General features: G+C 70.5%; 193 protein-coding genes, 5 tRNA genes and 3 pseudogenes (1 of these 201 only partly in view). 85 read left to right on the top strand and 116 right to left on the bottom strand.

Annotated elements, in window-relative coordinates:
- The 4 genes and pseudogenes from BFN33_RS07620 to BFN33_RS07605 all read left to right on the top strand — a co-directional run.
- A protein-coding gene (locus BFN33_RS07620; RefSeq protein WP_069759138.1) for a response regulator transcription factor crosses the window boundary here: on the top strand, positions 1-577 show its 3' portion. Its footprint begins 83 nt before the window's first position; only the last 577 of its 660 coding nucleotides appear in the window; its start codon lies off the left edge, out of view; the stop codon is at positions 575-577.
- Between the two features lie 152 nt (positions 578-729).
- Positions 730-1,740: an alpha/beta fold hydrolase gene (locus BFN33_RS07615; RefSeq protein ID WP_256122682.1), complete on the top strand. Its 1,011-nt coding sequence runs from the start codon at positions 730-732 to the stop codon at positions 1,738-1,740.
- A gap of 27 nt (positions 1,741-1,767) precedes the next feature.
- A complete protein-coding gene (locus BFN33_RS07610; protein WP_069759137.1) occupies positions 1,768-2,601 on the top strand; it encodes an enoyl-CoA hydratase/isomerase family protein in 834 nt (277 codons plus the stop codon).
- A gap of 198 nt (positions 2,602-2,799) precedes the next feature.
- Positions 2,800-3,497 (top strand): annotated as a pseudogene (locus tag BFN33_RS07605) (SDR family oxidoreductase).
- A 340-nt stretch (positions 3,498-3,837) separates the two neighbouring features.
- Here BFN33_RS07605 and BFN33_RS07600 read toward each other — a convergent pair.
- From BFN33_RS07600 to BFN33_RS07585, 5 genes are all read right to left on the bottom strand, one after another.
- On the bottom strand, positions 3,838-4,695 hold the full coding sequence (locus BFN33_RS07600; protein ID WP_069759136.1) for a hypothetical protein: 858 nt from the start codon (positions 4,693-4,695) through the stop codon (positions 3,838-3,840).
- 106 nt (positions 4,696-4,801) lie between these two features.
- Positions 4,802-5,647, bottom strand: coding sequence for a hypothetical protein (locus BFN33_RS07595; RefSeq protein ID WP_256122681.1), 846 nt, complete (start codon positions 5,645-5,647; stop codon positions 4,802-4,804).
- A 41-nt stretch (positions 5,648-5,688) separates the two neighbouring features.
- Complete coding sequence (locus tag BFN33_RS54195; protein ID WP_256122680.1) at positions 5,689-5,919, bottom strand: hypothetical protein; 231 nt, start codon at positions 5,917-5,919, stop codon at positions 5,689-5,691.
- A complete protein-coding gene (locus BFN33_RS54190) occupies positions 5,913-6,092 on the bottom strand; it encodes a hypothetical protein (protein ID WP_256122679.1) in 180 nt (59 codons plus the stop codon). Before BFN33_RS54190 ends, BFN33_RS54195 begins: the two co-directional genes overlap by 7 nt.
- A 257-nt stretch (positions 6,093-6,349) precedes the next feature.
- Positions 6,350-7,813, bottom strand: a complete 1,464-nt coding sequence (locus tag BFN33_RS07585; RefSeq protein WP_069759134.1) for an aldehyde dehydrogenase family protein — start codon at positions 7,811-7,813, stop codon at positions 6,350-6,352.
- A gap of 137 nt (positions 7,814-7,950) precedes the next feature.
- On the opposite strand from BFN33_RS07585, the gene BFN33_RS07580 reads away from it, so the two are divergent.
- Together BFN33_RS07580 and BFN33_RS07575 are read left to right on the top strand one after the other, a co-directional pair.
- Entirely contained in the window at positions 7,951-10,395 is a 2,445-nt protein-coding gene (locus BFN33_RS07580) for a SpoIIE family protein phosphatase (RefSeq protein ID WP_079140709.1), read from the top strand.
- A gap of 159 nt (positions 10,396-10,554) precedes the next feature.
- Positions 10,555-13,767 carry an NPCBM/NEW2 domain-containing protein gene (locus BFN33_RS07575; RefSeq protein ID WP_069759133.1) on the top strand — a complete coding sequence of 1,071 codons (3,213 nt, stop codon included), beginning with the start codon at positions 10,555-10,557 and terminating at the stop codon, positions 13,765-13,767.
- Between the two features lie 615 nt (positions 13,768-14,382).
- Here the strand turns inward: BFN33_RS07575 and BFN33_RS07570 are convergent.
- From BFN33_RS07570 to BFN33_RS07540, 7 genes are all read right to left on the bottom strand, one after another.
- Positions 14,383-14,586 carry a hypothetical protein gene (locus BFN33_RS07570; protein ID WP_069759132.1) on the bottom strand — a complete coding sequence of 68 codons (204 nt, stop codon included), beginning with the start codon at positions 14,584-14,586 and terminating at the stop codon, positions 14,383-14,385.
- A gap of 29 nt (positions 14,587-14,615) precedes the next feature.
- The gene (locus BFN33_RS07565; RefSeq protein WP_069759131.1) at positions 14,616-15,941 is read right to left on the bottom strand and encodes an alpha-L-fucosidase; all 1,326 of its coding nucleotides are present in this window, start codon (positions 15,939-15,941) and stop codon (positions 14,616-14,618) included.
- Between the two features lie 254 nt (positions 15,942-16,195).
- The gene (locus BFN33_RS07560; RefSeq protein WP_069759130.1) at positions 16,196-18,670 is read right to left on the bottom strand and encodes a carbohydrate binding domain-containing protein; all 2,475 of its coding nucleotides are present in this window, start codon (positions 18,668-18,670) and stop codon (positions 16,196-16,198) included.
- 109 nt (positions 18,671-18,779) lie between these two features.
- A complete protein-coding gene (locus tag BFN33_RS07555) occupies positions 18,780-19,637 on the bottom strand; it encodes a glycoside hydrolase family 43 protein (protein WP_069759129.1) in 858 nt (285 codons plus the stop codon).
- A gap of 40 nt (positions 19,638-19,677) precedes the next feature.
- A complete protein-coding gene (locus BFN33_RS07550) occupies positions 19,678-20,619 on the bottom strand; it encodes a carbohydrate ABC transporter permease (RefSeq protein ID WP_069759128.1) in 942 nt (313 codons plus the stop codon).
- Between the two features lie 34 nt (positions 20,620-20,653).
- Positions 20,654-21,526 carry a carbohydrate ABC transporter permease gene (locus BFN33_RS07545; RefSeq protein WP_079140708.1) on the bottom strand — a complete coding sequence of 291 codons (873 nt, stop codon included), beginning with the start codon at positions 21,524-21,526 and terminating at the stop codon, positions 20,654-20,656.
- An 86-nt stretch (positions 21,527-21,612) separates the two neighbouring features.
- A complete protein-coding gene (locus BFN33_RS07540) occupies positions 21,613-22,881 on the bottom strand; it encodes an ABC transporter substrate-binding protein (RefSeq protein WP_069759127.1) in 1,269 nt (422 codons plus the stop codon).
- 354 nt (positions 22,882-23,235) lie between these two features.
- Between BFN33_RS07540 and BFN33_RS07535 the strand changes: the two genes are divergently transcribed.
- From BFN33_RS07535 to BFN33_RS07515, 5 genes and pseudogenes are all read left to right on the top strand, one after another.
- On the top strand, positions 23,236-24,321 hold the full coding sequence (locus BFN33_RS07535) for a LacI family DNA-binding transcriptional regulator (RefSeq protein ID WP_256122678.1): 1,086 nt from the start codon (positions 23,236-23,238) through the stop codon (positions 24,319-24,321).
- 404 nt (positions 24,322-24,725) lie between these two features.
- On the top strand, positions 24,726-25,706 hold the full coding sequence (locus tag BFN33_RS07530) for an acetylxylan esterase (protein WP_069759126.1): 981 nt from the start codon (positions 24,726-24,728) through the stop codon (positions 25,704-25,706).
- Positions 25,707-25,779: 73 nt separating this feature from the next.
- A pseudogene (locus tag BFN33_RS49550) lies at positions 25,780-26,195 on the top strand (family 1 glycosylhydrolase); the annotation flags it as partial.
- A gap of 37 nt (positions 26,196-26,232) precedes the next feature.
- Complete coding sequence (locus tag BFN33_RS53060; protein WP_176742325.1) at positions 26,233-26,445, top strand: hypothetical protein; 213 nt, start codon at positions 26,233-26,235, stop codon at positions 26,443-26,445.
- Between the two features lie 546 nt (positions 26,446-26,991).
- Complete coding sequence (locus BFN33_RS07515) at positions 26,992-27,156, top strand: hypothetical protein (RefSeq protein ID WP_256122712.1); 165 nt, start codon at positions 26,992-26,994, stop codon at positions 27,154-27,156.
- Between the two features lie 199 nt (positions 27,157-27,355).
- On the opposite strand, the gene BFN33_RS07510 is transcribed toward BFN33_RS07515, so the two are convergent.
- From BFN33_RS07510 to BFN33_RS07500, 3 genes are all read right to left on the bottom strand, one after another.
- A tRNA-Ile gene (locus BFN33_RS07510) sits at positions 27,356-27,429 on the bottom strand.
- A 169-nt stretch (positions 27,430-27,598) separates the two neighbouring features.
- A tRNA-Asn gene (locus tag BFN33_RS07505) sits at positions 27,599-27,671 on the bottom strand.
- A 6-nt stretch (positions 27,672-27,677) separates the two neighbouring features.
- Positions 27,678-27,750, bottom strand: a tRNA-Asn gene (locus BFN33_RS07500).
- Between the two features lie 157 nt (positions 27,751-27,907).
- Between BFN33_RS07500 and BFN33_RS07495 the strand changes: the two genes are divergently transcribed.
- From BFN33_RS07495 to BFN33_RS07480, 4 genes are all read left to right on the top strand, one after another.
- On the top strand, positions 27,908-28,213 hold the full coding sequence (locus tag BFN33_RS07495; RefSeq protein ID WP_069759123.1) for a hypothetical protein: 306 nt from the start codon (positions 27,908-27,910) through the stop codon (positions 28,211-28,213).
- A gap of 141 nt (positions 28,214-28,354) precedes the next feature.
- A complete protein-coding gene (locus BFN33_RS07490; RefSeq protein ID WP_069759122.1) occupies positions 28,355-29,797 on the top strand; it encodes an FGGY-family carbohydrate kinase in 1,443 nt (480 codons plus the stop codon).
- A 169-nt stretch (positions 29,798-29,966) separates the two neighbouring features.
- Positions 29,967-31,700 (top strand): ABC transporter ATP-binding protein, encoded by a 1,734-nt coding sequence (locus BFN33_RS07485; protein WP_069759121.1) that lies wholly within the window; start codon positions 29,967-29,969, stop codon positions 31,698-31,700.
- The gene (locus BFN33_RS07480) at positions 31,700-33,628 is read left to right on the top strand and encodes an ABC transporter ATP-binding protein (RefSeq protein ID WP_069759120.1); all 1,929 of its coding nucleotides are present in this window, start codon (positions 31,700-31,702) and stop codon (positions 33,626-33,628) included. Before BFN33_RS07485 ends, BFN33_RS07480 begins: the two co-directional genes overlap by 1 nt.
- Positions 33,629-33,662: 34 nt before the next feature.
- On the opposite strand, the gene BFN33_RS07475 is transcribed toward BFN33_RS07480, so the two are convergent.
- The 5 genes from BFN33_RS07475 to BFN33_RS07455 all read right to left on the bottom strand — a co-directional run bounded on the left by BFN33_RS07475 (position 33,663) and on the right by BFN33_RS07455 (position 40,577).
- Positions 33,663-34,952, bottom strand: coding sequence for an RNA polymerase sigma factor (locus BFN33_RS07475; RefSeq protein WP_069759119.1), 1,290 nt, complete (start codon positions 34,950-34,952; stop codon positions 33,663-33,665).
- Positions 34,953-35,057: 105 nt separating this feature from the next.
- Positions 35,058-36,965, bottom strand: coding sequence for a DNA primase (dnaG, locus tag BFN33_RS07470; RefSeq protein WP_069759118.1), 1,908 nt, complete (start codon positions 36,963-36,965; stop codon positions 35,058-35,060).
- Positions 36,966-36,994: 29 nt separating this feature from the next.
- Positions 36,995-38,260 carry an NAD(P)/FAD-dependent oxidoreductase gene (locus tag BFN33_RS07465; protein ID WP_069759117.1) on the bottom strand — a complete coding sequence of 422 codons (1,266 nt, stop codon included), beginning with the start codon at positions 38,258-38,260 and terminating at the stop codon, positions 36,995-36,997.
- Between the two features lie 188 nt (positions 38,261-38,448).
- Positions 38,449-39,726 (bottom strand): deoxyguanosinetriphosphate triphosphohydrolase, encoded by a 1,278-nt coding sequence (locus tag BFN33_RS07460; RefSeq protein ID WP_069759116.1) that lies wholly within the window; start codon positions 39,724-39,726, stop codon positions 38,449-38,451.
- Between the two features lie 56 nt (positions 39,727-39,782).
- Positions 39,783-40,577: a sirohydrochlorin chelatase gene (locus tag BFN33_RS07455; protein ID WP_069759115.1), complete on the bottom strand. Its 795-nt coding sequence runs from the start codon at positions 40,575-40,577 to the stop codon at positions 39,783-39,785.
- Between the two features lie 211 nt (positions 40,578-40,788).
- On the opposite strand from BFN33_RS07455, the gene BFN33_RS07450 reads away from it, so the two are divergent.
- On the top strand, positions 40,789-41,478 hold the full coding sequence (locus BFN33_RS07450) for a vancomycin high temperature exclusion protein (RefSeq protein ID WP_069759114.1): 690 nt from the start codon (positions 40,789-40,791) through the stop codon (positions 41,476-41,478).
- Between the two features lie 44 nt (positions 41,479-41,522).
- On the opposite strand, the gene BFN33_RS07445 is transcribed toward BFN33_RS07450, so the two are convergent.
- The 3 genes from BFN33_RS07445 to BFN33_RS07435 are packed head-to-tail and all read right to left on the bottom strand — an operon-like array spanning position 41,523 to position 45,067.
- Positions 41,523-42,290, bottom strand: coding sequence for an enoyl-CoA hydratase-related protein (locus BFN33_RS07445; RefSeq protein WP_069759113.1), 768 nt, complete (start codon positions 42,288-42,290; stop codon positions 41,523-41,525).
- 12 nt (positions 42,291-42,302) lie between these two features.
- A complete protein-coding gene (locus BFN33_RS07440) occupies positions 42,303-43,550 on the bottom strand; it encodes a hypothetical protein (RefSeq protein ID WP_069759112.1) in 1,248 nt (415 codons plus the stop codon).
- Positions 43,547-45,067, bottom strand: a complete 1,521-nt coding sequence (locus BFN33_RS07435) for an amino acid adenylation domain-containing protein (protein ID WP_069759111.1) — start codon at positions 45,065-45,067, stop codon at positions 43,547-43,549. Before BFN33_RS07435 ends, BFN33_RS07440 begins: the two co-directional genes overlap by 4 nt.
- Positions 45,068-45,369: 302 nt before the next feature.
- Here BFN33_RS07435 and BFN33_RS07430 point away from each other — a divergent pair, with 302 nt between their 5' ends.
- Positions 45,370-47,451 (top strand): molybdopterin oxidoreductase family protein, encoded by a 2,082-nt coding sequence (locus BFN33_RS07430; protein ID WP_069759110.1) that lies wholly within the window; start codon positions 45,370-45,372, stop codon positions 47,449-47,451.
- On the opposite strand, the gene BFN33_RS07425 is transcribed toward BFN33_RS07430, so the two are convergent.
- On the bottom strand, positions 47,411-47,872 hold the full coding sequence (locus BFN33_RS07425) for a gamma-glutamylcyclotransferase family protein (protein WP_176742335.1): 462 nt from the start codon (positions 47,870-47,872) through the stop codon (positions 47,411-47,413). The genes BFN33_RS07430 and BFN33_RS07425 overlap by 41 nt on opposite strands.
- Positions 47,873-48,005: 133 nt before the next feature.
- Between BFN33_RS07425 and BFN33_RS07420 the strand changes: the two genes are divergently transcribed.
- Both BFN33_RS07420 and BFN33_RS07415 read left to right on the top strand, forming a co-directional pair.
- Entirely contained in the window at positions 48,006-49,661 is a 1,656-nt protein-coding gene (locus tag BFN33_RS07420) for a M4 family metallopeptidase (RefSeq protein WP_069759108.1), read from the top strand.
- 68 nt (positions 49,662-49,729) lie between these two features.
- A complete protein-coding gene (locus BFN33_RS07415; RefSeq protein ID WP_069759107.1) occupies positions 49,730-50,074 on the top strand; it encodes a hypothetical protein in 345 nt (114 codons plus the stop codon).
- A 371-nt stretch (positions 50,075-50,445) separates the two neighbouring features.
- Here BFN33_RS07415 and BFN33_RS07410 read toward each other — a convergent pair whose 3' ends face one another.
- On the bottom strand, positions 50,446-50,874 hold the full coding sequence (locus BFN33_RS07410) for a VOC family protein (protein ID WP_069759632.1): 429 nt from the start codon (positions 50,872-50,874) through the stop codon (positions 50,446-50,448).
- 63 nt (positions 50,875-50,937) lie between these two features.
- Complete coding sequence (locus tag BFN33_RS07405) at positions 50,938-51,519, bottom strand: NADPH-dependent FMN reductase (protein WP_069759106.1); 582 nt, start codon at positions 51,517-51,519, stop codon at positions 50,938-50,940.
- A gap of 277 nt (positions 51,520-51,796) precedes the next feature.
- Between BFN33_RS07405 and BFN33_RS07400 the strand changes: the two genes are divergently transcribed.
- Together BFN33_RS07400 and BFN33_RS07395 are read left to right on the top strand one after the other, a co-directional pair.
- Positions 51,797-52,315 (top strand): hypothetical protein, encoded by a 519-nt coding sequence (locus BFN33_RS07400; protein WP_069759105.1) that lies wholly within the window; start codon positions 51,797-51,799, stop codon positions 52,313-52,315.
- 107 nt (positions 52,316-52,422) lie between these two features.
- On the top strand, positions 52,423-53,055 hold the full coding sequence (locus tag BFN33_RS07395; protein ID WP_069759104.1) for a class F sortase: 633 nt from the start codon (positions 52,423-52,425) through the stop codon (positions 53,053-53,055).
- Here BFN33_RS07395 and cpt read toward each other — a convergent pair.
- Complete coding sequence (cpt, locus tag BFN33_RS07390; protein WP_069759103.1) at positions 53,039-53,584, bottom strand: chloramphenicol phosphotransferase CPT; 546 nt, start codon at positions 53,582-53,584, stop codon at positions 53,039-53,041. The two genes, BFN33_RS07395 and cpt, sit on opposite strands and share 17 nt — an antisense overlap.
- A gap of 373 nt (positions 53,585-53,957) precedes the next feature.
- Here cpt and BFN33_RS07385 point away from each other — a divergent pair, with 373 nt between their 5' ends.
- The 6 genes from BFN33_RS07385 (at position 53,958) to BFN33_RS07360 (ending at position 60,313) form a co-directional block, all read left to right on the top strand.
- A complete protein-coding gene (locus BFN33_RS07385; RefSeq protein ID WP_069759102.1) occupies positions 53,958-55,172 on the top strand; it encodes an NAD(P)/FAD-dependent oxidoreductase in 1,215 nt (404 codons plus the stop codon).
- Positions 55,172-57,775, top strand: a complete 2,604-nt coding sequence (gene nirB / locus BFN33_RS07380; RefSeq protein ID WP_069759101.1) for a nitrite reductase large subunit NirB — start codon at positions 55,172-55,174, stop codon at positions 57,773-57,775. Before BFN33_RS07385 ends, nirB begins: the two co-directional genes overlap by 1 nt.
- Positions 57,772-58,122 carry a nitrite reductase small subunit NirD gene (gene nirD, locus BFN33_RS07375; RefSeq protein ID WP_069759100.1) on the top strand — a complete coding sequence of 117 codons (351 nt, stop codon included), beginning with the start codon at positions 57,772-57,774 and terminating at the stop codon, positions 58,120-58,122. The genes nirB and nirD overlap by 4 nt, the downstream gene beginning before the upstream one ends.
- A gap of 46 nt (positions 58,123-58,168) precedes the next feature.
- Positions 58,169-58,753, top strand: a complete 585-nt coding sequence (locus BFN33_RS07370; protein ID WP_069759099.1) for a TetR/AcrR family transcriptional regulator — start codon at positions 58,169-58,171, stop codon at positions 58,751-58,753.
- A gap of 75 nt (positions 58,754-58,828) precedes the next feature.
- Positions 58,829-59,590 (top strand): SDR family NAD(P)-dependent oxidoreductase, encoded by a 762-nt coding sequence (locus tag BFN33_RS07365; protein WP_069759098.1) that lies wholly within the window; start codon positions 58,829-58,831, stop codon positions 59,588-59,590.
- Between the two features lie 72 nt (positions 59,591-59,662).
- Positions 59,663-60,313 carry a LysE family translocator gene (locus tag BFN33_RS07360; protein WP_069759097.1) on the top strand — a complete coding sequence of 217 codons (651 nt, stop codon included), beginning with the start codon at positions 59,663-59,665 and terminating at the stop codon, positions 60,311-60,313.
- A 6-nt stretch (positions 60,314-60,319) separates the two neighbouring features.
- On the opposite strand, the gene BFN33_RS07355 is transcribed toward BFN33_RS07360, so the two are convergent.
- Positions 60,320-61,246 (bottom strand): oxidoreductase, encoded by a 927-nt coding sequence (locus BFN33_RS07355; protein ID WP_069759096.1) that lies wholly within the window; start codon positions 61,244-61,246, stop codon positions 60,320-60,322.
- Between the two features lie 178 nt (positions 61,247-61,424).
- Here BFN33_RS07355 and BFN33_RS07350 point away from each other — a divergent pair, with 178 nt between their 5' ends.
- Complete coding sequence (locus BFN33_RS07350; RefSeq protein ID WP_069759095.1) at positions 61,425-61,904, top strand: excalibur calcium-binding domain-containing protein; 480 nt, start codon at positions 61,425-61,427, stop codon at positions 61,902-61,904.
- A 129-nt stretch (positions 61,905-62,033) separates the two neighbouring features.
- Here the strand turns inward: BFN33_RS07350 and ppdK are convergent, their stop codons facing one another.
- Together ppdK and BFN33_RS07340 are read right to left on the bottom strand one after the other, a co-directional pair.
- On the bottom strand, positions 62,034-64,754 hold the full coding sequence (gene ppdK, locus BFN33_RS07345; protein ID WP_069759094.1) for a pyruvate, phosphate dikinase: 2,721 nt from the start codon (positions 64,752-64,754) through the stop codon (positions 62,034-62,036).
- A 416-nt stretch (positions 64,755-65,170) separates the two neighbouring features.
- The gene (locus BFN33_RS07340; protein WP_088245282.1) at positions 65,171-66,373 is read right to left on the bottom strand and encodes an ROK family transcriptional regulator; all 1,203 of its coding nucleotides are present in this window, start codon (positions 66,371-66,373) and stop codon (positions 65,171-65,173) included.
- A 119-nt stretch (positions 66,374-66,492) separates the two neighbouring features.
- On the opposite strand from BFN33_RS07340, the gene BFN33_RS07335 reads away from it, so the two are divergent.
- The 3 genes from BFN33_RS07335 to BFN33_RS07325 all read left to right on the top strand — a co-directional run bounded on the left by BFN33_RS07335 (position 66,493) and on the right by BFN33_RS07325 (position 71,773).
- Positions 66,493-67,917, top strand: coding sequence for a hypothetical protein (locus BFN33_RS07335; RefSeq protein WP_069759092.1), 1,425 nt, complete (start codon positions 66,493-66,495; stop codon positions 67,915-67,917).
- Positions 67,914-69,854, top strand: a complete 1,941-nt coding sequence (locus BFN33_RS07330) for a glycogen debranching N-terminal domain-containing protein (RefSeq protein WP_069759091.1) — start codon at positions 67,914-67,916, stop codon at positions 69,852-69,854. Before BFN33_RS07335 ends, BFN33_RS07330 begins: the two co-directional genes overlap by 4 nt.
- A 188-nt stretch (positions 69,855-70,042) precedes the next feature.
- On the top strand, positions 70,043-71,773 hold the full coding sequence (locus BFN33_RS07325) for a CDP-alcohol phosphatidyltransferase (RefSeq protein WP_176742334.1): 1,731 nt from the start codon (positions 70,043-70,045) through the stop codon (positions 71,771-71,773).
- Between the two features lie 626 nt (positions 71,774-72,399).
- Here the strand turns inward: BFN33_RS07325 and dusB are convergent.
- Positions 72,400-73,521: a tRNA dihydrouridine synthase DusB gene (dusB, locus tag BFN33_RS07320; protein WP_218108967.1), complete on the bottom strand. Its 1,122-nt coding sequence runs from the start codon at positions 73,519-73,521 to the stop codon at positions 72,400-72,402.
- Between the two features lie 96 nt (positions 73,522-73,617).
- Here dusB and BFN33_RS07315 point away from each other — a divergent pair, with 96 nt between their 5' ends.
- Complete coding sequence (locus BFN33_RS07315; RefSeq protein ID WP_069759089.1) at positions 73,618-75,063, top strand: MFS transporter; 1,446 nt, start codon at positions 73,618-73,620, stop codon at positions 75,061-75,063.
- Positions 75,064-75,150: 87 nt separating this feature from the next.
- On the opposite strand, the gene BFN33_RS07310 is transcribed toward BFN33_RS07315, so the two are convergent.
- From BFN33_RS07310 to BFN33_RS07300, 3 genes are all read right to left on the bottom strand, one after another.
- Positions 75,151-79,497, bottom strand: a complete 4,347-nt coding sequence (locus BFN33_RS07310) for a cation-translocating P-type ATPase (protein ID WP_069759088.1) — start codon at positions 79,495-79,497, stop codon at positions 75,151-75,153.
- 9 nt (positions 79,498-79,506) lie between these two features.
- Complete coding sequence (locus BFN33_RS07305; protein ID WP_370743258.1) at positions 79,507-79,887, bottom strand: hypothetical protein; 381 nt, start codon at positions 79,885-79,887, stop codon at positions 79,507-79,509.
- A 219-nt stretch (positions 79,888-80,106) separates the two neighbouring features.
- On the bottom strand, positions 80,107-81,054 hold the full coding sequence (locus tag BFN33_RS07300) for a helix-turn-helix domain-containing protein (RefSeq protein ID WP_069759086.1): 948 nt from the start codon (positions 81,052-81,054) through the stop codon (positions 80,107-80,109).
- Positions 81,055-81,155: 101 nt separating this feature from the next.
- On the opposite strand from BFN33_RS07300, the gene BFN33_RS07295 reads away from it, so the two are divergent.
- Positions 81,156-82,583 carry an MFS transporter gene (locus BFN33_RS07295; protein ID WP_069759085.1) on the top strand — a complete coding sequence of 476 codons (1,428 nt, stop codon included), beginning with the start codon at positions 81,156-81,158 and terminating at the stop codon, positions 82,581-82,583.
- Positions 82,584-82,681: 98 nt separating this feature from the next.
- Entirely contained in the window at positions 82,682-82,888 is a 207-nt protein-coding gene (locus BFN33_RS07290; RefSeq protein ID WP_069759084.1) for a hypothetical protein, read from the top strand.
- Between the two features lie 18 nt (positions 82,889-82,906).
- Here BFN33_RS07290 and BFN33_RS07285 read toward each other — a convergent pair whose 3' ends face one another.
- The 4 genes from BFN33_RS07285 to BFN33_RS07270 all read right to left on the bottom strand — a co-directional run bounded on the left by BFN33_RS07285 (position 82,907) and on the right by BFN33_RS07270 (position 86,680).
- On the bottom strand, positions 82,907-83,494 hold the full coding sequence (locus BFN33_RS07285; protein ID WP_069759083.1) for a TetR family transcriptional regulator: 588 nt from the start codon (positions 83,492-83,494) through the stop codon (positions 82,907-82,909).
- A gap of 39 nt (positions 83,495-83,533) precedes the next feature.
- Complete coding sequence (locus BFN33_RS07280; RefSeq protein ID WP_069759082.1) at positions 83,534-84,544, bottom strand: aldo/keto reductase; 1,011 nt, start codon at positions 84,542-84,544, stop codon at positions 83,534-83,536.
- Between the two features lie 59 nt (positions 84,545-84,603).
- Entirely contained in the window at positions 84,604-85,215 is a 612-nt protein-coding gene (locus BFN33_RS07275; RefSeq protein ID WP_069759081.1) for a LysE family translocator, read from the bottom strand.
- Between the two features lie 82 nt (positions 85,216-85,297).
- Positions 85,298-86,680, bottom strand: a complete 1,383-nt coding sequence (locus BFN33_RS07270) for a glycine--tRNA ligase (protein ID WP_069759080.1) — start codon at positions 86,678-86,680, stop codon at positions 85,298-85,300.
- Positions 86,681-86,842: 162 nt separating this feature from the next.
- Here BFN33_RS07270 and BFN33_RS07265 point away from each other — a divergent pair, with 162 nt between their 5' ends.
- From BFN33_RS07265 to BFN33_RS07245, 5 genes are all read left to right on the top strand, one after another.
- A complete protein-coding gene (locus BFN33_RS07265; RefSeq protein WP_069759079.1) occupies positions 86,843-87,790 on the top strand; it encodes a metal ABC transporter substrate-binding protein in 948 nt (315 codons plus the stop codon).
- Positions 87,787-88,563 (top strand): metal ABC transporter ATP-binding protein, encoded by a 777-nt coding sequence (locus BFN33_RS07260; RefSeq protein ID WP_069759078.1) that lies wholly within the window; start codon positions 87,787-87,789, stop codon positions 88,561-88,563. The genes BFN33_RS07265 and BFN33_RS07260 overlap by 4 nt, the downstream gene beginning before the upstream one ends.
- A complete protein-coding gene (locus tag BFN33_RS07255) occupies positions 88,563-89,465 on the top strand; it encodes a metal ABC transporter permease (protein ID WP_069759077.1) in 903 nt (300 codons plus the stop codon). Before BFN33_RS07260 ends, BFN33_RS07255 begins: the two co-directional genes overlap by 1 nt.
- 58 nt (positions 89,466-89,523) lie before the next feature.
- On the top strand, positions 89,524-89,940 hold the full coding sequence (locus BFN33_RS07250) for a Fur family transcriptional regulator (protein WP_069759076.1): 417 nt from the start codon (positions 89,524-89,526) through the stop codon (positions 89,938-89,940).
- A gap of 192 nt (positions 89,941-90,132) precedes the next feature.
- Positions 90,133-92,487: a M4 family metallopeptidase gene (locus BFN33_RS07245; protein ID WP_069759075.1), complete on the top strand. Its 2,355-nt coding sequence runs from the start codon at positions 90,133-90,135 to the stop codon at positions 92,485-92,487.
- 31 nt (positions 92,488-92,518) lie between these two features.
- On the opposite strand, the gene BFN33_RS07240 is transcribed toward BFN33_RS07245, so the two are convergent.
- Both BFN33_RS07240 and recO read right to left on the bottom strand, forming a co-directional pair.
- A complete protein-coding gene (locus tag BFN33_RS07240) occupies positions 92,519-93,367 on the bottom strand; it encodes an isoprenyl transferase (protein WP_069759074.1) in 849 nt (282 codons plus the stop codon).
- A gap of 19 nt (positions 93,368-93,386) precedes the next feature.
- Entirely contained in the window at positions 93,387-94,139 is a 753-nt protein-coding gene (gene recO, locus BFN33_RS07235) for a DNA repair protein RecO (protein ID WP_069759073.1), read from the bottom strand.
- Positions 94,140-94,353: 214 nt separating this feature from the next.
- On the opposite strand from recO, the gene BFN33_RS07230 reads away from it, so the two are divergent.
- On the top strand, positions 94,354-95,835 hold the full coding sequence (locus BFN33_RS07230) for an alpha/beta hydrolase (protein WP_069759072.1): 1,482 nt from the start codon (positions 94,354-94,356) through the stop codon (positions 95,833-95,835).
- Here BFN33_RS07230 and BFN33_RS07225 read toward each other — a convergent pair.
- Positions 95,823-96,944, bottom strand: coding sequence for an abortive phage infection protein (locus BFN33_RS07225; RefSeq protein WP_069759071.1), 1,122 nt, complete (start codon positions 96,942-96,944; stop codon positions 95,823-95,825). The genes BFN33_RS07230 and BFN33_RS07225 overlap by 13 nt on opposite strands.
- Before the next feature lie 102 nt (positions 96,945-97,046).
- On the opposite strand from BFN33_RS07225, the gene bla reads away from it, so the two are divergent.
- A complete protein-coding gene (gene bla, locus BFN33_RS07220; protein WP_079140706.1) occupies positions 97,047-97,973 on the top strand; it encodes a class A beta-lactamase in 927 nt (308 codons plus the stop codon).
- Here bla and BFN33_RS07215 read toward each other — a convergent pair.
- Entirely contained in the window at positions 97,948-98,385 is a 438-nt protein-coding gene (locus BFN33_RS07215) for a protein phosphatase (protein WP_256122677.1), read from the bottom strand. The genes bla and BFN33_RS07215 overlap by 26 nt on opposite strands.
- An 82-nt stretch (positions 98,386-98,467) precedes the next feature.
- Between BFN33_RS07215 and BFN33_RS07210 the strand changes: the two genes are divergently transcribed.
- The 3 genes from BFN33_RS07210 (at position 98,468) to BFN33_RS07200 (ending at position 100,947) form a co-directional block, all read left to right on the top strand.
- Entirely contained in the window at positions 98,468-98,995 is a 528-nt protein-coding gene (locus tag BFN33_RS07210) for a SigE family RNA polymerase sigma factor (RefSeq protein WP_069759068.1), read from the top strand.
- Positions 98,992-99,915 (top strand): hypothetical protein, encoded by a 924-nt coding sequence (locus BFN33_RS07205; protein WP_069759067.1) that lies wholly within the window; start codon positions 98,992-98,994, stop codon positions 99,913-99,915. Before BFN33_RS07210 ends, BFN33_RS07205 begins: the two co-directional genes overlap by 4 nt.
- Before the next feature lie 96 nt (positions 99,916-100,011).
- Complete coding sequence (locus tag BFN33_RS07200; protein WP_069759066.1) at positions 100,012-100,947, top strand: dihydrodipicolinate synthase family protein; 936 nt, start codon at positions 100,012-100,014, stop codon at positions 100,945-100,947.
- A gap of 3 nt (positions 100,948-100,950) precedes the next feature.
- Here BFN33_RS07200 and BFN33_RS07195 read toward each other — a convergent pair whose 3' ends face one another.
- From BFN33_RS07195 to leuA, 5 genes are all read right to left on the bottom strand, one after another.
- Positions 100,951-101,616, bottom strand: coding sequence for a response regulator transcription factor (locus BFN33_RS07195; RefSeq protein WP_069759065.1), 666 nt, complete (start codon positions 101,614-101,616; stop codon positions 100,951-100,953).
- Positions 101,613-102,896: a sensor histidine kinase gene (locus tag BFN33_RS07190; protein WP_069759064.1), complete on the bottom strand. Its 1,284-nt coding sequence runs from the start codon at positions 102,894-102,896 to the stop codon at positions 101,613-101,615. Before BFN33_RS07190 ends, BFN33_RS07195 begins: the two co-directional genes overlap by 4 nt.
- Complete coding sequence (locus BFN33_RS07185; protein ID WP_088245281.1) at positions 102,893-104,968, bottom strand: MMPL family transporter; 2,076 nt, start codon at positions 104,966-104,968, stop codon at positions 102,893-102,895. Before BFN33_RS07185 ends, BFN33_RS07190 begins: the two co-directional genes overlap by 4 nt.
- A gap of 184 nt (positions 104,969-105,152) precedes the next feature.
- Entirely contained in the window at positions 105,153-105,845 is a 693-nt protein-coding gene (locus tag BFN33_RS07180; protein WP_069759062.1) for a TerB family tellurite resistance protein, read from the bottom strand.
- Between the two features lie 186 nt (positions 105,846-106,031).
- The gene (gene leuA / locus BFN33_RS07175) at positions 106,032-107,753 is read right to left on the bottom strand and encodes a 2-isopropylmalate synthase (RefSeq protein WP_069759061.1); all 1,722 of its coding nucleotides are present in this window, start codon (positions 107,751-107,753) and stop codon (positions 106,032-106,034) included.
- A 329-nt stretch (positions 107,754-108,082) separates the two neighbouring features.
- Between leuA and BFN33_RS07170 the strand changes: the two genes are divergently transcribed.
- From BFN33_RS07170 to BFN33_RS07155, 4 genes are read left to right on the top strand one after another with little or no spacing between them, the layout of a single operon-like run.
- Complete coding sequence (locus tag BFN33_RS07170; protein WP_069759060.1) at positions 108,083-109,150, top strand: M4 family metallopeptidase; 1,068 nt, start codon at positions 108,083-108,085, stop codon at positions 109,148-109,150.
- A 21-nt stretch (positions 109,151-109,171) separates the two neighbouring features.
- On the top strand, positions 109,172-109,438 hold the full coding sequence (locus BFN33_RS07165) for a protealysin inhibitor emfourin (protein WP_069759059.1): 267 nt from the start codon (positions 109,172-109,174) through the stop codon (positions 109,436-109,438).
- A 46-nt stretch (positions 109,439-109,484) separates the two neighbouring features.
- On the top strand, positions 109,485-110,819 hold the full coding sequence (locus BFN33_RS07160) for a GH1 family beta-glucosidase (RefSeq protein ID WP_176742332.1): 1,335 nt from the start codon (positions 109,485-109,487) through the stop codon (positions 110,817-110,819).
- Positions 110,816-112,054, top strand: coding sequence for an MFS transporter (locus tag BFN33_RS07155; protein ID WP_069759057.1), 1,239 nt, complete (start codon positions 110,816-110,818; stop codon positions 112,052-112,054). The genes BFN33_RS07160 and BFN33_RS07155 overlap by 4 nt, the downstream gene beginning before the upstream one ends.
- A 94-nt stretch (positions 112,055-112,148) precedes the next feature.
- Here BFN33_RS07155 and BFN33_RS07150 read toward each other — a convergent pair whose 3' ends face one another.
- Positions 112,149-113,003 carry an NAD(P)-dependent oxidoreductase gene (locus tag BFN33_RS07150; RefSeq protein ID WP_069759056.1) on the bottom strand — a complete coding sequence of 285 codons (855 nt, stop codon included), beginning with the start codon at positions 113,001-113,003 and terminating at the stop codon, positions 112,149-112,151.
- Between the two features lie 118 nt (positions 113,004-113,121).
- Here BFN33_RS07150 and BFN33_RS07145 point away from each other — a divergent pair, with 118 nt between their 5' ends.
- Complete coding sequence (locus tag BFN33_RS07145) at positions 113,122-113,982, top strand: helix-turn-helix transcriptional regulator (RefSeq protein WP_069759055.1); 861 nt, start codon at positions 113,122-113,124, stop codon at positions 113,980-113,982.
- 133 nt (positions 113,983-114,115) lie between these two features.
- Here BFN33_RS07145 and era read toward each other — a convergent pair whose 3' ends face one another.
- On the bottom strand, positions 114,116-115,075 hold the full coding sequence (era, locus tag BFN33_RS07140; protein ID WP_069759054.1) for a GTPase Era: 960 nt from the start codon (positions 115,073-115,075) through the stop codon (positions 114,116-114,118).
- A 174-nt stretch (positions 115,076-115,249) separates the two neighbouring features.
- Between era and BFN33_RS07135 the strand changes: the two genes are divergently transcribed.
- Both BFN33_RS07135 and BFN33_RS07130 read left to right on the top strand, forming a co-directional pair.
- Positions 115,250-116,560, top strand: coding sequence for an ammonium transporter (locus tag BFN33_RS07135; protein ID WP_069759053.1), 1,311 nt, complete (start codon positions 115,250-115,252; stop codon positions 116,558-116,560).
- Positions 116,557-116,895 carry a P-II family nitrogen regulator gene (locus BFN33_RS07130; RefSeq protein ID WP_069759052.1) on the top strand — a complete coding sequence of 113 codons (339 nt, stop codon included), beginning with the start codon at positions 116,557-116,559 and terminating at the stop codon, positions 116,893-116,895. The genes BFN33_RS07135 and BFN33_RS07130 overlap by 4 nt, the downstream gene beginning before the upstream one ends.
- A gap of 20 nt (positions 116,896-116,915) precedes the next feature.
- On the opposite strand, the gene BFN33_RS07125 is transcribed toward BFN33_RS07130, so the two are convergent.
- From BFN33_RS07125 to BFN33_RS07105, 5 genes are all read right to left on the bottom strand, one after another.
- Positions 116,916-117,899 (bottom strand): WxL protein peptidoglycan domain-containing protein, encoded by a 984-nt coding sequence (locus BFN33_RS07125; protein ID WP_069759051.1) that lies wholly within the window; start codon positions 117,897-117,899, stop codon positions 116,916-116,918.
- Between the two features lie 52 nt (positions 117,900-117,951).
- The gene (locus BFN33_RS07120; RefSeq protein ID WP_069759050.1) at positions 117,952-119,268 is read right to left on the bottom strand and encodes a beta-xylosidase; all 1,317 of its coding nucleotides are present in this window, start codon (positions 119,266-119,268) and stop codon (positions 117,952-117,954) included.
- 157 nt (positions 119,269-119,425) lie between these two features.
- Positions 119,426-119,899 (bottom strand): hypothetical protein, encoded by a 474-nt coding sequence (locus tag BFN33_RS07115; RefSeq protein ID WP_069759049.1) that lies wholly within the window; start codon positions 119,897-119,899, stop codon positions 119,426-119,428.
- Positions 119,900-120,101: 202 nt separating this feature from the next.
- Positions 120,102-120,455 carry a hypothetical protein gene (locus BFN33_RS07110; protein ID WP_059205404.1) on the bottom strand — a complete coding sequence of 118 codons (354 nt, stop codon included), beginning with the start codon at positions 120,453-120,455 and terminating at the stop codon, positions 120,102-120,104.
- A gap of 37 nt (positions 120,456-120,492) precedes the next feature.
- A complete protein-coding gene (locus tag BFN33_RS07105) occupies positions 120,493-121,308 on the bottom strand; it encodes a helix-turn-helix transcriptional regulator (protein WP_069759630.1) in 816 nt (271 codons plus the stop codon).
- 146 nt (positions 121,309-121,454) lie between these two features.
- Here BFN33_RS07105 and BFN33_RS07100 point away from each other — a divergent pair, with 146 nt between their 5' ends.
- A complete protein-coding gene (locus BFN33_RS07100; RefSeq protein ID WP_069759048.1) occupies positions 121,455-122,888 on the top strand; it encodes an MFS transporter in 1,434 nt (477 codons plus the stop codon).
- Here the strand turns inward: BFN33_RS07100 and BFN33_RS07095 are convergent.
- From BFN33_RS07095 to BFN33_RS07080, 4 genes are read right to left on the bottom strand one after another with little or no spacing between them, the layout of a single operon-like run.
- Positions 122,850-123,209, bottom strand: a complete 360-nt coding sequence (locus tag BFN33_RS07095) for an MmcQ/YjbR family DNA-binding protein (RefSeq protein ID WP_069759047.1) — start codon at positions 123,207-123,209, stop codon at positions 122,850-122,852. The genes BFN33_RS07100 and BFN33_RS07095 overlap by 39 nt on opposite strands.
- Positions 123,206-124,513: a hemolysin family protein gene (locus tag BFN33_RS07090; protein ID WP_069759046.1), complete on the bottom strand. Its 1,308-nt coding sequence runs from the start codon at positions 124,511-124,513 to the stop codon at positions 123,206-123,208. The genes BFN33_RS07095 and BFN33_RS07090 overlap by 4 nt, the downstream gene beginning before the upstream one ends.
- Positions 124,510-125,007: an rRNA maturation RNase YbeY gene (gene ybeY, locus BFN33_RS07085; RefSeq protein ID WP_007381932.1), complete on the bottom strand. Its 498-nt coding sequence runs from the start codon at positions 125,005-125,007 to the stop codon at positions 124,510-124,512. Before ybeY ends, BFN33_RS07090 begins: the two co-directional genes overlap by 4 nt.
- A gap of 13 nt (positions 125,008-125,020) precedes the next feature.
- Positions 125,021-126,079: a PhoH family protein gene (locus tag BFN33_RS07080; protein WP_079140705.1), complete on the bottom strand. Its 1,059-nt coding sequence runs from the start codon at positions 126,077-126,079 to the stop codon at positions 125,021-125,023.
- Between the two features lie 227 nt (positions 126,080-126,306).
- On the opposite strand from BFN33_RS07080, the gene BFN33_RS07075 reads away from it, so the two are divergent.
- Positions 126,307-127,023: an FAD binding domain-containing protein gene (locus BFN33_RS07075; RefSeq protein ID WP_069759044.1), complete on the top strand. Its 717-nt coding sequence runs from the start codon at positions 126,307-126,309 to the stop codon at positions 127,021-127,023.
- Between the two features lie 407 nt (positions 127,024-127,430).
- Here BFN33_RS07075 and BFN33_RS07070 read toward each other — a convergent pair whose 3' ends face one another.
- The 3 genes from BFN33_RS07070 to BFN33_RS07060 all read right to left on the bottom strand — a co-directional run bounded on the left by BFN33_RS07070 (position 127,431) and on the right by BFN33_RS07060 (position 131,027).
- Positions 127,431-128,588 carry a carbohydrate kinase family protein gene (locus tag BFN33_RS07070; protein ID WP_069759629.1) on the bottom strand — a complete coding sequence of 386 codons (1,158 nt, stop codon included), beginning with the start codon at positions 128,586-128,588 and terminating at the stop codon, positions 127,431-127,433.
- 202 nt (positions 128,589-128,790) lie between these two features.
- On the bottom strand, positions 128,791-130,080 hold the full coding sequence (locus BFN33_RS07065) for a glucarate dehydratase family protein (RefSeq protein WP_069759043.1): 1,290 nt from the start codon (positions 130,078-130,080) through the stop codon (positions 128,791-128,793).
- Positions 130,077-131,027: a 5-dehydro-4-deoxyglucarate dehydratase gene (locus BFN33_RS07060; protein WP_370743257.1), complete on the bottom strand. Its 951-nt coding sequence runs from the start codon at positions 131,025-131,027 to the stop codon at positions 130,077-130,079. The genes BFN33_RS07065 and BFN33_RS07060 overlap by 4 nt, the downstream gene beginning before the upstream one ends.
- Positions 131,028-131,136: 109 nt before the next feature.
- Between BFN33_RS07060 and BFN33_RS07055 the strand changes: the two genes are divergently transcribed.
- Both BFN33_RS07055 and BFN33_RS07050 read left to right on the top strand, forming a co-directional pair.
- Positions 131,137-131,919 (top strand): IclR family transcriptional regulator, encoded by a 783-nt coding sequence (locus tag BFN33_RS07055; protein WP_079140704.1) that lies wholly within the window; start codon positions 131,137-131,139, stop codon positions 131,917-131,919.
- A gap of 187 nt (positions 131,920-132,106) precedes the next feature.
- Positions 132,107-133,294: an MFS transporter gene (locus BFN33_RS07050; RefSeq protein ID WP_069759040.1), complete on the top strand. Its 1,188-nt coding sequence runs from the start codon at positions 132,107-132,109 to the stop codon at positions 133,292-133,294.
- A 93-nt stretch (positions 133,295-133,387) separates the two neighbouring features.
- Here the strand turns inward: BFN33_RS07050 and BFN33_RS07045 are convergent, their stop codons facing one another.
- Genes BFN33_RS07045 through BFN33_RS07025 form a run of 5 tightly spaced genes read right to left on the bottom strand, consistent with a single transcriptional unit; the run spans position 133,388 to position 139,491 of the window.
- The gene (locus tag BFN33_RS07045; protein ID WP_069759039.1) at positions 133,388-134,377 is read right to left on the bottom strand and encodes an adenosine deaminase; all 990 of its coding nucleotides are present in this window, start codon (positions 134,375-134,377) and stop codon (positions 133,388-133,390) included.
- 20 nt (positions 134,378-134,397) lie between these two features.
- Positions 134,398-135,303 carry a ribonuclease Z gene (locus tag BFN33_RS07040; RefSeq protein ID WP_069759038.1) on the bottom strand — a complete coding sequence of 302 codons (906 nt, stop codon included), beginning with the start codon at positions 135,301-135,303 and terminating at the stop codon, positions 134,398-134,400.
- 6 nt (positions 135,304-135,309) lie between these two features.
- Positions 135,310-135,663, bottom strand: a complete 354-nt coding sequence (locus BFN33_RS07035) for a histidine triad nucleotide-binding protein (protein WP_069759037.1) — start codon at positions 135,661-135,663, stop codon at positions 135,310-135,312.
- A gap of 33 nt (positions 135,664-135,696) precedes the next feature.
- Positions 135,697-138,912 (bottom strand): S41 family peptidase, encoded by a 3,216-nt coding sequence (locus BFN33_RS07030; protein ID WP_069759036.1) that lies wholly within the window; start codon positions 138,910-138,912, stop codon positions 135,697-135,699.
- A gap of 45 nt (positions 138,913-138,957) precedes the next feature.
- A complete protein-coding gene (locus BFN33_RS07025) occupies positions 138,958-139,491 on the bottom strand; it encodes a hypothetical protein (protein ID WP_069759035.1) in 534 nt (177 codons plus the stop codon).
- Between the two features lie 81 nt (positions 139,492-139,572).
- Between BFN33_RS07025 and BFN33_RS49540 the strand changes: the two genes are divergently transcribed.
- The gene (locus tag BFN33_RS49540; RefSeq protein ID WP_088245279.1) at positions 139,573-139,965 is read left to right on the top strand and encodes a hypothetical protein; all 393 of its coding nucleotides are present in this window, start codon (positions 139,573-139,575) and stop codon (positions 139,963-139,965) included.
- On the opposite strand, the gene BFN33_RS07020 is transcribed toward BFN33_RS49540, so the two are convergent.
- The 5 genes from BFN33_RS07020 to hrcA all read right to left on the bottom strand — a co-directional run bounded on the left by BFN33_RS07020 (position 139,907) and on the right by hrcA (position 144,460).
- The gene (locus BFN33_RS07020; protein WP_069759034.1) at positions 139,907-140,299 is read right to left on the bottom strand and encodes a VOC family protein; all 393 of its coding nucleotides are present in this window, start codon (positions 140,297-140,299) and stop codon (positions 139,907-139,909) included. The genes BFN33_RS49540 and BFN33_RS07020 overlap by 59 nt on opposite strands.
- A 17-nt stretch (positions 140,300-140,316) precedes the next feature.
- Positions 140,317-141,066, bottom strand: coding sequence for a 16S rRNA (uracil(1498)-N(3))-methyltransferase (locus BFN33_RS07015; RefSeq protein ID WP_069759033.1), 750 nt, complete (start codon positions 141,064-141,066; stop codon positions 140,317-140,319).
- Entirely contained in the window at positions 141,063-142,139 is a 1,077-nt protein-coding gene (locus BFN33_RS07010; protein WP_069759032.1) for a nitronate monooxygenase, read from the bottom strand. The genes BFN33_RS07015 and BFN33_RS07010 overlap by 4 nt, the downstream gene beginning before the upstream one ends.
- A gap of 164 nt (positions 142,140-142,303) precedes the next feature.
- Entirely contained in the window at positions 142,304-143,443 is a 1,140-nt protein-coding gene (gene dnaJ, locus BFN33_RS07005; protein WP_007381949.1) for a molecular chaperone DnaJ, read from the bottom strand.
- Positions 143,444-144,460 (bottom strand): heat-inducible transcriptional repressor HrcA, encoded by a 1,017-nt coding sequence (hrcA, locus tag BFN33_RS07000; RefSeq protein ID WP_057615852.1) that lies wholly within the window; start codon positions 144,458-144,460, stop codon positions 143,444-143,446.
- 150 nt (positions 144,461-144,610) lie between these two features.
- Here hrcA and BFN33_RS06995 point away from each other — a divergent pair, with 150 nt between their 5' ends.
- Together BFN33_RS06995 and BFN33_RS06990 are read left to right on the top strand one after the other, a co-directional pair.
- Complete coding sequence (locus BFN33_RS06995) at positions 144,611-145,339, top strand: MBL fold metallo-hydrolase (RefSeq protein ID WP_069759031.1); 729 nt, start codon at positions 144,611-144,613, stop codon at positions 145,337-145,339.
- Between the two features lie 34 nt (positions 145,340-145,373).
- Positions 145,374-146,186, top strand: coding sequence for a DUF3097 domain-containing protein (locus BFN33_RS06990; RefSeq protein WP_069759030.1), 813 nt, complete (start codon positions 145,374-145,376; stop codon positions 146,184-146,186).
- A gap of 314 nt (positions 146,187-146,500) precedes the next feature.
- Here BFN33_RS06990 and hemW read toward each other — a convergent pair whose 3' ends face one another.
- Together hemW and BFN33_RS06980 are read right to left on the bottom strand one after the other, a co-directional pair.
- Positions 146,501-147,733 (bottom strand): radical SAM family heme chaperone HemW, encoded by a 1,233-nt coding sequence (gene hemW, locus BFN33_RS06985; RefSeq protein WP_069759628.1) that lies wholly within the window; start codon positions 147,731-147,733, stop codon positions 146,501-146,503.
- Positions 147,734-147,764: 31 nt separating this feature from the next.
- Positions 147,765-149,756, bottom strand: coding sequence for an ATP-binding SpoIIE family protein phosphatase (locus BFN33_RS06980; RefSeq protein ID WP_176742330.1), 1,992 nt, complete (start codon positions 149,754-149,756; stop codon positions 147,765-147,767).
- 102 nt (positions 149,757-149,858) lie between these two features.
- On the opposite strand from BFN33_RS06980, the gene BFN33_RS06975 reads away from it, so the two are divergent.
- Entirely contained in the window at positions 149,859-153,989 is a 4,131-nt protein-coding gene (locus BFN33_RS06975; protein ID WP_176742329.1) for a HAMP domain-containing protein, read from the top strand.
- A gap of 13 nt (positions 153,990-154,002) precedes the next feature.
- Positions 154,003-154,551, top strand: a complete 549-nt coding sequence (locus BFN33_RS06970; RefSeq protein WP_069759028.1) for a two-component system response regulator — start codon at positions 154,003-154,005, stop codon at positions 154,549-154,551.
- A gap of 75 nt (positions 154,552-154,626) precedes the next feature.
- Here BFN33_RS06970 and BFN33_RS06965 read toward each other — a convergent pair whose 3' ends face one another.
- Positions 154,627-156,501 carry a long-chain fatty acid--CoA ligase gene (locus tag BFN33_RS06965; protein ID WP_069759027.1) on the bottom strand — a complete coding sequence of 625 codons (1,875 nt, stop codon included), beginning with the start codon at positions 156,499-156,501 and terminating at the stop codon, positions 154,627-154,629.
- A gap of 232 nt (positions 156,502-156,733) precedes the next feature.
- Positions 156,734-158,602 carry a translation elongation factor 4 gene (gene lepA, locus BFN33_RS06960; RefSeq protein WP_069759026.1) on the bottom strand — a complete coding sequence of 623 codons (1,869 nt, stop codon included), beginning with the start codon at positions 158,600-158,602 and terminating at the stop codon, positions 156,734-156,736.
- Between the two features lie 254 nt (positions 158,603-158,856).
- Here lepA and rpsT point away from each other — a divergent pair, with 254 nt between their 5' ends.
- Complete coding sequence (gene rpsT / locus BFN33_RS06955; protein ID WP_057615865.1) at positions 158,857-159,117, top strand: 30S ribosomal protein S20; 261 nt, start codon at positions 158,857-158,859, stop codon at positions 159,115-159,117.
- A 240-nt stretch (positions 159,118-159,357) separates the two neighbouring features.
- Here rpsT and BFN33_RS06950 read toward each other — a convergent pair whose 3' ends face one another.
- The 5 genes from BFN33_RS06950 to BFN33_RS06930 form a co-directional block, all read right to left on the bottom strand.
- A complete protein-coding gene (locus tag BFN33_RS06950) occupies positions 159,358-159,756 on the bottom strand; it encodes a nuclear transport factor 2 family protein (RefSeq protein ID WP_069759626.1) in 399 nt (132 codons plus the stop codon).
- A 338-nt stretch (positions 159,757-160,094) separates the two neighbouring features.
- Positions 160,095-161,084, bottom strand: a complete 990-nt coding sequence (gene holA, locus BFN33_RS06945) for a DNA polymerase III subunit delta (RefSeq protein WP_218108966.1) — start codon at positions 161,082-161,084, stop codon at positions 160,095-160,097.
- A 286-nt stretch (positions 161,085-161,370) separates the two neighbouring features.
- A complete protein-coding gene (locus BFN33_RS06940; RefSeq protein WP_069759024.1) occupies positions 161,371-161,616 on the bottom strand; it encodes a hypothetical protein in 246 nt (81 codons plus the stop codon).
- Positions 161,617-161,654: 38 nt separating this feature from the next.
- On the bottom strand, positions 161,655-162,533 hold the full coding sequence (locus BFN33_RS06935; RefSeq protein ID WP_069759023.1) for an arylamine N-acetyltransferase: 879 nt from the start codon (positions 162,531-162,533) through the stop codon (positions 161,655-161,657).
- On the bottom strand, positions 162,514-165,168 hold the full coding sequence (locus BFN33_RS06930) for a ComEC/Rec2 family competence protein (protein ID WP_370743256.1): 2,655 nt from the start codon (positions 165,166-165,168) through the stop codon (positions 162,514-162,516). Before BFN33_RS06930 ends, BFN33_RS06935 begins: the two co-directional genes overlap by 20 nt.
- A gap of 183 nt (positions 165,169-165,351) precedes the next feature.
- Between BFN33_RS06930 and BFN33_RS06925 the strand changes: the two genes are divergently transcribed.
- The 17 genes from BFN33_RS06925 to BFN33_RS55235 all read left to right on the top strand — a co-directional run bounded on the left by BFN33_RS06925 (position 165,352) and on the right by BFN33_RS55235 (position 179,823).
- On the top strand, positions 165,352-165,651 hold the full coding sequence (locus tag BFN33_RS06925; protein WP_141757952.1) for a hypothetical protein: 300 nt from the start codon (positions 165,352-165,354) through the stop codon (positions 165,649-165,651).
- Between the two features lie 115 nt (positions 165,652-165,766).
- Positions 165,767-166,009, top strand: a complete 243-nt coding sequence (locus BFN33_RS06920; protein ID WP_069759020.1) for a hypothetical protein — start codon at positions 165,767-165,769, stop codon at positions 166,007-166,009.
- Entirely contained in the window at positions 165,993-166,373 is a 381-nt protein-coding gene (locus BFN33_RS06915; protein WP_069759019.1) for a hypothetical protein, read from the top strand. Before BFN33_RS06920 ends, BFN33_RS06915 begins: the two co-directional genes overlap by 17 nt.
- A 187-nt stretch (positions 166,374-166,560) precedes the next feature.
- Positions 166,561-167,184, top strand: coding sequence for a hypothetical protein (locus tag BFN33_RS06905; RefSeq protein WP_069759017.1), 624 nt, complete (start codon positions 166,561-166,563; stop codon positions 167,182-167,184).
- Entirely contained in the window at positions 167,181-167,492 is a 312-nt protein-coding gene (locus BFN33_RS06900; protein WP_069759016.1) for a hypothetical protein, read from the top strand. Before BFN33_RS06905 ends, BFN33_RS06900 begins: the two co-directional genes overlap by 4 nt.
- 14 nt (positions 167,493-167,506) lie before the next feature.
- On the top strand, positions 167,507-167,713 hold the full coding sequence (locus BFN33_RS06895; protein WP_069759015.1) for a hypothetical protein: 207 nt from the start codon (positions 167,507-167,509) through the stop codon (positions 167,711-167,713).
- 3 nt (positions 167,714-167,716) lie between these two features.
- Positions 167,717-167,893, top strand: coding sequence for a DUF6257 family protein (locus BFN33_RS53055; protein ID WP_176742328.1), 177 nt, complete (start codon positions 167,717-167,719; stop codon positions 167,891-167,893).
- A gap of 86 nt (positions 167,894-167,979) precedes the next feature.
- The gene (locus BFN33_RS06890; RefSeq protein WP_107487976.1) at positions 167,980-170,094 is read left to right on the top strand and encodes an FtsK/SpoIIIE domain-containing protein; all 2,115 of its coding nucleotides are present in this window, start codon (positions 167,980-167,982) and stop codon (positions 170,092-170,094) included.
- 375 nt (positions 170,095-170,469) lie between these two features.
- A complete protein-coding gene (locus BFN33_RS06885; RefSeq protein WP_069759014.1) occupies positions 170,470-170,697 on the top strand; it encodes a helix-turn-helix domain-containing protein in 228 nt (75 codons plus the stop codon).
- Positions 170,694-170,819 (top strand): hypothetical protein, encoded by a 126-nt coding sequence (locus BFN33_RS54180; protein ID WP_256122676.1) that lies wholly within the window; start codon positions 170,694-170,696, stop codon positions 170,817-170,819. Before BFN33_RS06885 ends, BFN33_RS54180 begins: the two co-directional genes overlap by 4 nt.
- A gap of 229 nt (positions 170,820-171,048) precedes the next feature.
- The gene (locus BFN33_RS06880; protein WP_088245278.1) at positions 171,049-171,432 is read left to right on the top strand and encodes a hypothetical protein; all 384 of its coding nucleotides are present in this window, start codon (positions 171,049-171,051) and stop codon (positions 171,430-171,432) included.
- Positions 171,429-173,030 (top strand): phage/plasmid primase, P4 family, encoded by a 1,602-nt coding sequence (locus tag BFN33_RS06875; protein WP_256122675.1) that lies wholly within the window; start codon positions 171,429-171,431, stop codon positions 173,028-173,030. Before BFN33_RS06880 ends, BFN33_RS06875 begins: the two co-directional genes overlap by 4 nt.
- Positions 173,027-173,278 (top strand): hypothetical protein, encoded by a 252-nt coding sequence (locus tag BFN33_RS06870; RefSeq protein WP_069759012.1) that lies wholly within the window; start codon positions 173,027-173,029, stop codon positions 173,276-173,278. The genes BFN33_RS06875 and BFN33_RS06870 overlap by 4 nt, the downstream gene beginning before the upstream one ends.
- Positions 173,275-173,958 carry a hypothetical protein gene (locus BFN33_RS06865; protein WP_069759011.1) on the top strand — a complete coding sequence of 228 codons (684 nt, stop codon included), beginning with the start codon at positions 173,275-173,277 and terminating at the stop codon, positions 173,956-173,958. Before BFN33_RS06870 ends, BFN33_RS06865 begins: the two co-directional genes overlap by 4 nt.
- On the top strand, positions 173,955-174,794 hold the full coding sequence (locus BFN33_RS06860) for a hypothetical protein (protein WP_069759010.1): 840 nt from the start codon (positions 173,955-173,957) through the stop codon (positions 174,792-174,794). Before BFN33_RS06865 ends, BFN33_RS06860 begins: the two co-directional genes overlap by 4 nt.
- A 351-nt stretch (positions 174,795-175,145) precedes the next feature.
- Positions 175,146-175,439, top strand: a complete 294-nt coding sequence (locus BFN33_RS49535; RefSeq protein ID WP_079140703.1) for an HNH endonuclease — start codon at positions 175,146-175,148, stop codon at positions 175,437-175,439.
- A 127-nt stretch (positions 175,440-175,566) separates the two neighbouring features.
- Positions 175,567-179,823, top strand: coding sequence for a hypothetical protein (locus BFN33_RS55235; protein WP_141757951.1), 4,257 nt, complete (start codon positions 175,567-175,569; stop codon positions 179,821-179,823).
- Positions 179,824-179,865: 42 nt separating this feature from the next.
- Here BFN33_RS55235 and BFN33_RS06850 read toward each other — a convergent pair whose 3' ends face one another.
- The 5 genes from BFN33_RS06850 to leuS form a co-directional block, all read right to left on the bottom strand.
- Positions 179,866-181,335 (bottom strand): recombinase family protein, encoded by a 1,470-nt coding sequence (locus BFN33_RS06850; protein WP_176742327.1) that lies wholly within the window; start codon positions 181,333-181,335, stop codon positions 179,866-179,868.
- Positions 181,336-181,345: 10 nt separating this feature from the next.
- A complete protein-coding gene (locus tag BFN33_RS54170) occupies positions 181,346-182,590 on the bottom strand; it encodes a ComEA family DNA-binding protein (protein WP_256122674.1) in 1,245 nt (414 codons plus the stop codon).
- 123 nt (positions 182,591-182,713) lie between these two features.
- Entirely contained in the window at positions 182,714-183,559 is an 846-nt protein-coding gene (locus BFN33_RS06840) for a DegV family protein (protein ID WP_069759007.1), read from the bottom strand.
- 72 nt (positions 183,560-183,631) lie between these two features.
- Positions 183,632-184,366: a hypothetical protein gene (locus BFN33_RS06835; RefSeq protein ID WP_079140701.1), complete on the bottom strand. Its 735-nt coding sequence runs from the start codon at positions 184,364-184,366 to the stop codon at positions 183,632-183,634.
- A gap of 153 nt (positions 184,367-184,519) precedes the next feature.
- Complete coding sequence (gene leuS / locus BFN33_RS06830; protein ID WP_069759005.1) at positions 184,520-187,393, bottom strand: leucine--tRNA ligase; 2,874 nt, start codon at positions 187,391-187,393, stop codon at positions 184,520-184,522.
- Positions 187,394-187,841: 448 nt separating this feature from the next.
- Here leuS and BFN33_RS06825 point away from each other — a divergent pair, with 448 nt between their 5' ends.
- Both BFN33_RS06825 and BFN33_RS06820 read left to right on the top strand, forming a co-directional pair.
- Positions 187,842-189,176: a cytochrome b/b6 domain-containing protein gene (locus BFN33_RS06825; RefSeq protein ID WP_256122673.1), complete on the top strand. Its 1,335-nt coding sequence runs from the start codon at positions 187,842-187,844 to the stop codon at positions 189,174-189,176.
- Positions 189,173-190,786, top strand: coding sequence for an NADH-quinone oxidoreductase subunit NuoF family protein (locus BFN33_RS06820; RefSeq protein WP_069759003.1), 1,614 nt, complete (start codon positions 189,173-189,175; stop codon positions 190,784-190,786). Before BFN33_RS06825 ends, BFN33_RS06820 begins: the two co-directional genes overlap by 4 nt.
- Before the next feature lie 115 nt (positions 190,787-190,901).
- On the opposite strand, the gene BFN33_RS06815 is transcribed toward BFN33_RS06820, so the two are convergent.
- From BFN33_RS06815 to BFN33_RS06805, 4 genes are all read right to left on the bottom strand, one after another.
- Positions 190,902-190,974, bottom strand: a tRNA-Ala gene (locus BFN33_RS06815).
- A gap of 98 nt (positions 190,975-191,072) precedes the next feature.
- Complete coding sequence (locus BFN33_RS06810) at positions 191,073-191,306, bottom strand: hypothetical protein (protein ID WP_003976229.1); 234 nt, start codon at positions 191,304-191,306, stop codon at positions 191,073-191,075.
- 3 nt (positions 191,307-191,309) lie between these two features.
- Entirely contained in the window at positions 191,310-191,483 is a 174-nt protein-coding gene (locus tag BFN33_RS51835; RefSeq protein WP_107104982.1) for a hypothetical protein, read from the bottom strand.
- A 69-nt stretch (positions 191,484-191,552) separates the two neighbouring features.
- Positions 191,553-192,920, bottom strand: a complete 1,368-nt coding sequence (locus BFN33_RS06805) for an MFS transporter (RefSeq protein ID WP_176742326.1) — start codon at positions 192,918-192,920, stop codon at positions 191,553-191,555.
- A 225-nt stretch (positions 192,921-193,145) separates the two neighbouring features.
- Here BFN33_RS06805 and BFN33_RS06800 point away from each other — a divergent pair, with 225 nt between their 5' ends.
- Positions 193,146-193,994, top strand: a complete 849-nt coding sequence (locus BFN33_RS06800; protein ID WP_079140699.1) for a helix-turn-helix transcriptional regulator — start codon at positions 193,146-193,148, stop codon at positions 193,992-193,994.
- Between the two features lie 56 nt (positions 193,995-194,050).
- Here the strand turns inward: BFN33_RS06800 and BFN33_RS06795 are convergent.
- The 7 genes from BFN33_RS06795 to BFN33_RS51255 all read right to left on the bottom strand — a co-directional run bounded on the left by BFN33_RS06795 (position 194,051) and on the right by BFN33_RS51255 (position 198,493).
- Positions 194,051-194,123, bottom strand: a tRNA-Ala gene (locus BFN33_RS06795).
- An 80-nt stretch (positions 194,124-194,203) separates the two neighbouring features.
- Positions 194,204-194,863 (bottom strand): histidine phosphatase family protein, encoded by a 660-nt coding sequence (locus tag BFN33_RS06790; protein ID WP_069759001.1) that lies wholly within the window; start codon positions 194,861-194,863, stop codon positions 194,204-194,206.
- Complete coding sequence (gene rsfS / locus BFN33_RS06785; RefSeq protein ID WP_069759000.1) at positions 194,860-195,303, bottom strand: ribosome silencing factor; 444 nt, start codon at positions 195,301-195,303, stop codon at positions 194,860-194,862. The genes BFN33_RS06790 and rsfS overlap by 4 nt, the downstream gene beginning before the upstream one ends.
- Positions 195,304-195,416: 113 nt before the next feature.
- Positions 195,417-197,318 carry an LCP family protein gene (locus BFN33_RS06780; RefSeq protein WP_069758999.1) on the bottom strand — a complete coding sequence of 634 codons (1,902 nt, stop codon included), beginning with the start codon at positions 197,316-197,318 and terminating at the stop codon, positions 195,417-195,419.
- A 16-nt stretch (positions 197,319-197,334) separates the two neighbouring features.
- Positions 197,335-197,973: a nicotinate-nucleotide adenylyltransferase gene (nadD, locus tag BFN33_RS06775; protein ID WP_069758998.1), complete on the bottom strand. Its 639-nt coding sequence runs from the start codon at positions 197,971-197,973 to the stop codon at positions 197,335-197,337.
- A gap of 78 nt (positions 197,974-198,051) precedes the next feature.
- Complete coding sequence (locus BFN33_RS53050; protein ID WP_088245277.1) at positions 198,052-198,216, bottom strand: hypothetical protein; 165 nt, start codon at positions 198,214-198,216, stop codon at positions 198,052-198,054.
- A 118-nt stretch (positions 198,217-198,334) separates the two neighbouring features.
- Positions 198,335-198,493 (bottom strand): hypothetical protein, encoded by a 159-nt coding sequence (locus BFN33_RS51255; protein WP_088245276.1) that lies wholly within the window; start codon positions 198,491-198,493, stop codon positions 198,335-198,337.
- A 146-nt stretch (positions 198,494-198,639) separates the two neighbouring features.
- Here BFN33_RS51255 and BFN33_RS06770 point away from each other — a divergent pair, with 146 nt between their 5' ends.
- Positions 198,640-199,743 (top strand): M48 family metallopeptidase, encoded by a 1,104-nt coding sequence (locus tag BFN33_RS06770; RefSeq protein WP_069759621.1) that lies wholly within the window; start codon positions 198,640-198,642, stop codon positions 199,741-199,743.
- A 131-nt stretch (positions 199,744-199,874) separates the two neighbouring features.
- Here the strand turns inward: BFN33_RS06770 and BFN33_RS06765 are convergent, their stop codons facing one another.
- The 5 genes from BFN33_RS06765 to proB form a co-directional block, all read right to left on the bottom strand.
- Complete coding sequence (locus BFN33_RS06765) at positions 199,875-200,945, bottom strand: hypothetical protein (RefSeq protein WP_069758997.1); 1,071 nt, start codon at positions 200,943-200,945, stop codon at positions 199,875-199,877.
- 78 nt (positions 200,946-201,023) lie between these two features.
- The gene (locus BFN33_RS06760; RefSeq protein ID WP_079140698.1) at positions 201,024-201,617 is read right to left on the bottom strand and encodes a hypothetical protein; all 594 of its coding nucleotides are present in this window, start codon (positions 201,615-201,617) and stop codon (positions 201,024-201,026) included.
- Between the two features lie 122 nt (positions 201,618-201,739).
- Positions 201,740-203,026, bottom strand: coding sequence for a glutamate-5-semialdehyde dehydrogenase (locus BFN33_RS06755; protein ID WP_069758995.1), 1,287 nt, complete (start codon positions 203,024-203,026; stop codon positions 201,740-201,742).
- Positions 203,027-203,110: 84 nt separating this feature from the next.
- Positions 203,111-203,563 (bottom strand): hypothetical protein, encoded by a 453-nt coding sequence (locus BFN33_RS06750; RefSeq protein WP_069758994.1) that lies wholly within the window; start codon positions 203,561-203,563, stop codon positions 203,111-203,113.
- A 686-nt stretch (positions 203,564-204,249) separates the two neighbouring features.
- A complete protein-coding gene (proB, locus tag BFN33_RS06745) occupies positions 204,250-205,356 on the bottom strand; it encodes a glutamate 5-kinase (protein WP_069758993.1) in 1,107 nt (368 codons plus the stop codon).
- Between the two features lie 302 nt (positions 205,357-205,658).
- Between proB and BFN33_RS06740 the strand changes: the two genes are divergently transcribed.
- Both BFN33_RS06740 and BFN33_RS06735 read left to right on the top strand, forming a co-directional pair.
- Positions 205,659-207,671 (top strand): hypothetical protein, encoded by a 2,013-nt coding sequence (locus tag BFN33_RS06740; protein ID WP_069758992.1) that lies wholly within the window; start codon positions 205,659-205,661, stop codon positions 207,669-207,671.
- A gap of 101 nt (positions 207,672-207,772) precedes the next feature.
- A complete protein-coding gene (locus BFN33_RS06735; protein WP_088245274.1) occupies positions 207,773-209,824 on the top strand; it encodes a hypothetical protein in 2,052 nt (683 codons plus the stop codon).
- Here the strand turns inward: BFN33_RS06735 and BFN33_RS06730 are convergent.
- The 6 genes from BFN33_RS06730 to BFN33_RS54165 form a co-directional block, all read right to left on the bottom strand.
- Positions 209,808-211,001 (bottom strand): glycosyltransferase, encoded by a 1,194-nt coding sequence (locus tag BFN33_RS06730; RefSeq protein WP_069758991.1) that lies wholly within the window; start codon positions 210,999-211,001, stop codon positions 209,808-209,810. The two genes, BFN33_RS06735 and BFN33_RS06730, sit on opposite strands and share 17 nt — an antisense overlap.
- Before the next feature lie 163 nt (positions 211,002-211,164).
- Positions 211,165-213,243: a hypothetical protein gene (locus BFN33_RS06725; RefSeq protein WP_256122672.1), complete on the bottom strand. Its 2,079-nt coding sequence runs from the start codon at positions 213,241-213,243 to the stop codon at positions 211,165-211,167.
- 130 nt (positions 213,244-213,373) lie between these two features.
- On the bottom strand, positions 213,374-214,873 hold the full coding sequence (locus tag BFN33_RS06720) for a bifunctional cytidylyltransferase/SDR family oxidoreductase (protein WP_069758989.1): 1,500 nt from the start codon (positions 214,871-214,873) through the stop codon (positions 213,374-213,376).
- Between the two features lie 144 nt (positions 214,874-215,017).
- Positions 215,018-216,247: a hypothetical protein gene (locus BFN33_RS06715; RefSeq protein WP_069758988.1), complete on the bottom strand. Its 1,230-nt coding sequence runs from the start codon at positions 216,245-216,247 to the stop codon at positions 215,018-215,020.
- Between the two features lie 89 nt (positions 216,248-216,336).
- Positions 216,337-217,887, bottom strand: coding sequence for an alkaline phosphatase (locus BFN33_RS06710; RefSeq protein WP_069758987.1), 1,551 nt, complete (start codon positions 217,885-217,887; stop codon positions 216,337-216,339).
- Between the two features lie 201 nt (positions 217,888-218,088).
- A complete protein-coding gene (locus tag BFN33_RS54165; protein ID WP_256122671.1) occupies positions 218,089-218,214 on the bottom strand; it encodes a hypothetical protein in 126 nt (41 codons plus the stop codon).
- A gap of 185 nt (positions 218,215-218,399) precedes the next feature.
- Here BFN33_RS54165 and BFN33_RS54160 point away from each other — a divergent pair.
- A pseudogene (locus tag BFN33_RS54160) lies at positions 218,400-218,540 on the top strand (TIGR00374 family protein); the annotation flags it as partial.
- Positions 218,541-218,650: 110 nt separating this feature from the next.
- Here the strand turns inward: BFN33_RS54160 and obgE are convergent.
- The 9 genes from obgE to BFN33_RS06665 all read right to left on the bottom strand — a co-directional run.
- A complete protein-coding gene (gene obgE / locus BFN33_RS06705) occupies positions 218,651-220,087 on the bottom strand; it encodes a GTPase ObgE (RefSeq protein ID WP_069758986.1) in 1,437 nt (478 codons plus the stop codon).
- A gap of 105 nt (positions 220,088-220,192) precedes the next feature.
- A complete protein-coding gene (gene rpmA / locus BFN33_RS06700) occupies positions 220,193-220,447 on the bottom strand; it encodes a 50S ribosomal protein L27 (protein ID WP_057615924.1) in 255 nt (84 codons plus the stop codon).
- Between the two features lie 14 nt (positions 220,448-220,461).
- Positions 220,462-220,782, bottom strand: coding sequence for a 50S ribosomal protein L21 (gene rplU / locus BFN33_RS06695; protein WP_030601628.1), 321 nt, complete (start codon positions 220,780-220,782; stop codon positions 220,462-220,464).
- A 205-nt stretch (positions 220,783-220,987) separates the two neighbouring features.
- Positions 220,988-221,581 (bottom strand): dTDP-4-dehydrorhamnose 3,5-epimerase, encoded by a 594-nt coding sequence (rfbC, locus tag BFN33_RS06690; RefSeq protein ID WP_069758985.1) that lies wholly within the window; start codon positions 221,579-221,581, stop codon positions 220,988-220,990.
- A gap of 8 nt (positions 221,582-221,589) precedes the next feature.
- Positions 221,590-223,590 carry a glycosyltransferase gene (locus BFN33_RS06685; RefSeq protein ID WP_069758984.1) on the bottom strand — a complete coding sequence of 667 codons (2,001 nt, stop codon included), beginning with the start codon at positions 223,588-223,590 and terminating at the stop codon, positions 221,590-221,592.
- Positions 223,587-224,483: a dTDP-4-dehydrorhamnose reductase gene (gene rfbD / locus BFN33_RS06680; protein ID WP_069758983.1), complete on the bottom strand. Its 897-nt coding sequence runs from the start codon at positions 224,481-224,483 to the stop codon at positions 223,587-223,589. Before rfbD ends, BFN33_RS06685 begins: the two co-directional genes overlap by 4 nt.
- Positions 224,480-225,466 carry a dTDP-glucose 4,6-dehydratase gene (gene rfbB, locus BFN33_RS06675; RefSeq protein WP_069758982.1) on the bottom strand — a complete coding sequence of 329 codons (987 nt, stop codon included), beginning with the start codon at positions 225,464-225,466 and terminating at the stop codon, positions 224,480-224,482. The genes rfbD and rfbB overlap by 4 nt, the downstream gene beginning before the upstream one ends.
- Positions 225,463-226,530, bottom strand: a complete 1,068-nt coding sequence (locus BFN33_RS06670; RefSeq protein WP_069758981.1) for a glucose-1-phosphate thymidylyltransferase — start codon at positions 226,528-226,530, stop codon at positions 225,463-225,465. Before BFN33_RS06670 ends, rfbB begins: the two co-directional genes overlap by 4 nt.
- Positions 226,531-226,741: 211 nt before the next feature.
- Positions 226,742-230,067: ribonuclease E/G (locus BFN33_RS06665; RefSeq protein WP_256122670.1), on the bottom strand; the 3,326-nt coding region annotated here is incomplete at its 5' end.

Below are 230,067 nucleotides of genomic sequence, written 5' to 3'. Positions count from 1 at the left end.
TCTCACGGTCCTCGGCGAAGCCGGGGACGGCGAGACGGCTGTGGCCCAGGCACTCACACTGCGCCCGGACCTCGTCCTCATGGATGTACGGCTGCCACGCCTGGACGGCATCTCGGCCACCGCACAATTGCGCGCCGCCCTGCCCGACACCCGAGTGCTTGTCCTCACCGCCTGTGACCGGGACGAGTACGCCTACGCGGCCCTGCGCGCGGGGGCGAGCGGCTTCCTCGTCAAGGACACACCGACCGCCGAACTGCTCCTCGCCGTACGCGGCGTGCTGCGCGGCGACGCGGTGATCGCCCCCTCGGTGACACGGCGGCTGATCGACCGCTACGTCACCGGCGCCGTCGCTCCCCTCGCCGACCAGCGCCTCGACGGGCTCTCCGGCCGGGAGCGTGAGGTGCTGGGCCTGGTCGCCCGCGGGCTGAACAACGCGGAGATCGCCGGGAAGCTGTTCCTCGGCGAGACCACGGTCAAGACCCACGTGGCCCGCATCCTCGCCAAACTCCGCGCCCGCGACCGGATCGAGGCCGTCGTCGTGGCCTACGAGAGCGGACTGGTTCGTCCTGGCGGATGACCCCCTCGGGCGCTCGGGATGGTTTCCGACGACACAGCCGATACCTAGGTTCTGGACATGTCGATCAAGTGGGAGTTCCTTCGCCGCCCCGCTGACCGGCGTCATCACGTTCAACGCGCCGGGGAGTCATCCGGCCGACTCAAGGAATTGGCATGTCTACGATCAATCGACGTACCCGTATCTCCCGGCGGACCGCGATGACGCTGGCCGGCGCGTCGGTCGTCGCGGCTGTCGCGGCCACGGCCCCGAGCATGGCCAACGCCGTGAGCGACAGTCCCGGTGGCACACGGCACTCGGTCGCCCGGACCCAGAACGCGGAGAGCGCGAGCACCGCCCCCAACCTGCGTGTCAAAGGCGCAGGCGGCGTCACCTACCAGTACCGCCGCTTCGGCCACCCCCGCGCCGGCAGTGTCCCCCTGGTCTTCCTGCAGCACTTCCGCGGCACTCTCGACAGCTGGGACCCCGAGCTCGTCGACACCATCGCCGCCAAGCGCGAGGTCATCCTCGTGGACAACGCCGGCGTCGGCGGCTCCACCGGCAGCACCGCCAGCACCGTCCAGCAAACGGCCCTCGACGCCATCGACTTCATCGACGCCCTCAAGCTGCCCCGCTACGACGTGTTCGGCTTCTCCCTCGGCGGCGAGGTCGCCCAGGAGGTCGCGCTACGCCGCCCCTGGCAGGTCCGCCGCGTCGTCCTGGCCGCCACCGGCCCCCAGGGCGGAGTGGACCAGCGCGCATCCGACCCCGCCATCCTGCAGCGGACCCTGAAGGACAACCCCGGCCCCGAGGACTACCTCTTCCTGTTCTTCAAGAACACCGCCGCCAGCCAGGCCGCGGGAACCGAGTTCCTGCAGCGCCTCGGGCAGCGCACCACCGACCACGACGCCCCCTCCACCCTCGCCACCCGCGACCGCCAGCTCACCGCCTGGTCCGAGTGGGGCATCCCCGACAAGTCCAAGTTCGTCCGGCTCCACGCCCTCTTCCAGCCCACCCTGGTCGCCGACGGCGAGAGCGACATCCTCATGCCCGCCAAGAACTCCCACCTGCTGGCCAAGTACCTCCCCGACGCCCAGCTGCACATCTATCCGGATGCCGGCCACGGCTTCCTCTACCAGTACGCCGTCGCGTTCGGCACCGAGGTGAACACCTTCCTCGACCGCTGACGTATCCCCTCAGCACTGGAGCCCAGCATGACCCAGCACAGCATGTTCAAGATCGAGACCGTGGCGCCGAAGATCCGCAGGGTCACCTTCACCAATCCGCCGGTGAACGTCGTCGGTGCCGACACGGTCGTCCAACTCCTGGACATTGTCGACGAGTTGAGCAGGGACGAACGGGTTCAGGTCGTCGTCTTCGACAGCGGCACGCCCGGGTACTTCCTCAACCACGCCGATCTGGGCCAGGTGCCCGAACTCCTGGCCCTGAACGCCGCGGACGGGACCCCGAGGTGGGTCGAACTCGTCACCCGCCTCACCAGCGCCCCCTTCATCAGCATCGCCTCCATACGCGGACGCACGCGGGGCGGCGGGGACGAGATCGCCCTGGCCTTCGACCTGCGCTACGCCAGCCGCGAGGAAGCCTTCTTCTGTCAGCCCGAGGTCGCGATCGGCATCGTTCCGGGCGGTGGCGGCAGCGACCGTCTGGCCCGGCTGCTCGGACGGGACCGCGCGCTCGAAGCGATCCTCACCAGCGAGGACTACGACGCCGAGCGCGCCGAACAGTACGGCTGGGTGACCCGGGCCGTCCCCGACGCCGAACTCGACGCCTTCGTCGACGGAGTCGCGGCGCGCATCGCGTCCTTCGACAGGGCGTCCGTCCTGGGCGCCAAGGCGCAGATCAACCGGTCGACCCTGCCGCCCGTGGCCGACCTGCGCGCGTCCTGGGCGGAGTTCGCGGAGTCCGTCAACTGGCCGGGATTCCAGGCCCGCGTGCCGCGACTCGGCAAGGCCATCGCAGAGGTCGGTCTCGACGAGATCGAGCGGAACCTGGGGTACTACGCCGGCCTCATCAACGAGCAGCCGTAGGTAGCGAGGACGTGGCCGACGCCCGGGCGCAGGCTGACGCACAGCACGGCCCCTCCATCACCCGTCGAGCCGGTCGTCACCTCCAGGACGACCAACACCACTCCCCCGCCCGGCGCGGCCCGCGCGGCGTTCCCATCTGATCCGCAGGCTGCTCTCCCCCCACTCAGCGTCGTTTTCCCATGCACCAGGAGCTTCTCCATGGACCTCTCCACCAGCGCCGTGCTCATCACCGGAGCCAACCGCGGTCTCGGCCGCGCCCTCGCCGCAGAACTGCTCGGCCGCGGCGCCACCGTCTACGCCGCTGCCCGCAACCCCGACCAGGTCGACCTGCCCGGTGCCACGCCGATCGCGCTGGACATCACCGACCCCGCCTCCGTGGCGGCCGCCGCCAAGGCCACCGGTGACGTCACCGTCCTGATCAACAACGCCGGCATATCCAGCGGCAGCGACCTGCTCACCGGCGACCCGGACGACATCCGCCGGGACATGGACACCAACTTCTTCGGCACCCTCTCGGTGACCAGGGCCTTCGCCCCGCAGATCGCGGCGGGCGGCGGCGGTGCCGTCCTGAACATCCTGTCCGCCCTGTCCTGGTTCAGCTTTCCGGACGTCGGCGCCTACTGCGCCGCCAAGTCCGCGCAGTGGTCGCTCACCAACGCCCTGCGCCTCCAGCTCGCCGACCAGGGCATCCGGGTGACCGGACTGCACGTCGCCTACATGGACACCGACATGACCAGCACGGTCACCGCCCCCAAGACCGCCCCCTCCGACGTCGCCCGCCTCGCCGCCGACGGCCTCGCCGAGGGCGCCTCGAGATCGTCGTGGACGACATCAGCCGCCAGGTGCAGGCCGGACTGGCCGGAGGCGTCACCGCTCTGTACCCGCAGCTGCCCTGACGACCGGCCGACCAGCACGCCGGTGAGTGCGACCACCGCGATCCTCGACTGGGTCCAGACTGGAGCAAGCCCTCAGCGACCCAGGTCGCCTGGGGTTCGTGGCTCTGCCCTGCCAACCGGCGGACGAGTTCGATGTTCTCCCGCTGCCTGGCGATGACGGCATCAACCGTGCCGGACGGTGCGGGAAGGCCGTAGGCGGTGCAGAGCAGTTCCAGGCGCCCACGGCGGTCGGGCGGTTCCGGGAAGCGCAGCCAGGCCGTCGCGGACCGGCTCTGGCGTCCCCGGCGGTGACCGGTGAGTGTCCCCGAACCGGCCACCGCGGTCTCGACCGGGAAGCTGCCTACCTCACGTCGACGAAGTCGCCGGGCGCCGTCGCCGAACCGGTCGTCGTGGTGCCGGCGAAGACGAAGCGGTAGTAGCCGTCGGAGCCGGCCTTGGTGGTGGTGCTCAGGGCGCCGGTGTTGCTCGTCTTGACCGTCTTGAGGGTGGTGTAGGTGTTGCTGCCCTTCTTGCGGAACTGCAGCTTCACCGGCTGGCTCGCGTATCCCGCGTACTTGCCCGTGGTCCAGTTGGCGCGGCTCAGCTTGCCGGTGACCGTGATGGTCTTGCCCTTCTTCACCGGCTCCGGGGAGGCGTTGGCGGTCAGCTTGGCGGCACGCTTGATCTTGGTCCTGGCGACGTCGTCGTCGTAACTGGCGTTCGCGTAGAGGTCGTAGGCGCCCAGGAAGAGTTTCCAGGTCCCCGCGGTGCCGTTGCCGTCCTTGAAGGCGACCGCGGGGTCGATGGTGAAGACCGTCTTGCAGCTGTAGCTGTAGCCGTTCTGGACCGGCGTCTCCGTGCAGGTGGGGTAGTCGTCCGACTCGAGGCCGCCGGTGATGGTGTCCGTGCTCGAACTGTCGGTGCCCTGCCACAGGAACGCCTGGGTGATGGCTACGCCTTCCTCGTCGAAGGCGGTGAACGTGACGGGAACGGCCTTCTTGCCCGTTACGCCGAGAACGATGTCCTTGCCCTTGTTGACGACTCCGTCCTTGAAGGTGGTGCCGCCCAGCGCGTCCTGCGGCCGGACGCTCTGCGAGGCGAGGGCTCTGAGATCCGTCGCGGCCCCAGGGTGCTCGGCTGCCTGGGCGGCGCCCGGAAGAACGAGCGCCGAGAGTACGACGGCGCCGGAAAGGGCGGTGGCCGCAGTGCGTATACGCATGTGATTCCCCCAAGTGAGGTCGGGTGGCCCTGCCGAACTGGCCTCAGGGCAGATCCCGTTGATGTGGTGAAGAGGTCGGTGCACGCCCGGATCCCGCGGAAGGGGCTCAGGGCGTGGGAGAGCGGAGGACGTCACCGATGTCGAAACTGCGGTCGGGCGTCGGGTAGAGGTCCGTCGGGTAAAGATCCGTCGGGTAGAGGTCCGTCGGCTGGGAGCCCGGTGTGGGTACGTCGGCCGGGTCGGCGGTGGGCTTGCCGTCCGGGCTGCACACCTGCGGTGCCGAGGGCTCGGACAGTTCGTGGTCGGCGACCCGCTTCGACCGGAAGTCCACAGTGGCGCGACCCCAGAGGTCCTCGCCGCCGCCGACCTCGACCTCCTTGGGCAGTTCCTTGCTCGTCAGCGGCTTGCCCACGGTGATCGAGAGGAGGGCGCCCTCACAGGGGCTGCGGTCCGTCGCGTAGAGGGACGCGGGCAGGGCGATCTTCTGCTCGACGCTCGCGTCCGTGTGGAGTTCGACGCGCTTCACCCGGCGGATGTCGAAGTAGTAGTCGGGTCGGGTCCCGTCCGAGAGCCGATCGCCGTCGGCGCCGTTCGCGACTCCGTACACCAGTTTCCAGAACTCGACCTGCACGGTGATCTTCCGGCAGAGCGGACCGTCGTACCCCGGCAGGCTGACGATCTTCACCTCGTCGTCCTCGTAGTTCTCCTTGGGCGTGTCGACGACGAGCCGGACCCAGTCCCTGGATTCCTCGGCCGTCCACCCCTCGTTGTCGTGGCAGCCGGACGCCCCGGTCGGATACGGCGGAGTGAGAGAGGGGGTCGGCGAAGGGCTCGGCGACCCGGACACCCCTGTCGCGCTCCCGGACGGATCCCCGGAAAGGGAGGTGTCCCGGGCGCTCGAACAACCCCCGGTGAACAGGACGGCCACGGCGAGGGCGGCGACGACCGGCACGACGGGGTCTTTCGGCCCGGGTACGCGCCTCGGTAGGTACCTCACCGGGCGAGCCGGTTCCTGGCTTGCGCGGAGCTGAAGCCCCGCAGCACGGCGGGGGCGAAGGCCATGCCCGGGAGAACCGATATGCCGCCCCCCTGGAGCCGGCCCAGCACGCCGCTCAGCAGGCTCAGCGCCTCGATGCCGATGACCGTGACACGTATGCCGTACGACCGCTTGCCCGCGAAAACGCCACACAGCGGAGGCGCCCCGGCGATCGGCGACGTCAGCACTGCCACCAACCTGAGCAGCCCGGCCCCTTGCCCCGACCGTGGTCGGCCGAGTCGTCCACCACGGCCGACAACAGGCCGCCCGCCGCCAGGTTCAGCGCGGCCTGGACCCGTACCCCCACCAACTCCGGTCTGACACTCTTCGGCATCCGCGCTTTCACGCTCGGTGTCGTCATGAATGCAAGAAAACGGCATATGTGTCAGGGACACATCGGTAGGAGTACGTAGTCCATGTACGTATGTGCCATCGCCACCCGACCGCCGCGCCGTCGGCCTGCTGCTCCCCGCGAGCGGCGGGTCCCTCGCCAAGCTGCGGGCCGGCGGCTTCGCGGGGCTGGTGTTCGGCTGCAGCCCGGGTCAGGACCTTGATCCTGCTGATCCGCCCCCTCGTGGGCGTACCGGTCACACTCGTCGTGGCGGCCCGCGCGGCCCGTCAGACCCCCTCGGTCACCGTCATCCAGCGCCACTGGGTGAACTGCTCCAGATTGGCGGTGCCACCGATGCGGGAGCCGTTGCCCGATGCTCCCATCCCGCCGAAGGGGGCGTTCGCGGCGTCCTTGGCGGAGACGTCGTTGAGGTGCACCATGCCGGTGCGCAACTGCTCGGCGACGACCGCGGCCCGCGGCACCGAACGGGAGTGCACGGCCGCCGTGAGGCCGTACGCGGTGTCGTTGGCGATCTCGACGGCCTCCGCGTCGGTACGGAAGGCGACGACAGGGGCGACCGGCCCGAAGATCTCCTCGGTGAAGGCGGGCATGGTCCGCTCCACGTGGTCCAGGACGGTGGGCGGGTAGAACAGCCCGTCGCGGCCTCCGCCGGCCAGCACCCGTGCCCCGGCGGCCACGCTCTCCTTCACGATGCGTTCGATGTTCGCGGCCTGGCGCTCGCTGATCACGGGACCGAGGGCCACACCCTCCTCGCGGGGGTCGCCGACCCGCAGCGCGGTGGCCTGTCCGATCAGCGCCTCGGTGTACGGCTCCACGATGTCGGCGTGCACCAGATGACGTCCGGCGGCGACGCAGGCCTGCCCCTGATAGCCGAAGGAACTCATCGCCCCGGCCGCCGCGGCGGCGTCGATGTCCGCGTCGTCGAGCACGACGATCGAGTTCTTGCCGCCCAGTTCCAGGGCCACCCGCTTGAGCCCGTCGCCCGCGGCCCGGGCCACCGCCCGTCCCGCCTCGGTGGAGCCGGTGAACACGACCATGGCGACATGCGGATCGGCCACTACCGCCGCACCGGTGCCGGGGCCTCCGGGCAGGACGTGCAGCAGCCCCTCGGGCAGTCCGGCCTCCTCGAACAGCCGAGCCACGACGACGCCGCCGGACACCGGCGTGTGGGGATCGGGTTTGAGCAGGACGGCGTTGCCCAGCACAAGGGCGGGCGCGAGGGCCCGCATGGCGAACAGCAGGGGGGCGTTCCAGGGGTTGATGACGCCGACGACACCCAGCGGTACCCGCCACGCGTAACTGGTCTGGCCGGGTGCCGGCGGGCTCAGGATCTCGCCGCGGGGCAACGAGGCGAGCCCGGCGGCCTGTGCCAGCTGACTGAGTCCGGCCGCGATCTCGTAGTCGCCCTTCGCCGGGACGCCTCCGGACTCCCTGACGATCCACTCGCGGACGGCCCCGCTGTGGTCGCGCAGTGCCCGGGCGGCATGCAGCAGGACCTCGGCGCGCTCCTGGGGTGCCGTCTCGGCCCAGGCCCGCTGAGCCCGGGCGGCCAGGGCACCGGCCCGGGCGACATCCGCGGGCGCCGCCACACCCACCTCCGCCAGCCGCTCTCCCGTGGCGGGTTCGTTCACCGGCTGAGTCCCGCCCCCGGACTGCCGCCAGCCGCCGCTGTAGATCTTCCCGGTCCAGTCGGCCGCGTCCGGCCACGTCCCCTCGCTGGTGGCAGTCATGGCAGGACCCCCATCATCGATACATTGGTAGCCTTTTGGGACTTATGACCTCGTTAAGCTTATATGTTCAACCACTTCCCCGTCGGTTGCTCGCGGCCGGGCCGGGACGCACGGTGGAGAGACCGAGGTGAGGGCGGATGAACGTGATGGCGGGTTCTGAGGCCGCCGACGACGACCGGGCCGCGTGGCGGCCGGAGGACCCCGTCGACGAGTCGGCCACGGCCAGAGCCACGGTGGATCCCCACGGCATCGTGACCGGGTGGAGCGAGGGCGCACGGCGGCTGCTCGGACACCGGTCCACGGAGGTCATCGGCCGGCCCGCGGCGCCGTTGCTCGCCGGGGAGCCGCCCTCCGAGGCGCTGCGCTCCCTGCACACGCTGCCGAGGTGGAACGGGGCGGCGACTCTCCTGCACCGGGACGGCCACCACCTCACAGTGAACCTGCTGGCCCACCGCCGGGAACCCCACTCCGAGGACGACGGGGGCGGCGAGTGGCTCCTGGTCTCCCCCCTGGCCCGGCCGTCGTCGCCCCTCCAGGACGACCCGCTGCTGAGGTGGGCGTTCACCCAGTCCCCGGCCACGTCGGCGCTCTACGACACCGGCCTGCGGCTGCGTCGGGCGAACGCGGACATGGAGCGGGTGATCGGCCTGCCCGAAGCGGCGATGCAGGGGCTGCGGGTGTCGGAGATCGTGGTCGACTCGGAGGGCGACCGCACGGAACAGTGCATGCGGCGGGCGCTGGAGACCGGAGAACAGCAGCATCTGCAGCAGGTCCTGCGCCTGGCGGGCCACGCGAGCGAGAGCATCTGGTCGACGTCGCTCACCCCCGTGAGGGACGCCGGGGGAACGGTACGTGGCGTGCTCCTTTCCGCCTCCAACGTCACCGAGGAGCACCTGGCCCGACGGCGTCTGGCGCTGCTCAACGAGGCCAGTATCCGCATCGGCAGCACCCTGGACCTGGCCCGTACCGCGCAGGAACTGGCCGACGTCGCCATCCCGCACCTCGCGGACTTCGTCACCGTCGACCTGCTGCCCGCCATCGAAGGCGGCGACGACCCACTCGCCAGCTCGCCGCCCAGCCCGGTCATGCTGCGCCGTGTCGCCTACCAGTCGGTCCTGGAGGGCTGCCCCGAGGTCGTGGTGGTCCGCGGAACAGTGGCCGCCTACCCGGACGAGTCGACCGCGGCCAGGTGCCTGAGCACCGGCCGACCGCTGATCGAGAACGTGACCGCTTCTTCGATGGACCGGGTGGCGAGCCAGACGCCGGACCGTGCCGAACGGATGCGGCGCTACGGCTTCCACTCGGTGCTGGCGGTGCCGATGCGCGCCCGCGGCATCACCCTCGGCGTGGCGACGTTCTCCCGCCACCGGCGCCCGGAACCCTTCGAACAGGACGACCTGCTCCTCGGCGAGGAGATCACCGCCAGGGCCGCCGTCTGCATCGACAACGCCCGCCGCTACGACCGTGAGCGCCGCACCTCCCTCACCCTGCAGAGCAGTCTCCTGCCGCAACGGCTGCCCCCGCAGGCCGCCGTCGACGTCGCCTCCCGCTACTTGCCCACCAGTGCGCAGTCCGGCGTCGGCGGCGACTGGTTCGACGTGATCCCGTTGTCCGGCGCCCGGGTCGCACTCGTCGTCGGCGACGTCGTCGGCCACGGCATCCAGGCCTCGGCCACCATGGGACGGCTGCGCACCGCCGTACGCACCCTCGCCGATGTCGACCTCCCGCCCGACGAGTTGCTGACCCATCTGGACGACCTGGTCATCCACCTGTCCGCCGAGGCCGAACCCAGCGCCGACACCGTCGGCGACATCGGCGCGACCTGTCTGTACGCCGTCTACGACCCGGTCTCCCGGCGCTGCACCCTGGCTCGCGCGGGCCACCCCGCACCCGCGGTGGCGAACCCGGACGGCACCGTGGAGTTTCCCGACATCCCCGCGGGTCCGCCGCTGGGGCTCGGCGGCCTGCCCTTCGAAGCCACCGAGATCGAACTGCCCGAAGGCAGCCTCCTCGCGCTGTACACCGACGGTCTCGTCGAGGACCGTGGCCGCGACATCGACGAAGGCCTCGACGTGCTGCGCGAGGTGCTGGCCCGGCCGGCCGCGTCCCTGGAGGCCACCTGCGACACCGTGATCCAGAGGCTTCTCCCCGACCGCCCCGCCGACGACGTGGCGCTGCTGATAGCCCGCACCCGCGCCCTGGACGCGGCACATGTCGCCACCTGGGACGTGCCGGCCGATCCCGCAGCGGTCGCCGAGACCCGTAAGAACACCCGACGGCAGCTGGCCACTTGGGGCCTCGACGAGGCCGCCTTCGTCACCGAACTGGTCGTCAGCGAACTCGTCACCAACGCCATCCGCTACGGCGGCGCCCCCATCCAGCTCCGGCTCATCCGGGACCGCAACCTCATCTGCGAAGTCTCCGACGCCAGCAGCACCGCCCCGCACCTGCGCCGTGCCCGCACCTTCGACGAAGGCGGCCGCGGCCTGCTCCTCGTCGCCCAGCTCACCCAGGGCTGGGGCACCCGCCAGACGTACGACGGCAAGACGATCTGGGCCGAACAGACCCTCCCCACGGCCTGAAAGCACCGTGCAATCTTCTGTTGAATTCTGTCCGGAACATTGCCCGACCGCGTGGCCTCCTGTAGCACGGTGTGCGGAGTTGTTCCCTCCGCCACCCCTGTAACACCGGGAGCACGTATGTCCCAGTCCACACGGAGCCGTGCACCCAGACTGGGCGCCGTGGTCCTCACCGCACTCGCGCTGCTGATGTCGCCCACGGCGAAGGCCGGGGCCGCCGACACGGCCGCCACCGCCACCACCGTCACAGTGGACGACTCCGTCCAGGGAAGCGGCCGGGACCAGTTCGACTACCACGGCTCCGGCTGGGGCCACGCGAGCGGAGAGGGCGCACCCGCCAACCCGTACGAGGGCACCAACAGTTGGACCGAGACCACCGGCGAGTCGGTCGACTTCGCCTTCACCGGCACCCAGCTCACCTTGCACGCGATCACCGACCCGGGCCACGGCATCGGCGCCGTCTCCGTTGACGGCGGCACCCCCGTCGACGTCGACCTCTACAGCGCCGCCCGCACCGGCGACGTCCCCGTGTGGACCAGCCCGACCCTCGCCGACGGCCCGCACACCTTCACGCTCACGTCGACCGGACGGAAGAACGCCGCTTCCAGTGGCACCGCGTTGGCCGTCGACCGCATCGACTTCGTCGGTGAGGCACCCGACCCGGGCAGGACCGACGTCACCGTGGACGGAGCCGGCACCGGCCGCACCTTCGACGGCATCGGCGCCATCAGCGGCGGCGGAGGCAACTCACGGCTGCTCATCAACTACCCCGAGCCGCAGCGCAGCCGGATCCTGGACTACCTCTTCAAGCCGGGCTACGGCGCCGCCCTGCAGATGCTCAAGGTGGAGATCGGCGGCGACACCAACTCCACCGACGGGTCCGAGCCCAGCATCGAGCACATCAAGGGAACCGTGCACTGCGACAGCGGCTACGAGTGGTGGCTGATGGAGCAGGCCAAGAAGCGCAACCCGCACATCAAGCTGTACGGCCTCGCCTGGGGCGCCCCCGGCTGGATCGGCAACGCGGACAACTCCCCCGGCGGCGGCGACTTCTGGTCCCAGGACACGATCGACTACCTGACCACCTGGCTGGGCTGCGCCCGCCAACACGGCCTGGACATCGACTACCTGGGCGGCTGGAACGAGCGCGGCTACGACATCGGCTGGTACGAGAAGCTGCACGCGACGCTCGCCGCCAAGCACCTCCCCATCCAGATCGTCGGGGCCGACTCGGGCCTGGACATCGCGGACGACATCGTCTCCGACCCGGACCTCGCCAAGTCGGTCGACGTCGTCGGCGTCCACTACCCCTGCGAGGGCGGCGACGGCGGCAGCGCCAACACCTGCAACAGCTCGGCCAACGCCCAGGCCACCGGCAAACCCCTGTGGGCCAGCGAGAACGGCTCCCTGGACGAGAACACCGGCGCCGGCGCCCTGATCCGCTCCATCACCCGCGGCTACCTCGACGGCAAGTTCACCGCCTATCTCAACTGGCCGCTGCTGGCCGCGATCTACCCCAACCTGCCGTACGACACGGTCGGCCTCGCGGTGGCGAACCAGCCGTGGTCCGGGGCGTACGACATCGGCACCAGCCTCTGGACGACGGCCCAGGTCACCCAAGTCACCAAGCCCGGCTGGAAGTTCGTCGACAAGGCGAGCGGCTACCTCGGCGGGGACCGCGTCAACGGCAGCTACGTCACCCTGAAGTCGCCGGACAACTCGGCGTACAGCACGATCCTGGAGACCTCCACCGCGAGCGCCTCACAGACCGCCGACTTCACGGTCACCGGCGGACTGCCGACCGGCACGGTGCACATCTGGGCCACGGACCTCAAGTCCGGCAGCGCGTCCGGCTCTTTCGTGCACACCGATGACGTGACCCCGACGGACGGGCACTTCTCCGTCACCCTCAAGCCCGGTTACGTCTACTCCCTGACCACCACCACCGGCCAGGGCAAGGGCAGCGCCGTCAGCCCGAAGCAGGGCCACCTCGCGCTCCCCTACACCGACTCCTTCGAGCAGAAGACCCCCGGTCGGGAGGCCAAGTACCTGTCCGACATGCAGGGTTCCTTCGAGACCGCGCCGTGCAAGGGCGGACGCTCCGGCCAGTGCGTCCGGCAGATGGCCGCGCAGCAGCCCATCGAGTGGCAGGACGACAGCGACGCGTTCGCCCTCCTCGGCGACGTCGACTGGAAGAACTACACGGTCGGTTCGGACGTCTACCTCGAGCAGTCCGGCACGGTCGAACTCATGGGACGGGCGGGCGACCAGCAGCGGCCGCAGTCCCACCAGGCGGGCTACTTCCTGCGGGTCGCCGACACCGGCAAGTGGTCAGTGGTCAAGAGCGACACCAGCGGCCGGCTGACCACACTCGCCGACGGCACCACCCGACCACTCGGCACCCGCAGCTGGCACAAACTGGCCCTGACCTTCAGCGGCACCACGATCACCGCGAGCGTCGACGGCAAGCCGGTAGGCGCGGTGGACGACTCCGCGTACGCCTCCGGGCAGGTCGGCATCGGCGTGGTCGGCTACCAGACCGACGAGTTCGACAACCTCAGCGTCACCCCCGTGAAGCAGGCCGCCCAAGCACCGGCCACACTGGCCGCGGACCTCCCGGCGACGATCCACCGGGGCGAGTCGGCCACCCTCAAGACCACCTTCACCGTCCCGGCGTCGGGCGACGCTGCCACCAGCCTCACTCTGCGGCCAGGCGCCCCGGACGGCTGGACGGTCACCGCCACCACACCGACGACCTTCTCGAAGGTCACCCCGGGCCACTCGGTCACTGCGAGCTGGACCGTCACCGCCCCCACGGCCGCCGCGACGCCCGTGTCCGTCACCTTCTCGCCGCTGGCCACCTACGTCCGCGGCGGCGTGCAGCACTGGACGTACGGCACCGCGAAGACCGAGGTGCCGATCCCGCCGCCCACCGGAAGCCCCTACCTGAGCGACCTGTCGTTCGTCTCCAGCAGCAACGGCTGGGGCCCGGTGGAACGCGACACCTCCAACGGCGAGCAGGCGGCAGGCGACGGACTGCCGATCACGATCCGCGGCACCGTCCACGCAAAGGGTCTCGGCACCCACACGGACAGCGACGTGGCGTTCTTCCTCGGCGGCAACTGCAGCCGGTTCACCGCCACCGTCGGCATCGACGACGAGGTCGCCCCGTACGGCTCGGTCACCTTCTCCGTCACCGCGGACGGCCGGACGCTGACCACGACCCCCGTCCTCACCGGCACCTCACAGCCCCTGCCCCTGGACCTCGACGTCACCGGCGCCCAGGAGCTGCACCTCGTGATCGCGGACGGCGGCGACGGCAACGCCCACGACCACGCGGACTGGGCCGATGCCCGGCTCGACTGCGCGGGGTAGGGCGGCCAGCACGGTGTCCTCGTACGGGATCCCGTCCGTCTGCCTGCTCCTGTCGATCCGACGTATCGCCGTCCGAAGTCAACGGAACCCGCGCCGTACGCCGACGCCGTCAGACCGTTTCGTCTGAGGGCGACCGGTCGGTGACGGGGACCTGGCGGGACGCGACCGAGGCCGATCACACGGCCTACCACTACTGGCGGCGCCTTGATCCCCGCGGTCCGCGGGTCGACGGGGACACATGGAGCCAAGAGGGCTCCCATCTGCAGCAGTTCTACGTCTACGCGAAGCGCAAGCAGTGGGTGTCGGAGGTGCGACCGGGCGGCGTCGTCGCGCGCCCTCGTCGCCGAGATCGGTCACCATCGATCTGAACCGGCCGAGTCATCCAGCGGCACCCGCCGCGAGCTGGATCGGCTCGCTGCCCGGAACGCCAAGCTCCGCCGCAGGAACCAGGAGCTGAACGATCAGCTCAAGCTCGCCGTCGCACAGATCCAGTTCCTTGCCCTCCGCGCCGCTCAGCGCGGAGGCGTGGGAGGCCTGGGACGAAGGTCGCCCACATCAACAACGACCGTCGTCGGGGTTGACAGACAAGACCTTCCGAATGGCAAGGCTCCGCCGTCAGCGGGCCGTTTGGGGCTGACGCTTCACAGCGGCACGGAGCGTTGCGCCGAACATCTCTGGTGCTTCCAGCGGGCGCATCGGCGGGGCGCCGGTGGTGTAGAGGTTCGCGGCCTCGGCTGCTGGCCCGGCCGCGTAGACGGCGCGTGCGGCGGCCTCCGGGCTCAGGCCGGGTTCGCAGGCGTCCAGCCAGAAGTTGCCCACGCCCAGCGAACGACCGGGTCAGCGGTCGGTCACCGTGCGGCGAAGCGGATCGCGGTGGGCAGCGGCGTGTCGAGACCGCCGGACGTGACGTGGACGCCCTCCGGTCCCGATTCGGCCTTGACGGGTTGGCCGTCCAGGCGTTCTGCCGTGTCCGGATCCAGCAGGCCCGGACGCGCGTTCAGCACGATAGGCCCGTCGGCCCCGTCAGGAACGTCGGCCACGAAGGCGTAGACGTGGCGCTCGTCGCGGGTCCAACGCACCCAGGGGCCGCCGTCCTGCGGGTCGGCGGAACCTGGTTCCAGTGGCCTGGTGGCGTGCACGGCCCCGGAGTGGCAGGCCATCCATGACGCCATGCCCTCCAGAACGGCGCGTTGCTCCTGCGGGAGGGTGCCGTCGGCCTTCGGACCGACGTTGAGCAGCAGGTTCCCGCCGCGTGAGACGACGTCGACCAGCAGGCGGACGGCGCCTGCCGGATCCAGCATGTGCTCGGGGCCTTCCACTTGGTTGTAGCCGAAGGAGAATCCGATTCCCCGGGTGTTCTCCCAGCAGGATGCCCCCTCGTTGGCCCGGTCCAGCTCGTACTCGCTGGTGAGGTAGTCGGCGTGGGCGCTGTCCCAGCGGTCGTTCACCACGCCTTCCGGCACGGTGGCGTAATAGTGCGAGAACAAGTCCGGCAGTTCGGCCCGGCCCGCTCGGGGCCAGCCCATGTCGTTCCACAGCACCGCGGGGTGATACCGCTCGATCAGGTCGAGGACCTGCCGGTGCGCGTAGGCGGCGTAGGCGGCCTCATGGGGCCTCCCATCGTCCATCCGGTCCTCGTGGAGAACGGGGTCCCGGCGTCCGGCGTACCAGTCGATGCCGCCGGAGTAGTACACGCCGAACCGCAGGTCGCGGGCCCGGACGGCGTCGGCGAGGTCGGCGATCAGGTCGCGGCGTGGACCGCGGTGGACGGTGTTGCGGGTGCCGGTGCCCGGGGCGTCCCACAGGGCTATCCCATCGTGGTGCTTGGTCGTGGGGACGACGTAGCGCGCACCCGCCCGGGCGAACAGCTCCACCCAGTCCGCGGGGTCGAAGAGCTCGGCCTTCCAGGCGTCGAGGAACTCGTCGTAGGGGCGTCCGGCGTGCATGGTGCGATGGTGTTCCTGGGCGGGGCTGCCCTCGATCTGGATGGTGCTCCAGTACCACTCGGCGTACGGGTTGTGCTTGAACCACACGTCGGGGTCGACGTCGCCGAGTGCGCCGATGGGCTCGGCCCAGGCCGGCACCGAGTACGCGCCCCAGTGGATGAAGATGCCGAATTTGGCGTCGGTGAACCACTCAGGGACCAGCCGACCGCTCAGAGGGAACTCGTTCATGCTTGAAACTCCCGATACATCGGATTTGTTAGGCGAGGAACCGTGAAACGCTGGGGGCGAGGAGGCGCCGGATGCGGCGACCTGGGACATCGACAGGTTGGAGGTATTGCGGTGTGTGTGAACCTCTCGGTGCTTCCCCTTGAGCAGGCAGTCCTCGACTGCGCCTGGCAGGCCCTGTGGCCGAGGAGCCCTCGGGCGGGCCGGGCGAGCCGGCCCGCCCGAGGGAGGGGTTTTTCCTGGTGAGCCGGTGACGGTCAGGAGAGCTTGATCAGCGTGTAGTCGTCGCAGTATCCGGCGGAGGTGCCGGAGTTCTTGTAGCAGTAGACGGTGGCGGAGGTGTTGCCGCTTCCCGTGGTGAGGAAGATCGGCTGCTGGGCGTAGGCGGTACCGGTGGTCTTCGAGAAGCTTTCGGTGCCGCCGAAGTTCTTCACGCCGACGGCGACCTGCTCGCTGCCGCCTGCGGCCTTGGCCCAGCCGGCCAGCAGGTAGGTGGCGCTGGACGACAGACCGCCGGTGGCCTGGTCCACGCCGCTGCTGGAGGCTCCGGTCTGCAGGGAGTGAGTGCCGGTGCGGGCGTTGGAGGTGACCACGGAGGATCCGCTGCCGCTGAGGGTCCACGGGCTGAGCGAGCCGGATTCGAAGCCGGCGTTCGTCAGGAGGTTTGCAGGGGTGGACACGCGTTCCACCGCGATGTCGTCGCAGTTCCCTGCAGCGGTGCCGCCGGTGTTCTTCCAGCAGTACAGCGTGGCCGTGGTGTTGGTGGAGCCGGTGGTGAACAGAACGGCGGCCTCGGAGTACGAGGTTGTGGCGACGTTGGTGAAGGTCTCGGTGCCGCCGTAGTTCTTGACGCCTATGGCGAGGGTCTCCCCGGCGTTCGCCACCTTGGCCCAGCCGGTGAGCAGGTAGGTGGTGTTGGGGGTCAGCCCGGTCAGGTTCTGGTTGGCGCCGTTGCCGGAGGCTCCGGTCTGCAGGGAGTGAGTGCCGGTGCGGGCGTTGGAGGTAACCACGGAGGATCCGCTGCCGCTGAGGGTCCACGGGCTGAGCGAGCCGGATTCGAAGCCGGCGTTGGCCACGAGGTTGCCGCCGGTGCCGTTGTAGGCGCCGATGTTGGGCGCGGCCGTGGCGGAGACCGGGTTGCCGAAGGCGTCCTGGCCGCCGTTGTTGCTGATGACCGCCCCTGCCCGGACCACGGGGGAAGAGGGGTGGACCTGGTAGGCGTCCATTCCCGCGTACGAGGAGTTGGTGTTCGCGTTGCCCGGGTTGCGGAACTCGGGGTCGGTGACGACCTTCGCGGCGTCCGCGGGCTCGGAGGAGGGGTGCCGGCCGTAGAAGAGGTTGTTCGAGTAGACGGAGCCTGCGCCGGTGGCGAGGTAGCCGCCCGAGCCGTAGTTGAAGACCGCGTTGTTCTCGAAGGACCAGATCCCGGAGACGCTGGTCCTGCCGCGGCCACCCGTGATCCACGTGCCCAGGCCGTCCCTGACGTAGAACGTGTTGTTGTAGAACAGCGGGGCCATGCCGCTGCTGCCGCTCCTGTTCGGGATGTTGCCGGGCATGTCGATGAGGGAGTCGGTGTGGTTGGAGGTGCCGGACTCCGGGCATCCCGAGTTGGAGCCGTCGTTCTCGCTGACGTTGTAGCGCACCACCGTGCCGTCGCTGGGCACGCTCGCGGTGGGCTCGGTGGGGCTGGAGGAGGAGGCCGGCATCACCAGCAGGAAGCCACCGAGGTTCTGGTGGCTGTAGTTGTACTGGATCGTGGTGTTGTGGTTGCCCCAGTCGACGTCGTACGCCTGGCCGTCCTGGAAGTTGGCGTGGCAGTACACCTCGTTGCCCTGGATCACGCTGTCCTGACTGCCTGCCACCCAGATGCCCGCGGACGCTCGGTTGCAGATCTGGCCCGAGGGCGGGCAGGTGCTCTTCAGCCCGCCGTGGCCGGCCTTGTTGTTCTCGATGAGGGCGCCACTGCCCTTGACCACGAGGACGTCGTCGGCGCCGTCGTAGGTCATCGTGTTGCCGCGGATGACCGTGCCCGTGGTCAGGCCGGTGCCCTGGCCGTTCCCGTCCGGGGTGACGGCGACGGCGATGCGGTCGACGTGGTCGAAGGTGTTGTTCTCGACGACGACGTCGTCGAAGGTGGAGACGGGAGTGGTGTGGTCGGTCTGGACGCCCACGCCGGCGTTGGTGGAGTACCACCCGCCCGGCCAGCCGCTGATGCTGTGGATGTACATGTCGTGCACCCGGATGTAGTGCAGGATCCCGCCGGAGCTGTTCTCGGCGAGGACGCCGGAGCGGTAGTCGGGGGAGGCCGCGGGGTTGGTGAGTTCGAGGCCGCCGATCTCCCAGTACTGCTGGTTGAGGAGGTGGATGACGGGGCCGGTGGCGCCGTTCGCGTTGATGACCGGCTTGGCGCCGGTGCCGTAGGAGCCCATGGTGACGGGGCTGCCGGAGGTGCCCGAGCCCTGGGGGGTGAGCTGGCCGGTGCAGGTGGTGCCGGCGGCGAAGAGGATGCTGTCGCCCGCGCCGAAGGTGGTGTTGTTGACGCTGGTGACGGAGTTCCAGGGGCTGGCCTGGGCGCCGTTGCCGTTGGAGGCGGCCGAGCAGTCCACGTAGTACGTGGTGCCTGCGGCCATGGCGGCCTGGGCGGGCAGCACGAGGACGCCCGCCAGGGTGGCGAGCAGGGTGAGGACGCGGGATGCCCGGCGTATCGGGCGGTTTGCTCTGCGACGCTTCATTGCGACGCTCCTTGCTGGGTGCCGGTGTCCTCCGCGCCGCGGGCTGCGACGCGGATCTTCCTACGCCGGGCGGGCGCCGAAGCGGCCCGCCCGCAATCCGTGGCGACGCTCAGGTCGCTGACAGTGATGTCGGGAGGGATGTGGCGAGGACGGAGGCGTGGCGCATGCCAGGCGGTGGCGCGAAGGGGACGGGCTCCCAGTCCACGCCGTCCTTGCTGCGGACCGCCCCGTACCTCCCCTCCAGGAAATGGTCGAAGATCATGACCCACTCGTCTCCGCGGCGGAAGAGACACGGTCCTTCCACGAGTGAGGGGGTGACCGGCCCCGTCGGGGCGGAGTACGGACCGCCGGGGGTGTCGAACGTGGTCACATTGATGTCCTTGTGGGCGGTGGCGGGGTCGTTGGTGCCGCGTTCGTCCTTGAAGGCCATGAGGAATCCGCCCTCGGCCAGCTCTTGCACGGTGGCGTCGATGACCGAGTGACCCGGGTCGAAGAAGACCGCCGGGTCCGAGAACGTCCTGAAGTCCTCGGTGGTGCAGTGCCAGATGCGGTGGTCCTGGCTGACGTACTCGAAGTTGCGGCCCTCGGCCGTGCTGCCCGCCTCGACGACCGACGACCAGATGAGGTGGTACAGCCCCGTCGCGCGGTCCCGGAAGAACTCCGGAGCCCAGGCGTTGTGAGCCCCCTGCACACCGGCCATGACCGGGATGAGTCGCTGCTCCGACCAGGTGCGGAGGTCCGTCGAGGTGGCGTGGACGATGGAAGGGCTCGTCCAGCCGTCGGTGGCCAGCAGATGAAACAGGCCGTCGGGGCCCACCCCGATGAACGGGTCCCGCAGCCGGCCGGTGCCTACCGTGCCCCGCAGAACGGGCCGGCCGCCGTTCACCGTCCTGAACTCCTCGCCGTCGTGGCTGTAGGCCAGGTGCAGGGCCTCGTCGGCGCTGGTGAAGTAGGAGACCACGTACATCGGTGGGAGGGTCCTTCCGGAACGTCGGAGCGAAGGTGGTTCACGACTTGACCGCGCCGGCGGACATGCCGGCGACCACCTGGCGCTGCAAGAAGACGAAGATGAACAGCAGCGGCAGCACTCCGAGCAGGGCGGCCGGGAACAGGGTGGTCGGCTGCACGGTGTGCGGGTCGATGAAGGAGTAGGCGTTCACCATGACCGTCCGCTTGCCGGGGTCCTGCAGGAACACCAGCGGGACGAGCAGGTCGTTCCAGATCTGCAGGGAGATGAACGTCAGCAGGGTGCTGGTGACCGGCCGGAGCAGCGGCAGGATGATCGTGAAGAACGTGCGCAGGGCGCCGCAGCCGTCGAGCGCGGCCGCCTCCTCCAGGTCGCCGGGGATCGAGCGGATGAAGCTGGTGTAGAAGAACACCGCGACCGGGAGGTTCAGGGCCGTGTAGATGAACACCACGCCCGCGTAGGTGTCCAGCAGGTTGAGGTCGCGCATCAGCAGGTACAGCGGCGCTACGACGACGAACACCGGAACGGACGTACCGAGGATGAACAGCCGGTACACGGTGGTGGACCAGTGCTGGGTGATCCGGGCCAGCGGATAGGCGGCGAGCGAGCCGATCACGGTGACGGCCACGCATGACAGTCCGGTGATGAGCAGGGTGTTGAGGGTGCTGGAGCCGTAGTGGATCTGGCTGAAGGCATTCGTGAAGTTCTTCAGGGTCAGCGAGTGCGGGATGCCGAGCGGGGAGCGGGCCACGTCCGCTGCGGTGCGCAGCGAGGTGACGACCGTGAAGAGGAACGGCAGGACGAACAGGACGGTGCCCAGGCACAGCAGGACGGTTCCGAGGCCGCGGGCCAGGCGGCGCAGCGTGATGCGCGGCGTTCCCGACGGTGTCCTACGGGGGCGAGGTGAGGGCCGGTCCGAGCTCCTGCGGGCGTGCGCGGGGGGCCGGGGTCCGGTCGGGGGCGCGGAGATGTTGGAAGTCATGGTGGCGATCCGTCAGTTCCTGGGGGCGACCCCGTCAGATACGTCGCTCGCGGAGGCGGAGCAGGGAGGAGGTGGCGCTGGAGAGGACGACCACGGTCACGAGGAGCACGACTGACAGCGCGACGCCGTAGGCGAACTTCCCGCCGCCGAAGACGTTGCGGTACACGAGCAGGGTCAGCGTGTCCGTGGCGCCGGCCGGGCCGCCGTTGGTCAGCACGAGCGGGAACTCGAAGACCTTCAGCGAGCCGATGAGGCTGAGGGTCACATTGACGGTGAGCGCCGGGGCGAGCAGTGGCCACTCCACACTGTGAAAGCGCTGCCAGCCGCTCGCTCCGTCGAGTGAAGCCGCCTCCAGCAGTTCGGCCGGCATGCTCATATAGCTGGCGAGGAAGATCGCGCAGGAGTAACCGGTGAACATCCAGACGTTGACGGCGGCCACCGCGTACAGCGCGGTGGAGGTGTCGCCGAGCCACACATGGGTGAGGCCGTGCAGGCCCACCAGGTCGAGGAGCGCGTTGATGCCGCCGCTCGGGGCGAGCAGGTACGACCAGATGAAGGCGGCCATCACCGGCGAGATCAGCGTCGGCGTGAGCAGCACGACGTTGAGCACCTTGCGGACCCTGGGACGGCGGAACAACATGCTCGCGAAGAGCAGCCCGAGGCCGTTCTGCACGACCACGACCACCGCGGCGTACAGCACGGTGTGCCACAGGGCCGCGAGGACGGTCGGGTCGTCGGCCATGGCGCGGTACTGCTGGGTGCCGACGAATTGCGCGATCGGGCCGCCGAGGCTGTCGGTCATGCTCAGATAGATCCCGCGGACCAGCGGGTACAGCATGAACACGCCGTACACGGTGATCGCCGGGAGCAGGAAGGCGGCCATGGTGGCGCGCCGGCGGTGAAACACGGGGGTCCTCCTCTTGCCCGGGTGGGCCGTGGCGGGGGCGTCAGGAGCCGCCTACCGCCCCTCACCACGGCCGGCTTCGGGATGTGTTACTTGGCGGACGCCGCGGCCTGAATGTCCTTCAGGGTCTGAGCGGCGGACGCCTTGCCCAGCAGGTACGCCTGGATCTTGGAGCCGGTCGCGGTCTCGGCCGCGCTGCCGTACCAGGTGTTGGACGGCATGATCCGGTAACGGCCTTCCGTGAAGGCCGTGGTGAAGGCCGTCGTCTCGGTGCTCTCCGGGGTCGTGCCACCGGTGAACGGCGACTCCGCGTGCTCGGCCTCGAGATACTTGGCCAGGTTCTCGCTCTGCGACCAGAACTTCACGTACTCGCGTGCCGCGTCGGCCTGCTGGGACTGGGAGTTGACCGCCCACATCGTGCCGGAGAAGACCATGCCGTTGGGCTTGGTGCCTTCGGCGCCGCCCGGCCACGGTGCGAAGGAGACCGGGAAGCCGGCCTTCTTGACGTTGGAGACCTGCCACGCGCCTTGGTACCAGAAGGCGCTCTTGCCGGCGCTGAAGTCCTGCGGGCCCTGGGACCAGTCGTCGACGCCGAGTTCGTTCTTCCAGTTGACGTACCCCTTGTCCTCAAGGGTCTTCAACTGCTGCAGGGGTGCCTTCCAGTCCGGGTCGAAGCCGGTCTTGCCGCCGAGGAAGTCGGCGTCCCACTGCTTGTTCTTCTGGTAGACGAGGGTCGAGCCGCTCGCCTGGAAGACGGACTCGCCGGTCCAGCCGGACTTGTCGGGCAGTGCGATGGGGTTGATGCCGGCCTTCTTGACCTTGGCGAGGTCGTTCAGGAACGTCGGCCAGTCGGCGGGCACTTCGGTGATGCCGGCCTTCTTCAGCAGGTCCGTGTTGGCGTACAGGCCGATGCCGATCAGCTCCATCGGCATGGCGAGCGTCTTGCCGTCCGCTTGCGTGAACTGCTTGGCGTCCGGGGCTATGCGGCTCGCCCAGGCCTCCTTGGACAGGTCGGCGAGGTAGCCGGAGGCACCCCACTTCCCCATCTTGTCCGTGTCGGCCATGATGACGTCGCCGGCTTTGCCGCCCAGCAGTTCGGTCTGGAGCTTCTGCGTGTAGGTGTCGCCGGCCGTGATGTACTCGAAGTCGACCTTGATCTTCGGGTGGGTCTTCTCGAACGCCTTGTTGATCTCCGCGACGTTCGCCGGCTCCGCGCCGCCGCCCTTCCACGCCTCAACATGGAGGGTCACCGTGCCGTCTCCGGAGGCACCGGACGACCCACCCCCGCACGCGGCCAGCGACATCGCCAGGGCGGCGACCGTGGTGGCGACCGCGAGAGATCTCCCGGAACGCTTCATTGCACACCTCACTCATCGTCGGCGAAGAACCGACTCGTCATGATCAGAAGGATGTGGACCGGTCAGCCTGCTTCCGTGTAGGTGCAGCTGACATGTCCGCAAAGGGCCGGTCGACCCGGAATACGGCGAACGGTGCTCGCCGATGGCCGGGACTGTAACGCAAAACTTGGGTGACATCTATACGTAACTTTCCGTGCTCGACCTGATGGTCCAAATCGCCCGGTCCGCCTGGCGTGCAGGCTGGGTTTCGTTGACGATCAGCCAGCCTTATCGTTACAGTAGCCAGACTCGGAAAGCGGGTTGGGAGTCCGACAGCGGTCGGCGGACAGAAGGGGGCAAGGGGTGGCAGGGCGGGTGACTATCGCGCAGGTGGCCGAGGAGGCCGGCGTCTCCGCGATGACGGTGTCCAACGTCATGAACGGCAAGCCGGGGGCCTCCGAGGACACCCGACGCCGCGTCCTGGAGGTGGCCGACCGGCTCGGATACCGGCCGAATGTCGCGGCCCGCAACCTCAAGGGCGGACGCAGCGGGCTCGTCGGACTGATAGCGCTGGACCTGACCAGCCAGTACGGGCTGGAGATCCTCCGCGGTGTCGCCGACGAGCTGGCCAGTGCCGAACAGGAGCTGCTCGTCAACGCCTCCTACCACGACGCGGTGCGGGAGAAGGACCGGATCGAGTTCCTGGGACGTGGCCTCGTCGACGGGATGCTCATGATCGCGCCGGTCCTGGAGGACGAGACGGTCGCGCTGCTGCGCCGGCAGACCGTGCCCTGCGTCATCATCGACCCGCGGCGCATGGACGTACCGCTGCCCCGTCTCAGCGTCGACAACTACCACGGCATGCGCCTGGGCACCCAGCACCTGATCGACCTGGGGCACACCCGGATCGCCTACCTCCGCGGCCTGGACGAACTCGAGAGCACGTCCATCCGCTTCCAGGGTTTCCAGGACGCGATGCGGCTCGCCGGGCTGGACGTCGACGAACGGCTCGTCGACTCGTGCGACTTCTCCTATGCCAGCGGCTTCCGCGCCGCCATGCGCCTGATCGTCGATCACCAGCCGACGGCGATCGTCGCCGGCGCCGATCTGCTGGCGCTCGGCGCCGTCGACGCCGCACGGGCGCGCGGCCTCAGCGTGCCCGCCGACTTCTCGGTCGTCGGCTTCGACGACCTCCCGCAGGCGGCGCAGAGCTTCCCCGGCCTGACCACCGTGCGTCAGCCGCTGCACGACATGGGCCAGAAGGCGGCCCGCGCGCTGCTGTCCCTCATCGACGGGCAGAGGCTACTCATGGAGCACATGGAGGTGGGCACCGAACTCGTGGTGCGCAACTCCACCGCCCCGCCGGCGGCGGCACGGCGTGACCCTGCGATGCCGCACCGGCTCGCCGCGAACCAGGCAGAGCGTGAGGGCGGCGCCCGAACGGCGTCCGCGAACGGGTGACGGCCCTCCGCTCCAAACTGTCACCCGGCCGTGGCATCGGGAACGAAGGGCTCGTCCGGGCTCGTGGGCGAAGGGCGCCCCACGCGTAGGAAGTTGCCGCGCCGGCCCCAGGTGCGGCCCTTGGGCGGACGGCCGGTCACGTCCGCTTCGTCTTCGAAGCAGATGAACGCGCCGGTCGTCGCCCGGAGGGTTTACCTCCTGCCAGGTCACATCCCGCCATGCGGTGATCGCGTCTTCGTCGCGTTCGGCGACGGGCCGGGCGGGCTTCTGCGCCTCTCGTCCACGGAGGCGCGCCGCTCGAGACATTCTGGGTGTGAGCCACCCATACAGGTCACATAACACCATAATCGACGGCCCGCCCGTAGGAGCGGCGAACCGCCCCTTCCCGACATCCAAGGAACGTCATGCCACTGACAGACATGCCACTCGACGAACTCGTCGGCTACCGCCCGCAGTGCCGAGCCCCGGAGGACTTCGACGCCTTCTGGGCGGACACCCTCGCCGAGGCCCGTCGCCACGGCGAGGCCGTCAAAGCCGAACCGGTGACGGACCGGTACCTGCTGCGCACCGTCGAGGTGGACGACGTACGCTTCCCCGGCTGGCAGGGTGAGCCGGTGGCCGCCTGGCTGATCCGGCCGCGCGGCGCCCAGGGGCCGCTGCCGGTCGTCGTCACCTACATCGGCTACAGCGGTGGTCGGGGCCTTCCCACCGACCACCTGCTCTGGTCCGCCGCCGGCTATGCAGAACTCGTCGTCGACACCCGCGGCCAGGGCCACGACACCCCCGACCGCGGTGAAGGCCACGGAACGCAGTGGGCCGCAGGCTTCATGACCCGCGGCATCGACTCGCCCCAGCACTACTATTACCGGCGGCTGATGACCGACTGCGTCCGCGCGGTGGACGCGGTGGCCGAACTGCCCGGCCTCGACCCCGAGCGCGTGATCGTCACCGGCGGCAGCCAAGGTGGTGGCCTTTCCCTCTCCGTGGCGGGGCTGGCGCCGGACCGGGTGGCGGCCGTCCTGCCGGACGTACCCTTCCTGTGCCACTACCGCCGGGCCGCCGAATGCGCCGGGGACGGGCCGTACGAGGAGATCGCCGCGTATCTGCGCTGGCACAGCCCCCACCGGGTCACGGACGCTTTCGCCACCCTCGCCTACTTCGACGGCGTCCACTTCGCCCAGCGGGCCACGGCTCCCGCCCTGTTCAGCGTCGGCCTGATGGACCCCGTCTGCCCGCCCTCCACCGTCTACGCGGCCTTCAACCACTACGCGGGCCAGGACCGTTCCATCACCGTCTGGCCGTTCGCGGACCACGGCGGCGGCTACAGCTCCACCCCGCCCGTCCAACTGGCCTGGCTCCGCGAGCGCGGCCTCACTCCTGGGTAGTGGCCCTTTGTCCGCCGGCTGCCCATGAGCTGGTCCTCGCCACGACTTCCCACAGACCTATGAGGTATCCCAGATGAGTTCCCCGCCCTTCCCGGTAATGCCCGCCGGGTTCCGTTTGGCCGCCGCCACCGCGGCCTACCAGATCGAGGGTGCCCACGACGAGGACGGGCGTGGCCCGTCCATCTGGGACACCTTCAGCCACACCCCCGGACGTACGCTCGGCGGCGCCACGGGCGACACCGCCTGCGACCACTACCACCGCTACCGCGAGGACGTCGCCCTGCTGCGCGGACTCGGCGTCGACAGCTACCGCTTCTCGATCGCCGGCGCCGCCTGCTGCCCCAGGGCACCGGTCCGGTCAACCACAAGGGCCTGGACTTCTACGACCGTCTGATCGACGAACTGCTGGCCGCCGGGATCTCACCAGCGGTCACCCTCTACCACTGGGACCTGCCACCGGCCCTGGAGGACCGGGGAGGCTGGCGCGTACGCGACACCGCCGAGGCGTTCGCGCGGTACGCGGCCCTTGCCGCCGAACGCTACGGTGACCCGCCGCGAGCTGGATCGGCTCGCTGCCCGGAACGCCAAGCTCCGCCGCAGGGACCAGGAGCTGAACGATCAGCTCAAGCTCGCCGTCGCACAGATCCAGTTCCTCGCCCTCCGAGCCGCTCAGCTTGAGGAGGCGTCGGAGGCTGGGACGAAGGTCGCCCACATCAACCACGACCGTCGTCGGGGTTGACGGACAAGACCTTCCGAATGCCAAGGCTCCGCCGGTCAGCGGGCCGTTTGGGGCTGACGCTTCACAGCGGCACGGAGCCTTGCGCCGAACATCTCTGGTGCTTCCAGCCAAGGATCATGCCCAGCGTCCGGGATGATGACCTCGCAGTTGATCTGTGCTCCGAGACGCCGCAGGGCAGCCGCGGCGACGCCATCGTCCCCTTCGAGGAGGCCGTCCAGGCCGGCGACCTCGACCAGGCCCCTCACCCTCGGGCTGGGGAACTTCCTGGCGGGGTGTCACCAGAGCGGTTTCCTGCTCGCACGCGGCTTCACCACCACCGAAGCCGCCTGGGCCCTCGACCTCGGCGACACCGGACAAGCCCTCGGACGAACGTTGCACGCCAGCCTCGCCCGACACACCGGAACCACCGCGCGCAGTGTCACCCTTATGGCTCTTGGCGGCGCCGGCCGCCGCACTCGCGCTCGTTCCCGGCCCACCATTTCTGTATGGGCCGCTTCTCGCGCATCGCGGCCAGGCACGGTCATCTTCGGGACGCACATCCTTGGCGTGCTCGGCACCGACTGGGCCACGATCACGCAGACCCGGGCCCTGCCCGCACCGATCCCGGCCGGCGGCGAGATCGAGCACACGTGGACGATGTGCGTGGAGCCCTGGCGGGTGCCGCCCGGCTGGCTCATCGACACCCTGGACGTCACCGCAGTGCTGAACTAGCAGGGCGCTCGAGGGAAGTCGTGCCGCCCTGGCCTCAGATGGCCAGCCGTACCCCCAACTAGACCGTCGGAGTCGGTGATTGCACGTCGGGCGAGCGACGGGCGAGCTAACGATCTTGACGTATGCAAAAAGGCCCCCACCTCAGCGGGGGCCTGGTCGTCATCGCAGGTAGAAACGGTTCTGCCCACGTAGTGAAGAGTGGGGCGGGTGGGACTCGAACCCACGGCCGACGGATTATGAGTCCGCTGCTCTAACCGGCTGAGCTACCGCCCCATAGCGGCGTGTCGCGTACATGCGTGCGCGCCGTCTGCCGCAGCATAGCCGCTCATACGATCTCCTGCCTCGCAGGGGCGACTTCGCATGCCCTTGAGGACTACGCCGTGACCTGCACGGTTGCGGGCGGACATGAAAAAGGACCCCGTCGGGGCCCTCCTTCTGCTTGCTCTCCCGACTGGACTCGAACCAGTAACCTGCCGGTTAACAGCCGGCTGCTCTGCCAATTGAGCTACGGAAGATCGAAGCTCCCCCGACTGGACTCGAACCAGTAACCTGCCGGTTAACAGCCGGCTGCTCTGCCAATTGAGCTACGGAGGATCGCTTCGTTGCATCGAACGTACCTCCCTGGGTATTCGCCAGTGGGCGGGCGCTCGCTGCGACACATACATTAGCGCAAGCAGGGGGGTGCTCCGCCAATCGGTTCCCCCGACACCGACATCGCACCGGAGACCTACACAAGGGAAGGGTGGCCGCCATGCGCTACAAGCTCACGTTCGTGGTCGGACTGACTCTGGGTTACGTGCTGGGCACCCGTGCCGGGCGCGAGCGCTACGAACAGTTGAAGAAGTCCGCTCGCCAGGTGGCCCAGAACCCCGCCGTCCGCAACACCGCCGAGACGGCGGCCCAGCAGGGCCGTCAGTACGCCGGCAAGGCCTACCACGCGGTCAGCGACAAGGTCGGCGACCGGGTGCCTGAGTCCGTGACCCAGCGGGTGCGCTCGCTCCGGGACCACAACACGCACGGTGCGCCGGAGGACGACTGGGGCACCAGCACCACTTGAAGCCGGCAGTGACGCACACCACCCGCGGACGCGGGGCCGTGACCGTCCGGGCCTCCGCCGCGGGGCGCGGACGGCCACGGCGGGCCGGCGCCCGCCACATCGTGCGCGCCGCCACGACGCTACGCCCATAGAATTTGCGCCATGGGGATAGTCGCCGGGTTGGACAGCTCACCCGATTTCACTCGCATCGTCGTCTGCGACGCAGACACCGGTGCCGTGCTCAAGCAGGGGTATGCCCCGCACCCGGTGGAAGGCGGCGGCCGCGCATCCGACGTCGATCCGCAGGCGTGGCTCCTCTCCCTCGGTGAAGCCGCCGGCGGCGGTCTTCTCGAGGGCGTGCAGGCCATCGGCGTGTCGTCGCAGCAGAACGCCGTCGTACCTCTCGACGCCCAGGGCAACACCGTCCGCCCCGCCATGGTCGGCGGCGACAAGCGCGCGCAGGTCGCCGCGGCCGACCTCGTCGACGCGCTCGGCGGGCGCGAGGTGTGGGCCCAGGCGGTGGGATGTGTCCCGCAGGCGGCGCAGCCCGTCACCAAGCTGCGCTGGCTGAACAAGACCGAGCCCGACGCCGCTCTGCGCACCGCCGTGCTGCTCCAGGCGCACGACTGGCTGGTCTGGCAGCTCCTCGGCCGGCCGGTCAGAAGGACCACCGACCGCGGCGGCGCCTCCGGCACCGGCTACTGGTCCGCGGCCACCGGCGCCTACCGCGCCGACCTGGTCGAGCTGGCCCTCGGCCACCAGGCGATGCTCCCCGAAGTGATCGGCCCCTCGGAGGCGGCCGGTACGACCCCGGAGGGGCTGCTGATCTCCGCCGGGACCGGCGAGACCATGGCCGCCGCCTTCGGCCTCGGGATCGGACTCGGCGACGCCGTGGTGTCGCTGGGCGCCTCCGGGTCCGTGATGGCGGTGCACCCCGAGGCCCTCGTCGACAACGGCGGGATGATCACCTCCCTGGCCGACGCGACCGGCATGCACCTGCCCGTCGTCACCACCCTGAACGCCGTACGGACCCTGCGCGGGGCCGCCGAGATGCTCGGGCTGAACGACCTGGAGAGCCTGTCCGAGCTGGCGATGAAGTCGACTCCGGGCTCCCACGGCCTCGTACTGCTGCCCTATCTGGAAGGTGAGCGGACGCCGAACCTGCCGCACACCGCGGGGACGCTGAGCGGGCTGCGGCGGGAGTCGATGAAGCCGGAGCATCTCGCGCGGGCCGCGTTCGAGGGCATGCTGTGCGGGCTCGCCGACGCGCTCGACGTGCTGCGCGGCCGGGGTGTCGAGGTGCGGCGGGTCTTCCTGCTGGGGGCCGCCGCCGAGCTGTCCGCCGTACAGGCCGCCGCGCCCGCGCTGTTCGGGGCGCAGGTCGTCGTGCCGCAGCCCGCGGACTACGCGGCGATCGGTGCCGCCCGGCAGGCGGCCTGGGCGCTCGGGGTCTCGCAGGGCACGCTCGATCCGCGCACCCCGCCGATGTGGCAGGGCCCGGCCGCGCAGGTCCTGGAGCCCGGCGAGGAGCTGGCGGTGGGACAGGCGGTGCGGCAGCAGTACGTGTCGGTGCGGGAGCAGACGTACCCGGGAGCGTTCCGCTAGGCAAGGGGCGGAACGTAAGAGTCCGGTAGGAGTCCGGGCGCTCGGGGACCCGTAAGACCGTACGAAGCACTGCTGTCGGCTTAATCGGTTGAGGTAACACCGGTGGAGTGTCCGACGATAGGGGCCAGGGGCAACCACCCGCCCCGTCGCCGACTCCGAGAGACGTAGCGTGCTCATACGACTTCTGCGGACCTATCTCAGGCCCTACGAGAAACCGATCGCCATCCTGGTGCTGCTGCAGTTCCTGCAGACCTGCGCCACCCTCTACCTGCCCACGCTGAACGCGGGCATCATCGACAACGGCGTCGTGAACGGAGACACCGGCTACATCCTGAGCTTCGGCGCTCTGATGATCGGCATCTCGCTGGTGCAGGTGGTCTGCAACATCGGGGCCGTGTTCTACGGCGCCCGGACCGCCTCCGCGCTCGGCCGGGACCTGCGGGCGGCGGTGTTCGACCGGGTGCAGTCGTTCTCGGCGCGCGAGGTCGGCCAGTTCGGTGCGCCCACGCTGATCACCCGTACGACCAATGACGTGCAGCAGGTCCAGATGCTGGCCCTGATGACGTTCACCCTGCTGGTGTCGGCGCCCATCATGTGCGTGGGCGGCATCGTGCTGGCGCTCGGCCTGGACGTGCCGCTGTCCGGCGTGCTGGTGGCCGTGGTGCCGACGCTGGGCATCTGCGTGACGTTGATCGTACGGCGGCTGCGGCCGCTGTTCCGGTCCATGCAGGTGCGTCTCGACACGGTGAACCGGGTGCTGCGCGAGCAGATCACCGGCAACCGGGTCATCCGGGCTTTCGTGCGCGACACCTACGAGGAGGACCGTTTCCGGAAGGCGAACGGCGACCTGACGGAGATCTCCCTCAAGACCGGCAACCTGCTCGCGCTGATGTTCCCCGTGGTCATGACGACGGTGAACCTGTCCTCGATCGCGGTGGTGTGGTTCGGCGCCCACCGGATCGACAGCGGCGGGATGCAGATCGGTGATCTGACCGCGTTCCTCGCCTATCTGATGCAGATCGTCATGTCCGTGATGATGGCCACCTTCATGTTCATGATGGTGCCGCGCGCGGAGGTGTGCGCCGAGCGCGTCCAGGAGGTCCTCGACACCTCCTCCAGCGTGGTGCCTCCCCTGGCGCCCGTCCGCGAGCTGCGGCGACACGGACATCTGGAGATCCGGGGCGCGGGCTTCCGCTACCCGGGCGCCGAGGAGCCGGTGCTCAAGGGGATCGACCTGGTGGCCCGGCCCGGCGAGGTGACCGCCGTGATCGGCTCGACCGGCAGCGGCAAGTCCACGCTGCTCGGGCTCGTCCCGCGGCTGTTCGACGTGACCGACGGCGAGGTGCTCGTCGACGGGGTGGCCGTCGCCGAGGTCGACCCGGTGCTGCTGGCCAAGACCGTCGGGCTCGTGCCGCAGAAGCCGTATCTCTTCGCGGGCACGGTCGCCACGAACCTTCGCTACGGCAATCCCGACGCCACGGACGAGGAGCTGTGGCACGCGCTGGAGGTGGCGCAGGCCAAGGACTTCGTCTCCGGGCTGGAGAACGGCCTCGACTCCCCCATCGCGCAGGGCGGCACCAACGTCTCCGGTGGTCAGCGCCAGCGGCTCGCCATCGCGCGCACGCTCGTGCAGCGGCCGGAGATCTACCTCTTCGACGACTCCTTCTCCGCCCTCGACTACGCGACCGACGCGGCCCTTCGCGCGGCGCTCGCCGAGGAGACCTCGGAGGCGACCGTCGTGATCGTCGCCCAGCGGGTGGCCACCATCCGCGACGCCGACCGGATCGTCGTCCTCGACGAGGGCCGGGTCGTCGGCACCGGCACCCACAGCGAGCTGATGACGGACAACGAGACCTACCGGGAGATCGTGCTCTCCCAGCTCACGGAAGCGGAGGCTGCCTGATGGCCGGGCCCATGGGGCGCATGATGGCCGGCACCGGTCCCGAGAACCGGTCGATCGACTTCAAGGTGTCCGGCAGGCGGCTGCTCGCCCAGTTCAAGCCGGAGCGGCTGACCCTCTACGCGATGCTGTTCTGCGTCGTGCTGAGCGTCGGCCTGAACGTGGTCGGGCCGAAGATCCTCGGCCAGGCCACCGACCTGGTCTTCGCGGGCATCATCGGACGCCAGATGCCCGCCGGCGCCAGTAAGGAGGAGGTCCTCGCGGGGATGCGGGAACGCGGCGACGGTCAGGTCGCCGACATGCTCCGCAGCACCGACTTCACGCCCGGCGAGGGCATCGACTTCACCGCCGTAGGACATGTGCTGCTGTTCGCGGTCGGGGTGTTCCTCGTCGCCGGTCTGCTGATGGCGGTGGCGACGCGGCTGGTCAACCGGACCGTCAACCGCACGATGTTCCGGATGCGCGAGGACGTGCAGACGAAGCTGTCGCGGCTGCCGCTGTCGTACTTCGACAAGCGCCAGCGCGGCGAGGTCCTGTCCCGGGCCACGAACGACATCGACAACATCGGGCAGACCCTCCAGCAGTCGATGGGCCAGCTCATCAACTCGCTGCTCACCATCATCGGTGTGCTCGCGATGATGTTCTGGGTGTCCTGGCTGCTGGCCCTGGTCGCGCTGGTCACCGTGCCGCTGTCGTTCGTCGTCGCCACGCGCGTGGGCAAGCGCTCGCAGCCGCACTTCGTGCAGCAGTGGCGCACCACGGGCAAGCTCAACGCCCACATCGAGGAGATGTACACCGGGCACACCCTGGTGAAGGTGTTCGGCCGCCAGGACGAGTCGGCCGCGCAGTTCGCCGAGCAGAACGACGCGCTGTACGAGGCCGGGTTCAAGGCGCAGTTCAACAGCGGGGTCATGCAGCCGCTGATGATGTTCGTCTCGAACATCAACTACGTGCTGGTGGCGGTCGTCGGCGGGCTGCGGGTCGCGTCCGGCTCGCTGTCCATCGGTGATGTGCAGGCCTTCATCCAGTACTCCCGGCAGTTCTCGATGCCGCTCACTCAGGTCGCGTCGATGGCGAACCTCGTGCAGTCGGGTGTCGCCTCGGCCGAGCGGATCTTCGAACTCCTGGACGCGGAGGAGCAGGAGGCGGACCCGGTGTCGAGCGCGAGGCCCGAGGAACTGCGCGGGCGGGTCGCTCTGGAGCACGTCTCCTTCCGCTACGACCCCGAGAAGCCCCTCATCGAGGACCTCTCGCTGAAGGTCGAACCCGGACACACGGTCGCGATCGTCGGGCCGACGGGAGCCGGAAAGACCACCCTGGTCAACCTCCTCATGCGGTTCTACGACGTCTCGGGCGGGCGCATCACCCTGGACGGCGTGGACATCGCCCGTATGTCCCGGGACGACCTGCGCGCCGGGATCGGCATGGTGCTCCAGGACACCTGGCTGTTCGGGGGCACGATCGCGGAGAACATCGCGTACGGCGCCTCGCGGGACGTCACGCGAGGGGAGATCGAGGAGGCGGCCCGGGCGGCCCACGCGGACCGGTTCATCCGCACCCTGCCCGAGGGCTACGACACCGTGATCGACGACGAGGGCAGCGGGGTGAGCGCGGGTGAGAAGCAGCTCATCACCATCGCCCGGGCGTTCCTGTCGGACCCGGTGATCCTGGTGCTGGACGAGGCGACCTCGTCGGTGGACACCCGCACGGAGGTCCTGATCCAGAAGGCGATGGCGAAACTGGCGCACGGCCGGACGTCGTTCGTGATCGCCCACCGCCTGTCGACGATCCGGGACGCGGACACGATCCTGGTGATGGAGAACGGCTCGATCGTCGAACAGGGCACCCACACGGACCTGCTGGAGGCCGCCGGGGCGTACGCGCGGCTGTACAAGGCGCAGTTCGCGCAGGCGGTGGCCGAGGTCGACTAGCTGAAGGGGGCCGTTGGGAAACGGCCCCCTTTCCTCAGTCCAGGTAGCCCCGGAGCTGATCCGCGAAAGCGTGATCCCGCAGCTTGTTCAGCGTCTTCGACTCGATCTGGCGTATCCGCTCCCGGGTCACGCCGAAGATCCGGCCGATCTCCTCCAGCGTGCGCGGCCGTCCGTCGGCCAGGCCGTACCGGAGTTGGACGACCTTCCGCTCACGCTCGCCCAGCGTCGACAGCACCGCCTCCAGGTGCTCCCGCAGCAGCAGGAACGCCGCCGACTCGACCGGCGAGGCCGCGTCGCCGTCCTCGATGAGGTCGCCGAGGGCGACGTCGTCCTCCTCGCCCACCGGGGCGTGCAGGGACACCGGTTCCTGGGCCAGGCGCAGGACCTCGCTGACGCGTTCGGGGGTGAGGTCGAGGTGGATGGCGACCTCTTCCGGGGTCGGTTCGTAGCCGCGTTCCTGGAGCATGCGGCGTTGGACGCGGACGACCCGGTTGATCAACTCGACGACGTGGACGGGGACTCGGATGGTCCGGGCCTGGTCGGCGAGGGCCCGGGACATGGCCTGGCGGATCCACCAGGTGGCGTAGGTGGAGAACTTGTAGCCGCGGGCGTAGTCGAACTTCTCGACCGCCCGGATCAGGCCCAGGTTGCCTTCCTGGACGAGGTCGAGCATGGTCAGGCCGCGGCCGACGTACCGTTTCGCGACGGACACGACCAGACGCAGGTTCGCCTCGATGAGGCGGCGCTTGGCCATGCGGCCCAGCACGACCAGGCGGTCCAGGTCGAGCGCCAACTGGCTGTCCAGGTCGGTGGCGTTGCTCAGTTTCTCCTCGGCGAACAGGCCGGCCTCGACCCGGCGGGCGAGGTCGACCTCCTCGGCCGCGGTGAGCAGCGGGATACGGCCGATCTCCCGCAGGTACTGGCGGAACAGGTCCGAGGACGGGCCGCCGGTGTCGACGCGGCCGCGGGGCGGCTCGGGCGGTTCGACCGGCTCGGTCTCCACGTTCTCGAGGGCTTCCGCGGGCGGGGTGTCCGGCTCCGCCTCGGGGTGGTGCGCGACACGGCTCTGCGGGGGCACCGCGACGAGTACGTCGGTCTCGGCGTCCTGCTCTGTCGTGTCGTCGGTACTGCTCTCGGTCTGTGTGAGGGTCTGGGTCTGCACGGGGGCGACCTCCAGGATGATCGCTGCCAAGGAGGGCGGCAGCGGTACTTCGGGGGCGGAGTCGGCGGCCTCGCCGCTGTCCGTCCCGTACGCGATGAGCGGAACCGCGGGGGTCTGGGACCCGCTGGGTACGGATCGGCCGCGCTCCGAGGACTCAGGCACCGGAACCCAGTGTGGAGTACGACACATCGCTGCCACGAGGGGCGTGCGGGCACTTTTTGAGTCCGGTCCGTGATCGGGTGGTTACTTTGCCTTAGGACCGGACTGTCAGAGCGCGGCCACGCCCTGCTCGCGCAGTGCCTGTCCGTACTGCTGGAGGACCCACACCTCGTTCTGCACGGCGGCCAGGTGGGCCGGGTCGCCGCCGGAGCCGAGGCGGATCAGGGTGCCCTGGATCTCCTGGATGCGGCGGTCGACGGCGCGGCGGCGGACGGTGACGAGCTGGTCGCCCGCGTAGTTCTCGTCGACCGTCTTGCGCATGATCGCCTCGACGGCCAGCTCCGTGACCATGGCGCGGACCGCGTCGTCGGGGGCGGCCTCGCGGACCCGGACGAGGTAGTCCTGGGAGTCCTGGACGCCGTACTCCGCGCCGCCCGCGTCCATGATGGCCTGGCGTACGGCGGCGTACGGCGGGGCGGTGAACTCGTCGATGCCGTACGCGTCGAAGGCCGGGGAGACCAGCTCGGGGCGCTGCAGGGCGAGCTTGAGCAGCTCGCGCTCGGTGGCGTAGACGGGGTTGCGCAGGGTGAGGGCGGGGCCGGAGACGGCGGGGCGGTGGGCTCCGTCGTACGACGGCTGCTGCGGGCCGCGTCCCGACGGGGCCGGTCCCCTGCCGCCGCGGTCGCGGGACCACCGGGCCAGCTGGGCCACCCGCTTGACCACGAACTGGGTATCGAGGATGCCGAGCATGCCGGCGAGCTGGACGGCGACCTCGTGCTGGGCGCCGCTGTTCTTGATGCGGGCGACGATCGGCGCGGCCTCGTCGAGGGCCGCGGCGCGGCCGGCGGGGGTGTCGAGGTCGTAGCGGACGACGATCTGGCGCAGGGCGAACTCGAAGAGCGGGGTGCGGGGTTCGGCCAGGTCAGCGACCGCCTCGTCGCCCTTGGCGAGGCGCAGCTCGCAGGGATCCATGCCGTCGGGCGCGATCGCGATGTAGGTCTCGGCGGCGAACTTCTGGTCGTCCTCGAAGGCGCGCAGGGCGGCCTTCTGGCCGGCCGAGTCGCCGTCGAAGGTGAAGATCACGCGGGCCGAGCCGTTGTCCATCAGCAGTCGGCGCAGGATCTTGATGTGGTCGCCGCCGAAGGCCGTGCCGCAGGTCGCGATCGCGGTCGTCACGCCGGCGAGGTGGCAGGCCATGACGTCCGTGTAGCCCTCGACGACGACCGCGCGGGAGGCCTTGGCGATGTCCTTCTTGGCGAGGTCGATGCCGTAGAGGACCTGGGACTTCCGGTAGATCGCCGTGTCGGGCGTGTTGAGGTACTTCGGGCCGTTGTCCGCCTCGTAGAGCTTGCGGGCGCCGAAACCGACGACGTCTCCGCCGATGTCGCGGATGGGCCACATCAGCCGGCCGCGGAAGCGGTCGATGGGGCCGCGGCGGCCCTCCTGGGAGAGACCGGAGAGCAGGAGCTCCTTGTCGGTGAAACCCTTGCCGCGCAGGAAGCGGGTGAGGTGGTCCCAGCCCTGGGGGCTGTAGCCGACGGAGAAGTGCGCGGCCGCGGCCTGGTCGAAGCCGCGCTCGGCGAGGAACTGGCGGCCGGTGTCGGCCTCCGGGCTGGAGGCCAGCTGCTCCATGTACCAGTCGGCGGCGATCTTGTGGGCCTCGACCAGGCGGATGCGCTCGCCGCGCTGGTGGGAGGGGTTGTAGCCGCCCTCCTCGTACCGCAGGGTGATACCGGCCTGGCCCGCCAGGCGCTCGACCGCCTCGGAGAACGAGAGGTGGTCGACCTTCATCACGAACGTGATGGTGTCGCCGCCCTCCTGGCAGCCGAAGCAGTGGAAGAGACCCTTGCTCGGACTGACCTGGAAGGACGGCGACTTCTCGTCATGGAAGGGACACAGGCCCTTGAGGTTGCCACCGCCCGCGTTGCGCAGCTGGAGGTACTCGGACACCACGGCGTCGATCGGGACCGCGTCCCGTACCGCCTTCACGTCCTCGTCGTTGATCCGTCCTGCCACGCGTGAAGTCTACGGGGAGGTTCTGACACCTACGGGACGAGGCTGACGAGTGGAACGTGCGGGTCCGCCAGTGCCTCCGTGTCCACCTGAGCCCTGGATCGGATCAGTCCCTGAATCGGCTCCGTGACGTCCCACACGTTGACGTTCATCCCGGCCAGCACACGGCCCTGCTTCAGCCAGAAGGCGATGAACTCCCGCTTCCCGGCGTCTCCCCGGATCACCACTTCGTCGTACGAGCCCGGGGGCGCCCAGCCGCTGTACTCCATTCCCAGGTCGTACTGGTCGGAGAAGAAGTAGGGCACCCGGTCGTACGTCACCTGGCGGCCCAGCATCGCTCGCGCCGCCGCCGGGCCGCCGTTGAGCGCGTTGGCCCAGTGCTCGACGCGCAGCCGGTTGCCGAAGAGGGCGTGGTGGAAGGAGGCCACGTCGCCCGCCGCGTAGATGTCCGGGTCGGACGTGCGCAGTTGTTCGTCCACGGCGACGCCGCCGCCGTGCGCCCGGTCCGCCAGTTCGAGCCCGGCCGCCTCCGCGAGACCCACGCGCGGGGCCGCGCCGACCGCCGCGAGGACGTCGTGCGCGGGATGCTCCTCGCCGTCGTCGGTACGGGCCGCGAGGACCATGCCGTCCTGCCCCACGATCTCCGTCAGTCTGGCCCCGAAGTGGAAGCGGACACCACGCTCGCGGTGCAGCTCGGCGAAGAGGTTGCCGAGCTCGGGGCCGAGGACCGAGTGCAGCGGGGTCGACAGGGGCTCGACGACGGTGACCTCGGCGCCGTACTCCCGGGCCGCAGCCGCGACCTCCAGGCCGATCCAGCCGGCGCCGGCGATCACGATGTGGCCGTTGTCCCTGCCCAGGGTGGCCAGGACGCCCTTGAGGCGCTCGGCGTGGGCGAGGCGGCGCAGGTGATGGACGCCCGCGAGGTCGGTCCCCGGAATGTCCAGGCGGCGCGGCTCCGCGCCCGTCGCCAGCAGCAGCTTGTCGTAGCGGACGACGGTGCCGTCCTCACCGAAGCGGACCGTCTTCGCCGCGCGGTTGATGGCGTCCACGGTCTCGCCGAGGTGCAGCTCGATGTCGTTCTGCGCGTACCAGGCGGGTTCGTGGACGAACACGCTGTCGCGCTCCTCCTTGCCGAGGAGGTAGCCCTTGGAGAGCGGCGGGCGCTCGTACGGGTGGTCGCGTTCGTCGCAGATCAGTATCACGCGGCCGGTGAAGCCCTCCGTGCGGAGCGTCTCGGCCGCCTTCGCGCCGGCAAGACCTCCTCCGACGATGACAAATGTCTGATCCGCGTCGACCACTTGATGCCTCCTACGGGGGGTCTGGGGGGCGTCCCCCCAGAAAACACTGCGGGTGCCGCCACATGGGAGCGTCCCGCACGGAGTGTGATGGGGGAAGAGGGAGTGGCCCGATCAGGCCACGGAGGGTCACATTCGGTCTCGATTCAAGTCACTCCAGTCCCCTCCACACAACTTGTGTCCCGCAAGCATCACAGGTGACCCGTGAGACGGGCGTGAAGCGAACGGGCTGACGCGTCGGTGAGGGACGCGATCTGGTCGACGATCACCCGCTTGCGCGCACGGTCGTCGGGCGCGTCGTCGAACAGCGCGCGGAACTGGGGGTCGAGGCCGTCCGGGGCGCGGACGGTGAGCACGTCGGCGAGTTCGGCGACGACGATCCGCTGATCGGCCCGCAGCCGCTCCTGCTCGGCGCGCTGCATGACGTACCGGTCGGCGACGGACTTGAGGACCGCGCACTCCAGGCGGGTCTCGTGCGGTACGACGAGTTCGGCGTCGTATCTCGTGAGTCTCCCGGTGCCGTACCGCTCGCGCGTGGCGGCCTCCGCGGACAGGCAGAAGCGGCCGATGAGCTGGCTGGTGGCGTCCTTGAGGCGGGCCTGCGCGACGGCCGAGCCGTCGTAGCCGTGCGGCCACCACGGCTGGTCCTGGAGGCGGTCGAGCGCTTCCGCGAGTTCCGCCGGGTCGGTGTCCGCGGGGACGTACCTGCCGAGGGCCACCTCGAAGACGGCCCGGCGTTCCGGTTCGGCGTGCAGGTAGTTGGGGTCGATGTGGCCCGCGTGCAGGCCGTCCTCGACGTCGTGGACCGAGTAGGCCACGTCGTCGGCCCAGTCCATCACCTGGGCCTCGAAGGTGGTGCGGGTGCCCGGGGCGTCCTTGCGGATCCAGTCGAAGACGGGGCGGTCGTCCTCGTAGACGCCGAATTTTCGGGACGGGTGCGCTCCGCGAGGCCAGGGGTACTTGGTGGCGGCGTCGAGGGTGGCTCGGGTGAGGTTCAGTCCGACCGATCCCTCGTCGGTGAAGCGTTTGGGCTCGATGCGGGTCAGGAGTCTCAGGGACTGGGCGTTGCCCTCGAAGCCGCCGCAGTCGTCGGCGAACTCGTTCAGCGCCTGTTCGCCGTTGTGACCGAAGGGAGGGTGGCCGAGGTCGTGGGCCAGACAGGCGGCCTCGACCAGGTCCGGGTCACAGCCGAGGGCCGCGCCGAGCTCACGGCCGACCTGGGCGCATTCCAGGGAGTGGGTGAGCCGGGTGCGGGGGCTGGCGTCCCAGGCGTGGATGGGGGTCCCCGCGCTCGAACGCGATGGGGAGTGAGGGAGGGTTCCCGGTGTGACGACCTGGGTCTTGCCGGCGAGCCTTCTGAGCGCGGCGGAGTGGAGGATGCGGGCGCGGTCGCGCTGGAAGGCGGTGCGGCCGGGGCGCTTGTCGGGTTCCGGTGCCCAGCGTTCGGTTGACTGCAGGTCGTACGGCATGACTCGACAGTACGGGCAGGGGCTGACAATTCACCTGTACGTCTGCCGGGTGGCGGTTATACGGCGAGTGCGGGCAGTTGGTGGCTGGTCGCGGCCCTTCGGCGGGTGGCCTGGTCGTAGCGGTGCAGGATCAGGTCCGCCATCGCGGGGTGGGTGCCCAGGGGGGCCGAGGCGATCCACGGGGCCTTCTGTGCGCACTGGGTCGCGAACAGACCCGGCGCCGTGAAGTACGACGCCACTGCCACCCTGTCGCGCCCTCGTGCCGCCAGTGCGCGGATCGCCGTGTCGACCGTCGGGGTCGCCGCGGAGGCGTAGGCCGGTACCACCGGGACGCCCAGGCGGTCCGACAGGAGGTGAGCCGTGCGGCGGGTGTCCACCGCCGAGTCGGGGTCGCGGGAGCCCGCCGCCGCGAGGACCACCGCGCCGGTCCGGCGAGTCTCCTCGTCCGTGCCCCAGCCCGCCTCGATCAGACGGGCGTGCAGGGTCTCCACGAGCAGCGGGTGCGGTCCCAGCGGGGCGGCCACACGGGTGCGTGCCGCGGAGGCCGCCGCCATCTCCGGGATGTCGCGCTTCACGTGGTAGCCGCGGCTGAGCAACAGCGGGACCAGGACCGCCTCCGCCGTACCCAGGGAGGCCAGCGTGTCCGGCAGCAGGGGTTCGTTCAGCTCGATGTGCCCCAGGTGGACCGGCAGGTCGGGGCGCTGCTCGCGGACCTGGTCCAGGAGCCTGTGGACCGTGTTCAGGGTGCGCGGGTCGCGGCTGCCGTGGGCCACCAGGACGAGCGCGGGCGGCTCGGGGCGGCGCCTGTCGTCGAGGGAGACGAGGCCGGGCTGGCTGCTGATCCGGTTCATGGAACGATGGTGACGGCCTGAGGTTGCCACCCCGTTTCACGGCAATAACGCGTCCTTTCCGACGGTTCACCATCCGGGGCGCGCGGGTGTGAGGCTGCGTGACCTGCGCATTCTCGTCCGGCAGTGAGGCCGGTCACGCACCGGCGGGCGAACCGACCGGCCTGACGGCACGTCTCTCGTTGTCGAGAGGCCGACCGGGGAGGGACCGTCCATGCGACTGCCGAGGGTGCGCAGACCGCGTCTGCCACGCACGCGTGCCGGGCGGCGCAGGCTCGTGCAGGCCGTGATGGCGGGGTGTGTGCTCGCGCTGCTGCCGTCGACCTGGATGTACGTCGTGACGGGTGACCGGCTGCGGACGACGGCCGACGTGCCGCGCACCGAGGTGGCCGTCGTCTTCGGTGCCGGGCTGTGGGACGGCGAGCCGTCGCCGTATCTCGCCCACCGGCTCGACGCGGCGGCGAAGCTGTACCGGGAGAACCGGATCGAGGTCGTCCTCGTCACCGGCGACAACAGCCGCGAGGACTACGACGAGCCCGACGCCATGCGCGCGTACCTGACACGGCACGGCGTCCCGGACACGCGGATCGTCAGCGACTACGCCGGTTTCGACACCTGGGACTCCTGCGTCCGCGCCAGGAAGATCTTCGGCGTCCACAAGGCGGTGCTCATCAGCCAGGGCTTCCACATCCGGCGCGCGGTCGCGCTGTGCCAGGCGGCGGGTGTCACGTCGTACGGCATCGGTGTCGACGCCAAGCATGACGCCACCTGGTACTACGGCGGCACCAGGGAGCTCTTCGCGGCGGGCAAGGCGGCTGCCGACGTGGTGTTCCGGCCGGATCCGCGGTTCCTGGGGCCGAAGGAGCCGGGTGTCACGGACGCGCTGGCCTCGGCCCGCCGTTGAGGTGACCTGGGGGCGGGGCGCCGCGCCCCGCCCCCAGGCGCGCTTCACCGCCCGGTGAAGCGCGGGGCGCGTTTCTCCAGGAACGCGGTCATGCCCTCCTTCTGGTCGGCCGTCGCGAACAGGGCGTGGAAGACCCGGCGTTCGAAGCGGATGCCGTCGCGCAGGCCGGTCTCCAGGGCCTGGTGCACGCACTCACGGGCCGCCCTGACCGCCGTACGCCCGTACGAGGCGATGGTCGCGGCCGCCTCCAGGGCCTCCGGGAGGACCCGGTCGTCCGGTACGACCCGGGAGACGAGACCGCAGCGTCCCGCCTCCCGCGCGTCCATCGTGCGGCCGGTGAGGACCAGGTCCATCGCCTTCGCGTGGCCGACCAGGCGGGTCAGGCGCTGGGTGCCGCCGATGCCCGGGATCACGCCCAGCTTGATCTCCGGCTGTCCGAAGACGGCCGACTCCCCCGCGATGACGAGGTCGCACATCATCGCCAGTTCGCAGCCTCCGCCCAGCGCATGGCCGTTGACGGCGGCGATCTTCGGGGTGCGCAGGTCCGCGAACTCCTCCCACGCGGCGAAGTAGTCCTCGGCCGCCATGTCCACGGCCGACTTACCGGCCATTTCCCTGATGTCGGCTCCCGCCGCGAAGACGCGTTCCGAGCCGGTGACGACGTAGCAGCCGACCTCGGGGTCCGCGTCCAACGGGCGCAGGACGTCGAGGAGTTCGGACAGCAACTCGGAGCTGAGCGCGTTGCGGACGTGCGGGCGGTGCAGACGTACGGTCACGACCCCGCCGTGCCGTTCGAGCTTCAGGTTGTTCATCGACGTCCCCTTCTAGGAGTCCCAGATCGCGCCGTACGCCGGAATCCCCCGCCGCTCCAGGCCGTGCACCACCTGCCAGGTCAGCCTCTTGTTGGAGATGCAGATGACCGCCTCGGCGCCGAAGTCCCGGTAGGCCTCGTACGCGAGGCGCACCATGTCGGGCTTGCCGCGCCGTGAGGTGTCCCAGACCAGGGCGTGCGGCTGGACGGCGAGGATCTCGTCGACGAGGGCGTCGCCGTAGGTGGCGCGGGGGTCGCGGGTCGCCCAGACCAGTCGGGAGGGGACCTCGGCGGCGAGGAGGTGGGGCAGGCAGGGGCCGATGCCGCTGCCGGTCGCCACGTAGACCACCTTCGTGAACAGGGTCTCGATGTTGGCGACTCCGGCCGTGGTGATGCCCTTCACCCAGACCTTCGCCGGCAGGTCGTCGATGAAGGCGCCCGTCCAGTCGCCGGCCCGGGAGATGGTGAGCCGGAAGCCGGGCTCGCCGGGTGCGGGGACGTTGGCGAAGGAGTGCCACTCCCTCAGCGGGCTGCGGCTGATCGCGGTGGAGGAGCCCGCGAAGGGGGTCTCGCCGTGGTCGAAGCGGGCCAGCACGACGTGAGAGGAGGGCCGTTCGAGGCGTACGGCCACCTTGCGCAGCCGTAGCCAGGGCAGCGCCACGCTGAAGGTGACCAGCGCGAGCACCGCCAGTGACGCCGGTCCCGCGGACGACAGCAGGGTGTGCGTCCAGAACAGGGCGAGGGCCGTCCAGCCGCCGATGCGGTGGATCTTCTCGAAGTGGTCATGGTGGCGGGAGCGGAACGGGGGCAGGGCGGTGGCGATGATGAGCGCGAGGAGGGCCAGCAGGGTCCAGCCGACCGCCATCAGGGGGCCGTTGGGTGTCGTGACCGTCAGCGCCAGGAACCAGGCCGTCCCGGCCAGTGCTCCGCCGACGTGCAGTCCGCCGAAGTGGTAGACCTTTCCGAGCGTCCAGCGGATCTTCAGCGGCCAGGTCGGCGGGGGCCAGGTGGCCAGCCGGAAGAGGAGGTTGACGACGTACTGCTGGCGGACGATCACGGCGAGGGCGAGGTTGGCGAGCGCCGCGTGGCCGAGGGTCCGCGTCGACAGGGGCCAAGCCGCCCACACAAAGGCCAGGTTGGCCGCGATCACCAGTGCGGCCAGCCGGTTGTAGTGCATCAGCCGCGGGTGCTTCAGGAGCCGCCTCGCCGCGGAGGTGAGGGGCGGGAGGTCGGTCGTCTCGCGCACGGGTGCGGTCGTCATCGGGCCACCGCCAAGCGCTCGTCGGCCATCCGCAGCAGGGCCTGCTTGTCGATCTTGCCGCGGTCGGTCTCCGGCAGGTGTGTCAGGGCCATGACACGCTCGGGCACGCAGTAATACGGCAACGCCTCCGCCACCGCCCGCCTCGCCGCGTCGGGGTCCACGTCCGCCGGACTGACGAACGACACCAGGGTCCGCGCATCGCGCTTCAGGGTCACCGCGCGGGCGCAGCCCTCGACCGATTCCAGGACCGAGGAGACGGAGTCGAGTTCGACCCGGAAGCCGCGGACCTTGACCTGGTCGTCGGTACGGCCGAGGTGTTCGAGCTCGCCGTCGGGGGTCCAGCGGCCGAGGTCGCGGGTGCGGAACATACGGTGGTCGCCGCCGAGGAAGGGGTCGGGGGCATAGCGCTCGGCGTTCAGCGCGGGGTTGTCCAGGTAGCCCGCCGAGACCCCGTCACCGCCCGCCCACATCTCGCCGACCGCCCCGATGGGCAGCGGGCGACGGTCGGCGTCCAGGACGTAGACCGTGTTGTTGGGGGTGGGGCGGCCGATGGTCAGCAGGGGGGCCGCCGGGTCATGGCGGCTCATCGTGTTGACGATGGTCGTCTCGGTCGGTCCGCAGCAGTTGTGGAAGGCGGCCTGGCGGGCCCAGCGGTCGGCGAGGGGGCGCGGGCAGGGCTCTCCGGCGACGGCCACCGTGCGGACGCGCGGGCAGACGGCCGGGTCGATGCCGGACAGGACGGTCGGGGTGGCGATCAGCACGTCGGCCGTACGGGCCGTCGCGGTGATGTCCCGGCCGCGGATGACGAGGGTGCCGCCGTGGGTGAGGCAGCCGAGGATCTCCCAGGCCGCCATGTCGAAGGCCACGTTGAGCAGGTGGGCCACGCGGTCGCCGGGGCGGATGCCGAGACCGCCGGGTTCGGTGAGGAGGAGGCCCGCGACGTTGCGGTGGGTGACCTTCACGCCGTTGGGGCTTCCGGTGGTGCCGGAGGTGAACAGGACGTAGCAGCCGTCGTCGGGACGCACGGTCGGCGGGGGCGCGCTCGCCGGCTCGTACGGCAGCGGTTCGTCGAGGGTGATCACGTGGGGGCCCCGCGGGACGCGGGCCGCGTGCTCGGCGAGGGTCAGGACGATCCGGGTGCGGGCGGTGCGGATCACGTGGGCGAGCTGGGCCGGGGGCGCGAGGCCGATGTCCTGGGGGACGTAGGCGGCGCCCGCCTTCAGGATGCCGAGCAGGCCGACGAGCATCGGGATGGAGCGGCGTACGAAGAGTCCGACGTGGTCGCCGGGCCGTACGCCCTCGCGGATCAGACGGGTGGCGAGAGCGTCGGCGTACCGGTCGAGCTCGCCGTAGGTGATCGTCGCGCCGGCGTGCTCGGCGGCCACGGCGCGCGGGGTGGCCGCCGCACGGCGTTCGACGGCGCGGTGGACGAGCGGGTCGGGGACGGGGACGGCGGGGCCGTGGCCGTAGACCCGGAAGAGGTACCGGTCGCGGGGGGCTAAATGGCGCAGAGGCATGCTGGGGGAACCTCCTGGCTGGCTTCTCGCATGACGGTTTGCCTGGCGCCAAGCTGGATCCGCGCTCGACTGTAGCCGCGGTTTTTCAATGCTCAACAATGCGTGCTCGGCCAAACACGCAACGGAATGCGCCACATGTGGCGTCTTTCACATCGCAGGCAACCTCCGCACCGCCCTGCGACGACTCTCAGGTGGGCGCGTATGCGCCTCACGGCTCCCGGGCGCCGATCGGGAGGTCGCCGTCTTGGCCGCGTAACACGGAGCCGTCATCGGCGTAACACGGCCGAAGCACGCTGAAGGACATGCCGAACTCCGCGACGCCCACGCACTGCCCGTACTGCGCCCTGCAGTGCGGCATGAACCTGACCCCCGCTCCGGACGGGACCGTCGAGGTGAGCGAGCGCGCGGACTTCCCGGTGAACCGGGGGGCGCTGTGCGGCAAGGGCCGTACGGCACCCGCGGTGCTCTCGTCCCGGGTGCGCCTGACCTCCCCGTTGGTGCGCTCCGGTGGCACGCTCGTGCCCGCCACGTGGGACGAGGCCCTGGACCGGATCGCCGAGGCGCTGTCCCGCACGCGATCGGAGCATGGCCCGGACGCGTGCGGGGTCTTCGGCGGGGGCGGCCTGACGAACGAGAAGGCGTACACGCTGGGCAAGTTCGCGCGGGTCGTCCTCGGTACCTCGCAGATCGACTACAACGGGCGTTTCTGCATGTCGTCCGCGGCGGCCGGCGGTATGAAGGCCTTCGGCCTGGACCGGGGGCTGCCCTTCCCGCTTGAGGACATCCCGAAGTCGGGCTGTGTGATCCTCGTCGGCTCGAACCTCGCCGAGACCATGCCGCCGTCCTTGCGGTTCTTCACCGAACTGAGGGAGAACGGCGGCACGCTGATCGTGATCGACCCGCGCCGCACCAAGACCGCCGAACAGGCCGACCTGCATCTGATGCCCCGGCCGGGGACGGACCTCGCGCTGGCGCTCGGTCTGCTGCACCTGGTCGTCGCCGAGGGGCTGGTCGACGAGGAGTACGTCCGTGAGCGCACGGCCGGCTGGGAGGACGCGCGGGCCGCCGCGATGGCCCACTGGCCGGAGTACGTGGAGCGGATCACCGGCGTTTCGGTGCCCCAGCTCCGGGAGACCGTACGGCTGTTCTGCGAGCCCGAGTCCGCGATGGTGCTCACCGCGCGCGGGCCCGAGCAGCAGTCCAAGGGCACCGACACCGTGAGCGCGTGGATCAACCTGTGCCTGGCGACCGGGCGGGCCGGGCGGCCGTTCAGCGGCTACGGCTGTCTGACCGGCCAGGGCAACGGTCAGGGCGGGCGCGAACACGGTCAGAAGGCCGACCAGTTGCCCGGCTACCGCAAGCTGGACGACCCGGCGGCACGGGCCCACGTCGCCGAGGTGTGGGGCGTGGACCCCGACTCGCTCCCCGGACCGGGGCGCAGCGCCTACGAGTTGCTCGACGCGCTCGGCACGGACATCAGGTCGCTGCTGCTGATGGGCTCCAACCCGGTGGTGTCGGCGCCGCACGCCGCGCACGTCGAGGAGCGCATCAAGTCCCTTGACTTCCTTGCCGTGTGCGACGTGGTCCTCTCGGAGACCGCCGCCCTCGCGGACGTGGTCCTGCCGGTCACGCAGTGGGCCGAGGAGACGGGCACGACGACCAACCTGGAGGGGCGGGTGCTGCTGCGCCGGCAGGCGATCACGCCGCCGGACGGCATCCGCAGCGACCTGGAGGTCATGCACGAACTCGCCGACCGCCTCGGGGTGGAGAAGGGCTTCCCGACCGACCCCGAGGAGGTCTTCGAGGAGCTGCGCCGGGCGAGCGCGGGCGGCCCTGCCGACTACTCCGGGATCACCTACCGGCGGCTGGCCGAGGAGAACGGGGTGTTCTGGCCGTGTCCGACGGAGGACACGGTGGTGCACCCGGGTACCCCGCGTCTCTTCCTGGACCGCTTCGCCACCCCGGACGGCCGGGCCCGCTTCGTGCCCGTCTCGCACCGGGCGATCGCGGAGGAGCCCGACGAGGAATACCCGGTGCTGCTGACGACCGGCCGGGTCGTGGCGCAGTACCAGTCCGGGGCGCAGACCCGCCGGGTGGACGAGCTGAACGCCGCCGCGCCGGGACCGTTCGTGGAGCTGCACCCGCGGCTCGCGGAGCGGCTGGGGGCGGCCGAGGGCGACCCGGTCGCCGTGGTCTCGCGGCGCGGGCGGGCCGTGGCACCGGCCCGCATCACGCTCGGCATCCGCCCGGACACCGTCTTCATGCCCTTCCACTGGTACGGCGAGGGCCGCGCCAACACCCTCACCAACCCGGCGCTGGACCCGACGTCACGGATGCCGGAGTTCAAGGCGTGCGCGGTGCGGGTGGAGACGGTGGAGCGGTAGCTCGCCCGAGCCGCCAGTCGCCGCTCTCGATGAGCTTGCCGCGGGTGCGCAGCCGGGCGGCGACGGGGTCAGCCGCCACATAGACCCAGGCCTGCACGGACGTGCTGTCGGCCGTGCGGATCACCTGGCGGGTGACCCGTTCGTACAGGTTGCGCGGGTCTCCCGGGGTGTACTCCTCCAACTCGTCGAGGGTGACGAGCAGTTCGGCGTAGGCGTCGGCCCGCGGGGTGACCAGTTCCCCCATGACCTCTCCCCCGGTCGCCTCGACGGCGTACGGATAGCCGGGGCCGTCGTAGAGCAGCGCGCCGGTGAGCCGGCCCGGCTCCTCGGAGCGGATACGGCCGCGCAGGAAGAGGTCGTGGTTGGCCTCGCCGGGGCGGAGGGTGCCGTAGACGAAGAACGGGAGTCTCGCAGGGGTCACAGAAACGATTCTCTCCCCTCACAAACCTGCACGTGACGCGGTATGGACACGGCTTGTCATGACCTCTTAAATCTTGGTCAACGTCCGCGCCACCCCCCCCACGCGCCCCATTGGCGTCTTTCAGAGGAGACCGATGAGTCGGATACGGCCGTACGTCCGAGGTGCTCGTTCCCGCCGTCTCGCCACCGCCGGAGTCGCCGCCACCGCCGCCACCCTGCTGGCCGCGGCCCTCTCCCCCGCCGCCGGTGCGGCCGACCGGCCGACCAGGGCCACCGCGCTCGAGAACGCCGCCTCCGTCCTGGCCGACCGGGCCTCGACGCTGGGCCTCACCTCCGCCCAGGACACGAAGGTCCGTGACGTGATCGTCGACGCCGACGGCACCCAGCACGTCCGCTACGACCGCACCTACCACCAACTGCCTGTACTGGGCGGCGACTTCGTGGTCCACCTGGCGCCGAACGGGGCGTACAAGAGCTCCTCGCGCGCCACGAGGAGCGCGATATCCCTCGCTGGCGTCACCCCGGTGCTATCCGCCCCGAAGGCGGCCGACCTCGCGGCGAACGCCCTCAAGGCGGCCAACCTCGGCGAGACGCTGAGGAAGCTGACCGCCAAGCCGCAGCTGGTCGTCGACGCCCTGCACGGGGCGCCGAAGCTGGCCTGGCAGACCGACGCGGCGGCACAGGACTCGCTCGGCAACCCGGTGGCGCGGACGGTGCTGACGGACGCGCGGACGGGCGCGCAGATCGACGCGTGGGACAGCATCGAGCAGGCGGCCGGCGACGGCAAGTCGCTGTACAGCGGGACGGTTTCGCTGCAGACGACGCAGTCGGGGTCGACGTACCAGCTGAAGGACGCGACCCGTGGGAACACCTACACCGGCGACGCGGCCAACAAGACCGACCTGTGCTTCCTGACCATCTGCATCAGCCGCGCGCCGTCGACCGTGTTCACCGACGCCGACAACCACTGGGGCACGGGGGCGGGTTCGGACCGTTCCACCGCCGCGGTGGACGCGCAGTACGGTACCGACGTCACGTGGGACTACTACAAGAACGTCCACGGCAGGAACGGCATCGGCGGGGACGGCAAGGGCTCCTACAACCGGGTCCACTACGGCACGAACTACAACAACGCCTTCTGGGACGACAGTTGCTTCTGCATGACGTACGGCGACGGTGACGGGACGCAGCTCGGTCCGCTGGTGTCGCTGGACGTGGCGGGCCACGAGATGTCCCACGGCGTGACCTCGAAGACGGCGGCGCTGACGTACTCGGGCGAGTCCGGCGGGCTCAACGAGGCGACCTCCGACATCTTCGGCACGCTGGTGGAGTTCTACGCGGGCAACTCCTCGGACACCGGCGACTATCTGATCGGCGAGAAGATCGTCCGCTCCGGCTTCGGCCGCGACGCCCTGCGCTACATGGACAAGCCCTCCAAGGACGGCAGCTCCGCCGACTCCTGGAGCAGTTCGGTCGGCAACCTCGACGTCCACTACTCCTCCGGCGTCGCGAACCACTTCGCGTATCTGCTGGCGGAGGGCAGCGGCGCCAAGACGATCAACGGCGTCAGCTACAACTCCCCCACCTCCAACGGTTCCACGGTCACCGGCATCGGCCGCGACAAGCTGGGCGCCATCTGGTACCGGGCGCTGACGGTCTACATGACGTCGTCGACGAACTACGCGGGAGCGCGGACCGCCACACTGAACGCGGCGAAGGACCTGTACGGCGCGGGCAGTACGGAGTACAACGCGGTGGCGGCGGCGTGGAGCGCGGTGAACGTGAACTGAGGGCCCATGAGTGCGACACGGCCGCTCCGGGATCCGGGGCGGCCGTACCCATAGGAGGAGGTGGGTAGTTGGGCGAGGACGACCCGCACATCCATGTCGAGGTGAAGGTGGTCCGTGGCGAGGCCGCCGTCCGCAATATGCTCGCGGCCACGTTCGGCCTGGCCGGGGACCTGCCGAGCGTCGTCGCCACCGGGTGCGGACTGCGGGTGCCGTACGCCATGACCTCGCCGCGACCGGACCACGTGACGTGCCTGCCCTGCCGGGAGCACGCCCGCTCGGAGCATTTGCGCTTCGCCGACGAGATCGAGCGTCTCGGCCGGCTGCCGGGCTCGTCCGTCACCCCCGCCGAGGCCCAGCAGGTCGCGGCGCGGCATCGGGCGCTCGCGGAGAGGTTCTCCGGCCTGGAGGGCTGACGAAAACTGTTCGGCGCGGAGAGCCGTCCGGTGTGCCGGACGGCGGCCGAGGCCGACGACGACGCCCGGGAACGGGGCGCGGGTGGGCCCTGCACTTCGGGGCGGGCGCGGTGCACTACTGCCGGGACGGGAAGAAGCCCATGCTCGCGGCGGTAGGAATGCGGGCCGTATCGGAAGTGCTCGCCGCGGTCCGGACCAGGTCCGTCCGGGTCCTGGCCTCCGGACCGGGCCGACGTCTTGGGGGCACGGGCCCGGCACGCGCCCGGGCGACCGGCTAGGACCGGCAGGAACCGGCGGAGACGGCGACGGCGGCGACGACGACGGAGACGCCATCGGAGCGCCCCTCCAGATCGGAAAGCCCTTCGTGGGCCCTAGCCGAAGTCCGGAAGCGTGAGCGTGCCGTCCTCCGCCAGGGGGAAGCCCGGGTTGTACGCCAGCTCCCAGGCGTGGCCGTCCGGGTCCGTGAAGGCGCTGGAGTAGAAGCCGATCTCGTTCACCGCGGCCGGTTTGGTGATGGTGCCGCCCGCCTCCGCCACCTTCGCGAGGAGGGCGTCGACTTCTGTCTCCGAGCGGACGTTGTGGGCGAGGGCGATACCGCCGAAGCCGTACGCCGGGCCCGGTTCGAGGCCGCAGTCCGCCGCCAGTTTCTCCCGGCTCCACAGGACCAGGCCCAGCCCTCCGGCCTGGAAGAAGACGGTCTCCGCGACCTCCTGGCCCCGCCAGCCCAGAGCCTCGTAGAAGGCCTTGGAGCGGGCCAGGTCCGAGACGCCCAGGGTGATCAGGGTGATGCGCTGTTCCATGCCCATCGCCTCACCGTAGCGCCGACACGGGAGCCCGGCCCACATCCCCGACCGCCCGCCCGCTCACCCTCCGTACGGACGGGCGGCCCGCCCCTCCCTCAGCACCCGCCCCCACCAGACCAGCTGGTCCAGCATCGTCTTCGCCGCGGCGTCCGGACCCGACGGATCCTTCGGGCGACCGTCGGCGAAGGAGCCCCCGGCGTTGTGGAAGCTCACCGTGTCCCTGACCGTCACCGCGTGGAGTTCCGCGAAGACCTGGCGGAGGTGTTCCACCGCTCGCAGGCCGCCCGAGATGCCGCCGTACGAGACGAGGGCCACCGGCTTGGCCTGCCATTCCGTGAAGTGCCAGTCGATCAGGTTCTTCAGGCCGGCCGGGTAGGAGTGGTTGTACTCGGGCGTGAGGACCACGAAGGCGTCCGCCGACGCGAGTTTCGGGGTCACCGAGGCGAGGGCGGCGGTCGCCTCGGGGCTCGGTGCCATGGTCATGGGCAGGTCGGTCCCGGCCACGTCCACGATCTCGGGGACCAGGTCGTCGCGGTCGCGGAGGCGGTCGAGGAGCCAGTCGGCGACGACGGGGCCGAAGCGGCCGTGGCGGTTGCTGCCGATGACCAGGGCGACATGAAGAGGAGCGGTGTCTGTCTGCATGCGGACCAGCCTGATACCTCGACCAAAGTTGAGGTCAAGCGCGGATCGCGGACGAGGGGTCACCCGTTCACACGCGCGCCCCGCACTCTTCGGTACGTCTTCGCCGGCCTGCTCGCAGTACGGCGATGACCTGCTGAAACTCCACCCGAACCGACGCGGGGCGCAGGGAACTGACACCCATTCACCACATTTCTGACGAACTCTCAGGAAGCGGGCTCGGCCCACTGCCACTTACCTCGAAGGCACAGGGATCCACTCGAGAGCTCGAAGGAGCAACATGCGCCCCACCGCCCGGCTGCTGACCGGCAGCGCGCTCGTCGTCGCCGCGGGTCTCGTCTGTGCGCCCGCGTACGCCGGGAACTCGGACGGTCTCGAGGTGTTCCCGTCGTCCGCGGTGCCGGGCGGCCAGGTCACGGTGAACACGGCCGCGTGCGGGGACGGCGGTACCGCGCAGGGGGACGCCGGCGCGGTGGGCGCGGACTCCTTCACGCTGGCGCCCAGCACGCACGAGGGTGACGCGATCGGACAGTTCCGAGTGCCGCCGAGCGCGCAGCCGGGGACGTACGAGATCGCCGCGACCTGTGCGCGGGGCGGCCGGCGGGTGACCGGTGACCTGGTGGTCACGCTGACCTCGCAAGGTCAGCCGGTGCGTCCCAGAGGAAGTGTGAAGACGGGGGTCGGTGGCGCTCTTGGCCCCGATCCCGTGCAGACCGCGGCCGGTGTGGCGGCTCTCGCCGTCGCCGCCGCGGGCGGTACCTGGCTCCTGCATCGCCGGGCGAGAGGCGACGGGATCTGACGGACACCCTCCGCTGTCCGTCCGCCGGTACCGCATGTCCCCTCCCCCTCCGTGTCCGACGCCCCTCGCGGCCCGGAGGGGGACGGGCAGGCCGTAGAGGAGGTCTTGTGCGCAACCGAAGCTTCGGCAACGGCGTCATAGCGGGCGTCACCGTGGTGGCCCTGTGCACCGGCGCGTGGCTGCTGCGCAGCGGCGCCGAGACGCACGCCCCGCCGCAGCCGTCCGCCGCTCAGGCGCACTCCCGCACAGGGGGCACCGCCGGCCGAGCCGGGGTACCCGCGCTGCCGCCGTCCCCACCGGACCGCGTGCGCATCCCCGCGATCGGCGTGGACGCGCCGCTGATGGGCCTCGCCCTCACCCGGAGCGGCAGTCTCGACGTCCCGCCGGCCGGCCGGAAGAACCTCGCCGGCTGGTACGAGGCCGGCACCACCCCGGGCGAGACGGGCACCGCGATTCTCGCCGGGCACGTCGACAACGCCGAAGGACCCGCCGTCTTCTACGACCTCGGCGCCCTCCGGAAGGGCAGTGCGATCGAGGTGGACCGGCGCGACGGAAGCGTCGCGGTGTTCACGGTGGACGCCGTCGAGGTGTACGACGCGAAGAACTTCCCGGACGAGAAGGTGTACGGGGCCGCGAACAGGCCCGAGCTGCGGGTGATCACCTGCGGCGGGGGCTACTCACGCTCGACCGGATACCGGGGGAACGTGGTGGTGTTCGCGCACCTCACCGGGAACCGCTGACGACGGCCTCGGCGATGGTGCGCGCGCAGTCCAGGGCCTCGGTATGGGTGGTGTCGACCTCGATGTCGTAGACCACGCCCTGGTGGACGAGTTCCGCCTGCTTCTCGGCCATCCCCCGCGACCGGTCGCCCCGGACGATCTCCCGCCCGGCGGCCACCTGCGCGTCGCACCGGACGCCGACCCACAGCACGTCCAGTCCGTCCAGCGCCTTCCGCCACCGTTCCTGCGAGTGCGCGCCGCCCAGGAACACGTCGTCGACGATCACCCGGGCGCCCGCCCAGGCCGTCGCGACGACTCCGGCCCGCCAGGCCGCCTCCAGCCGCGTGAACTCCTCGCCCACGCTCACTCCGCCGTCCGCCGCGAACTCGATGCCCGTGCCGGAGGACTGGAGCGAGGCGGGCATCGACTCGACGAACCCGTCGATCCCGAAGGCCAGCCACGGCTCCGGCAGAACCGCCTGCAGACAGCGCACGATCCCGGACTTGCCGGAGCTGGAACCGCCGTTGAGCACGATCACCTGAGTCGTCACGGCGTTACGTTAGCGTCGGGCGAGCGCTTGTTCGTACGCAATAAACGCCGAGGAAGGCGCAGGCGACCGGGGGCCGTGCGGCACAGGGCACCCGTGGACGCCCCGGACCGCCTGATCGCGGCGGCGGAACGTGCGTCCCGTCACACCGCGGCGGAGCGGGGGCGCTGTCGAGGAGGCTGACGGAGACCGGGTCGTAGACCACGCCGGACGTCCTCACCGGCACCGACGCCCGCACCGCGGCCCTCCTCACAGTGCGCACCAGCCGTCAGCGCCGAACCCTCACATCCGGTCCCGGCACCTGTTGAGGGCAGCGTTCCCCGCGGGAAACAGACGTGATGCGGTCGGGTAACACCCGCAACGCACGCTCCTGAACATGACCTCGAATACGCGTGTGGTGGTGATCGGCGCCGGGCTCGCGGGCGTCCGGCTCGCCCGGCGGCTCGGAGAGCTCGGCACGCCCGTGACGCTCGTCGGCGAGGAGGAGCACCCCCCGTACAACCGGGTGCTCCTCGCCGAGGTGCTGGCGGGACGGTACACCCCGGACGTGATCGCGCTTCCGGCACCGGCCGCGCTGACCCGTGCCCGGGTCCTGGGCATCGACCGCGAGGCGCGGACCGTCGAGTGCGCGGACGGTTCGAAGATCGCATACGACCGGCTGGTTCTGGCCACCGGCTCGAACCCGGTACTGCCGCCGCTGCGCGGTCTGTTCACCCCCGACCACGAACTGCCGGAGGGCGTCCACGCCTTCCGCACCATGGACGACTGCCTGGGTCTGTCCAAGGCGGTCCGGCCGGGAGTGAAGGCGGTCGTGATCGGCGGCGGGCTCCTCGGGGTCTCGGCGGCCCGCGCGCTCGCCCAGCGTGGCGCCCAGGTCATGCTGGCCCAGCAGTCCGAGCGGCTGATGGAGCGCCAGCTCGACCCGAGCGCGTCCAAGCTGGTCCGGCGTCACCTTGTGGACCTCGGTGTCGAGGTCCACACCGATCTGCGCGTCCGTGACGTGCGCTGTGTCGGTGGCGCGGTCCGCTCGGTCGAGATGGCCGACGGATACGCGCTCGACGCCGAGATCGTGGTCCTGGCCTGCGGGGTCCATCCCCGTGTCGGCCTGGCGCAGACCGCGGGCCTTCAGGTCCGCAAGGGAGTCGTCGTCGACGACGAACTGCGTACGTCCGACCCGTACATCCACGCCATCGGCGACTGCGCCCAGCACGACGGCAACGTCTACGGCCTCGCCACCCCGGCCCTCGAACAGGCCGATGTGCTCGCCGAGTTGCTGGCGGGCCGGGCGAACGCCCGCTACACCGGCACCCGTTCGCTGACCAGGCTCACGCTCCCCGGGCAGAGCGCCTTCGACCTGGCGGCGTTCGGCGAGACCGAGGCGCTCCCGGGCGACGACGTCGTCCAGCTCGCGGACGCCACCCGCGGCACCTACCGCAAGGTCGTCGTCCGCGACGACCGCCTGGTCGGCGGGGTCCTCGTCGGCGAACTCGGCACCGTCGGCGCGCTCGCCCGCGCCTGGGAGGGAGCAGAGCCGCTCCCCTCCGCCGGCGGCCCGCTGCTCCACCTGCTCACCAACGATGGAGGCTCCTGATGACCGCCACCCCGGAGGCCACGGAGGCCACCCCCACGATCGTGCTCGTCGGCCACGGCATGGTCGGGCAGCGCTTCCTCGAAGCCCTCGCCGAGCGCGGCATGACCGCCACCCACCGCGTGGTCGTGCTGTGCGAGGAGCCGCGTCCCGCGTACGACCGGGTCGCGCTCACCTCGTACTTCTCGGGCAAGACACCCGAGGACCTCTCCATGACGGACATGGAGTTCATCGAGACGCACGGCATCGAGCTGTACGTCGGCGACCCGGCCGTCGCCGTCGACCGGGAGGCGAAGAAGGTCACCGCGAGGTCCGGGCAGGTCTTCGATTACGAGACCCTCGTCCTCGCCACCGGCTCCTATCCGTTCGTGCCGCCGGTCCCCAACAAGGACGCCCAGGGCTGTTTCGTCTACCGCACGATCGAGGACCTCCTCGCCATCGAGGAGTACGCGAAGACCCGCACCACCGGTGCCGTGGTCGGCGGCGGTCTGCTCGGTCTGGAGGCGGCCGGCGCGCTGAAGGGTCTCGGACTGACCTCCCACATCGTGGAGTTCGCGCCGCGGCTGATGCCGGTGCAGGTCGACGAGGGCGGTGGCGCGGCGCTGCTGCGCACCATCGAGGAGATGGGCCTGAGCGTGCACACCGGGGTGGGCACGCAGGAGATCGTGGTCGACGCCGAGGGTGCCGTCACCGGTATGAAGCTCTCCGACGGCAGTGAACTCGCCACCGATCTGGTGGTGTTCAGCGCCGGTGTCCGCCCGCGTGACCAGCTGGCCCGCGACTGCGGTCTGACGGTCGGCGAGCGCGGCGGGATCACGGTCGACGAGCAGTGCCGTACGGTCTCCGACCCGCATGTCTTCGCGATCGGCGAGTGCGCGCTGGCCTCCGACGGCCGGGTGTACGGCCTGGTGGCCCCCGGTTACGAGCAGGCCGAGACGGCCGCGGCGACCATCGCCTCCGACGAGGCCGCCTTCCTGGGCGCCGACCTGTCCACCAAGCTGAAGCTGCTGGGCGTGGACGTCGCCTCCTTCGGTGACGCGCACGGCGCGACCGCGGACTGCCTCGACGTCGTCTACTCCGACTCGCGTGCGGGTCTGTACAAGAAACTCGTCATCGGCCGCGACGGCACGCTGCTCGGCGGCATCCTGGTCGGCGACGCGGAGGCGTACGGCACGCTGAAGGCGTTCACCGGTTCGGTCCCGCCGGTCAAGCCCGAGTCGCTGGTGCTGCCCGCCGGCGCCGGGGAGTCCGTCCAGCTCGGCCCGACCGCGCTGCCGGACGACGCGATCATCTGCTCCTGCAACAACGTCCGCAAGGGCACGATCCGCGCCGCGGTCACCGACCACCAGTGCACGACCGTGCCCGAGGTGAAGAAGTGCACCAAGGCCGGTACGACGTGCGGCAGTTGCGTCAAGGTGCTGGGCCAGCTGGTCACCGCGGAGCTGGAGGCGTCCGGCGTCGAGGTCGACAAGGGCCTGTGCGGCTGCTTCTCGCAGACCCGCGAGGAGCTCTACGAGATCGTCCTCGCCCTGCGCATCAACACCTACCAGGACCTGCTGGACCGCTACGGCCGGGACGGCGCCAAGGGCGGCGACGGCTGCGAGATCTGCAAGCCGGCGGTCGGCTCGATCATCGCCTCCCTCGCCCCGACCATCGGCGCGAGCAACTACGTCCTGGACGGCGAGCAGGCCTCCCTCCAGGACTCCAACGACCACTTCCTGGCCAACATCCAGAAGAACGGCTCCTACTCGGTCGTCCCGCGCATCCCCGGCGGTGAAATCACCCCGGAGGGCCTCATCGTGATCGGCGAGATCGCCCGCGACTTCGGTCTCTACACGAAGATCACCGGTGGTCAGCGGATCGACATGTTCGGCGCCCGCGTCGAGCAACTCCCGCTGATCTGGACCCGGTTGGTGGACGCCGGCTTCGAGTCCGGCCACGCCTACGGCAAGTCCCTGCGCACGGTGAAGTCCTGCGTCGGCCAGACCTGGTGCCGCTACGGCGTCCAGGACTCGGTCCGCATGGCGATCGACCTGGAGCTGCGCTACCGGGGCCTGAGGTCGCCGCACAAGCTCAAGTCGGCGGTGTCGGGCTGTGCCCGCGAGTGCGCGGAGGCCCAGTCGAAGGACTTCGGCGTGATCGCCACGGCGAGCGGCTGGAACCTCTACGTCGGCGGCAACGGCGGCGCGACCCCCCGCCACGCGGACCTGCTGGCCCAGGACCTCTCGGACGCCGAACTGATCAAGCTGATCGACCGGTTCCTGATGTTCTACATCCGCACCGCGGACCGTCTGGAGCGCACCTCGACCTGGCTGGAGCGCATCCCCGGCGGCCTGGACCACGTCCGTGACGTGGTCGTGGAGGACTCCCTCGGCATCTGCGAGGAGCTGGAGTCCCTGATGACGGCCCACGTGGCGCACTACGCCGACGAGTGGGCGACCACCATCAACGACCCCGAGAAGCTCGCCCGGTTCGTGTCCTTCGTGAACGCCCCCGACACCCCCGACCCGGTCGTCGGATTCGTCCCCGAGCGCGAGCAGATCAAGCCCGACCTGCCGCTGCTGACCATCGGCCACCGTCCCCTGGAAGGAAGCGCCCAGCGATGACCCTGGCACCCGAGACCACCGACCTGAAGGTCGAACTCCGGCTGAACGACGACTGGTTCGCGATCTGTGAGCTGGCCCGGCTGCTCCCCGGCCGGGGCGTGGCGGCCCTGCTGCCCGACGGCCGTCAGGCCGCCCTGTTCCGCGACCGCGCCGGCAACCTGTACGCCGTCGACAACCGCGACCCCTTCGGCGGCGCGGCGGTCCTCTCCCGCGGCCTGACCGGCACCCACCAGGGACGGCCGTTCGTGGCCTCGCCCCTGCTGAAGCAGCGCTTCGACCTGGAGACCGGGCAGTGCCTGGACGACGAGTCGGTACGGATCACGACGTACGCGGTGCGGGCGGCGTAGGAACCTTTCTTGACCGACCGTTCTCGATAAGCCTAGGCTGCGATACGTGGCCAGGACCAAGGAGTTCGATCCCGAGGCCGCGCTGCAGGCAGCTCTGGAGCTGTTCTGGCGGCGCGGCTACGAGGCGACGTCGATGTCCGACCTCGTGGAGCACCTCGGTATCGGGCGGGCCAGCATCTACTCCACCTTCGGCAGCAAGCACGAGCTGTATCTGAGGGCGCTGGACCGCTACGACCGGGCGGGGCTCCCGCCGATCGTGCGGGAGCTGTCCCAGCCGGGGCCCGCACTGCCCGCCGTGCGGGCGGTCGTACGGCGATACGCCACGGAGGCCGCCGACGAGCAACTGCGCCGGAACGGCTGCATGGTCACCAACGCGGCGGCCGAACTGGCCCCGCACGACCCGGCGGCCGCGCGGCACGTCGAGCGCAACTGGGACCAGTTGGAGACCGTGCTGCACTCGGCGCTGGTCCGTGCGCAGGCGCAGGGCGAACTCCCGGCGGACCGGGACCCGTTGACCCTCGCCAGGATGCTGCTGGTGCTGCTCCAGGGACTGCGTGTCGTCGGCAAGGCCTCGGCGGACCCGGCCCGGGTGCGGGACGCGGCGGAACAGGCATTGGCGCTGCTCGACTGAACCCTTTTTCAGGGCGGGCGGCGCCCCTTTTTTTACCGCCATACTGAACCGATCGGTCAAGAATCAGGGGAGATCATGACGCGCTTCATCGACAGGACCGCTCTCGTCACCGGCGCGGGCTCGGGAATCGGCCGAGCCATCGCCCTGGCGTTCGCCGCGGCGGGTGCACAGGTGGTCGTCGCCGGACGCGGGCGGGAGCCGCTGGCGGAAACGGTCCGACTGATCGAGGAGGCGGGCGGCAAGGCACTCATGGTGACGGGGGACGTCGCACGGGACACCGAGATCCGGGCCGTCGTGCACGCCGCGGTGGACCGCTTCGGCTCGCTCGACGTGGCCGTCAACAACGCGGGGGTGTTCCGGGGCGGACAGCCCTTGGCCGAACTGTCGTCGGCGGACTGGCAGGAGCAGCTCGACATCAACCTCACCGGGATGTTCCTGGCGCTCCGGGCCGAGATCCGCCAGATGCGCTCGCAGCCCTCCGGCGGCGCGATCGTGAACATCGCCTCCACGTTCGGCGCCCACACCCGCGCCCCCGGCGCCGCCGCGTACGCCGCCACCAAGGCGGCCGTCTCCGCCCTCACCCGGGGCGCGGCCCTGGACCACATCCACGACGGCGTCCGCATCAACGCGGTCAGCCCCGGCCCGGTGGACACCCCGATGTCCCTGCGCCCCGGCGAGACGGAGGCGGACCGCGCCGAGCGTGTGAAGGCCGCCCTCCCCCTGGGCCGTGTCTCGACCACGTCCGAGATCGCCGCCGCCGTCCTGTACCTGGCCTCGGACGACGCCTCGTCGGTGGTGGGCACCGACCTGGTGGTGGACAGCGGCGCGACGGCCTGAGAATCCACCGGCGAGAACCGGCAGGAGAAAAATCCGCTGGAGGGCGCGGATCCCCCGTGCTTGCATGGCGGCATGGTGCCCACCGACCGTCTTCTCGCCTTCGCGGCCATGTCGTTCCTGCTGATCGTGGTCCCCGGACCCAGCGTGCTGTTCGTGATCGGCCGGGCGCTCGCTCAGGGCCGGCGCGCCGCTCTGACCACGGTGGCGGGGAACACGGTCGGCGCCTACGTGCTGGTCCTGGCCGTCGCGTTCGGGGTCGGCTCGATCGTGGAGCGCTCGGTCCTGGTCTTCACCACGCTCAAGCTCGCCGGTGCCGCCTACCTCGTGTACCTGGGCGTCAAGGCGTGGCGCGGGCGCGGGTCACTGCGTGCGGCGTTCGCCGAGGACGTGACGGCTGCGGCGGCGGGGCACGGCGGACTGCGGACGTTCTGGGAGGGGTTCGCGGTCGGCGTGACCAACCCCAAGACCATCGTGTTCTTCGCCGCCGTACTGCCGCAGTTCGTGGACCGCGGCCAGGGTCGGGTGGCCGCGCAGATGCTGCTGCTCGGGCTGGTGTTCAACGTCATCGCACTGGTCTCCGACGCCGTGTGGGGGCTGGTCGCGGCGACCGCGCGGGGCTGGTTCGCCCGCTCGCCGCGCCGGCTGTCCCTGGTGGGCGGGGTCGGCGGACTGACCATGATCGGGCTGGGTGTGACGGTGGCGGTGACGGGGCGGAAGGACTGAGGGTTCTCAGACCTTCAGGGGGTCGTATGCCACCCCGGTGAGCCCTTCCGAAGCTGTCCAAAGCCGCTCGGACGCCCGGTCGTCGCGGGTCCAGGGGGCCCGCCAGGAGGGGGCCGGGGAACCGCGCCACCCCGCCAGGGACGGGCCGGTGAAGGAGTCGGGCGGTACGTCGGGGACCGTGGCCGCGTAGAGGGTGGGGAGGGCGCCGGCGTCGGCGGACTGGGCGAAGAAACGGTTGCCGACCCGCATGAAGCGTTCCGCCGCCCTGCGGCCCGACATCTTCGGGCCCGCCGTCTGGAGGTTGGTGGCCGCGTAACCCGGGTGCGCCGCCGCCGCGACCACGTCCGAGCCGTGGGCCGACAGCCTGCGGGCCAGTTCGTGCACGAAGAGGAGGTTGGCGGTCTTGGAGCGGGCGTAGGCGACCCAACGGCGGTAGTGGCGCTCGCTGTTGAGGTCGTCGATGTCGATGTTGGCCAGCGCGTGCGCCGTGCTGGAGACGGTCACGACGCGCGCGGCGGGTGTCTCGAGAAGCGTGGGCAGCAGCAGACCGGTCAGCGCGAAGTGGCCCAGGTGGTTCGTGCCGAACTGCGTCTCGAAGCCGTCCGCCGTGGTGCCGTACGGCAGTGCCATCACGCCCGCGTTGTTGACCAGCAGGTCGAGGCGGTCGTAGGGATACGCCGTCGCGAACTCCCGTACGGAGGCCAGGTCCCCGAGATCCAGACGGGCCAACTCGACCTCCGCGCCCGGCACTTCGGCGACCAGCCGTTCCCGGGCCCCGGCGCCACGCACCTCGCTGCGACAGGCGAGCAGCAATCGGGCGCCCCTGCGGGCCAGCTCCCGCGCGGTGACGTACCCGATCCCGCTGTTGGCCCCGGTGACGACGGCGACACGTCCACTCTGATCCGGGACGGCCCTCGCACTCCAACCTGACATGGCCGGGCTCCCTCCGCAGACGGTGGGACTCAGCCTACGAGCGGAGGGCGCGGCGCGCAGTCATCGCAGCTCCGGACGCCACCTGACATGTCTTGGTCACGGAATGAACACTTCACCTCCACAACTGCGACGGCAGCAATACGGTCATCCCCTCACGTAACACCTCCAGGGGGACGACATGGCCAACCCGTACAACAATCAGCCCGCGCCGCCGTGGCAGCCGACACCGACACCCGCTCCCCGGCCCACCCCCAAGTGGGCCCGGAAGCGGTACGTCCTGCCCGCCCTCGCGCTCGCGCTCTTCCTCGGCGTCGGCATAGGCAGCGGCGACCCGGACAAGACGACGAGCGACGCGAAGCCGGCCGCCGCCAAGCCACAGCCGACGGTGACCGTGACAGCGACGGCCACGGCCACGGCGACGGCTGAACCGGCACCGGCGCCCACGGTGACCACCACGAAGACGGTCAAGGTCACCAGGACGGTCACGGCACAGGCCGCGGCGGACACCGGCTCCGGGTCCGATCCGGACCCCGCCGGCGTCTCTTACGCAAACTGCTCGGAGGCCCGCGCCGCCGGCGCCGCACCGATCCACCGAGGCGAGCCGGGCTACGCCTCCCACCTGGACCGGGACAACGACGGGGTGGCCTGCGACAGCTGAGAGCCGCAGACGAGAGGGCGGCACCCCCGCACAAGGGTGCCGCCCTCTCTTCGTGGACCGGAGCCGTCGCCCATCGGGTGAGGGTCGGGGACGGGCGGCGGATCCGGGGTCGCGGGGGCCGTCAGGGGCCTACCGGTGGTCGCTGCCGTTCGCCGTGATCGCCGCGCGCCCCGCCTCCAGGCGGGCCACGGGGATGCGGAACGGGGAGCAGGAGACGTAGTCCAGACCCACCTCGTGGAAGAAGTGGACCGACTCCGGGTCGCCGCCGTGCTCACCGCAGACGCCGAGCTTGAGGTCGGGGCGGGTGTTGCGGCCCGCCTCGGCGGCCAGCTTCACCAGGGAGCCCACGCCGTCCTTGTCGATCGTCTCGAACGGGGAGACCCCGAAGATGCCCTTCTCCAGGTAGGCGGTGAAGAAGCTCGCCTCCACGTCGTCCCGGCTGAAGCCCCACACCGTCTGGGTGAGGTCGTTGGTGCCGAAGGAGAAGAACTCCGCGGCCTCCGCGATCTGGCCGGCGGTCAGCGCGGCGCGCGGGAGTTCGATCATCGTGCCGATCGACAGCTTCAGCTCCACACCCGTCGCCGCCTCGACCTCCGCGACGACCTGGTCGGCCTCCTCGCGGACGATCTCCAGCTCCTGGACCGTGCCCACCAGCGGGATCATGATCTCCGCGCGCGGGTCGCCCTTGGCGTTCTTGCGTTCGGCCGCCGCCTCCGCGATCGCGCGGACCTGCATGGTGAACAGGCCGGGGATGACCAGGCCGAGGCGCACTCCGCGCAGGCCCAGCATGGGGTTCTGCTCGTGCAGCCGGTGCACGGCCTGGAGCAGCCGCAGTTCGTTCTCGTGCGGCTCCTGACGGGACTCCGCGAGCGCCACACGGACCGACAGTTCGGTGATGTCGGGCAGGAACTCGTGCAGCGGCGGGTCCAGCAGCCGTACCGTCACCGGCAGCCCGTCCATCGCCGAGAACAGTTCCACGAAGTCCTGCTTCTGCAGCGGGAGCAGCGCCTTCAGCGACTCCTCGCGCTCGGTCTCCGTGTCGGCCAGGATCAGCCGCTCGACCAGCTCGCGGCGGTCACCGAGGAACATGTGCTCGGTACGGCACAGGCCGATGCCCTGGGCGCCGAAGCGACGGGCGCGCAGCGCGTCCTCGGCGTTGTCCGCGTTGGCCCGCACCCGCAGGCGCCGCTTGCGGTCCGCGAACGCCATGATCCGGTGCACGGCCTCGACCAGCTCGTCGGCGTCGTTGGCGCCCGCGTGCATCCGGCCCTCGAAGTACTCGACGACGGGAGAGGGCACGACCGGGACCTCGCCCAGGTAGACCTTGCCGGACGAGCCGTCGATGGAGATGACGTCGCCCTCCTCGACCACATGGCCGCCCGGAACCGTCATCCGGCGGCGCTTGGTGTCGACCTCCAGCTCCTCCGCGCCGCAGACACAGGTCTTGCCCATGCCGCGCGCGACCACGGCCGCGTGGGAGGTCTTGCCGCCGCGCGAGGTCAGGATGCCCTCGGCCGCGATCATGCCGTCGAGGTCGTCCGGGTTGGTCTCCCGGCGGACCAGGATGACCTTCTCGCCCGAACGCGACCACTTCACCGCGGTGTACGAGTCGAAGACCGCCTTGCCGACGGCCGCGCCCGGCGAGGCCGCGATGCCCCGGCCGACCTGCGCGACCTTGGTGTTCTCGTCGAAGCGGGGGAACATCAGCTGGGCGAGCTGGGCGCCGGTGACGCGCTGGAGCGCCTCCGCCTCGTCGATCAGGCCCTGGTCCACCAGCTGGGTCGCGATCCGGAAGGCCGCACCCGCCGTGCGCTTGCCGACCCGGGTCTGGAGCATCCACAGCTGACCGCGCTCGATGGTGAACTCGATGTCGCAGAGGTCCTTGTAGTGGTTCTCCAGCGTCTCCATGATCTGCATCAGCTGGTCGTACGACTTCTTGTCGATCTGCTCCAGCTCCGCGAGCGGGACGGTGTTGCGGATGCCCGCGACGACGTCCTCGCCCTGGGCGTTCTGGAGGTAGTCGCCGTATACGCCCTGGTGGCCGGAGGCGGGGTCACGGGTGAACGCGACGCCGGTGCCGGAGTCGGGGCCGAGGTTGCCGAAGACCATCGAGCAGACGTTGACCGCGGTGCCCAGGTCGCCGGGGATGCGCTCCTGGCGGCGGTAGAGCTTGGCGCGGTCGGTGTTCCAGGAGTCGAAGACCGCGTGGATGGCGAGGTCCATCTGCTCGCGCGGGTCCTGCGGGAAGTCCCGGCCCGCCTCCTTCTTGACGATCTTCTTGAAGGCGGTGACGAGCTTCTTGAGGTCGGCGGCCTCCAGGTCGGTGTCGACCGTGACCTTCTTGGCCTCCTTGGCCTTCTCGAGGGCCTCCTCGAAGAGGTCGCCGTCGACGCCGAGGACGGTCTTGCCGAACATCTGGATGAGCCGTCGGTAGGAGTCCCAGGCGAAACGGTCGTCGCCGGCCTGCTTGGCGAGCCCCTGGACCGACTTGTCGGAGAGACCGATGTTCAGGACCGTGTCCATCATTCCCGGCATGGAGAACTTCGCGCCGGAGCGGACCGAGACGAGCAGCGGGTCGTCGGCCTGGCCGAGCTTCTTGCCCATGCGCTGCTCCAGCGCGTCGAGGTGCGCACTCACCTCGTCACGCAGTGCCGCGGGCTCCTCGCCGCTGTCCAGGTAGACCTTGCAGGCTTCCGTCGTGATGGTGAAGCCAGGGGGAACGGGGAGTCCCAGGTTGGTCATCTCGGCGAGGTTCGCGCCCTTGCCACCCAGGAGGTCCTTGAGGTCCTTGTTTCCCTCGGTGAAGTCGTAAACGAACTTCGCTACGTGGGGTTCTTTGTTTTCCGACACGGGTCCGACTCCCTCGAGGACGCGGTGGCTGCCCTGACGGCGAGGAACATACCCAGATCGAAGGCGTCTGGGTACGTCTACTCGGGCGTCATACGCCCGTAACCAGTCGTCCGCCAGCGGATCGAAAGTCAAAGCTTGGCAAGCGACACGCGACGGATGTTTTCACTTCTTGAACGCGGCAACCCTCCACAGGCCTCCCAGTTGCTCATTCGAGCGGCTATTCGCACGCCTGATTTCGATCGATGAACGATCACGGGGTGGCACTCAGTGCCACCCCTTGGAGAAGTGCAGTCGCCCAAGATCCGCTCATCCGAGCGGCACCCCTCTCAAGGGTGGCGAGAATCACGCTGCCACAGGGAGACGGATTTCACCATGCGGACGGGCATTCGGACGGAAAGGGAGGAGAAACACGGGCGTCATACGCCCATGGCCAGCAGCCTCTCCTCGACCCGCGCGGGCGCGTACAGATGCTCCACGACCAGCGCACCCGCCCCTATCAGCCCGGCCCGCTCCCCCAGCCGCGAGGTCACGACCTCGAGCCGGGCGGTGGAGCGGGGCAGCGCCCGCTGGTACAGCAGCTCCCGGACGCCCGTGAGGAAGGGAGTGCCGGCCAGATCCCCGGCGATCATCAGAACCCCCGGGTTCAGCAGGGTCACGACGGTCGCCAGCACGTCCCCGACCTGCCGCCCCGCCTCGCGTGCGAGCGCCGCCGCCTCCGGATGCCCGGACGCGAGCAGGTCCCGCACATCCGAGCCCGACGCCGCCGGCACCCCGGCAGCCGCCAGCCGGCGCGCCACGGCACCGCCGCTCGCGACGGCGGCGAGACAGCCGTAGGAACCGCAGCGGCACAGCGCCTCCGCTCCCGCGGGGACCCGGATATGGCCGAGGTCGCCCGCGCCGCCGTCGATGCCCCGGTAGACCGAGCCGTCGACCACGACTCCGGCGCCGATGCCCGTCGAGACCTTGACCAGGACGAACGCCGAGCAGTCGGGGTAGGCCGTGCGCTGTTCGCCGTACGCCATGAGGTTGGCGTCGTTGTCGACGAGCACGGGGACCGGACCGGTCCCGGTGTGCTCGGTGAAGGCTCCGGACAGACGGCCTCTTATGTCGTAGCCGTCCCAGCCGGGCATGATCGGCGGCTGGACCACCCGGCCGCTCTCCAGGTCGACCGGGCCCGGCACGGCGAGCCCGATCCCGCAGACCTCCTCCGCCCGGTGTCCCGCCTTCTCCAGCAGCTCGGCGAACCAGCGGCCCAGCTCACCGAGCACGGCGTCCGGGCCGTCCTCGATCGCCAGGGCGCCGCTGTGCTCGGCGAGGATCTCGCCGGTCAGGGACAGCACGCACGCGCGCGCGTGCCGGGTCTCCAGGTCGGCGGCGAGGACGACGGCGTGGGCGTCGTCGAACTCCAGGGTGATGGAGGGGCGGCCGCCCAGCGGGGAGTCGACGGGCCCCCCGGCGCCCTCGCGCAGCCAGCCCGCGCGAAAGAGCCGGTCGAGGCGCTGGCCGACGGTCGCCCGGGACAGTCCCGTGGCCTGCTGGAGCGCCCCGCGCGTGACGGCTCGCCCGCTGCGGACCAGTTCGAGCAGATCTCCGGCGCCGGTCTGACTCCGTCCGGTCATGCGCACCCCCTTGTGTTTCTCAACTCTGCATTACATTCTGAGTTTTGCGTGTTAAATAGACGTAACCCTACGGTAGCCCTGACCGAACCGGTCGGTCACACGTCTTCGGGGAGCCCCGAGTGGATCGCACTGCCCAGCTCATCACCCCTTCCGCGGCGCGCTCGATCGCATACGATCCGCCGCGTTCGTCACATTCCCTGCATGTCAGGGCGGCGAGGGTGCTGGAAGGCAACTGGACCGGCGCCTCCACGGTGCCCTCGCGCAGTCTGTACCCGCACCAGTGGTCCTGGGACTCCGCGTTCATCGCGATCGGCCTGCGCCACCTCTCCCCACTGCGGGCCCAGACCGAGCTGGAGACGCTGCTGGCGGCCCAGTGGGGCGACGGGCGCGTCCCGCACATCGTCTTCAACCCCTCCGTACCGCTCGACGCGTACTTCCCGAGCCCCGACTTCTGGCGCTCCTCGACCGCGGGGCACGGCGCGGGCGCCCCGCGCACCGTACAGACGTCCGGCATCGTGCAGCCACCGGTCCACGCCCTCGCGGTGTGGCTGGTCCACCGCGCCGACCCCGGTCTGTCCCGTGCGCGCGGCTTCCTCGCCCGCATGTACCCCCGCCTGGCCGCCTGGCACCGCTACCTCCTGCACCGCCGCGACCTGGGCGGCGGCGGCCTCGCGTCCGTCGTGCACCCCTGGGAACAGGGTATGGACAACAGCCCCGCCTGGGACCTCCCGCTCTCCCGCGTCACACCGGCACCGGCCCGCTCCTTCCGCCGCGCCGACCTCGACCACGGGTCCGCGGAGGACCGGCCGACGGATCTGGACTACGGCCGGTATGTGCGGCTCGCGACGGACTACCGGGACGCCGGGTACGCCGACGGCGGCGGGGAGTTCGCCGTCGAGGACCCCGCCTTCAACGCCCTGCTCATCGCCTCCGAACACGCCCTCGCCCGGATCGCCGAGGAGCTGGGGGCGCCCGGCACGGCCCGGCACGCGCGCGCTGAGCGGCTGACGGCGGCGCTGGTGGAGCGGTTGTGGGATCCGGCGAGCGGGATGTTCCTGTGCCGGGATCTGCGAGGACCCGCCCAGGACAGGCGCGGCACCCTGATCCCCGAGCGCGGAGTCTCCGGCCTGCTCCCCCTGCTGCTCCCCGGCCTGCCGCGGGACATCGTCACGGAGGTCGTGCGGACCGCCTCCGGCCCCCACTTCGGCCTCGGCACCACCACCCGCCTCGTGCCCAGCTACGACCTCCTCGGCGAGGCCTTCGATCCGCACCGCTACTGGCGCGGCCCGGCCTGGTTCAACACCGCCTGGCTGCTGGAGCGCGGGCTGCGCACCCAGGGCGAGCACCGACGGGCCGACGCGCTGCGGGAGTCGGCCCTCGAACTCGCCGGGACCACCGACTTCGCGGAGTACGTCGACCCGTACACCTCAGAGGCCTGCGGGGCGACCGGCTTCAGCTGGACCGCCGCGCTCGCGCTCGACCTGCTGCACAGCGACACCACAGTCACGGCGGACATGGGACTCAAGGGAGGGAACCGGCGATGACGGACCGGCAACATCTGCTCGTGCACGGCGGGACGTTCGCTGCCGTGGGTGACGGCGGGGACATCAGCGGCGTCCGGGGCGGCGGCAGCTCCCCCGACGGATTGTTCGTACGCGACGCCCGGCACCTGAGCCGCTGGCAGCTCACGGTCGACGGCGCGGTACCGGAGGCCCTGTCGCCGGTGGCCGACGGCGACACCGCGCGCTGTGTCCTCGTCCCGCGCGGCGGCCGCCAGGAGCCGCCCGCCTGCACGCTCTTCCGCGAACAGGCCGTGGGGGACGGCTCGTTCGTCGAATCCCTGCGGGTCACCAGCAACCGCCCGGTGCCGACCACGGTCCGCCTCGCGGTCACCGCGGACGCCGACTTCACCGACCAGTTCGAACTCCGCTCCGACTACCGCACATACACGAAGACGGGCGCGATCCGCCGCCGCGAAATCCTCGACGACGGCGTGGAGTTCACCTACCAACGCGCCGAATGGCGTTCCTGTACGACGGTGACGGCCGACCCCGCCCCGGACGCCGTCGAGGAGACGGGCACCGGAGCCAGGCGCCTGGTCTGGACGCTGGACCTGGAGCCGCACGGCACGGCCGAGCTGACGCTGCGGGTGATGGCCCGCCCGCACGGCGACAAGCGGGCCCGCCGGGTGCCGAGCTCTCCGGCCGCGCTGAACCGCCAACTCCTTACACTGGAAGGCGAGTTCGTGGAGGGCGTCGCCTTCCCGACCGGTTGGCCGGAGCTCGCCGCCGCCTGCGCCCGCGGTCTCGCCGACCTCGCCTCGCTGCAGGTCCCGGCGACCGGCCCCGACGGCGAGGACCTGCGTGTCCCGGCCGCCGGAGCCCCCTGGTTCCTGACCCTGCTGGGCCGGGACGCCCTCCTGACCTCGCTCTTCGCCCTCCCCTACCGCCCCCAGCTGGCCGCCGCGACGCTCCCCGCGCTCGCCGCGACCCAGGCCACCGAGACCGGCGCGGCCTCCGTGGCCCAGCCAGGCAAGATCGTGCACGAGGTACGGCACGGAGAGCTGGCCCACTTCGGCCAGGTGCCGTACGGCCGCTACTACGGCTCGGTCGACGCCACCCCACTCTTCCTCATCCTGCTGGGCGCATACGTGGAGCACACCGGCGACCTGCCGCTCGCCCGGCGCCTGGAGCCCCACGCCCGTGCCGCGATCGGCTGGATGCTCGACCACGGCGGACTCACCTCGCGCGGCTACCTCGTCTACCGCGCCGACCAGGGCGGCCTCGCCAACCAGAACTGGAAGGACTCCCCCGGCGCGATCTGCGGCGCCGACGGAGCACGGGCGAGCGGACCGGTCATGGCCGCGGGCGCCCAGGGCTACGCGTACGACGCGCTGCGCCGGACCGCGTGGGTCGCGCGCACGGTGTGGGAGGACGAGACCTACGCGGCGCTCCTCGAGCAGGCCTCGGCGGATCTCAGGGACCGCTTCCAGCGGGACTTCTGGATGCCGGACCGCACCTTTCCCGCGCTCGCGCTGGACGGCGAGGGCCGGCAGGTCGACGCGCTGGCCTCCGACGCCGGGCATCTGCTGTGGTCCGGGCTGCTCGACAAGGAGTACGGAGAACTGGTGGGGCGGCGGCTGCTGGAGCCGGACTTCTTCTCCGGGTGGGGGGTCAGGACACTGGCGGCCGGACAGGCGGCGTATCACCCGCTCTCGTATCACCGGGGCTCGGTGTGGCCGCACGACAACGCGTTGATCACGCTGGGACTGGCCCGGTACGGGCTGCATGACGAGGCGCGGGCAGTGGCGCACGGGCTGGTGGACGCGGCGACGGCCGCCGGGCACCGCTTGCCGGAAGTCCTCGCGGGATACGGGCGGGAGACCCATGGAGAGCCGGTGCCGTATCCGCACGCGTGTGTGCGGGAGGCGCGGTCCGCTGCGGCGCCGCTCGCTCTGTTGACGGCGGTGGGAGGCGCCTAGTCGTGGGGGCGAGCAGGTCGTACGGCGAGTGCGGAACAAGCCGGAGTCTGACCGTTGACCAAGGGTTGGGCCGGTGTTTGCCCTAGGGCGTGAACTGAGGCCCTGAGCGCTCCGTACGGGAAGGTGGCGGATCCGAGACCCCATATCGGGTCCGCCTCCTACCAGGACCCGTACGGAAGGACCCTCGGGTGTCCGAGACCCTTGCAGAGAGCACGTCACCCGAGGCCGAGGCGACGGGTGCGGACGGTACGCCGGCGGAAAAGCCGTCCTGGCGGGACGCGCACCCCACCGCCGTACGCAACACGTGCTGGACTCTCAACGTCCTCGCCGCCCTGCTGGTCCTCGGCGCCCTGCTCCTGCCGAACAAGGTCGTCTACCTGCACCCGCGGGCGTTCGTGCGGATTCCGGCGGAGGCGATCATCGGGGCGGCCGTGGCGCTTGCGCTGCCGCGCCGGCCGCGCTTGGCGGTGGCCCTGGTGTCCGGGGTGGGACTCGGCGTGATGACGATCCTGAACCTGCTCGACATGGGATTCAACGACTACCTCGGGCGGCCCTTCAATCTCGTCCTCGACTGGGAGCTGCTCGACGACGCGCAGTCGTATGTCGCGGACTCGATGGGCAGGGGTGTGGCGGTCGGTGCCGCGGTCGGCGCGGTGGTCCTGGTCCTTCTCCTGCTGGCCGTCATGGCGCTGGCGATGGTCCGGCTGAGCGGTCTGCTGGCCCGATACCGGCAGACCGCCACCCGGGGCACCCTCATCGCGGCCACCGTCTGGGTCACCTGCTCCGCGCTCGGTCTGCAGATCTTCGGCATTCCGCTGTCCTCCGAGCACACCGCCGCGCTCGCCGCCACCCAGGCCAAGCGGGTGGTGTCCACCGTGCGGGACGAGGCGGAGTTCCAGAAGGTGGCCAAGGTCGACGCCTTCGGGAACACGCCCGGCTCCCAGCTGGTGCCCGACCTGCGCGGCAAGGACATGATCTTCACCTTCATCGAGAGCTACGGGCGCAGTGCCGTCGAGGACCCGGGCATCGCGCCCGGCGTGGACAAGACCCTCGACACCAGCACCGCGGCCCTCGCGAAGGCCGGCTTCCACGCGAAGAGCGGCTGGCTGACCTCGGCGACGTACGGCGGCAGCAGCTGGCTGGGCCACTCGACGACCCTCACCGGCCTCTGGATCGACAACCAGCAGCGCTACCGGACGGTCATGGCCAGTGACCACCTCAGCCTCACCAAGGCCTTCAAGAAGACCGGCGCCTGGGACACGGTCGGGGTGATGCCAGGCGTCCAGAAGGGCTGGCCCGAGCAGAAGTACTACGACCTCGACAAGGTCTACAACGCCTTCCAACTCGGCTACAAGGGACCCAAGTTCAGCTGGTCGACGATGCCCGACCAATACGCCCTGGAGGCCTACCAGCGCCAGGTCCACGGCAAGAAGCGCGACAAGCCGCTGATGTCCGAGATCATCCTGACCTCCAGCCACCAGCCCTGGGCGCCCATCCCGAAGATGGTCGACTGGAACGACCTGGGCGACGGCTCGATCTTCAAGGGCATCCAGAAGGCGGGCAACAAGCCGTCCGAGATCATCGCCGACTCCACCCGCTCCAAGCAGGAGTACGGCAAGTCCATCTCGTATTCGGTCACGTCACTGACCCAGTGGCTGGAGCGCTACGGCAGCGACGACACGGTCCTCGTCTTCCTCGGCGACCACCAGCCGATCGCCCGGGTCAGCGGGGAGAAGGCCAGCCGTGACGTGCCGATCTCCATCGTCGCCAAGGACCCGAAGGTCCTGGACAAGATCGCGTCCTGGAACTGGACGGACGGCCTGAAGCCGGCGCACAACGCCCCGGTCTGGAAAATGAGCTCCTTCCGAGACCGCTTCCTGACGGCATACGGCTCGACTCCACACCCGTCGAACGGGTGACGCTGCGCCTACGGGGGTGCCGGGTCGGGTAGTCGGGCGACCGCGGCCCGGTGGGGGCTGGTCGCGCAGTTCCCCGCGGGCAGCTGCGCTGGGCCTGGGCGGGCGCCTATGGGGGTGCCACGTGATGTCGTAGGGCGGCTGCGGGTCCGTTGTGGCTGGTCGCGCAGTTCCCCGCGGGCAGCTGCGCTGGGCTTGGGCGGGCGCCTATGGGGGTGCCACGTGATGTCGTAGGGCGGCTGCGGGTCCGTTGTGGCTGGTCGCGCAGTTCCCCGCGCCCCTGGGGAGTTGCAGTCACCTGCGCCAGGACGGACCGTTCGTCACCTCACTCCCCGGGACCGTTCGCCGTACCGTGCGCCACGACGTGCCGTTGGCCGCGTACGGCGCGAAGGGGACGGGGTGGGGGGTGTCCGCCCGCAGCGGCCGGCGTCCGTCACCGAGCACTGTTGAAGCAGCCGAACCGCCGGACCGAGGACGGACACCCCCCACCCCGGCCCCGACCCACAACACACCCGCACGCGCTACAAAGACCCCCACCGAACCGAAACAGGCCGCCGCAGGCACCCAGGGGCGCGGGGAACTGCGCAAAACGCCCACCCCCACCGACCCCGTACAGGCCGCCGCAGGCATCAGCCCCCAGACGTCTCCAACTCCGCATCCTCCCCGACCCCCGCACAGTCGTACGGGTCCTTCAGCCACCCATCCGGCAGCACCACCCGGTTGTTGCCGGACGTACGACCCCGCGGCCCGTCGGCGCCCGTCGGCCAGGGCTGGTCCAGGTCCAGCTCGTCCAGACCGGACCGCAGTTCCGACAGCGACGACGTGATGGCCAGCCGCTTGCGCATCTCGCTGCCGACCGCGAACCCCTTCAGATACCAGGCCACATGCTTACGGAAGTCGATGACCCCGCGGGACTCGTCCCCGATCCACTCACCCAGCAGCGTGGCGTGCCGGACCATGACATCGGCCACCTCCCGCAGCGAAGGCCGCGCGATGTCCTCCGGACGCCCTTCGAACGCCGCCACCAGATCCGCGAACAGCCACGGCCGCCCCAGACACCCCCGCCCGACGACCACCCCGTCGCACCCGGTGGACGCCACCATCCGCAGCGCGTCCGACGCCGACCAGATGTCCCCGTTGCCGAGCACGGGAATCTCCGGCACGTGGTCCTTGAGGCGGGCGATCGCGTCCCAGTCCGCCGTGCCGCCGTAGTGCTGGGCGGCGGTACGACCGTGCAGCGCGATGGAGGTGATCCCCTCCTCGACCGCGATCCGCCCCGCGTCGAGATACGTGATGTGGTCGTCGTCGATCCCCTTGCGCATCTTCATCGTGACCGGCAGATCCCCCGCCCCGCTCACGGCCTCCCGCAGGATCGCCCGGAGCAGCGGACGCTTGTACGGCAGCGCCGAGCCGCCGCCCTTGCGCGTGACCTTGGGGACCGGACAGCCGAAGTTCAGGTCGATGTGATCGGCCAGGTCCTCCTCCGCGATCATGCGGACGGCCTTGCCGACGGTGGCGGGGTCGACGCCGTACAACTGGATGGAGCGCGGCTTCTCGGTCGCGTCGAAGTGGATCAGCTGCATGGTCTTCTCGTTGCGCTCGACCAGCGCCCGAGTCGTGATCATCTCGCTGACGAACAGGCCCTTGCCGCCACTGAACTCCCTGCACAGGGTGCGGAAGGGCGCGTTGGTGATACCGGCCATGGGGGCCAGGACGACGGGGGGCTGGACGAGGTGAGGGCCGATCTGCATTCCCCCATTGTCACGCATCCCTCCCGCCGCTCGGGCACCGATCATGCATGGACCATTAGTTAGACGCACTATCGAAATCGGCGTACGATGACACGCATGCCCGAGCTCAGCCACCGCCGACGCATGCTGGTACTCGCGATCTGCTGTATGAGCCTGCTGATCGTGAGTCTCGACACCACCGCCCTCAACGTCGCCCTGCCCGCCATGCAGCGAGGCCTGGACGCGAGCACGGCGGGCCTCCAGTGGACGATCGACGCGTACACCCTGGTCCTCGCCTCGCTGCTGATGCTGGCCGGCTCCACAGGTGACCGGATCGGCCGCAAACGCGTCTTCATGGCGGGCCTGGTCGTCTTCACGATCGGCTCCGCGCTGTGTTCCGCCGCGCCGAACCTGGAGGCACTGATCGCCTTCCGCATGGTGCAGGCGGTCGGCGGTTCGATGCTCAACCCGGTCGCGATGTCGATCATCACCAACACCTTCACGGACCCACGCGAGCGCGCCCGGGCGATCGGGGTGTGGGGCGCGGTCGTCGGCATCTCCATGGCCGCGGGACCGCTGGTCGGCGGCGTGCTCGTGGACTCGGTCGGCTGGCGATCGATCTTCTGGGTCAACCTGCCGGTCGGCCTCGCGGCCCTGCTGCTCACCCTGCGGTACGTCCCCGAGTCCCGGGCGCCCAAGGCCCGCCGCCCCGACCCGGTCGGACAGGTCCTGGTGATCGCGCTGTTCGGCTCGCTGACGTACGCGATCATCGAGGCGCCGGCCTCGGGGTTCTCCTACGTCCTGCCCTTCGCCGTCGTGGCCGTCGTCGCCCTGGCCGGACTGCTCTGGTACGAGCCCCGGCGCGACGAGCCCCTCATCGACCTGCGCTTCTTCCGGTCCGCGCCGTTCAGCGGGGCCACGGTGATAGCGATCAGCGCGTTCGCGGGGCTCGGCGGATTCCTCTTCCTGTCGACGCTGTATCTGCAGAACGTCCGCGGGTTGGACGCGCTGCACGCCGGTCTGTGGATGCTGCCGATGGCGGTGCCGATGTTCCTGTGCGCGCCGCTGGCCGGGCGGCTGGTGGGGAGCCGGGGGCCGCGGCTGCCGCTGGTGATCGCGGGGGTCGCCATGACGGTGAGCGGGGTGCTCTTCGCGGCTTTCGACGCGGAGACGTCCGACTTGACGCTGTTCCTCGGGTACGTGTTGTTCGGGATCGGGTTCGGGTTCGTCAACGCGCCGATCACCAACACGGCGGTATCGGGGATGCCGCGCGCCCAGGCCGGGGTCGCCGCCGCCGTCGCCTCCACGAGCCGGCAACTCGGGCAGACGCTGGGTGTCGCGGTGATCGGGGCGGTGCTGGCCTCCGGGGTGAGCTCCTCGTCGTACAAGGAGAAGTTCGTGTCGGCCGCGGTGCCGGGGTGGTGGATCCTGGCCGGGTGCGGGGTCGCGGTGCTGGTGCTCGGGGCGGTGACCACTGGGCCGTGGGCCCGGCGTTCCGCTGAGCGGACGGCTGAGCGGCTGGAGTCCGTGGAGGTTCGCGAGGCGGCGGGGGTCAGCGCGTAGTTCGGCGGCTGCGGGTCGGTGGGGTGGTCGCGCCCACGCGGCGGTAGCCGCACATCGATACGGCCCCGCGCCCCTCAGTGCGTCCACTCAGCGCAGTTGATTCAGTACCGTTCGCTCCAGTGCAGGCACAAACCTCTGACCCGCCAACGCCAGCACGATCGCCGCCGCCACCCCCGCCCACGCGAGTGGCCCCAGCGGTGTGCAGCCGAACAACTGGCTCACGCCCGGGATCTCCACCACGGCGAACAACGCCACCGCCGAGCCCAGGGACGTGAAGCGGACCAAGGGGCTCTCCCGGCGGTCCGCCAGTGTCTGGGCGAGCTGCGTGCCCACCACCGCGCACAGTGCCATCGTCGTCGAGCGGCGGGCCGTGCCCGGGGTGAAGCGGCCGATCAGCCAGGCCACGGTGGCGCCCAGGCAGGTGGTGATCGCGCGGTTGCGGATCTGGCGGGTCAGAGCGGCGCCCAGGATCGAGTCGACCGAGGGCTCGTCCTCCGTCGGTTTCTCCGTCGGCGTCACCGCCACCGCCATCGCCGGGAACAGGTCGGTGAAGAGGTTCACCAGGAGCATCTGGCGGGTGGACAGGGGTGCGGCGCCGGACAGGAGCGTGCCGAGGATGCCGAAGCCCACCTCGCCCGCGTTGCCGCCGATCAGGATGGCGATGGCGTCGGCGACGCTGTGCCACAGGGCGCGGCCCTCGCGGACGGCTTCGATGAGGACGGTGAGGTCGTCGCCGGTCAGGACGAGGTCGGCGGCGTTGCGGGCGGCGGCCGAGCCGCGGGCGCTGATGCCGACGCCGATGTCGGCGGCGCGGATGGCGGCCGCGTCGTTGGCGCCGTCGCCGACCATGCCGACGACCCGGCCCGCGTCCCTGAGGGCCTCGACGACCTGAAGTTTCTGCTCGGGCGCGACCCGGGCCACGACATCGGCGTCGCGCAGCATCCGGGAGCGGGCCGAGCGGTCGGCGGCGGCCAGTTCGTCGCCGGTGACGACCGTGGCGTCCTCGGGCCAGCCGAGGTCGGTGGCGATGGCGTGGGCGGTCTGCGGGTGGTCGCCGGTCAGCACGACAGGCCGTACACCCGCCTCGCGCAGTCCGTGGACCAGGTCCGGGGAGGTCTCCCGGGCGACGTCGGCGAGGGCCAGCAGGCCCACGAACTCAAGGTCCCGCAAAGGCTCTTCGAGTACGGCCTTCTCGTCGCCCGCACCGTCGCCGTCGAGCGGACGGCGGGCCACAGCCAGGACGCGCAGGCCGTCGCGGGCCAGCGACTGGGCCCGGTCGGAGGCCTCGGCGGGGAGGTCGGCGCAGGCGGGCAGGACGGTCTCCGGGGCGCCCTTGAGGACCAGGACCGGGGAGCCGTCGCCCGGGTGTCCGACGGCGGCCGCGTAACCTCGGGCGGCCTCGAAGGGCTGGCCCTCCAGCTGGGTCCACTCCTCGTCGGGGGGAGCCGCGTCCAGGACGGCCTCGTCGGTGGCGTGGGCCGGGCGCTGCCCGGAGTCGCCGTCGAGCTGGGGACAGGCGCGGGCCGCGACCCGCAGCGGGCCGTCCGCGCCGGGCTCGTCGAGGGTGTGGACCGTGCCGTCCGCGTCGGTGACCCGGACCAGCCGCAGCCGGTTCTCGGTGAGCGTGCCGGTCTTGTCGAAGCAGATGGTGTCCATGCGCCCCAGGGCCTCCAGGGTGCGCGGGGCGCGGACCAGGACGCCGTGCGCGCTGAGCCGGCGGGCCGCCGCCAGTTGCGCGACGGTGGCCACCAGCGGCAGCCCTTCCGGTACGGCGGCCACGGCGACCGCGACCCCGCCGCTGACCGCCTGCCGCAGCGGGGTGCCGCGTACCAGGGCGAGCCCGGTGACCGCGGCACCGCCCGCCATCGTCAACGGCATTGCCTTGCGGGTGATTTCCTGGAGCCGGGCCTGGACTCCGGCGGCGGCCGGGGTGCGGGCGGCGAGTGCGACGGCGCGGGCGGCCTCGGTGCGGTCGCCGGTGTCCACGACGACCGCACGGGCCTGTCCGGCCACCACGGTCGTCCCCTCGAAGACCATGCAGTGCCGTTCGGCGACGGGGGCGTGAGGGCTCGGGTCGGTGGACTTGTCGACCGGGAGGGACTCGCCGGTCAGCGCGGACTCGTCGACCTCCAGGCCGTCCTCCCACAGCAGACGGGCGTCGGCGGGCACGACGTCGTCCAGCGTGAGCTCGATGACGTCCCCCGGGCGCAGCTTGGCGGCGTCGACGACATGCGGTTCCGCGTCCTCCTCCGTGACCCGGGCCTTCTGCTTCTGCTGGGCGAGCAGCCCGGACAGGGCCCGCTCGGCGCGCAGCCGCTGGAGTCCGCCGACGAGGGCGTTCAGGTCGAGGGCGCCGACCACCAGCAGGGCGTCCATCGCGGACCCGAGGATCGCGGACGCGGCCGAGCCGACCGCCAGGACGGGGGTCAGCGGGTCGTCCAGCTCGTTGCGCACGGCCCGGGCGAGCTGTGCCGACCACCTGACGGGGGCCAGCACGGGCAGTCGTACGACGGTGTCGGCGGCCGTACGGACCCGTGCGGTCGTCTGCTCCACGAGCGTCGGCTCCGGGGGTGCCTCCTTTTCCAGACGGTCGCGTACGGCGTCCGGGTCCAGGGCGTGCCAGGCCACCCGGGGACGCGGGTGCGGGGGGCTCGCGGTGGCCACGCGGAGGGCGGCGCGGGTGCCGGTGAAAAGGGCGGCGGCCGCGGCCGCGTCGACGGGTGCGTGCCGGAGGCCGGGGAGTGCCGTACGGCGTCGGCCGCGGCCCGAGTCGCCGACGGCGACGAGGAGTCCGGACAGGGCGGCGCCCGAGCGGGCCAGGGTCTGGGAGCGGTGGCCGACCGCACGGGCCGCCGGCACGGCCGTCAACAGCCGCCAGACGTCGGGCAGTCCGTGCGGGGCGAGGAGGTCGGCACCCCAGGCGACCGCGCAGCCGCCGTCGGTGAGGGAGACGGCCACGTCGCCCCGGAGGAGCCCGGCGACGACGTCGGCGTCCTGGGGGCGGGCGACGGTGAGGACACCACCGCCGCCGTTCCCCTCGTCCTCGCCATCGCTGTCGTCGTGGAGTTGGTCGACGATGTCCTTCAACGGGCGTTCGGCGTCCACGACTTGATCCGCGAGGCCGGTGAACTCGGCCAGTGCGGGGTCGTCCACGACGACGACACGGAGTCCGGCGCGCCGGGCCGCGTCCAGCACGGGTTCCGCCCATGGGTCCGCGCCCGCGCCCGGGGTGCGCAGGGCGCTCGGGTGCAGGAGGACGGTGCCGACGGTCTCCAGCTGTCGCAGCCGGTCCGGGTCGCGCACCAGGACGCCGGAACGGGACAGCGCTGTGCTCAGTACGGCGTGGAAGGCGGCAGGGCCGTAGCGCGCGGCCTTCGGGGAGCCCGCGAGGACCGCCTCCGCGGCCTCGGTCACGTTGTGTTTGACGAGCATCGCGGCGACGGCGCCGGCGATGCTGCCTGCCGAGGCGTGGCCCGCGTACTCCTGGGCGGGCGAGGGCCCCGGCGGCGGGCGCAGGGCCAGATCCGCGGGCACGCTGTCCCGGTCCGGGACGCACAGGTCGTCGTGGACGGCTTCGAAGGTGGCCGTCCGTACGACTGCCTCCGCCAGCTGGCAGGTGCGCAGCGTTCCGTCGAGCAGCAGGGAGGTGGGACTGTGACCGGCACCGTGCACGGCGGCGTTCACGACGGCCAGCGCCACGTCCATCCGCGCGCTCCCGAGCCGCCCTCCCAGCCAGCCCCTGAAGCGGGGGTTCTCCCGCAGCAGCGTCACCACCGCCGTCACCGGCCGCGGCGACGCCGGCAGCCGCAGCGCGGACCCGGCGAACGCGGCGGCGGCTCCGACGCCGTCGGCGACGAGCGCCACGCCCGCGGTCCGTATGGAGCCGGGGTCACCGGGGTGGGCGAGCTCCTCGACATCCTGGTCGGCCGCCACCAGCCCGTACCGCTCGGCAAGCACCGAGACCCGCTCCACGACCCGCTCGGTGGCCACTCCCTCGGCCGCGGTCACGACGAGCCGCCCGAGGCCCTGGTCCCAGTAGGCCAGAGCGATGTCGGGGTGCTCGGCGAGGGCGGTGACGAGACGCCGGGCACGGTGTTCGGTGCGGGTGGCGCGGGGCGGTGGAGACGAGGGGCCGGCACCTGCCTCCGCGTCGGCCCGCTGTTCTGCGTACTCTCCGTCCGCGTCCGCGTCCGCCTCCGCGCGCAGCGCCAGATGGGCCCGCCGGCCCGCTCGCCAGTCCGGGGATGCTCCCGGGAGGGCCGCGCGGGCGGCCCTCGTCGCCCGGGCCGCGAAGTCCGCCGTGCGGACGCCGGCCCGGGCCGTTCCGGCCACCGCTCCCGCGGCCGCGCCGACCGCGGCGGGCGTACCCCTGGCCAGCAGACGGGGGCCGGCCAGGACGAGACCCGCGGCTGCCGTCGTGAGTCCTCGGTTCATCACTGGTCCTCAGTCGTCGGATCGGGTACGGCCCGCGGTGGCGCCGCCGGGGCCGCCTCGGTCGGACGGCGACGCCGTCTCGTGCGGAGGGAGTTTGTCGGAGGGTGTGCGGAGGGACGGGGAGGGAGACGAACCGTGCGACGAGTGGGACGGCCTGCCGTGTGACGACGCCAGTACCCGGGGCGTGGGCCGGCTCTCGTCCCCCGGCTCCCCGTCTTCCCCGCGCTCCCCCGGCCTCGGTTGCGTCAGCCACGCCACCGCCGCCCCGGTGACCGCGACGGGCCACTCGACGACGCCCGCGACGCCGAGCACCCCGGCCCCGGCGTACACCGCGAGCCGTCGGCCGCGCGGCGACACCGCTCCGACCCGGTCCAGTGCTCCACCGGCCACCCGGCCCACCGTCCCGGCCCCGGGAACCCTCCCCAGTGCCGAAACGGCCGCCCGCAGCGGCTGCGGAAGCCCCTGCGCCGGTGACGGTGATTCTGACTCTGCTATCTGCTGCGACGATTTCTGCTCGGCCATGACTCGCCTCGCCTGTGGGGGGGGTCTTCTCTTCGGACCGACCGGGTTCCCGCACTGCGGGCGATCATCCCCACCTGCGACAACCGGTCAGGCGCGGGGGCCGACGGCGTCGCAGGAGAGGGCGCGCTGTGACGCCGTGCGGGCCGGGGTCCGCTCCAGGGCGATCGCGTGCAGCTTCTCCAGCCGCAGCCGGGACTCCTCGTCGGCGGGGGCGTAGGTCACCATGCGCGGCCCCGCCTCGGGGCCGAGCCACAGGTCGGTGTGGTCGACGGAGACATGGCCGACGTAGCGGTTCATGAACTCCTTGCGGCGGCCCCGGTGTTCGATGACCTCGTGCCGGTCCCAGACCTCGCGGAACTCCGGGGACTCCGTGCGCAGCCGCTTCAGGAGCATCTTCCAGCCGGGCTCGGCGAGGTGTCCGGCCATGGTGGCCCGGAAGCGGGCTGCCATCAGGCGCTGCGCCTCCGCCAGGTGGACGATCGAGGAGCGCCAGTCGTCGTCGGTGTAGGAGAGGATCATGCAGTTGCGGTCCTCGGGCGGCACCGCGTCCAGGTCGCACAGCAGCAGGCCGTAGGTCCGGTTGTAGGCGAGGATGTCGTAGCGGCTGTTCTGCACGCAGGCCGGGACCGGCTCCAGCTGTTCGAGCACCTGCTGGATGGCCGGGGTGACCGACGGGCAGACGGTGGCCGGTGTCGGGTCGACCGCGCCGGCGAGCTGGAAGAGGTGCGAGCGCTCGCTCGGGTCCAGCAGCAGTGCGCGGGCGAGGGCGTCCAGGACCTGCACGGACACCTGGATGTCCCGGGCCTGCTCCAACCAGGTGTACCAGGTGACACCGACCGCGGAGAGCTGGGCGACCTCCTCCCGGCGCAGGCCCGGGGTGCGGCGCCGGCGGCCGCGGGGCAGACCGACCTGTTCGGGGGCGATGTGCTCGCGGCGGTGGCGCAGGAAGGCGGCGAGTTCGTGGCGCCGGATCGACGAGAGGGACGAGTGGGACGCGGTCGCCGGTACGGCTGTCTCCTGGGCCATGGTGGTCATGTCTCCAGCCTGCCTCCACCCGGACCCTGTTGCCAGGTGGTTCTTCTACCAGGATAAGAAGACTCTGGTACCCCTCTGGCGGGAGGCGCAGGCTCGTTGCCGTGACGACCGAAACCACGACTCCACGCCCCGTCCGCGCCGCCGCGCCACCCGAGCTGAGCGGCCTCGGACTCTTCACGGTGCTGCTCGCCGCGGCACTCCCCCTCATCGACTTCTTCATCGTCAACGTCGCACTGCCCACCATCGGCGCGGACCTGTCCGCGAGCGAGTCGGTCCTCGAACTCGTCGTGGCGGGCTACGGGTTGGCGTACGCCGTCCTTCTCGTCCTCGGCGGCCGCCTCGGCGATCTCTTCGGGCGGCGCCGGCTGTTCCTGGGCGGCATGCTGGCCTTCGGGCTGACCTCGCTGGCGTGCGGGCTCGCGCCGACGGCGTGGACGCTGGTCGCGGCGCGGGTCGCCCAGGGCGCCGCGTCGGCGGCGATGCTGCCGCAGGTCCTCGCCACGATCCAGTCGGCGACGGCCGGACCCCGCCGGGCGCGGGCGATGGGCCTGTACGGCGCCACGGCTGGCCTCGCCATGGTGGCGGGCCAGATCCTCGGCGGGGTCCTGGTGGCGGCCGACATCGCGGGCACGAGCTGGCGGGCGACGTTCCTGGTGAACGTGCCGGTCGTCCTGCTCGGCCTGTTCCTCGCGGCCCGTACGGTCCCCGAGACCCGTTCCCCCCGTCCGGAGCCGGTGGACGGCCCGGGCACGGTCCTGCTGGCGGCGACGCTGCTGGCGCTGCTGGCCCCGCTGACCGAGGGCAGGGCGGCGGGCTGGCCGTTGTGGACGTGGCTGTCGCTGGCGGCGTTCCCGTTCCTGGCGTGGGCGTTCTTCGCGGTGGAGCTCAGGGCGGACCGCGGGGGCCGCACTCCGCTGGTCCCGCCGAGCCTCTTCCAGTTGGTGTCCCTGCGCCGCGGTCTGCTGCTCATCCTGCCGTTCTCGATGGGCTTCGCGGGCTTCATGTTCGTGATCGCGGTGGCGCTTCAGGAGGGAGCGGGCCGCAGCCCCGTCCAGGCGGGTCTCGCGCTGGTCCCGCTGGCGGTGACGTTCCTGTTCACGTCGGTCGCCGGACCGCGGCTGATCGCCCGCCACGGCACCCGGGTGGTGACCGCGGGCGCGCTGATCCAGGGGGTCGGCCTGGGCCTGATGATCCTGGCCGCGCACTCCTCCTGGCCGGACCTCGGGCTGCTTCCCCTGCTCCCCGGCGGCGCGATCGCCGGAGTCGGCCAGGCACTCCAACTGCCCGTGGTCTTCCGGATCGTCCTGTCCGAGGTGCCGCCCGCCCGGGCCGGCGTCGGCAGCGGCGTGATGGTCACCACCCAGCAGGTCTCCCTGGCCCTCGGCGTGGCCACGCTGGGCAGTCTCTTCCTCGCCCTGGCGCCGGGCATGGGCATGCGGGACGCCCTGGTGACCACGCTCCTCGTCCAGTTGGCGGGGGTGGCCCTGACGGGCGTACTGAGTCTGCGTCTGCCACGCACGATCGACTGACCGGGCCGCAGGCCACGCTCAAGTCCTGGCGAACGCCCCGTGAAGATACTGCTGTTGATGTTGTTCTTGCTGCACACTCCTAGCCGGAGGCGAGGCACATGTTGCAGATCAACACGAGCAGGGTGAGCCGCTGGGACCAGCACGGCCGCGAACACGTGGTCCAAGTGCAGCGCAAGGGCGCGCAACGCACGATCAGATGTGACACCTGCGGCTGGCGCAAGGGAGCGCAGTTCCTGCCCTGGCTGAAGGCGGAGGAACACCTGGCGGAGGCGCATCAGGCGACGGTGGATCCGTCGCAGACGTAGCGGCGGGGTTGGCGGCGGTCAGGCCTTGAGGCCCCGTACCAGCAGGTCCACCAGCGCCGTGAACTCCCTTTCTGCGCCCGGCTTCTCCCACTCACGGGCATAGCCGGGGTCGTGGAAGATGGCCGTGCCCTGGAAGACCGCCTGGGCCGTGGTGTCCGGGGCGGTGACGGTGAAGGTGCCCGCGTCGATGCCGTCCTGGACGATACGGGTCAGCTGGTCGGTCAGCTCGGTGAGGTGCTCGATCACCGCCTCGACGTTCTCGCCGGTCAGGACCGTGTACGTAGCGAACAGTTCCGGATCGTCGCCCGCCTTGCGGCGCTTGACCTCGAAGAGCGCGGCGAGCCAGTCCCGCAGCCGGGCCTCCGGGTCGCGGTCCGCGTCGGTGATCGCGGCCAGGACGCCCGTCGCCCGGTCCAGCCACCGTTTCGTCACGGCCTCCCGCAGCGCCGCCTTCGTCCGGAAGTGCCGGTAGACGCTGCCATGGCTGACGCCGAGCGCGCGCGCCACGTCGACCACGGTGGCCTTGGCCGGGCCGTGGCGGCGCAGCACCTCCTCGGTGGCTTCGAGGATGCGCTCGGCGGTCAGGGTCTCGGTGCTCGGTGGCATGCCTAGACCGTACCTGGCACGGTGTTCACCGTTCGCCGCTCATCGTTCGCTGTCGAGCATGGCCATCTGGTGCGTCGGGTACCGCTCTCCGGCCGCCGCGTCCGCGGGTACGGCGTCCTCGACGGCCGCGAGGTCGGCGGCGTCCAGGGTGACGTCCAGGGCGCCCAGTGCCTCGTCGAGCCGCTCGCGGGTCCGCGCGCCGATCAGCGGCACGAGGTCGTCACCTCGTGAGAGCACCCAGGCGATGGCGATCTGCGCGACCGTGACGCCCTTCTGTTCGGCGATCTTGCGCAGGGCCTCGACCAGCGTGAGGTTGTGCTGAAGGTTCTCGCCCTGGAAGCGGGGCGAGTGGGCGCGGAAGTCGTCGGCGGCCAGTGACCGCCCTGCCGTGAGGTGGCCGGAGATCAGCCCGCGGGAGAGCACTCCGTACGCGGTGACGGAGATGCCGAGCTCGCGCAGGACGGGGAGGATCTCCCGCTCGGGGCCGCGGGAGATGAGGGAGTACTCGATCTGGAGGTCGGCGATCGGGGCGGTGGCGGCGGCCCGGCGAATGGTCTCCGGACCGACCTCGCTCAGCCCGATGTGGCGGACGTACCCCTTCTCGACGAGTTCCGCGATCGCGCCGACCGTCTCCTCGATCGGTACCTGGGGGTCGAGCCGGGCCGGGCGGTAGACGTCGATGTGGTCGACGCCGAGGCGCTGGAGCGAGTACGTGGCCCAGGTCTTCACGGCGGCCGGGCGGGCGTCGTAGCCGAGCCACGCGCCGTCCGGGTCGCGCTGGGCGCCGAACTTCACACTGACCAGCGCGTTCTCGCGCAGGGCGGCCGGAGCGGTGCGCAGTGCCTCGCTGATCAGCAGTTCGTTGTGGCCCATGCCGTAGAAGTCGCCGGTGTCCAGCAGGGTCACGCCGGCCTCCAGGGCGGCGTGGATGGTGGCGATCGACTCCGCGCGGTCCGTCTCGCCGTACATGCCGGACATGCCCATGCAGCCGAGGCCGAGGGCGGAGACCTGGGGGCCGGTGGTTCCGAGGTTTCGGGTTCGCATCGTCATGCCGTCCACCCTGCCATGACAGCTGACAGATATCAATATCTGTCAGCTGTCATGGACGGTCACGCGTCGGTCGTGGCCAGCTTGGCTCCGAGCAGCACGAAGGACGCCGCGAAACTCCGCCGCAGCCAGGCCATGACCCGGGGCCGGGAGATCACATGGCTGCGGACCGAGGCCGCGAGCACCCCGTAGGCGGCGAAGACCACGAAGGTCGCGAGCATGAAGACCCCGCTCAGCACGAGCATGCGCGGCAGGGCGTGCGGCTCGGTCGGACTGACGAACTGCGGCAGGAACGCGAAGAAGAAGATCGTCAGCTTCGGGTTGAGGAGGTTGATCAGAACGCCCCGGGCGATCACACGTCCCGCGGACAGGGGCGCGCCGCCCTGGTCGACCTCGATGACCTCCTTGTCCCGCACGGCCGCCCAGGCCATGTACAGGAGGTAGCCGACCCCGGCGTACTTGACCGCCTGGAACGCCACCGCACTCGCGTTCAGCAGTGCGGCGAGCCCGGTGACGGTGGCCAGGACGTGCGGCACGATCCCGAGCGTGCAGGCGAACGCGGCGACGACGCTCGCGCGAGGACCACGGGAGAGTCCGGCGGCGAGCGTGTAGACGACCCCGGTACCGGGAGTGGCGACCACGACGAGGGTGGTGAGGAGAAAGGCGAGGCTCATGGGGCCAGCCTGGACAGGGAACGGCCCCCGACACAGGGCCAAAGCGAGACCTGTATCGGGGGCCAAAGACGAACGGGTGGAGCTAGCAGCCGACGAGCCGGCCGGCCAGGTAACCCTCGATCTGGTCGAGAGACACCCGCTCCTGCTTCATCGTGTCCCGCTCGCGGACCGTCACCGCGTTGTCCTCGAGCGTGTCGAAGTCGACCGTCACGCAGTACGGCGTACCGATCTCGTCCTGGCGCCGGTAACGGCGGCCGATGGCGCCGGCGTCGTCGAACTCGATGTTCCAGTTCTGGCGCAGCGCCTGGGCGAGGCCCTTGGCCTTCGGGGACAGCTCCGCGTTGCGGGAGAGCGGGAGGACCGCGACCTTGACCGGGGCCAGGCGGTGGTCGAGGCGCAGCACGGTGCGCTTTTCCAGCTTGCCCTTGGCGTTGGGCGCCTCGTCCTCGACGTACGCGTCGAGCAGGAACGCCAGCATCGCGCGGCCGACACCCGCCGCGGGCTCGATGACGTACGGCGTCCAGCGCTCGCCGGCCTCCTGGTCGTAGTAGGCGAGGTCCTGGCCGGAGGCCTTGGAGTGGGCGGTGAGGTCGTAGTCGGTGCGGTTGGCCACACCCTCGAGCTCACCCCACTCGTTGCCGCCGAACTGGAAGCGGTACTCGATGTCGGCGGTGCGCTTGGAGTAGTGGGAGAGCTTCTCCGCCGGGTGGTCGTACCAGCGCATGTTCTCCTCGCGGAGACCCAGGCCCGTGTACCAGTTCCAGCGCTGCTCCATCCAGTACTCCTGCCACTTCTCGTCCTCGCCCGGCTTGACGAAGAACTCCATCTCCATCTGCTCGAACTCGCGGGTGCGGAAGATGAAGTTGCCGGGCGTGATCTCGTTGCGGAAGGACTTGCCCATCTGCGCGATGCCGAACGGCGGCTTCTTGCGCGAAGCGACCTGCACCTGGGCGAAGTTGGTGAAGATGCCCTGCGCGGTCTCGGGGCGCAGGTAGGCGATGGAGCCGGTGTCCTGCGTGGGGCCGAGGTGGGTGGAGAGCAGACCCGAGAACTGCTTCGGCTCGGTGAACTGACCCTTGTTGCCGCAGTTGGGGCAGTTGATGTCCGCCAGGCCGTTCTCCGGCTCGCGCTTGTGCTTGGCCTCGTAGGCCTCGATCAGGTGGTCCGCGCGGAACCGCTTGTGGCACGAGGTGCACTCGGTGAGCGGGTCGGAGAAGGTGGCGACGTGACCGGACGCGACCCAGACCTCGGGGGCAAGGATCACGGACGAGTCGATACCGACCACGTCCTCGCGGGACGTCACCATGTAACGCCACCACTGGCGCTTCAGGTTCTCCTTGAGCTCGACACCCAGCGGTCCGTAGTCCCAGGCGGCCTTCTGGCCACCGTAGATCTCACTGCAGGGGAATACGAAGCCACGGCGCTTGCTCAGGCTGACGATGGTGTCGATCTTGTCGGCGGCCACGGTGCTCTCTTCATTACGACGACGGGCGACGAAGCAATCTCTACGGAGCAGTGCTTCAGAGCGAATGCTTCAGGTTACCGGCGGAGGCTGCCCCCCAATCAAATCGGTACCGCTCAGCCAGCTTGTTGACAACGGTTTCCATATTTGATGAAAATGACTGTCATGAACGTACGACGTCACCTCATACCCGCGGTCGCCGTGGCCGCCGCCCTCTCCGCCCTCTCCGCCTGCTCCACCGACAGCGCCGCCGCAGGGGGCACGGGCAAGTTCGACGTCGTCGCGTCCTTCTACCCGATGGCCTTCCTCGCCGAGCAGATCGGCGGCGACCATGTGAGCGTCACCAGCCTGACCGAGCCCGGTCAGGAGCCGCACGACCTGGAGATCAGCGCCAAACAGACCGCGCAGCTCCAGGAGTCCGACGCGGTGCTCTACCTCAAGAACCTCCAGCCCTCCGTCGACGACGCGGTGAGCCAGTCCGAGATCAAGACCAAGATCGACGCCGCCTCCCTCACCGAGCTGGAGAAGCACGGCAACGAGGTCGGCGGCCACGCGGCCGAACACGACGACCACGCGAACGGCGAACTCAAGGGCCTCGACCCCCACATCTGGCTCGACCCGGTGCGCTACGCCCAGGTCGCCGAGGGCGTCGGCAAGGCCTTCGAGAAGGCCGACCCGGACCACGCGGCGGACTACAAGGCCAACACCGCGGCCCTGGTGAAGAAGCTCGACGCCCTGAACACCGAGTTCGAGACCGGGCTCAAGAACACCGCCACCAAGGTCTTCATCACCACGCACGCCGCCTTCGGCTACCTCGCCGAGCGCTACGGCCTCACCGAGGAGGCCATCAACGGCCTGGACCCCGAGTCCGAGCCCAGCGCCGACCGCGTCAAGGACCTTGAGAAGATGGCGAAGGCCGACGGCGTCACGACCGTGTTCTACGAGACGCTCGTCAGCGACAAGACCGCGAAGACCATCGCCTCCGACGCCGGGCTGAAGACGGACGTCCTCGACCCCATCGAGGGCATCACCGCCAAGTCCCGCGGCAAGGACTACTTCGCGGTCCAGGAAGCCAACCTCAAGGCGCTGCAGAGCGCCCTGGGAACGAAATGACACCGGAGGACGGCATGACCGAGCCCGTCATCGCCCTGCGCGGAGTCCGCGCCGACCTGGGCTCGCGGCCCGTCCTGCGCGGCATCGACCTCACCGTGCGCCGCGGTGAGGTCGTCGCGCTGCTCGGCGCCAACGGCTCCGGCAAGTCCACCGCGATCCGCACGATCATCGGCCAGGTGCCCCTGTCCGCAGGGCGGATCGAGCTCTTCGGCACCCCGCGCGGGCAGTTCAGGGACTGGGCGCGGGTCGGATACGTCCCGCAGCGCACCACCGCCGCGGGCGGCGTCCCCGCGACCGTCACCGAGATCGTCTCCTCCGGGCGCCTGTCCCGCGCCCGCTTCGGCGTGCTCCGCAGGGCCGACAAGGAAGCCGTGCGCCGGGCCCTGGAGCTGGTCGGCATGGCGGACCGCGCGAAGGACTCCGTCGACGCCCTCTCCGGTGGCCAGCACCAGCGGGTGCTGATCGCCCGCGCGCTCGCCGCCGAACCCGAACTGCTGATCATGGACGAGCCGATGGCGGGCGTGGACCTGGCCAGCCAGGAGGTGCTCGCGCGCACGCTCGGGGACCAGGTCGCCCAGGGCGCCACGGTCCTGCTCGTGCTGCACGAACTCGGCCCGCTGGAGCCCCTGATCGACCGGGCGGTCGTCCTGCGCGACGGCTGCGTCCAGCACGACGGCCCACCCCCGCGCGCGGTCGGCCAGCATGCCCTGCCGGGCCACGACCACGTCCACCCCCACGACCACGCGCCGATCCGCACGGGACTGCTGAGCTGATGGACTTCCTCGACTACGCCTTCATGCAGCGGGCGCTGCTCGCCGCCGTCCTGGTCGGCATCACCGCCCCCGCCGTCGGCATCTACCTCGTCCAGCGCCGCCAGGCCCTCATGGGCGACGGCATCGGCCATGTCGCGATGACCGGCGTCGGTCTCGGCTTCCTGCTCTCCTGGTCGCCGGTGTGGATGGCGACCCTGGTCTCGGTCCTCGGCGCGGTCCTCATGGAACTGATCCGCTGGTACGGCAGGACCCGCGGCGACATCGCCCTCGCGATGCTGTTCTACGGCGGTATGGCCGGCGGCGTGATGTTCATCAACCTGGCGCCCGGCGGCTCGAACGCCAACCTGACGTCGTATCTCTTCGGCTCCCTGTCGACCGTGAGTCAGTCCGACGTGACCGCGATCTGTCTGCTCGCCGCGTTCGTGGTGCTCGTCACCCTCGGTCTGCGCCGGCAGCTCTTCGCGGTCAGCCAGGACGAGGAGTTCGCGCGGGTCACCGGTCTGCCCGTGCGGGCGCTCAACCTGCTGACGGCGGTCACGGCCGCGGTGACGGTGACCGTCGCGATGCGCGTGGTCGGGCTGCTGCTGGTGAGCGCGCTGATGGTGGTGCCGGTGGCGGCGGCGCAGCAGCTCAGCCGGAGCTTCGCGGCGACCTTCGCGATCGCGGTGGCGATCGGCGTGACGGTGACGATCGGCGGCACCGTGACCTCGTACTACCAGGACGTGCCGCCCGGCGCGACGATCGTGCTGCTGACCATCGCGGCCTTCGTCGTGCTGACGGGTCTGGCCACCCCGCTGGCCAGGCGACGGGCCCGGGCGGCCGCCGCCGCGCGCCCCGCCGCGGACCCCGCGGAGTGTGCGATTCCGGCCGGCCGGGAGGCGGACGGCCCCGTCGGCGTCTGACCCGGCACAGGCCGGGCTGGCACAATGGCCCGGCAGGGGCCGATCGAAGGAGGAACCCGTGACGACCGCAGGACCGCCCGTGAAGGGCCGCGCGACCCGGCAGCGGGCCGCCGTGGCGGCGGCCCTCGACGAGGTCGACGAGTTCCGCAGCGCCCAGGAACTGCACGACATGCTCAAGCACAAGGGCGACGCCGTCGGCCTGACCACGGTCTACCGCACCCTCCAGAACCTCGCCGACGCGGGCGAGGTCGACGTCCTGCGCACCTCCGACGGCGAGTCCGTCTACCGCCGCTGCTCCTCCGGCGAGCACCACCACCACCTGGTCTGCCGGATCTGCGGCAAGGCGGTGGAGGTCGAGGGACCGGCCGTCGAGAAGTGGGCCGACGCGATCGCCGCCGAGCACGGATACGTCAACGTGGCGCACACCGTGGAGATCTTCGGCACCTGCGCGGACTGCGCGGCCGCCCAGGCCTGACCCCACAGGGAAATCACAGCCGAGTCGAGGGTTAACCCTTGTCTCGGCCTCCTTTGCATGACATGGACGGGTCAACGGTGCGACGCTCCCCCCAGCTCTCACGCAGTTCCCGCACGGCACCTCCACCCCGTCGTAGCAGTAGGAGTACGAGTGAGACCCTCCCCACGAAGATCAGCCGTCGCCGCGTCCCTGGTGGCCGCCGCGTCCCTCCTCGCCGTAGGCGTCCAGACGGTCCCGGCCGCCGCCGGGCCGGCCTCCCCCCACCCCAGCCCCCTGCGCGCCGGAGGCCTGGAAGCCAAGCTCTCCCCCGCCCAGCGCACCGCACTGATCAAGAGCGCGTCCGGAAAGGCCGGGGCGACCGCCGACTCCCTCGGCCTCGGCTCCAAGGAGAAGCTGGTCGTCAAGGACGTCGTCAAGGACAACGACGGCACCCTCCACACCCGCTACGAGCGCACCTACGACGGTCTCCCCGTCCTCGGCGGCGACCTGGTCGTGCACACGCCCCCGGCCGCACAGGCGACGGGCACGCTGAGCACCACCTTCAACAACAACCGCCGTACCGTCTCGGTCAGGTCCACGACCGCCACGTTCGGCAAGGCGTCCGCCGAGACCAAGGCGCTCAGGACGGCCAAGGCGCTCGACGCCGACAAGCCCGCCGCGCAGGGCGCCCGCAAGGTGATCTGGGCGGGCTCGGGCACCCCGAAGCTCGCCTGGGAGACCGTGGTCTCCGGCTTCCAGGACGACGGCACGCCCAGCAAGCTGCACGTCGTCACCGACGCCACCACCGGCGCCGAACTCTCCCGCTTCGAGGGCATCGAGACCGGCACCGGCAACAGCCAATACAGCGGCACGGTCACCATGGGCACCACGCTGTCCGGTTCGACGTACCAGCTGTACGACACCTCGCGCGGCGGCCACAAGACGTACAGCCTCAACAACGGCACGTCGGGCACCGGCACCCTGATGACCGACGCCGACGACGTCTGGGGCACCGGCTCCGGCTCCAACACCCAGACCGCCGGTGTGGACGCCCACTACGGCGCCCAGGAGACCTGGGACTTCTACAAGAACACCTTCGGCCGCAGCGGCATCAAGAACGACGGTGTCGCCGCCTACAGCCGCGTCCACTACAGCTCGGCGTACGTCAACGCCTTCTGGGACGACTCCTGCTTCTGCATGACCTACGGCGACGGCACCAGCAGCACCCACGCGCTGACCTCGCTGGACGTGGCCGGTCACGAGATGAGCCACGGCGTCACCTCCAACACGGCGGGCCTCGACTACAGCGGCGAGTCGGGGGGCCTCAACGAAGCCACCTCCGACATCTTCGGCACCGGCGTCGAGTTCTACGCCAACAACTCCACCGACGTCGGCGACTACCTCATCGGCGAGAAGATCGACATCAACGGCGACGGCACGCCGCTGCGGTACATGGACAAGCCCAGCAAGGACGGCGGCTCGGCCGACAGCTGGTACTCGGGCGTCGGCAACCTCGACGTGCACTACTCGTCCGGGCCCGCGAACCACATGTTCTACCTGCTCTCCGAGGGCAGCGGCACCAAGACCATCAACGGGGTCACCTACAACAGCACGACCTCCGACGGTGTCGCCGTCGCCGGGATCGGCCGGGCCGCAGCCCTGCAGATCTGGTACAAGGCGCTGACGACGTACATGACGTCCAGCACCAACTACGCCGGCGCCCGCACCGCCGCCCTGAACGCGGCCGCCGCCCTCTACGGCACCAGCTCCGCGCAGTACGCCGGGGTCGGCAACGCCTTCGCGGGCATCAACGTCGGCAGCCACATCACCGTGCCGTCGACCGGCGTGACCGTGACCAACCCGGGCAGCCAGTCCACCACCGTCGGTACGGCCGTGAGCCTTCAGGTCTCGGCCAGTTCCACCAACAGCGGCTCACTGACCTACGCCGCCACCGGACTGCCGACCGGTCTGTCGATCAGCTCCACGGGGCTGATCTCCGGGACCCCGACCACGGCCGGCAGCTACAGCACCACGGTCACGGTGACCGACAGCACCGGAGCCACCGGTACGGCGTCCTTCACCTGGACGGTGAGCTCGTCGGGCGGCGGCAGCTGCACCTCCACCCAGCTGCTGGGCAACCAGGGCTTCGAGTCGGGCAGCACCACCTGGACCGCGAGCAGCGGAGTGATCACCAACTCCAGCAGCCAGGCCGCCCGCACCGGCTCGTACAAGGCCTGGCTGGACGGCTACGGCTCCACCCACACCGACACGCTCTCCCAGTCGGTGACGGTCCCGAGCGGCTGCACGGGAACGACGTTCACCTTCTACCTGCACGTCGACACCGCGGAGACCACCACCAGCTCGCAGTACGACAAGCTGACGGTGACCGCCGGGTCGACGACCCTGGCCACGTACTCCAACCTGAACGCGGCCTCCGGGTACGTCCAGAAGTCCTTCAGCCTGTCGGCCTTCGCCGGTCAGACGGTCACCCTGAAGTTCACCGGTGTCGAGGACTCCTCGCTCCAGACGAGCTTCGTGATCGACGACACGGCGGTGACGACGAGCTGATTCCCTGAACGACGACGGGGCGGGTCGGAGGTCAGTCCTCCGGCTCGCCCTTCATCGCTTCCTCCATCTTGAGGAGCTCCTCGTTCGGGACGGCTCCGCCGAAGCGCCGGTCCCGGGACGCGAACTCGACGCACGCCCGCCACAGGTCACGGCGGTCGAAGTCGGGCCACAGGACGTCCTGGAAAACCATCTCGGCGTAGGCGCTCTGCCAGAGCAGGTAGTTCGAGGTGCGCTGTTCCCCGCTGGGCCGCAGGAAGAGGTCCACGTCGGGCATGTCCGGGTAGTACAGGTACTTCGCGAGGGTCTTCTCGTTGACCTTGGACGGGTCGAGGCGGCCCGCCTTCACGTCCTCGGCGAGGGCCTGCGCGGCATCGGCGATCTCGGCCCGGCCGCCGTAGTTCATGCAGAAGTACAGCGTGAGCTTGTCGTTGCCCTTGGTCTGCTCCTGGGCGACCTGGAGCTCCTTGGCGACGGACTTCCACAGCTTGGGCATCCGCCCCACCCAGCGGACGCGAACGCCCAGCTCGTCGAGCTGATCACGCGTCTTGCGGATGAAGTCGCGGTTGAAGTTCATGAGGAAGCGGACCTCGTCGGGCGAGCGCTTCCAGTTCTCGGTGGAGAAGGCGTAGAGCGAGATGTTCTTCACGCCGGCCTCGATCGCGCCCTGGAGCACGTCGAGGACCCGCTCGGCGCCGACCTTGTGCCCTTCCGTCCTGGGCAGCCCGCGCTCCTTGGCCCACCGGCCGTTCCCGTCCATGACGATCGCCACATGCTCGGGGATCAGCTCACCGGGGAGCTTCGGCGCGCGGGCGCCGGAGGGGTGCGGCTCGGGCGCCCTGTACTCACGGCGCTGACGACCGAGGATCCCGCGTACGACCATGGTGGTTCTCGTCTCCCTCTCAGGGTTGCTTCTCTACGTAACGCAGCGATCTGAGCCCGCGTTCCAGATGCCAGTGCAGGTAGGCGGACACCAGCCCGCTGCCCTCCCGGACGTGCCGCGGCTCACTCGCGTCCGCGGTCTCCCAGTCTCCCGTAAGCAGCGCGGCGAGGAGTTCCAGGGTCTGCGGCGACGGTACGACGCTGCCGGGCACCCGGCAGTCCACGCAGACCGAGCCTCCGGCGGCCACGGAGAAGAACCGGTTCGGCCCGGTCATTCCGCACTTCGCGCAGTCGCTGAAGCTGGGCGCGTAGCCGTTGACGGCGAGGGAGCGCAGCAGGAACGCGTCGAGGACGAGGTGGGGGGCGTGTTCGCCCCGGGCGAGGGTGCGCAGGGCGCCGACGAGCAGCAGGTACTGCTGCACAGCCGGCTCGCCCTCGTGGTCGGTGAACCGCTCGGCGGTCTCCAGCATGGCCGTACCGGCGGTGTACCGGGCGTAGTCGGAGACGATCCCGCCACCGTACGGAGCGATGGTCTCGCTCTGTGTGCACAGCGGCAGCCCGCGCCCGACGAGCTCGCTCCCCCGCGAGAAGAACTGCACGTCGACATGCGAGAACGGCTCCAGCCGTGCCCCGAACTTCGACTTGGTCCGCCGCACCCCCCTGGCCACGGCCCGCACCCGCCCGTGCCCGCGCGTGAGCAGCGTGATGATCCGGTCCGCCTCCCCCAGCTTCTGCGTCCGCAGCACGACCCCGTCGTCCCGGAAGAGGCTCATCGCGCGCCTCCGCGCCGGGTGCGCGGCGCGATGCCGTCGTAGCGGAACAGACTCATGAGCCCATTCTCGCCTACGCGGGGACCGTGGTCGTCGGTGTGCCCGATCACGGTCGGCGGCCGACCCTGAAGGTCCCGGGCCCCATGGGGTAAACCCCCCTGTGGATACGGCAGTTGACCGGATGGGGTCATGGCGCTCGATCCGCGAGGCTCCTGCCATGAAGCAGATGACGAAAAGCCTCGCCCTGATCGCCGCCGCCTCGGGCGTCGTCTTCGGTGTCGTGACCCCGCTGTCCGCCTCCGCCGACTCCGGCACCCCGGCGCTGAAGTGGACGAAGTGCGAGGGCAGCGGTCTCGATCCGCGTCAGCGGTGCGCGACCGTCTCCGTGCCCATGGACTACGCCGACCCGGACGGCCCGCAGATCGAGATCGCCGTCTCCCGTATCCGCAGCGAGAATCCGGACGCCCGGCGCGGTGCCCTGCTGCTGATCCCCGGCGGACCCGGCGGTGACAGCATGAACGACCCGTCCGAGAAGGGGCAGAAACTGCCGCGGTCCGTGCGGGACGCCTACGACCTGATCGGGTTCGCGCCGCGCGGGATGGCACCCTCGACGGCCGTCGACTGCGGGCTCGAACAGCGGGACCTGGCCCGGACGACCCTGCTGCCCTGGCCCGCCCCGGACGGCTCGGTCGACGCGAACATGGCCGCGGGGAAGCGCGTCGCCGAGGCCTGCGCGCGCAACGGCGGCGAGCTCATCCGGCACATCAGCACCCTCAACGAGGCCCGCGACCTCGACCGCGTGCGCGCCGCGCTCGGCGAGCGCAAGGTGTCCGCGTGGGGCGTGTCCTACGGCACCTATGTCACCGACGCCTATCTCCAGTTGTTCCCGCAGCGCACCGACCGCGTCGTCCTGGACAGCAACGACAACCCGGATCCCGTCCTGGCGGAGCGGGCCTGGCTCGCCGCGTTCGAGCGGGGTGCCGAGGACAACTTCCCGGAGTTCGCCGAGTGGGCCTCCGCGCCCGGTAATCCGGACCGCCTCGCCGACACGGCCGCCGAGGTGCGGCCCCTCTTCCTGAAGCTCGCCGCCCGTCTCGACCGCGAGCCGATGCCCTGGCCGGGCGCCAACCCGGCGGAGCTCAACGGCAACGTCCTGCGCCAGACGATGCTCGACTCCTTCTACGACCCCGACGACTACCCGGTCCTCGCCCGGCTGATCCTCGCCGCCCAGCGGGGCACGGTGCCGCCCGCGCCGGCCGGCCCGCCCGAGGCCGTCCTCCAGAACGTCACCGCGGTCGCCGCCGCCACCATCTGCAACGACGCCGACTGGCCCAGCGACCCTGCGGTCTACCGGGAGGGCGTGGCGAAGAGCCGTGCCGAGTTCCCGCTGACCGGGGGCATGCCGAGGAACGCGATGCCGTGCGCCGACTGGACCTGGGAGCCCAAGGAGGCGCCGGTGCACATCACCGACCGCGGCCCCTCCAACATCCTGATGGTCCAGAACGAACGGGACCCGGCCACCCCGCTCAGCGGTGCCCTCAAGCTCCGCGCGGCGCTCGGCCGGCGTGCCGTCATGGTCACCAACGACTCCACCGGCCACGATGCCTACCTCGACAACGGCACCGCGTGCGGAGACGCGACCGTGTCCCGCTTCCTGGCCACGGGCAGGCGACCGGCCGCGGACCTCTACTGCGAGTGAGCGCACCGTCCGTACCGGCGGGCCAGCGCGTGGAACGCCTCCTTCGGTTCCCAGTGCCAGTCCGAACGCGGGTCGTCGGGGCGGTCCTTGACCGCCTTGGCGATGCCGTAGCTCGCCATGTCGAGGTCGTGGCGGGGGTCGTCGGGGCGGTGCGGGGCGTCGGCGGTGAGGAACTCGAAGGCCATCGCCGCGTAGAGGCCCATCGACTCGAAGACGTCCAGGAGGTCGGTCAGGTAGACGGCCTGGGTGTGCTCGCTGCGGACGACGTTCCCCTTGATCTCCGGCGGGTTCTTGTCGTAGTCGACGATGTCCCAGCCCATACCGCCCGCCTCGGGGGCTCCGACGAACGTGCAGGTGCCGAACTCAGTGACGGCGACCGGCTTGCCCCAGCGCAGGTACTGCCGCAACTCCCGCACGTACTGCCGTGGTTGACGGAAGTAGGAGTAGTAGTCGATGCCGACCACGTCGAACAGGTTCCAGTCGACCTCGTCGTCCTGGGCGGCGGCGTAGCTGAGGCGGCCGTGGAAGACCGAGCGGCCCACCTCGGCCGCCTTCGCGGTGAAGCGGTCCAGCTCGCGCTGCATCCTCACCGGGTCGTAGTCGCCCTTCATCCGGTTCTCGACGCGCTCCAGGACCGTGTCCCCCGGCAGGATGCCCGGCACGAACAGCCAGAACTCGCAGCCCACGCTGAGCTCGACGCTCGCGCCCTGCCGGCGCAGCCGCTCCGCGAACCGGCCGCACTCGGCGAGGTGGTCGAGGATGTCCCGCCGCGGGACGTCCCCGAGGGTGGGCTGGAGCCAGACGTGCAGCCCGCGTTCGGCGGCCTCGGCGGCGGTGGCGGTGAGGCGTTCGACACCGTCGCCGGTGACGTCGAGGGTGTCGGCGTGCAGGTCGTCGCGGATGGCGCGGACGTCGGCGCGCATGCGGGCGGCGTTCCAGGCGGTGGCGGGGGTCTCGCCCTCGCCGACGGTGTAGACGACGCCGTGGCGGGTGAGTCCGCGCCGTCGTCCCTGCGCGTCGGCCCGTCCCGCGGACAGCAGCGCCGCGGCCCCCACGGCAGCGGCCCCGGCGAGAAACTGTGCCCGGTTGATCCCCGTTGTCTTCTCCATGCCGCCACTGTGTCGGCCGCGGACGGGTCTGTCCGTCCGCCGATGGTCTACGGAGGCGCAACCAAGGGATGACCGTCGACGTCGATCACTGAAGAGATCGGCATACGTCCCCGAGCGAAGGAGAGAAAGATCTTAGGCTCCGGAAAACTGTCCCGCCGCGCCCTCCTGGCCGCCGGCACGGCCACCGTCCTGACCGGCACGACCGCGCAGGCCGCCGCCGACGACATCACCGCCCGCCTCCGCGCGCTGGAAGAGCGGTACGACGCCCGCCTCGGCGTCTTCGCCCACCACCTCGCCACCGAGCGGTCCGTCCGCTTCCGCGCCGGTGAGCGCTTCCCGATGTGCTCCGTGTTCAAGGCCCTCGCGGCCGCCGCCGTCCTGCGCGACCTGGACCGCGACGGCGAGGTCCTCGCCCGCCGGATCCACTACACCGAGGACGACCTGGTGATCCCGGGCTCGGACCAGACGGCCGCGCATCTCGCGGAGGGCATGACGATCGCCGAGCTCGCCGAGGTGGCCATCACCTACAGCGACAACGCGGCCGGCAACCTCCTCCTGCGCGAACTCGGCGGCCCCACCGCGATCACCCGCTTCGCCCGCTCGCTCGGCGACGGGGTGACCCGCCTCGACCGCTGGGAGCCCGAGCTCAACACCGCCGAGCCGTGGCGGCACACGGACACGACGACCCCGTACGCCATCGGTCGCACCTACGGCCGGCTGGTCCTGGGCGACGCGTTGAACCGCCGGGACCGTGAGCTGCTCACACACTGGCTGCTCAACAACACGACCAGCGTGAACCGCTTCCACGCGGGACTGCCGAAGACGTGGGCGATCGCCGACAAGACGGGCAGCGGCTCCTACGGCACCGCCAACGACGTGGGCGTGGTCTGGACCGACGACGGCGACCCGATCGTCCTGGCCGTGCTGTCGACGATGCCCGCGCAGGACGCCGTACGGGACGACGCACTGATCGCCGACGCGGCGCGGGCGGTCGCCGACACCCTCACCCGACCGGCCGGAACCGCCTGACGTACCGGCGCTGCCACGGCGTCTCCACCGCCCGCCGGTCATAGTGCTCCCGGACGTAGGCCACCGCCCTCTCCGGGGGCACGCCGTCCACAACCGCCAGGCAGGCCAGGGCCGTTCCGGTGCGGCCGCGACCGCCTCCGCAGGCGATCTCGACGCGTTCGGCGGCCGACCGTTCCCAGGCGTCGATCAAGACGCCGCGGGCCTCCCGGTGGTCCGCAGGCAGCCGGAAGTCCGGCCAGCGGAGCCAGTGGGAGGTCCAGGGAACCTCCGGCGGGCCGGCGCCGAGCAGATAGATTCCGTACGACGGTCTCGGCGCGTCCGGGTCCAGCGCGTGCCGGAGACCACGCCCCCGTACCAGGCGCCCGGACGGCAACCGGAGGACGCCGGGGCCCTGTTCGTCCCACCCGTTCATGAAGCCCATTCGAACCTGTCATCGACTCCCGGGCAACCGAATCCGCTCCCACCGTGGTCTGGTGGGCGAGGGAGGGTGCTTGATGCAGGCCGAACAAGAGGATCGGTTTCAGGAATTCGTCAGAGCCAGGTGGTCGCACCTCGTGCGGACCGCCTATCTGCTCACCGGCGACGCCCATCACGCCGAGGACCTGACGCAGACGGCGCTGGCGAAGGCGTACCGCTCCTGGCGGCGCGTGTCGGGCAGCGACAACCCGGAGGCGTACGTCCGGCGGATGCTCGTCACCTGCAACAGTGACCGCTTCCGCAAGCGGCGCGTGAAGGAGTCGCTGACCGACGCGCCGCCGGAGCGGGCGGGGCGGGACGAGGCCGTGGCGCGGATCGAGGAGCGCGGGGTGCTGATGGGCGCGTTGGCCGGGCTGCCGCCCCGGCAGCGGGCGGTGGTCGTGATGCGGTACTGGGAGGACCTGTCGGAGGCGGAGGTCGCCGAGGTGCTCGGCTGCTCGCCGGGCACGGTCAAGAGCCAGGCGTCCAAGGGGCTGGCGAAGTTGCGTACGTATCCGGGGCTCGCGCAGGTCATGGACCGCGCTCCGCAGGGAGGCACGAAATGAGCGAAGAGGAGCGGGATTTCGAGGAGCAACTGCGGGAGCTGCTCGCCGAGGACGCGTACACGATCCGGCCGTCGCCGGTGCCGTATCCGCAGATCCGCCGCAAGGGCGTGGTCGAGCGGCGCCGCCAGGTGGCGGTGGCCGGGGCGGTCCTGGTGACCCTGGCCGCGGTGCCGGTGGGGGCGTTCGCGGTGGGCGGCGGGGGCCCGGGGACGGCCGACACGGCGACGACGACACCCACGGCGTCCGCGAGCGCCACGCCGACACCCACCCCGACCCCCTCGCCCACGCCCAGTGGTCCGGCGGGACCGGCCACGGCGGGGCAGCTCCGGGACGGGATCACGCTGGAGCAGGCCGCGGAGGGGCTGGACAAGTGCCTCGCCTACGACCGTGACCACGTGGACCACGGCGGCGGCGTCGCCTCCCCGGATCTGGGCAAGGCCGACGAGTACCGGATCATCCTGGCGCTCAACAGCACCGGTGACTCCAACGCGCCCGGTGACGGCATCTTCGTGGTCGCCGTGAAGGAGAAGCCGAAGGAGACCCGGCTGATCTGCAACATCAAGAACGGCGAGGCCTCCGGGCTCAACTCCAGTGTCGGCAGCGACCGACTGCCGGACTCCCCGCCCGTCCTGGCCGACACCAACGGCGGCAAGCTCTACCAGCAGTCCTTCCTGGACAAGGGCAGGTGGAAGCTGCCGTTCGGCTGGGGCTTCATCGGCACGGTCGAACCGACGGTGGCCAAGGTGACCGTCTCCTACGGCGGCGCCGACAGCGAGGCGGTGCTCGACCACGGCTGGTTCGTCGCCTCCGGCACTCTGACCCAGCAGGTCACCAGGAACCCGCACCTCAAGGGCTACGACAAGGACGGCAAGCTGATCTACGACTCCGCCGAGGACAAGTCGTACCAGCAGGTGCAGTAGCGAGGCGGCTCGGGACGAGGGGGCGCCGTACAGGGGTCGGCGCCCCCTCGCCCTGTGCGGGATGATCAGTGGGACGGCCGATCCCGAGGAGCCCCGATGACCCTGCCCGCCCCGCTGACCGGTGTCGTCCCGCCCGTCTGCACGCCCCTGACACCGGACCGCGAGGTCGACGTCCCCTCACTGCTCGGGCTCGTCGACCATCTGGTCGCGGGCGGGGTGCACGGGCTGTTCGTGCTCGGTACGTCGTCCGAAGCGGCCTTCCTGACGGACGCCCAGCGCAGGCTGGTGGTGGAGACGGTGACCGGGCACGTCGGGGGCCGGCTGCCCGTGCTGGCCGGGGTGATCGACATGACGACGGCCCGGGTCCTGGACCATGTGCGGGCGGTGACGGCCGCGGGCGCCGACGCGGTGGTCGTCACCGCCCCGTTCTACGCCAGTACCCACCCGGCGGAGATCGCCCGCCACTACCGGCTGGTCGCGGCCGGCAGCCCGGTCCCGGTCATCGCCTACGACCTGCCGAGCGGTGTCCACACCAAGCTCCCCGCGGACGTGGTCCTGGACCTGGCCGCCGAGGGCGTCCTGGCCGGCCTCAAGGACTCCAGCGGAGACCTCGCCGGCTTCCGCACGGTCGTCTCCGGCGCCCGCGCCCACCCCGGCATCACCGGCTTCAGTGTCCTCACCGGCTCCGAACTCCTCGTCGACGCGGCCCTGGCCGTCGGCGCGGACGGGGCGGTGCCCGGTCTCGCCAACGTCGACCCCGAGGGATACGTCCGTCTCGACCGCCTGTTCCGCGCGGGTGACCTGGAGGCCGCCCGCGCCGAACAGGAGCGGCTGTGCGCCCTGTTCGGCATGGTGGGCGTGGGCGACCGGGCCCGCATGGGCGCATCGTCGTCGGCGCTCGGCGCCTTCAAGGCGGCGCTGTACCTGCGGGGCGTGATCGCATGCCCGGCGACGGCGGAGCCGCAGGTGCCGCTGTCGGAGGCGGAGGTCGCGCGGGTGGGCGAATTCCTGTCCGGGGCCGGGCTGCTCTGAGCTCTACAGGGTCCCCGGAGTCACCGTCCCCGACTCGTACGCCACGATGACCAGTTGCGCCCGGTCCCGCGCCCCAAGCTTCCCCATGATCCGGCTGACGTGGGTCTTCGCGGTGAGCGGACTGAGGCCCAGAGCCTCGGCGATCTCGGTGTTGTTCAGGCCCCGCGCGACCAGCGCCAGCACCTCGCGCTCCCGGTCGGAGAGGCACTCGGGCCCACCGCCCGGCACCGGCAGCGACGGGCTGCGCAGGAACCGTTCGATCAACCGGGCCGTCGGCCCCGGCGACAGCAGGGCCTCGCCCGCCGCCACCGTGCGGATGGCGTCGAGGAGTTCGGCCGGGCGGGTGTCCTTCACCAGGAAACCGGAGGCCCCCGCGCGCAGCGCCTCGACGATGTTCTCGTCGGTGTCGTAGGTGGTCAGGACCAGCACCCGCACCCCGGCGAGCTCCTCGTCAGCCGCGATCAGCCGGGTCGCCTCGATGCCGTCCAGGTCGGGCATGCGGATGTCCATCACCACCAGGTCGGGCCGCACTTCGCGGGCCGCCCCCACGGCCTCCCGTCCGCTGCCCGCCTCCCCTACGACCTCCATGTCCCGCGCCGACTCGACGAGCATGGCGAACGCGGCCCGCACCAGGGTCTGGTCGTCGGCGAGCAGCACGCGGATGGTCATACGGTTCCCTCCCCCATGGTGAGCGGCAGCGCCGCCGTCACCTCGAACCCGCCGTCCGGGCGTGGTCCGGCGTTGAGTGTGCCACCGACGCTGCGGGCCCGCTCCCGCATGCCGACGAGCCCGAAGCCGGGGGTGCCGCCGGGGGTGGGCCCGGTGCCGTCGTCGGTCACCGACACCCGCAGGGCGCCCGGTTCGTCGTACAGCCTCAGGCGTACGGCGGGTTCGGGTCCCGCGTGCCGGACCGCGTTGGTGAGCGCCTCCTGGACGATCCGGTAGGCGGCGGCGCCGACGGCGGGCGGCGGATCGGTGCGGACGCGCAGGTCCTGTTCGACGCGGGCGCCCGAGAGCCGGGCCGCCGCGACGAGGTCGGGCAGGCCGTCGAGGCCGGGCAGCGGGCCGCGGGTGTCGGACGGGCCGTGTTCGCGCAGTACCTCCAGGGTCGTACGGAGTTCGCCGCGCGCGGTCCGGCAGGTGTCGGCGATGTCGTCGAGGGACTTGGCGACCGTCTCCCGGTCGAGGCGTTCGGGGTCGGCCGCCAGGACGTGTGCGGCGACGGAGGTCTGGACGCCGATCAGGGTGATGCTGTGGGCGAGCAGGTCGTGCAGGTCCCGGGCGATACGCAGCCGTTCCTCGGCGACCCGGCGGCGGGCCTCCTCCTCACGGGTGCGTTCGGCGCGGACGGCGCGCTCGACGATGGAGGCGACGTACTGGCGGTAGTAGCGGACATCGATGCCGCAGAAGAGGACCGCGATGATCCAGCCGGAGGTCCGCAGCAGTTCGACGGCCTGATGGGCGCTGACGGTGAGCATGACGCTCGTGGAGACAGCGAGGACGGTGGCGCCCGTCAGGACCGTCCGCAGGGGGCGGCCGGTGACGGCGACCGTGTAGAGGGCGACGTAGGCGGCCGGGGTGGGCGCGAGGTGGTTGTACTCGAGGGCGTGGTACGGCACGACCAGCGCCACCAGTGCGGCCAGCACGAGCAACGGGCGGCGCCGCCGCCACACGATCGGCACATGGACGGCCAGCAGCAGCGTCCAACCGAGGGCGTCCGGGCGTCCGGCCTCGTCGGTGAACAGCGCGGCGCACACGGCCGCCACCGCCAGCACGACGGCGAGCAGTGCGTCGTTGCGGGTGCCGTGCGGGGCGGTCCGCGGGTCGCGGTTGACCGCCGCCATGATCCGGTCCCCCAGTCGGGGCCTCGTGGTCTCGTGCACGGTGTCATCCTCGGCCAGGAAGGCGCCCTTCCGGGAGGGAAGGGCGCCCAGGAGTGACCTCGTCACACGCGTTCCGGCTGACGCTCGGCCTGGACCGGCGGCTCGGGCGCCCGGGACAGCGGGCCCGGCCACCACACCTTCCGCCGCAGCGCGACGGCCGCGCTGGTGACGAGATAGGTCCGCACGAGGAAGGTGTCGAGCAGCACCCCCACCGCGATCACGAAGCCCAGCTCGACGAGTTGGACCAGCGGCATGTTGGTGAGCACCGCGAAGGTGGCCGCGAGGACCAGGCCCGCCGAGGCGATGACCCCGCCGGTCGTGCGCAGCGCGGTGAGGGCGGCGGTGACCGGTTCGGCGCCGGCCAGGGACTCCTCGCGCATGCGGTGCATCAGGAAGATGCCGTAGTCGACGCCGAGGGCTACCAGGAACACGAAGGACAGCAGCCCGAGTCCGGGATCAGTGCCCTCGAACCCGAACACCGGCCCGAAGACGAGTCCGCCGATGCCGAGGGCGGCGCCCCACACGGCGACCACGGCGGCCACGAGGATCAGCGGCGCGACGAGGGAACGCAGCAGGGCGATGAGGATGAGCAGCACGGAGACGAGGACGATCGGCACGACGATCCTCCGGTCCCGCGCGTTGGTGTCCTTAAGGTCGAGCTGCTCGGCGCTGGGCCCGCCGACGTAGGAGCCGTCGAGTCGGTCCCGCAGTGCCTTGATGGTCGCGGTCTCCCCGGCGGACTGGGGAGCGTTCCTGGCGGTGACGGAGATCTCGGTCCAGCCGTCTCCGGTACGGCCCTTCTGCGCGCTGTCGACGCCCTGGGTGCCACGGATCGCGGCGAGGGTCGTGTCGGCGCGGTCGGCCGGGGTGATGACGCCGATGGGCTGCGTGCCCCGCTCCGGATAGGCCCGGGCGAGCGTCCCCATGGCGGCGACGGCGTCGGGCTTGGTGGTGAAGGAGTCCTCCTGCTTGATGCTGCCGGGCAGGTTCAGCACGCCCAGCGCGAGCACCCCGAGCAGCACGGCCCCGCCGGCCAGTACGGTGAGCGGCCGCCGCCCTGCCGAGCTGCCCATCGCGGCGAACAGCGACCGGCGGACCTTGGGGGTGCTGCCGTACCGGGGCACCAGCGGCCAGAACACCCGGCGGCCGAGCAGCACGAGGACCGCGGGCAGCAGCGTCATCATCGCGGCGAGCGCGACCAGCACCCCGACCGTCCCCAACGGGCCCATTCCACGACTGCTGTTGAGGTCGGCGGCGAGCAGACACAGCAGGCCCGCGGCCACGGTCCCGGAGGAGGCGAGCACGGCGGGCCCGCAGCCCTTGAGCGCGGCCGCCATGGCGTCGTACGGCCGCTCGGTCCGCCGTAGCTCCTCCCGGTAGCGGGAGACGAGCAGCAGCGCGTAGTCGGTCCCGGCGCCGAACACGAGGATCGTCATGATGCCGGAGCTCTGACCGGTGACGGAGGTCCCGAATCCCTGGTTGAGCCCGTAGGCGACGGCCCGCGCCAGGAACTCCGACATGCCCGCGACCCCGAGCGGCACCAGCCACAGCAGTGGGCTGCGGTAGATGACGATCAGCAGGATGGCGACCACCGCGGCGGTGGTGTAGAGCAACGGCCCGCCGAGCGAGTCGTAGACCTCGCCGGCATCGGTGGCGAGGGCGCCTTCCCCGCCGACCTCGACGCCGAGACCGTCCTCGCCCTTCGCGATGTCCCGGACCTCGTTGACGAGGCGGTCGCGGGCCTTCTCGTCCGTGCCCGGCTCGGTGCTGGCGACGGGATACATCACGGTGGTCCCGTCCTTGGACGGAATGCCCCGCGGCTCGGCGGTGAGCGTGTGCGCGTCCGCGATCCGCCCGATCTGCCCGGCGGCGGTCGCCTTGTCGGCCGCCGTCAGCCCGCCGTCCCGGTGGTAGACGACGACCATCTGCGTGGCCTCGCCGCCGGGCAGCCGGTCCTGGATCTTCGCGACCTGCGTCGAGTCCGCGCTCGCCGGCAGATAGTCCACGGCCCGGTCCCGCTGCACGTCCGCGAGCTTCGACGCGAACGGCGACACCGCCGCCAGCACGACGATCCACAACCCCAGCACCAGCCAGGGCACGGCACGTCGTCGCCGTGCGCTCATCTTTGCGGCCCCCATCGACGGGCCTCCCTCCGGTCGGACGTCTGGTTCGGTTCCAGACTCCCGGCGCAGGGGCCTGCGTTCGTCGGGCGGGAGGGCGAGTCGGAGGGTACTGCCAGGGGTGGCCCGGAGCGCGGACTACTCCCCGGGGAGTATCAGGACGGCGTCCGGGCGGCCACCACCACCCCCGGGGACCAAAGCCTCAGGACGGCGTCCGGGCCGCCGCGAGCAGTCGGGTCACGTCGTCCGCGCAGATCGTCAGGGCCGTGCCCACCGTCGTGAGGACGTCCCGCTCCGCCGGGGTGTACGGGCCGTCCGCGAGGGCGACGCGGGCGGCCTGGAGGAGGATCGACTCGCGGCCCGCCGGGGCGAGGTGGGGGGCGAGCGGGTCGAGGGCCTCGTGGAGCTCTATGGCGAGGCCGGCTCCGCAGGGGCGGTCGTAGACCCGGCCGGTGTCCTCGGCGAGGGCCTCGACCAGGGCCTCCAGCTGGTCCTCCGTGCAGTCGTCGAAGCCCGCCGCGCGGACCGTGGCGGCCGCGGTCTCCAGGGAGGTGCGTGAGCAGGTGCCGCCCGCCGCCAGGACCGCGAGCGCGACGGTGTGGACGGCGTCGCGCAGCATCGCGGAGAACCGGGTCGTGGTCGGGTGGTCGAGGACGTCCGTGCCGAAGTGGCGTCGGCAGGCCGCGCATTCCACCACCGGGCCGGTGTCACCGCGCGGCAGGACCGGAACGCCCAGCAGGACGAGGCGGCGACGGCCCGTCAAGCGCTGGAAGTTGCGGTCGCCCCCGCACCCGGGGCAGAAGAACTCGCCGTCGCCGACGGTCGTCCACGCGGTACGGGTGCCCAGGAGGCGCGCAGGCCTGGCGGCACCGGTTCGTCCCCGTCCTGGCAGCACGTCGCACCTCCGCGTAACGCCGCGGCAACATCGCCGCGTCTGCGTGATGTTAGCCACATCAGTGAGGCGGAGTCAGCACCCGTGACGAGACCTGCTCGTGACCTCCACGGTCCGATGGCCGATAAACGACGGGGCCTTGATCGCCGTATACAGCGATCAAGGCCCCAAAACCCCCGGTCAGAGGGATTATCGAGCGGCTCGGTTGACGGCGGAGACGACCGCCTTCAGCGACGCACGCGTCGTGTTCGCGTCGATGCCGATTCCCCACAGAACCTTGCCGTCGATCGCGCATTCGATGTAGGAGGCGGCCTGCGCGGAGGCGCCCTCGCTCATCGTGTGCTCCTGGTAGTCCAGCAGCCGGGCGTCGATGCCGACCTTGGCCAGTGCGTCGAAGAAGGCCGAGATCGGCCCGTTGCCGCTGCCGGTGAGGACGGTGTCCTCGCCGTCTACCGTCGCCTCGACCCGCAGCGTGTCCACGCCGTCGGTGTCCGTCGTCGACTGGCCGTTCCTGACCTGGATCCGGCCCCACGGGTTCTCGGGGTTGGGCAGGTACTCGTCCTGGAAGGTCGCCCAGATGTCGGAGCCGGTGACCTCGCCGCCCTCGGCGTCCGTCTTGGCCTGGATGAGCTTCGAGAACTCGATCTGCATCCGGCGGGGCAGGTCCAGCTTGTGGTCGTTCTTCAGGACGTAGGCGATGCCGCCCTTGCCGGACTGCGAGTTGACCCGGATGACCGCCTCGTAGGAGCGGCCGACGTCCTTGGGGTCGATGGGCAGGTACGGGACCGCCCACTCGATGTCGTCGACGGTGACGCCCTTCGCGGCCGCGTCGGCCTCCATGGCGTCGAAGCCCTTCTTGATGGCGTCCTGGTGGGAGCCGGAGAAGGACGTGTAGACCAGGTCGCCCACGTACGGGTGGCGCGGGTGGACCTCCATCTGGTTGCAGTACTCCCACGTACGACGGATCTCGTCGATGTCGGAGAAGTCGATCTGCGGGTCGACGCCCTGCGAGAACAGGTTCATGCCCAGGGTGACCAGGTCGACGTTGCCGGTGCGCTCGCCCTGCCCGAACAGACAGCCCTCGACGCGGTCGGCGCCGGCCATCAGGGCCAGCTCGGCGGCGGCGACGGCCGTACCGCGGTCGTTGTGCGGGTGGATCGAGATGCACACGTACTCGCGGCGGGACAGGTTGCGGTGCATCCACTCGAAGCGGTCCGCGTGCGTGGAGGGGGTCGAACGCTCCACCGTGGCGGGCAGGTTGAGGATGATCTCGCGGCCCGGACCGGGCTGGTAGACGTCCATCACCGCCTCGCAGACCTCCAGCGCGAAGTCCAGCTCGGTGTCGGTGAAGATCTCGGGGCTGTACTGATAGCCGAACTCGGTCTCGGGGCCCAGCAGCTTCTCCGCGTACTCCATCACCAGACGGGTGCCGTCGACGGCGATCTGCTTGATGTCGTCCTTGGAGCCGCGGAAGACCACGCGGCGGAAGACGGGAGCCGTGGCGTTGTACAGATGGACGGTCGCGCGCTTGGCGCCCTTCAGCGACTCGACGGTCCGCTCGATCAGGTCCTCGCGGGCCTGGGTCAGTACGGAGATGGTGACATCGTCCGGGATCGCGCCCGGCTCCTCGACGATCGACCGTACGAAATCGAAGTCCGTCTGCCCGGACGCCGGGAAACCGACCTCGATCTCCTTGTAGCCCATCTTGACCAGCTGGTCGAACATCCGGCGCTTGCGCTCGGGCGACATCGGGTCGATCAGGGCCTGGTTGCCGTCACGCAGGTCGGTGGAGAGCCAGCGGGGGGCGACGGTGATCCGGTTGTTCGGCCAGGTGCGGTCCGGGATGTCGACCTGCTCGAACTGGCCGTACTTGTGGATCGGCATGGTGCTGGGCTGCTGGCGGTTCGCCATGATTGCGGGGCTCCTCAGGATGTCCGGGAAGGACGGCCGACACGCAACGCGAAGCTCCGCGGGGAGGGAGTCGACCTGGACTACAGGCCCTCGCCGCGGCAGCTAAGAAGAAGCAGCCCGAAACGCATGATGCGCAGAATGCTAGCGGAGCCGCTCCCCGTGCGGGGCGCCGTATCAGTATGCGGGACCGGGGAATCGAAAGGGAGAGAAGCGGACAAAAAGTGCGCCATACCACTTCGTCACGGAGCGTGCGCACCCCTGTCCGTATATTTCACCAATCATGGTTGCGGGTAGTGACACGGTCATGACTCAGTGCAAGGGTGCCGGGCATGACGACTCACGGGGGCTTCGAGCCCGTCTTCTGCACCGTCATTCCGCCGCATGTCCTCGACAAGCTGGCCAGGAACGACGACCCCTCGCTCTCCGGTCCCGCCCGGCGCACGTTGATGCGCGACAGCGAGCTGCGCGGCCGCCGCCGCGTGACGACCGAGTTCGGCCTCGCGGCCGCGCCGACGGCGAAGGCACCGTCGGACCAGCCGCTGCGCACCCTCTACGACGCCGGGCACAAGACGGACCTGCCCGGCCGGAAGGTCCGCGCCGAGGGCTCCGAGCCCGGCCAGGACGCCACGGTCAACCGCGCCTACGCCGGTCTCGGCGCCACCTTCGACCTCTATCTGAAGGCCTACGCGCGCCACTCGATCGACGGCGACGGCCTCCCGCTCGACGCGACCGTCCACTTCGACGAGAACTACAACAACGCCTTCTGGAACGGCGAGCAGATGGTGTTCGGCGACGGTGACGGCGAGATCTTCCTCGACTTCACCATCCCGATCGACGTCATCGGCCACGAACTCACCCACGGCGTCACGCAGTACACGGCGAACCTCACCTACTACGGCCAGCCGGGCGCCCTCAACGAGTCGATGTCCGATGTCTTCGGCTCGCTCATCAAGCAGTACACGCTCGGCCAGACCGCCGCCGAGGCCGACTGGCTGATCGGCGCGGGCCTGCTCGCGCCCAGCGTCTCCGGCAAGGCCCTACGGTCGATGAAGGAGCCGGGCAGCGCGTACGACGACGACGTCCTCGGCAAGGACCCGCAGCCCGCGACCATGGACGACTACGTCCGCACCGGTCGCGACAACGGCGGCGTGCACATCAACTCCGGTATCCCCAACCACGCGTTCTACCTGGTGGCCAACGCACTCGGTGGCCATGCCTGGGAGCGGGCGGGACAGATCTGGTACGACGTCCTGACCGGCGGCGAACTCTCGGACCGGGCCCTGTTCACCGACTTCGCGAAGCTCACGGTCGCGGCGGCGAAGGCCCGCTTCAACGAGGGCGACGAACTCCAGGCCGTGTCCAAGGCCTGGGAGCAGGTCGGGGTGCGGATCCTGTGAGTCCGTACTAGACAGGGACCCATGCGTATTCAGGTGCGGCGCACGGGCGGGTTCGCGGGCATCGAGCGGCACAAGGAGGTCGACACCTCCGGGCGGCCCGATGCCCACGAATGGCGGGCCCTGGCCGAGAAGGCTCTCGCCGCCGGCCGGGGCACCAGGCCCGTCGGGGTTCCGGACGGCTTCAGTTACGAGATCACCGTGGACGGCAGGACGGTGTACGCGGCCGACCCCCGGCTGACGGAGGAGCAGCGGGAACTGATTTCGAAAGTGCTCAAAGAGGGCGCGTAACTGCTTGTTCACGCCTGCCCGTTGACTTCCTTACCCACCGGTAAGGATGATCCGGCGCATGGCGACTCAAGAGCATCCCCTCCCCCAGTTCCCGGCCGGCTTCCTGTGGGGCGTCTCGACCTCGGCCCATCAGATCGAGGGCGCGGTGGACGAGCGTGAGCAGTCCGTGTGGGACACCTTCACGGCCGAACCGGGACGGGTGAAGGACGGCTCGACGGCGGCGGTGGCCTGCGACCACTACCACCGCTACCGCGAGGACGTCGCCCTGCTGGCCGGCCTGGGCGTGGACGCGTACCGCTTCTCGATCTCCTGGCCGCGGGTGCGCTCCGAGGGCGGTCTCGACTTCTACGACCGGCTCGTGGACGAACTGGTCGCGGCGGGCGTACGTCCGGTCCCGACGCTCTTCCACTGGGACCTGCCGGTGGCGTTGCACGAGAAGGGCGGCTGGCTGGAGCGGGACACCGCGTCCCGGTTCGCCGAGTACGTGTCCCTGGTGGCCGACCGTCTCGGCGACCGCGTCAAGAAGTGGATCACTCTCAACGAGCCCGCCGAACACACCCTGTTCGGCCACGCGCTCGGTGCCCACGCCCCGGGCAAGAAGCTGATGTTCGACGCGCTGCCCGTCGCCCACCACCAACTCCTGGGCCATGGCCTGGCCGTGCAGGCACTGCGCGCGTCCGGTGCCACGGACATCGGGATCGCCAACTCGCACGGGCCCACGTGGCCGGCCTCCCAGGAGCAACCGGACCTGGAGGCGGCGGACTTCTACGACCTGCTGCTGAACCGGCTGTTCGCCGACCCGGTCCTGCTGGGTGAATACCCTTCGGGACTGGGCGAGTTGATGCCGGGTGACGTCGCCGCCGACCTCAAACTCATCAGTGAGCCGCTGGACTTCTACGGCGTCAACTACTACGCCCCGACCCGCGTGGGCGCCCCGCAGGGCGAGGACATCGAGTTCGGCGGTCTGACGATTCCCGCCGAACTCCCCTTCTCCGTCCAGGAGATCGAGAACGTACCGGTGACGGACTTCGGCTGGCCGGTGGTCCCGGAGGGGCTCACGGAACTCCTCACCGCCTTCCACGATCGCTATGGCGACCGGCTCCCGCCCGTCGTCATCACGGAGAACGGCTGCTCCTACGAGGGGGTCGACGACCAGGCCCGGATCGCCTACCTGGACGGCCACATCCGCGCGCTGCACCAGGCGGTCGAGGCAGGCGTGGACGTGCGCGGGTACTTCGTGTGGTCGCTGATGGACAACTTCGAGTGGGCGGAGGGGTACGCCCGCCGGTTCGGGCTGGTGCACGTCGACTTCGAGACGCTGGCCAGGACCCCGAAGGCGTCGTACGCGTGGTTTCAGGAGCTGCTCCGGGCTCAGAGGTGAGCACGGCTCTCTCGGAGCCCGTCGAGCGCGTCGGCAAGGGCTGGGCGGCGTCCCTCTCCCTCGCCAACGTGGCGATCTGGGTGGGCTGGTACGGCCCGCTGCAGATCCTGCTGGCCCGGCAGGCGGAGGACTTCGCCCCCGGCACCGGCATGTCGAAGGAGACGCTGCTGGCCTGGGTGACCGGGGTGGGCGCGGTGGTGTCGCTGGCGGCGAACCCGTTCTTCGGCGCGCTGTCGGACCGGACCACCGCCCGCCAGGGTCGCCGTAGCCCCTGGATCGTGGCCGGTGCGGCGGGCGGCGCGCTGTCGTTGCTGGTGCTCGGCGGGGCGGGTGGCCTGTGGGTCATGACGCTCGGTTGGTGTCTGGTCCAGCTGACCCTGAACGCGGCCTTCGCTGCGGTCACGGCGGCCGTGCCGGACCGGGTGCCGCGGCTCCAGCGGGGCGCGGTGGGCGGCTGGATCGGGGCGGCGCAGATCCTGGGCGCGGTCGTCGGCACGGGGCTGGCGACAGCGGCGGGCGGGATCGCGGCGGGCTATGCCGCGTGCGCGGTGTTCACGCTGGCGGGGGTGCTGCCGTACGTGCTGCGCCACCGGGATCTCCGGCTGGCTGCGGCGGACCGCCCCGCCTGGTCGTGGCGGTCGTTCGCGCGCGGCTTCTGGCTGAGTCCCCGCCGCCACCCCGACTTCGCCTGGGCCTGGCTGACCCGCTTCCTGATCAACCTCAGCAACGCGCTGGTGCTTCTGTATTTGCTGTACTACCTGCGGGACCGCCTGCACTACGACGACCCCGAGCGGGGCGTGCTGATCCTGACCGCGGTGGACAGCGTGGCGCTGCTGGCCACGGTCGTGGTGGGCGGCGTCTGGTCGGACCGGGTGGGGCGCCGCAAGCCTTTCGTGCGCTGGTCCGGGGTGCTGATGGCGGTGGCCACGGGAGTGCTCGCGGTGTGGCAGACCTGGCCGAGCGCGATCGTCGTGGCGGCGCTGCTGGGGGTGGGCCTCGGGGTGTTCATGTCGGTCGACTTCGCCCTGATGACGGACGTCCTGCCGACGGCTCTCGACCGGGGCAAGGACCTGGGCGTCATCAACGTGGCCAACGCCCTCCCCCAGGTGGCCGCCCCCGCCATCGCCGCACCGATCGTCACGCACCTGGGGGGATACCGGGTGCTGTACGGGGTGGCGGCGGTGGTGGGTCTGGCGGGAGCGGTGCTGGTGGGCCGTATAAGGGGCGTTGACTAGGTTTCCCCAGGGGCGCGGGACTGTGTCGATGTGCGGCTCCGCCGCGTGGGCGCGACCAGCCACAACGGACCCGCAGACGACAACCGGCCGAGAGTTACAGCGCCCCGGCCTCCCGAGCCGCATAAACCGACGGATACACCGGCCGATACCCCAGCTCCCGCCGAATCCGCCCCGTGGACATGATCACCAGCCACGGATCGGGATCCACCCGCTCGTACAACTCGCCCGGGATCTCGGCCCCGTTGAGCTGATGCAACTCCACCGCCGTCACAGGCGCGTCGTCGGCGATGTTGTACACCCGCCCCGAGATCCCCGGCGCATGCAGGATCCGCAACAACCCCTGGGCCACATCCACATGGTGCCCCACGTGCAGCCGCTGGGCCGACGCCCAGTTCTTCGCCCACATCAGGGACTGGGCGAGATGCGGATCTCCCTCGCCGTAGACGAAGGGAAGCCGCCCGACCCGCACGTCGAGCCCCTCCAGCGCGAACAGCTCCCGTTCGGCCTCCGCCTTGGACGCGGGATAGGCACCCCACATGGAACCGCCGGGCCGACTCTCGTCCTCCTCCGTCACCGGGCGCCCCCGCCCCTCGCCGTACACCAGACCGGTGCTGACCTGCACGAACCGCCGAACACCGGAGGCCACCGCGGCACGGCCCAGCTCCACGGCCGCGTCGCGGTTGACGGCCCAGGCCTCCTCGTCCGGCACTCCGCGGAAGGCCGCGGCCACGTTCACGACCGCGTCGGCGCCCGCGACGGCCTTGCCGAGGACGTCGGTGTCGCGCAGATCTCCCACGACGACCTCGGCGCCCAGTTCGGCGAACGGCTCACCGCGGGCCGTGTCCCGCACCAGCACCCGTACCCGCTCCCCCGGCCGGGACTGCGCCAGCAGCCTCGGCACGAAGCGCCGGCCGACCTGTCCCGTCGTACCTGTCACCAAAGTCAGCATGTTGTGCTCCTCTCGTCCGGACCAGCGTGGAACGACCGCGCGGGCACCGGGAGAGACCTCTTGATCGGGGGATCGGCAGACCCTGGATAAGCCGGACGCGGTGCCGCACGCTGGAGGGGTGAACCGAGCCGAACTCGCCGACTTCCTGCGCCGTGGCCGCGCCCGGCTGAACCCGTCCGACGTGGGTCTGGCGCCGGGCGCCCGGCGCCGCACGCCCGGTCTGCGCCGCGAGGAGGTGGCGCAGCTGGCGGGGATGTCGGTGGACTACTACACGCGTCTCGAGCAGTCCCGTGGCCCGCGCCCGTCCCGTCAGATGCTGAGCGCGCTGGCCCGGGCGCTGCGCCTGACCGACGTGGAGCAGGACCATCTGTTCCACCTGACCGGCGAGGAGCCCCCGCGCCGCGAGACGGCGTCCGCGCACGTCCGTCCGGGGCTGCTGCTGATCCTGGACCGGCTGCACGACACCCCGGCGCAGGTGGTGAACGACTGCGGCGAGGTGCTGGCGCAGAACGCGATGGCCAGGGCCCTGGTGGGCGACGCGATGTCCCGCCCGCGCCGCGAACGCAACCTGGTCCGGCGTTTCTTCCTGGACCCGACCGCGCGCACGCTCTTCCCCGAGGAGGACCTAGCGGACCACGCGCGCACCCAGGTCGCCACCCTGCGCGCGGTGGCCGCGGCCCGCCCCGACGATCCGGAACCGACCGCGCTGGTGGCCGAACTCCGTGCGGCCAGCGAGGAGTTCGCGCGCCTGTGGGACGAACACGAGGTGTCCCAGCGCGACAAGGCGACGAAACGCTTCGTGCACCCCGTGGTCGGCCTACTGGAACTCGACTGCGAGGTCATGGTCAGCCACGAACACCGCCACCTCCTGGTGGTCCACACGGCCCGCCCGGGGACGGAGGCGTACGAGCGGCTGCAGCTGCTGCGGGTGGTGGGCTTGCAGGATCTGACCCCGCACGAACCGATCCACGAGATCTGACGAGGAGTCTTCCTCGCCTACGCCGCCGATTTCAGCCCGTCCGGCATGTGAGGACGGGGCCCTTCGGGCCGATGGGGGTCTGGGGGCGCAGCCCCCAGGGACGGGACGGGTAAGGGCGGCGGGGGCGAAGACCCTAGAACCCCAGCTTCCGCAACTGCCGGGGATCCCGCTGCCAGTCCTTGGCCACCTTGACGTGCAGGTCCAGGAAGACCGGCGTGCCGAGGAGTGCCTCGATCTGTTTGCGTGACTTGATGCCGACCTCCTTCAGGCGCTTGCCCTTGGGGCCGATGATGATGCCCTTCTGGCTGGGGCGCTCGATGTAGACGAAGGCATGGATGTCGAGGAGGGGCTTGTCGGCGGGACGGTCCTCGCGGGGAAGCATCTCCTCGACGACCACCGCGATGGAGTGCGGGAGCTCGTCGCGGACGCCCTCCAGCGCGGCCTCGCGGATCAGTTCCGCGATCATGACCTGCTCGGGCTCGTCGGTGAGGTCGCCCTCGGGGTAGAGCGCGGGCCCCTCGGGAAGCATCGGGATCAGCAGGTCCGCCAGCAGGTCGACCTGCTTGTTCGCGGTCGCCGAGACCGGGACGATCTCTGCCCACTCGATGCCCAGCTCCTTGCCGAGCAGGTCGACGGCGATCAGCTGCTCGGCGAGGGTCTTGGAGTCGACCAGGTCCGTCTTGGTGATGATCGCGACCTTCGGGGACTTCTTGATCCCCGCCAGTTCCTTCGCGATGAAACGGTCACCGGGCCCGAGCTTCTCGTTCGCCGGCAGACAGAAGCCGATCACGTCGACCTCGGCCCACGTGGTGCGTACGACGTCGTTCAGACGCTCCCCCAGCAGCGTGCGCGGCTTGTGCAGTCCGGGGGTGTCCACCAGGATCAGCTGGGCCTCGGGCCGGTGCACGATTCCGCGTACCGTGTGCCGCGTGGTCTGCGGCTGGTTCGCGGTGATCGCCACCTTCTGGCCGACCAGAGCGTTCGTAAGGGTGGACTTGCCCGCGTTGGGGCGGCCCACGAAGCAGGCGAAGCCGGCGCGGTGGGGTGCCGGCGACGACGCCGGCGGCTCGGATGACTGACTGCGAACGCTCATGCGCCCCATTCTCCCTGATCCACAGAGCCCCGCCGCACAGGCGCCCGCACACCGGCCCGACCGTGAGCTTCCGGAAACCCAAGCGCAATGAAACACGACGGAAACACCCTCGTACACAACAGGAAACGCGCGCCGGTGACCCTCTGACGAGCCCCCACCTCGTTGGAGACCCCCATGTCCCTCGCCGCGCAAGGCATCGACACCGGTGACACCGCCTGGCTGCTCGCCGCCACCGCCCTCGTCCTGCTGATGACCCCGGGCCTCGCCCTGTTCTACGGCGGCATGGTCCGCACGAAGAGCGTCCTCAACATGCTGATGATGAGCTTCGTGTCGATCGCCCTGGTCACGGTGGTGTGGCTGGCCGCCGGCTACTCCCTCGCCTTCGGCGACGACACGTTCGGCGGCCTGATCGGCAACCTGAAGCATGCCGGCATGAGCGGCCTCGGCCCCGACAGCGTCCACGGCACCGTCCCCACCCTCCTCTTCGCCACCTTCCAGCTCACCTTCGCGATCATCACGGCCGCGCTGATCAGCGGCGCGATCGCGGACCGCGCGAAGTTCGGGGCCTGGCTGGTGTTCGTCCCGGTCTGGGCGCTGCTCGTATACGTTCCCGTCGCCCACTGGGTGTGGGGGCCCGGTGGCTGGGTCCTGGACAAGCTCGGCGCGCTCGATTTCGCGGGTGGTTTGCCCGTCGAGATCACCTCCGGAGCCTCAGGTCTCGCCCTCGCGCTCGTCCTCGGCCCGCGTCTCGGCTTCAAGAAGGACGCGATGCGGCCGCACAACCTCCCCATGGTCGTCCTGGGCGCGGGCCTGCTCTGGTTCGGCTGGTTCGGCTTCAACGCGGGCTCGGCCCTCGGCGCCAACGGCCTCGCGGCCACGGCCTTCCTCAACACCCTCGCCGCCGGCTGCACCGGCCTGCTCGGCTGGCTCTTCGTCGAGCAGAAGCGCGACGGCCACCCCACCACCCTGGGCGCGGCCTCCGGTGCGGTCGCGGGCCTGGTCGCGATCACCCCGTCCTGCGGCTCGGTCTCCCTCCTCGGCGCGCTCGTCGTCGGGCTCGCCGCCGGTGTCGTCTGCTCCTACGCGGTGGGCTGGAAGTTCAGGCTGAACTACGACGACTCGCTCGACGTGGTCGGCGTCCACCTGGTCGGCGGGGTCATCGGCACGCTTCTGATCGGCGTGTTCGCCGTGAAGGAGATGACCGGCGGCACGGAGGGACTGCTGTACGGCGGCGGGCTCGCCCAGCTCGGCAAGCAGCTGGTGGGCGTGGTCGCCGTGGGGGCGTACGCCTTCCTGGTGACGTACGGCATCGGGAAGCTGATCGACAAGGTGCTGGGCTTCCGGGCCGACGAGGAGCACGAGCACACCGGTCTGGACCTTACGGTGCACGCCGAGACCGCATACGATCACGGCGTCCTGGGCCACGGTGCCCCGGTCGGCGCGTCCTCCGTCCCCTCCGCCCAGAAGGTCAAGACCCAGGCATGAAGCTCATCACCGCGATCGTCAAGCCGTACCGCCTCGACGAGGTCAAGACCGCGCTCCAGGAGATCGGCATCCATGGCCTGACCGCGACGGAGGCCAGTGGGTACGGCCGTCAGCGCGGCCACACCGAGGTGTACCGCGGCGCCGAGTACCAGGTCGACCTGGTCCCCAAGGTCCGCATCGAGGTCGTCGTCGACGACGCCGACGCGGACGCGGTGATCGACGCCGTCGTCAAGGCCGCCCGGACGGGCAAGATCGGTGACGGCAAGGTGTGGGCGCTGCCGGTGGAGACGGTCGTACGGGTACGGACGGGCGAGCGCGGGCCGGACGCGCTTTAGAGCGAGGGACGCGGGAGGGCTTAGGGGCGCGGGGCTGCATCGATGTGCGGCTCCGCCGCGGGGCGCGACCAGCCCCCACCGGCCCGCACCCGCAAACGAACCCACACCCCCCCGCCCACCATCAACGCCACCAACACAACAACGGCAACCAACCACGGCAAGGCAAAGAAACTCGCGCTCGCCGACTCCCGCGTGTCCTTCGCGCTGGCCGTCAGCTTCACGTCGCCCCAGTCGAGTTGCGGCGAGCCCCGCCACGGCTCACTCAGCCGGACCCGCTGCCCGGGCAGCAACTCCCCTGGGATCCGCGCGAGTTCACGGGCGAGCAGCGTGCGCCCGAACAACCCCGTCGCCCGCAGCTCCACCTTCGGGTTCAGGGTCACGTTGCCGGTGTTGCGCAGGGTGTACGAGATCGTCGCACCGCTGTCCCCCAACCCCGGTACCAGCGGCTGGTGATGGCTGACGCGGACGTCCTCGACGGCGATCGCGGGCACGGTCGGTCCGCCCACCCGCAGATAGATCCTCGCGGCGACGGCCCGCTGCACACCGAGCGCCACCGCGCCGTCGCCCTTGTCGATCCGCTCGTCCAGCGCCACCAACGCGCCGGGATGGTCGCCCGGTTCGGCGCCCTCGGGCACCGACAGCGTGAAGGGCACGGTGACCTTGCCGTGCGCCGGGACGGTCACCCGGGTCTTCGCGGGCTTCGCCCAGACGCCCACCCCGCGCTGCTTCTCCGCGACCGTACGCACGGCGAAACCGCCGTCGCGGGCGGTGTTGTAGGCGTCGGCGGCGTAGAGCCGGAACGTCAGCGGCCGACCGGTCTTGTTGGTGACGACCACCTTGTCGTCGATGGTCTGCCCGGGGTCGGCGGAGAGGTAGAAGTAGGGCCGCGCCGCGATCCGGGAGGCGGCGGGGTACACGGACCAGCTGCCGTTGTCGGCGGCGTGCGCGGGTGCGGCGGCCGTGACCAGGAAGAGGCTCAGGAAGAGGACGTACAGCTTGCGCATGGGTGCGGACCCCCAAGAGGCGGCGGACGGGCGGGTGCGGGCGCCCGTACGGTCAGCTGAGCGTGAGGGTGAGAACGCCTGAGTACGTGCCGGGAGGCGTGAACGCCGGTACGTTCAGGGAGAGTCCGGCGTCCACGGTGAACTCACCGCCGGTGAGCGTGCCGTTGGGCGTGGACGCGAGCGTCGCTCCCGAGGATCCGACCGCGCCGGCGGAACCGGCCTGGCAGGTGCTCGGGCTGCCCGCCTTGGTGGCGCAGGCGGGACTCCAGTTCAGCGCACCGGCGTCGATCTTGGCGCCGGGTCCGGTGAAGTCGGTGACCTTGCCGGTGAGGGACCAGCCGGCGGGTCCGCCGCGGAAGTCCTGAACGGTCACCTTGTTCAGGTCACCGGTCGAGGCCCCGCCCTTGCCGTAGTCCACCGCCGAGAGGCTGACGGCGTCCCCGGCCTGGGACATGGACAGCGTGCCCGCCTTCACCGTGGTGGTGACCTTCTGACTGCCGGCGGGAACGGGCGTGTCGTCGATGACGACGTACGCCTTCGGCCCCGCCCCCTTGGCGTCGCTGTACGCGCTGCCCTCGTACGCCACGACCCCGGTCGTCGTCTTGTCGTTGACGACGAGCGAGCCGCTGAACGCGCCCGAGGAGTCCGCCGTCGCGGTGGCGGTGTCCGCGGTCTGGGCGGCACCGGCCCGCCCGGCCAGGGTGACCGTCGCGCCCGGGCTGAACTTGCTGCCGGTGACGGTGACGCTGTCACCGGGCTTCCCGGAGGCCGAACCCAGCGCGATGTCCCGCTCGTTGACGGGGTTCGAGTCCGTCGCGGTGACCGTCTCGGAGACCGGGGCGGGCGGGGTGATCACCGTGCAGGGCGTGTCCAGTTCGAGGATGTAGCTGGTGTGGATGTTGTAGTCGCCGGGCGAGAGCGTGATCGCGCCGGGTGCGGTGACCTTGAAGGTGCCGGTCATCGAGAACGACGGGAAGGCGCCGTTGCCCGGCACCGGGTCGTTCTTCTTCGGTCCGGCGACCGTCACGGCACCGGTCTGGGCGCCGCCCAGGGTGACCTTGCCGGTCGGCGTCATGATGTCGGCCGGCAGTGCGAGGGCCGTCGGGTTGCTGGCGGCCGGTTTGACCACCGTGTACGTCACGGTGACGGTGTCGCCCACCTTGGGGCTGGTGTTGTCCACGGCGATGGCGGCCGTCGTGGTGCCGTCGATCGGCGGGATGCCCGCGACCGCGGGCGGGATGCAGTGCGTGGCGAAGTCCACGTTCGTGGCGGCCCCGGCCGGACAGGCCAGTGCGCCGCCCGCGGTGACCGCGAGCGCGGTCGCCCCGAGAAAGGACGCCAGACGGCGTCTTCGAGTCGTCGAACCCATGGATGTTGCCCCCTCCGGAAGCTCCTGAAGTCCTGCGCCGACAGGGGGCATTGATGTGTGGATGGCGTGAGAAGTCAATGGAGTTGCCGCAGAAACCTGACGAACTGTCAGTTCCTGCGGCAACCGGGGGACTTGCCCAGAGGTGCTTGCCCTGAGATCAGTCGAACACGAACGGTCCGGGCGCCTGCGGACCGGTCGCCGTGCAGGTGACGGTGATCCCGAAGACGACGATCTGGAGCGAACCGCCGTACGACTCCAGGCTGTCGCCGGACGCCACGGTGCCGCCCAGCGGGCCGACGGTGACGGGATCGCCGGCCGCGATGGCGGGGTTCTCCGTACCGGTGAAGGTGGTGGCGCCGCCGTTCGCGTTCACGAAGGTGAGGGTCGAGGCGATCGTGTCCTCGTCGAGCGCGAGCGGGGCGTTGATCGCCGAGGTGACGGTGACGGTGGCGGCGGTGCCGTCCTGGGTGGCGGTGAGGGTGGCCTCGCCGCTGCCGTAGAGGCCACAGTCCGCGTCGATGGTCGCGGTGTCCGGGGTGACGGCCAGGGCGGCGGGCGCGAACGCGAGCCCGAGGGCCGCGAGCGTGCCGACGGCCAGTGCCGCACCAGTGCCTGTGCGCTTGCCTTTCATGGAATCCGGTTCCCTTCCCGTGGTGGGGACTGCCATGTGGGGATGGACGGGGGGTGCGTCCCGACGGACGGCCGGGCTCACGGGCGTGGTGCGGGACGCCGCGCGAGCTGAATCTGACGGTCCGTCGGAATCTCCGGTTCCATTGATGCGCGTGGGACGGGGAAGGGCAAGCCGGAATTCCGGCCATGTGTTACCGGGGGTATCAGCCTGCGGTCACGGTGCTCCGCACGGTGCCGTCGACCCCTGCCACCAGCACCGGCGTCTGCGGTCCGCCCAGATCCCGGACGGCGGCCCGGTCCTCGTCGGAGGCCGATTCGGCGTCCGTCACCACGGCCGCCGCCTCCAGGGACTTCGCCCCCGACGCCACGGCCATCGCCACCGCCGTCTGCAAAGCACTCAACCGCAACGAGGGAAGAGCCACCGTCCCGGCGACATAGGTCCGCCCGGTGTCGTCCCGTACGGCCGCCCCCTCGGGCACCCCGTTACGAGCCCGCGCCGAACGGGCCAGGGTGACGATCTTGCGGTCCTCGGGGTCAAGCGCGCTGTTGTCGGTCATGACAGGAGCATACGAAGCACGCCCGTCGCCGGGTGCGTCACCCCGCCACCGGGTACATCGCCCCCCGTCGCCCCTCCGGTGAGGCCAGCCACCCCAGCTTGGCCGCTGTGTTCGCCTCGTCCAGGGGGGTGTGCAGCACGACCGTCAGATCGGGCCGGGCCGGCACCCGCATCGCCGTGGACTCCACGCACAGCAGCCCGACCAGCGGATGGTCGAGCTCCTTGCGGATCACTCCGGCGTCCTCGATGTCCCGCCGCTCCCACAGCTCGGTGAACTCCGCGCTCGCCGACCGCACCCGGGCCAGCACGTCCTGGAAGCCCTCGTCGTCCGACCGCGCCGAGGCGGCCGCCCGGAACTGGGCGACGACCGTGCGGGCGTTCTGTTCCCAGCTGTGCGATCGCGACCGGTACAGCGGATCGGTGAAGAAGTCGACGAGACAGTTCTGGGTGTTCTCCGGCCGCATACCGAGCACCCAGCCGGCGGCCTCATTGTACAGCACGCAGTTGTAGTACGCGTCCATGATGTGCGCCGGATACGGCATCCACGCGTCGATCAGCCGCCGCAGGCCCTCGCAGCCGTGGTCGGCGGCCGGTTCGGGCGCGGGCGGGTTCAGCCCGGCGAGGACGTACAGATGCCGCCGCTCGGCGTTGCTCAGCCGCAGCACCCGGCCGACGGAGTCGAGGACCTGCGGGGAGACGGAGATGTCCCGCCCCTGCTCCAGCCACTGATACCAGGAGGCACCCACCCCGGCGAGCACCGCGACCTCCTCGCGCCGCAGTCCGGGCGTGCGCCGCCGCGCGCCGCCGTCCGGCAGCCCGGCGTCGGTGGGCGAGACCCGGGCCCGCCGGCTCATCAGGAACTCGCGCAGCTCACGGTGCCGCTCGCTCTTGGGTACGACCTCGGGCACGAACGCTTCCCCCTCGCCTCTGCCTGGTGGTGCCACCACCAGCACAACTTGCCGCTCCCCAAGGCTATTCCGAGGCGCGCAGGCTCTTAACCATGGCGATCGACACCACAAATCCCGTCCCCGATTCGCTCGACACCCCCCGGCTGTCGACGCGCGACAAGCTCGTCCTGTTCGTCCTGTGCGCCGCCCAGTTCATGGTCGCGCTGGACTTCTCCGTCCTCAACGTCGCCCTGCCCGTCCTCGGCGCTGACCTCGGTATGAGCCAGTCCGCATTGCAGTGGGGGGTCACGGCGTTCGCGCTGCCGTCCGGCGGCTTCCTGCTCCTGTTCGGCCGGATCGGCGACCTGTACGGCCGCCGGAAGCTGTTCCTCGCCGGCCTCGCCCTGTTCGGCGCCGCCTCCGTGCTCGCGACCTTCGCCTGGGACCCGGCGTCCTTCCTCGCCGGACGCGCGCTGCAGGGCCTCGGCGCGGCGGCGATCGTGCCGACCGGCATGTCCCTGCTGACCACGACCTTCCCCGAGGGCCCCGCCCGCGACCGTGCGCTGGGCATCTCCGGCACCCTGCTCTCGCTCGGCTTCACCGTCGGCATGGTGGCCGGTGGCACCCTCACCGACACCTTCGGCTGGCGCTCCACGATGGGCCTGCTCTCCCTGTTCGCCCTGATCGTGCTCCCGCTGGCCCCCGGCCTGCTCCCCGAGTCCCGCACCCCGTACCGCCCCCGCCTGGACGTACCCGGCGCGATCACGGTCACCGGCGGCCTGCTCTCCCTGATCTACGCCCTCTCGACGGCCGCCGACCACGGCTTCGGCCGCGCGGACGTCATCGTCACCCTGATCGCGGGCCTGCTGCTCCTCGCCGCCTTCGTCAAGATCGAGTCCCGTACCGCACAGCCCCTGGTGTCCCTTCCCATGCTGCGCCGCCGCACGGTGGCGTGGGGCAACATCGGCGGTCTGGTCACCTTCTCGATGATGTCGACCGTGGTCTTCGTGCTGACCCTCTACCTCCAGGAGGTCCTGCACCTGTCGGCCTTCGAGACCGGCCTGGTCTTCGGGGTCCAGGGCGTCCTGTCGGCGGTCGCCGGCACCTACGCCCCCAGGGTCATCGGCCGCTTCGGCCCACGCCGCACACTGGTCGGCTCGCTCGTCGGCCAGGGCATCCTGATCGCCGCCCTGCTGGGCCTGGGCACCGGGAGCTGGTCCGTCTGGCTCGCCACGGCCGCCGTCTCCCTGGCCAGCATGTGCCACCTCGGCGCGATCATCTCGTACGGCATCACCGTGACCTCCGGTGTCCCGGACGAGGAGCAGGGCCTGGCCACCGGCCTGGTCACCTCCACCCAGCAGGTCGGCATCACCGTGGGCATCCCGCTGCTGGGCGTCCTCGCCACCACCTCGGACGACCTGCTCTCCGGCGTCCACACGGTCCTCGCCCTGGACGCGGTGATCGTCCTGGCGGCCGCGGTACTGGTCGCGACGGGACTGCGGGTGCGCTCAGGGGCGGTCGAGGCGGAGCCGGTCGGCGCGCGGTAGACCGGCCACCACCAGGTCGTACGAGTCCTCGACGAGCTCCCGGACCAGACGGTCCGGGAGTTCGGCGTCGACGGTGACGGTGTTCCAGTGGCGCTTGTTCATGTGGTAGCCGGGGGCGATCAGCCCGGGGTGATCGGCACGCAGCCGGATCGCGTCCTCCGGGTCGCACTTGAGGTTGACCTTCAGGGGCCGCGCCTCCAGGTTCGTCAGGGCGAAGAGCTTGCCCAGCACCTTGAAGACCGAGGTCTCGGGGTTGAACGGGAAGTCCTCCACCACCGCGTTGAACGACAGACAGAGGGCGCGCAGCTCCTGAGGGCTCACTCGGACTCCTTCTCCTCCACGGCCGGTTCGAGGGCCCCCACCGGCTCCACCAGGACCGTCACGATCTTGTTGCGGCGACCGGCGGCGGCCTCCGCGGTCAGCCGCAGTTCGCGCCCGTCCGGGAGCTCGACGACCGCGGACGCCCCGGCGATGGGCACACGGCCCAGTGCCTTCGCCAGCAGCCCCCCGACGGTCTCCACGTCCTCGTCGTCGTACTCGTCGAGCCCGTACAGCTCGCCCAGGTCGGTGATGTCGAGGCGGGCGGTGACCCGGTGCCGGTCGTCGCCGAGATCCTCCACCGGCGGCAGCTCGCGGTCGTACTCGTCGGTGATCTCACCGACGATCTCCTCGAGGATGTCCTCGATGGTGACGATGCCGGCCGTGCCGCCGTACTCGTCGATGACGACGGCGACATGGTTGCGGTCCTGCTGCATCTCGCGCAGCAGGTCGCCGGCGTTCTTGGTGTCGGGCACGAAGGCCGCGGGCCGCATGGCGGTGGAGACCAGCTCGGACTCGGCGTCCCGGCTGATGTGCGTCTTGCGGACCAGGTCCTTCAGATACACGATCCCGACGATGTCGTCCTCGCTCTCCCCGGACACGGGGATGCGCGAGAAGCCCGAGCGCAGAGCGAGGGTCAGCGCCTGGCGGATGGTCTTGTAGCGCTCGATGACGACGAGATCGGTCCGCGGGACCATCACCTCCCGCACCAGCGTGTCGCCCAGCTCGAAGACCGAGTGCACCATCCGGCGCTCCTCGTCCTCGATCAGCGACTCCTTCTCGGCGAGGTCGACCAGCGCGCGCAGCTCCGCCTCGGAGGCGAAGGGGCCACGGCGGAAGCCCTTGCCGGGGGTGAGCGCGTTGCCGATGAGAATCAGCAACGACGGGATCGGGCCCATGATCCGGGCCAGCGGGAGCAGGATGTACGCGGCCGCGGTCGCCGTGTTGAGCGGGTGCTGACGCCCGATGGTGCGCGGGGAGACGCCGACGGCGACGTACGACACGAGCACCATGACCCCGATCGCGACCAGCAGGGCGCGGGTGGTGCCCGGCAACTCCTGGAGACAGGCGTAGGTGACCAGGGCGGCCGCCGCCATCTCGCACGCGACCCGCACCAGCAGCGCCACGTTGAGATAGCGGGTCGGGTCGGCGGCGATCTGCGCGAGCTTGGCGCTGCCGCGCCGGCCGTTGCGTACGGCTTCCTCGGCGCGGAAGCTGGAGACGCGCGCGAGGCCCGCCTCCGCGCAGGCGGCGAGCCAGGCGACGACGACCAGGGCGATCGCGCCGGAGACGAGGGGCAGGCTCATGAGACGGTCGGCGCGGGGGACGGGCCGGTGAGCCCCTTCTCCTGCCGCCACCCGTCCACGATGGCCGCCTGCAGACCGAACATCTCGGCCTTCTCGTCCGGCTCCTCGTGGTCGTATCCGAGCAGGTGCAGCACACCGTGGACGGTGAGGAGTTGGAGCTCCTCGTCCATGGAGTGCTGCGTCTCGGCCTCCTCGCCCTGCCGCTTGGCGACCTCGGGACACAGCACGATGTCGCCGAGGAGGCCCTGCGGGGGTTCGTCGTCGTCCTTGCTGGGCGGCCTGAGCTCGTCCATCGGGAAGGACATGACGTCGGTGGGCCCCGGCAGGTCCATCCACTGGATGTGCAGCTGCTCCATGGCGTCGGTGTCCACGACGATCACCGAGAGCTCGGAGAGCGGGTGGATGCGCATCCGCGCGAGCGCGTAGCGGGCGATGTCGAGGATCGCCTGCTCGTCGACCTCGGTTCCGGACTCGTTGTTGACGTCGATCGACATGGTGCTGGCTTGTCTACTTCCGCTTGTTCCGGCCGCCCTTGTGGGTGCCGTTCTCCGTACCGTTCTCGTTGTCGTACTTCTCGTACGCGTCGACGATACGGCCGACCAGCTTGTGCCGTACGACGTCCTGGGACGACAGGCGGGAGAAGTGCACGTCGTCGAGCCCCTCCAGGATGTCCTGGACCTGGCGCAGACCCGACTTGGTGCCGCTGGGCAGGTCGACCTGCGTCACATCACCCGTGATCACGATCTTCGAGTCGAAGCCGAGGCGGGTGAGGAACATCTTCATCTGCTCGGGGCTCGTGTTCTGGGCCTCGTCCAGGATGATAAAAGCATCATTAAGCGTGCGCCCCCTCATGTACGCCAGCGGCGCGACCTCGATCGTTCCGGCCGCCATCAGGCGTGGGATGGAGTCCGGGTCGAGCATGTCGTGCAGGGCGTCGTACAGCGGGCGCAGGTACGGGTCGATCTTCTCGTAGAGGGTGCCGGGCAGGAAGCCCAGCCGCTCTCCCGCCTCGACCGCGGGGCGGGTCAGGATGATGCGGTTGACCTGCTTGGACTGCAGAGCCTGCACCGCCTTGGCCATGGCGAGGTAGGTCTTGCCGGTACCGGCGGGGCCGATGCCGAAGACGATCGTGTGCTTGTCGATCGCGTCGACGTACCGCTTCTGGTTGAGGGTCTTGGGGCGGATGGTGCGGCCGCGCGAGGACAGGATGTTCTGTGTGAGCACTTCGGCCGGGGTCTCCTGGCCGTCGCTCGTCCCGTTCTCGCTCGCTCGCAGCATGGCGATCGAGCGTTCCACTGCGTCCTCCGTCATCGGCTGTCCGGTGCGGAGCACCAGCATCATCTCGTCGAACAGACGCTGGACGAGGGCGACGTCCGCCGCCTCGCCCGTCGCGCTGATCTCGTTGCCCCGGACATGGATGTCGGCCGCCGGGAAGGCCTTCTCGATCACGCGCAGGAGGGAGTCGCCGGATCCCAGGACCGTGACCATGGGGTGCTGGGCGGGGACCGTGAACTGTGCTCTCGCCTGCCCCTGCGCGGGGCTGTGACCTGTGGGTGTCTGAGTCATGGGCCGGCGCTCAACGCCTGCGGTTCCTCCTCGTCATGGCCGCGCAGTGGAAGGCGGCCTCGCGGTTTCAAGGGTACGACGGTGCACCGACAACGCCGTAGGGCTTTTCGAGGGTCGGGGCGCCCTGTATGCAGCGGTGAGCCCTGCATGCTCCCCCGGGCCCCCGGCAAGAATGCGCTCACTGCCATGTGTGTTCGACGTTCTCGACCGTTCGAGGAAGGAAGACCGTGCTGCTGCGTCTGCCCACGTCCCTGCCCGAGGCACAGGAGTGTCTGACCGACGGGGCGATCCCCGTCGGCGGTGCCACGCTGGTGTGGGCCGCCTGGCAACGCGACGGCTTTCCGCAGCAGGCCGTGTCGCTGCGCGAGGTGCCGGAGGCGAACGTGCTCGGGGCCGGGGAGGTGGGGGCGGCGGTTCTGCTGCACCGGATCGACGAGCGGGTGCCGGAGGTGCTGCACCGGGCCGCGGCCGGCATCGGTACGGGGGCCGTGCGCCGGGCCGCCACGGTCGGCGGGAACATCGTCGGCAGCACCCTGCGCTGTCTGCTGCCCGCGGCGCTCGTTCTGGACGCCCGCGCGCAGGTGCTGGCGGCGGAGGGGCCGTTCGATGCGGACCTCGCCGAACTGATCGCCAAGAAGCCGCTGCTGCTGAGCCTGCGCTGGCGCGATCCGCTCGTCAGCGGCTATCGCAAGGTGGCCGAGGCCCCGGGTGGCCCGCCGCCCCTGGTCGTCGCCACGGCCGTCCACGCGGACGACCGCCCGGTCCTGCGCGTCGCCGTCCGCGACGGCTACGAGTTCCTGAGCGAGAGCGTGCCGTGCGACGCGGGCGCGGACAGCGTGCTCGACATGTTGAGCGGTACGACGATCGCGGCGCTGCCCGCCGCGGCCCGCGAGGTGGTCGGGGAGCAGGTGCTGTCGGTACTGGAGCGGGCGGCCGGACACTGACGAGCCGCGAGTCAGACACCCCGGCGGCGACACGGTCCGGCCCCGACCTACCGCGGCACCGGCCGACCTCCCGACGAGCCGCAGGGACGGGTCGACCGGTGGCGATGTCACCCGGCCCGACCTCGCCCACCCCCGAACCGACCCCGCGACCCGGAGACGGGCCCCAGCTACAACCCCCACGGCCCCGACCTCCCACGGCTTCGACGGGCCGACCCCCTGGACAAGCCGTAGGAACAGACCCGCCCAGCGGCCACACCACCCGGCCCCACCTCGCCCACCCCCCGAAACCGACCCCGCCGAACACGGAGACGGGCCCCCAGCTACAACACCCGCGGCGCCCACGGGCCGACCCCCTCGACGAACCGCGGGAACAGACCCGCCCGGCGGCCACACCACCCGTCCCACCCTCAGGCCGACCGGCCGAACCCGATCGTCGGGACCGCTCGTCGTAGCGGCCAGCCCGGGGACTCCTCCTCGGGGACCAGGTCCGCCAGGAACGCGTACCGTCGCAGCGCGGTCGGGTCCTGGGAGTCGACGGACTGGACCTTGCGCCACCAGGCGCCGATCTCGGACCAGCCCGGTGCGGACAGGGAGCCGCCGAACTCCTGGACGGAGAGCGCGGCGGTCAGGCCCGCGAAGGCCAGGCGGTCCGCCAGCGGCCAGCCCGCGAGGGTGCCGGTGACGAAGCCGGCCACGAAGACGTCCCCGGCGCCGGTCGGGTCGAGCGCCGCGACCTCGATCGCCGGGACCTCGGCGGTCTCCCCGGTCCGCCGGTCCACGGCGTACGCGCCCTCCGCGCCGAGGGTGACCACGGCGAGCGGTACGTGGTCGGTGAGCGCGTGCGCGGCCTCCCGGGGGCAGCCGGCGCCGGTGTAGCGCATCGCCTCCTGCGCGTTTGGCAGGAACGCCTCGCAGTGTTCGAGGTCGGCGAGGCCCGCCAGGTCCCACGCCCCGGTCTCGTCCCAGCCGACGTCGGCGAAGATGCGGGTGCCCTCGTGTGCCGCCTGAGCGATCCAGGGGGCCCGCTTTCCCGGCTCGAGGGACGCCACCGCCGCCCGCGCGCGTGGGGGGCAGCCGGGCGCGCCCTCCTGGATGAGCACGGCCTCCGGGGGCGGCTCGTGGCCGTGGGAGACCATGGTGCGCTCGCCCTCGTAGGCCATCGACACGGTGACCGGGGAGTGCCAGCCGGGGACCGTGCGGGACGGAGTGAGGTCGATGCCCTCGCCCTGTTCCAGGGCGTCCCAGCAGTACTCGCCGTAGTGGTCGTCGCCGAAGGCCGCGGCCAGCGAGGTGCGCAGCCCGAGCCGGGCCAGGGCGGTGGCCATGTTCGCCACACCGCCGGGGCTGGACCCCATCCCGCGAGCCCAGGACTCGGTCCCGCGCACCGGGGCGGACTCGAGCCCGGTGAAGATGATGTCGAGGAACACGGTGCCGGTGAGATAGACGTCCCAGGGCGGATCGTCGGGTACCCGCAGAGCTGCGAGAGGGTCGACGCGGGCCTGGCCCTGCCCGGTCCCTCCGAAGTGCGACGGTCCCTTTCCGGTGGACGCGTTGGACGCGATCACGGTGCGCTCCCTGGACGTGGTGCGGATCAGGCCAGTCTGCACCACACCGCCGACAACGCGTCGGCGCTCACCCGCGACCCGCCCGCCACGTCAGGCCCGTCGCAGGTCCCGGGCGCGCCGTCCGGGCCGTGTCACGGCCCGCCTCCGCAGACCGGCAGAACAGCAGACGCGGCGAGAGGGGCCGTACGTCCAAGCGCCGTCACTACCAGCGAGGCACGTCCGGCGTGACCCAGCCCGGCTCGGCCACCCGCATGGCCGCGGCGTCGTCCCGCTCCCGCAGTGAACCGTCGTCATCGAGCCACCGCCGATGCAGGAACTCCACCTTCTCCCGGTCGAGTTCGACGCCGAGGCCGGGCGCGTCGGAGACCTTCACGGCCCCGTCCTCGAAGCTGAGGCGCTCGGTGAGCACGTCCTCCGACTGCCACGGGTAGTGCGAGTCACAGGCGTGGTGGAGGTTGGGCACGGTGGACGCGACATGCGTCATCGCAGCCAGCGAGATCCCCAGATGTGTGTTGGAGTGCATGGACACTCCCACCCCGAACGTCCGGCAGATCGCGGCGAGTTGCTGGGTGTTCCGCAACCCGCCCCAGTAGTGGTGGTCCGAGAGCACCACCTGGACCGCGTTCTTGGCGAACGCCTCCTTGATCTCCGCGAAGGTCGTCACGCACATGTTGGTGGCCAGCGGGACATCGGTCTTGGCGGAGACCTCGGCCATGGCCGCCGTCCCCAGCGCGGGATCCTCCAGGTACTCCAGAACATCGCCGAGCTCCGCGGCCACCTTCAGCGAGGTCGACACGCTCCAGGCCCCGTTGGGATCGAGCCGCAGCGGGTGCCCGGGAAACGCCTCGGCCAGCGCCCTCATCGCCGCGATCTCCTCGTCCGGCGGGAAGACCCCGCCCTTGAGCTTGAAGGACGTGAAGCCGTAGCGCTCCGTGAACAACCGGGCCTGCTCCACCACCCCCGCGGGGTCGACAGCCGCTCCCCAGTCGTCCTTCTCCGAGACGACGCCCTCAGGATGCGAGGCCCACTTGTAGAACAGGTACGCGCTGTACTCGACCGCGTCCCGCACCTTGCCCCCGAGCAGCGCGTGCACCGGCAGCCCGAGCGCCTTGCCCAGCGCGTCGAGACAGGCCACCTCGAAGCCGGAGACGACGGACAGACGCAGCTTGTCGGCGGTCTGCACTCCCCGCAGCCCGCCGACGTCCACCTGCCCGGAGACCCGGGAGGAATCGACCGCCACCTGGTCCGCGACCGTGAACAGTCCGTTCAGATCCCCGACCTGACGTCCGATCAGCTTCGCGGCGAAGGGGCGGGCCAGCTCCAGGTACTTGGTGTCGCCGTACGTCTCCCCGACGCCCGTGACCCCGTCCGCGGTCTCGACCTCGACGATCAGCCGGGGCGTGTACGGCTGGTGGACGCCCTGTGTGTTCAGCAGCGGCGGATCGGCGACGAGGATCGGCGTCAGCCGGACATCGGTGATCGTGAGGTTCACAGTGCGGCTCCTACGAGGTCGAGACCGGCGGTCAGCAGCAGGCGGAGGTCGGCCAGGTCGGCGTCCGACGGATCGGTGAGCGGCGCGCGCACCGGCCCGACCGGACGTCCCCGCAGTCGTGCCGCCGCCTTCACCAGCGAGACGGCGTATCCGGGCACGCGGTCGCGGAGTTCGACGAGCGGGACGTAGAAGTCGCGCAGCAGTTTCTCGACCGTGCCGTCGCCCTTGTCGCCGTCGCGCAGGGCGGTGAAGAAGGCGTTCGCGATCTCGGGGGCGAAGGCGTGGACGGCGGAGGAGTAGGCGGGGACACCGACGGTGGCGTAGGCGCGGGCCTGGATCTCGGCGGTGGAGGCGCCGTTGAAGAACAGGAAGCCTTCGGGGGCGGCGAGCGTGAGGCGCTGGAGCCGGTCGAGGTCGCTGTGTCCGTCCTTGAGCCCGATGACACCGGGGATCGCGGCGACCCGCCTGAACGCGCTCACGCCGAAGGCGACTTGACCACGCTGGTAGGCGATGAGCGGCAGCCGCGTCCGCGCCGCGATCTGCTCCAGCTGCGCGACCAGCCCGTCCTGCGGGGCGGCGACCAGGTAGTGCGGGAGGACCAGCAGCGCGTCCGCGCCCGCCTCCTCGGCGATCCGGGCGAAACGAACGGCCTGCGCCCAGCCGTAGCCGATTCCGGCGACGACGGGCAGCCGGCCGCCGGCCTCCTCGACCGCGATGGTGACGACCTGCCGGTACTCGTCCTCGTCCAGCGAGAAGAACTCACCGGTGCCGCAGGCGGGGAAGAGCGCGCCGGGGCCGGTGGCGATCTGGGCGGCGACATGGGCGCGGAAGCCGTCCGGGTCGAGGGTGCCGTCGTCGTGGAAGCTCGTGAGCGGGAACGACAGCACACCGCGTGCCATGCCGTCCCGCAGTCGTCGGGCCGTGTCCGGGTCGAGGGTCACCCTCATTCATCTCCCCATGTAGACCATATCTACGTATGGAGATGAAGGTTAGATATGCGAATCCCGTCCGTCAATGGGTCGGCACGGGGTTCGGGGGGCCTATTACCATCGGCGCATGTCAGAGACAGGTGGCGTCCGCGAGGTGAAGTCGGCGGCCCGCACGGTCGAGCTCCTCGAACTGCTGGCCGCGCGCGGCGACCGCCCGGCCCGGCTCCAGGAGCTCGCGGACGCGCTGGCGGTGCCGCGCAGTTCGATGTACGCGCTGCTCCAGACCCTGATCTCGCGCGGCTGGGTCCGCACCGACATCACCGGCTCCCTCTACGGCATCGGCATCCACGCCCTGCTCACCGGCACCAGCTATCTGGACTCCGACCCGCGGGTGCGGGTCGTACGGCCGTATCTCGACGAGGCGTCCCAGGCGCTGGGCGAGACGATCCACATGGGCCGGCTCGACGGCCGGGACGTGGCCTATCTGGCGACGCGCGAGTCGCACGAATACCTGAGGACGATCAGCAGGGTGGGCCGCCGGCTGCCCGCGCACGTCGGCGCCCTGGGCAAGGCGCTGCTGGCCGAGTGGCCCGACGAGAGGCTCCCCGAGGGGCCGTACGAGGCACTCACCCCGAACTCCCACACCACCCGCGAGTCCCTGCTGACCGACCTCGCCGCGGTCCGCGCACGCGGCTACTCGATCGACCGCGAGGAAGGCGTCCTCGGCATCGTCGGCTTCGGGTTCTGTCTGCGCTACGACTCCCCCGCACAGGACGCCATCAGCTGCTCGGTCCCGGTCGCGCGTCTGACGCCGGAACACGAGCAGCAGATCATCGCGGTGATGCGCGAGATCAGGGGCAAGATCGAGGCGACGGCGCCGGGCGCGGGCGGCGCGTCCAGCTGGCGTTAGCGGGCCCCCGGGGCGCTCGCTTTTACCCGGCTTCCCTCATCCCAAACGAAACGTGAGCCACATCACGCACCCTGGGCTTCTTCCGCAACCGCGTGCTTGATACAAATTCTTCGCGCGTTCCTGTCCGTCGACGGCCTGCGCTCCACCCCCTTTTGAGCCGCTTCTTTCGCATGCCCTGGGAACGCCCGTGTCCGCCCCACGCACCACCCTGCCCTGGCCCCTCATTGCCCTTTTCACGGCCGGGTACCTCGCCCCCTACCTCCTCCCGACCACCGTCGGCAGGCTCGACTCCGGGCTTGCCCTCACCGCCACCGAGGCGGGCGCCGTCGGCAGCGCGCTGCTGCTGAGTTCGGCGGCGGCAGGCTTCCTGCTCGCCTCCCGCGTCGACCGCTTCGGGCCCCGCACCCTCGCCCGCATCGGCCTCACCCTCGCCGGTCTCGGCTACGGCGGCGCCGCCCTCGCCCACGCCGTCCCGGCCGTCGTCGTGGGCGCGCTGATCGGCGGCTTCGGATCCGGTACGTCGACGGCGGTGGCCGCCACCGGCATCGCCGCCCAGCCGGACCCGCACCGCACCACCACGGTCGGCCTCCTCGGCGTCTCCGCACTCGCGGGCGCCGTCTACCTGACCGTCCCCCACCTGGGCCCCGGCCACGGCCAGCCGTTGGCCGCGATCGCCCTCACCGCGCTGGCGGTCTGGCCCCTGACGGGCCGTCTCCCCCTCGCCACGGCCCCCGCCCGAACCCGGGAGACACCCGCCCCGCTCCCCCACCCCCGGGCCGGCCTCCTCCTCGCCGGCACCCTGCTCTGCTGGTCCCTCGCCCAGAACGCCCTCTGGGGCGTCAGCGGCCGCATCGGCCTCACCCAGGCCCACCTCTCCGAGGCGACCGTCGGCGCGGTCTTCGCGATCGCCCTCGGCGCGGGCCTGCTGGGCGTCGTCGGCGCGGGCGCCCTGGGCCCACGCCTCGGCCGCGCGCTCCCCGTCGGCGGCGGCACCGTCCTCATCGCCGCCTGCATCGCCCTCAGCGCCTCCGCGACCGACCTGCCGTCCTTCGCGTCCGGCGAGATCGCGTGGAACACGCTCTACCCGATCGTCCTGTCGTACGTCATCGGCCTGGCCGCGTCCCTGGATCCCCGCGGCCGCTGGGCGGTCCTGGTCGGCTCGGCCTCGTCATTGGGTACGGCAGCGGGTCCCCTGACGGGAAGCCTGCTCGCATCCGAGGCCGGCTTCACCGTGATGGGCACGGTCCTGGCAGCGGGCCTGCTGCTGATAGCCGTACCGATGACGGCGGTGGCGATGGGCGCGGGCAGGCGCGCGCTGCCGGTGGTGGAGATCCCGGTGGAGACCCAGGCCTACGACAAGGCGACGGCGGCGTGAGGCGCCCCTTCAGGGGCGCGGGGCTGTGTCAATATGCGGCTCCGCCGCGTGGGCGCGACCAGCCCCCACCGGCCCGCACCCCGACAAAGCACCTCAGAACTCGTACGTATCAACTTCCGCAAGATACCGGGCCCGCAGCTCCTCATCATGCTCCAGGAAGGACGCGAGGAAGGAGTTGCGGGCCAGCTCCCGCAACGTCTCCTCGCCCAGGCCCAGCGCCGAGCGCACCGCGTCGAAGTTGTCCCCCGCATACCCCCCGAAGTACGCCGGGTCGTCGGAGTTCACCGTGCAGAGCAAGCCGGCGTCCAGCATCGCGGGCAACGGATGGTCGGCGAGCACGTCGACCGTACGAAGCCGCACGTTGGACAACGGACACATCGTCAGCGGTATCCGGTCCCGCACAAGACGAGCCACCAGTTCCGGGGACTCCATGCACCGCAGGCCGTGGTCTATTCGCTCCACCCCGAGCACGTCCAGTGCCTCGACGATGTACTCCGGCGGGCCCTCCTCCCCGGCGTGAGCCACCCGCCGCAGCCCCAGCTCCGCCGCGGCCTCGTACACCTCGCGGAACTTCACCGGAGGATGCCCCACCTCGGCGGAGTCGAGCCCCACACCGACGATCCGGTCGAGATACGGCTTGGCGGCCGCGAGGGTCTCGAGAGCGGACTCGGCGGACTCGTCCCGCAGGAAGCACATGATCAGCTGCGTGGAGACGCCGTGCACGGCCTCGCTGCGGGCCAGCGCCCGCCACAGCCCCTCGACGACCGTCCCCATCTCCACGCCCCGCGCGATGTGCGCCTGCGGGTCGAAGAAGATCTCCGCGTGCCGCACCCCCTGCGCGGCGGCCCGGGCGAGATAGGCGTTCGCCAGGTCCTCGAAGTCCCGCTCGGTGCGCAGGACGGCCATGAGCTCGTAGTACAGGTTCAGAAAGGACTGGAGGTCCTCGAACCGGTACGCCTCGCGGAGCGTGTCCGTGTCGGCGTACGGCAGCTCGACGCCGTTGCGCGCGGCCAGCTCGAAAGCCAGCTCCGGCTCCAGGGTGCCTTCGATGTGCAGGTGCAGTTCAGCTTTGGGGAGGGACATCAAAGCATCGTACGGCTGCTTTATCGCCGTTTCGGAACCGGGACCCGCAGGAGGTCGTGGGCCACGGTCAGCTCGCCCTCGTAGCCGGCCGCCCGCGCCTGCCGCTCGAACTCCTCCGGTTCGGAGTAGCGCTGACTGAAGTGCGTGAGCACGAGATGCCGTACGCCGGCGTCCCGGGCGACCCTCGCGGCCTGACCGGCGGTCAGATGGCCGTGCTCCACGGCTAGTTGCTCGTCCTCGTCAAGGAAGGTCGACTCGATGACGAGCAGGTCGCAGCCCTCCGCGAGGGCGTGGACGCCGTCGCAGAGGCGGGTGTCCATGACGAACGCGAAGCGCTGACCCCGGCGGATCTCGCTGACGTCGTCGAGAAGGACGCCGTTCAGAGAGCCCTCCCTCTGGATCCGTCCGACGTCGGGCCCCTTGATGCCGTGCGCGGCGAGGCGGTCGGGAAGCATGCGGCGGCCGTCGGCTTCGCTGAGGAGATAGCCGTAGGACTCGACGGGATGGGAGAGCTTGCGGGCCTGGAGGGTGTAGCCGCCGGTGCGCGCGATGACCCCGTCCTCGCTGACCGGTGCCTCGGTGAGCCGGACGGTCTCCCGGTACGCCGTCGCGTATCGCAGCCGGTCGAAGAAGCGCTGCCCCGACTTCGGGTAGTGGGCGGTGACCTCGTGCGGGACCCGGTCGAGGTTGATGCGCTGGATCACGCCCGCGAGGCCGAGGGAGTGGTCGCCGTGGAAGTGGGTGACACAGATACGGTTGAGGTCGTGGGCGGCGACCCCGGCGCGCAGCATCTGACGCTGGGTGCCCTCTCCGGGGTCGAGGAGGATGCCCTCGCCGTCCCACCGCAGCAGATAGCCGTTGTGGTTGCGGTGCCTTGTGGGGACCTGGCTGGCTGTGCCGAGGACGACCAATTCACGTACGGACACCGTGGGTTATCCGGGCGGCCAGTGCAGACCGCGGCCGCCGATCACGTGGGCGTGGGCGTGCCAGACGGTCTGGCCGGCGCCGCTGCCGGTGTTGAAGACCGTGCGGTAGCTCTCCAGCTTCTCGTCGTCGGCGACGGCCTGGGTCTCGCGCAGGACGTCGGCGGCGAGCTCGGGCGCGGCGGCGGCGAGCACCGCGGCGGTCTCGTAGTGGGCCTTGGGGATCACCAGGACGTGGGTGGGTGCCTGGGGGTTGATGTCCCGGAAGGCGACGGTGGTGTCCGTCTCCCGGACGATCGTCGCCGGGATGTGGCCTTCGACGATCTTGCAGAACAGGCAGTCGTCCTGGGGTTCCCCTGGCATGGTGTTCCTTTCGCCTCGGATCTCGGGGGCATCTTAGTCAGGCAGGGTCGGCGGAATCTTGGCAGGACTGCTCTCCAGTGCCTCCAGGGCGATCCGCACCGCCTCGTCCAGCTGTGCGTCCCGGCCGGCCGCGTGGTCCTGCGGCCTCTGCACCACCTCCACGTCCGGGTCCACCCCGTGGTTCTCCACGCCCCACTCGTAACCCTCCAGCCAGAACGCGTACTTGGGCTGGGTGATCAGCGTGCCGTCGACCAGGCGGTAGCGGCTGTCGATGCCGATGACACCGCCCCAGGTGCGCGTTCCGACCACCGGGCCGATGCCCAGCGCCTTGATCGCCGCGTTGACGATGTCGCCGTCGGATCCCGAGAACTCGTTCGCCACCGCCACGACGGGACCGCGTGGCGCGTCCCTCGGGTAGCTGTAGGCGCGCATCCCGCGCGGCAGCGCCCAGCCGACGATCCGGCGGGCCAGCTTCTCGACGACCAGCTGGGAGGTGTGGCCGCCGCGGTTCTCACGGACGTCCACCACGAGCCCCTCACGGGCCACCTCGACCCGCAGGTCGCGGTGGATCTGGGCCCAGCCCGGGGCCTGCATGTCCGGGACGTGCAGATACCCCAGCCGCCCGCCGGACTTCTCGTGGACGTGGGCGCGGCGGTCGGCGACCCAGGCGTGGTAGCGCAGGGGCTCCTCGTCGGAGATCGGGACGACGACCGCGTGCCGCAGCTCGCCGCCGCCGGACGGGGAGATGGTGAGCTCGATCGGTTTGCCCGCCGTGCCGACCAGGAGCGGGCCGGGGCCCGTGACCGGGTCGACCGGGTGGCCGCCGACCGCGACGATCGCGTCCCCGGCGCGGACCGCGACGCCGGGCGCGGCGAGCGGGGAGCGGGCGTCGGGGTCGGAGGTCTCGGTCGGCAGGATGCGGTCGATGCGCCACTGTGCCGACCCCTGGGGGCCGTCCTCGTGGCGGGAGATGTCGGCGCCGAGCAGGCCCTGACGGGGGCCGTGACCGTGGCCGCCGCGGGGGGTGACGTAGGCGTGGGAGGTGCCGAGTTCGCCGTGCACCTCCCAGAGGAGGTCGACGAGGTCGTCGTGGGTGGCCAGCCGGTCCAGGACGGGGCGGTAGCGGTCGAGCACGCCGTCCCAGTCGACACCGCTCATGTCCGGACGCCAGAAGTGGTCGCGCATGATGCGGCCGGTCTCCGCGTACATCTGGCGCCACTCGGCCGACGGGTCGACGGTCTGGCGGATGCGGCCGAGGTCGACGCTGATGTTCGTGTCGCTGTCGTCGTCGTTCGAGGCACGGCGGTCGCTCGGTACGACCTTCAGGCGGCCGTCGGTCCACAGCAGGACCCGCTTGCCGTCGCCGCTGACGGCGAAGTGGTCGGCGTCGACGGCGAGGTGCTCGAGGCGCTGCTGGGCGAGGTCGTAGCGCTGGAGGTCGGTCTTGGGGTCGGGGTCGTCCGGGGTGGCCCGGGAGGAGCCGAGCACGCCTTGGACGGGGTGCCGGAGCCACAGGACGCCGTCCTTGGCCGCGCGGAGGTTGGAGTAGCGGCCTGCCTCCACCGGGAACGGCACGATCCGGTCGGCCAGGCCCTCCAGGTCGATACGGGTGGCCGGGGTGCCCTCGCTGTCGGGGGTCTCGTCCTTGTCGGGGGCCTCGAAGGGGCGGCCGTGGCGCTGCGGGCCGAACGGGGACGGCGTGGTCGCGGCCAGGGTGATCAGGTGCGGGCGGTCACCGACCACGAAGGCGAGGTCGAAGACGTGCTCGTCGTAGACCGGGTCGAAGGAGCGGTTGGACAGGAAGGCCAGGTGCTTGCCGTCGAGGGTGAAGGCGGGGGCGTAGTCCTGGAAGCGCAGCGGGGTCGCCTCGGTGACCGACAGGTCGGTGGTGTTGGCGAGGCGGAGCTGGCAGAGCGGGGCGGGGCCGGGGTGCGACCAGGCGAGCCAGGCCGAGTCGGGCGAGAACGTCAGCCCCCGTACGTCGCCGTCCTCGCTGCGGTCGACCTCGCGGACCTCACCGGTCTCCCGCTCGACGAGCAGCACGCGGCCGTCGTGCGCGGCGACCGCGGCCCGGCTGCCGTCGGGGGCCATGGCGAGACCCAGGACGCGGCCGAGCTGTCCGGCGGCGAGACGGCGCGGGGTGGCGCCGGGGGCGAGTCCGGTGGCGGGCGCGAACTCCAGGGCGTCGTCGCCCTCCGCGTCCGTCACCCACACCACCCACTCCTCGCCCTCCGTGCGGAAGGTGCGCGGCAGCCGGGCCCGGACGCCGGGTTCGGCGGCGAGGGCGCGGGCCGGGCCCGAGCGGTGGGTGACCCAGTGGACGGCACCGCGCACCGCGACCGCGCTGCCGCGCGCGGTGTGGTCGGGGGCGGCCGAGCCGAACCAGCGGGAGGCGTCCACCGGGAACGGCTGCCGGTCGGCACGCTGTCCGCCGAGCCGGACCTCCAGGCGGCGCGGTTCGGCCCCGTCGAGGTCGTCGAGGATCCACAGCTCGCCTGCGGAGGTGTAGACGACCCGGGTGCCGTCGCCTGCCGCGTGCCGGGCGTAGTAACCGTCGAGGGGCGTGTGCCGTCGCAGGTCGGAGCCGTCGGCGAGGGAGGAGTAGACGGCCCCGGTGCCCTCGTGGTCCGAGAGGAAGGCGATCCGGTCGCCCGCCCACACGGGGTACTCCAGGTTCCCGTCCAGCTCTTCATGCAGCCGTACGAACTCGCCGTCGCCCTCGGGATCGATCCACAGCTTGCCCGCCGTACCGCCCCGGTAGCGCTTCCACCAGGCGGCCTCCCGGCCCATGGGCGCGGAGAGGATCACGGTCGCCGGTCCGTACGCGACCTGGCCGACCGGCCCGTACGGCAGGGTGGTGCCGGGGCCGCCGTCGAGCGGGACGGTGTGCGCCCAGCTGCGGCGCAGGCTGGCCTGGCCGTGGGTGGTGATCGCGAGGACCTCGCCGTCCGGGGTCCAGCCGCGCACCTGGGTGCGCGCACTGCCCCAGTGGGTCAGCCTTCTGGACGGTCCGCCGTCGACCGGGGCGATGTGCACCTCGGGGGCGCCGTCGCGGGCGGAGGTCCAGGCGACGGTCGTGCCGTCGGGCGAGATACGGGGGTGGGTGACCGGCACGTTGTCCGCGCTGACCCGCCAGGCACGCCCGCCGTCGAGCGGCGCGAGCCACACGTCGTCCTCGGCGGTGAAGGCCACCAACTCGCCCTGCAGGTGCGGAAACCGGAGATATGCAGACGTCGCAGGCTGTGTCACCCGATCACCCTATGCAAGGGCGGTCCCCGTGCACAGAGGTTTCGATCACTTGCCGTCGGGCCAGCACTGCGGGTCCTTCTGGCACCAGATCGTCTTGGTGACGGTCACGGTGACGGTCGCGCCGGGCTGTCGGGGGTTGTCGACGGGCGGGGTGGGTGTGGCGCTGCAGTCGCCGAGACCCTCCACGTGGAACCACTGCTTACCGCCGACGGTGGCGGTGAGGTCCCCGCGCACACACGCGCCGCTGACGGTCCGCGTCACCTTGCCCTTGACGGTGATGTCCTTGCCGTCCCTCGTCTTCCCGTCGCAGTTGACGGTGGCGACGGTGTTCACACTCGCGCTCGGTGTCCGGTCGCCGTTGTCGTACGAGGCCGTGCAGGTCAGCCAACTCACGTCGGCCTTCTGCCGGTTCAGCTCCTTGGTGACCAGCTGGTCGGTGGTGTACGACACGGTCGCGGAGCTGACCACCCCGGTCGGATCACACGCGGCGACCCCGCCCACGGCCAGCACGGCACCCCCGATCACACCCGCTGCTCGCACCCCGCGCGGCCGACGCCAGTTCCGTCTCAACGCCACCATGCAGGGCAGCCTGCCACTGTCCCGCCCGGGACGGTAGGGCGCATACGGCCACCTGTGCGCCGGTCGGGCTACGGTGGGCGGATGCGCAAGGACCGTGCGGCGAGAACGCTCGTCGTGGACGACCGGACGACCTACCTGTGGAGCGTCCGGCACAAGCACCGCGACAGCGACGTCTGCCGGGATGTGCTCCACCTGGTCCTCGACGGGGTCCGCACCCGGATCGTCTTCCGGGAGGGCGAGCGAGGGGCCATCTCCGGCGGCTACTCGTACGTCGGCTGCGTGGCGACCGGCCCCGGGAAGCTGCTCAACCTCAACGAACCCGGTGTCGTACGCCATCTGATCGACGAGGCGACGGACCGCGGACTCCTGCCCGGTGCGGCCGAGTTGGACGGCTGGGATCTCTTCGACGCGGTGCTCAGGTACGCAGCAGCAGCCACTCCTGGAGCTCCACCAGGTTGCCCTCCGGGTCCTTGAGGTGGGCGACGCGCATGCGGTCCGTCATCGGGGACGGGCCGTGCAGGAGGGTGGCGCCGCGGGACGCGATCTGCTCGCAGTAGGTGTCCAGGTCGTCGACGCGAAGCACGACCAGGGAGCGGTGGCCGGTGGCCGTGTCGCCCAGTTCGCCGAGGACCGCCGCCATCATCGACCGGTCCTGCAGGGCGATGCCCGCCGAGCCGGTGGCGGGGCTGAACTTCTCGTACGGCCCGCCCGTCGACCCCGACTGGGGCTTGAGGCCGAGGACCTCGGCGTAGAAGCGGTAGCAAGCGGCGAAGTCGGTGACGAGCAGGCGTACTTGGGCGAGTTCCACAGCCGTCCTTCTTGGGGTCAGGACCAGCGGCCGGTGCGGCCGAGGAGCAGAGCGGTCGCCGCGGTTCCGGCGGTCGAGGTGCGCAGCACGGTGGGCCCGAGGACGTAGGCGCGCGCACCGGCCTCCTCGAAGAGCGCCAACTCGTCCTTGGCGACGCCTCCTTCGGGGCCGACGACCAGCACGATCTCCCCCTCGTCGGGGAGTTCGGCGGTGGCCAGCGGCTCGCTGCCGCGGTCGAAGTCGGAGTGGAGAACGGCGGCGAAGTCGGCTTTGGCGAGAAGTGCGGCAACCTGTTTGGTCGTCGCCGCGTCCGCGATATCCGGGAAGCGGACCCGGCGGGACTGCTTGCCGGCCTCGCGGGCGGTGGCCCGCCACTTGGCGAGCGCCTTCAGGCCCCGGTCGCCCTTCCACTGGGTGATGCAGCGGGCCGCCTGCCAGGGGACGACGGCGTCGACGCCGACCTCGGTCATGGTCTCGACGGCGAGTTCACCGCGGTCGCCCTTGGGGAGGGCCTGGACGACGGTGATGCGGGGCTGTGCCCGGGGTTCCTCGGCCACCGAGTCCAGCTGGACGATCAGCCGGTCCTTGCCCTCGGCGGCGAGCACCACGCAGTCGGCCCAGCGTCCGGCCCCGTCGGTGAGGATGACGTCCTCGCCGGCCTTGAGCCGCTTCACGGAGACGGCGTGGCGCCCTTCGGGGCCGTCGAGGACGTAGCGTCCGCCGCCGTCCGCGTCGAAGTGCTCGACCACGAACACCGGTGCGGTCATCGCAGGTCCCCCGTGCCTGACAACGCTGTCCTGGCGGCGTCGAGTTCGGCGGCGAGTATCTCCACCAGCTGCCCCGCGGGCAGCTCGCGTGCCATCCGGTGCCCCTGCCCCGCCCACAGCGCCATGCCCTGGGCGTCCTTGGCCTTGGCGGCGGCCTTCCGGAGCGGGGCGGTGAGGTGGTGGACCTCGGGGTAGGCGGCGGGCGCGTACGGTCCGTGCTCGCGCAGGAAACGGTTGACCAGGCCACGAGCCGGTCTGCCGGAGAAGGCGCGGGTCAACTCGGTGCGGACGTAGAGGGGATTGGTCAGCGCCTGCTTGTGCACGTCGTGGGCGCCGGACTCGTGCGTGGCGAGGAACGCCGTGCCGAGCTGGGCCGCGCTCGCGCCCGCGGCGAGGACGGCGGCGATCTGGCTGCCGCGCATGATGCCGCCGGCGGCGACGATCGGGATGGTCACCGTCTCCCGGATCTGGGCGACGAGGGAGAGGAGTCCGAGGCCGGAGCCGTCCTGCTCGGGCAGGTCCCGGTGGGTGCCCTGGTGCCCGCCGGCCTCCACGCCCTGCGCGATGACGGCGTCGGCGCCCGCGTACTGCACGGCGAGCGCCTCTTCGGGGGTGGTCGCGGTGACGAGGGTGTAGATGCCGGCGCGGCGCAGCGACTCCAAGGTCTCACTGCTCGGGATGCCGAAGTGGAAGGAGACCGCCGGCACGGGGTTGTCGAGGAGTACGGCGAGCTTGGCGTCGTATCCGTCGTCACGGCCGCTGTCGGGGTCGCCGAGCTCGGTCTCGTACCAGGTGGCCTCGCCGGCGAGCTGATGGGCGTAGACCTCGACGGCCGCCGGGTCGGCATACTCGGGTTGCGGCATGAAGAGGTTGACCCCGAAGGGCAGCCCGGTCAGGCCGCGCAGCTGCTTGATCTCCTGGTACAACCCGTCGGCCGTCTTGTACCCGGCGGCGAGGAACCCGAGCCCGCCCGCCTCGGACACGGCGGCGGCGAGCCGCGGCACGGAGACGCCGCCCGCCATGGGGGCCTGCACGATCGGATGACGGAAGAGACCGGTCAGCGCGGAGGACATGACGGCATGTTGTCACGTCCTCCGAACAAGTCCGAATCGGCCCTTCGACAGCTCACGTACGACCGCTGAAGGCGTCCTTCAACCGGGAGAACAGCCCCTGCTGACCAGGCTGACTGTGTCTGCCCGGGGGACGACCCCCGGACCCCCGGCAGTCGTCCCACAGCTCACGTGCGACCGTTGAACGCGTCCTTCAACCGGGAGAACAGCCCCTGCTGACCAGGCTGGAACTGCCCCGTGGGCCGTTCCTCGCCGCGCAGCTTGGCCAGCTCGCGCAGGAGGCGCTCCTGCTCGGGGTCCAGCTTGGTCGGGGTCTGGACCTCGACGTGGACGATGAGGTCGCCCCGGCCGCCGCCGCGCAGGTGGGTGACGCCCCGGCTGTGCAGCGGGATCGACTGGCCGGACTGGGTACCGGGCCGGATGTCGACCTCCTCCATGCCGTCCAGCGTCTCCAGCGGCACCTTCGTGCCGAGCGACGCCGCCGTCATCGGGAGCGTGACCGTGCAGTGCAGGTCGTCGCCGCGCCGCTGGAACTGCGAGTGCGGGAGCTCGTGGATCTCGACGTAGAGGTCACCGGCGGGACCGCCACCGGGACCGACCTCGCCCTCACCCGCGAGCTGGATCCGCGTGCCGTTGTCCACACCGGCCGGGATCTTCACGGTCAGCGTGCGGCGCGAGCGGACCCGGCCGTCGCCGGCGCACTCCGGGCACGGGGTCGGGACCACGGTGCCGAAGCCCTGGCACTGCGGGCACGGCCGGGACGTCATGACCTGGCCCAGGAAGGACCGCGTCACCTGCGACACCTCACCGCGGCCGCGGCACATGTCACACGTCTGGGCCGAGGTACCGGGCGCCGCGCCCTCACCGCTGCAGGTGGTGCAGACGATCGCCGTGTCGACCTGGATGTCCTTCGTGGTGCCGAAGGCCGCCTCGTCGAGCTCGATCTCGAGACGGATCATCGCGTCCTGACCGCGCCGGGTGCGCGAACGCGGACCCCGCTGCGACGCCGTACCGAAGAACGCGTCCATGATGTCCGAGAAGTTCCCGAACCCACCGGCCCCGAAGCCGCCCGCGCCACCGCCGCCGGCCTGCGAGAGCGGGTCGCCGCCGAGGTCGTAGACCTGCTTCTTCTGCGGGTCCGACAACACCTCGTAAGCGGCGTTGATCTCCTTGAACCGCTCCTGGGTCTTCGGATCCGGGTTGACGTCCGGGTGCAGCTCGCGCGCGAGCCGACGGAACGCCTTCTTGATCTCATCCTGCGACGCGTCGCGGCGCACGCCGAGAACGGCGTAGTAGTCCGTGGCCACTTACGACTCCGCCAGGATCTGTCCGACGTACCGTGCCACTGCGCGTACCGCTCCCATCGTTCCCGGGTAATCCATGCGGGTCGGTCCGACCACGCCGAGCTTGGCGACTGCCTCGTTGCCCGAACCGTAGCCGACCGACACCACTGAAGTGGAGTTGAGTCCCTCATAGGCGTTCTCGTGACCGATGCGTACGGTCATGCCCGAATCCCCCGCCTCGCCAAGGAGCTTGAGGAGGACGACCTGCTCCTCCAGGGCTTCCAGGACGGGCCGGATGGTGAGGGGAAAGTCATGTCCGAAGCGGGTGAGATTGGCGGTGCCGCCGATCATCAGCCGCTCCTCGTTCTCCTCGACGAGTGTCTCCAGGAGGGTGGAGAGCACTGTCGTGACCGTACCCCGGTCCTCGACGTCGAAGCCTTCGGGCAGGTCCTCGACCAGTCGCGGCACATCGGCGAACCGCCGACCGGCGACCCTGCTGTTGAGCCGGGCCCGCAGATCGGCGAGCGAGGCCTCCCCGAAGGGCGCCGGACAGTCGACCATGCGCTGCTCGACCCGGCCGGTGTCCGTGATCAGCACGAGCATCACGCGGGCCGGGGCGAGCGAGAGCAGTTCCACATGCCGCACGGTCGAGCGGGTGAGGGACGGGTACTGCACGACGGCGACCTGCCGGGTCAGCTGCGCGAGCAGCCGCACGGTCCGGGCCACGACGTCGTCGAGGTCGACCGCGCCGTCGAGGAAGTTCTGGATGGCGCGCCGCTCGGGCGCGGTCATCGGCTTGACGCCCGCCAGCTTGTCGACGAACAGCCGATAGCCCTTGTCGGTCGGGATCCGCCCGGCGCTGGTGTGCGGCTGGGCGATGAACCCCTCGTCCTCCAGGGCCGCCATGTCGTTGCGCACGGTCGCCGGGGAGACGCCGAGGTTGTGCCGCTCGGTCAGGGCCTTCGAGCCGACCGGCTCCTCGGTGCCGACATAGTCCTGGACGATGGCGCGCAGCACCTGGAGCCTGCGTTCACTCAGCATCGCGCACACCTCCAGAAGTCGTTCCCTTGACGCCTCGCCTGGCACTCTGTCCGTCCGAGTGCCAGCGCTCCCCGGCCAGTGTACGGCGGTGGGGCAGTCCCTGGGCAAGGCTGGTCCCGGCGTGACGGGTTGTACGGATAGCGTCGCTGTATGACGGTGACTTGGGAAGAGCTCGGGTGGGAGCGGGTCGCGACCGGGGTGGGGCGGTGCCGGCTGCCCGGCTGGGACTGTACGGCGGGCCTGGTGATCGGCGAGGGAACGGCCCTGCTGATCGATTCCGGCTCCGGCCTCGCGGAGGGCGCCCGACTGCGCGCGCAGGCCGAGGAACTCGCCGGCCATCGTGTGACCCATCTCGCGCTCACCCACCCCCACTTCGACCATGTCTTCGGGGCGGCGGCGTTCGCGGGGGCGGAGGTGTTCGGCGCGGTGGGTGTGGAGACGGTGCTGAGGGGACGGCTGGGCCGTGCGGAGCTGCGCGCGGACGCGGTGCGCAACGGACTGGACGCGGCGGTGGCCGACGAGGCGGTGGACGCCCTCGTCTCTCCCCGGCATCACGTCTCCGGCGAGTGGACGCTCGACCTCGGCGGCGGCCGCCAGGCGCTGCTGGCGAACGTCGGTCCCGGCCACACCGCCCACGACCTCGCCGTGCTCGTCCCGGGTTCCCCGGAGGTCGTCTTCTGCGGCGACCTGGTCGAGGAGTCGGGCGAACCGCAGGCGGGCCCGGACGCCGTACCGCCGCACTGGCCCGCCGCGCTGGACCGGCTGCTGGAGCTGGGCGGCGCGGACGCGCTGTACGTGCCCGGTCACGGAGCGGTGGTGGACGCGGCGTTCGTCCGGGCGCAACGGGACGCGCTGGCGGCCCGCTTCGGCGTGTCGTAACCACTCCTGGGCCGCTTCTCCTATCGTCATCCGAATGCGCCAGTACTCCGCCGACCTGACCCCTCCGTGGAAGAAGCCCAAGCCGGTGCCGGAGGTCCCCGCCGAGCCCGGTCTGGTGGTCGAGGAGCCGGGGACGGGTTTCTGCGGCGCGGTGATCCGCTGCGAGGCGGGCACGGTGACGCTGGAGGACCGCTTCGGCAAGCACCGGGTGTTCCCGCTGGAGCCGCGCGGTTTCCTCCTGGAGGGCCGGGTGGTGACGCTGGTGAGGCCTTCGGGCGCTTCAGGCGCTTCCGTACGACCCACCCGTACCGCGTCCGGCTCGGTGGCCGTCCCCGGCGCACGCGCCCGCGTGGCCCGCGCGGGCCGTATCTACGTCGAGGGCCGTCACGACGCGGAACTGGTGGAGAAGGTCTGGGGCGACGACCTGCGTATCGAGGGCGTGGTCGTGGAGTACCTGGAGGGCGTGGACGACCTCCCGTCGATCGTGGCCGAGTTCGCGCCGGGCCCGGACGCCCGCCTCGGCGTCCTGGTCGACCATCTGCTGCCCGGCACGAAGGAGTGGCGCATCGCACAGGAGGTGACGAGCGAACACGCCCTGGTCGTCGGCCATCCGTACATCGACATCTGGGAGGCGGTGAAGCCGTCGTCCCTGGGCATCGAGGCGTGGCCCCGGGTACCGCGCGGCCAGGACTGGAAGACGGGCGTCTGCCGGGCACTGGGCTGGCCGTCGGAGAACACGGGCGCGGTGTGGCAGGCGATCCTGAAGCGCGTGGGCTCCTACAAGGACCTGGAACCGGAGCTGCTGGGCCGGGTAGAGGAACTGATCGACTTCGTCACGGCGCCGTAGCGGATACGCGCGGCGGGTCTGCTGGCGGGTGGTACGGCCGCGGGCCGGTGGGGGCTGGTCGCGCCCACGCGGCGGTAGCCGCACATCGATACAGCCCCGCGCCCCTGAGCAGGTTGCGGCTGCGGTCAGTCAGCGAAGCACGCCGGGCCGCGCGCCGGCGCAGGGCGCGGTACGCGGAGCGCCCGGACGCCGACGCAGCTGCACCCACCCAAGGGGCGCGGGGCGGTATCGATATGCGGCTCCGCCGCGTAGGCGCGACCAGCCACGACGAACCCGCAGCCGCCGCACAACCGACGCGTCACCCCACCAGGCGCCTAATCCACCAGATCCCGCACCACCGCGTCCGCCAGCAACCGCCCCCGCAGCGTCAGCACAGCCCGGCCCTCCTCGTAGGGCGCCCCCTCGAGCAGCCCCTCCGCCAGCGCGCGGCGAGAAGCGGCCAGGCCCTCCTCGCGCAGCAGCGACAGCGGCGCACCCTCCCGCAGCCGCAGCTCCAGCAGAATCCGCTCGACCCGCCGGTCCTCGTCCGACAGCAGCTCACGCCCCGCTCCCGGGGACTTCCCGGAAGCCAGCGCCGCCGCGTACGCCCCGGGGTGCTTCACGTTCCACCAGCGCACCCCGCCCACGTGCGAGTGCGCCCCGGGCCCGGCTCCCCACCAGTCCGCGCCCCGCCAGTACAGCTCGTTGTGCAGACACCGGCCCGCCTCGGAGGTGGCCCAGTTCGACACCTCGTACCAGTCGAATCCGGCCTCGGCCAGCACCGAGTCCGCGATCAGGTACCGGTCCGCGTGCACGTCGTCGTCCGTCATCGGCACCTCGCCCCGGCGGATACGGCGGGCCAGCTGGGTGCCCTCCTCGACGATCAGCGCGTACGCCGACACATGGTCCGGTCCGGCCCCGATCGCCGCCTCCAGGGACGCCCGCCAGTCGTCGTCCGACTCCCCGGGCGTGCCGTAGATCAGATCCAGGTTGACATGAGAGAACCCCGCCGCCCGCGCCTCCGCCACGCAGGCCTCCGGGCGTCCCGGGGTGTGCGTACGGTCCAGCACCTTCAGCACATGCTGCCGCGCGCTCTGCATGCCGAAGGACACCCGGTTGAAGCCGCCCTCCCGCAGCTCGGCCAGATACGCCGGGTCCACCGACTCCGGGTTCGCCTCGGTCGTCACCTCCGCGTCCGCGGCCAGCCCGAACTCGTCACGGATCGCCCCCAGCATCCGTACCAGGTCCCCGGCGGCCAGCAGCGTGGGCGTACCGCCGCCGACGAACACCGTACGGACCGGGCGCGGGTCGTCGCCGAGGACCTTCCGCGCAAGGCGGATCTCGTCGATCAGCGTCTCCGCGTAGTTGTCGCGGGAGGCCAGCACCCCGCCGGAACCGCGCAGCTCGGTCACGGTGTAGGTGTTGAAGTCGCAGTAGCCGCAGCGGGTCGCGCAGTACGGGACGTGCAGATAGAAACCGAGCGGGCGGTCGGCGGACCCGGTGAGCGCGGACGCGGGCAGTGAACCGTCATCGGGGACGGGTTCGCCGTCGGGGAGTGCGGAAGGCATGTCCTCCATTGTCCCGCACCACGGCGGACACCTACTCCGCCTGCAGCACCAGCAGCGCCAGATCGTCCTCCGGCGGCCGCGCCCCGAACTCGTGGACCAGCCGCTTGATCCGCTCCGCGATCAGCTGGGCGTCCAGCCCCGCGCACCCGGCCAGCACGTCCGCGAGCCCGTCCTCGTCGTCGAACTGCCGGGAGCCGCTGCGCCGCTCCGTCACCCCGTCGGTGACACACAGCAGGCTGTCGCCGGGCCGCAGCTCGAAGGTCTCGCTGGTGTACGTCTCGTCCTCGACGACCCCGAGCAGGGTCTGCGGCCGCGCGGCCGTGCGGACCTCGCCGTCCGATCCGAGCAGCAGCGGCAGCGGATGTCCGGCGGAGGCGAGGGTGCAGCGCACTCCGCCGTCGAAGGGCGCGAGCTCGCCGTAGAGGAGCGACAGGAAGCGGGTCTGCGGGCCGTCGCCGGGGCGCATGGGGCGGCCGCCCGCGGAGACAAGGGCCCGCGCCGCCGCGTCCGCGGCCTCCGTCGCGTCGTCGAGGAGCAACTGGTTGAGGCGGTCGAGGACGTCGGCGACGCGGTAGCCCTCGCGGGCCAGCAGCCGGAGCCAGGGCCGGGCGAGACCGATGACCACGGCGGCCTCGGGGCCCTTGCCCTGCACGTCACCGACGGCGAAGCACCAGCGGCCGTCGCCGGCCGGGAAGAGGTCGTAGAAGTCGCCGCTGGGCCCGCCCTTGTCGCACGGCTCGTACACCAGGGCGCTGCGCACCCCGGGGATCTCGGCGACCGCGCCGGGCAGCAGACCGCGCTGGAGCACCGCGCTGATGGTGGCCTGGCGCGCGTACTGGCGGGCCGCGCCGATGGCGAGCGCCACCCGGCGGCTGAGGTCCTCGACGAGCCCGGTGATCTCGTCGGGGAAGGAGACAAGCCCGGCCCGGCCGATGACCAGGGTGCCCAGCGGACGGCCGCCGGCCGTGAGGCGGTAGGCGAGCGCGGAGCCGTGCGTGCCGTGCGGGCCCAGTGCCTCGCCGGGCCAGGGGAACGGCACCGGCCCGGGGTGGTCCGTCCCCGGGGTGCCCGGCGGCTCCTTCTCCAGCGCCTGCCGCAGATCCTCGATCCGGGTCTCGGAGCAGTGCCAGACCCGGGCCAGCCGGGGCCCGGACACCCCGCCCTCGCCCCAGCCGCTGTCGGCCTCTCCCGGACGAGGGGAGCCCCAGCGCCCGGCGACCTCGTCCTCCAGCCACACCGCGCACCAGTCGGCCAGCCGCGGCACGATCAGCTGCCCGGCGAGCGCGGCCACCAGGTTCTCGTCGAGCTGGCCGGCGAGCAGGTCGGAGGCCTCGGCGAGGAAGGAAAGGGCACCTCGGTTCAGCCAGTCCCGGTCCTCACCGCGCGAGACGGGCGCGGGCGGGGCCGGGGCCCGGGACGGGGACGGGGGTGACTCCGGGGCGAGTATCCCGGCGACCCGCAGCGCCCGGTCACGTGCGCGGTCCCCGGCGTACGCCTGGAGCCCGTCGAGGGCCTCCTTGCCTCCGGCCGGCAGCTGCGCCCACACGGTCTTGGCGCCCGTGCGGTAGGTGATGCCCCAGGTCTCGGCGAGCGCGGCGACCAGGCGCAGCCCGCGCCCGTACTCCGGGGTGCCGTACGACGGTTCGGGGTCGCCGTCGCGAGGGGCGCGCGAGGGATGGTGGTCGAGGACCTCGACGACGAGGGCACCGGAACACGCCTCCAGGCGGCAGTCGAGCTCGACGTCGGTGCCCGCGTGGATGACGGCGTTGGTGACGAGTTCGCTGGCCACGACCACGGCGTCGTCCGACTGCCGGTCGGTGAGGAACTCGGTGCCGGGCAGGGCGAGTTCGGCCCATTCGGCGAACGCGGCCCGTAACAGGGCCCGCGCCGCGCCCGGCGCGAGCGGACCGCCGGGAAAGGTGGCGTGGGCGTGCGCCGGGGCGTGCGGGAGCGCGTCGCCGTCGCGCGTCGACACGTCGGACGCGCGGGCAACAGACTCCCGTTGCGCAGGAATGGCCCCCATGTCCGTCTCCCGAACCAGTTCGGACGAATACACCTCGGTCGATGCGGACAGAGTGACAGACTGGCCACGCCCATAAGCGCCGAGTTACCGAAGTGGGCCGCCATGAGTGAGAACAGTGGTACGGCTGTGCTCGAAGACGGACAGAATGCCGACCGGATCCGAGCATCGGATCTGCGCCCCCTGCTCGCCGCGATGACCGCGGCGCGGGACGGCGACTTCCGCCGGATGCCGGAGTCCGGGGACGGGATCGTGGCCGCACTGACGGCCGTCTTCAACCAGCTGGTGGACCGCAACATCCACTTCACCGGCGAGGTCAACCGGGTGAAGCGGGAGCTCGTGCGGCACGGCCGGCTCGACGAGCGGCTCTCCCCCAGCCCGGGGCAGGGGACGTGGGCCTCCCGGGTCAACGACGTGAACCAGCTCCTCGACGCCCTGGTGGCCCCGGCCGCCAACGCGACCCGGGTCCTGGACGCGGTGGCCGGCGGCGATCTGACCCAGCGGGTCGATCTGCACGACGGCAACCGGCAGTTGCGCGGTGATCTACGACGTCTCGGCCGGGCCGTGAACAAGATGGTCGACCAGCTCTCCCTGTTCACCGGCGAGGTGACCCGGGTGGCCCGCGAGGTCGGCACCGAGGGGCGGCTGGGCGGGCGGGCCAAGGTGACGGGCCTGTCGGGCAGTTGGCGGGACGTGACCGAGGCGGTCAACACCATGGCGTCCCGGCTGACCGCGCAGGTCCGGGACATCGCCCTGGTGACCACGGCGGTGGCCCGCGGCGACCTGACCCGTACGGTCACGGTCGAGGCGACGGGCGAGCTCCTCGAACTGAAGCTGACCGTGAACACGATGGTCGACCAGCTCTCCGCCTTCGCCGACGAGGTCACCCGGGTGGCCCGCGAGGTCGGCACCGAGGGGCAGTTGGGCGGCCGGGCCCAGGTACGCGGGGTGTCCGGAGTCTGGAAGGACCTCACGGACAACGTCAACTTCATGGCGTCGAACCTGACCTCGCAGGTCCGCAACATCGCCCAGGTGACGACGGCCGTGGCCAACGGCGACCTGTCCCAGAAGATCACCGTCGACGCGCAGGGCGAGATCCTGGAGCTGAAGTCCACCATCAACACGATGGTCGACCAGCTCTCCGCCTTCGCCGACGAGGTGACGAGGGTCGCGCGCGAGGTCGGCACCGAGGGCAATCTCGGTGGGCGGGCTCAGGTGCGGGGTGTCAGTGGCGTCTGGAAGGACCTCACCGACAACGTCAACTTCATGGCCGACAACCTGACCTCGCAGGTCCGCAACATCGCGCTGGTGTCGACGGCCGTGGCCCAGGGCGACCTCGGCAAGAAGATCACGGTCGAGGCCAAGGGCGAGATCCTGGAGCTGAAGTCGACCATCAACACGATGGTCGACCAGCTGTCCGCCTTCGCCGACGAGGTCACCCGCGTGGCCCGCGAGGTCGGCACCGAGGGAAACCTGGGCGGTCAGGCGCAGGTGCGGGGCGTGTCGGGTGTCTGGAAGGACCTGACGGACAACGTCAACTTCATGGCCCTCAACCTGACGTCGCAGGTGCGGAACATCGCCCAGGTGACGACGGCCGTGGCCAACGGCGACCTGTCGAAGAAGATCACGGTCGACGCCCGCGGCGAGATCCTCGAACTGAAGGACACCGTCAACACGATGGTGGAGCAGCTGCGGGCCTTCGCCGACGAGGTCACCCGGGTGGCCCGCGAGGTCGGCACCGACGGCCGGCTCGGCGGGCGGGCCCAGGTGCTGGGGGTCTCCGGGGTCTGGCGGGATCTGACCGACAACGTCAACTACATGGCCGACAACCTGACGTCACAGGTGCGGAACATCGCCCAGGTGACGACCGCGGTGGCCAACGGCGACCTCTCCAAGAAGATCGACGTGGACGCGCGCGGCGAGATCCTGGAGCTGAAGACCGCCATCAACACCATGGTCGACACGCTCTCCTCCTTCTCCTCCGAGGTCACCCGCGTGGCCCGCGAGGTGGGTTCCGAGGGCCAACTCGGCGGCCAGGCACGGGTCGAGGGCGTGTACGGCACCTGGAAGCGGCTGACGACCAACGTGAACGAGCTGGCGTCCAACCTGACCACCCAGGTCCGGGCGATCGCCGAGGTCGCCTCCGCGGTGGCCCAGGGAGACATGTCCCGCGCCATCACCGTGGAGACCCAGGGCGAGGTCACCGAGCTCAAGGACAACATCAACCTGATGGTGGCCAACCTCCGCGAGACCACCCGGGCCAAGGACTGGCTGGAGTCGAACCTCGCTCGCCTGGCCGCCCTGATGCAGGGACACCGGGACCTGATGGAGGTCGCCGACCTGATCCTGCGCGAGCTGACCCCGCTGGTGAACGCCCAGTACGGGGCGTTCTTCCTGGCCGACCCGGACGAGGACGGCGCCTCCCTGCACACCGCCGTTCCCGCGAAGGGACTCGCGTTCATCGCGGGCTACGGCTCGGCGCAGGGCGCGACCGTCGACACCGGCGGCATGCCGGTCCACGGCCTGGTGCGGCAGGCGGCCCGCGAGAAGAAGCGCATCCTGGTGGAGGAGGCCCCACCGGACTACATCAAGATCAACAGCGGGCTCGGAGAGGCGGCCCCGAGCAGCGTCGTCATCATCCCGATCCTCTTCGAGGACAAACTCCTCGGCGTGATCGAGCTGGCGTCCTTCTCCCGCTTCTCCGATGTCCACCTGGCCTTCTTCGACCAGTTCGTGAACACCATCGGCGTCGCCATCAACACGATCATCGCCAACTCCCGCACCGAGTCCCTGCTGGGCGAGTCCCAGCGCCTGGCGATGCAGCTCCAGGAGCGCTCGGACGAACTCCAGAAGCAGCAGGCGGAGTTGCAGCGCTCGAACGCGGAACTGGAGGAGAAGGCGGCCCTGTTGGCCACCTCATCGCAGTACAAGTCGGAGTTCCTGGCGAACATGTCGCACGAACTGCGCACACCGCTGAACTCCCTGCTGATCCTGGCGAGGCTCCTCTCCGACAACCCCGACGGCCACCTCTCCGACCAGGAGGTGCAGTTCGCGACGACGATCCACCGGTCGGGCTCGGATCTGCTCCAACTGATCAACGACATCCTGGACCTGTCGAAGATCGAGGCCGGCCGGATGGACGTACGCCCGAAGAAGCTGCCGCTCATCAAGCTCCTCGACTACGTCCACGCGACCTTCCGCCCGCTCACCCTGGACCGGGGGCTCGCCTTCGAGGTGGCGGTGGGCGAGGACGTGCCGCGCGAGATGTACTCGGACGAGCAGCGCCTCCAGCAGATCCTGCGCAACCTGCTCTCCAACGCGATCAAGTTCACCGCCGGCGGCCGGGTCGAGCTGCGCGTGAACCGCATCAAGGACCCCGACCACGTGCACGTCCGCGACAGCGACGACGTGGTCGCCTTCGCGGTCTCCGACACCGGCATCGGCATCGCGCGGGAGAAACTCCCGGTGATCTTCGAGGCGTTCCAGCAGGCCGACGGCACGACCAACCGCAAGTACGGTGGCACGGGGCTCGGTCTGTCCATCAGCCGGGAGATCGCGGGCCTGCTGGGCGGCCGTATCGTCGCGGAGAGCGAGCCCGGCAAGGGCTCCACCTTCACGCTCTACGTCCCCGTCGTCAGCCCCGGCCACCCGGCGACCGGCCCGACCACCGAGGACCGTCTCCTGCCGGCCCCGGAGGACCTGTCCACCGAGCCCTACCCGACCGCCCACGACGCCGAGGACTCATGGCCGGCCCCCACCAAGCTGGAGGCGTGGACGGCGGGCCGGGCGGGACAGGTGCTGTCGGGACGGCGGGTGCTGATCGTCGACGACGACATCCGCAACGTCTTCGCCCTCACCCATGTGCTGGGCCGGGTCGGCATGCCGGTCCTGTACGCGGAGAACGGCCGCGAGGGCATCGAGACCCTGGAGCGCAACCCGGATGTGGAACTCGTCCTGATGGACATCATGATGCCGGAGATGGACGGCTACGAGACCATCGCCGCGATCCGCCGCACCTCGCGCTGGTCCGGTCTGCCCATCGTCGCGCTCACCGCGAAGGCGATGCCCGGAGACCGCGAGAAGTCGATCGCGCGCGGCGCCAACGACTACGTGCCCAAGCCGGTGGACGTCGACCAGTTGCTGACCGTCGTCTGGGCGCTCCTGGACCCCGAGGGCGCTCCGACGCAGGAGCGGACCGACGCAGAGGAGGCGGTGGTCCCGCCCACCGACGACTGAATGAGGCAGTCACATGAGCAGCGCTGAGGCAAGGACCGACGAGAGCGCGGGCATCCTTCTGGTCGACGACATGGAGGACAACCTGATCGCACTGGAGGCCGTCCTGGGATCCCTCAACGAACCACTGTTCCGCGCCCGTTCGGGCGAGGAGGCGATGAAGGCCCTGCTCCGCCGCCAGTTCGCCCTGGTCCTGCTGGACGTCCGGATGCCGGGCATGGACGGCTTCGAGACGGCGGCGCACATCAAACGTCTGGACCAGACGAAGGACGTCCCCATCATCTTCCTCACGGGCGCGGAGGACGACTCCGGTTACGCCTTCCGCGGCTACGCGACGGGCGCGGCGGACTATCTGACCAAGCCGTTCGACCCCTGGGTGCTCCGCGCGAAGGTCAGCGTCTTCCTGGAACTGCACCGGAAGAACCAGCAGCTGGAAAGTCTGCTGGCGCGACAACGGGCGGACTACGAGGAGGTGAGCAAACAACTGGCCGCGCTGGAGATCGAGTTGGCCGATCCCCAGCGCACCCAGGTGAGAGAACTACGTCAGCTTCTGGGGCGACGGTGACTCGATGCTTTCAGGGGCGCGGGGCTGTATCAATATGCGGCTTCGCCGCGTGGGCGCGACCAGCCCCGCCACCCCTCACGCCTCCCGGGACCCCGCGTACATCTCCTCGATGAGCCCCTTGTACTCCCGCTCCACCACAGGCCGCTTCAGCTTCAGGCTCGGCGTGATCTCACCGTGCTCCACGTCCAGGTCCCTCGGCAGCAGCCGGAACTTCTTGATCGTCTGCCACCGCTGAAGCCCCTCGTTGAGCTGCTTCACATAGCCCTCGACCATGGAGACGGTGACAGGCGCTGCGACGACCTCCGCGTACGACTTCCCTTCAAGGCCGTTCTCCTTGGCCCACTCCAGGATCGACACCTCGTCCAGCGCGATGAGCGCCGTGCAGAAGTTCCGGTCCGCCCCGTGGACCAGGATGTTGGACACGTACGGGCACACCGCCTTGAACTGTCCCTCGACCTCGGCGGGCGCGATGTACTTGCCGCCGGACGTCTTGATGAGGTCCTTCTTGCGGTCGGTGATCCGCAGGTACCCGTCGGGCGACAGCTCACCGATGTCCCCGGTGTGGAACCACCCGTCGGCCTCGAGAACCTCGGCGGTCTTCTCGGGCAGCCCGTGGTAGCCCTGCATGATCCCCGGGCCGCGCAGCAGGATCTCCCCGTCGTCCGCGATACGGACCTCCGTGCCGGGCAGCGGCTTGCCGACCGTACCGGTGCGGTAGGCCTCGCCCGGGTTCACGAAGGAGGCCGCCGAGGACTCGGTGAGGCCGTAGCCCTCGAGGATGTGGATGCCGGCGCCGGCGAAGAAGTACCCGATCTCGGGTGCGAGCGCGGCGGACCCGGAGACACACGCCCGCAGGTTCCCGCCGAACGCCTCCCGGATCTTCGAGAAGACGAGCGCGTCGGCCACCTTGTGCTTGGCGCTCAGCCCGAAGGACGCACCCGCGGTGCCGGTGCGCCGGAAGTTGTCCTGGCTCTCCTTGGCGTAGGCGCGGCCGACCTCGGCGGCCCACTGGAAGATCTTGTACTTGGCGCCGCCGCCCGCACGGGCCTTGGCGGCGACCCCGTTGTAGACCTTCTCGAAGATGCGCGGGACGGCCGCCATGTACGTCGGCTGCACGACCGGCAGATTCTCGATGATCTTGTCGACGCGGCCGTCGACGGCGGTGACGTGACCGACCTCGATCTGCCCGGAGGTGAGCACCTTGCCGAAGACATGGGCGAGCGGCAGCCACAGGTACTGCACGTCCTCGCTGCTGATCAGCCCGGTCGCGGCGGTCGCCTTCGCCATGTAGGCCCAGTTGTCGTGCGGCAGCCGTACACCCTTGGGACGGCCGGTGGTGCCCGAGGTGTAGATCAGCGTCGCGAGCTGGTCCTTGGTGATCGCGCCGACCCGCTCCTTGATCAGCTCGGGGTCCTTCTCGAGGCGGGCGGCGCCACGGGCCTCCAGCTCGGAGAGGGTCATGATCCAGTCGGTGGTCTCGACACCGGCCGGGTCGATCACCACGACATGGGTGAGGGCGGGGAGTTCGCCGCGCTTCTCGACCGCCTTGGCGAGCTGGGCCGCGTCCTCCGCGATCAGCACCCGGCTCTCGGAGTCGGAGAGGATGAACGCCGACTCGTCGGCGTTGGTCTGCGGGTAGATCGTGGTCGTGGCGGCGCCGGCGCACATGATGCCGAGGTCCGCGAGGATCCACTCGATCCGGGTGGAGGAGGCGAGGGCGATTCGCTGCTCCGGCTGCACTCCCAGTTCGATCAGTCCGGCCGCGATGGCGTAGACCCGCTCCGCAGCCTGCGCCCAGCTGAGCGACTTCCAGTCGTCCGGGCCCTGCCCGGAGGCGGCCGGCACCGGGTACCGGTATGCCTCGGCGTCCGGCGTGGCCGTAACACGCTCCAGGAAGACGGTCGCCACACTCGGCGGACGGTTCTCGATCAGTGTCTGTGTGTCGCTCACGACATCCTCCGGGCCCGCGACAATGCGGCTGGCTCACGTTGCGGCTGTTATTTAACTCGCGAGTAACTATCGAGCAGGGATCAGAGTAAAGCGCGGCCGACCCATTCGTAAGAGGCGACGGCCTGTCATTTCCTACAGAGCGCGACCCTACGCACGCGTAGGGGTCCACCGCACTTTCGCACGACGGACCCCTTTCCGTCCGATTCGACGGGTAACCGTGTGTAACCCGCGGTTACTTCTTGCCCTTGCCCGACCCCGCGCTGTCATCGCTGGAGAGCACCGCGATGAAGGCCTCCTGCGGAACCTCCACGGAACCCACCATCTTCATCCGCTTCTTGCCTTCCTTCTGCTTCTCAAGGAGCTTCCGCTTACGGGAGATGTCACCGCCGTAGCACTTGGCGAGGACGTCCTTGCGGATGGCGCGGATGGTCTCGCGGGCGATGACCCGGGAGCCGATGGCGGCCTGGATGGGCACCTCGAAGGCCTGCCGCGGGATGAGCTCGCGCAGCTTGGCGACGAGCCGCACACCGTAGGCATAGGCCGCGTCCTTGTGGGTGACCGCCGAGAACGCGTCCACCTTGTCGCCGTGCAGCAGGATGTCGACCTTGACCAGGCTGGAGGCCTGCTCGCCGGTGGGCTCGTAGTCCAGGGATGCATAGCCGCGCGTCTTGGACTTCAACTGGTCGAAGAAGTCGAAGACGATCTCCGCGAGCGGAAGCGTGTAGCGGATCTCGACCCGGTCCTCGGAGAGGTAGTCCATGCCGAGCAGGGTGCCGCGCCGGGTCTGGCACAGCTCCATGATCGACCCGATGAACTCGGAGGGCGCGAGGATCGTGGCGCGTACGACGGGCTCGTACACGTCGTCGATCTTCCCCTCGGGGAACTCGCTCGGGTTGGTGACGGTGTGCTCGGAACCGTCCTCCATCACGACGCGGTAGACCACGTTCGGCGCGGTGGCGATGAGGTCGAGCCCGAACTCGCGCTCCAGCCGCTCGCGGATCACGTCGAGGTGCAGCAGGCCCAGGAAACCGACGCGGAAGCCGAAGCCGAGGGCGGCGGAGGTCTCCGGTTCGTAGACCAGCGCTGCGTCGTTGAGCTGGAGCTTGTCGAGGGCGTCGCGCAGCTCGGGGTAGTCGGAGCCGTCCAGCGGATACAGGCCCGAGAAGACCATCGGCTTCGGGTCCTTGTAGCCGCCGAGCGCCTCGGTCGCACCCTTGTGCAGGGTGGTGATCGTGTCACCGACCTTGGACTGACGGACGTCCTTCACGCCGGTGATGATGTAGCCCACCTCGCCGACACCCAGACCGTCTGCGGAGAGCATCTCCGGCGAGTTGGTCCCGATCTCCAGCAGTTCGTGCGTGGCGTTCGTGGACATCATCCGGATGCGCTCGCGCTTGTTGAGCTGTCCGTCGATGACTCGTACGTACGTCACCACGCCCCGGTAGGAGTCGTAGACGGAGTCGAAGATCATCGCGCGGGCCGGAGCGTCCTGGACGCCGACCGGGGCGGGAACCTCCGCCACCACCTTGTCGAGCAGCGCCTCGACGCCGAGCCCGGTCTTGGCGGAGACCTTGAGGACGTCCTCGGGGTCGCAGCCGATGAGGTTGGCGAGTTCCTCGGAGAACTTCTCCGGCTGGGCGGCCGGCAGGTCGATCTTGTTCAGCACGGGGATGATCTTGAGGTCGTTCTCCATCGCCAGGTAGAGGTTGGCGAGGGTCTGGGCCTCGATGCCCTGAGCGGCGTCGACGAGGAGGACGGTGCCCTCACAGGCGGCGAGCGACCGCGAGACCTCGTAGGTGAAGTCGACGTGCCCCGGGGTGTCGATCATGTTGAGAATGTGCGTGTCGTTCTTGTCATGGGTCGGGGCCCACGGCAGACGCACCGCCTGCGACTTGATCGTGATTCCGCGCTCACGCTCGATGTCCATGCGGTCGAGATACTGAGCACGCATCTGGCGCTGGTCGACCACACCGGTCAGCTGGAGCATCCGGTCGGCGAGCGTGGACTTGCCGTGGTCGATGTGCGCGATGATGCAGAAGTTGCGGATCTGAGCCGGGTCGGTACGGCTCGGCTCGGGCACGTGGCTGGGGATCGCGGGCACGCAGGGTCCTGATTCTTGAGGCGTCCGCAGTGTCTGCGGTCTCGGGTCGGATCTATACGTAGCCTCCATGGTCCCACGGGCGGGGACCGGCGACCGGTTTGGGCCACTCACGGAGCCGCTGGTACTCTGAGTGGCTGTGTCCTCATGCCCTCTCAGCGCGAGGCACAACTCCGAGAAATCACCTGGTACGGGACCCTGGGTTTCCTTCGTGGGAATCCTCCTGGCCCCGTGCCTGAACCTGTAGAGGCTCATTCGTGGCGAACATCAAGTCCCAGATCAAGCGGATCAAGACCAACGAGAAGGCCCGGCTGCGCAACAAGGCCGTCAAGTCCTCCCTGAAGACCGCGATCCGCAAGGCCCGTGAGGCCGCTGCCGCGGGTGACGCCGAGAAGGCCACCGAGTACCAGCGCGCTGCTGCGCGTGCGCTCGACAAGGCCGTCGCCAAGGGCGTCATCCACAAGAACCAGGCCGCCAACAAGAAGTCGGCGCTTGCTTCGAAGGTCGCCGGCCTCTAAGCCTGACTCTTTCTGATCTGACCGGTCCCGTTCCCACGGGACCGAACCGCCGGAAGGACCAGAGCGGGCCCTCTCTCATCCGCTCCCGACCGGCTCCCAGGAGCCACGCGCGGCCTGCGTTCGCCACGCGGGCGTGACTCCGACAGCTTGGACCGAAGGCCCCGGTGCCGTGTCCTTCCCCAGGGCAGGGTGACCGGGGCCTTCGTCATGACGTGCGTGGAGTCCTGTCTGCCGGGTGGCTCAGTCCGACCAGAACTCATTGCTCTTGTCGATGTCCTCGACGCACTCGTCGATGTCGGTGACCTTGTCCCCGACGATCCGGAACACGATGCACCCGGTGTCGTCCAGCCGCCGGCCCTTCCGCTCGGCCGTGACCCGGCTCATCCCGACGGCGTGACCACGCCCGTCCACGGCGATCCCGAGCATCTCCAGACGCATCGATCCGCCGGTCTCCTGCCCGAGCCGCTGATACATGTCGATGATCGCGTCCTGCCCCTTGAAGTCCCCCGAGAGCGGGTGACTACCGGGCACGTGATGCGTGGCGTCCTTCGCGATCAACTCCCGCAGGGTGTCCATATCCCCCCGCATGAACGCCTCGAACCCCTTGCGAACGAGCGCTGTGTGCGGATGCTCAGCCATGACGACCGCCACCTCTCCGTTGTCCGGCGATGTTGGCTGACACGACGATTCTCCTCCCGAGCACCGGGGGGAGCCACAGCAGGAGGAGGGTGCCCAATGGGCGGTGGGGCACGGCGCGGGGGCCAGATCGGTGCGGGGGCCTGGGCCTGGTCCTGGGCCTGGGCATGGTGCCGCTGACCGCCGACCGCCGAGCAGACGGGCCCGATGGGGCCAGGTCAGCGCCCGAAGGGGCGCAGGGAACTGCGCGGCCGACCACAGCGCATGCCGCAGACGCGCTACGGCAATGCGGGGCACCCTCGATGGCGTGACGGCTCCCGCACCACGGGACGTAATGCGGACTAACCCCGTCCCCGAGACCGCGCCGCACGGGCAATCGCCACAACCGCCTTCTCCAGGGCGTACCCGGGATCGTCCCCCCCGCCCTTCACCCCCGCATCCGCCTCGGCCACGGCCCGCAGCGCAATGGCGACCCCGTCCGGCGTCCACCCCCGCATCTGCTGCCGCACCCGATCGATCTTCCAGGGCGGCATCCCCAGCTCACGCGCGAGATCGGCGGGCCGTCCGCCCCGTGCGGACGACAGCTTCCCGATCGCCCGCACGCCCTGGGCCAGCGCACTGGTGATCATGACCGGCGCGACCCCGGTCGACAACGACCACCGCAACGCCTCCAGCGCCTCCGCGGCCCGCCCCTCCACGGCCCGGTCGGCAACGGTGAAACTGGAAGCCTCGGCCCGCCCCGTGTAGTACCGCCCCACGACGGCCTCGTCGATCGTCCCCTCGACATCCGCGACCAGCTGAGACACGGCGGACGCCAGCTCCCGCAGATCACTTCCGATGGCATCGACCAGAGCCTGGCACGCCTCGGGGGTGGCCGACCGACCCGTCCCCCGGAACTCCTGCCGCACGAAGGCCAGCCGGTCCGCCGGCTTGGTCATCTTCGGACAGAGGACCTCTCGCGCCCCCGCCTTCCGCGCGGCGTCGAGCAGTGTCTTGCCCTTGGCTCCCCCCGCGTGCAGCAGCACGAGGGTGATCTCCTCGGCGGGCGCCCCGAGATACGCCTTCACATCCTTGACGGTGTCGGCGGAGAGATCCTGCGCATTGCGCACGACCACGACCTTGCGCTCCGCGAACAACGACGGACTGGTCAACTCGGCGAGCGTCCCCGGCTGCAGCTGCTCCGGATTCAGATCCCGCACATCCGTATCCGCATCGGCGGCCCGAGCGGCAGCGACCACCGCCCGCACGGCCCGGTCGAGCAGGAGCTCCTCCTGCCCCACGGCAAGGGTCACAGGGGCGAGGAGGTCGTCATGAGCAGTCTTCTTGGCCATCGCGTACAGCATGGCACGGGGCACTGACAGCGCAGTAGCTGCGGCCGATGGGCGGAACGGCAGGGGGATGCCCGAGACCTGGTGGCGCGCTGGTGGGGCGCTGGTGGGGCGCTGGTGCGGGTTGGCCGCGCAGTTCCTCGCGCTCCGGGACGGGTGCGGTCACGCCGGCCCAACAGCGCTGCCTGCGCAGCACCCCGCCGACGCGGGCGAGCGAAAACTCATCCCCCCACCGGGCCTCACCTGACGAACCAGGCGTCACCTCACCCGGCCAAGCCGCGCCGCAGGCTCACGGCTCCTCCCGCCACCCCTCCCACTCCCCCACGAACTCATTCAGCTCCCCGGCGTCCAGCCGCCCCGCCGCATCCCGCAGCACCACGAGCCACTGCGCGTCCTCCGCGTCGTCCTCCCCCGCCAGCGCGTCCCGAACGACCAGCGGCTCCTCATCCATCCCGAACCGCTCCGAGAGCGCCTCGACGACCTCCTCCGCGGCATCCCGATCGGGCAGCACCAGCACATGTCTCACATCGCTCACGGCACCATTTTCCAGCTCGGCCCCGGTGCCCCGAGCGCTCACCCCTTGGACACGGCCTGCACACCGCCGTTCCCGTCGGGGTGACGCACGGCCGGCACCCGGTCGAGCTCGACACCGAATCTCTCCCGGTACACCTCCAGCACCTCCTCGTCCGTCTCCAACTCCCGTTCCTCCCGCGCCCCGTCGGCCGCCGTCACCTTGAAGGTACGACCGCTGAGCGTGATCCGTCCGCCGTCCTCCGTCACCCTCGAACACACCAGTGACCGGGTGAAGTGCGAGGCCGACGAGGTGCTGTGCCACCAGGCCCCGGCCACGAAATCACCGAGCACCCGGGGCCGCACCTCCAGCCGGTACTGGCTCCTGCCGCCCATGAGGACGTCCAGGTCCGCGGCGTCACCCCCTGCCTTCATCACCGCACCGTCCCCGCTCCGCACCCCGGCGGCATCCGGCCCCGCCTCGACGATCCGAAAGGTGCCGCCGGGATCCTCCTGCTCACCCCGCGCCCCGAACGCCAGCGGATAGTGGCTGTGCGCCCCGAACCCGACATCGGCCAGCCACTCGCCCCCGTCCACCGTCCGCACCCGCAGCGCGAGATGGTCGTACGGGATACCGAGCCGCCCCTCGTCCCCGTACACCCGGCCGGCGAGCAGCGTGACGTCGAAGCCGAGCGCGGCCAGCAACGCCCCGAACACCCCGTTCAGTTCGTAGCAGAACCCTCCCCTCCGGGCACCCACCACCTTCTCCACCAGCCGCTCCTCCTCCAGCACGATCTCCTCGCCGAGGTGGACCGACAGGTTCTCGAAGGGGACGGTTTGCAGATGGCGCAGATGCAGTTCGCGCAGGACCTCCACGGTGGGCCACGCCGGGTGCTGGACTCCCAGTCGGCGGAGGTATGCGTCAACCTGTGTGGGATTCATGCCTCCAGTCTCGCGCCACCCGCAGCTCCGCACCGCTCGCGCCACCGCCTTCACCGCCACCTCGACCCGCACCACCTCCGTCTCCGTCTCCGTTTCCGCCGCCCGCCCCGGCGACCGCCAGCGCCCCGTCCCGGTCCGTCCGCAGCACCACCGCGCCCCCGGCCCGCAGCGCGGCGACCGTATTGGGAGCCGGATGGCCATACGAGTTGTCGGCGCCGACTGAGATGAGCGCGAGCCGCGGGGCGGCCCGGCGTATCAGCTCCGGGTCCTGGTAAGCCGAACCATGATGAGCGACCTTGAGGACGTCCACCCCGGCCAGCCGCGCACCCGCCGGTGACCTCAACAGCTCCTGCTGGGCCGGTGGTTCGAGGTCCCCGAGGAGGAGGAAGCGCAGCCCGGCGGACCGTACGAGCATCGTGACGCTGGCGTCGTTCGGCCCGTCTGTCGCCGCCATCGTCGCCGGGTCTGCCGGCGGCCACAGCACCTCCCAGGTCAGCGGCCCCGTACGCCGCTCCTCGCCGGCCACGGCACGCGTCACCGGAATGCGCCGAGCGGCCGCCTCCCGCCGTACCGCCTCGGCCTGGTCCAGCGGCTCCTCGAACCCCGTCGTCTCGATCGCCCCCACCGACCGTCCCCGCAGCACCCCGGCCAGCCCCGCCACATGGTCGGCGTGGAAATGGGTCAGTACCACGAGCGGGACCTTGGTGATGCCGAGCGTGCGCAGACAGTCGTCGACGAGCCCCGGATCGGGTCCGGCGTCCACGACCACTCCCGTGCCCTCGCCCGCCGCCAGCACTGTCGCGTCGCCCTGGCCCACGTCGCACATCGCCAGCCGCCAGCCCGGCGGTGGCCAGCCCGTGATCACCCGGGTCAGCGGTGGCGGCTGCACGACCGCCAGCACGAACGCCAGGGCGCAGACGGCACACCACCAGGGATGTCTCAGCAGCCGTCGCCCGACGAGCAGCAGGAGCCCGGTGACGAGAGCGAGCAGCCCCGCCCCTGTCCAGCTGCCCGGCCAGTCCACTCCCCCGCCGGGCAAAGACGCCCCGGTCCGGGCGACGTCCGCGATCCACCCGGCGGGCCAACTCGCGCACCAGGCAAGCGCCTTGGCCACCGGCATCGCCACGGGTGCCGTCGCCAGCGCCGCGAAGCCGAGCACCGTGGCCGGGGCGACCGCGAACTCCACGAGCAGATTGCACGGCACCGCCACCAGGCTCACCCGCGCCGACAGCACGGCGACCACCGGCGCGCACAGGGCCTGCGCGGCGGCCGCGGCGGCCAACGCCTCCGCCAGCGGCGGCGGCACCCGGCGCCGGCGCAACGCCAGGCTCCAGCGCGGCGCGAGCGTGAGCAGGGCTCCGGTGGCCAGCACGGAGAGCAGAAAGCCGTAACTGCGGGCCAGCCACGGGTCGTACAGCACCAGCAGCAGTACGGCCGTCGCCAGCGCCGGGATCAGTGATCTGCGGCGTCCGGTCGCGAGGGCGAGCAACGCGACTGCCCCGCAGGCCGCGGCCCGCAGCACGCTCGGGTCCGGCCGGCACACGACGACGAATCCCAGCGTGAGCCCGCCGCCGAGCAACGCGGTCGTCCGCAGCGACACCCCGAGGCGGGGCGCCAGTCCCCGTCGCTCGACGAGTTGGGCGAGTCCGGGCGGCCCGATGAGCAGGGCGAGCAGGATCGTCAGGTTGCTGCCGGACACGGCGAGCGTGTGTGCGAGGTCGGTCTCCTTGAAGGCCTCGTCCAACTCTGGCGTGATCCGCGAGGTGTCCCCGACGACCAGCCCCGGCAACAGCGCCCGGGCGTCCGCCGGCAGCCCGTCGGTGGCTTTGCGAAGCCCTTCCCGCAACCGCCCCGCGAACCGCTGCGTCCCCGACGCCTCCCCCACCACCTCGGGCCCTCCCCGGTCCCGCACCCGCAGTACGGCCGCGACCCGGTCACCCCCGGTCAACGTCGGCGCGGCACGCGCGGTGACCCGCACCCGCGTGGACGGCAACAACCCGAGCCAGGGAGACCGAGCCGGACCTTCCACGGCCGACGGCGCACTACGGGGCCCCTGTGCACCCGAGCCGACCCCCGCACGCGCATCGACGATCAACAGCACCGGCGCCCGCGTCGCCACCGCCCGCCCGTCCGCCGTCTCCACCCGCCGGACATCGGCGCCGATGACGACGGCGGTCGGGGCCGCATGGTCCCCTGTGATCCGGGGCCGAGTCAGCCGGGGGTCGGAGGTCACCTCGACCTCGGCGGTCACGGTGGCGTACTGCCGGGCCAGCGCGGGCACCGGTCCCCGTCGCAGATCGGCCCCGTGCAGCCCGGCGGACGCGGCGGCCGCCGCGACACAGAGCAGCACAGCCGCGACCGCCACCCGGCCGCCCCTTCCCGGGCCCCGCACTCCGTGCCACCGTCCCGACAACAACACGCAGGCGAGGACCAGGCACCCCGCCACCACTCCCGTGACCCACCCCGACGATGCGTTCAGGGTCACGGCGGCCGTGCCCCAGGCCGCGAGCGCCGCCGGGACCAGCCGCAGATCCGTAGGCCCTTCCTGGCGGGGGTGGGCGTCCCCGAGCCGCTTCCCCGAGGCAGCGTGCACAGCCGCCCGTACCGACGACTCACTTTCCTGCTCTCGCCGCATCCTGGAGCCGTGCCTCATGGCTGTACGAGATTCCGCAGATCGGCGAAACGGCGGTCGCCGAGTGTTCTATGGGTATCTAGCAAAGCGCAAAGTCCGCACCCCAGAACGTGCGGCGGCCCCAACTCGGTGCGGGAACACCGTGAAGGGGCCTAACGGATCACCTGACTCAACCAGGAGACCGCCATGGCACATTCTGCCATCGCCATGCTCAAGCCGTCCGTCGATCACCTGATGGACGCACCTCTGTCCGTGCTCATCAACGAGCTGGGCGTCACGCTCATCGACTCCGAGATCACCGACCGCGAGTTCTTCGGGGCGGTCGTGCAGCGGAAGACGGGCGAGCTGCTGCTCACCATGCCGCTCAACCGCTCCGAGCTGGAGCACGACACCGTGGCCCGCTACCTCCTCGCCCAGGTCTTCGGGGTGCCGGTGCCGGACATGCCGGCGCCCATCAAGACGACCCGCGTCGAGGGTGGTGAGTGATGCCGCGCCGCAACCACAACGTCGACCGGACCCGCGACGACTTCTCGCCGGAACGGCTGTCTAAGAGGGACGCCCGCCGTCTCGCCACCAAGTCCCGCCGTCGGCGGTGGTCCGCGTGAACGAGCGCGACGCGCTGGCCCTGGTTCAGCGTCTCCTCGCGGGGGCGCTGGGCCAGCCGGCCAAGTCCACCATCTACATCCGCGACCTGGCCGCCCAGAACGGCGAGCTGCGCGCCACGATGCGCGCGGCCCTCACCGTCATCGAGCAGGCGGACGCTCAGGCGTCTGTGGAGCGGGCGTTCCCGAAGGTTGCCGAGTTCCTCGCCGAGGAGCGGGAGCGGGGTGACGAAGGTGAGTGATCCCCGCACGGTCACCTTGGACACCATCGACTTCGGACCGGTCACTATCGACGAGCCCGCCTGGTGCATCGGTCACGGCTGGCAGGTCGGGCAGGGCATCGGCCGCAACGACATCACCCACAATTCGGTTCGCGTGAAGGCGTCGGCTGACACGTTCTCCTACGGCGTCCAGTCGCTGATGCGGACGTGGATGTCGTGGGCGCCGTTCGTCGAGCTGGTGCCGCGGGTCGTCGTCGAGCTGGACCTGTCGGCCGAGTACGAGGCCGAAGAAGTCACGCACATCGCCGGCGTGCTGCGCACCGCTGCCGTCCGCCTGGAGAAGGTCGCCGCCGAAGCGATCCGCCTGCGGGGTGACGTGCTGTGACCTCCAAGTGGCCCATCCCGCGCCCGACCGAGCACGCCGCGATCCGTGCGTGCGAGCGGTCGCCGCGTCCCATCCCGTCCGTTCCGGCGATCCTCGCCGACCTGATCACCGCAAACCGAACCGGCGACCGGCACGGCGTGAATCTCTGCGCCCACAAGGTCGCCCGCGTCGGAGGAGAGGTAGGGGAATGATCCCCGCGAAGTGGCTTGCCCACGTGTCGTTGGCGGCCGGCGTCGTCTTCACCGCGACCGCCGAATACAGCCTTGCTCGCCGTCTCGGCGCGCAAGAGGCCGTAGCCGTGATGCTGCCGGTCGCCATCGACGCCTACGCCATCGCCGCACTGAAGCGGTTCCGGGCGTTCGACATCGCCCTGTCGCTGCTGCTGATGTGTGCGGCTCAGGTCTCGGCGCACCTGCTCGACTCGCACGTGATGCCCGTCAACGGCTGGCTCGTCGTCGTGGTGTCGCTGCTCGTACCCGCGGCGATCTGGCGTACCCACGCCCTCGCCCGAGACGAGCAACCGGCACCCGCCGAGCCGAACCTCTTGGATGTTATCCAAGAGGTTCCGGCCGCCACGGTCGAGCGTGTACCCGAGACGGCCCGGGAGCTTGCGGCGCCCGTACTCGCCGCCGACGAGCCGCGTACTCGCGTATCCGTCGCTGTACCCGATGACGACGACGAGCTCATCGCGGATGTCCGCGTCGACTTCAACGGCCAGATCCCGACGTACCGCGATCTCAAGGACAGGTACGGGATCGGGCAGGCCCGCGCGAAGCGTATCCGCGCCGTACTCGAAGGCGAGCTGTCATGAGCGACGCCCTCGACAAGGCGGAGGCCGCGGTGAAGGAGGCATCCGTCGACACGGCCGCCGTACAGCTGGCGTTCGCCGCGATGGAGGTCGCCAAGATGGCGCAGCAGTCCGTCCCGGCACCCGCCTGCGACCACCAGCACAAGCAGGGCCGCAGCACCGGCGAGTGGCTGGCCATCGGCTGCGCCGTGTGCGTCGGCAGCGTCGGCATCGCGATCGGGTTCATCGCCTTCGCCATCGGCGGGATCTCCGTCGCGATCCTCGCCCTCGTCCTGCGCGCCATGTGGCGCGACTTCCAGAAGACCCACTGACCAGGAGGAATCCCGTGAACCGTCAGCAGGCCCTCAACGAGGCCATCAACGCCGCCCGCCTCGCCAAGGTGTACGCCGGGAAGGCCGAGAACGCCGCCGACAACAGCGACCGCCAGGGAAGGGTGCCGCAGCTCGCTGCAGCCTCCGCCGCGTGGGCGGACGTCTCCCGCTCCTACACCGCCATCGCCAACGCCCTGCCCGAGATGCAGACGGGGGTCTGACCCATGGCCGACGACCTCAGCTTCAGGGACTTCACCCGCGGCGAGAAGGCCCGCCTCATCGCCCTGCACGCCCGGATGGCGAAGCGCAGCGTGGCCGGCGACACCGTCGACCTGAGCGACCTGCAGCGCCGCGTCGAGCGCATCGAGAAGCAGGCGGAGCGCCGCAAGAGCGGCAAGTAGGTACGCCACGGGGCGGCCGTACCCGGCCAGGTACACCGGCCGCCCCATGTCCCCGATCACCCATCGAGCAACCAGGAGAGACCAGCATGACGGACAGTCTCGTATCTGCGGCACAGGCCGCACTGGATGCGGCCGTACTCGACACCACCAAGGCGGGTACGCCTGTACCTGACGTACCCGCGAGCAAGGAGTCCCGCGCCCGGCGTCGGGTACGTATCGACTCGCTGCGCCGGGTCGTCGTCGAGACCCGCACGAACCCCGCGTACCGCTTCACCGTCCGCCATACCTCGTATGTCGTCGGCGGTACCCGCATCCTCACCCGCCGTACCTGGGACGCCCGCACGACGGCCCGGCACGAGCGGATGATGCGGATCGCCGAGGCTTCCGGCAATGAGGAGGTCGCCCGCGACTGGGAGCAGCGTGCGTACATCTACCGCATGTCCCGGCACCGCAGGCGGATGGAGCTGCTGCAGCTGGCCCTCAACGCCCCCAAGGCTGTAGCCACGGGCACCGCGGCCGGCACCGGCATCCTGCTGATCCTCGGCATCATGCTTGCCTGGGCCAACCACGACGTCCACGACGTCCTCACGCCGTTGAACACGGTCGTCGAGCTGATCGGGTGGGCCGCGTTCATCGCCGGAATCGTGTGGGATCCGCTGCTGACCTCCCTGCCGTTTATCGCCCTGGCCGCAGTGTGGGCGGTCGGACGCAACCAGCAGGCCGCCCCGACCTGGGCACTGCCCGTCGACGGCGACGAGCGGGGCGTCGTACCAGACGAGAACGCCATCATGCGCGCCCTGGGCAAGCTCGGCATCCCCCCGCTGAACGCGGCCATCAAGGAGGGCTGGAAGCCTCGCTGGGTACAGCCGTCCACCCGCTCCGGGAACGGCTGGCACGCGCAGCTGCAGCTCCCCGAGGGCGTACCCGTCGAGATGATCGCCGACAAGAAGCAGATCCTCGCCCACAACCTGATGCGTAAGGCGATCGAGGTCTGGCCGACCGAGCCGCGCGACCAGGCCGGCGTCCTCGACCTGTGGGTCGCCGACCCCGGCGTCCTCACCAAGCCGGTACCGCCCTGGCCGCTCCTGACCGAGGGCACCACCGACTTCTTCCGGGGCGTACCCGTCGCACTCAACGCCCGCGGCGAGCAGGTCATCGGGCGGCTGATGGCAGCTAACTACCTGATCGCCGGAATCATGGGTTCGGGTAAGTCGTCGCTGGTCGTCTCGCTGCTCCTCGGCGCGATGCTCGACCCGCTGGTCGAGATCGACGTGCACGTTCTGGCGTACAACAACGACTACGACCCGATGCGGCCCCGCCTGCGGAGCCTGGTCAAGGGCGACGACGCCGAGCATGTGGTTGCGGCCATGGACACGCTGCGCGCCCTGGCCAGCGAGGTGTCCCGCCGCGGGCAGGAGCTCGAGCGCATCGGCACGGACACCAAGGTCACGCGCGAGATGGCGGAGCGCGACCCGTCCATGCGGCCCCGGATTGTCGTGTTCGACGAGGTCCACGAGCTGTTCACCCACAAGGAGTACGGCAAGGAGGCCAAGGAGCTGGCGCTGAAGGTCACCAAGAAGGCCAGGAAGACGGCCATCATGCTGCTGTGGATCACCCCGGATGCGGATGCGGCGAGCCTGCCGCGCGGGATCTCCAAGACCGTCTCGCATCGGGTCGCGTTCGCGATCAACGACCACCAGGGCAACGACGCCATCCTCGGCACCGGCATGCACAAGAACGGCTACTCGGCGACGACCCTCGTCGCAGGTGAAGACGTCGGGACCGCCATGGCCGCGGGCTTCGGGAAGACTCCCGGGCTGATCCGCTCCTACTACGTGCGGAAAGAGGCCGGCATCGACGAGGTGACGCCGGTCGTCGAGCGGGCCATGGCCCTGTACGACGGGAGTGCCGCCCCCGAGGCTCCGACGTTCGCCCCCGTCGACCATCTCGCCGACATCGCGGCCGTCCTCGGCCACGAGACGAAGATGCTCACCCTCGACGTGCTGCACGGGCTGAAGGATCGCAACCCCGTCGAGTACGGCTCGTGGTCGCCCCGGGACCTGAAGGCCGTCCTGGACGGCGCCGGACACGGCGAGTACAAGACCAACGGCGGCAAGATGCACGTCAGCCTCGACCGGATTCTTGACGCCATCGCGGCCCGGGACGACGACGTCGACGACGAGGGAGACACCGAAGAGTAGGGGAGTTCTCCCTACCCGCCTCCCTACCCTGCCTCCCTGTACATGACCTGCAGAAATGGCCAGTCAGGGAGGCGAGGGAGGCGACGCTACGGACTGCTCCGTACCCCTGAAACGGGGTGCTGGCCTCCCCTCCGTCGCCTCCCTCCCCAACATCACCCATTTACGTAGCCGATCACCCGTAGTACGCTGCCCGGCAATTCGACATGAGAATGTCGAGCTGCTAGCCCCAGGCGGCAGGCAGGTTCACCCCGGTGGAGAACCCCTGTCGAGTAAGGCCAGCGGTGCCACCCAGGAGGTTCCAAAGGCGCCGGGCAGTGCGTGACTCAAGACGAGTCGCCCACGTGCTCGGCGTTCGTGTTTTCCAAGGGACCTTCCATGGCACGGAACTTCTCCGGCCGTCGACTCCGCGAAGCCCGCAAGTCGGCAGGCATCTCCCCCGAGCAACTCGCCGTGAGCGTAGGCCGATCTGCCTACAGCATCCACGAGTACGAGATGGGGCGCGTCACCCCGAGCGTCACCGTCCTGGCTGCCATCGCCGACACCCTCGGCCGGCCAGTCGACGACCTTCTCACTGAAGCCGAACTGACCGGACGGGCCGCATGAACAACCCGCTGGCCGACGCGATCGGCGAACCCACAGACGAACAACTCCGGCGCATCGTCGCCCTCATGAGGCTGCGACAGCTTCCCGAGCAAGCCCCTGAAGAAGGGCAACAAGCAGCATGATCCAGAACGCAGAGAAGGCCCTGTTGCAGTCAGGGCCTTCTCATGAAAACGCGGTGGGCGCAGAAGGAACTGTAGAGCAGATCGCCCGCCCTGTCCCCGTCCAGACCTCTGGCCGCACCGAGTTCGCGGCCCGCTGCCCCAAGTGTCGTGACTGGCATCGACATGTGGCGCTCGGTCGGAAGACCGCGCCGTGCGGAGCCGTCTACACCCTTGAGTTCAAGGGGGCGGCATGACCGACGACGCCCCCGACCTCGACGCGTTCGTGCAGCTGTGGGCCGACGCCCGGATCTCGTACTTCGCCAAGGATCACCCCAAGTACGGGTCCGCCGAGTGGCAGGCCCTGCACCCCGACGACCCTCGTCGCCTTGCTGCCGCTCTTTCCGCCGCCGAACTCTGGCGGAAGTACGGCGACGAGGAGGCGCTCCTCGCCTGGTTCCGTGAGGCGTCCCGCAGTCGGCCCTCCCTGGCTGAGCGGCGGACCCGCGCCGAGCTCGACGCCGCGGCCAGGCCGAAGCCCCCGCACGTCCTCAAGGCCACCCCCGGATGGCCACCGATCCGTATCCCGGGCCAGCCCGGACGGTACATCGACTGCGCCAGGAAGGAGGCAGCGTGACTGACGAACGCGATATGCCGCCGCCCACCAACCCGATGGCTGTTGCTCGCCAGCTGGCGCCTGCCTGGCACCACAAAGAGACGGGCCTGCAGACTCGCCGCTACTGGCGGGGAACGTGGATGCGTTGGGAGGGCTCGTACTGGCGCGAGATGGACGACCAGGAGGTCCGGGCCAGCCTGTACAAGAAGCTGGAACACGCTGAGTACGTCGCCGGCCTCGACAAGCACGGCGTACCGGTCGTCAAGCCGTGGTCGCCGACGAAGCGGAAGATCTCCGATCTGATGGAGGCGATCTCCGCCGTCACCCACCTGCGGCCGTCCGTCGACGCACCGGAATGGATCTCCCGAGACGGGCTGAGTCGGGACTCTGAGCATTCTTATACGCACGGAGTTGAAAGCCCCATCGTGGCATGCACCAACGGCCTGTTGAGGGTCCAGGACCGCGAACTACTGCCGCTCACCCCAGGGTTCTTCAACCTCGTCTCGGTGCCGTTCGACTTCGACCCGGATGCGACCGCCCCCACTTGGGAGCAGTTCCTCAAGGGCGTATGGCCGGACAGCCCCGAGTCCATCGCTGCCCTTCAAGAGTGGTTCGGCTACGTCCTCTCAGGGCGCACCGACCAGCAGAAGATCGTGCTCATCGTCGGCCCGACCCGATCGGGCAAGGGCACGATCGCCCGCATCCTGACCAACCTGGTCGGCAAGGGCAACATGGCAGGCCCGACGCTCGCCGGACTGGCCACGAACTTCGGACTGTCGCCGCTGCTCGGCAAGTCCCTCGCAGTCATCTCCGACGCGCGTCTCGCCGGCCGTGACGGTCACCAGGTCGTCGAGCGTCTCCTCACCATCTCCGGTGAGGACACCATCGACGTCGACCGGAAGTTCCGCGACCCGTGGACCGGCAAGATGCCGACCCGGCTCATGATCCTCTCGAATGAGCTGCCGAACTTCGGCGACGCGTCCGGAGTGATCGCCCGCCGATTCATCGTCCTCAACATGGAGGTCTCGTGGCTCGGCAAGGAGGACACCGACCTCACGGACAAGCTCTCCGCGGAGATGCCCGGCATCCTCAACTGGGCCCTCGACGGGCTCGCCCGTCTGGAGAAGAACGGCCACATCACGGAACCCCCCGGCTCCGCAGATGCCGTCACCACCATGCAGGACACCGCGTCGCCTACATCGGCGTTCGTGAGGGAGTGCTGCGACAAGGGCCCGACGCACGAGGTCGTCGTCGATGACCTGTGGGACGCCTGGAAGGACTGGGCAGAGGATCAGGGCATCCGACCCGGCAGTAAGGCGATGCTCGGCCGGAACCTTCAGTCGGTCGTTCCGCAGGCGAAGCGGACCCGGCCGCGAGACGACTCCGGTCGGCAGATCCCGACGTACTCCGGAATCGGTCTGAAAACTACGGCCCGCAATGGCGAGAGTCCCGACTCAGCCCGTCTCAAGGGCTACGGGAGCTCTCTGAGTCGGGCTGAGTCGGGACTCAGCCCATTGTGGGCCCAGCATTCGGAAGCCCCGAAGTGCTCGGTCTGCAACTTCCCCTTCGAACCCCTCGAACCCGACCAGACCAAGCACCCCGGATGTGATGCCGCGTGAGCACCGAGATCCAGTTCGTGCGGACGGCCGCCCTCGTCACTGCGGCGGCCCTCCGCGGGGACGACACGGCCGTCCGTCTCCTCCTCCACACCTTGCCCGCCGAGCAGGTCGCCGCGACCTGTGAGGGCGCCGTGCTCGCCATGGCCGGGCTCCTCGCCGAGTTCCTGCCCCCGGACGCCATCGCCCGCGCCGTCACCGAAGCCCAGAACCTGGCCCAGCAGGCCGCCACCGAAAGGAACCATCCGTGACCACACCCGCCGAGTTCCAGCGCCTGTTCAACCTCTCCGGCGAACAGCACACGTCCGACTTCCAGAAGGCCATGGACGCCCACCGTGCGAAGGCGGACGCCGTCCGCGACCGCGCCACCGACGCCATCAAGCGGATCGGGGAGCGCAAGGATCTGACCCCCGAAGCCAAGCGCGCCGCCGCCGCCAAGGTGTACAAGCCGGCCGCCGAGCAGATCCAGCAGGCCCTCGACAACCACATCGCCATGGTCAAGCAGCACAAGCAGGAGCTCGCCCGGAAGGCATTCGGTGCTGGCACCGCCGCCGACCCCATGACCGCCATGGCCCGCCGCCAGGCCCGCCAGCAGGCCGCCACCGTCACCGACGCCGACCAGGCCGAGTCGCTCATCCGGGACGCCCACTTCAGCGGCGACCGCGAACTCGCCCGAGCCGTCGCCGCCGTCGCCTTCGAACGCGGCTGGCACGGAGCCGTCGACGCGTGGAACGAGGACGGCAGCAACGACGCCTTCATGAAGCACGTCATCGAGCTGGCACAGATGCCCGACACCAACGACGTCGTCTGGCGGATGAACGTCGCCCAGTCCTACAGCCAGCCCATGCCCGGCATCCTCGACGGCCTGAAGCCGCACGAGATCTCCCGGGCCGCCGACACCGACTTCGGCGACGGCGGTGAAGCCGCGTGATCACCTTCAACGCCGACACCGGCAAGGCGCAGAACGCTGTCGCCGTAGCCAGGCGCCGCAACCTCGGCGTACCCGCCGAGATCGACCAGGTCGCCGGCATGTGGCAGGTCGCCGTCGACGCCTCCCACATGAAGACGCCCGAGCGGCCCACCGTCGACGACATCCCCGCCACAGCCGAGGAACTACGGACGCTGATCGCCGACCGGGCCCACGCCCACCGCGTGGCCCTCGCCCACAACCAGGTCGGGACCGACTTCCTCGAACCGATCGCCCGCCGCTACAACACCCTCGTCCGCGACCACGTCGACGGCTGGATCCGGGCACTCCAGCCCGACTTCCTCGCCCTCATCAAGGTGCTGGCCAAGCAGGAGAAGAAGCTGCCCGCCAACCTCGACCAGCAGCACATCGACCTCCGCAACCCAGCGATCAGCGCACCGTGGGAGACCGCATCCAACGCGGCCGTCAAGCTCGACCAGCTGGTGAACGACAGGCAGATCCTCGCTCGCGCGTCAGGCCAGGACCTCGGACGCGACGCCGAACTGTGGGCGGTCGCCGAGATCACGGCACCGAGCAGCGAGGACGTGTTCGCCCACAAGCTGCGCGACGAGGTCGGGCCAGCACTGCGTGAGTGGCGAGACCTCAAGGCGACACCCATCGCACGCTGGCTGTACCTGAGTCGCTCACCTCACTTCACCTTGCAGCTCGCCACACCGGGTGAGGTCACGCAACGGCAGTCGACCATGGAGCGCTGGCAGCAGGCAGTCGCAGTGGTCATGGGATCAGGACTGTCACACCAGCAGGCTCAGCACGCGGTCGCAACCGCACTGCGAGGCTGACCATGAGACGTCGACGCTCCGCGAGTGGGTCGGGCATGACGAGCTCGCGTAGCAGCGTCGACACGTGCGGTCCGGCCGGTGCCTCGCTTCGCCGGCCGGGCCGCGCAAACCAGGAGCAAAGGGGTGGGGACGGGGGCTCCCGGGCGATCTTCCAGCCATCGAAGACGTATAGCACCTCCCTTTCTGTACGGGTTTCCCTGGTGTTTTTCGGATCGAGTAAGCAGACGGTTACGGAACGTGGCGAAACTCCCAAACCCGGGGGCGATGTCAGCTGCATTACGTCTTCGATCGCTGAGAGATCCACGGGGGCCCCAACCCCCCAGGTGTATTCGTCCCGAAAGGAGTAGATCAATGGCCAGCAACTGGCACACGTCGACCCGGGCGAGCCGGCTGCCGAAGGACTGGGCGAAGCGCCGTAAGGCGGTGCTCGAGGCTCAGCCGACGTGCATGATCTGTGGCGTTCGTCCGTCGACGGTCGCTGACCACATCGTCCCGATGACCGATCGGCACGAACCGGAAGACCTTCAGGGTGTGTGCGATCCGTGCCATCGGCAGAAGACTGCCAAGGAGGCTGCCGCGTTCCGTGCTGCTGCGCCTCGACCGACTCGGTTCCGCGGTGACGAGCCGCATCCCGGTCTGCTGTAGCTGTACCTGTCCTTGACCTCTAAGGCCCGCGCCACGGACTGCCTAGGAGGGCAGCGTGTCGCCAGCTATCTCGGTCGGCTCGGTTGAAGTCGACGTTCTACCCAATGCGACAGGCGTGCGGCAACGCATGCAGAACCAGCTCGTTCCTGCCGCGAACGAGGTGGGCGACGAGGTGGGCCGTGTCATCGGCCGCTACATGACGTCGCATATCGCCGACGCGTTCGTGCAGGGCATCAGGAACGGCGGCCGTCAAGCTCAGGCGCCGGCGACCCGTCAGGGGAACGCTACGGGCGGCGCGTTCGCCCGCTCGTTCAAGGGCCGTGTCGAGGCGGCGCTCCGGGATCTGCCGGACGTCGAGCTGCGGGCGGACGCGTCTGCTGCGGAACGTGAGATCCATGCGATCCGGGCGCAGCTGCTGACGCTGCGGGATACCGAGATCGGCGTCGACATCGACGCGACGGAAGCTCAGGCCCGCATCGCCCGCCTTCAGGAGCGCCTGACGCGCCTGTCGACGTCGAGCGCGGACGTGAATGTACGGCTCGACGCGGGGGCGGCTCAGGCTCAGCTGGCCGCGTTCCAGGCGGAGATCAACCGGCTCGACGGGCAGGACATCAATGTCGACGTCGACACCCGCTCCGCCGCGGCGAACTTCAACCTGCTGACGACGTCCGCGATCGCGTTTGGTCCCGCGATCCTGCCGGTGCTGCCGGTCGTCGCGGCCGGGCTCGGAGCGATCGCCGCGGCCGGCATCGCGGCTGCCGCGGGTGTGGGCGCGGTCGGCCTGGTCGCCGTACCGGCCTTCAAGCAGATCGGCGGTGTCCTCCAGGCGCAGAAGGCGGCTCAGGATGCGGCGACGCAGTCGACGAACACCGGGGGCCAGGCCGCGGCTGCAGCGTCGTCGAAGGCCCTGCAGCTGGCTTCCGCTCAGCAGGCGGTTGCGACCGCGGAGCGCAACGGGGCGAGGCAGATCGCTCAGGCGCAGGCTGCGGTGACTCAGGCTCGCCGTACAGCGGCCCAGGCGGCTGCGAGGGCGGCTCAGGCCGTCGAGGACGCGGAAGACGCTCTGGCGGACTCTCAGCGGGCCGCACGGAAGGCTCAGGAGGATCTGACGGCCGCGCGCCGGACCGCGGCGCAGGAGCTCGAGGACCTCAACACGCGACTGACGGACTCGGTTCTGTCGCAGCGGGACGCCGAGATCGGCCTGAAGGAGGCGACTCTCGAGCGGGACGCGGTCCTGAAGGACGCGAAGTCGACGGAGCTCGACAAGCAGAAGGCGCTTCTCCAGTACGACCAGGCCGTCCAGCGCCTGAAGGAGCAGACCACCGAGACCGGGCGCCTGAAGAAGGAGACGGCCGCCGCGAACAAGGCGGGGGTTGAGGGCTCACAGACGGTCAAGTCGGCGCAGGAGCAGGTTGCTCAGGCTCAGGACACGGTTGCCGACCGGACGAAGGCGCTGCAGCAGGCGCAGGCCGCGCAGGCGCAGACGGCTCAGGACAACGCGACGAAGATCGCGCAGGCTCAGGAGAATGTGGCGGTCGCTCAGCAGTCCGCGGCGGATGCTGCCGCTTCGGCGGCCCGCCAGCTGCAGCAGGCCCAGCAGGCGCAGGCGTCGGGGGCCACGACAGCGGATGCCGCGGCCACGGCTCAGGCCAAGTACCGGGCCGAGTTGGCGAAGCTGACGCCTTCGGCTCGCGGCACCCTGAATGCGTTCGTCGGCCTGCAGACCGCGTTCAACGCCTGGTCGCGTTCCCTGCAGCCGGCCGTGATGCCGCTGTTCACCAGGGCGCTGATCGGGATCCGGAACACCCTCCCCACTCTCACGCCGTTCGTGCTGGGGGCCGCGGATGCGATCGGCGTCCTCCAGGACAAGGCGTCGAAGGAGCTGAAGCGGCCGTTCTGGCAGGGCTTCAAGCAGGATCTGCAGGGCAACGTGAAGCCCGCGATCATCGGGCTCGGGGTCGCCTTCGGGAACGTGTTCAAGGGGATCGCCGGCATCATCGACGCGTTCCTGCCGCACATGGATTCGATCTCGTCGACCATGCAGCGCATCACCGGCAAGTTCGCGACGTGGGCGACCGGACTGCGCGGCTCCCCCGAGTTCGAACGCTTCTTGTCGTACAGCGCCGACAAGGCGCCGCTGATCGCCGACACGCTCGGGAAGATCGCGACGGCGTTCCTGAACATCGGCACCGCGCTATCGCCGCTTTCGGGACCGCTGCTGCAGCTGCTCGGCACAACGGCGTCGATCCTCAGCAACATCGCGACCTACCTGCCTGAGCTGGTCATCGGTATCTACGGCGTGTTCGTGGCGACGAAGTTGTGGGCCGCTGCTCAGGTCGTCGCGAACGGCGCCATGGTCGCCTTCGACGTCATTTCGATGGCTGGCCCGTGGGGCTGGATCGTCCTCGGGATCACCGCGGTCGTCCTCGCCGTGGTGTACATGTACCGGCGCTTCACCTGGTTCCGTGAGGGCATTCAGGCTGTCTGGTCGGCGATCAAGACGGCGTCGATGTGGCTGTGGACGAACGTCCTGCAGCCGGTGTTCGCGTACATCTGGACCGGACTCAAGCAGTTGGGCACCGCGGCCATGTGGCTGTGGACCAACGCCATCAAGCCCGCCTGGGACGCCATCTCACTCGCCGCCCGGATCCTGCTCACGGTCATCACCGTCGCCGTCATCCTCCCGATCATCGTTGCCGTGAAGGTGCTGGGCGCCATCATCGGCTGGCTGTGGGAGAAGGCGTTCAAGCCCGCACTGCAGCAGATCGGCGACCAGGCGACGTGGCTGTGGAAGAACGCCATCAAGCCCGCCTGGGCGGCGATCCAGGTCGCGGCGACCTTCATGTGGGAGAAGATCCTCCGCCCGATCTTCCGGAACTTCGTGGAGGGCATGCGGCAGGTCGGCCGTGGCGCTTCGGCCCTGTACACGGGGGCGATCAAACCTGCGTGGGACAGCATCGTCTCCGTCGGCAAGTACGCCTGGGAGAAGGGCATCAAGCCCGTCTTCGACAGCTGGAAGACCATCATCAAGGGCCTTGGAGGTGTCTTCGGGGACGCAGTCGACTCGATCAAAACCCAGTGGGACAAGCTCAAGAGCATTGCGCGGCGGCCCATTCAGTACGTCGTGGACACCGTCTACAACCGGGGCATCGTCGGCGTGTGGTCGAAGGTGGCCGACGCGTTCGGTGCGCCCCCGCTGAAGGAGTTCCACTTCGCCCGCGGCGGCGTGATGCCCGGCTACACGCCTGGCAAGGATGTGCACCGGTTCGTGTCGCCGACGGGCGGCCGACTGGAGCTCAGCGGCGGCGAGGCCATCATGCGACCGGAGTTCACCCGTGCGGTCGGCTCGGGGTTCGTGAACTCCATGAACGCGCTGGCGCGTTCTCGAGGTGCCCAGGGCGTGAAGGCGGCGCTGGCCCCGGTGTTCGGCGGGAACCCGACGGCGGCGACGGACACGACGCTGCGCTACGCCGACGGCGGGATCTTCGGCTGGATCGGCAAGGGCCTCAACAAGGTCGCGGGTGCCGGGTCGGCAGCATGGAACAAGGTGAAGGAGGGCGTGTCGTGGCTGGGCGACACGATCCTCGGCTCGGCGAAGGCCGGGGTGAAGGCGGCCGTCAATCCGCTCCTGAAGGGCTTCCCGGGGCTGGACACCCGCTTCGGCCAGATGGCCCGGGGCATTCCGACGAAGCTCATCAACGCTCTGTTCGGGTTCTCCAAGGATGCCGACAAGAAGGGCGGCGCTGGCGGGGTCGGCGGCCCGCGTATCCAGGCCGCCCTGAAGTGGGCGAAGGAGCAGGCCGGTAAGCCGTACATCTGGGGCGGGGTCGGCCCGAAGGGATTCGACTGCTCCGGGTTCATGGGCGCGATCGAGAACGTGATCCGCGGCCTGAAACCGAACAGCCGCCGTTGGGCGACCGGGGCGTTCTCCGGGAACACGGCCCCGGCCGGCTGGGTGAAGAACGGCAGCTCCGCCTTCCGCGTCGGCATCACCAACGCCGGCGTCGGCCACACCGCGGGAACGTTGGGCAAGACGAACGTGGAGTCGAGGGGCGGGCAGGGTGTTGTCGTGGGCAAGTCGGCCCGCGGCTACAACAACCCGCTGTTCACGTCGTGGTACGGCTTCCAGCCCGGCAAGTACGACAGCGGCGGCTACCTCCAGCCGGGCATGAACTTGGCGTTCAACGGGACGGGGCGCCCGGAGCCGGTGTTCACCAGTTCGCAGGCCAACGCGTTGATGTCCATGGCGTCGCACGGTTCGGTGCCGGACCTGTCCAACGCGAGCATCAGCGTGTGGATCGGCGACGAGCAGATGCACAACATCGCCCGCGCCGAGATCCGCGACAGTCAGCAGCAGCTCATCAGTAGTCTCAACGCCAGCTGAAACGAAAGGGCCCCGTCCTCACGGACGGGGCCCTTTTTCATGTCACGGCTTGATCGGTACGAGCCGATCGGGGTTGAACTTGTTGCCGTACTTCCGATCGTGCGGCATCACGTCGTACCCGGGGATCAGGGCCAGGATCACCTCACGCTTGTCGGCTGGCGCCAAGCGCTTCCAGCCGGCCTGTACGTCGCCGGCGAGCAGGCCACGGAGGATCCGCGGTGTGGCAGACACGACCAGGGCCCGCGACGCCTTCACACGCTCGTCGATGACGGACCGGGCCTCCCTGTACTCGGAAAACGTGATCTCTCGCTTAGCCCACATGCGGGCGAGTTCCTTCAGCTGCTCCTCGTCCTCGGCGAGTTCCTGGCGTGCGCCCTCCGATACCTCGGTCGTGGCGACCCGCTGCAACCGGTGCAGGATCTTCGGGCGGGACAGCAGGTCGAGGACCTGGCGCTCGACCTCGTCCTCGACGAACGACGCCTTTACGGCGATCTTGCCGCAGCCGCCTCGAGGGCTAGCGCACCAGTACCGGGGGCCGCCGTTGCCGTGAGAACCCTCGAGCATGCGCCCGCACTTGGAGCAGCGCAGCACTCCGTTCAGCCAACGCTGCAGCGAGAGGTCTGCTGTACCGGCACGCTGTGCGAGACGCAGGCAGATCTCTTCCCAGCGGTCCTTGGGAATGATGGCGTCCCAGACGGCTGGTCCCACGATCTCGCCCTTGTGTGAGCGCAGGCCGGCGACAGACGCCTTGGAGACGACGGAACCGACGCTCCGGCCGGACCAGGGCGCTCCTGTAGCCGTCGGCACCTGTCGCTGTTCGAGGTCGTCCGCGATGGAGTTCAGGCTCTCGCCGAGCTCCGGGTCGATGCGGGCCTTCTGCTGATCTGTCCAGCCGTCCCAGTCGCCGAGGATGCGAGCGCCTATCTCCCGAAGGATCTCGGCCTCATCGTCGAGGACCTCGTGCCCCTTCTCGGTGAAGCCGTAGCCGCGGAACCCTCCCCCGCCCGGCTTTCCTTCGGCCGCGAGTGCCTCATGCTTCCGGGCGACTCGGCGGGCGGTGTCTCGGCTCGACTTGTTGGCGACGGCGACCAGGACGCGGGCCATGGTGATGTCGCCGTCGGTGTCGAGCCTGAGTGAGCCGGATACGGACTGGACCGGGATGCGGGGGTTCTTGGACTCGACGATGTCGATGAGGTCTTCAAGGTCTCGGGGATCACGGGCCGTGCGGTCGAGGTCGTAGGCGAGCAGGCCGTCACGCTCACCCGATGCCAGCTTGTCGAGCGCACTTCGGAATCCGGGGCGCACGGTACGCAGAGCTGTCGTACCGTCGGCCAGGCGCACCTTTCGCCGCTTGTACGCGCTTGTGTCGTTCTCAACGATGACCTCGGCGATGTTCCATCCGAGCCGATCAGCAAGGGTGCGGCCGTCATCTTCCTGCCGCCCAACCCCAGCAGCATCACCAGCTTTGTCGTCGGAGATCCGCACGAGGAGGATCGCGGCTCTTGGCTTCATGGTCTGTAGATTAGCATTGACATCTCGGATCGCCGATGCCATTGACCTCGCGCAGTTCGTCCACCGAGCGGAAGCCGCCGTGCCGGGTGCGGTAGTCGACGATGTGCTGGGCCAGCACGGGGCCGACGCCGGGCAGGGTGTCGAGCTGGTCCACGGTGGCGGTGTTCAAGGAGACGGGAGCCGCCGGGCCGGCCTGGCCGCCGGAGACGGGGCCGCCCGTGCCGGGCGCGGGTGCGGCCGGGCCGCCGACGATCACCTGCTCGCCGTCCATGAGGAACCGCGCTCGGTTGAGTGCGTCGGTGTTCGTGCCCGGCCGCACTCCGCCGGCCGCCTTCAACGCGTCGGCGACCCTTGAGCCGGCCGGCAGCCGCTGGATGCCGGGTTCACGGACCTTGCCACCGACATCCACGACGATCTCGGCCCCGGCCGGTCCCGACGTGTTCGGGACCCCGCCCGAGACGGCGGGCCCGGCCGCGCCTCGCCGTCCACCCGCGCTGCTTGCCCCGCTCCCCCCACTCTCCGCGAACGGCGCTGCCGCGCGCACCACTTCGGGCGCCTGGACGGACTGCGTCCGGCCCGTCCAGAAGTGCTGCACGGCGAATACCGCGGCCACGACGAGCAGCACCGAGAGCGCGACCACGTTCCGCCGCTCCAGCCCGCACCGCGCCTGCAGCCACACCGGCATCCGCTCCCGCAGAGCCGACCCGGCGCGCTCCCGCCAGTGCCTGTCCCCGTACTCGTTCCCGTTCCCGTTCCCGTTCCCGTTTCCGGTCCCGGAGTCGGTGTCTCGCCAGGCCCCGCTCCCGGTTTCGGCGTCCCGCCAAATCCCCTCCGGAGAACCAGCGTCCCGCCGGGCTCCCTCCGCCCAACCACCGTCCCGCCATTCCTCTTCGGCAGCCCCCGCCTCCCATCGAGCCCGCTCCACGAACCCGACCGCGTCGGCGGCCGAACCGGCCTCGGCGACATCGACGGCACCGGCAGCCTCAAGGCGCTCCGGGTCGCTCCCCACCGCCTCGTCGTCCACGCCCGGCCCACCCGGCGGCGGCCCCTTCCCCGAGTCCCTCCGCTGCCCCGCCCGTTCGGCGAAGAGCACCTCCGCCCGCCGCTGGAGTTCGTCCGCCGAGGCGGCATGCCGATGCCGGACCCGGCCCTGGGTGCCGGGTGGTCGGCGATGCCGAGAGCGCCCGTCGGAATGGGGGCCGCGGCCCGGCCCGCTGGTCGTCGTCGCTGTACGTGAGCGTGATCGAAGTGCCATGCGCCGAGGATCGGCCACATCCGCCCACTCGCGATGATCTTGGTCAATTCCCGGGGATTACCCACCGGTTGTGGAAAACTCCGCCACCCGGACGAGTGACTTCAGGCGCCTCGTGCGGGTCCGTCACCGGGGCGAGACCACGACCCCCAGCAACCCGGGCCCCGTATGCGCCCCGATCACCGCACCGACCTCGCTCACATGCAGGTCGGCAAGTCCCGTCACCCGCGCCCGCAGACGGTCCGCGAGTGCCGCCGCCCGGTCGGGGGCGGACAGATGATGGACCGCGATGTCGACCGGCGCGCTGCCGGCCCGGTCGGCCGCGATCTCCTCCAGACGGGCGATGGCCTTCGACGCCGTCCGTACCTTTTCCAGCGGCTCGATCCGTCCGCCGACCAGCTTCAACAGCGGCTTGACGGCGAGCGCGGATCCGAGGAGTGCCTGCGCGGCCCCGATCCGGCCGCCACGGCGCAGATAGTCGAGGGTGTCGACGTAGAAGTAGGCGGACGTGCCCGCCGCCCGCTTCTCCGCCGCCATGACCGCTTCGTCGACCGTGCCGCCCGTCTCCGCGGCCTCGGCGGCGGCCAACGCGCAGAACCCGAGAGCCATGGCGATCATGCCGGTGTCGACCACGCGCACCGGCACCGGCGCCTCGCGCGCCGCCATGACCGCCGCGTCGTAGGTGCCGGAGAGCTCGGCGGACAGGTGCAGCGACACGATGCCGGTGGCGCCGGACTCGGCGACCTTGCGGTAGTGCTCCGCGAACACCTGGGGGCTGGGCCGCGAGGTGGTGACGGAGCGTCGCTTCTGAAGTGCCTGGGCCAGTGACCGGGTGGAGATCTCGGTGCCCTCTTCCAGCGCGCGGTCGCCGAGGACCACGGTCAGGGGTACCGCTGTGATGCCGTGCCGCTCCATCGTCCCCTGCGGCAGGTAGGCCGTTGAATCTGTGACGATCGCGACATGGCGGGACATGAGCTGGAGGTTACCTGCCGTAGCGCCCGGGTGGCAGCCCGGCCCCTGTCACCCGGGGCCGCCGTTTCCGGATCAAGTCGTGCTCTCGGGACGGGTTTTCTTCTGCCAGGGGTAGGCGGGGCGAGGGCCCGGCGGGGTGATCGCGGGCCGCGTCGGCTCCTCGGCGGTGCGGGAGCGTGGCGTCTCGGGCCAGGTCTGCTGCTCGGCGCTGCCGCCGACGGTGGGGGTCTCGGGCCATGGGGGCGGTGTCTCGGTGGGCTCGGTCTTCGTCCAGTGCCGCAGGGCGCCGGACTCGACATCGATCTGCGCGCTCAGCGTGTCCAGGTCGTCGTCGGCGAAGCGGCGCGCACGGTCGCGTGCCGCCCAGCGCAGGGAGTCCGCCGACTGCGTGATGCGCTCGGTGCGCTCCCGCAGTCCGGGCAGGCGCTCCGCGAGCGTCCTGCGGTCGGGTTCGGACTCCAGGCGCTTGAGTTCGCCGTCCAGTTCGTGGGCGTGGGCGCTGAGCCGCTGGAAGAGGCCGAGGGACTCCTTGAGGGATTCGTCCTCGGCCACGCCCGCGTGCAGCGCGTCCTGGGTGGCCCGCATCGAGGTGCGCAGCTTCAGCCGCAGCTGGGCCAGCTCGCCCGCCGGGCCGAGCTGGGCGAAGGACTTGGCGCGCAGGGTGTGGTCCTCGACCGTGCGCCGGGCCTGGGTGATGGTGCGGTCCACACCGCGCTTGGCGGCGCCGACCGCCTTCACCGTCGCGTACACGCCGAGCGCGACGAAGAGCACGAAGAGCAGGGCCACGATCGCGATCACTGCTTCCACGAAACTCCTCCTCCGCCCGGCAGGCGATCGCCGTGCCGCTCTTCAAAGGTAAACGCCACGGGCAGGTCCTGAGTTCCGGAGGAACCCCGAACCTGCCCGCACGCAACCCCTAGGGGCCAGTGGTCCTGACCGGCGGATCACGCCGGTCGGGCCCTACGCCGGAACGATGTTCACCAGCTTCGGCGCCCGCACGATCACCTTGCGGATGTCCGCCCCGTCCAGCGCCGCCACGACCTTCTCGTCGGCCAGCGCGACCTTCTCCAGCTCGTCGTCGGAGATGGCGGGCGAGACCTCCAGGCGGGCCTTGACCTTGCCCTTGACCTGAACCACGCAGGTCACGGTCTCGTCCACGACGTACCGCGGGTCGGCGACCGGGAAGTCCTGGTGGACGACCGAGTCGGTGTGGCCCAGCTTGCGCCACAGCTCCTCGGCGATGTGCGGGGCCAGCGGCGCGATCAGCAGCACCAGCGACTCGGCGACCGGACGGGAAACCGCGGCGCCCGCCTTGGTCAGGTGGTTGTTCAGCTCGGTGACCTTGGCGATGGCGGTGTTGAAGCGCAGGCCCTCCAGGTCCTGGCGCACCCCGTCGATCGCCTTGTGCAGGGCACGCAGCGTCGCCTCGTCGGGCTCGGTGTCGACGACGGTCACCTCGCCGGTGGCCTCGTCGACGACGTTGCGCCACAGCCGCTGCAGCAGGCGGTACTGGCCGACCACCGCGCGCGTGTCCCACGGACGCGAGACGTCCAGCGGCCCCATCGCCATCTCGTACAGGCGCAGGGTGTCGGCGCCGTACTCCTCGCAGATCGCCTCGGGGGTGACGGCGTTCTTCAGGGACTTGCCCATCTTGCCCAGCTCGCGCTTGACCTGCTCGCCGTTGTGGAAGAAGGCGCCGTCGCGCTCCTCGATCTCGGTGGCGGGCACCGGGAAGCCCCGGCTGTCGCGGTAGACGAAGGCCTGGATCATGCCCTGGTTGTACAGCTTGTGGAACGGCTCGGGCGACGAGATGTGCCCCAGGTCGAACAGGACCTTGGACCAGAAGCGCGCGTACAGCAGGTGCAGCACGGCGTGCTCGGCGCCGCCGACGTACAGGTCGACACCGCCGTGCGGCTGTCCCGCGCGCGGGCCCATCCAGTACTGCTCGATCTCCGGGTCGACCAGCTTCTCGCTGTTGTGCGGGTCCAGGTAGCGCAGCTCGTACCAGCAGGAGCCGGCCCAGTTGGGCATGGTGTTGGTCTCGCGGCGGTACGGGCGGGGACCGCGTCCGTCGCCCAGGTCCAGGACGACGTCGACCCAGTCCTGGTTGCGGGACAGCGGGGTCTCCGGGGAGGTGTCCGCGTCGTCCGGGTCGAAGGTGCGCGGCGAGTAGTCCTCGACCTCGGGCAGCTCCAGCGGCAGCATCGACTCGGGCAGGGAGTGGGCGATGCCGTCCTCGTCGTAGACGATCGGGAAGGGCTCGCCCCAGTAGCGCTGGCGGCTGAACAGCCAGTCGCGCAGCCGGAAGTTGACGGTGCCCTCGCCGATGCCCTTGCGCTGCAGCCACTCGGTGATGCGCGCCTTGGCGTCGGTCACGCCCAGGCCGTCCAGAGAGACGTCCTCGCCGTGCGAGTTCACGATCTTGGCGTCGTACGAGACGAAGGCGTCGTCCCACGTCGAGGCGTCCGTGCCCCGGTCGTCGCTCGGCTCGACCACGCAGCGCATGGGCAGCTCGAAGGCGCGCGCGAAGGCGAAGTCACGCGTGTCGTGCGCCGGTACGGCCATGATCGCGCCGGTGCCGTAGCCCATCAGGACGTAGTCGGCGATGAAGACGGGGATCTGCTCGCCGTTGACCGGGTTGGTGGCGAACGCGCCGGTGAAGACACCGGTCTTGTCCTTGGCCTCGGCCTGGCGCTCGACGTCCGACTTGGAGGCGGCCTGGGCGCGGTAGGCGGCGACGGCCTCGCCCGGAGTGGCGTGGCCGCCGGTCCACGCGTCGTGCGTGCCCTCGGGCCAGGCGGCCGGCGTGAACTTCTCGACCAGCGGGTGTTCGGGGGCCAGCACCATGTAGGTCGCGCCGAACAGGGTGTCCTGGCGCGTGGTGAAGACGGTGATCGCCTCGCCGTCGATCGGGAAGTCGACGCGGGCGCCCTCGGAGCGGCCGATCCAGTTGCGCTGCTGCAGCTTGATGGCCTCAGGCCAGTCCAGCTCGTTCAGGTCGTCCAGCAGGCGGTCGGCGTACGCGGTGATCCGCATGTTCCACTGGCGCAGCTTGGCCTTGAAGACGGGGAAATTGCCGCGCTCGCTGCGGCCGTCGGCGGTGACCTCCTCGTTGGCCAGCACGGTGCCCAGACCCGGGCACCAGTTGACCGGCGCGTCGGACGCGTAGGCCAGGCGGTACTCGCTCAGGACGTCCGCACGCTCGGCGGCGGACAGGGCGTCCCAGGAACGGCCACCGGGAACCGCGCGCTCACCGGACTCGAACCGGGCGACCAGCTCGGAGATCGGGCGGGCCTGGTTCGCCTCGTTGTCGTACCAGGAGTTGAAGATCTGGATGAAGATCCACTGGGTCCACTTGTAGTACTCCGGGTCGATCGTGGCGAACGATCGGCGCTTGTCGTGACCCAGGCCCAGCCGGCGCAGCTGGGACTTCATGTTGTTGATGGCGGCCTCGGTGGTGATCCGAGGGTGTTCGCCGGTCTGCACGGCGTGCTGCTCGGCGGGCAGGCCGAAGGCGTCGAAGCCCAGGGTGTGCAGGACGTTGTGGCCGGTCATCCGCTGGAAGCGGGCGGAGACGTCGGTGGCGATGTAGCCCAGCGGGTGGCCAACGTGCAGGCCCGCTCCGGAGGGGTACGGGAACATGTCCATGATGTACTTCTTGGGCTTGGCGACCAGCTCGGGGTCGCCCGCCAGGTCACCCTTGGGGTTCGGCGCCGCGTAGGTGCCGTCGGCGTCCCAGAAGTCCTGCCAGCGTGCCTCGATCTCGGCCGCGACGGCGGCCGTGTAGCGGTGCGGCGCGGCCACCTCGGCGGCAGCGGGGTTCGTCTCGCTCATGGTCCTCAAAGCTCCATCGATCGTCTCTGCCGGCGGCTGTGTCGTCCGGAAACGAAAAATCCCCTCGCACAGGAGGGGACGCCGCGCCGATTCCGACCACGTCTTCACCGGTGGTCGGGACTGATCAGCGCGGCTCGCTAAGCAGAAGGCGTACGGCACGCATGGCGTCAGAGTACCGCAGCCGTTGAGCAAGCCGCGACGAACTTACGTATGCCTCTTTGGCACCGGGTGCCGCACTCGCCGCCGCAGTCGAGCGCAATCGTCCGATCCGACCCAGGAACAGAGCCATGGCCAATGGTTACTTCGCGTAACAGCTACTAAGGGACATCACAACGGCCCCGCAGTCGTTTGATAACAACGCAATAACTCAAATGCCGTACCCGCCGGTATGGCGCCACTTAGAGTGCGGCAGCGGGACCGCCTTCCCGAACCGCTCGGAGTTGCCCCCATGAACCCTCGTAGTACTAGCAACACGCTCCCCAGGACCGGCCGGTCGGCCTACGGGGTGGCGACGGCCGTCTTTCTGCTGGCCATCCCTCTGGTCGTGGTGTACGGAGGTGTCCCGCTCCAGGACTTCCTCAACTTCGGAGCGGGCGTGGTGACGCTCGTCCTGCTCACCTGCTCCGTGATCTGGGGGCTCGTCGCACAGGACCGGCTGATCCTCAACACCCGGCAGCGGATCGTCGCGCAGGGGATCCACCGCATCACCGCCGTGGGCTCGATCGCGTTCCTTCTGCTGCACATCGGAATCAAACTGACCCTCGACCACACGACCTGGATCGCCGCGTTCATCCCGTTCGGGCTCGGCTTCAGCAGCAGCGGAGGCCTCATAGGCCTCGGCACCCTGGCCGGCCAGCTCATGATCTTCGTCGGCATCACCGGCGCCCTGCGCAACCGGTTCGCGTCCCCGGCCCCGGTCGCGGCACGGTGGCGCGCGATGCACATGCTGGCCTACCCGGCCTGGTGCGCCGGACTGGTCCACGGCCTCTACGCGGGACGCGCGGTGAAGGCCCCGATCTTCACGTACATGTACGCGCTCTGCCTGCTCGGCGTCATCGCGGCTCTCGCCCTGCGCGCGGCACCCCGCCCCTTCAAGCGCAAGGTCACCGACCGGATCGCCATGCTCCTCGGCGCCGAGGAGCGGCCGGGCCGCGAGGAACTGGAAGCCAGCCGCGCCAGGCGGGCAGCGGAAACCGCCGCGCCGGGACGCGAGAGCCGTAGGCCCGCCGAGTCGGCCGGCCGGCGTTCGGAGTCCTCCCTGCCCGGCTACGAGGGCCTGACCCAGCAGACCGGCGGCATGCCCCTCTACCAGGCCCCGCCGACCCCGGAGCCCGCCGACAGCGGATTCGCCGCCGCCTATCGCGCCGTGTCACCCAACACACAGCAGCCCTTCGACACCGGCCAGACCGCGCGCATGGACATGCCGATGGACATGCAGGCCGCCACCGACCCCATCGCGCGCATGGACACCGGCGGCAGTACCTCCGGCAGCTGGCCCATCCCGTCCCCGCCGCCGGTCGGCGAAGCGCCCCCCTCCGCCTACGACCCGCTCCAGGACACGGGGTACAACATCCCGACCTATGGCGGTAATTCGGGCACCGCCAGCTATCTCTCGGGTGATGTGCGCGACACCGGTGAGACGAACACCCTTTACGGCACGTACAACCCGAATGACACGTACAACAGCGGTCCCGCCACGGATACAACGCCCGGTCAGTCGTACGACTTCGACGCACCGGGCTCGGGCGAACCTTGGAACACGCCTTCCGGAGGCTATAGGTGAACGAGGCCCTGCCCGACGTACCAGAAGTCCGCGTGGTCGGCCTTCCTCAGCTCACGTCGGGTTTCGACCTTGTCGAACGACTTGACCTGCCCATGCACCTGAAGGTGCACGGGCCGCTCGAACCCATGGGCGGGGAGCAACTCGCGAAGCTCTCCGAAGCCATCAACCTGAAGGGACGCGGCGGCGCCGGCTTCCCCTTCCACAAGAAGCTGCGCTCGGTCGCCGAGGCGGCGATCAAGCGTGGCGTCCGCCCGGTGGTCGTCGTCAACGGCAGCGAGGACGAACCGGCCTGCCGCAAGGACACGGTGCTCATCAACCGTGCCCCGCACCTCATCCTGGACGGCGCCCTCCTGGCCGCCGAAGCCCTGGGCGCCCGCACGCTCGTGATCGGGGTCACCCGAGAGTCCACCCAGCGGTCCATGGAGGCCGCCCTCGCCGAACGCGGTCTCAGCAACGGCCGCAGATCGGCTCTACGCGCACGCGTGCAGCGCAATCCCGTCCGTATGGTCACCGGAGCGGCGGCTTCGCTGATCCGTTCTATCGACGGCGGCCCGGCCATCCCGCCCGGCCGCAAGATCAGCGCCTCCCAGAGCGGCGTCGGCGGGGCGCCGACCCTGCTGTCCAACGCCGAGACCTTCGCGCAGCTCGCGATCGCCGCCCGCATCGGCCCGGAGCGCTACGGCAACACCGGGCTGTACGACGAGCCTGGCACCGTCCTGCTCACGGTCTCCGGCGCCGTCGCCCGCCCGATGGTGATCGAGGTCCCCACGGGTGTACCGCTGCGCTACGTCCTGCAGTTGGCCGGCGCCCCGCCGGTCCCGCAGGGTGTGCTGACCGGCGGTTACCACGGCAAGTGGATCGACGCGGCGACGGTCAACGAGGCGATCGTCTCCCGCAACTCCCTGGACGCCGTGGGCGGCGCGCTCGGCGCCGGCGCGATTCTGCCGATCACTCAGGAGACCTGCCCGCTGGGCGAGTCGCTGCGGGTGGCGCAGTGGCTGGCCGAGGAGAGCGCGGGCCAGTGCGGCCCCTGCTATCTCGGTCTGCCGGCCGCCGCGCGCGGCATGGAGGACATCCTCAACGGCGGTGGCCCTGCCGCTCTGGAAGCCCTCAAGCAGGTCGCCAAGAACGTGAAGCGGCGCGGTGCCTGCTCGCACCCGGACGGCTCCGCGATGTTCCTGGAGTCGACCATCAAAGCGTTCACGGACGACCTGGCCGCCCATGTCCTCGGGAACGGCTGCGGACGGCCCGTGGAGGGCGTTCTGCCGCTCTTCGAGGGCGGCAGGACGCCCGCCGGCATCTCGGGTGGCGCCGAGGACGAGGAGAGCGGTCCCAGCCGTCAGAAGATCTACGTCGACTGGACGCTCTGCCGGGGCCACGGCCTGTGCGCCGACATCCTGCCCGAGGTCTTCGAGCTCGGCGCCGACGGCTTCCCGACCGTCGCCCAGGCGCAGGTGCCGCGCTACGCCGAGGCGAAGGCGCTGCGTGCGGTGCGTCGCTGCCCCGCGCTCGCCCTGCGCCTCGAGGAGGAGACAGCGCGCGACAAGGGTCCTTCCCGCAACCTGCCGGTCCTGTCCCAGGGCCGCGGGAGGCGTGCGCTGGGCCGCTGAGCCGACGTCACGAAGGGGCCGCCCGGATTCGGGCGGCCCCTTCGTCGTATGCGAACAACTCCCCCTGGAAACGCAGCAATCCCGCCGGATCAAATGATCCGGCGGGATCTTTCTGTGGAGCTAAGGAGATTTGAACTCCTGACCCCCTGCATGCCATGCAGGTGCTCTACCAACTGAGCTATAGCCCCGTGCTGCGATCCGCCGGTTTCCCTGGCGGCGACGCCAACATTACACGGTCCACCGGGTGGAACACCAAATCGTTTCGCTGGGGGCGGGAGGGACGACGTCAAGCGGTCACGAACGAGTAGAACCGCTTCAGCGTGCAGTGTTCTTCGAGGAGACGGCCGTAGATCGGTTCACCCTCGAGTTCGCGGTACGTCTCGATGGGGTCGCCTTTTATGATCAGCGCCCGCGCGCACTCCTCACACCAGTACTGGTAGTCGGGATTGACCGGCTCCATGTCCCGCACGATCGGCGTCCCACTGCCGCACCAGTCGCACTTTCGCCTGTGTGCACCCATCGTTCAGCTCCAGCTGTGGCCGCAGGCCGTGCACACGTAGGAGATTCCGCCGTTGTCGCCGAGTACCTGGGCGACATGGACAGAACCGCAGGAAGGGCAGATGAGGCGGACCGTCGTGTCCCTTGTCGACGCCGCTTCGCGGAGGTGGCCGACCTCCACGATGATGCTCGCAGGCATCACTGCTCCCTCCCGTCGGGTCGCGCCCCCTTCCGGCCGTTTGATTCTGCCACGGCCGGACCAATACGGTCAGCGACGCCTGCGTACCAGTCCGGACACGGCGCCCACCGCGGCGGTCCCGGCCAGCGCGAACATGCACGTCCAAAGCGCCTCCGCAGAGGTATACGCCTCAGAGGGGCCGAGTGACTCAAGTCGGTTCAAGAACAGTGTGCCGAAGCCCGCGACGCCGATCAGCTGGCCGAGCTGGGTGACCGTGGCGAGCAGGCCGCTGGCGTCCGCCGCGTGCCGGGGCGGCACCGTTGCCAGGGCCCCGGTGAGTGTGGGGCTGAAGGCGAGCGCGAGCCCCACGCCCACGCCGGCGTACGCCGCGTACAGCGCGACGCCGCCGTCGCCGCCGTCCTTGAGCGCCAGGCCCACGCCCAGCGAGGCCAGCGCGGTGATCACGAACCCGGCGGGCGTCAAGAGCCGCTGCCAGGAGGCCGGCCAGGCGCGCCAGGTCATCCCGACGATGCCGAAGATCACCGCGGTCGGCGCGAAGGAGAGCCCGGCCCGCAGCGCGCTGTAGCCGAGGCCGCCCTGCACGTAGAGGGTGAGAACGAAGAGGAAGCCGCCGTTGACGGCCATGACCGCCATGATCCGGAGGACGGCGAGGCCCATGCCGGGATGGCGCAGCACGCTGGGTGTGATCAGCGGGGCGCCGCCGTGCCGCGCCAGCCGGGTCTCGTAGCCGCAGAAAGCGGTGAACAGGATCGCGGCGGCGGCCAGGGACAGCCAGGACCACAGTGGCCAGTCCTCCTCCTGCCCGAGGACCAGCGGCACCGTGCACAGCGACACGGCTGCACCGAGCAGCACCAGGCCGGGCAGGTCGAGACCGCGCGCCCGGTCCCGGGGCGTCGGACGGTCCCCGGGCAGCAGGACCCGCGTGCCCACGGCGAGCAGGACGAGGCCCACCGGCACGTTCACGAGGAACACCGGCCGCCAGCCCGTGCCGAACAGGTCGGCGCTGACCAGGACTCCACCGACGACCTGCCCGGCGGCGGCGCCGACCGCGAGGACCGCCGAGTACACGCCGAGCGCCTTCATCCGGGCCTCGCCGGTGAAGTTGCGCTGGATCAGGCTGAGCACCTGCGGGATCATCACCGCCGAACCGGCGCCCTGCACCAGCCGGAAGACGATCAGTTCGGTGGCTCCCTGCGCCAGCCCGCAGGCGAGCGAGGCCGCCGTGAACAGGACGAGCCCGGCGAGGTGGACCCGGCCGTGCCCGAACCGTTCGCCGAGCCGGGCACCGGTGATCAGCAGCACCGAGTACGTGATGGCGTATCCGGCGACGACCAGCTGGAGTTGGGCGCCCGAGGCGTGCAGTTCCGTGCCGATCGTCGGGGCCGCGACGTTCACGATGAACACGTCGAGCAGCGCCATGAACTGGGCGGCGAGCACGAGCGCGAGCAGCGGCCGGGGCCGGTTGTCAGTGGCGGGTGCTTCACTTTTGGCAGGTGGGAAAACGGGTGCGGGATTCCGTCCCGTCCGGGGCGTTGTCGTCATGCCGTCGAGCCTGAGGACATCCCGGTACGGGTGCCGAGAGCCCGCCGATGCTGGTACTGCCAGCACCTGGCAAGCGCCGGGGGCGGCACCGAGGATGGTCGTGACGAGGGGGACGTGACGATGAGGACGACACAGCGACGACGGCCCGAGCTGGCTTCGTTCCTGCGCAGCAGGCGGGCCCGGGTGACTCCGGCCGACGTGGGCATGCCGCCGGGCCTCAGGCGGCGCACCCCGGGACTGCGCCGCGAGGAGGTCGCCCAGCTCTCCGGCGTCGGTGTGACCTGGTACACGTGGCTGGAGCAGGGCCGGCCGATCAACGCGTCCGCGCAGGTCCTGGACGCCGTGGCCCGCACGCTGCGGCTCGACCCTCCGGAGCGGGAGCACCTGTACCGCCTGGCGCGGGTGCCGTTCGCCCCGGACCCGGAGGGCCTGACCCGATCGACGGGCCCGGAGGTGCAGGGCATCATCGACGCCCTCGACCCGCTCCCGGCGGTCGTTTACAACTCGCGCTACGACATCCTGGCCACCAATTCCGGCTACCGGGACCTGTTCCTGATCCCGGAGATCGTCGACATCGGGGTGGCGAACGCGCTGTGGACGCTGTTCACGGTGTCCGACCGGGCGTGTCCGCTGCTGCACCGGGAGCGCGAGCTGCCCGTCATGGTGGCGACGCTGCGGTCCTCGTACGGCAGACATGTGGGCGAGCCGGCCTGGGAGAGCTTCATAGCCGCGCTGGCGGCGGCCAGCCCGTACTTCGCCGAACTCTGGGCGAGCGGAGAGGTGGTACAACCGGGGCCACGGGTCAAGACGTTCCGTCACAAGGCGGTGGGCGAACTGCGGATGACGTCCCAGTCGCTGTCGATCGACGGGATGCCGGAGTGCCGGATCGTGGTCTACACACCTGAGGACGAGGAGACCCGGGAGAAAACGGCGCGACTGCGGGAGCACACAAAAAGTCCCGCCTCCTGAGAGAGGCGGGACCTGATGATCACCGATCTTTGACAACTCAACAGAGTGTCGATCTGTGGAGCTAAGGAGAATTGAACTCCTGACCTCCTGCATGCCATGCAGGCGCTCTACCAACTGAGCTATAGCCCCTTGTGTTCTTCCCGCTCGGCGGGCGAACAAGAAGAACTTTAGCCTGCGACCTGCCGGAAGTGAAATCCGGTCCTGAGCCCTCAGTCGTCGTCGCCGAGCACCGGCTCCGGGAGGGTGCCGGCGTTGTGCTCCATGAGGCGCCAGCCACGGGCGCCCTGGCCGAGAACGGACCAGCAGCAGTTGGAGAGGCCGCCGAGGCTCTCCCAGTGCCGGGCGTCCAGACCGAGCAGCCGGCCGATGGTGGTGCGGATCGTGCCGCCGTGGCTGACCACGACAAGGGTGCCGTCCTCGGGGAGCTTCTCGACGTGCCGCAGCACGACGGGAGCGGCGCGGTCGGCGACCTCGGTCTCCAGTTCGCCACCGCCGCGGCGCACCGGCTCACCGCGCTTCCACGCGGCGTACTCCTCGCCGTGCCGGGCGATGATCTCCTCGTGCGTCAGCCCCTGCCACACGCCCGCGTAGGTCTCGCGCAGGCCCTCGTCGTGGGCCACCTCCAGGCCGGTGAGCGCGGCGAGCTCGGCCGCGGTGTTCGCGGCCCGCTGGAGGTCGGAGGCGACGATGGCGTCGGGCTGGAGGGAGGCGAGCAGCCGGGCGGCGCGGCGGGCCTGGCCGACACCGGTCTCGGTGAGCTCGACGTCGGTGGTGCCCTGGAAGCGGCGCTCCACGTTCCAGGCGGTCTGGCCGTGCCGCCACAGGATGACGCGACGGCCCCGGCCCTTCCGGTCGGCGGGAGCGGTCACCGCGGCTCCCCGAACTCGTCGGCGTCCTCCTCGGCGCGGAGCTTGGTGTGCTCCTCCGCCTTGCCGCGGGTCGCCTTGGCGTCGGCCGGCAGCTCCAGCTCGGGGCAGTCCTTCCACAGCCGCTCCAGAGCGTAGAAGACCCGCTCCTCGCTGTGCTGGACATGGACCACGATGTCCACGTAGTCGAGCAGGATCCAGCGGGCCTCGCGGTCGCCCTCGCGGCGCACCGGCTTGGCGCCGAGCTCCTTCGAGAGCCGCTCCTCGATCTCGTCGACGATGGACTTGACCTGGCGGTCGTTGGGTGCGGACGCCAGCAGGAAGGCGTCGGTGATCGACAGGACGTCGCTGACGTCGTAGGCGATCACATCATGGGCGAGCTTGTCGGCGGCCGCCTGCGCGGCGGCGTTGATGAGCTCGAGGGAACGGTCAGTGGCGGTCACTACAAGGCTTTCGGTCGGCGGTCGATTGACATCAAGGGTCTCACGGACCGCCGACGGCACCCCACGTGATCGTGGAGATCACGCGGGGTGCCGCTCCGGAGCCGAGCCCGGGTCTAGGACGAGGAGGACGGCTTGTAGTCCTGGCCCAGGACCACGGAGACGTTCGCGCTCGACGGCAGGGTGCCCTTGGCGACTGCGCCGGCGGGCAGGCCCAGGGTCTTGGCGACCTCGGTGGCGTTCGCCTTGTCGGCGGTGTCGGAGTAGACGACCTTGGAGGTGGCCTGCACCGAGGAGGGCGTGCCGCCGTCGACGAAGGTGAAGCCGCCGTTGAGGAGGACGACGCGGGCCTTCTCGGTGTTGTCCTTGGTGCCGGTGGCGTTCTGGACGGAGACGCTCACGGCCGCGTCCTTGTCGGGGCTCTTCGCCTTGCCGCCGAGGACGTCCTTGACCACGCTCGCGCCGGCCGCCGCGCTCAGCGTGCCGTCCTGCTGGACGGGCAGCAGCGCGGTCTTGTAGTCGCCGCCCTTGGCGAGGTCGGCGAGCTTGGCGAGGAAGGTGCCGAGATCCTTGTCGGTCAGGGACGGGTCCAGGATCTGGGCCAGTGTCTGCACGGTGGTGGTCGCGGCCGTCGGGTCTGAGGACAGCTTGCGCAGCACGCCCTGCATGACCTGGCCGAAGCGCTCCAGCTGGGCGTTCTGGGCCTCGCCGGAGGCGCGGTAGGTGGCGTAGGCGACGGCCATCTTGCCGCTGAGGGTCTGGCCCTTCCCCTTGTTCACCAGGGGCGCCTGGCCCTTTTTCTTGGCGGCCGGGTCGGGCACGGCGGTGTTGGTGTCGACGTCGATGTTGCCGACGAGGTCGACCAGGTTCTGCAGATAGGGGGTGTCCAGACGCCAGGTGCCCTCGATGTCGGTGCCGAGGGCGGTGTCGAGGGAGTCGACGGTCCCGGAGGAGCCGTCGTCGTCGACCGACTTGGCGAGGGTCGTCGTGGTGCCGTCGTCCGCCGTCAGGGCGAGGGAGTTGGGGATCAGGACGGTGGTGCCCTGTTGGGTGGTGGTGTTGTCGACGAGCAGCGCCGTGGAGGTGCCGCCCTTCGCGGTGTTGTGCAGATGGACGACGATCACGTCGCGGTTCTGGGCGCTCGCCGCGATCGAGGTGCCCTTCTTGCTCTCCGGGTCCGACGCACCGGGCAGCTTTCCGGCGTACCAGAGGTAGCCGACGCCGCCCACCGCGACCAGGGCGAGGACGACGACGAGGGCGACGAGCCGGCTGCGGGCGCGGCGCTTGGCCTCCTCACGGCGCTCGGTGCGGTTCTCGGTGAAGTTGAGCCAGTCGATGACGTCCTCGGAGTCAGTGTCGGGCTCCTCGACGAACGCGAACTGTGCGGTGTGGTACTGCCGTTCGTCCCCCTCGGCGGGGTCCGCACCGGGACGGACGGCGCCGGGACGCCCCGTGCCGGCGAGGTCCTCCTCGACCGCGGGACGGTAGCCCTGGCCGGCCTGAGGACCCGCAGCGTGCCCCTGGGCGGCCTGAATGCCCTGCGCGTGGCTCCGGCCGGCCTGCGTCCCCTGCGCGTGGCCCCGGTCGGTCTGCGCGTCCCGGGCCGGGCCGGCCTGCTGCGGGATGTAGGCGGTCTGCTCGGCCACTCGGGGCTGCTGCCCGCTCGCGGCGGCCTGGCCGTAAGGGTCGTACGCCGCCGAACCGCCGCCCTGCTGGGCCCCGTTGGCGTAGGGGTCGTAGGGCGGCACGGGCGCCTGCTGACCGGTGTCGCCGGCGCCGTAGGGGTCGTACGGGGGGACGGGGTTCTGGGTGCCCGTGTCGTACGGCGCGGCCTGTCGGTTGTCCGTGGCGTACGGGTCGTAGCCGTAGCCCTGCTGCGTGTAGGGGTCGTACTGCTGCTGCGGGGCCTGTTGCGGCGGGACCTGCTGGTACACCGGCCGGCCGTACTCGTCGTAGCCGACGAGTGCGTACTGGTTCTCCTGATCGTCGCCGTAGCCCGCGTCGTATCGGTCGTTCACCGGTGCCCCTCTCGGCTCACTCGCCGCGGTACAGCGCGCGCTTGTCGATGTAACGCACGACTCCGTCCGGCACCAGGTACCAGACGGGGTCGCCCTTGGCGACTCTCGCCCGGCAGTCGGTGGAGGAGATGGCCAGGGCGGGGACCTCGACGAGGGAGACGCCTCCCTCGGGCAGCCCGGGGTCGGCCAGGGTGTGTCCGGGCCGGGTGACTCCGATGAAGTGCGCGAGGGAGAAGAGTTCCTCCGCGTCCCGCCAGGTGAGAATCTGGCCGAGGGCGTCGGCGCCCGTGATGAAGAAGAGGTCGGTGTCGGGGTTCAGGGACTTGAGGTCGCGCAGCGTGTCCGTGGTGTAGGTCGCGCCACCCCGGTCGATGTCGATGCGGCTGACCGAGAACTGCGGGTTCTCGGCGGTCGCGATGACCGTCATCAGATAGCGGTCCTCGGCCGGGGAGACCCGGCGGTGGGTCTTCTGCCACGGCTGGCCGGTCGGTACGAACACCACCTCGTCCAGGTGGAACTGCGCGACGGCCTCGCTGGCCGCCACGAGGTGCCCGTGGTGGATCGGGTCGAACGTTCCGCCCATGACGCCGAGGCGGCGCTTGCCGGGGTTCGACGGGCTGTTGCCCGGGCCGGTAGGCATGTCCTGCTCTCCCATGCGGCAGACCCTACCGGCCCCATCTGAGGACACCGGCCGGTGGAGGCCCCAAGTGCCCCGCTTTGGGCACTCGGCGCCTCAGCGGTCGCGGTTGAAACGGGTGGTGATCCACAGCAGGAGCAGCAGGATGATGAACGCGGCGCCACCGGTCACCAAGGGGTCGAGGCTCTCGTGGTTGCCGCCGTGCTCCTCGCCCTCTGCGGCGAGGGTGACCAACTGGGCAGCGGTGCTGTGGATGCTCATCTTCGGCAGGACCTATCCGGTGGGCGGGATAAAGATGTCGGCCCATGGTAAGCGGGCGCGGTGAGGGCGATCACTCCGACTCCACCGTTGGGGGACGGCGGGGAACCTTCGCCCTTTCTCAGTCGTCCTTCCGCTTGTACCCCCGCAGCAGGAACCACGCGGTGAAGGCACAGCCCAGGAACATCACGACCAGTACCACCCGGAGCAGATTTCCGGACCCCTGCTGCTCGGCGGCGCTCGCGGCCTCGGTGAGCCAGGCGGCCCGGGTGTGCTCCATGACGTGGACTCCTTCGCTGTACTGCCCGTCCACGCTATCTCCGCTTAGGCTGGGCTCTGCTTCGGGGGGCGCAAAGGGCCGCACAAGGGTCCGCAAAGGATCACAGTGGTCAAAGGGCACAGCCACAGACGCACATGGGGGAAGACATGTCCGACGACGGCCATCAGAGCAACGGGCACGAGAACGTGCCGAGCAGGCAGCGCAAGCGTTTCCCGGGAATCTCCTCCCGTGCGTACGAGCACCCCGCCGACCGTTCCGCCCTGGTGGCGCTGCGCAAGCTGAGCGGTTTCGACACGGTGTTCAAGGCGCTCAGCGGTCTGCTCCCCGAGCGGAGTCTGAGGCTGCTGTTCCTGTCCGACTCGGTGCGCGTCTCCGACCAGCAGTTCGCGTACCTCAACGACATGCTGCGGGACGCGTGTTACATCCTGGACCTCGAGAAGGTCCCGCCGATGTACGTCAACCAGGACCCGCAGCCGAACGCGATGTGCATCGGCCTGGACGAGCCGATCATCGTCGTCACCACGGGTCTGGTCGACCTGCTCGACGAGGAGGAGATGCGGGCGGTCGTCGGCCACGAGGTGGGCCACGCCCTGTCCGGCCACTCGGTCTACCGGACCATACTGCTGTTCCTGACCAGCCTAGCCCTGAGGGTGGCGTGGATCCCGCTGGGCAATCTCGCGATCATGGCGATCGTGACCGCGCTGCGCGAGTGGTTCCGCAAGTCGGAGCTGTCGGCGGACCGGGCGGGCCTGCTGGTCGGCCAGGATCTGAAGGCCTCGATGCGCGGCCTGATGAAGCTGGCCGGCGGTCACCATCTGCACGAGATGAACGTGGACGCGTTCCTGAAGCAGGCCGAGGAGTACGAGGCCGGCGGCGACCTGCGCGACTCCGTGCTGAAGATCCTGAACGTCCTGCCGCGCTCCCACCCCTTCACCACCGTGCGGGCGGCCGAGCTGAAGAAGTGGGCCGAGTCCCGCGACTACCAGCGGATCATGGACGGCCACTACCCGCGCCGCACCGAGGACAAGGACACCTCGGTCACGGACTCCTTCCGTGAGTCGGCGGCGAGCTACGCGACCAACGTCAAGGGCTCAAAGGACCCCCTGATGAAGCTGGTCAGCGACATCGCGGGCGGTGCGGGCGATCTGGGCGGCAGGGTGCGCAGGGGCTTCGGCGGCTTCTCGAACTCGGCCCCACGGGACGACGAGCCGCCGACGGACACGTCCCGCGCCAACCCCGCGGAGGACTGAGACTGCAGGGGTGCGGGGGCTTCTCGCTGTGCGGCGCCGCCGCGCGGGCGGGACCGGACCCCCGCAGCCCCTCCGGCCCCACCGGCCCCACCGGCCCGCACTGTAGTGGAGGAACCGACCCCGCGCCCCGGTCACACCTTGGGCTGCGCACCGGTCGCCAACGACCCGCACAACGCCGGGGCACTCCCCGTCGCATACGGGTCCGTCCCCGCCGGGCCGCCCGCCTTCGCCGTCTCCCCGGCCAGCAGGGGATGCAACCGGTTCGTGGAGTCCTCCGCACATGACAGCGGCCCGGCCTGGACGTAGGACACGACCAGCTGAGCCGTGTGCATCCGCAGATCGTCCCGGTCGAACCGGAAGTGCAGCTCACGCCGGACGGTGAACAGCGACACCGCGGCGCCGGCGTCCGCGGCCGCTGAACGCAGCGCGTACACGAAGGTGTGGTCCGACGTGACCTCCAGCGTCGACGAGTCGGTCTCGGCGGCCTGCAGGCTCCCCTGCACCCGGATCCGGTGGTCGGCCAGCCGCGTCTGCGCGGGGTCGAAGCGAACCAGCCACCCGGTCGGCGCGTGCCGCCCGTCCGCGGCGGGGTGGGCGAAACTCTCGTCGAACTGGTCGAGTTGGTCCGTGTCGAGGAGCACCCGCACAGCACGGACCTGGTCGCCGACGAGGACGTCCGGGTCGAGCGAGGACCGCACGATGTAGTCCTTGGCGGTGGTCAGCGCGGACACGACCTGGCTGTCGGAGAAGTGCGCGGTGCGGCGGGAGGCCGGCAGCGGGATGCCCTCGGCGCCGACGCGGTACTGCGCGGCCGGGCTGTGCCCGTACAGGTACTCGGCGTCGGCGTGCCCCGGGACCTTGCCCGCCGGGGCCAGCGGTATGACGGTCATCCGCAGGGGCTCGGCGGGCCGGCGGACCGCGGAGGTCTGGTAGGGGTGCCGTACCCCCATGTAGATGGCGGTCCCGAAGGCGAGAGCGATCAGCAGGAAAAGGATCAGCGCCTGCCGGGACAGTCCCCGGCGCAGCGGTGGGCGGCGGCGTACGGCGGGCGCGTGGTCGGCCATGCGCTCCTGCGCGGAGTACTCCTGAAGGCGGGCAGCGCGAACGAACGACTCGTCGAAGACGACGGATCGGTACTCGTCCTCACCACCCACGGGGCCGCCCTCGGGTGTCCCCTCAGGTGGGTCTCCTGACCCTCCCATATCTTCAGGGTAGGTCTCGGGGAGCTCAGGTAAACGCCCTGCTGTGCGACAAGTTCTGACAGGTTCTCACCAGGAGTGTCAGGGCGTTCGCGGGACCGCGGAGACGGCTGGCTGGGAGTAGTCGGCGGATGCCGAGGGCGTCACCGTGCCCGCCTGTTCCAGACCGGTCGAGGCCGGCGGCGGAACCCGGTCGCGGCTGCCCGAGGAAGCGCCCCGGTAGACCGCCGTGAAGGCCAGCGCGACCATGCCGATGCCCATGACGAGGGCGAGCATCCAGGCGACGGGGCGGTGCCAGCGGACCTGTTTGCCGTACGTCCCCGGGGCGCCGTAGCGGCCTTCGAGGATCTCGGTGTCGTCCAGGTCGTCGAGCTCGGGATCATGGCCGAAACCGCCGGGTCCGTAGCCGCCCTCGTACCGCTCGCGTCCGGGGCGCGCGCGGCGGGCCTCGGTCTCGGAGGCCTCCGCTCTCGCCTGGGCTGCGGCCAGGAGGCGCTCGACGGCGGTCGGCTCGTGCACCACGGCCGCCCGTACGAAGGCCTCGTCGAAGACCACGGAGGCGAACTCTTCGTCCGACACCCCGCGGTCGTGGTCGTCGTCGGGCTCCCAGCCGTCAGGGAACGGCGTGCCCCCCACGTCCTCCGGCACGGATCCAGAGTAGACCTGGGGGGTCAATTTGGGCAGACGGTATGGAAATTCATCCGCCTGGTGAGACGCCGCTCATGCGCCACGGAAGCGGGGTGAAGGCGCGTGACGGACGCATATGCGCAGGTGCGCGCCCCTGTGCGCGAAGGCCGTCAGCGCCGGATGTGACCGTCCCCGGTCACGATGTACTTCGTGCTCGTCAGCTCGGGCAGGCCCATCGGGCCGCGCGCGTGCAGCTTCTGGGTGGAGATGCCGATCTCCGCGCCGAAGCCGAACTGGCCGCCGTCGGTGAAGCGGGTGGAGGCGTTGACCGCGACCGTCGTGGAGTCCACCAGCTGGGTGAAGCGGCGGGCGGCCTGCTGGGAGGTGGTGACGATGGCCTCGGTGTGGCCGGAGGTCCACAGCCGGATGTGCTCGACGGCCTTGTCGAGCGAGTCGACGACGGCGGCAGCGATGTCGTAGGAGAGGTACTCGGTGTCCCAGTCGTCGAGCGTGGCCTCGACGACGGTCGCCTTGGTGTCCTTCGCGTACGCCAGCACCCGCTGGTCGGCGTGGACGGTCACCCCGGCCTCGGCGAGGGCGTCCAGGGCGCGCGGCAGGAACTCGGGGGCGACGTCCTGGTGGACCAGGAGGGTCTCGGCGGCGTTGCAGACGCTGACCCGCTGGGCCTTGGAGTTGATCAGGATGTCGATGGCCATGTCGAGGTCGGCGTGGGCGTCGACGTAGACGTGGCAGTTTCCGGTGCCGGTCTCGATGACGGGGACGATCGACTCCGTGACGACGGTCTGGATCAGCGAGGCACCGCCGCGCGGGATGAGCACGTCGACCAGGCCGCGGGCGCGCATCAGCTCGCGCACGCTCTCGCGGCTCTCGCCCGGGACGAGCTGGATGGCGTCGGCGGGCAGGCCGGCGCCGCCCACGGCGTCGCGCAGGACCCGTACGAGGGCGGCGTTCGACTCATAGGCGGAGGCCGAGCCGCGCAGCAGGACGGCGTTGCCGGACTTCAGGCAGAGGGCGGCGGCGTCGACCGTGACGTTCGGGCGGGCCTCGTAGATGATCCCGACCACGCCGAGCGGGACGCGGACCTGGCGCAGGTCGATGCCGTTGGGGAGGGTCGAGCCGCGCACGACCTCGCCCACCGGGTCGGGCAGGGCGACGACGTCCCGGACGTCGGAGGCGATCGCGCGCACCCGCTCCGGGGTGAGCGTCAACCGGTCGATGATCGACTCGCTGGTCCCGGCCTCGCGGGCCTTGGCGATGTCCTTGGCGTTGGCCTCGACGATCTCGCTCGTACGGACCTCCAGGGCGTCCGCGATGGCGAGCAGCGCGTCGTCCTTCTCGGCCCTGGGCAGCGGGGCGAGGTCGGCGGCGGCGGCCTTGGCCCGGTAGGCGGCCTGGGTGACCGGGGTCATGGAGTCGTACGGCGAGAGCGAGGTCATACCGGAAGGGTAGTGCGCCGGACGGGGCCGTCCACCCGTTGTTCCACAGCGCGAGACGGGATCAAAGGGGCACCGGCGCCACGATCAGAACGGGTGTGCTCCGACCGGTGAGGCCGGCGGCGGACCGTACCCCTCGGCGATGCGCTGGTGGTAGGTCTGGCGGTCGATGACCTCCAGGCCGACGATCTCCCACGGCGGCAGTCCCGCGGTCTGGCGGTGCTCCCCCCACAGGCGCAGGGCGACGGCGGCCGCGTCGTGCAGGTCGCGGGCCTCCTCCCAGTACCGGATCTCCGCGTGGTCGTTGGCGTAGCGGCTGGTCAGCAGGAAGGGGTGGTCGTGGGCGAGCTGTTCGAGGGCGCGCCGGACCTCCTTGAGCGGGGCCTCCTCGCCGGAGACGCTGAGGGTGACATGCCACAGGCGCGGCAGATCCCGGGGCTCCTCGACCTCGAACCGGTCCCCGGCCGCGACACTCGTCAGGGCCCGCTCCTCACCGGGCGCCCGCGCGCCAGAACCACCGGCCTCGCCCGCGGCCCGCACCGCAGAACCACCGGCCTCATTCACCGCCCGCGCCAACGAACCACCGGCCTCACCCACCGCGCGCGCGCCAGAACCACCGGCCTCGCCCGCGGCCCGCACCGCAGAACCACCGGCCTCATTCACCGCCCGCGCCAACGAACCACCGGCCTCACCCACCGCGCGCGCGCCAGAACCTCCGGCCTCGCCCGCGGCTCGCACCGCCGAGCCACCAGCCTCACCCGCCGCCCGCGCCGACGAACCACCGACCCCATTCACCGCCCGCACCGACGAACCACCGACCTCACCCACCGCCCGCGCGCCAGAACCTCCGGCCTCGCCCGCGGCCCGCGCCACCGAGCCACCAGCCTCACCCGCCGCCCGCGCCAACGAACCACCGGGCGCCCGCACGACGGGCCCGCCGGGCGGACCGGACCCGCCGCGGGAAGCCGCCGCACCATCGCGGGACGCACCATCGCGGGACGCCGCCGCCCCAGGGCGCACTCGTCTCACGACGGCCTCCTTAATGCACGATCGACCCCTCGGGCCGAGCGGAATGTGTCCCTGGGACAAAGTTGAGCAGGCATCAACGGCTCATGGGGCGATTTTGCGGAACGTCCACCTCAGGGCGACGCCCTTGGCAGGGCGTTCACCCCGTTTTCGGGCACGCGGGGCACCGGAAGACGCCGCAGGACGCCGACGGCCGACCCTCAGGGGTGCAGGATCACCAGATCGTCCCGGTGGACGACCTCCCGCTCGTAGGCCGGCCCCAGATCCCGTGCCAGCTCCCGGGTCGAGCGGCCGATCAGCTGCGGGATCTCCTTGGCGTCGAAGTTGACGAGCCCGCGGGCCACCGCGTGGCCCGTGCCGTCCCGCAGCTCGACGGGGTCGCCCGCGACGAACTCGCCCTCGACGGAGGCGATCCCGGCCGGCAGCAGCGACTTACGGCGGTCGACGACGGCCTTCACCGCGCCGTCGTCCAGGGTCAGCGAGCCCTGCGGGGTGGACGCATGCTGGAGCCACAGCAGCCGGTCGGCGGAGCGCTTGCCCGCGGGGTGGAAGTACGTGCCGGTGTCACCGCCGGACAGCGCCTCGGCCGCGTGGATCGTGCTGGTCAGCACGACGGGGATGCCGGCGGCGGCCGCGATCCGGGCGGCCTCGACCTTGGTGACCATGCCGCCGGTGCCGACACCCGCCTTCCCCGCGCTGCCGATCTCGACGCCCGCCAGGTCACCGGGCTCCCGCACCTCAGCTATCCGCGAGGTCCCCGGCCTGCTGGGGTCGCCGTCGTAGACGCCGTCGATGTCGGAGAGCAGGACCAGTAGATCGGCGTGGACCAGATGGGCCACCAGGGCCGCGAGCCGGTCGTTGTCGCCGAAGCGGATCTCGTCGGTGGCGACGGTGTCGTTCTCGTTGACGATCGGGAAGGCACCCATCGCGAGGAGCTTGTCGAGGGTGCGGGAGGCGTTGCGGTGGTGGGCGCGGCGGCTCATGTCGTCGCTGGTCAGCAGCACCTGGCCGACGCGGACGCCGTACCGCGCGAAGGAGGCGGTGTAGCGGGCGACGAGCAGACCCTGGCCGACGCTGGCGGCGGCCTGCTGGCGGGCGAGGTCGCGGGGACGGCGGCGCAGCCCCAGCGGGGCGAGTCCGGCGGCGATGGCTCCCGAGGAGACGAGGACGATCTCGCGCTCTCCGCCGCTGCGGCTCTTGGCGAGGACGTCGACGAGCGCGTCGACCCGGTCGGCGTCGAGGCCGCCGGCGGCGGTGGTCAGCGACGAGGAACCCACCTTGACGACGATCCTGCGGGCCTCGCCCACAGCCTGCCTTGCCCCTGCCACCTTGTGTCCTGTCCCCTCGCGCCACTTCGGGTACCTCGTCCGCAATGTACGCGAAGGGGACGCGGCGACGCGCGTCCGTCCAGTCCCCGGACCCCGTTCCGGACGCGTCCCGGGGCCGGTTCGGTTCCCCATTCCGAGAAGATCCAAGGAAAGCGGAACAACACCCTCCCGTTAATCGAAAGTGAATTCTTTCCGACGCCAAGATGTACAACCATTCACCTCCGGCTCGCGTCGAACTGCCGACAACAAGGTCATTGCCGTAGCTCGAGAAAGCCCCGCCCATGACGATCCGTCGGTTGTGCACCGCCCTGCGCGTTCCCGGGAAGACCGAACTTCTCCTGGTGATCCTTTTCGGTGCCGGTTTCGCGGCGCTGCCCGTTCTGGCACTGCTGCCCTCACTGTGGGGCTTCACGGCGGCGTGGGCCGTGACGTACCTGGCGGACGAGGCCCTGCACGTCAAGGCCCCGGGATTCGTCCGCCGCCTGGCGACCCTGCAGCTCAGCCGCACGATGCGGTTCGCCGTGCGCACGGCGATGCTGCTCGCCCTGGCCGACCGGACGGACGCGCCGGGCGCGGTGCTGATCACCGGGCTCGCCGTCCTCAGCGCCCATTTCCTGCTCGTGATGATGTATTCGGCACTGCATCACGCGATCCGCAGGCGCCGGATACTCCCGGTGATCGTGCGCAATCTCGACATGAGCGGGATCGACATACCGGAACGCCCGCCCGCCTATCTCTACCGGCGTTTCCTGCGCAAGCTGCTCCACCTCGATCTTCCGGCCCACCTGGGTCTGATCGTCGCGCTGGCGACGGGAACGTGGTATTCCGCCTACGTCGGCTACGCACTGACGGTCGGCGCCGCCTCGGCCGCCCTCCTGGCCCTGCTGGGACAGTTCCGCGCGGTCCGCCGCATGCCCCGCCGGGACGCGGTGATCGGCGAGGTCAACCGCCAACTCGCCGCATACCGGCCCGAGGTGGCCCTGTACTTCAGCTTCGCGGCCGTGTCCCGGGACTTCATGTACCAGGTCAACATGTGGATCGAGACGCTGGAGCAGCTCGACCGGCGCCCGGTGATCGTCTTGCGCGAGCGGGCCTCCTTCCGCTTCCTCGGCCGCACCCGGATCCCCGTGGTCTGCGTGCCCAAGGCCGACGACCTGGCCGAGCTGGAGCTGTCCGGCGTCCGGGTCGTCCTCTACCCGGGCAACGCCGGCAAGAACGTCCACATGCTGCGCGTCGCCGAGGCCAAGCACGTCTTCATCGGCCATGGCGACAGCGACAAGCTCGCCAGCAGCAACCGTGTCAGCAAGGTGTACGACGAGATCTGGGTGGCCGGACGGGCGGGCCGGGACCGCTACCGGCGGGTGCGGCACGCCATCAGCGACAGCGCCATCGTCGAGGTGGGCCGCCCGCAGCTGGCCCCGGTCCGGTCGCACGCCGAGCACATCGCGGGCCCGGTGCCCGTCGTCCTCTACGCGCCCACCTGGGAGGGCTGGAGCGATGACGACTGCCACACCTCCCTGATCCCGATGGGCGTGCCCCTGGTCGAGAAGCTCCTCGCGGAGAACGTCCGGATCATCTACAAGCCGCACCCCCTCACCGGCAAGCGCTCGCCCGAGGCGGCCGCCGCGGACCGGGCCATCAGGGAACTGCTGAAGGCCGAAGACGAGAAGGAAACCGAGGCCGCGAGACCGAGGCTCCAGGAGATCCGGGCCCGGCTCGACGAGATGTCCGGGCGTCACGAGGGCGACGACGCCCAGCAGTTGAGGGACGCGCGGATCCCCGACCGGGAGGGCGCGGCCGAGTGGCAGGAGCTGCGGGAGGAGTGGCACCGGCTCTTCTGGGCGAGCCGGAGCACCGCGCGGCATCACGTGATCCTCGAACAACTCCCCACACTGTACGAGTGCTTCAACCAGGCGGACCTGCTCATCAGCGATGTCTCCTCGGTGGTCGCCGACTTCGTGGCCAGCCTCAAGCCGTACGTCCTGACCAACGCCCAGGACCTGCCCGACGAGGAGTTCCGGGCCGCCTACACCACCGCGGGCGGCGCGTATCTGCTCGACCGCGCCTGCACCGGGCTCCCGGAGATCCTGCGCTCGGTCCGCGAACCCGGCCACGACCCGATGGCCGCCCAGCGCCGCTCCCTCAAGGAGTACGTGCTGGGGCCCGACCGGCCCACGTCGATGGAGCGGTTCAACATCGCCGTGAACGACCTGGCCGACAAGGCGGTGGCGGAGCGGGCCGAGGATCTCGTCGCGCCGGTCGCACCCGTCGCACACCACGAACCCGTCGCCTAGCACTTTCCCGCCCCGCAGGGGAGAGGTCACTCGCGTGTCGTCCGGAGGTCGGCACCCGTTAACCAAGGCGTCCGTCTCGCGACGACCTTGGAGTGACACCCGTGCGAAAACCCCTCCCCCGCCTCCGGTCCGCGCTGCGGCTGCCGGGCCGGCAGACGGCGACGAGAGTCCTCGTCGCCGTCGTCCTGGCGGCCGCCGTCGTCGCCCAGGCCGTCGCCGCCCTGCGTCCGCACATCCCGCTGCTGCTCGCGGCGACGGCCGCCTCCCTGGCCGTCGAGGGCGTCCTGCACCGGTGGCAGCGCGGCATGGTCTCGCTGTTCGCCAAATCCCACGCGGACATCACCGTGCGGTACGTCCTGCGCGACCTGCTGCTGGTCCTCGGCCTGCTGCGGCTGACCCCGGAGGACGAGGAGACGGCGTACACCGTGCTGGTGGCCGGCCTGCTCGCCTTCTACGCGCTGCACTGCGCGATCCAGACGGCCTCCGTCCTGGTCCGCCGCACCCGCACCCTCCCGGTGGTCACCCGGAACATCGACGCCTCCGCGCTCCGCCTGACTCCGGCCCCGCCCGCCCTGCTGCGCCGCCCCGGCCCCCGCCTCTTGGTCCACGGCCTGCCCGCCACGGCAGGCCTGCTGGTCACGGCTGCCACCGGCGAGCCCCGGTGCGCGGCCTTCGGCATCGCGATGTCCCTCGGGCTCGCCCTCATGGGCCTGTACGACCTTCTCGTACGACTGCTGCCGAGCCGGCGTCCGGCGGGCGAGCAGGAGGTGCTGGACTGGTTCGACGCATGGCTCGCCGAGTACCGGCCGACCGTCGGCCTGTACTTCTCCGGCGGGGCCTCCTCCGCCTACCAGGCCAACATGTGGCTGGACCCGCTCGCGAAGCTCGACGGGAGACCGGTCATCGTCCTGCGCGAGCGGTTCATGATGCAGAAGATCGCCGCGACCGACGTCCCGATCGTCTGCCTGCCGAAGGTGTCCACGCTGCTGCGCCTGGAGCAGTCCACGCTCCAGGTCCTCATCCACCCGTCGAACTCGGGCAAGACCTCCCAGGTCCTGCGCATCCCCACCATCAAGCACACCTTCGTCAACCACGGCGAGAGCGACAAGCTGTCCTCCTGCAACCCGTACGCGAAGGCCTACGACGAGGTGTGGGTGGCGGGTCCCGCGGCCCGCGAGCGGTACGCGGCGGCCGAGGTGGGCGTCGAGGACAAGGACGTGGTGGAGATCGGCCGCCCCCAGCTGGACGCCGTACGGCCGTACGAGGGACCGCCGGCCGGAACGTACACGACGGTGCTGTACGCGCCCACCTGGGAGGGCTGGGACGGCAACCCCGGCAACACGTCGGTGGTCGAGGCGGGCGAGAACATCGTGCGGGCGCTGCTGGCCGACCCCGGGTTGCGGCTGCTGTACAAGCCGCATCCGCTGACCGGGTCGGTGGACGCGCGGGCCGGCGCGGCGGACCTGAGGATCCGTGAGCTGGTGCGGGCGGCGAACCGGGAGCGGACGGGGGAACGACCTGCCGACGACGGTGAACTCTCGCGCAGGACACGCGACTTGGACCGGCTCACCATCGCGTCGTTCCGGGCCGCCGCGGACTCGGTCGAGCGGATGCTGCTTCAGTCCACGCCGGAGCCGGGCCGCGCGGAGGCGGTGGCGCGGGCGACCGCCGCCTGGGAGCGGGCGTACTGGGCCTCGCTGCCGGAGTGGGAGCACCAGGTAGTGACCGACGCCCGACCCGCACTGTACGCCTGCTTCAACCAGGCCGACCTGCTGATCAGCGATGTGTCCAGCGTGGTCAGCGACTTCCTGGCGAGCGGGAAACCGTACGCCGTCGCGAACACCAGCGGGCTGAGCGAGGCCGCGTTCCGTGCGGCGTTTCCCACGGCGGGGGCGGCGACCGTGCTCACGCCGGACGCGGTGGGGGTGCGAGGGCTGCTGGATGCCGTACGACAGCCCAGGCCGGACGAACTCGCCGAGGCGCGGGCCGAGTTGAAGCGGCGGTTACTGGGGGCGGATGAGCCTTCCGCGCAGGCACGGTTCGACATGGCCGTTCAGGCGTTGTGTGCGGTGGCCCGGAAGCGGCGGGTTCCCGGGCCGCGGCTGGACGAGGAGACCGGGTCCGTCTCCGGGACGCTCATCCTGCCGGGGTGAGGACCCTTCGCGCCTTGCGCACGGCCCGGCGCAGCAACTGGTCGACGCCTACTTCCCTGTAGCCCGGCACCTCGCGGGCCTCCCGCGGCTCGGCCAGGTAGAGCGCGTCGGGGAGGCCCGTCGACGGTTCACGGAAGAACGGGTAGGCGAAATACACCCGGCGGCCGCCCTTCTCCAGCAGGGTCTTCGGGGTCTTCTTCGCCTTCAGGAACTCCAGGACCTCCACCAGGAGATCCGGGCGGCCCATCGCCACCAGCTGGAGCCGCAGACGTTCGTGCACCCGGAGGCGGTGGGCCACCTCACCGGTCCAGTACGCGTCCATGAGCGGCTTCGCCAGCTCCAGCTTCTCCCGGCGTATCGCCTCGCCGTCCTTCAGGAACTTCGGGCCGAACTGCGGGAGCAGGGTGACGAGGAAGGGGCGGACCATCAGCGCGTCGCGTCTCGCGCCCGCCGGGACCATGTCGGCGATCAGGTTCATCAGGGCGCGCGCGGAGTCGAAGCGCAGGGTGTGGCTGCCGGTCCTGGTGACGTGCTTGCCGTCCTCGCGGCCCACCAGGTAGTAGCAGGTGTGGTCGGCGATCACGGAGACGCCGTCGGCCCGCAGATAGGCCTCCATGGTGAACAGCGCGTCCTCGCCGGTCCACAGGGACTCGTCGAAACGCATGCTGTGCTGCTCGAGGAAGGCGCGGCGGAACAGCTTCTGCGCGCTCAGCGTGAACTTGATGTTGGAGGAGAAGACGTCGGTGCGCTCCAGGGTCTGCCCCCACATCGACGTCGGCGGCTTGCGGTTGACGCCCTCGACCCTGCCGAGGACGACGTCCGTGCCGTTGCGGTCGGCCATCGCGACCATCCGCCCCAGGGCCTCGGGGCCGAGCCGGTCGTCGGCGTCGAGGAAGAAGACGTAACGCCCGGTCGCCTTGCCCAGACCGACGTTGCGCGGGCCGCTGGGGCCGCCGGAGTTGTCCTGCCGGATCACCGTGACGTCGAGGGGGGTCCGCTCGGCGAACTCCTCCAAGTACTCCCCGGTGCCGTCCGCCGAGCCGTCGTCGACCGCGATGACCTCGATGCGCGCGTGGCCGATGGTCTGTGCCTCGACGGAGGCCAGACAGTCGACCAGATACGGCATCGCTTCGTACGCCCCGATGACCACGGTCACATCAGGCTGCGCAACGGTCACGTCTCCCCCAGTCACGGTCTGTTTCCCCCCAGATCCGCTCAGGGGCAATCCCCTAGACGGCCGAACGGGGGCATGGGTTGCATCCGGCACTGGGACATACGCAGGAAGGGCCCGGATTTCGGGATCACTCCGAAATCCGGGCCCTTTCTTTACGAAGGGGAGGTCAGGCCTTGGTCGTGGCCTCCGCCGCCGATGCCGCCGCCCGTGACTCCTGGCCGACATTGCGTGCTTCGGCCTTGATCGCGAGGTTCGCCACCGCGGTGTTGAACTGCTCGATGGACGTGGGCTCGTCCGGTCCGAGCAGGTACTGCTTGAGCTCCACCCGGTCCTCGGCCAGCGGGTCGGCCGCCGGGTCCCGGACCGCCTCGAGCAGCTCGCCCAGCTCGGCGGCGCTGTTGGACAGGATCGTGGCGGCCCGCACGGCGGTGTTCTGCCGCTTGAACTCCTCCGCACCCACCGCGGCGGAGTCCGTCACCGCGTACGGCTTGCCGCTCGCGATGAAGTCGGAGACCACGCTGGAGATGTCGGACACCATCGCGTCGGCGACGTTGAAGCAGTCGTACAGCCGCGGCTCGGCGCCTGTGACCACCCGGTGCTCCCACACCGGGAAGGAGCGCCAGTACGCGTCGTTCCACTCGCCGCGCAGCCGGGCGATCTCCTCGTACTTGGCCACGTCGACCACGCCGTCACGGCTCGCCTCGGCCTCGTCGCCCTTGTCGCCGCCGCCGTTGCCGACGAGGACGGCGAGCCGGGCCTCGATACGGGCGAGCTCGGCCTTGGCGGCGGCCTGGGCGGCGGCGTCGGCCTGGAAGCGGGGGTCGGCGGCGCGCTCGGTGGCGGCCTTCTCGATCAGCGCGGTGACCTTCTGGTGCGCGGCGCCCGCCTTGGCGAGGACCGTGCCGGTGAAGGGGTGCGGCTTGTAGAGGACACGCACCGGCGGGTCGGCCTTCAGCAGCTTCTTCACGATGTTCTCGCCGGCCAGCATGAGCGAGGTGTTGCCCGGGTCGCCGTCCCAGCCTTCCCAGGTGGGGGCGTAGAGCACGGTCGGGCAGTATCCGTCAGCGGGTGCGCCCAGGGGGCCTTCCGGCGTCCCCTGCCTCGTCTGGATCGGCGCCAGCTGCGGGCGGCCCACCTCGACGATGTCCTCGTCGCGGACACCCACGTCGGCGATGGCGTAGCGGTCGCGGCCTGCCCGGCCCGCGGTCCACACCTCGTCGTACGCCTTGCTGAACGGGTTGACGCTCGCCAGCTTGTCGCTGTCCCCGTGGCCGATGAAGACGTGCTTCATGGTGGGCACGCGCAGCAGGTGGATGTTCTTGCCGACGTTCGCCGCGTACAGCGCGACGCGCACCGTGGACAGGTCCATGTTCATCAGGTGCACCCCTCCGGGCACGCAGATGACGGGGACCGTGGTGGGCGCGAGGTTCTGCAGGATGACGCGCTCACGCAGGAGGATCAGCGGCCTGGAGTCCAGCTGCTCCATGGTCTCCAGCCACATGTTGACCTGGTAGACGGAGTCCTTGGAGCCGGAGAAGTACAGCACGGTCTCCGGCCGGTAGTCGCGCAGCCAGTCGTCGACCTTGGCGAGGATCTTGTCGGCGCTCGGCGGGACCTTCTTGCCGCGTACGTACGGCATCAGCGCCAGGACGTACAGGGTGCCCAGGACTATCGTCACGCCGATGCCGATGAAGCCCGGCAGCGCCCAGTCCATCGCGGCGGCCACGAGTATGCCGACCACGGCCGCGAGGTCGAGGTGCAGCATCTTCTCGGCCGACCGGTTCAGCAGACCCATCCGCGGGGCGTCCGGGATGCGGACCCGGGAGGCCAGGTCGACGTTGCGGGTGGCGACCGGCAGCCGGCGGCGGTTGCGGATCAGGGTGACGAGCGCGCCGTGCGGGGCCTGGAGGCCGTAGAACGCGATGAAGCAGGCGGTGGCGCCGTAGAAGATCAGGTTGTCGGAGAGGTCGAGCCGGGCCAGCAGCAGGATCAGCAGGAGCTGTCTGATCAGGAAGCGGATCGACAGTCCGGCGCGCACCTTGCTGAGGCGGTTGATCAGATAACTGCCCTGGCGGTGCAGATAGTGGTCCGCAAGGTACGTGACGGCGGTCGCGGCCGCGAAGGCGGGGACGCTCGGGATGAGCGCGGCCACCATTATGGCGGGGTACCCCGCCAGCATGAGGACCGCCGCGGCCAGCTCGGCCGCGCTGCCCACCCGGGCGACGCGAATAGCGGTGCTTATCACTGAAAACCTGCTCTGGGAGGGATGCCGGTTGTTTACGAATTCACGGTGCTTAAGGCTTCAGGCCCCTGTGAATGCACCAGGAACGGGCAGCCACAGAGGCCTGAATTTACCGAAAACTAATTGTGGCTGATTATGCCACGCCGTCCTGACGGTCCAGGACACTGGCCAGCGCGGCGTCGAAGCCGGAGGCCTGGCCCGCGGAGGCAGTCGGGTCCTGCTGGCGGACGTCGATGACATGCCCGGTCAGCTCGGAGAGCAGCACGTCGAGCGAGGTGCGGGCCACCGCCTCGGAGGACAGCAGGCTGCCCGCGGGCTCCTGGCCGAAGGCCTTGGTGCGCATGGGCGTGGCGGTGCGCTCGGGGTTGATGCAGTTCACCCGGACGCCGTCACCCGCCCATTCGTCGGACAGCGCCTGCGTCAGGTTGACCATCGCCGCCTTGGTCGAGGAGTACAGGCTGTACTCGGCGCGGCCGCGGGTGTAGCTGCTGGAGGTGTACAGCAGCAGCTGGCCCTTGGTCTCCGCCAGGTACTTGTACGAGGAGCGCGCGATCTGCACCGGGGCCAGGTAGTTGACCTTCAGCGCCTCCTCGATGGTGGCGTTGTCGGTCTCCGCCAGCTTGCCGATGCGCAGCACGCCCGCGGTGTTGACGACGTAGTCGATGCGCCCGGTCTCGGCGTACGCCTTGGACAGCGCGTCGTCGACCTCCTCCGGGTTCTCCACGTGGGTGCCGGTGGTGGAGCGGCCCAGCGCGTACACCTTGGCGCCGTAGGACTCGGCGAGTTCGCCGATGTCCTTGCCGATGCCGTAGGAGCCGCCGAAGACGACAATGGTCTTGCCGGTGAGCAGCTCGCGGTAGGCCTCGTCGCTCACCTGCTCGGGAGCCGCGGTCGAGGCGAGCTGGAAGAGCTTGTCGGCGATGAAGACGTCGACGGGCTGGGTGACCTTCATGTTGTACTCGTCACCCGCGACGACGTGGATCGGCACGTCCGGCAGGTACTTGAGCACGACCGAACAGTCGTCCGTGGCCTGGAAGTTGGGGTCCCCGGCGGCGACCTCGTAGGCGCGCTTGATGGTGGACAGCTTGAAGGCCTGCGGGGTCTGGCCGCGGCGCAGCCGGGAGCGGTCCGGGATCTCGGTGATGAACTCGCCGTCCAGGCCGTGGGTGCGCGTCACGATGATGGTGTCCGCGGACGGGATGGCGACGTCGACGGCCTGGAAGCGCTCCAGGGCGACCACGCAGTCGTCGATCACACGGCGCGAGAGCAGCGGGCGCACGGCGTCGTGGAACAGGACGTTGAGGTCCTCGCCCTCGGCCAGGCCCTCGCCGAGGGCCGCGATGGCGCGCTCGGTGGTCTCGTTCCGGGTGGCGCCACCCTCGATGATCTTCTTGACCTTCGTGAACCCGGCCTTGGCGACGATCTTCTCTATGTCCGGAACGTAGCCCGGCGCCATCAGGACGATGATGTCGTCGATGGAGTCGGCCTTCTCAAAGGTGGTCAGAGTGTGCTCGATGACTGCCTTGCCGGCGATCTTCAGCAGCTGCTTGGGGATCGAGAGACCCACGCGCTGACCGGTACCACCGGCCAGGATCACTGCGGTGGTACGGGGCTTGGCGATGTGCTGGGACACAGAAGACCTACCTCGGGGCGACAGGGAACGGGGAAATGGTCCCACTTGCGGTTACCGCTGTGCAAGGTGACCGCCGTTCACTGCATATGTACGCGCTACCTGTCATTCATCTTGTACTGCCCGTGACGACGGCCGTACGGGAGTTCAGCGGCGGCGCAGCTTCTTCAGGCACCGGTGTCCGAGTACCCGCATCAGTTCCCTCGACGACGTCTGGTGCACCGTGCGCGCCTTGGCCGGCGAGGTGTGCCGCACCGGCGACTCGGCGGCCGCGGCGAGCGCCCCGTACAGCGCCCGGGCCGCCACCTCGGGCGAGATCCGCGGGGCGGGGATCCCGTCCAGGGCGGGCGCCTTCGGTACGGCGGACAGGAGCCGGGGGTCGCCGACGACCCGCACACCCAGGTCCCCGATATGCCCCGCCATCTCGGCGCCGATCTCGGCGGCGGCCGTCACGGCCCACTCGGGAGTGAGGATCTTCACGTCTTCGGGCGACGGACTGCACGCGTTCTTCATATGCATGACCGCGCCGTTGCGGACGAGTTTGGAATACAACTCGTCCGGCAGTCCATTGCCGCGGAATTCCTTGTTAAGATTCCGCAGCATTTCGGTCTCGGCGAGGGTAAGAGAGCGATTCGCCGTGTCCGGAACGGGCTGGAGGAGATTCTCGGGCAGCCCGAGGAGTTGTTCGAAAGTGCGCATCAGACCCTCGCGGTCGCGGTCGTCGACCACGACGACGGTGATCCGCTCCGCACCGACCGCCCGGGCCCAGCGCTCGACGAGCCGGTCGTGCCGGTGGCGGCGCCAGAAGCTGGGGTTGGGCTGCTCGTACGGCGCCTTCCTCAGCATGTGGGTGAGCCAGTCGTCGTAGCCCATGCGCAGACCGTTCTGCACGTACTGCTGCCACTGCGAGGGCATGATCCTCACCAGCGGGCGCAGGGTGACCAGCACGTGAACCCTCCCCCACTCTCGGCTTCGCTCGAGTGGGGGGACCCCCATCCCGCCCAGTTGCTCGACGATCCGCGCGATCGTGTCGTCGTCCTCGGCGTCGGCGAAGAACTCGCTGCTGACCACCGAGGTCCTCCCGCCGGTGGCCTCGACCTGTTCCAGCAGCCGCGTCCAGTGCTTCTCGGTGGGCGCGGTGTCGCCGATCATCGCGGGCCTCGCGCATGCGGCCAGCGCGGCTTCCATGGGGTGTCTGCTGTGCGCCGGGAACACGACGCCGTGCTCGGGCAGCAGGTCCTTCGCCGCGAACAGCGCGCCCTGGATGGCGGTCGTGCCGGTCTTGTGGGGGCCGATGTGCAGCAGGCGCGTCCCGGCGGGCAGTGGAGCGATCACGCCGTTCACCGGAAGGTCGTTACTCGTACAGTCCGTCTCCATAGTCAGAGGACGGTAAGAGAAGTGCCTGAGTGTTACCTGAGAGGAGCGTGGGACTGTGATGAGGACCACGCCCCTCTCGGGCAACGTCCTCACACCAAACGGACTCCGGGCCTGCCCGCGTCCACCCGGAGCTGCGCCAGCGTGCTGGGCGTCGCCTGTGGCCTGACCACCGTGTCCACGACCCGGACCTGGGCGTCGATGCCGTGCCGGTCGATGTCGAACAGGTGGTAGCCGCGGTGGGCGTCGATGAACTTCCAGTGAGGGTTGTCGCCCATCAGCGGGTCCCACTGGGCGTGGAAGGCGGCCTGGTCCTGGTCGCCGTTGCTCGAGATGGACGTCCCGACGAACTCGGCGCCGACCACCCGGGAGGACGGGTCGGCGTAGTCCACCCTGAGGTCGCTGATCATCGTGAGGTGGCGGTCGCCCGAGAGCACGACCGGGTTGCGCACGCTGGTGAACTCCTCCAGGAGCGCGTTGCGTTCGACCTGGTAGCCGTCCCAGGCGTCGTAGTACCAGAGCTTGCCCTCGCCCAGCAGGATGTCGGTCTCGGCCATCATGATCTGCGAGGCGATGAGGTTCCAGCGGGCCGGTGAGTCGTGCAGCCCCTCCAGGAGCCACCGCTTCTGCTCGGCGCCGAGCATGGTGAGCGAGGGATCCTGGGCGGCCGCCTGACCGGTGACCTGGTCGCTGCGGAACTGCCGGGTGTCGAGCACGTTCAGCCGGGCCAGACGGCCGAACTCCAGACGCCGGTACATCTGGATGTGCGGGCCGTCCGGGAAGGCGGTGGCACGGACCGGCATGTGCTCGTAGTACGCCTGGAAGGCCGCGGTCATCCGGGCCACGAACGCGTCGTGCGGCTGCTTGTCGGGGTCCTGCGGGATCTCGCCGGCCCAGTCGTTGTCGACCTCGTGGTCGTCGAAGGTGACCACCCAGGGCACGCTCGCGTGGATCTCGGCGAGGTCCGGGTCGGTGCGGTACTGGGCGTACCGGTTGCGGTACTGGACGAGCGTGTACGGCTCCCCCGTGCCCTCGTGCCGGCGCGGCCCGGCCGACGACGGCGCCGACTCGTAGATGTAGTCGCCGACGAACAGCACGACGTCGGGGTCCTGGTCCAGCATGTCGGCGTACGGCGTGAAGTAGCCGTGCTGCCAGTTCTGGCAGGAGGCGAGCGCGACACGCAGGGTGCCCTGGGAGGTGTGCCGGGCGGGGGCGGTGCGGGTGCGGCCGGTGCGCGAGAGCTGGCCGTCGGCTCGGAAGCGGTACCAGTAGGTGCGGCCCGCGCGCAGCCCCCGCACATCGACGTGAACGCTGTGTCCGAACGCGGGCATGGCCTGGGCGGTGCCGCGGCGGACGACCTTTCTGAAACGCTGGTCCTCGGCGAGCTCCCAGTCCACCGGCACCACCCTGTCGGGCATGCCTCCGCCGTTCAGCGGGTCCGGGGCGAGCCGGGTCCACAGCACGATGCCGTCCGGCAACGGGTCGCCGGAGGACACACCGAGGCTGAACACACCGTCGGGCAGCGGGGTCTCCGCCGCTCGCGCGGTGCCCGGCAGCCACAGCTGGGCGGAGGCGGCGGCGCCGAGCACGGCGGCGCCTGTGGTCAGAAAGCGGCGTCGGCCGGGTGATGCTGCTCCGTACATGGGCGAACTCCCTTGCGTCGCTGACCTCTTGGACACCCTGGAAGCTCACGCTTCGGGGGGATCCGCGCGTTGAACCAGAGTGTTCGCGTGCATGACAAATAGGTAGACAACAGAAGAGCCGTTGCGACTCGGGTATCACATGATGAACGTGATCCCGGCGCAACGGCCTTCAGGACACTGCCGGCTGACGATCTTTTAGGTTTAGTTGGCGAAGCCCGAGCCCAGACGGGCCTTCGCGGCGGTCGTACCGAGGAAGGTGTGGCCGAAGGTGAACGTTGCGTGCGGGGCCAGGACGGTGGCCGGAAGCGGCACACCGGCAGGCGCCACGACGTGCTCCTGTCAGGAGCGGAAGGACCACCCGGACCCCGCGCCCCCCGGTCTCGCCGCGCGCGACGTCGGCCGGTCCGTCGCCGTTCACGTCACCCGCATGGACGACCCTGCCGACGGACACGGCTGTCCTACTCGCGGGTGAAGGACCCGCCGATCGCCGACAGGTCGTGCTGAGCGACCACGGGCTGGCCGCGGTGGGGCAGGCGCTGGGGCTGCCGGCGCCGCCCCTGCACATGGCCGTGGCGTATCTGGCAGCGACCTGCGCGGTGGCGCTGGTGCCCACACCCCGCGGGGTCGGCTCGGTGGAGGCGGCTCTGGTGGTGGGGTCAGCAGGTCGCTCGCGCCGCCCGCGGTATGGCGGGGGTGSCYCCCCCCGCCATACCGCGGGTGCGTCGCCCCGGACGCCCTGCGCCGGACCGGGGCCGCCGTTCGCTCAGAACGGCTCGAAGTCGTCGAACTCCTGGGTCGCCTCGTCCCGTTCCGCCTGCTTGTCGCGGCGGCGCTGGGCGGCCGGCCGGGGTTCCTCGAAGCGGTGGTCCTCGCCACGCCGGCCGAGCATCTCGGCGCCGGCCATGACGGTCGGCTCCCAGTCGAAGACGACCGCGTTGTCCTCGGGGCCGATGGCCACGCCGTCGCCCGAGCGGGCGCCCGCCTTCATCAACTGATCTTCCACACCGAGGCGGTTGAGGCGGTCGGCGAGGTAGCCGACGGCCTCGTCGTTGCTGAAGTCGGTCTGCCGCACCCAGCGCTCCGGCTTCTCGCCGCGCACCCGGTACAGCCCGTCCTCCTCGCGGACCACGGTGAAGCCCGCGTCGTCCACGGCCTTGGGCCGGATGACGATCCGGGTCGCCTCCTCCTTGGGCTTGGCGGCCCGCGCCTTGCCGACCAGCTCGGCGAGGCCGAAGGACAGCTCCTTCAGCCCCATGTGCGCGACGGCGGACACCTCGAAGACGCGGTAGCCGCGCGCCTCCAGATCCGGCCGCACCATCTCGGCGAGGTCCTTGCCGTCCGGTACGTCGATCTTGTTGAGGACGACGATGCGGGGACGGTTGTCGAGGCCGCCGTACTCCCTGAGCTCCGCCTCGATGATGTCGAGGTCGGAGACCGGGTCGCGGTCGGACTCCAGCGTGGCGGTGTCCAGCACGTGCACGAGGACACTGCAGCGCTCCACGTGCCGCAGGAACTCCAGGCCCAGGCCCTTGCCCTGGCTGGCGCCCGGGATCAGGCCCGGCACGTCGGCGATCGTGTAGACGGTCGAGCCGGCGGTCACCACACCCAGGTTCGGGACCAGCGTGGTGAACGGGTAGTCGGCGATCTTCGGCTTGGCCGCGCTCAGCACCGAGATCAGCGAGGACTTGCCCGCGCTCGGGTAGCCGACCAGCGCCACGTCGGCGACGGTCTTGAGCTCCAGGACGATGTCCTGGAGGTCTCCCGGCACGCCGAGCAGCGCGAACCCGGGGGCCTTGCGGCGGGCGGAGGCCAGCGCCGCGTTGCCGAGGCCGCCGCGGCCGCCCTGGGCGGCGACGAACGAGGTGCCGTGCCCGACCATGTCGGCGAGGACGTTGCCCTCCCGGTCCAGGACCACGGTGCCGTCCGGCACCGGCAGGACCAGGTCCTGGCCGTCCTTGCCGGAGCGGTTGCCGCCCTCACCGGGCTTGCCGTTGGTGGCCTTGCGGTGCGGGGAGTGGTGGTAGTCGAGCAGCGTGGTGACGGACTGGTCGACGGTGAGGATCACGTCACCGCCACGACCGCCGTTCCCGCCGTCCGGGCCGCCGAGCGGCTTGAACTTCTCACGGTGGACGGAGGCACAGCCGTGGCCTCCGTTACCCGCGGCGACATGCAGTTCGACGCGGTCCACGAAGGTGGTCATGGTTCGGTGCCTCCAAAAACGTCACGAGTACTACTGGCTTAACACGCGAAAGGCGGACCCGCCTTCCCACCAGGGAAGTGAGGTCCGCCTCGCGAAAGTTTCCGATCAGGCGACCGGAACGATGTTCACGACCTTGCGGCCACGGCTGGTGCCGAACTGCACCGAACCGGCCTCGAGGGCGAACAGCGTGTCGTCGCCGCCACGGCCGACGCCCGCGCCGGGGTGGAAGTGGGTGCCGCGCTGGCGGACCAGGATCTCGCCCGCGTTGACGACCTGACCACCGAAACGCTTCACGCCGAGGCGCTGAGCGTTGGAGTCACGACCGTTACGGGTGGACGATGCGCCCTTCTTGTGTGCCATCTCTCCTCAGTCCCTTACTTCGCAGCCGCGGGGATCTCAGTGACCTTGATCGCCGTGTACTGCTGGCGGTGGCCCTGACGACGGCGGTAGCCGGTCTTGTTCTTGTAGCGAAGGATGTCGATCTTGACGCCCTTGTGGTGGTCCACGACCTCGGCCTGGACCTTGATGCCGGCCAGCACCCACGGGTCGCTGGTGACAGCTTCGCCGTCGACAACGAGCAGGGTCGAGAGCTCGACCGTGTCGCCAACCTTGGCAGTGGAAATCTTGTCAACCTCAACGATGTCGCCGACAGCAACCTTGTGCTGGCGACCACCGCTGCGCACGATGGCGTACACGCGGATCTCACTCTCTCGCTCGGGACGGCACCCCCGCAGTCCAGCCGCCCGGCAGAGCGAGCGGCCTCTCCCGGCCAGAACAGAGACCCGAGAGGAAGAGGTTTACGGGGATGTGGCGTGTCACCAGTGGACACGCCGACGGTCTAGGTTACGGGGCCACAGCCGAACGGGTCAAACCGGGCCCCGCCTCGTTCAAACCTGTGGGTCAGGAGCCGAGGCTCTCCCGGTAGGCCAGGCACGCCTCGTAGGAGGGCAGCAGCCCCTGCTCGCGGGCCTCGGCCAGGGTGGGCGCCTGCTCGTCCTTGGGAGAGAGCAGCGGGGCGATCCCCTCGGGCCACTCGATGCCGATCTCCGGGTCGAGCGGGTGGACGCCGTGCTCGCGCTCGGGTGCGTACCCCTCCGAGCAGAGGTAGACCACGGTGGCGTCGTCGGTCAGCGCCATGAATCCGTGGCCGAGTCCCTCGGAGAGGTAGACGGCGTGGTGGTCCTGGTCGTCCAGGCGGACGATCTCCCACTGGCCGAAGGTCGGCGAGCCGGTCCGGATGTCCACGATCACGTCGAGGACCGCGCCGCGCACGCACTTGACGTACTTGGCCTGTCCGGGCGGCACGTCGGCGAAGTGGATGCCGCGCAGGGTGCCCCGGCTGGAGACGGACATGTTGGCCTGGGCCAGGCCGAGCGGGTGGCCGGCGGCCTCCGCGAAGGCCGGGGCCTTGAACCACTCGTGGAAGCTGCCCCGGCCGTCGGGGAAGACCTTCGGCTCGAACACCCAGGCACCGGAGATGGAAAGGGGTCGCATCGCGGGTCTCAGCCCTTCTTCTGGTTGGTCAGGGCGCGCTTGATACGCCCGGCGGCCCGGCGCCACAGCGGGCGCGGCGCGGCCGCCTTCTTCTTGGGGGCGCCGGCAGCGGCCTTCTTCGTGGCCGACGGGGTGTGCCGGTCGATCACCTTGGCGGTGCCGTCGGCGGCGATCACCACGTCGACCGGGAGCCGGGTCCACTTGCGCTCACCGCGGGCGGCGGACGGTACGCCGACGCGGACCGCCCAGCGCATGCCGGTGAGCTGCTCCAGCGGCAGTTCGGCGGTGAGGACACCGTCGGCGACCGTGGCGTCGGCGGGGTACTTGCCGACGTTCTTGCGCTCGAAGCGGAGCTGGACCGGGTCCCCGCCGGTCGCGGCGACGTGCAGCGGCAGGGGCAGCCGTACGACGGGACCCTCGACCGTGGCCCCGGCGGGCGGCATGACGGCGACCGCCTCGCCCTCCAGCTTGTTCGTGTGCTGGTCGACGTCGAGCGAGAGGTTGCCCGGTCCGTCGGTCCAGTACGGCAGGACGAGCCGCTTGGACTCGCCCGTGAGGGCGGCCAGGCGACCGGCCTCGACGTCCGCGCCGCGCACCGCGCCGAGCCGGGTCTCCTTGCTCCAGCCGCAGGACTTGATCCTGAGGTGCAGATCCCAGATGCCCTTGTCGAGCGGGGCCCCGGAGGCCGCGGTCTCGGGGTCGAGCTCGGCGCGGGCGGAGATCCGCTGCCGGAAGACACCGTCCCCGGCCGCGACCTCGTGCAGCTCGCTCGTGACGGGCAGGTAGAACTGCCGGGCGTCCTCGCGGTGCCGGACCACGAGGTCCACGTCGCTCTTGGCCAGCGGGGCGTCCAGCGCGATGCCCTGGTCGTCGAGCGCCTTGAGGGCCTCGTCGGACAGCGGCAGACCGAGCAGCCGGCGCTCACCCTCGCGGCGGAAGGTCATCGGCTCGTCGCCGAAGTGCAGTTCGGAGTCGAAGCCGACGCGCAGGGTGCCGTCCTGCCACTCCAGCGAGGTGAGCTCGCCGGTGGGCTTGATCCCGGCCTCCCACTCGGCGAGCGTCCGGATGTCCTCGTAGCGGTCGGCGAAGATCAGCCCGGCGACGACCTTCTGGGTGAGGCCGAGACGGGCGACGACACCCGGTCCGAAGCGCTCGGTGACCACCTTGTGGATCTCGGTGTACAGCTCCTCGGCGTAGTCCTCGGGGAGCTTGAGGAGGCGCTTGCCGCGCAGCCGCTCGACCATCTCGTTGCGCAGCCAGCGGCTGAACAGCTTGTCGCGCAGCGCGCCGGGCTCGGTGAGCTCCTCGACCACGTCGAGAGCCTCGCGCAGGTTGCCGAAGTAGCCGACCGGGTCGAAGCGCTGGAAGCCGGCGTTGGAGCCGTCGTCACGGGTGATGTGGTAGTAGCACAGGTAGTCGCCGAGGACGGAGACGTTCTTCGCGCGCAGGTAGGTCTCGACGACGAAGACGTGGTCCTCGAGCCGGCGGCGACCCTCCTTGAAGCGGATCCCGTGCTCGTTCAGGAACTCCCGCCGGAACATCTTGTGCGGGGTGAGGCTGTCGATCAGCGGCGCGTTCGACACGGTGGCACGCGGCCGGTTGACCCGGAACAGCTCCTGCGGGACCGGCCGTCCGATGCCCGCCATCTTTCCCACGACGACGTCGGCCTCGTTGGCCTTGCCGTAGTCGTACATCCGCTCCAGGGCCTCGTCGCCGAGCCAGTCGTCGTGGTCGACGAACATGACGTACTCGCCCTGGGCGGCCTCGATGCCGGTGTTGCGGGGCCTGCCCGACCAGCCGGAGGACTCCTGGTGGATGACGTGGAAGTGCGGGTGCTCGGCGGCGAGCTGGTCCAGCCGGGCCGGGGTCTCGTCGGTGGAGCCGTCGTTGACGAAGAAGACCTCGAACTCGTCCGGGGTGAGGCTCTGCCGCAGCAGGCCCGTGATGCAGTCCTCGACGTATTTGCCGGGGTTGTAGACCGCGATGACGACGCTGACCTTGACCGTCACGCCGTGTTCTCCTTCAGATGGACCCGGTGGATCTCCGGGAAGGCCTCGGTGAGAGCCGTGCGCCAGTCGCGCAGCGGCTCGATGCCGGCCTCGGCGAACCGGCCGTGACCGAGGACGCTGTAGGCGGGACGGGGGGCGGGGCGGACGAACGCGTCGCTGGTGGTGGGGCGGACCCGGTCCGGGTCGGTGCCGAGCAGGCGGAAGATCTCCTGGGTGAAGCCGTGCCAGGTGGTCTCGCCGGAGTTGGTGCCGTGGTAGACGCCGGCCGGGGCGGTGCCGGCCAGGGCTCCGCGGCCCAACTCGACCAGCAGACCTGCCAGATCGGCGCTCCAGGTGGGCTGACCGCGCTGGTCGTCGACGACGTCGAGGGTGTCCTTGACGCCCTCGAGCTTGATCATCGTGCGGACGAAGTTCGGCCCGCCGGTGCCGTAGAGCCAGGCGGTGCGGACGACGTACCCGCGCTCGATCCCGAGCACGGCCTTCTCGCCGGCCAGCTTGGTGCGGCCGTAGGCGCTGCGGGGCGCGGTGGGGGCGTCCTCCGCGTACGGCTCCTTGGCGTCCCCGGCGAAGACGTAGTCCGTGGAGACGTGCAGCAGGACGGCGCAGGTGCGGGCGCAGGCGGCGGCCAGGTTGGCCGGACCGTCGCCGTTGATCGCGAGCGCCTCGGCCTCACGGGTCTCGGCGTCGTCGACGGCGGTCCAGGCGGCGCAGTTGACGACCACGGCGGGCCGGTGCTCGTCCAGTGCCGCGCTCACGGCGTCGGCGTCGGTGAGGTCCAGCGCCGCGCGGTCGAGGGCGACATACCGCTCCCCCGCCCGGTCCAGCCGGGCCAGGACGTCCTGGCCCAGCATGCCGCCCGCGCCCGTGACCAGCCAGGTGCGGTTGTCGGTCACAGCGCGGCCCGCTCCTTCAGCGGCTCCCACCAGGCGCGGTTGTCGCGGTACCACTGAACGGTCTCGGCGAGGCCCTGCTCGAAGCTCTTGCGGGGCTCGTAGCCGAGCTCCTCGCGGATCTTGGTGCAGTCGACGGAGTAGCGGCGGTCGTGGCCCTTGCGGTCCTCGACGTACTCGACGCTGGTCTCCCAGTCGGCGCCGCACGCCTTCAGCAGCAGCCCGGTGAGCTCCTTGTTGGAGAGTTCGGTGCCGCCGCCGATGTTGTAGACCTCGCCGGCCCGGCCCTTGGTGCGGACCAGCTCGATGCCCTGGACGTGGTCGTCGATGTGCAGCCAGTCGCGGACGTTGCCGCCGTCGCCGTACAGCGGAACCTTCTTGCCGTCGAGAAGGTTGGTCACGAAGAGCGGGATGACCTTCTCGGGGAAGTGGTGGTGCCCGTAGTTGTTGGAGCAGCGGGTCACCCGCACGTCCAGGCCGTGGGTGCGGTGGTACGACAGCGCGATCAGGTCGCTGGACGCCTTCGCCGAGGAGTACGGCGAGTTGGGCTCCAGCGGGTGCGTCTCGGGCCAGGAACCCTCGTCGATCGAGCCGTAGACCTCGTCGGTGGAGATGTGCACGAAGGTCTTGATGCCCGCGCGGTGGGCCGCGTCGATGAGGGTGTGGGTGCCGACCACGTTGGTGCGCACGAACTCCGCGCCGCCGTCGATGGAACGGTCGACGTGCGACTCGGCGGCGAAGTGGACGACCTGGTCGTGCTCGGCCATCAGCTTGCCGACCAGCTCGGGGTCGCAGATGTCGCCCTGCACGAAGGCGAAGCCCGGGTGCTCGCGCACCTCGTCGAGGTTGGCCGGGTTGCCCGCGTAGGTCAGCTTGTCGAGGACGGTGACGGCGATGTCACCGGGGCCCTCGGGGCCGAGCACGGTACGGACGTAGTGCGAGCCGATGAAGCCGGCACCGCCGGTCACCAGAATCCGAGTGGTCATGAAGAGATCTGCACCTTGCTGTGATCACCGAGCACGAGTCGGTGTGCCTTGGGGTTACGGGGCGCGGGCGTGACCTCGACGTCACGTCCGATGAGCGAGGCCTCCACGCGGCGCACGCCGGTCACGGACGAGCCGCGCAGCACGATGGAGTACTCGATTTCACTGTCCTCGATCCGGCAGTCCTCGGACACGGACGTGAACGGACCGATGTAGGCGTCGTTGACCACCGTGCCGGCACCGATGATGGCGGGACCGACGATACGGCTGCCACGGACGCTGGCGCCCGCCTCGACCCGGACCCGGCCGATGATCTCGCTGCTCTCGTCGACCGTGCCCTCGTTCACCGGGTCGACGGTCTCCAGGACCGACCGGTTGACCTCCAGCATGTCGGTGACGTTGCCGGTGTCCTTCCAGTACCCGGAGATGGTCGTGGAACGCACGTCACGCTTCTGGTCGATCAGCCACTGGATCGCGTGGGTGATCTCCAGCTCGCCGCGCCAGGACGGCTCGATGGAGCGGACGGCCTCGTGCACGGCCGGGGTGAAGAGGTAGACGCCGACGAGGGCCAGGTCGCTCTTGGGCTGCTTCGGCTTCTCCTCCAGGCCCACCACCCGGCCGTCGCGGTCGAGTTCGGCGACACCGAAGGAGGTGGGGTTGGGGACCCGGGTCAGCAGGATCTGCGCCTCGGGCCGCTCGGCGCGGAACTCGTCCACCAGACCGGTGATGCCACCGACGATGAAGTTGTCGCCGAGGTACATGACGAAGTCCTCGTCACCGAGGAACTCCTGCGCGATGAGGACGGCGTGGGCGAGGCCCAGCGGTGCTTCCTGCGGGATGTAGGTGACCTTGATCCCGAACTGGGAGCCGTCACCGACCGCCTCACGGATCTCGTCCGCGGTGTCGCCGACGACGATGCCGACCTCGCTGATCCCGGCGTCGGCGATCGCCTCCAGGCCGTAGAACAGCACCGGCTTGTTGGCGACCGGCACCAACTGCTTGGCGGACGTGTGGGTGATCGGGCGGAGGCGGGTGCCCGCTCCCCCGGAGAGCACGAGAGCCTTCACGAAAATCCCTATTTGTCTAAATTAAGCGTCAATCTCGGCTCACATCATAACCCTGTGGACAGGCCGGGGATTCACCAGCCATTCACACGATCGATCACCGGTTGACAACTTTCCGTCGGACGCAATACCTACAGAATCACGAAATCCGCCCCCGGCGAACCAGGAGCGGATTTCGATCTTCAGACGGCCGAAACTATGCGGTGACCGTCCGTCAGGCCTCGTCGGCCGGGGTCGAGACGGACCGCGGCGACTGCTGCTCGGCCGCCACCGTCTTCTTCGACGCCGCCTTCTTCGCGGTCGTCTTCTTGGCCACGGTCTTCTTCGCGGCCGTCTTCTTGGCGGTGGTGGCCTTCTTGGTCGCGGCCTTCTTCGCCGTGGCCTTCTTGGCCGTCTTACGGGCCGTCTTCTTCGCCGGAGCCGCCTCCTCGACGGGCGCCTCCGCCTCGGCCGGTGCCTCCGCCGAGGGCACGACCACGACGGCCGCCTCCTCGGACGCGGTGGGCGCGGTGGCCTTGCGGACGGCACGACGACGCGGACGGGCCGGGGCGGCGCTCTCTGCCACCACCTCGGGCTCGGCCGACACGGCCGGGGCCGCCTCGGGCTGCGGCTCGGCCACCGGCGCGGTCTCGGCGACCGTCACCACGGCGGCCTCGGCACCGGTCGGGGAACCGGCCGGGGCCGATGCCCTCCGGGTGGCCCGGCGGCGCGTACGGCCCCTGGGCGCGGCCTCGTCGGCGGCGGGCTCGCTCGCGGACACGGCCTCCACGACCGGGTCCTCCGCGGCGACCGGCTCGGCCTGCGCCTCGGCGGCCGTCTCCGGCTGCACGGGCCGCTCGGCCTCCACCTCGGCCGGCACGGTCTGAGCGGTCGGCACCTCGACGTCCTCGGAGACCGGGCTCTCCTGGTCGGCCGGCGCCTCGAAGCCGCCGGACCTCCTCGACCCGCCACCCCTCGGCGCGCCGGCCGGGGCGGACGCCCGACGGCTCGACCTACGGCGGCCACGCCCGCGCGTGGCCGCGGCCTCCGCCTCGGCGACGCTGCTGTACAGCTCCTCGTCGGGAGCGAACTCGGCCGGGGTGAGCGCGATCGGCTCGGCCACCTCGGCGGCGAGCTCGGCCTCGGTCTCGACCTCTTCGGGCGCCTCGGGAGCCTCTACCGCGGCCACGGCCTCGTGGACGTGCTCCTGCCCGTCACCACCGCGCCCGCGCTTCTTGCGCTTGCCGCCGCCACCGGCGGAGGTCGGCGTCTCCATGTGCACGATGACACCGCGGCCGTTGCAGTGGACGCAGGTCTCGGAGAAGGACTCCAGCAGGCCCTGGCCCACCCGCTTGCGGGTCATCTGGACCAGGCCCAGCGAGGTGACCTCGGCGACCTGGTGCTTGGTCCGGTCCCGGCCCAGGCACTCGAGCAGGCGCCGCAGCACCAGGTCCCGGTTGGACTCCAGGACCATGTCGATGAAGTCGATGACGATGATGCCGCCGAGGTCGCGCAGCCTGAGCTGGCGCACGATCTCCTCGGCCGCCTCCAGGTTGTTCCTGGTGACCGTCTCCTCGAGGTTGCCGCCCTGGCCGGTGAACTTGCCGGTGTTGACGTCGACGACGACCATCGCCTCGGTCCGGTCGATCACCAGCGAACCGCCGCTGGGCAGCCAGACCTTGCGGTCCAGCGCCTTGGCGAGCTGCTCGTCGATCCGGTACGTGGCGAAGACGTCGACCTCGGAGGTCCACTTCGACAGCCGGTCGGCCAGGTCGGGCGCGACGTGCGAGACGTATCCGTGGATGGTCTCCCATCCCTCGTCACCGCTGACGATGACCTTGGAGAAGTCCTCGTTGAAGATGTCGCGGACGACGCGGACGGTCATGTCCGGCTCGCCGTAGAGCAGCGTCGGGGCGTTGCCGCTCTTCGCCTTCTTCTGGATGTCCTCCCACTGCGCCTGCAGCCGCTCGACATCGCGGCGCAGCTCGTCCTCGCTCGCGCCCTCGGCGGCGGTGCGCACGATGACGCCCGCGTCCTCGGGGACGATCTTCTTGAGGATGGTCTTCAGACGCGCGCGCTCGGTGTCGGGCAGCTTGCGGCTGATGCCGGTCATGGAGCCCTCGGGGACGTACACGAGGTAGCGCCCGGGGAGGGAGACCTGGCTGGTGAGCCGCGCGCCCTTGTGGCCGATCGGGTCCTTGGTCACCTGGACCAGCACCGACTGACCGGACTTCAGCGCGCTCTCGATGCGGCGCGGCCCGTTGGCCATGCCGAGCGCCTCGAAGTTGACCTCACCGGCGTAGAGCACCGCGTTGCGGCCCTTGCCGATGTCGATGAAGGCGGCCTCCATCGACGGCAGCACGTTCTGGACCTTGCCCAGGTAGACGTTGCCGACGTACGAGGTGGCCTGCTCCTTGTTGACGTAGTGCTCGACGAGCACACCGTCCTCGAGCACGCCGATCTGGGTGCGCTCACCGCTCTGGCGGACGACCATCACCCGCTCGACGGCCTCGCGGCGGGCGAGGAACTCGGCCTCGGTGATGATCGGGACCCGGCGGCGGCCCTGCTCACGGCCCTCGCGGCGGCGCTGCTTCTTGGCCTCCAGACGGGTCGAGCCCTTGATGGACTGCACCTCGTCGGACGGCTCCGAGACCCTTTCCCGCACGGGACGGGGCTCGCGCACCTTGACGACGGTCCGCTCGGGGTCGCCGTCATCGGGCTCGGTGTCCGCGGAGGAGTCCCCGGCCCGACGCCGACGGCGACGGCGGCGACGGCTGGAGCTGGAGCCGCCGGACTCGTCGGAACGGGCGTCCTCGTCGTCCTCGTCGTCCTGCTCGGCACCCTCGTCGTCCTGGGACTGACCGGCGGCGGGCTCGTCGGAGTCCTCCGAGTCCTCGTCACCGGACGCCTCGGCGGACTCGCCCCGGCGCCTGCGTCGGCCACCGCGGCGACGGCGACGCCGCGACCCGGTCTCCTCGGCGTCGTCCGCGTCCGCGGAGTCCTCGTCGCCGGCCTCGTCCGTCTCTTCTTCCTCTACGACGGTCTCTGCGGCGGTCTCCTGCGCCTCGGGCTCGTCACCGGCACCCCGGCGACGGCGGCGGCGCCGCGGCCCGCTCTGCTCCTCGGCGATCTCCTCGACCGGCTCGGCGGACTCGACCGGCTCTTCGCTCTGCTCGGTCTCCGCCTCCGCGGCGGCCTCGGCGGCGGCCCGCTGCGGGGTCTGGAACTGCGGCTCGGTGAAGACGGGCGCCTGGAACACGGCGACCGCGGGGCGGGCCGGCCGACGCACCGACTCGTCCTCGGCCTCGGTCTCGGCCTCGGCAACGCGAGCGCGTCGCGCGGGCTCGGAGAACCCGGTGGCGGCCTGGCGAACGGCCCGGCGACGGGCACGGCGCGGGGCGGCGTCCTCGCCGGGAGTCTCGGCGACGGGTGCGGCGGCCTCGGTGGCGGGCTCCTGCACGGCGGGGGCCTCGGCGACCGGCTCGGACGGCGTGGCCTCGGCGGCCTCGCCCTCGGGAGCACCGGCAGGCGTGGAGACGCGGCGCGGGGCACGGCGGCGGG

Origin of the sequence: Streptomyces sp. LUP47B (assembly GCF_001746295.1) — a bacterium.
In the GTDB taxonomy this organism is placed as follows: domain Bacteria; phylum Actinomycetota; class Actinomycetes; order Streptomycetales; family Streptomycetaceae; genus Streptomyces.
This window is presented reverse-complemented; position numbering and strand designations above follow the sequence as displayed.

What these genes read in the sequence shown, in the direction of transcription:
- BFN33_RS07615 (WP_256122682.1), top strand. Translation starts at nt 730, where the DNA reads ATGTCTACGATCAATCGACGTACCCGTATCTCCCGGCGGACCGCGATG.
- BFN33_RS07610 (WP_069759137.1), top strand. Translation starts at nt 1,768, where the DNA reads ATGACCCAGCACAGCATGTTCAAGATCGAGACCGTGGCGCCGAAGATC.
- BFN33_RS07600 (WP_069759136.1), bottom strand. Translation starts at nt 4,695, where the DNA reads ATGCGTATACGCACTGCGGCCACCGCCCTTTCCGGCGCCGTCGTACTC.
- BFN33_RS54190 (WP_256122679.1), bottom strand. Translation starts at nt 6,092, where the DNA reads ATGACGACACCGAGCGTGAAAGCGCGGATGCCGAAGAGTGTCAGACCG.
- BFN33_RS07585 (WP_069759134.1), bottom strand. Translation starts at nt 7,813, where the DNA reads ATGACTGCCACCAGCGAGGGGACGTGGCCGGACGCGGCCGACTGGACC.
- BFN33_RS07580 (WP_079140709.1), top strand. Translation starts at nt 7,951, where the DNA reads ATGAACGTGATGGCGGGTTCTGAGGCCGCCGACGACGACCGGGCCGCG.
- BFN33_RS07565 (WP_069759131.1), bottom strand. Translation starts at nt 15,941, where the DNA reads ATGAACGAGTTCCCTCTGAGCGGTCGGCTGGTCCCTGAGTGGTTCACC.
- BFN33_RS07560 (WP_069759130.1), bottom strand. Translation starts at nt 18,670, where the DNA reads ATGAAGCGTCGCAGAGCAAACCGCCCGATACGCCGGGCATCCCGCGTC.
- BFN33_RS07555 (WP_069759129.1), bottom strand. Translation starts at nt 19,637, where the DNA reads ATGTACGTGGTCTCCTACTTCACCAGCGCCGACGAGGCCCTGCACCTG.
- BFN33_RS07550 (WP_069759128.1), bottom strand. Translation starts at nt 20,619, where the DNA reads ATGACTTCCAACATCTCCGCGCCCCCGACCGGACCCCGGCCCCCCGCG.
- BFN33_RS07540 (WP_069759127.1), bottom strand. Translation starts at nt 22,881, where the DNA reads ATGAAGCGTTCCGGGAGATCTCTCGCGGTCGCCACCACGGTCGCCGCC.
- BFN33_RS07530 (WP_069759126.1), top strand. Translation starts at nt 24,726, where the DNA reads ATGCCACTGACAGACATGCCACTCGACGAACTCGTCGGCTACCGCCCG.
- BFN33_RS07495 (WP_069759123.1), top strand. Translation starts at nt 27,908, where the DNA reads ATGCGCTACAAGCTCACGTTCGTGGTCGGACTGACTCTGGGTTACGTG.
- BFN33_RS07490 (WP_069759122.1), top strand. Translation starts at nt 28,355, where the DNA reads ATGGGGATAGTCGCCGGGTTGGACAGCTCACCCGATTTCACTCGCATC.
- BFN33_RS07480 (WP_069759120.1), top strand. Translation starts at nt 31,700, where the DNA reads ATGGCCGGGCCCATGGGGCGCATGATGGCCGGCACCGGTCCCGAGAAC.
- BFN33_RS07460 (WP_069759116.1), bottom strand. Translation starts at nt 39,726, where the DNA reads ATGCCGTACGACCTGCAGTCAACCGAACGCTGGGCACCGGAACCCGAC.
- BFN33_RS07455 (WP_069759115.1), bottom strand. Translation starts at nt 40,577, where the DNA reads ATGAACCGGATCAGCAGCCAGCCCGGCCTCGTCTCCCTCGACGACAGG.
- BFN33_RS07450 (WP_069759114.1), top strand. Translation starts at nt 40,789, where the DNA reads ATGCGACTGCCGAGGGTGCGCAGACCGCGTCTGCCACGCACGCGTGCC.
- BFN33_RS07445 (WP_069759113.1), bottom strand. Translation starts at nt 42,290, where the DNA reads ATGAACAACCTGAAGCTCGAACGGCACGGCGGGGTCGTGACCGTACGT.
- BFN33_RS07440 (WP_069759112.1), bottom strand. Translation starts at nt 43,550, where the DNA reads ATGACGACCGCACCCGTGCGCGAGACGACCGACCTCCCGCCCCTCACC.
- BFN33_RS07435 (WP_069759111.1), bottom strand. Translation starts at nt 45,067, where the DNA reads ATGCCTCTGCGCCATTTAGCCCCCCGCGACCGGTACCTCTTCCGGGTC.
- BFN33_RS07430 (WP_069759110.1), top strand. Translation starts at nt 45,370, where the DNA reads ATGCCGAACTCCGCGACGCCCACGCACTGCCCGTACTGCGCCCTGCAG.
- BFN33_RS07420 (WP_069759108.1), top strand. Translation starts at nt 48,006, where the DNA reads ATGAGTCGGATACGGCCGTACGTCCGAGGTGCTCGTTCCCGCCGTCTC.
- BFN33_RS07410 (WP_069759632.1), bottom strand. Translation starts at nt 50,874, where the DNA reads ATGGAACAGCGCATCACCCTGATCACCCTGGGCGTCTCGGACCTGGCC.
- BFN33_RS07405 (WP_069759106.1), bottom strand. Translation starts at nt 51,519, where the DNA reads ATGCAGACAGACACCGCTCCTCTTCATGTCGCCCTGGTCATCGGCAGC.
- BFN33_RS07400 (WP_069759105.1), top strand. Translation starts at nt 51,797, where the DNA reads ATGCGCCCCACCGCCCGGCTGCTGACCGGCAGCGCGCTCGTCGTCGCC.
- BFN33_RS07385 (WP_069759102.1), top strand. Translation starts at nt 53,958, where the DNA reads ATGACCTCGAATACGCGTGTGGTGGTGATCGGCGCCGGGCTCGCGGGC.
- nirB (WP_069759101.1), top strand. Translation starts at nt 55,172, where the DNA reads ATGACCGCCACCCCGGAGGCCACGGAGGCCACCCCCACGATCGTGCTC.
- nirD (WP_069759100.1), top strand. Translation starts at nt 57,772, where the DNA reads ATGACCCTGGCACCCGAGACCACCGACCTGAAGGTCGAACTCCGGCTG.
- BFN33_RS07365 (WP_069759098.1), top strand. Translation starts at nt 58,829, where the DNA reads ATGACGCGCTTCATCGACAGGACCGCTCTCGTCACCGGCGCGGGCTCG.
- BFN33_RS07360 (WP_069759097.1), top strand. Translation starts at nt 59,663, where the DNA reads ATGGTGCCCACCGACCGTCTTCTCGCCTTCGCGGCCATGTCGTTCCTG.
- BFN33_RS07355 (WP_069759096.1), bottom strand. Translation starts at nt 61,246, where the DNA reads ATGTCAGGTTGGAGTGCGAGGGCCGTCCCGGATCAGAGTGGACGTGTC.
- BFN33_RS07350 (WP_069759095.1), top strand. Translation starts at nt 61,425, where the DNA reads ATGGCCAACCCGTACAACAATCAGCCCGCGCCGCCGTGGCAGCCGACA.
- BFN33_RS07340 (WP_088245282.1), bottom strand. Translation starts at nt 66,373, where the DNA reads ATGACCGGACGGAGTCAGACCGGCGCCGGAGATCTGCTCGAACTGGTC.
- BFN33_RS07330 (WP_069759091.1), top strand. Translation starts at nt 67,914, where the DNA reads ATGACGGACCGGCAACATCTGCTCGTGCACGGCGGGACGTTCGCTGCC.
- dusB (WP_218108967.1), bottom strand. Translation starts at nt 73,521, where the DNA reads ATGCAGATCGGCCCTCACCTCGTCCAGCCCCCCGTCGTCCTGGCCCCC.
- BFN33_RS07315 (WP_069759089.1), top strand. Translation starts at nt 73,618, where the DNA reads ATGCCCGAGCTCAGCCACCGCCGACGCATGCTGGTACTCGCGATCTGC.
- BFN33_RS07310 (WP_069759088.1), bottom strand. Translation starts at nt 79,497, where the DNA reads ATGAACCGAGGACTCACGACGGCAGCCGCGGGTCTCGTCCTGGCCGGC.
- BFN33_RS07300 (WP_069759086.1), bottom strand. Translation starts at nt 81,054, where the DNA reads ATGACCACCATGGCCCAGGAGACAGCCGTACCGGCGACCGCGTCCCAC.
- BFN33_RS07290 (WP_069759084.1), top strand. Translation starts at nt 82,682, where the DNA reads ATGTTGCAGATCAACACGAGCAGGGTGAGCCGCTGGGACCAGCACGGC.
- BFN33_RS07285 (WP_069759083.1), bottom strand. Translation starts at nt 83,494, where the DNA reads ATGCCACCGAGCACCGAGACCCTGACCGCCGAGCGCATCCTCGAAGCC.
- BFN33_RS07280 (WP_069759082.1), bottom strand. Translation starts at nt 84,544, where the DNA reads ATGACGATGCGAACCCGAAACCTCGGAACCACCGGCCCCCAGGTCTCC.
- BFN33_RS07275 (WP_069759081.1), bottom strand. Translation starts at nt 85,215, where the DNA reads ATGAGCCTCGCCTTTCTCCTCACCACCCTCGTCGTGGTCGCCACTCCC.
- BFN33_RS07265 (WP_069759079.1), top strand. Translation starts at nt 86,843, where the DNA reads ATGAACGTACGACGTCACCTCATACCCGCGGTCGCCGTGGCCGCCGCC.
- BFN33_RS07260 (WP_069759078.1), top strand. Translation starts at nt 87,787, where the DNA reads ATGACACCGGAGGACGGCATGACCGAGCCCGTCATCGCCCTGCGCGGA.
- BFN33_RS07255 (WP_069759077.1), top strand. Translation starts at nt 88,563, where the DNA reads ATGGACTTCCTCGACTACGCCTTCATGCAGCGGGCGCTGCTCGCCGCC.
- BFN33_RS07240 (WP_069759074.1), bottom strand. Translation starts at nt 93,367, where the DNA reads ATGGTCGTACGCGGGATCCTCGGTCGTCAGCGCCGTGAGTACAGGGCG.
- recO (WP_069759073.1), bottom strand. Translation starts at nt 94,139, where the DNA reads ATGAGCCTCTTCCGGGACGACGGGGTCGTGCTGCGGACGCAGAAGCTG.
- BFN33_RS07230 (WP_069759072.1), top strand. Translation starts at nt 94,354, where the DNA reads ATGAAGCAGATGACGAAAAGCCTCGCCCTGATCGCCGCCGCCTCGGGC.
- BFN33_RS07225 (WP_069759071.1), bottom strand. Translation starts at nt 96,944, where the DNA reads ATGGAGAAGACAACGGGGATCAACCGGGCACAGTTTCTCGCCGGGGCC.
- BFN33_RS07215 (WP_256122677.1), bottom strand. Translation starts at nt 98,385, where the DNA reads ATGAACGGGTGGGACGAACAGGGCCCCGGCGTCCTCCGGTTGCCGTCC.
- BFN33_RS07210 (WP_069759068.1), top strand. Translation starts at nt 98,468, where the DNA reads ATGCAGGCCGAACAAGAGGATCGGTTTCAGGAATTCGTCAGAGCCAGG.
- BFN33_RS07205 (WP_069759067.1), top strand. Translation starts at nt 98,992, where the DNA reads ATGAGCGAAGAGGAGCGGGATTTCGAGGAGCAACTGCGGGAGCTGCTC.
- BFN33_RS07200 (WP_069759066.1), top strand. Translation starts at nt 100,012, where the DNA reads ATGACCCTGCCCGCCCCGCTGACCGGTGTCGTCCCGCCCGTCTGCACG.
- BFN33_RS07195 (WP_069759065.1), bottom strand. Translation starts at nt 101,616, where the DNA reads ATGACCATCCGCGTGCTGCTCGCCGACGACCAGACCCTGGTGCGGGCC.
- BFN33_RS07185 (WP_088245281.1), bottom strand. Translation starts at nt 104,968, where the DNA reads ATGGGGGCCGCAAAGATGAGCGCACGGCGACGACGTGCCGTGCCCTGG.
- leuA (WP_069759061.1), bottom strand. Translation starts at nt 107,753, where the DNA reads ATGGCGAACCGCCAGCAGCCCAGCACCATGCCGATCCACAAGTACGGC.
- BFN33_RS07170 (WP_069759060.1), top strand. Translation starts at nt 108,083, where the DNA reads ATGACGACTCACGGGGGCTTCGAGCCCGTCTTCTGCACCGTCATTCCG.
- BFN33_RS07165 (WP_069759059.1), top strand. Translation starts at nt 109,172, where the DNA reads ATGCGTATTCAGGTGCGGCGCACGGGCGGGTTCGCGGGCATCGAGCGG.
- BFN33_RS07160 (WP_176742332.1), top strand. Translation starts at nt 109,485, where the DNA reads ATGATCCGGCGCATGGCGACTCAAGAGCATCCCCTCCCCCAGTTCCCG.
- BFN33_RS07150 (WP_069759056.1), bottom strand. Translation starts at nt 113,003, where the DNA reads ATGCTGACTTTGGTGACAGGTACGACGGGACAGGTCGGCCGGCGCTTC.
- era (WP_069759054.1), bottom strand. Translation starts at nt 115,075, where the DNA reads ATGAGCGTTCGCAGTCAGTCATCCGAGCCGCCGGCGTCGTCGCCGGCA.
- BFN33_RS07135 (WP_069759053.1), top strand. Translation starts at nt 115,250, where the DNA reads ATGTCCCTCGCCGCGCAAGGCATCGACACCGGTGACACCGCCTGGCTG.
- BFN33_RS07130 (WP_069759052.1), top strand. Translation starts at nt 116,557, where the DNA reads ATGAAGCTCATCACCGCGATCGTCAAGCCGTACCGCCTCGACGAGGTC.
- BFN33_RS07125 (WP_069759051.1), bottom strand. Translation starts at nt 117,899, where the DNA reads ATGCGCAAGCTGTACGTCCTCTTCCTGAGCCTCTTCCTGGTCACGGCC.
- BFN33_RS07120 (WP_069759050.1), bottom strand. Translation starts at nt 119,268, where the DNA reads ATGGGTTCGACGACTCGAAGACGCCGTCTGGCGTCCTTTCTCGGGGCG.
- BFN33_RS07115 (WP_069759049.1), bottom strand. Translation starts at nt 119,899, where the DNA reads ATGAAAGGCAAGCGCACAGGCACTGGTGCGGCACTGGCCGTCGGCACG.
- BFN33_RS07110 (WP_059205404.1), bottom strand. Translation starts at nt 120,455, where the DNA reads ATGACCGACAACAGCGCGCTTGACCCCGAGGACCGCAAGATCGTCACC.
- BFN33_RS07105 (WP_069759630.1), bottom strand. Translation starts at nt 121,308, where the DNA reads ATGAGCCGGCGGGCCCGGGTCTCGCCCACCGACGCCGGGCTGCCGGAC.
- BFN33_RS07100 (WP_069759048.1), top strand. Translation starts at nt 121,455, where the DNA reads ATGGCGATCGACACCACAAATCCCGTCCCCGATTCGCTCGACACCCCC.
- BFN33_RS07090 (WP_069759046.1), bottom strand. Translation starts at nt 124,513, where the DNA reads ATGAGCCTGCCCCTCGTCTCCGGCGCGATCGCCCTGGTCGTCGTCGCC.
- ybeY (WP_007381932.1), bottom strand. Translation starts at nt 125,007, where the DNA reads ATGTCGATCGACGTCAACAACGAGTCCGGAACCGAGGTCGACGAGCAG.
- BFN33_RS07080 (WP_079140705.1), bottom strand. Translation starts at nt 126,079, where the DNA reads ATGACTCAGACACCCACAGGTCACAGCCCCGCGCAGGGGCAGGCGAGA.
- BFN33_RS07060 (WP_370743257.1), bottom strand. Translation starts at nt 131,027, where the DNA reads ATGAGGGTGACCCTCGACCCGGACACGGCCCGACGACTGCGGGACGGC.
- BFN33_RS07055 (WP_079140704.1), top strand. Translation starts at nt 131,137, where the DNA reads ATGTCAGAGACAGGTGGCGTCCGCGAGGTGAAGTCGGCGGCCCGCACG.
- BFN33_RS07045 (WP_069759039.1), bottom strand. Translation starts at nt 134,377, where the DNA reads ATGTCCCTCCCCAAAGCTGAACTGCACCTGCACATCGAAGGCACCCTG.
- BFN33_RS07035 (WP_069759037.1), bottom strand. Translation starts at nt 135,663, where the DNA reads ATGCCAGGGGAACCCCAGGACGACTGCCTGTTCTGCAAGATCGTCGAA.
- BFN33_RS07025 (WP_069759035.1), bottom strand. Translation starts at nt 139,491, where the DNA reads ATGGTGGCGTTGAGACGGAACTGGCGTCGGCCGCGCGGGGTGCGAGCA.
- BFN33_RS49540 (WP_088245279.1), top strand. Translation starts at nt 139,573, where the DNA reads ATGCGCAAGGACCGTGCGGCGAGAACGCTCGTCGTGGACGACCGGACG.
- BFN33_RS07015 (WP_069759033.1), bottom strand. Translation starts at nt 141,066, where the DNA reads ATGACCGCACCGGTGTTCGTGGTCGAGCACTTCGACGCGGACGGCGGC.
- BFN33_RS07010 (WP_069759032.1), bottom strand. Translation starts at nt 142,139, where the DNA reads ATGTCCTCCGCGCTGACCGGTCTCTTCCGTCATCCGATCGTGCAGGCC.
- hrcA (WP_057615852.1), bottom strand. Translation starts at nt 144,460, where the DNA reads ATGCTGAGTGAACGCAGGCTCCAGGTGCTGCGCGCCATCGTCCAGGAC.
- BFN33_RS06995 (WP_069759031.1), top strand. Translation starts at nt 144,611, where the DNA reads ATGACGGTGACTTGGGAAGAGCTCGGGTGGGAGCGGGTCGCGACCGGG.
- BFN33_RS06990 (WP_069759030.1), top strand. Translation starts at nt 145,374, where the DNA reads ATGCGCCAGTACTCCGCCGACCTGACCCCTCCGTGGAAGAAGCCCAAG.
- hemW (WP_069759628.1), bottom strand. Translation starts at nt 147,733, where the DNA reads ATGCCTTCCGCACTCCCCGACGGCGAACCCGTCCCCGATGACGGTTCA.
- BFN33_RS06980 (WP_176742330.1), bottom strand. Translation starts at nt 149,756, where the DNA reads ATGGGGGCCATTCCTGCGCAACGGGAGTCTGTTGCCCGCGCGTCCGAC.
- BFN33_RS06975 (WP_176742329.1), top strand. Translation starts at nt 149,859, where the DNA reads ATGAGTGAGAACAGTGGTACGGCTGTGCTCGAAGACGGACAGAATGCC.
- BFN33_RS06970 (WP_069759028.1), top strand. Translation starts at nt 154,003, where the DNA reads ATGAGCAGCGCTGAGGCAAGGACCGACGAGAGCGCGGGCATCCTTCTG.
- BFN33_RS06950 (WP_069759626.1), bottom strand. Translation starts at nt 159,756, where the DNA reads ATGGCTGAGCATCCGCACACAGCGCTCGTTCGCAAGGGGTTCGAGGCG.
- holA (WP_218108966.1), bottom strand. Translation starts at nt 161,084, where the DNA reads ATGGCCAAGAAGACTGCTCATGACGACCTCCTCGCCCCTGTGACCCTT.
- BFN33_RS06935 (WP_069759023.1), bottom strand. Translation starts at nt 162,533, where the DNA reads ATGAATCCCACACAGGTTGACGCATACCTCCGCCGACTGGGAGTCCAG.
- BFN33_RS06930 (WP_370743256.1), bottom strand. Translation starts at nt 165,168, where the DNA reads ATGCGGCGAGAGCAGGAAAGTGAGTCGTCGGTACGGGCGGCTGTGCAC.
- BFN33_RS06925 (WP_141757952.1), top strand. Translation starts at nt 165,352, where the DNA reads ATGGCACATTCTGCCATCGCCATGCTCAAGCCGTCCGTCGATCACCTG.
- BFN33_RS06905 (WP_069759017.1), top strand. Translation starts at nt 166,561, where the DNA reads ATGATCCCCGCGAAGTGGCTTGCCCACGTGTCGTTGGCGGCCGGCGTC.
- BFN33_RS06900 (WP_069759016.1), top strand. Translation starts at nt 167,181, where the DNA reads ATGAGCGACGCCCTCGACAAGGCGGAGGCCGCGGTGAAGGAGGCATCC.
- BFN33_RS53055 (WP_176742328.1), top strand. Translation starts at nt 167,717, where the DNA reads ATGGCCGACGACCTCAGCTTCAGGGACTTCACCCGCGGCGAGAAGGCC.
- BFN33_RS06890 (WP_107487976.1), top strand. Translation starts at nt 167,980, where the DNA reads ATGACGGACAGTCTCGTATCTGCGGCACAGGCCGCACTGGATGCGGCC.
- BFN33_RS06885 (WP_069759014.1), top strand. Translation starts at nt 170,470, where the DNA reads ATGGCACGGAACTTCTCCGGCCGTCGACTCCGCGAAGCCCGCAAGTCG.
- BFN33_RS54180 (WP_256122676.1), top strand. Translation starts at nt 170,694, where the DNA reads ATGAACAACCCGCTGGCCGACGCGATCGGCGAACCCACAGACGAACAA.
- BFN33_RS06880 (WP_088245278.1), top strand. Translation starts at nt 171,049, where the DNA reads ATGACCGACGACGCCCCCGACCTCGACGCGTTCGTGCAGCTGTGGGCC.
- BFN33_RS49535 (WP_079140703.1), top strand. Translation starts at nt 175,146, where the DNA reads ATGGCCAGCAACTGGCACACGTCGACCCGGGCGAGCCGGCTGCCGAAG.
- BFN33_RS55235 (WP_141757951.1), top strand. Translation starts at nt 175,567, where the DNA reads ATGCAGAACCAGCTCGTTCCTGCCGCGAACGAGGTGGGCGACGAGGTG.
- BFN33_RS06850 (WP_176742327.1), bottom strand. Translation starts at nt 181,335, where the DNA reads ATGAAGCCAAGAGCCGCGATCCTCCTCGTGCGGATCTCCGACGACAAA.
- BFN33_RS54170 (WP_256122674.1), bottom strand. Translation starts at nt 182,590, where the DNA reads ATGGCACTTCGATCACGCTCACGTACAGCGACGACGACCAGCGGGCCG.
- BFN33_RS06840 (WP_069759007.1), bottom strand. Translation starts at nt 183,559, where the DNA reads ATGTCCCGCCATGTCGCGATCGTCACAGATTCAACGGCCTACCTGCCG.
- leuS (WP_069759005.1), bottom strand. Translation starts at nt 187,393, where the DNA reads ATGAGCGAGACGAACCCCGCTGCCGCCGAGGTGGCCGCGCCGCACCGC.
- BFN33_RS06825 (WP_256122673.1), top strand. Translation starts at nt 187,842, where the DNA reads ATGAACCCTCGTAGTACTAGCAACACGCTCCCCAGGACCGGCCGGTCG.
- BFN33_RS06810 (WP_003976229.1), bottom strand. Translation starts at nt 191,306, where the DNA reads ATGGGTGCACACAGGCGAAAGTGCGACTGGTGCGGCAGTGGGACGCCG.
- BFN33_RS51835 (WP_107104982.1), bottom strand. Translation starts at nt 191,483, where the DNA reads ATGCCTGCGAGCATCATCGTGGAGGTCGGCCACCTCCGCGAAGCGGCG.
- BFN33_RS06800 (WP_079140699.1), top strand. Translation starts at nt 193,146, where the DNA reads ATGAGGACGACACAGCGACGACGGCCCGAGCTGGCTTCGTTCCTGCGC.
- nadD (WP_069758998.1), bottom strand. Translation starts at nt 197,973, where the DNA reads ATGGGAGAGCAGGACATGCCTACCGGCCCGGGCAACAGCCCGTCGAAC.
- BFN33_RS53050 (WP_088245277.1), bottom strand. Translation starts at nt 198,216, where the DNA reads ATGAGCATCCACAGCACCGCTGCCCAGTTGGTCACCCTCGCCGCAGAG.
- BFN33_RS51255 (WP_088245276.1), bottom strand. Translation starts at nt 198,493, where the DNA reads ATGGAGCACACCCGGGCCGCCTGGCTCACCGAGGCCGCGAGCGCCGCC.
- BFN33_RS06770 (WP_069759621.1), top strand. Translation starts at nt 198,640, where the DNA reads ATGTCCGACGACGGCCATCAGAGCAACGGGCACGAGAACGTGCCGAGC.
- BFN33_RS06765 (WP_069758997.1), bottom strand. Translation starts at nt 200,945, where the DNA reads ATGGGAGGGTCAGGAGACCCACCTGAGGGGACACCCGAGGGCGGCCCC.
- BFN33_RS06755 (WP_069758995.1), bottom strand. Translation starts at nt 203,026, where the DNA reads ATGACCTCGCTCTCGCCGTACGACTCCATGACCCCGGTCACCCAGGCC.
- BFN33_RS06740 (WP_069758992.1), top strand. Translation starts at nt 205,659, where the DNA reads ATGACGATCCGTCGGTTGTGCACCGCCCTGCGCGTTCCCGGGAAGACC.
- BFN33_RS06715 (WP_069758988.1), bottom strand. Translation starts at nt 216,247, where the DNA reads ATGGAGACGGACTGTACGAGTAACGACCTTCCGGTGAACGGCGTGATC.
- BFN33_RS06710 (WP_069758987.1), bottom strand. Translation starts at nt 217,887, where the DNA reads ATGTACGGAGCAGCATCACCCGGCCGACGCCGCTTTCTGACCACAGGC.
- obgE (WP_069758986.1), bottom strand. Translation starts at nt 220,087, where the DNA reads ATGACCACCTTCGTGGACCGCGTCGAACTGCATGTCGCCGCGGGTAAC.
- rpmA (WP_057615924.1), bottom strand. Translation starts at nt 220,447, where the DNA reads ATGGCACACAAGAAGGGCGCATCGTCCACCCGTAACGGTCGTGACTCC.
- rfbC (WP_069758985.1), bottom strand. Translation starts at nt 221,581, where the DNA reads ATGCGACCCCTTTCCATCTCCGGTGCCTGGGTGTTCGAGCCGAAGGTC.
- rfbB (WP_069758982.1), bottom strand. Translation starts at nt 225,466, where the DNA reads ATGACCACTCGGATTCTGGTGACCGGCGGTGCCGGCTTCATCGGCTCG.